The sequence below is a fragment of the Leptotrichia rugosa genome, assembly GCF_041200005.1.
Lineage (GTDB): Bacteria > Fusobacteriota > Fusobacteriia > Fusobacteriales > Leptotrichiaceae > Leptotrichia > Leptotrichia rugosa.
Genome location: NZ_CP165644.1, coordinates 288,356 through 519,041, shown reverse-complemented (window position 1 = coordinate 519,041; position 230,686 = coordinate 288,356). Strand labels below are relative to the sequence as shown.

236 protein-coding genes, 4 pseudogenes and 1 riboswitch (2 of these 241 cut by a window edge) are annotated in these 230,686 nt (G+C 27.1%); of the genes and pseudogenes, 92 read left to right on the top strand and 148 right to left on the bottom strand.

All coding sequences use genetic code 11. The features are described 5' to 3' along the window. From AB8B22_RS02595 to AB8B22_RS02545, 11 genes are all read right to left on the bottom strand, one after another. Positions 1 to 361 carry the start of a type II secretion system protein GspD gene (locus AB8B22_RS02595; protein WP_094079094.1) on the bottom strand. Its footprint begins 842 nt before the window's first position, so only the first 361 of its 1,203 coding nucleotides appear in the window; its start codon is at positions 359 to 361; the stop codon falls past the left edge of the window. Positions 362 to 378: 17 nt separating this feature from the next. Beyond that, positions 379 to 903 carry a hypothetical protein gene (locus tag AB8B22_RS02590; protein ID WP_094079095.1) on the bottom strand — a complete coding sequence of 175 codons (525 nt, stop codon included), beginning with the start codon at positions 901 to 903 and terminating at the stop codon, positions 379 to 381. A 27-nt stretch (positions 904 to 930) separates the two neighbouring features. Further along, complete coding sequence (locus AB8B22_RS02585) at positions 931 to 2,049, bottom strand: hypothetical protein (protein WP_369711543.1); 1,119 nt, start codon at positions 2,047 to 2,049, stop codon at positions 931 to 933. Between the two features lie 70 nt (positions 2,050 to 2,119). Next, the gene (locus AB8B22_RS02580) at positions 2,120 to 2,347 is read right to left on the bottom strand and encodes a hypothetical protein (protein WP_369711542.1); all 228 of its coding nucleotides are present in this window, start codon (positions 2,345 to 2,347) and stop codon (positions 2,120 to 2,122) included. A gap of 12 nt (positions 2,348 to 2,359) precedes the next feature. Further along, positions 2,360 to 2,782 (bottom strand): hypothetical protein, encoded by a 423-nt coding sequence (locus AB8B22_RS02575; protein ID WP_369711541.1) that lies wholly within the window; start codon positions 2,780 to 2,782, stop codon positions 2,360 to 2,362. A gap of 135 nt (positions 2,783 to 2,917) precedes the next feature. Continuing rightward, entirely contained in the window at positions 2,918 to 3,379 is a 462-nt protein-coding gene (locus tag AB8B22_RS02570; protein WP_369711540.1) for a hypothetical protein, read from the bottom strand. Between the two features lie 42 nt (positions 3,380 to 3,421). Continuing rightward, positions 3,422 to 3,847 carry a type IV pilus modification PilV family protein gene (locus tag AB8B22_RS02565; protein ID WP_369711539.1) on the bottom strand — a complete coding sequence of 142 codons (426 nt, stop codon included), beginning with the start codon at positions 3,845 to 3,847 and terminating at the stop codon, positions 3,422 to 3,424. 56 nt (positions 3,848 to 3,903) lie between these two features. After that, complete coding sequence (locus tag AB8B22_RS02560; RefSeq protein ID WP_314080452.1) at positions 3,904 to 4,362, bottom strand: prepilin peptidase; 459 nt, start codon at positions 4,360 to 4,362, stop codon at positions 3,904 to 3,906. Beyond that, complete coding sequence (locus AB8B22_RS02555; protein ID WP_094079099.1) at positions 4,359 to 4,781, bottom strand: type II secretion system protein; 423 nt, start codon at positions 4,779 to 4,781, stop codon at positions 4,359 to 4,361. The genes AB8B22_RS02560 and AB8B22_RS02555 overlap by 4 nt, the downstream gene beginning before the upstream one ends. A 203-nt stretch (positions 4,782 to 4,984) precedes the next feature. Next, positions 4,985 to 5,704 carry an amino acid ABC transporter ATP-binding protein gene (locus AB8B22_RS02550; RefSeq protein WP_369711538.1) on the bottom strand — a complete coding sequence of 240 codons (720 nt, stop codon included), beginning with the start codon at positions 5,702 to 5,704 and terminating at the stop codon, positions 4,985 to 4,987. Continuing rightward, positions 5,701 to 7,233: an ABC transporter substrate-binding protein/permease gene (locus AB8B22_RS02545; protein ID WP_094079101.1), complete on the bottom strand. Its 1,533-nt coding sequence runs from the start codon at positions 7,231 to 7,233 to the stop codon at positions 5,701 to 5,703. The genes AB8B22_RS02550 and AB8B22_RS02545 overlap by 4 nt, the downstream gene beginning before the upstream one ends. Positions 7,234 to 7,537: 304 nt before the next feature. On the opposite strand from AB8B22_RS02545, the gene AB8B22_RS02540 reads away from it, so the two are divergent. The 7 genes from AB8B22_RS02540 to AB8B22_RS02510 all read left to right on the top strand — a co-directional run bounded on the left by AB8B22_RS02540 (position 7,538) and on the right by AB8B22_RS02510 (position 18,286). Then, a complete protein-coding gene (locus AB8B22_RS02540) occupies positions 7,538 to 10,480 on the top strand; it encodes a DNA-directed RNA polymerase subunit alpha C-terminal domain-containing protein (RefSeq protein WP_369711537.1) in 2,943 nt (980 codons plus the stop codon). Continuing rightward, positions 10,481 to 11,731 (top strand): hypothetical protein, encoded by a 1,251-nt coding sequence (locus AB8B22_RS02535; RefSeq protein ID WP_369711536.1) that lies wholly within the window; start codon positions 10,481 to 10,483, stop codon positions 11,729 to 11,731. It abuts the gene before it with no gap. Next, positions 11,724 to 13,610 (top strand): DEAD/DEAH box helicase, encoded by a 1,887-nt coding sequence (locus AB8B22_RS02530; RefSeq protein ID WP_369711535.1) that lies wholly within the window; start codon positions 11,724 to 11,726, stop codon positions 13,608 to 13,610. Before AB8B22_RS02535 ends, AB8B22_RS02530 begins: the two co-directional genes overlap by 8 nt. A gap of 170 nt (positions 13,611 to 13,780) precedes the next feature. Continuing rightward, positions 13,781 to 14,179 carry an IS200/IS605 family transposase gene (gene tnpA / locus AB8B22_RS02525; protein WP_094079471.1) on the top strand — a complete coding sequence of 133 codons (399 nt, stop codon included), beginning with the start codon at positions 13,781 to 13,783 and terminating at the stop codon, positions 14,177 to 14,179. A 4-nt stretch (positions 14,180 to 14,183) separates the two neighbouring features. Beyond that, positions 14,184 to 15,281 (top strand): RNA-guided endonuclease TnpB family protein, encoded by a 1,098-nt coding sequence (locus tag AB8B22_RS02520; protein ID WP_369711533.1) that lies wholly within the window; start codon positions 14,184 to 14,186, stop codon positions 15,279 to 15,281. Between the two features lie 136 nt (positions 15,282 to 15,417). Continuing rightward, positions 15,418 to 16,650: an aminoacetone oxidase family FAD-binding enzyme gene (locus AB8B22_RS02515; protein ID WP_369711532.1), complete on the top strand. Its 1,233-nt coding sequence runs from the start codon at positions 15,418 to 15,420 to the stop codon at positions 16,648 to 16,650. Beyond that, positions 16,574 to 18,286: an NAD(P)/FAD-dependent oxidoreductase gene (locus AB8B22_RS02510; RefSeq protein ID WP_369711531.1), complete on the top strand. Its 1,713-nt coding sequence runs from the start codon at positions 16,574 to 16,576 to the stop codon at positions 18,284 to 18,286. Before AB8B22_RS02515 ends, AB8B22_RS02510 begins: the two co-directional genes overlap by 77 nt. A 68-nt stretch (positions 18,287 to 18,354) precedes the next feature. On the opposite strand, the gene AB8B22_RS02505 is transcribed toward AB8B22_RS02510, so the two are convergent. The 7 genes from AB8B22_RS02505 to hrcA form a co-directional block, all read right to left on the bottom strand. Then, positions 18,355 to 18,936 carry a helix-hairpin-helix domain-containing protein gene (locus AB8B22_RS02505; RefSeq protein ID WP_369711530.1) on the bottom strand — a complete coding sequence of 194 codons (582 nt, stop codon included), beginning with the start codon at positions 18,934 to 18,936 and terminating at the stop codon, positions 18,355 to 18,357. 123 nt (positions 18,937 to 19,059) lie between these two features. Beyond that, the gene (gene dnaJ / locus AB8B22_RS02500) at positions 19,060 to 20,241 is read right to left on the bottom strand and encodes a molecular chaperone DnaJ (RefSeq protein WP_369711528.1); all 1,182 of its coding nucleotides are present in this window, start codon (positions 20,239 to 20,241) and stop codon (positions 19,060 to 19,062) included. A 105-nt stretch (positions 20,242 to 20,346) separates the two neighbouring features. Further along, positions 20,347 to 21,228: an aldose 1-epimerase family protein gene (locus AB8B22_RS02495; RefSeq protein WP_369711527.1), complete on the bottom strand. Its 882-nt coding sequence runs from the start codon at positions 21,226 to 21,228 to the stop codon at positions 20,347 to 20,349. A gap of 270 nt (positions 21,229 to 21,498) precedes the next feature. Then, positions 21,499 to 22,161, bottom strand: a complete 663-nt coding sequence (locus tag AB8B22_RS02490; RefSeq protein ID WP_314080435.1) for a hypothetical protein — start codon at positions 22,159 to 22,161, stop codon at positions 21,499 to 21,501. A 44-nt stretch (positions 22,162 to 22,205) separates the two neighbouring features. Beyond that, complete coding sequence (dnaK, locus tag AB8B22_RS02485) at positions 22,206 to 24,032, bottom strand: molecular chaperone DnaK (RefSeq protein ID WP_369711526.1); 1,827 nt, start codon at positions 24,030 to 24,032, stop codon at positions 22,206 to 22,208. A 27-nt stretch (positions 24,033 to 24,059) separates the two neighbouring features. Beyond that, positions 24,060 to 24,626 (bottom strand): nucleotide exchange factor GrpE, encoded by a 567-nt coding sequence (gene grpE / locus AB8B22_RS02480; protein WP_094079109.1) that lies wholly within the window; start codon positions 24,624 to 24,626, stop codon positions 24,060 to 24,062. An 18-nt stretch (positions 24,627 to 24,644) separates the two neighbouring features. Continuing rightward, a complete protein-coding gene (gene hrcA, locus AB8B22_RS02475) occupies positions 24,645 to 25,649 on the bottom strand; it encodes a heat-inducible transcriptional repressor HrcA (RefSeq protein WP_314080431.1) in 1,005 nt (334 codons plus the stop codon). A gap of 314 nt (positions 25,650 to 25,963) precedes the next feature. Here hrcA and AB8B22_RS02470 point away from each other — a divergent pair, with 314 nt between their 5' ends. Together AB8B22_RS02470 and AB8B22_RS02465 are read left to right on the top strand one after the other, a co-directional pair. Beyond that, the gene (locus AB8B22_RS02470) at positions 25,964 to 26,116 is read left to right on the top strand and encodes a DUF3800 domain-containing protein (RefSeq protein ID WP_314080430.1); all 153 of its coding nucleotides are present in this window, start codon (positions 25,964 to 25,966) and stop codon (positions 26,114 to 26,116) included. Positions 26,117 to 27,401: 1,285 nt separating this feature from the next. Then, positions 27,402 to 27,938, top strand: coding sequence for a DUF3800 domain-containing protein (locus tag AB8B22_RS02465; protein WP_369711525.1), 537 nt, complete (start codon positions 27,402 to 27,404; stop codon positions 27,936 to 27,938). A 419-nt stretch (positions 27,939 to 28,357) separates the two neighbouring features. Here the strand turns inward: AB8B22_RS02465 and AB8B22_RS02460 are convergent, their stop codons facing one another. Then, positions 28,358 to 28,684, bottom strand: a complete 327-nt coding sequence (locus tag AB8B22_RS02460; RefSeq protein ID WP_211614421.1) for a helix-turn-helix domain-containing protein — start codon at positions 28,682 to 28,684, stop codon at positions 28,358 to 28,360. Between the two features lie 207 nt (positions 28,685 to 28,891). Between AB8B22_RS02460 and AB8B22_RS02455 the strand changes: the two genes are divergently transcribed. The 7 genes from AB8B22_RS02455 to AB8B22_RS02425 all read left to right on the top strand — a co-directional run bounded on the left by AB8B22_RS02455 (position 28,892) and on the right by AB8B22_RS02425 (position 33,471). Further along, a complete protein-coding gene (locus tag AB8B22_RS02455; RefSeq protein WP_315344703.1) occupies positions 28,892 to 29,491 on the top strand; it encodes a type IV toxin-antitoxin system AbiEi family antitoxin domain-containing protein in 600 nt (199 codons plus the stop codon). Further along, positions 29,488 to 30,321, top strand: a complete 834-nt coding sequence (locus AB8B22_RS02450; RefSeq protein WP_314080421.1) for a nucleotidyl transferase AbiEii/AbiGii toxin family protein — start codon at positions 29,488 to 29,490, stop codon at positions 30,319 to 30,321. Before AB8B22_RS02455 ends, AB8B22_RS02450 begins: the two co-directional genes overlap by 4 nt. Before the next feature lie 160 nt (positions 30,322 to 30,481). Continuing rightward, positions 30,482 to 30,685: an XRE family transcriptional regulator gene (locus AB8B22_RS02445; protein WP_147004380.1), complete on the top strand. Its 204-nt coding sequence runs from the start codon at positions 30,482 to 30,484 to the stop codon at positions 30,683 to 30,685. 96 nt (positions 30,686 to 30,781) lie between these two features. Continuing rightward, positions 30,782 to 31,141, top strand: a complete 360-nt coding sequence (locus tag AB8B22_RS02440) for a hypothetical protein (RefSeq protein ID WP_211614429.1) — start codon at positions 30,782 to 30,784, stop codon at positions 31,139 to 31,141. 114 nt (positions 31,142 to 31,255) lie between these two features. Beyond that, positions 31,256 to 31,708, top strand: a complete 453-nt coding sequence (locus tag AB8B22_RS02435; protein WP_369711524.1) for a hypothetical protein — start codon at positions 31,256 to 31,258, stop codon at positions 31,706 to 31,708. Between the two features lie 39 nt (positions 31,709 to 31,747). Then, a complete protein-coding gene (locus AB8B22_RS02430) occupies positions 31,748 to 32,638 on the top strand; it encodes a hypothetical protein (RefSeq protein ID WP_369711522.1) in 891 nt (296 codons plus the stop codon). 26 nt (positions 32,639 to 32,664) lie between these two features. Then, on the top strand, positions 32,665 to 33,471 hold the full coding sequence (locus AB8B22_RS02425; RefSeq protein ID WP_369711521.1) for a hypothetical protein: 807 nt from the start codon (positions 32,665 to 32,667) through the stop codon (positions 33,469 to 33,471). Between the two features lie 173 nt (positions 33,472 to 33,644). Here the strand turns inward: AB8B22_RS02425 and AB8B22_RS02420 are convergent, their stop codons facing one another. Continuing rightward, positions 33,645 to 34,328 carry a helix-turn-helix domain-containing protein gene (locus AB8B22_RS02420; RefSeq protein ID WP_314080414.1) on the bottom strand — a complete coding sequence of 228 codons (684 nt, stop codon included), beginning with the start codon at positions 34,326 to 34,328 and terminating at the stop codon, positions 33,645 to 33,647. 316 nt (positions 34,329 to 34,644) lie between these two features. Between AB8B22_RS02420 and AB8B22_RS02415 the strand changes: the two genes are divergently transcribed. From AB8B22_RS02415 to AB8B22_RS02390, 6 genes are all read left to right on the top strand, one after another. Then, positions 34,645 to 34,797 (top strand): hypothetical protein, encoded by a 153-nt coding sequence (locus AB8B22_RS02415; protein WP_369711520.1) that lies wholly within the window; start codon positions 34,645 to 34,647, stop codon positions 34,795 to 34,797. After that, a complete protein-coding gene (locus tag AB8B22_RS02410) occupies positions 34,797 to 35,558 on the top strand; it encodes a protein rep (protein ID WP_314080412.1) in 762 nt (253 codons plus the stop codon). Before AB8B22_RS02415 ends, AB8B22_RS02410 begins: the two co-directional genes overlap by 1 nt. A gap of 220 nt (positions 35,559 to 35,778) precedes the next feature. Next, on the top strand, positions 35,779 to 35,997 hold the full coding sequence (locus AB8B22_RS02405; protein ID WP_314080410.1) for a helix-turn-helix domain-containing protein: 219 nt from the start codon (positions 35,779 to 35,781) through the stop codon (positions 35,995 to 35,997). 86 nt (positions 35,998 to 36,083) lie between these two features. After that, positions 36,084 to 37,148 (top strand): tyrosine-type recombinase/integrase, encoded by a 1,065-nt coding sequence (locus AB8B22_RS02400; protein WP_369711518.1) that lies wholly within the window; start codon positions 36,084 to 36,086, stop codon positions 37,146 to 37,148. Positions 37,149 to 38,284: 1,136 nt separating this feature from the next. Beyond that, entirely contained in the window at positions 38,285 to 38,476 is a 192-nt protein-coding gene (locus tag AB8B22_RS02395; RefSeq protein WP_369711517.1) for a hypothetical protein, read from the top strand. A gap of 1 nt (position 38,477) precedes the next feature. Continuing rightward, complete coding sequence (locus tag AB8B22_RS02390) at positions 38,478 to 38,921, top strand: DUF2335 domain-containing protein (RefSeq protein WP_369711516.1); 444 nt, start codon at positions 38,478 to 38,480, stop codon at positions 38,919 to 38,921. 1,124 nt (positions 38,922 to 40,045) lie between these two features. On the opposite strand, the gene AB8B22_RS02385 is transcribed toward AB8B22_RS02390, so the two are convergent. Next, positions 40,046 to 40,588: a helix-turn-helix domain-containing protein gene (locus tag AB8B22_RS02385; RefSeq protein WP_369711515.1), complete on the bottom strand. Its 543-nt coding sequence runs from the start codon at positions 40,586 to 40,588 to the stop codon at positions 40,046 to 40,048. Between the two features lie 154 nt (positions 40,589 to 40,742). Here AB8B22_RS02385 and AB8B22_RS02380 point away from each other — a divergent pair, with 154 nt between their 5' ends. The 13 genes from AB8B22_RS02380 (at position 40,743) to AB8B22_RS02320 (ending at position 49,347) form a co-directional block, all read left to right on the top strand. After that, the gene (locus AB8B22_RS02380) at positions 40,743 to 40,949 is read left to right on the top strand and encodes a helix-turn-helix domain-containing protein (RefSeq protein ID WP_369711514.1); all 207 of its coding nucleotides are present in this window, start codon (positions 40,743 to 40,745) and stop codon (positions 40,947 to 40,949) included. Between the two features lie 16 nt (positions 40,950 to 40,965). Continuing rightward, positions 40,966 to 41,169 carry a DUF739 family protein gene (locus AB8B22_RS02375; RefSeq protein ID WP_369711513.1) on the top strand — a complete coding sequence of 68 codons (204 nt, stop codon included), beginning with the start codon at positions 40,966 to 40,968 and terminating at the stop codon, positions 41,167 to 41,169. Between the two features lie 50 nt (positions 41,170 to 41,219). After that, a complete protein-coding gene (locus AB8B22_RS02370) occupies positions 41,220 to 42,053 on the top strand; it encodes an ORF6N domain-containing protein (protein WP_369711512.1) in 834 nt (277 codons plus the stop codon). An 86-nt stretch (positions 42,054 to 42,139) separates the two neighbouring features. Further along, positions 42,140 to 42,898 carry a hypothetical protein gene (locus AB8B22_RS02365; RefSeq protein ID WP_369711511.1) on the top strand — a complete coding sequence of 253 codons (759 nt, stop codon included), beginning with the start codon at positions 42,140 to 42,142 and terminating at the stop codon, positions 42,896 to 42,898. A gap of 159 nt (positions 42,899 to 43,057) precedes the next feature. Next, complete coding sequence (locus tag AB8B22_RS02360) at positions 43,058 to 43,231, top strand: hypothetical protein (RefSeq protein ID WP_369711510.1); 174 nt, start codon at positions 43,058 to 43,060, stop codon at positions 43,229 to 43,231. 429 nt (positions 43,232 to 43,660) lie between these two features. Beyond that, positions 43,661 to 44,566, top strand: coding sequence for a Rha family transcriptional regulator (locus tag AB8B22_RS02355; RefSeq protein ID WP_369711509.1), 906 nt, complete (start codon positions 43,661 to 43,663; stop codon positions 44,564 to 44,566). A gap of 64 nt (positions 44,567 to 44,630) precedes the next feature. Beyond that, the gene (locus tag AB8B22_RS02350; RefSeq protein ID WP_369711508.1) at positions 44,631 to 44,954 is read left to right on the top strand and encodes a hypothetical protein; all 324 of its coding nucleotides are present in this window, start codon (positions 44,631 to 44,633) and stop codon (positions 44,952 to 44,954) included. Between the two features lie 14 nt (positions 44,955 to 44,968). Next, complete coding sequence (locus AB8B22_RS02345; RefSeq protein WP_369711507.1) at positions 44,969 to 45,217, top strand: hypothetical protein; 249 nt, start codon at positions 44,969 to 44,971, stop codon at positions 45,215 to 45,217. Beyond that, positions 45,195 to 45,956: a hypothetical protein gene (locus tag AB8B22_RS02340; protein WP_369711506.1), complete on the top strand. Its 762-nt coding sequence runs from the start codon at positions 45,195 to 45,197 to the stop codon at positions 45,954 to 45,956. The genes AB8B22_RS02345 and AB8B22_RS02340 overlap by 23 nt, the downstream gene beginning before the upstream one ends. A 218-nt stretch (positions 45,957 to 46,174) precedes the next feature. After that, a complete protein-coding gene (locus tag AB8B22_RS02335) occupies positions 46,175 to 46,756 on the top strand; it encodes a hypothetical protein (RefSeq protein ID WP_369711505.1) in 582 nt (193 codons plus the stop codon). 14 nt (positions 46,757 to 46,770) lie between these two features. Beyond that, a complete protein-coding gene (locus tag AB8B22_RS02330; protein ID WP_369711504.1) occupies positions 46,771 to 46,926 on the top strand; it encodes a hypothetical protein in 156 nt (51 codons plus the stop codon). Positions 46,927 to 47,350: 424 nt separating this feature from the next. Next, positions 47,351 to 48,082 (top strand): protein rep, encoded by a 732-nt coding sequence (locus tag AB8B22_RS02325; RefSeq protein WP_369711503.1) that lies wholly within the window; start codon positions 47,351 to 47,353, stop codon positions 48,080 to 48,082. Positions 48,083 to 48,276: 194 nt separating this feature from the next. Beyond that, entirely contained in the window at positions 48,277 to 49,347 is a 1,071-nt protein-coding gene (locus AB8B22_RS02320; RefSeq protein WP_369711502.1) for a tyrosine-type recombinase/integrase, read from the top strand. A 341-nt stretch (positions 49,348 to 49,688) separates the two neighbouring features. On the opposite strand, the gene AB8B22_RS02315 is transcribed toward AB8B22_RS02320, so the two are convergent. The 3 genes and pseudogenes from AB8B22_RS02315 to AB8B22_RS02305 form a co-directional block, all read right to left on the bottom strand. Next, entirely contained in the window at positions 49,689 to 49,871 is a 183-nt protein-coding gene (locus AB8B22_RS02315) for a FeoB-associated Cys-rich membrane protein (RefSeq protein ID WP_237048657.1), read from the bottom strand. A 15-nt stretch (positions 49,872 to 49,886) separates the two neighbouring features. Beyond that, positions 49,887 to 52,073 (bottom strand): annotated as a pseudogene (feoB, locus tag AB8B22_RS02310) (ferrous iron transport protein B). Then, complete coding sequence (locus AB8B22_RS02305) at positions 52,070 to 52,291, bottom strand: FeoA family protein (protein WP_369711501.1); 222 nt, start codon at positions 52,289 to 52,291, stop codon at positions 52,070 to 52,072. The pseudogene feoB and the gene AB8B22_RS02305 overlap by 4 nt, the downstream one beginning before the upstream one ends. Positions 52,292 to 52,597: 306 nt before the next feature. On the opposite strand from AB8B22_RS02305, the gene AB8B22_RS02300 reads away from it, so the two are divergent. Then, positions 52,598 to 54,019, top strand: coding sequence for a phospholipase D-like domain-containing protein (locus AB8B22_RS02300; protein ID WP_369711500.1), 1,422 nt, complete (start codon positions 52,598 to 52,600; stop codon positions 54,017 to 54,019). Between the two features lie 54 nt (positions 54,020 to 54,073). On the opposite strand, the gene AB8B22_RS02295 is transcribed toward AB8B22_RS02300, so the two are convergent. From AB8B22_RS02295 to AB8B22_RS02280, 4 genes are all read right to left on the bottom strand, one after another. Continuing rightward, the gene (locus AB8B22_RS02295; RefSeq protein WP_369711499.1) at positions 54,074 to 56,416 is read right to left on the bottom strand and encodes a chromosome segregation protein SMC; all 2,343 of its coding nucleotides are present in this window, start codon (positions 56,414 to 56,416) and stop codon (positions 54,074 to 54,076) included. After that, positions 56,404 to 56,580, bottom strand: a complete 177-nt coding sequence (locus tag AB8B22_RS02290) for a hypothetical protein (RefSeq protein ID WP_369711498.1) — start codon at positions 56,578 to 56,580, stop codon at positions 56,404 to 56,406. The genes AB8B22_RS02295 and AB8B22_RS02290 overlap by 13 nt, the downstream gene beginning before the upstream one ends. Continuing rightward, a complete protein-coding gene (locus tag AB8B22_RS02285; protein WP_369711497.1) occupies positions 56,571 to 56,699 on the bottom strand; it encodes a hypothetical protein in 129 nt (42 codons plus the stop codon). Before AB8B22_RS02285 ends, AB8B22_RS02290 begins: the two co-directional genes overlap by 10 nt. Positions 56,700 to 56,804: 105 nt before the next feature. Then, the gene (locus tag AB8B22_RS02280; RefSeq protein ID WP_369711496.1) at positions 56,805 to 57,692 is read right to left on the bottom strand and encodes an AAA family ATPase; all 888 of its coding nucleotides are present in this window, start codon (positions 57,690 to 57,692) and stop codon (positions 56,805 to 56,807) included. Positions 57,693 to 57,925: 233 nt separating this feature from the next. On the opposite strand from AB8B22_RS02280, the gene AB8B22_RS02275 reads away from it, so the two are divergent. Next, positions 57,926 to 58,921 (top strand): DNA polymerase III subunit delta, encoded by a 996-nt coding sequence (locus AB8B22_RS02275; RefSeq protein ID WP_094079127.1) that lies wholly within the window; start codon positions 57,926 to 57,928, stop codon positions 58,919 to 58,921. A gap of 449 nt (positions 58,922 to 59,370) precedes the next feature. On the opposite strand, the gene AB8B22_RS02270 is transcribed toward AB8B22_RS02275, so the two are convergent. The 4 genes from AB8B22_RS02270 to AB8B22_RS02255 form a co-directional block, all read right to left on the bottom strand. Continuing rightward, positions 59,371 to 60,129 carry an amino acid ABC transporter ATP-binding protein gene (locus AB8B22_RS02270; protein ID WP_369711495.1) on the bottom strand — a complete coding sequence of 253 codons (759 nt, stop codon included), beginning with the start codon at positions 60,127 to 60,129 and terminating at the stop codon, positions 59,371 to 59,373. Position 60,130: 1 nt separating this feature from the next. Continuing rightward, positions 60,131 to 60,844, bottom strand: a complete 714-nt coding sequence (locus tag AB8B22_RS02265; RefSeq protein WP_012806453.1) for an amino acid ABC transporter permease — start codon at positions 60,842 to 60,844, stop codon at positions 60,131 to 60,133. A gap of 21 nt (positions 60,845 to 60,865) precedes the next feature. Continuing rightward, positions 60,866 to 61,657: a transporter substrate-binding domain-containing protein gene (locus tag AB8B22_RS02260; RefSeq protein WP_021768596.1), complete on the bottom strand. Its 792-nt coding sequence runs from the start codon at positions 61,655 to 61,657 to the stop codon at positions 60,866 to 60,868. 690 nt (positions 61,658 to 62,347) lie between these two features. After that, positions 62,348 to 62,629 (bottom strand): cupin domain-containing protein, encoded by a 282-nt coding sequence (locus tag AB8B22_RS02255; protein ID WP_094079129.1) that lies wholly within the window; start codon positions 62,627 to 62,629, stop codon positions 62,348 to 62,350. A 458-nt stretch (positions 62,630 to 63,087) separates the two neighbouring features. On the opposite strand from AB8B22_RS02255, the gene asnA reads away from it, so the two are divergent. The 7 genes and pseudogenes from asnA to AB8B22_RS02220 all read left to right on the top strand — a co-directional run bounded on the left by asnA (position 63,088) and on the right by AB8B22_RS02220 (position 70,368). Beyond that, positions 63,088 to 64,098: an aspartate--ammonia ligase gene (asnA, locus tag AB8B22_RS02250; RefSeq protein WP_369711494.1), complete on the top strand. Its 1,011-nt coding sequence runs from the start codon at positions 63,088 to 63,090 to the stop codon at positions 64,096 to 64,098. 483 nt (positions 64,099 to 64,581) lie between these two features. Beyond that, entirely contained in the window at positions 64,582 to 66,414 is a 1,833-nt protein-coding gene (locus AB8B22_RS02245) for a DUF4153 domain-containing protein (protein WP_369711493.1), read from the top strand. 36 nt (positions 66,415 to 66,450) lie between these two features. Next, positions 66,451 to 66,972 (top strand): annotated as a pseudogene (locus AB8B22_RS02240) (NAD(P)H-dependent oxidoreductase). Between the two features lie 363 nt (positions 66,973 to 67,335). Beyond that, positions 67,336 to 67,995, top strand: a complete 660-nt coding sequence (locus AB8B22_RS02235) for an amino acid ABC transporter permease (protein ID WP_369711492.1) — start codon at positions 67,336 to 67,338, stop codon at positions 67,993 to 67,995. Further along, the gene (locus AB8B22_RS02230; RefSeq protein WP_146997863.1) at positions 67,976 to 68,653 is read left to right on the top strand and encodes an amino acid ABC transporter permease; all 678 of its coding nucleotides are present in this window, start codon (positions 67,976 to 67,978) and stop codon (positions 68,651 to 68,653) included. The genes AB8B22_RS02235 and AB8B22_RS02230 overlap by 20 nt, the downstream gene beginning before the upstream one ends. A 27-nt stretch (positions 68,654 to 68,680) precedes the next feature. Continuing rightward, the gene (locus tag AB8B22_RS02225) at positions 68,681 to 69,463 is read left to right on the top strand and encodes an amino acid ABC transporter ATP-binding protein (RefSeq protein ID WP_369711491.1); all 783 of its coding nucleotides are present in this window, start codon (positions 68,681 to 68,683) and stop codon (positions 69,461 to 69,463) included. A gap of 56 nt (positions 69,464 to 69,519) precedes the next feature. Beyond that, positions 69,520 to 70,368, top strand: coding sequence for a cysteine ABC transporter substrate-binding protein (locus AB8B22_RS02220; protein WP_369711490.1), 849 nt, complete (start codon positions 69,520 to 69,522; stop codon positions 70,366 to 70,368). 273 nt (positions 70,369 to 70,641) lie between these two features. Here AB8B22_RS02220 and tyrS read toward each other — a convergent pair whose 3' ends face one another. The 3 genes from tyrS to uppS form a co-directional block, all read right to left on the bottom strand. Then, positions 70,642 to 71,865: a tyrosine--tRNA ligase gene (gene tyrS, locus AB8B22_RS02215; RefSeq protein WP_369711489.1), complete on the bottom strand. Its 1,224-nt coding sequence runs from the start codon at positions 71,863 to 71,865 to the stop codon at positions 70,642 to 70,644. Positions 71,866 to 71,966: 101 nt separating this feature from the next. Then, positions 71,967 to 72,893: a phosphatidate cytidylyltransferase gene (locus tag AB8B22_RS02210; RefSeq protein WP_094079134.1), complete on the bottom strand. Its 927-nt coding sequence runs from the start codon at positions 72,891 to 72,893 to the stop codon at positions 71,967 to 71,969. Continuing rightward, positions 72,883 to 73,596 (bottom strand): polyprenyl diphosphate synthase, encoded by a 714-nt coding sequence (gene uppS / locus AB8B22_RS02205; protein ID WP_369711488.1) that lies wholly within the window; start codon positions 73,594 to 73,596, stop codon positions 72,883 to 72,885. Before uppS ends, AB8B22_RS02210 begins: the two co-directional genes overlap by 11 nt. Positions 73,597 to 73,775: 179 nt before the next feature. Between uppS and ybaK the strand changes: the two genes are divergently transcribed. Continuing rightward, positions 73,776 to 74,270 carry a Cys-tRNA(Pro) deacylase gene (ybaK, locus tag AB8B22_RS02200; RefSeq protein ID WP_094079136.1) on the top strand — a complete coding sequence of 165 codons (495 nt, stop codon included), beginning with the start codon at positions 73,776 to 73,778 and terminating at the stop codon, positions 74,268 to 74,270. A gap of 69 nt (positions 74,271 to 74,339) precedes the next feature. On the opposite strand, the gene AB8B22_RS02195 is transcribed toward ybaK, so the two are convergent. From AB8B22_RS02195 to AB8B22_RS02185, 3 genes are all read right to left on the bottom strand, one after another. Further along, a complete protein-coding gene (locus AB8B22_RS02195) occupies positions 74,340 to 75,146 on the bottom strand; it encodes an ATP-binding cassette domain-containing protein (RefSeq protein WP_211617242.1) in 807 nt (268 codons plus the stop codon). A gap of 208 nt (positions 75,147 to 75,354) precedes the next feature. Beyond that, on the bottom strand, positions 75,355 to 76,056 hold the full coding sequence (locus tag AB8B22_RS02190; RefSeq protein ID WP_094079138.1) for a GTP-binding protein: 702 nt from the start codon (positions 76,054 to 76,056) through the stop codon (positions 75,355 to 75,357). A 17-nt stretch (positions 76,057 to 76,073) separates the two neighbouring features. Continuing rightward, positions 76,074 to 77,309: an ABC transporter substrate-binding protein gene (locus tag AB8B22_RS02185; protein ID WP_094079139.1), complete on the bottom strand. Its 1,236-nt coding sequence runs from the start codon at positions 77,307 to 77,309 to the stop codon at positions 76,074 to 76,076. Positions 77,310 to 77,563: 254 nt separating this feature from the next. On the opposite strand from AB8B22_RS02185, the gene AB8B22_RS02180 reads away from it, so the two are divergent. The 4 genes from AB8B22_RS02180 to AB8B22_RS02165 all read left to right on the top strand — a co-directional run bounded on the left by AB8B22_RS02180 (position 77,564) and on the right by AB8B22_RS02165 (position 81,544). After that, positions 77,564 to 78,505, top strand: coding sequence for a tRNA dihydrouridine synthase (locus AB8B22_RS02180; protein ID WP_369711487.1), 942 nt, complete (start codon positions 77,564 to 77,566; stop codon positions 78,503 to 78,505). Between the two features lie 20 nt (positions 78,506 to 78,525). Next, positions 78,526 to 79,623, top strand: coding sequence for a S66 peptidase family protein (locus AB8B22_RS02175; RefSeq protein ID WP_369711486.1), 1,098 nt, complete (start codon positions 78,526 to 78,528; stop codon positions 79,621 to 79,623). Between the two features lie 134 nt (positions 79,624 to 79,757). Then, positions 79,758 to 80,723 carry a dipeptidase gene (locus AB8B22_RS02170; RefSeq protein ID WP_369711485.1) on the top strand — a complete coding sequence of 322 codons (966 nt, stop codon included), beginning with the start codon at positions 79,758 to 79,760 and terminating at the stop codon, positions 80,721 to 80,723. A 77-nt stretch (positions 80,724 to 80,800) separates the two neighbouring features. After that, a complete protein-coding gene (locus AB8B22_RS02165; RefSeq protein ID WP_369711484.1) occupies positions 80,801 to 81,544 on the top strand; it encodes a gamma-glutamyl-gamma-aminobutyrate hydrolase family protein in 744 nt (247 codons plus the stop codon). Between the two features lie 24 nt (positions 81,545 to 81,568). On the opposite strand, the gene AB8B22_RS02160 is transcribed toward AB8B22_RS02165, so the two are convergent. The 3 genes from AB8B22_RS02160 to AB8B22_RS02150 form a co-directional block, all read right to left on the bottom strand. After that, complete coding sequence (locus AB8B22_RS02160; protein ID WP_369711483.1) at positions 81,569 to 82,900, bottom strand: citrate synthase; 1,332 nt, start codon at positions 82,898 to 82,900, stop codon at positions 81,569 to 81,571. Positions 82,901 to 82,925: 25 nt separating this feature from the next. Continuing rightward, entirely contained in the window at positions 82,926 to 83,930 is a 1,005-nt protein-coding gene (locus AB8B22_RS02155) for an isocitrate/isopropylmalate dehydrogenase family protein (RefSeq protein ID WP_369711482.1), read from the bottom strand. Between the two features lie 95 nt (positions 83,931 to 84,025). Further along, a complete protein-coding gene (locus AB8B22_RS02150; protein WP_369711481.1) occupies positions 84,026 to 85,963 on the bottom strand; it encodes an aconitate hydratase in 1,938 nt (645 codons plus the stop codon). 192 nt (positions 85,964 to 86,155) lie between these two features. Here AB8B22_RS02150 and AB8B22_RS02145 point away from each other — a divergent pair, with 192 nt between their 5' ends. Together AB8B22_RS02145 and AB8B22_RS02140 are read left to right on the top strand one after the other, a co-directional pair. Further along, on the top strand, positions 86,156 to 86,389 hold the full coding sequence (locus AB8B22_RS02145) for a hypothetical protein (protein WP_369711480.1): 234 nt from the start codon (positions 86,156 to 86,158) through the stop codon (positions 86,387 to 86,389). Positions 86,390 to 86,417: 28 nt separating this feature from the next. Further along, positions 86,418 to 87,338, top strand: a complete 921-nt coding sequence (locus AB8B22_RS02140; protein ID WP_369711479.1) for a CDP-glycerol glycerophosphotransferase family protein — start codon at positions 86,418 to 86,420, stop codon at positions 87,336 to 87,338. A 107-nt stretch (positions 87,339 to 87,445) separates the two neighbouring features. On the opposite strand, the gene rpsT is transcribed toward AB8B22_RS02140, so the two are convergent. Then, the gene (gene rpsT, locus AB8B22_RS02135; RefSeq protein WP_094079148.1) at positions 87,446 to 87,712 is read right to left on the bottom strand and encodes a 30S ribosomal protein S20; all 267 of its coding nucleotides are present in this window, start codon (positions 87,710 to 87,712) and stop codon (positions 87,446 to 87,448) included. 483 nt (positions 87,713 to 88,195) lie between these two features. On the opposite strand from rpsT, the gene AB8B22_RS02130 reads away from it, so the two are divergent. The 3 genes from AB8B22_RS02130 to AB8B22_RS02120 all read left to right on the top strand — a co-directional run bounded on the left by AB8B22_RS02130 (position 88,196) and on the right by AB8B22_RS02120 (position 91,277). Beyond that, positions 88,196 to 88,777, top strand: a complete 582-nt coding sequence (locus tag AB8B22_RS02130) for a DUF1694 domain-containing protein (protein WP_094079149.1) — start codon at positions 88,196 to 88,198, stop codon at positions 88,775 to 88,777. Then, positions 88,770 to 90,038 carry a UDP-N-acetylglucosamine 1-carboxyvinyltransferase gene (murA, locus tag AB8B22_RS02125; RefSeq protein WP_369711478.1) on the top strand — a complete coding sequence of 423 codons (1,269 nt, stop codon included), beginning with the start codon at positions 88,770 to 88,772 and terminating at the stop codon, positions 90,036 to 90,038. The genes AB8B22_RS02130 and murA overlap by 8 nt, the downstream gene beginning before the upstream one ends. A gap of 489 nt (positions 90,039 to 90,527) precedes the next feature. Then, positions 90,528 to 91,277, top strand: a complete 750-nt coding sequence (locus tag AB8B22_RS02120) for a class I SAM-dependent methyltransferase (RefSeq protein ID WP_369711477.1) — start codon at positions 90,528 to 90,530, stop codon at positions 91,275 to 91,277. Between the two features lie 221 nt (positions 91,278 to 91,498). Here AB8B22_RS02120 and AB8B22_RS02115 read toward each other — a convergent pair whose 3' ends face one another. From AB8B22_RS02115 to AB8B22_RS02095, 5 genes are all read right to left on the bottom strand, one after another. Continuing rightward, the gene (locus AB8B22_RS02115) at positions 91,499 to 92,590 is read right to left on the bottom strand and encodes an alpha-amylase family glycosyl hydrolase (RefSeq protein ID WP_419951019.1); all 1,092 of its coding nucleotides are present in this window, start codon (positions 92,588 to 92,590) and stop codon (positions 91,499 to 91,501) included. Between the two features lie 91 nt (positions 92,591 to 92,681). After that, positions 92,682 to 94,049 (bottom strand): alpha-amylase family glycosyl hydrolase, encoded by a 1,368-nt coding sequence (locus AB8B22_RS02110; protein WP_369711476.1) that lies wholly within the window; start codon positions 94,047 to 94,049, stop codon positions 92,682 to 92,684. Further along, on the bottom strand, positions 94,046 to 94,510 hold the full coding sequence (locus tag AB8B22_RS02105) for a ComF family protein (RefSeq protein WP_369711475.1): 465 nt from the start codon (positions 94,508 to 94,510) through the stop codon (positions 94,046 to 94,048). Before AB8B22_RS02105 ends, AB8B22_RS02110 begins: the two co-directional genes overlap by 4 nt. Before the next feature lie 197 nt (positions 94,511 to 94,707). Further along, positions 94,708 to 94,908 (bottom strand): zinc ribbon domain-containing protein, encoded by a 201-nt coding sequence (locus tag AB8B22_RS02100; protein ID WP_094079153.1) that lies wholly within the window; start codon positions 94,906 to 94,908, stop codon positions 94,708 to 94,710. 8 nt (positions 94,909 to 94,916) lie between these two features. Then, the gene (locus AB8B22_RS02095; RefSeq protein ID WP_369711474.1) at positions 94,917 to 95,279 is read right to left on the bottom strand and encodes a YraN family protein; all 363 of its coding nucleotides are present in this window, start codon (positions 95,277 to 95,279) and stop codon (positions 94,917 to 94,919) included. Between the two features lie 335 nt (positions 95,280 to 95,614). Here AB8B22_RS02095 and AB8B22_RS02090 point away from each other — a divergent pair, with 335 nt between their 5' ends. From AB8B22_RS02090 to AB8B22_RS02010, 17 genes are all read left to right on the top strand, one after another. Further along, a complete protein-coding gene (locus AB8B22_RS02090) occupies positions 95,615 to 95,953 on the top strand; it encodes a hypothetical protein (RefSeq protein ID WP_157697332.1) in 339 nt (112 codons plus the stop codon). Positions 95,954 to 96,122: 169 nt separating this feature from the next. Continuing rightward, entirely contained in the window at positions 96,123 to 96,791 is a 669-nt protein-coding gene (locus tag AB8B22_RS02085; RefSeq protein WP_369711473.1) for a sakacin A production response regulator, read from the top strand. Between the two features lie 7 nt (positions 96,792 to 96,798). Then, positions 96,799 to 97,707 (top strand): hypothetical protein, encoded by a 909-nt coding sequence (locus AB8B22_RS02080; RefSeq protein ID WP_369711472.1) that lies wholly within the window; start codon positions 96,799 to 96,801, stop codon positions 97,705 to 97,707. Positions 97,708 to 97,727: 20 nt separating this feature from the next. Beyond that, on the top strand, positions 97,728 to 98,015 hold the full coding sequence (locus tag AB8B22_RS02075) for a J domain-containing protein (protein ID WP_369711471.1): 288 nt from the start codon (positions 97,728 to 97,730) through the stop codon (positions 98,013 to 98,015). A gap of 142 nt (positions 98,016 to 98,157) precedes the next feature. Then, positions 98,158 to 98,745, top strand: a complete 588-nt coding sequence (locus tag AB8B22_RS02070) for an aminotransferase class I/II-fold pyridoxal phosphate-dependent enzyme (protein ID WP_369711470.1) — start codon at positions 98,158 to 98,160, stop codon at positions 98,743 to 98,745. A gap of 176 nt (positions 98,746 to 98,921) precedes the next feature. Next, the gene (locus AB8B22_RS02065; protein WP_295689458.1) at positions 98,922 to 99,575 is read left to right on the top strand and encodes a hypothetical protein; all 654 of its coding nucleotides are present in this window, start codon (positions 98,922 to 98,924) and stop codon (positions 99,573 to 99,575) included. A gap of 94 nt (positions 99,576 to 99,669) precedes the next feature. Continuing rightward, a complete protein-coding gene (gene cobD, locus AB8B22_RS02060; protein ID WP_369711469.1) occupies positions 99,670 to 100,776 on the top strand; it encodes a threonine-phosphate decarboxylase CobD in 1,107 nt (368 codons plus the stop codon). A gap of 164 nt (positions 100,777 to 100,940) precedes the next feature. Further along, positions 100,941 to 101,660, top strand: a complete 720-nt coding sequence (locus tag AB8B22_RS02055; RefSeq protein ID WP_369711468.1) for a hypothetical protein — start codon at positions 100,941 to 100,943, stop codon at positions 101,658 to 101,660. 152 nt (positions 101,661 to 101,812) lie between these two features. After that, positions 101,813 to 102,298 (top strand): hypothetical protein, encoded by a 486-nt coding sequence (locus AB8B22_RS02050; protein WP_369711467.1) that lies wholly within the window; start codon positions 101,813 to 101,815, stop codon positions 102,296 to 102,298. Between the two features lie 43 nt (positions 102,299 to 102,341). Beyond that, positions 102,342 to 103,415, top strand: coding sequence for a DKNYY domain-containing protein (locus AB8B22_RS02045; RefSeq protein ID WP_369711466.1), 1,074 nt, complete (start codon positions 102,342 to 102,344; stop codon positions 103,413 to 103,415). A 32-nt stretch (positions 103,416 to 103,447) separates the two neighbouring features. After that, the gene (locus AB8B22_RS02040; RefSeq protein WP_369711465.1) at positions 103,448 to 106,660 is read left to right on the top strand and encodes a DKNYY domain-containing protein; all 3,213 of its coding nucleotides are present in this window, start codon (positions 103,448 to 103,450) and stop codon (positions 106,658 to 106,660) included. A 246-nt stretch (positions 106,661 to 106,906) separates the two neighbouring features. Continuing rightward, positions 106,907 to 108,601, top strand: coding sequence for an AAA family ATPase (locus tag AB8B22_RS02035; RefSeq protein ID WP_369711464.1), 1,695 nt, complete (start codon positions 106,907 to 106,909; stop codon positions 108,599 to 108,601). A 451-nt stretch (positions 108,602 to 109,052) separates the two neighbouring features. Continuing rightward, positions 109,053 to 109,535, top strand: coding sequence for a flavodoxin (locus tag AB8B22_RS02030; RefSeq protein ID WP_369711463.1), 483 nt, complete (start codon positions 109,053 to 109,055; stop codon positions 109,533 to 109,535). Positions 109,536 to 109,578: 43 nt separating this feature from the next. Next, positions 109,579 to 110,325 carry a carboxymuconolactone decarboxylase family protein gene (locus AB8B22_RS02025; RefSeq protein ID WP_369711462.1) on the top strand — a complete coding sequence of 249 codons (747 nt, stop codon included), beginning with the start codon at positions 109,579 to 109,581 and terminating at the stop codon, positions 110,323 to 110,325. A 36-nt stretch (positions 110,326 to 110,361) separates the two neighbouring features. Continuing rightward, on the top strand, positions 110,362 to 111,243 hold the full coding sequence (locus tag AB8B22_RS02020; protein ID WP_369711461.1) for a LysR family transcriptional regulator: 882 nt from the start codon (positions 110,362 to 110,364) through the stop codon (positions 111,241 to 111,243). Beyond that, the gene (locus AB8B22_RS02015) at positions 111,227 to 111,874 is read left to right on the top strand and encodes a putative quinol monooxygenase (protein ID WP_369711460.1); all 648 of its coding nucleotides are present in this window, start codon (positions 111,227 to 111,229) and stop codon (positions 111,872 to 111,874) included. Before AB8B22_RS02020 ends, AB8B22_RS02015 begins: the two co-directional genes overlap by 17 nt. A 64-nt stretch (positions 111,875 to 111,938) precedes the next feature. Then, positions 111,939 to 112,904, top strand: coding sequence for an aldo/keto reductase (locus AB8B22_RS02010; RefSeq protein WP_369711459.1), 966 nt, complete (start codon positions 111,939 to 111,941; stop codon positions 112,902 to 112,904). Between the two features lie 254 nt (positions 112,905 to 113,158). Here AB8B22_RS02010 and AB8B22_RS02005 read toward each other — a convergent pair whose 3' ends face one another. Continuing rightward, positions 113,159 to 113,857, bottom strand: coding sequence for an esterase (locus AB8B22_RS02005; protein ID WP_369711458.1), 699 nt, complete (start codon positions 113,855 to 113,857; stop codon positions 113,159 to 113,161). A gap of 250 nt (positions 113,858 to 114,107) precedes the next feature. On the opposite strand from AB8B22_RS02005, the gene AB8B22_RS02000 reads away from it, so the two are divergent. The 3 genes from AB8B22_RS02000 to AB8B22_RS01990 all read left to right on the top strand — a co-directional run bounded on the left by AB8B22_RS02000 (position 114,108) and on the right by AB8B22_RS01990 (position 116,831). Then, complete coding sequence (locus AB8B22_RS02000; RefSeq protein ID WP_369711457.1) at positions 114,108 to 114,404, top strand: hypothetical protein; 297 nt, start codon at positions 114,108 to 114,110, stop codon at positions 114,402 to 114,404. Between the two features lie 54 nt (positions 114,405 to 114,458). After that, complete coding sequence (locus AB8B22_RS01995) at positions 114,459 to 115,232, top strand: RNA polymerase subunit sigma (protein WP_369711456.1); 774 nt, start codon at positions 114,459 to 114,461, stop codon at positions 115,230 to 115,232. Between the two features lie 141 nt (positions 115,233 to 115,373). After that, positions 115,374 to 116,831: a hypothetical protein gene (locus AB8B22_RS01990; RefSeq protein ID WP_369711455.1), complete on the top strand. Its 1,458-nt coding sequence runs from the start codon at positions 115,374 to 115,376 to the stop codon at positions 116,829 to 116,831. A gap of 132 nt (positions 116,832 to 116,963) precedes the next feature. On the opposite strand, the gene lpxD is transcribed toward AB8B22_RS01990, so the two are convergent. The 4 genes from lpxD to AB8B22_RS01970 form a co-directional block, all read right to left on the bottom strand. Further along, on the bottom strand, positions 116,964 to 117,968 hold the full coding sequence (gene lpxD / locus AB8B22_RS01985) for a UDP-3-O-(3-hydroxymyristoyl)glucosamine N-acyltransferase (protein WP_094080737.1): 1,005 nt from the start codon (positions 117,966 to 117,968) through the stop codon (positions 116,964 to 116,966). 113 nt (positions 117,969 to 118,081) lie between these two features. Continuing rightward, entirely contained in the window at positions 118,082 to 120,469 is a 2,388-nt protein-coding gene (locus tag AB8B22_RS01980) for a BamA/OMP85 family outer membrane protein (RefSeq protein ID WP_369711454.1), read from the bottom strand. A gap of 8 nt (positions 120,470 to 120,477) precedes the next feature. Continuing rightward, positions 120,478 to 125,502 (bottom strand): translocation/assembly module TamB domain-containing protein, encoded by a 5,025-nt coding sequence (locus tag AB8B22_RS01975; RefSeq protein WP_369711453.1) that lies wholly within the window; start codon positions 125,500 to 125,502, stop codon positions 120,478 to 120,480. A gap of 429 nt (positions 125,503 to 125,931) precedes the next feature. Next, positions 125,932 to 128,145, bottom strand: coding sequence for a RelA/SpoT family protein (locus AB8B22_RS01970; protein WP_369711452.1), 2,214 nt, complete (start codon positions 128,143 to 128,145; stop codon positions 125,932 to 125,934). Positions 128,146 to 128,336: 191 nt separating this feature from the next. Here AB8B22_RS01970 and argS point away from each other — a divergent pair, with 191 nt between their 5' ends. The 7 genes from argS (at position 128,337) to AB8B22_RS01935 (ending at position 134,111) form a co-directional block, all read left to right on the top strand. Continuing rightward, on the top strand, positions 128,337 to 130,058 hold the full coding sequence (gene argS / locus AB8B22_RS01965; protein WP_369711451.1) for an arginine--tRNA ligase: 1,722 nt from the start codon (positions 128,337 to 128,339) through the stop codon (positions 130,056 to 130,058). Between the two features lie 245 nt (positions 130,059 to 130,303). Then, the gene (locus AB8B22_RS01960; RefSeq protein ID WP_094079197.1) at positions 130,304 to 130,591 is read left to right on the top strand and encodes a hypothetical protein; all 288 of its coding nucleotides are present in this window, start codon (positions 130,304 to 130,306) and stop codon (positions 130,589 to 130,591) included. 26 nt (positions 130,592 to 130,617) lie between these two features. Beyond that, positions 130,618 to 131,478, top strand: coding sequence for a polysaccharide deacetylase family protein (locus AB8B22_RS01955; RefSeq protein WP_211614578.1), 861 nt, complete (start codon positions 130,618 to 130,620; stop codon positions 131,476 to 131,478). Between the two features lie 151 nt (positions 131,479 to 131,629). Beyond that, the gene (locus tag AB8B22_RS01950) at positions 131,630 to 132,136 is read left to right on the top strand and encodes a septal ring lytic transglycosylase RlpA family protein (RefSeq protein ID WP_237048670.1); all 507 of its coding nucleotides are present in this window, start codon (positions 131,630 to 131,632) and stop codon (positions 132,134 to 132,136) included. A 60-nt stretch (positions 132,137 to 132,196) separates the two neighbouring features. Further along, positions 132,197 to 132,907 carry a 3-oxoacyl-ACP reductase FabG gene (gene fabG / locus AB8B22_RS01945; protein ID WP_369711450.1) on the top strand — a complete coding sequence of 237 codons (711 nt, stop codon included), beginning with the start codon at positions 132,197 to 132,199 and terminating at the stop codon, positions 132,905 to 132,907. Between the two features lie 18 nt (positions 132,908 to 132,925). Beyond that, the gene (locus AB8B22_RS01940; RefSeq protein WP_369711449.1) at positions 132,926 to 133,543 is read left to right on the top strand and encodes a ribonuclease H family protein; all 618 of its coding nucleotides are present in this window, start codon (positions 132,926 to 132,928) and stop codon (positions 133,541 to 133,543) included. Positions 133,544 to 133,580: 37 nt separating this feature from the next. Beyond that, on the top strand, positions 133,581 to 134,111 hold the full coding sequence (locus AB8B22_RS01935) for a hypothetical protein (RefSeq protein ID WP_369711448.1): 531 nt from the start codon (positions 133,581 to 133,583) through the stop codon (positions 134,109 to 134,111). A gap of 123 nt (positions 134,112 to 134,234) precedes the next feature. Here the strand turns inward: AB8B22_RS01935 and rho are convergent, their stop codons facing one another. The 17 genes from rho to cobM all read right to left on the bottom strand — a co-directional run bounded on the left by rho (position 134,235) and on the right by cobM (position 151,568). Continuing rightward, positions 134,235 to 135,470: a transcription termination factor Rho gene (gene rho, locus AB8B22_RS01930; protein WP_314080498.1), complete on the bottom strand. Its 1,236-nt coding sequence runs from the start codon at positions 135,468 to 135,470 to the stop codon at positions 134,235 to 134,237. 215 nt (positions 135,471 to 135,685) lie between these two features. Then, positions 135,686 to 137,014 carry a tRNA (N6-isopentenyl adenosine(37)-C2)-methylthiotransferase MiaB gene (gene miaB / locus AB8B22_RS01925; protein WP_369711447.1) on the bottom strand — a complete coding sequence of 443 codons (1,329 nt, stop codon included), beginning with the start codon at positions 137,012 to 137,014 and terminating at the stop codon, positions 135,686 to 135,688. Positions 137,015 to 137,294: 280 nt separating this feature from the next. Next, positions 137,295 to 137,858 (bottom strand): hypothetical protein, encoded by a 564-nt coding sequence (locus AB8B22_RS01920; RefSeq protein ID WP_369711445.1) that lies wholly within the window; start codon positions 137,856 to 137,858, stop codon positions 137,295 to 137,297. A 4-nt stretch (positions 137,859 to 137,862) separates the two neighbouring features. Then, entirely contained in the window at positions 137,863 to 138,363 is a 501-nt protein-coding gene (locus AB8B22_RS01915; RefSeq protein ID WP_369711443.1) for a hypothetical protein, read from the bottom strand. Between the two features lie 400 nt (positions 138,364 to 138,763). Then, positions 138,764 to 139,333 carry a bifunctional adenosylcobinamide kinase/adenosylcobinamide-phosphate guanylyltransferase gene (cobU, locus tag AB8B22_RS01910; RefSeq protein WP_369711441.1) on the bottom strand — a complete coding sequence of 190 codons (570 nt, stop codon included), beginning with the start codon at positions 139,331 to 139,333 and terminating at the stop codon, positions 138,764 to 138,766. Positions 139,334 to 139,365: 32 nt separating this feature from the next. Then, positions 139,366 to 140,109, bottom strand: coding sequence for a precorrin-3B C(17)-methyltransferase (cobJ, locus tag AB8B22_RS01905; RefSeq protein WP_369711440.1), 744 nt, complete (start codon positions 140,107 to 140,109; stop codon positions 139,366 to 139,368). Positions 140,110 to 140,429: 320 nt separating this feature from the next. Further along, on the bottom strand, positions 140,430 to 141,596 hold the full coding sequence (locus AB8B22_RS01900) for a DUF4473 domain-containing protein (RefSeq protein WP_369711439.1): 1,167 nt from the start codon (positions 141,594 to 141,596) through the stop codon (positions 140,430 to 140,432). 60 nt (positions 141,597 to 141,656) lie between these two features. Further along, positions 141,657 to 142,166: a hypothetical protein gene (locus AB8B22_RS01895; RefSeq protein WP_369711438.1), complete on the bottom strand. Its 510-nt coding sequence runs from the start codon at positions 142,164 to 142,166 to the stop codon at positions 141,657 to 141,659. A gap of 70 nt (positions 142,167 to 142,236) precedes the next feature. Then, positions 142,237 to 143,148 (bottom strand): hypothetical protein, encoded by a 912-nt coding sequence (locus AB8B22_RS01890; protein ID WP_369711437.1) that lies wholly within the window; start codon positions 143,146 to 143,148, stop codon positions 142,237 to 142,239. 78 nt (positions 143,149 to 143,226) lie between these two features. Continuing rightward, positions 143,227 to 144,249 (bottom strand): cobalt-precorrin 5A hydrolase, encoded by a 1,023-nt coding sequence (gene cbiG, locus AB8B22_RS01885; RefSeq protein WP_369711436.1) that lies wholly within the window; start codon positions 144,247 to 144,249, stop codon positions 143,227 to 143,229. Between the two features lie 80 nt (positions 144,250 to 144,329). Further along, entirely contained in the window at positions 144,330 to 145,310 is a 981-nt protein-coding gene (locus tag AB8B22_RS01880) for a tetratricopeptide repeat protein (RefSeq protein WP_369711434.1), read from the bottom strand. Continuing rightward, positions 145,307 to 146,938 (bottom strand): DKNYY domain-containing protein, encoded by a 1,632-nt coding sequence (locus tag AB8B22_RS01875; protein ID WP_369711433.1) that lies wholly within the window; start codon positions 146,936 to 146,938, stop codon positions 145,307 to 145,309. The genes AB8B22_RS01880 and AB8B22_RS01875 overlap by 4 nt, the downstream gene beginning before the upstream one ends. Positions 146,939 to 146,964: 26 nt before the next feature. Next, entirely contained in the window at positions 146,965 to 147,732 is a 768-nt protein-coding gene (locus AB8B22_RS01870) for an NUDIX domain-containing protein (protein ID WP_369711432.1), read from the bottom strand. Between the two features lie 304 nt (positions 147,733 to 148,036). Further along, a complete protein-coding gene (locus AB8B22_RS01865) occupies positions 148,037 to 149,182 on the bottom strand; it encodes a DKNYY domain-containing protein (protein WP_369711431.1) in 1,146 nt (381 codons plus the stop codon). Further along, positions 149,121 to 150,134, bottom strand: a complete 1,014-nt coding sequence (locus tag AB8B22_RS01860) for a hypothetical protein (RefSeq protein WP_369711430.1) — start codon at positions 150,132 to 150,134, stop codon at positions 149,121 to 149,123. The genes AB8B22_RS01865 and AB8B22_RS01860 overlap by 62 nt, the downstream gene beginning before the upstream one ends. Before the next feature lie 61 nt (positions 150,135 to 150,195). After that, positions 150,196 to 150,807 carry a hypothetical protein gene (locus AB8B22_RS01855; RefSeq protein WP_369711429.1) on the bottom strand — a complete coding sequence of 204 codons (612 nt, stop codon included), beginning with the start codon at positions 150,805 to 150,807 and terminating at the stop codon, positions 150,196 to 150,198. Further along, positions 150,807 to 151,568: a precorrin-4 C(11)-methyltransferase gene (gene cobM, locus AB8B22_RS01850; protein ID WP_369711428.1), complete on the bottom strand. Its 762-nt coding sequence runs from the start codon at positions 151,566 to 151,568 to the stop codon at positions 150,807 to 150,809. The genes AB8B22_RS01855 and cobM overlap by 1 nt, the downstream gene beginning before the upstream one ends. A gap of 267 nt (positions 151,569 to 151,835) precedes the next feature. Between cobM and AB8B22_RS01845 the strand changes: the two genes are divergently transcribed. After that, positions 151,836 to 152,249, top strand: coding sequence for a pyridoxamine 5'-phosphate oxidase family protein (locus AB8B22_RS01845; protein WP_369711427.1), 414 nt, complete (start codon positions 151,836 to 151,838; stop codon positions 152,247 to 152,249). Between the two features lie 20 nt (positions 152,250 to 152,269). Here the strand turns inward: AB8B22_RS01845 and AB8B22_RS01840 are convergent, their stop codons facing one another. The 8 genes and pseudogenes from AB8B22_RS01840 to AB8B22_RS01805 all read right to left on the bottom strand — a co-directional run bounded on the left by AB8B22_RS01840 (position 152,270) and on the right by AB8B22_RS01805 (position 156,702). Beyond that, complete coding sequence (locus AB8B22_RS01840) at positions 152,270 to 152,599, bottom strand: winged helix-turn-helix transcriptional regulator (RefSeq protein WP_036060499.1); 330 nt, start codon at positions 152,597 to 152,599, stop codon at positions 152,270 to 152,272. 147 nt (positions 152,600 to 152,746) lie between these two features. Continuing rightward, positions 152,747 to 153,097 (bottom strand): annotated as a pseudogene (locus AB8B22_RS01835) (DUF1016 N-terminal domain-containing protein); the annotation flags it as partial. A 93-nt stretch (positions 153,098 to 153,190) separates the two neighbouring features. Continuing rightward, positions 153,191 to 153,874: a hypothetical protein gene (locus AB8B22_RS01830; RefSeq protein ID WP_369711425.1), complete on the bottom strand. Its 684-nt coding sequence runs from the start codon at positions 153,872 to 153,874 to the stop codon at positions 153,191 to 153,193. A gap of 46 nt (positions 153,875 to 153,920) precedes the next feature. Continuing rightward, complete coding sequence (locus AB8B22_RS01825) at positions 153,921 to 154,100, bottom strand: hypothetical protein (RefSeq protein WP_314340673.1); 180 nt, start codon at positions 154,098 to 154,100, stop codon at positions 153,921 to 153,923. A 115-nt stretch (positions 154,101 to 154,215) separates the two neighbouring features. Beyond that, positions 154,216 to 154,722 carry a hypothetical protein gene (locus AB8B22_RS01820; protein ID WP_304080398.1) on the bottom strand — a complete coding sequence of 169 codons (507 nt, stop codon included), beginning with the start codon at positions 154,720 to 154,722 and terminating at the stop codon, positions 154,216 to 154,218. Between the two features lie 51 nt (positions 154,723 to 154,773). Next, positions 154,774 to 155,505 (bottom strand): precorrin-2 C(20)-methyltransferase, encoded by a 732-nt coding sequence (cobI, locus tag AB8B22_RS01815; protein WP_369711423.1) that lies wholly within the window; start codon positions 155,503 to 155,505, stop codon positions 154,774 to 154,776. Positions 155,506 to 155,619: 114 nt separating this feature from the next. Then, complete coding sequence (locus AB8B22_RS01810) at positions 155,620 to 155,991, bottom strand: DUF488 domain-containing protein (protein ID WP_369711421.1); 372 nt, start codon at positions 155,989 to 155,991, stop codon at positions 155,620 to 155,622. A gap of 132 nt (positions 155,992 to 156,123) precedes the next feature. Further along, the gene (locus AB8B22_RS01805; RefSeq protein ID WP_369711419.1) at positions 156,124 to 156,702 is read right to left on the bottom strand and encodes a hypothetical protein; all 579 of its coding nucleotides are present in this window, start codon (positions 156,700 to 156,702) and stop codon (positions 156,124 to 156,126) included. A gap of 231 nt (positions 156,703 to 156,933) precedes the next feature. Between AB8B22_RS01805 and AB8B22_RS01800 the strand changes: the two genes are divergently transcribed. Beyond that, on the top strand, positions 156,934 to 157,434 hold the full coding sequence (locus tag AB8B22_RS01800) for a TlpA family protein disulfide reductase (protein ID WP_369711417.1): 501 nt from the start codon (positions 156,934 to 156,936) through the stop codon (positions 157,432 to 157,434). 219 nt (positions 157,435 to 157,653) lie between these two features. On the opposite strand, the gene AB8B22_RS01795 is transcribed toward AB8B22_RS01800, so the two are convergent. The 23 genes and pseudogenes from AB8B22_RS01795 to ylxM all read right to left on the bottom strand — a co-directional run bounded on the left by AB8B22_RS01795 (position 157,654) and on the right by ylxM (position 177,288). Next, positions 157,654 to 158,418 (bottom strand): META domain-containing protein, encoded by a 765-nt coding sequence (locus tag AB8B22_RS01795; protein WP_369711415.1) that lies wholly within the window; start codon positions 158,416 to 158,418, stop codon positions 157,654 to 157,656. A 189-nt stretch (positions 158,419 to 158,607) separates the two neighbouring features. Next, positions 158,608 to 158,907, bottom strand: coding sequence for an EamA family transporter (locus AB8B22_RS01790; RefSeq protein WP_369711414.1), 300 nt, complete (start codon positions 158,905 to 158,907; stop codon positions 158,608 to 158,610). 2 nt (positions 158,908 to 158,909) lie between these two features. After that, entirely contained in the window at positions 158,910 to 159,089 is a 180-nt protein-coding gene (locus tag AB8B22_RS01785) for a hypothetical protein (RefSeq protein ID WP_369711413.1), read from the bottom strand. 11 nt (positions 159,090 to 159,100) lie between these two features. Continuing rightward, a complete protein-coding gene (locus tag AB8B22_RS01780; protein WP_369711411.1) occupies positions 159,101 to 159,505 on the bottom strand; it encodes an EamA family transporter in 405 nt (134 codons plus the stop codon). 27 nt (positions 159,506 to 159,532) lie between these two features. Then, positions 159,533 to 160,624, bottom strand: coding sequence for a metal ABC transporter permease (locus tag AB8B22_RS01775; RefSeq protein ID WP_369711409.1), 1,092 nt, complete (start codon positions 160,622 to 160,624; stop codon positions 159,533 to 159,535). Between the two features lie 3 nt (positions 160,625 to 160,627). Continuing rightward, a complete protein-coding gene (locus AB8B22_RS01770) occupies positions 160,628 to 161,584 on the bottom strand; it encodes a metal ABC transporter permease (protein WP_369711407.1) in 957 nt (318 codons plus the stop codon). A 1-nt stretch (position 161,585) separates the two neighbouring features. Continuing rightward, positions 161,586 to 162,362, bottom strand: a complete 777-nt coding sequence (locus tag AB8B22_RS01765) for a metal ABC transporter ATP-binding protein (RefSeq protein ID WP_369711406.1) — start codon at positions 162,360 to 162,362, stop codon at positions 161,586 to 161,588. Between the two features lie 153 nt (positions 162,363 to 162,515). After that, a complete protein-coding gene (locus AB8B22_RS01760) occupies positions 162,516 to 163,451 on the bottom strand; it encodes a metal ABC transporter solute-binding protein, Zn/Mn family (RefSeq protein WP_369711404.1) in 936 nt (311 codons plus the stop codon). Then, positions 163,444 to 164,118, bottom strand: a complete 675-nt coding sequence (locus AB8B22_RS01755) for an iron dependent repressor, metal binding and dimerization domain protein (RefSeq protein ID WP_369711402.1) — start codon at positions 164,116 to 164,118, stop codon at positions 163,444 to 163,446. Before AB8B22_RS01755 ends, AB8B22_RS01760 begins: the two co-directional genes overlap by 8 nt. A 428-nt stretch (positions 164,119 to 164,546) precedes the next feature. Further along, positions 164,547 to 164,723, bottom strand: coding sequence for a hypothetical protein (locus AB8B22_RS01750; RefSeq protein WP_211615943.1), 177 nt, complete (start codon positions 164,721 to 164,723; stop codon positions 164,547 to 164,549). 35 nt (positions 164,724 to 164,758) lie between these two features. Continuing rightward, entirely contained in the window at positions 164,759 to 166,519 is a 1,761-nt protein-coding gene (locus AB8B22_RS01745) for a DUF2207 domain-containing protein (RefSeq protein ID WP_369711400.1), read from the bottom strand. Between the two features lie 103 nt (positions 166,520 to 166,622). Further along, the gene (locus AB8B22_RS01740) at positions 166,623 to 167,426 is read right to left on the bottom strand and encodes an energy-coupling factor ABC transporter ATP-binding protein (protein ID WP_369711398.1); all 804 of its coding nucleotides are present in this window, start codon (positions 167,424 to 167,426) and stop codon (positions 166,623 to 166,625) included. After that, positions 167,426 to 168,109, bottom strand: coding sequence for a CbiQ family ECF transporter T component (locus tag AB8B22_RS01735; RefSeq protein WP_369711396.1), 684 nt, complete (start codon positions 168,107 to 168,109; stop codon positions 167,426 to 167,428). The genes AB8B22_RS01740 and AB8B22_RS01735 overlap by 1 nt, the downstream gene beginning before the upstream one ends. Beyond that, complete coding sequence (locus tag AB8B22_RS01730) at positions 168,096 to 168,413, bottom strand: energy-coupling factor ABC transporter substrate-binding protein (RefSeq protein WP_369711394.1); 318 nt, start codon at positions 168,411 to 168,413, stop codon at positions 168,096 to 168,098. Before AB8B22_RS01730 ends, AB8B22_RS01735 begins: the two co-directional genes overlap by 14 nt. 40 nt (positions 168,414 to 168,453) lie before the next feature. Then, a complete protein-coding gene (locus AB8B22_RS01725) occupies positions 168,454 to 169,155 on the bottom strand; it encodes an energy-coupling factor ABC transporter permease (RefSeq protein WP_369711392.1) in 702 nt (233 codons plus the stop codon). A gap of 147 nt (positions 169,156 to 169,302) precedes the next feature. Further along, positions 169,303 to 169,482, bottom strand: a riboswitch (cobalamin riboswitch). Between the two features lie 66 nt (positions 169,483 to 169,548). Then, on the bottom strand, positions 169,549 to 171,069 hold the full coding sequence (locus AB8B22_RS01720; protein WP_369711391.1) for a cobyric acid synthase: 1,521 nt from the start codon (positions 171,067 to 171,069) through the stop codon (positions 169,549 to 169,551). A gap of 99 nt (positions 171,070 to 171,168) precedes the next feature. Next, positions 171,169 to 171,627, bottom strand: a complete 459-nt coding sequence (gene cbiE, locus AB8B22_RS01715) for a precorrin-6y C5,15-methyltransferase (decarboxylating) subunit CbiE (protein ID WP_369711389.1) — start codon at positions 171,625 to 171,627, stop codon at positions 171,169 to 171,171. Between the two features lie 62 nt (positions 171,628 to 171,689). Beyond that, a pseudogene (locus tag AB8B22_RS01710) lies at positions 171,690 to 172,966 on the bottom strand (RNA-guided endonuclease InsQ/TnpB family protein). Positions 172,967 to 173,452: 486 nt separating this feature from the next. Further along, positions 173,453 to 173,569, bottom strand: a complete 117-nt coding sequence (locus AB8B22_RS01705; RefSeq protein ID WP_005897601.1) for a hypothetical protein — start codon at positions 173,567 to 173,569, stop codon at positions 173,453 to 173,455. 39 nt (positions 173,570 to 173,608) lie between these two features. Beyond that, complete coding sequence (locus AB8B22_RS01700) at positions 173,609 to 173,767, bottom strand: hypothetical protein (protein WP_369711387.1); 159 nt, start codon at positions 173,765 to 173,767, stop codon at positions 173,609 to 173,611. Between the two features lie 111 nt (positions 173,768 to 173,878). After that, complete coding sequence (locus AB8B22_RS01695) at positions 173,879 to 175,555, bottom strand: ClC family H(+)/Cl(-) exchange transporter (RefSeq protein WP_369711385.1); 1,677 nt, start codon at positions 175,553 to 175,555, stop codon at positions 173,879 to 173,881. Positions 175,556 to 175,595: 40 nt separating this feature from the next. Continuing rightward, entirely contained in the window at positions 175,596 to 176,927 is a 1,332-nt protein-coding gene (ffh, locus tag AB8B22_RS01690; RefSeq protein ID WP_094079237.1) for a signal recognition particle protein, read from the bottom strand. A gap of 19 nt (positions 176,928 to 176,946) precedes the next feature. Continuing rightward, positions 176,947 to 177,288 (bottom strand): YlxM family DNA-binding protein, encoded by a 342-nt coding sequence (ylxM, locus tag AB8B22_RS01685; protein ID WP_369711383.1) that lies wholly within the window; start codon positions 177,286 to 177,288, stop codon positions 176,947 to 176,949. Positions 177,289 to 177,443: 155 nt separating this feature from the next. On the opposite strand from ylxM, the gene AB8B22_RS01680 reads away from it, so the two are divergent. Then, positions 177,444 to 178,034: a DUF4878 domain-containing protein gene (locus tag AB8B22_RS01680; protein WP_314082225.1), complete on the top strand. Its 591-nt coding sequence runs from the start codon at positions 177,444 to 177,446 to the stop codon at positions 178,032 to 178,034. 41 nt (positions 178,035 to 178,075) lie between these two features. On the opposite strand, the gene nrdG is transcribed toward AB8B22_RS01680, so the two are convergent. The 10 genes from nrdG to AB8B22_RS01630 form a co-directional block, all read right to left on the bottom strand. Further along, positions 178,076 to 178,579 (bottom strand): anaerobic ribonucleoside-triphosphate reductase activating protein, encoded by a 504-nt coding sequence (gene nrdG, locus AB8B22_RS01675; protein WP_094079240.1) that lies wholly within the window; start codon positions 178,577 to 178,579, stop codon positions 178,076 to 178,078. A 1-nt stretch (position 178,580) separates the two neighbouring features. Further along, positions 178,581 to 180,764, bottom strand: coding sequence for an anaerobic ribonucleoside triphosphate reductase (locus tag AB8B22_RS01670; protein WP_369711381.1), 2,184 nt, complete (start codon positions 180,762 to 180,764; stop codon positions 178,581 to 178,583). 332 nt (positions 180,765 to 181,096) lie between these two features. Beyond that, positions 181,097 to 181,762, bottom strand: coding sequence for a hypothetical protein (locus AB8B22_RS01665; RefSeq protein ID WP_369711379.1), 666 nt, complete (start codon positions 181,760 to 181,762; stop codon positions 181,097 to 181,099). Between the two features lie 224 nt (positions 181,763 to 181,986). Then, complete coding sequence (locus AB8B22_RS01660) at positions 181,987 to 182,967, bottom strand: hypothetical protein (protein WP_369711377.1); 981 nt, start codon at positions 182,965 to 182,967, stop codon at positions 181,987 to 181,989. 25 nt (positions 182,968 to 182,992) lie between these two features. Continuing rightward, on the bottom strand, positions 182,993 to 184,402 hold the full coding sequence (locus AB8B22_RS01655; protein WP_369711375.1) for a TrbI/VirB10 family protein: 1,410 nt from the start codon (positions 184,400 to 184,402) through the stop codon (positions 182,993 to 182,995). Positions 184,403 to 184,418: 16 nt separating this feature from the next. Beyond that, complete coding sequence (locus tag AB8B22_RS01650; RefSeq protein ID WP_094079245.1) at positions 184,419 to 185,231, bottom strand: TrbG/VirB9 family P-type conjugative transfer protein; 813 nt, start codon at positions 185,229 to 185,231, stop codon at positions 184,419 to 184,421. A gap of 39 nt (positions 185,232 to 185,270) precedes the next feature. Further along, the gene (locus AB8B22_RS01645; RefSeq protein ID WP_314082240.1) at positions 185,271 to 185,513 is read right to left on the bottom strand and encodes a VirB3 family type IV secretion system protein; all 243 of its coding nucleotides are present in this window, start codon (positions 185,511 to 185,513) and stop codon (positions 185,271 to 185,273) included. Between the two features lie 71 nt (positions 185,514 to 185,584). Further along, positions 185,585 to 186,313 carry a hypothetical protein gene (locus tag AB8B22_RS01640; RefSeq protein WP_094079247.1) on the bottom strand — a complete coding sequence of 243 codons (729 nt, stop codon included), beginning with the start codon at positions 186,311 to 186,313 and terminating at the stop codon, positions 185,585 to 185,587. Beyond that, the gene (locus AB8B22_RS01635) at positions 186,310 to 186,591 is read right to left on the bottom strand and encodes a hypothetical protein (protein ID WP_369711372.1); all 282 of its coding nucleotides are present in this window, start codon (positions 186,589 to 186,591) and stop codon (positions 186,310 to 186,312) included. Before AB8B22_RS01635 ends, AB8B22_RS01640 begins: the two co-directional genes overlap by 4 nt. Before the next feature lie 25 nt (positions 186,592 to 186,616). Then, positions 186,617 to 187,396 (bottom strand): hypothetical protein, encoded by a 780-nt coding sequence (locus AB8B22_RS01630; protein WP_369711370.1) that lies wholly within the window; start codon positions 187,394 to 187,396, stop codon positions 186,617 to 186,619. A 691-nt stretch (positions 187,397 to 188,087) separates the two neighbouring features. Here AB8B22_RS01630 and AB8B22_RS01625 point away from each other — a divergent pair. Both AB8B22_RS01625 and AB8B22_RS01620 read left to right on the top strand, forming a co-directional pair. Beyond that, positions 188,088 to 189,263, top strand: coding sequence for a glycosyl hydrolase 108 family protein (locus AB8B22_RS01625; protein WP_369711368.1), 1,176 nt, complete (start codon positions 188,088 to 188,090; stop codon positions 189,261 to 189,263). A 153-nt stretch (positions 189,264 to 189,416) separates the two neighbouring features. After that, positions 189,417 to 190,250: a hypothetical protein gene (locus tag AB8B22_RS01620; RefSeq protein WP_369711366.1), complete on the top strand. Its 834-nt coding sequence runs from the start codon at positions 189,417 to 189,419 to the stop codon at positions 190,248 to 190,250. A 93-nt stretch (positions 190,251 to 190,343) separates the two neighbouring features. Here AB8B22_RS01620 and AB8B22_RS01615 read toward each other — a convergent pair whose 3' ends face one another. The 10 genes from AB8B22_RS01615 to AB8B22_RS01570 form a co-directional block, all read right to left on the bottom strand. After that, positions 190,344 to 190,742: a hypothetical protein gene (locus tag AB8B22_RS01615; protein WP_094079253.1), complete on the bottom strand. Its 399-nt coding sequence runs from the start codon at positions 190,740 to 190,742 to the stop codon at positions 190,344 to 190,346. A 19-nt stretch (positions 190,743 to 190,761) separates the two neighbouring features. Further along, positions 190,762 to 193,347, bottom strand: a complete 2,586-nt coding sequence (locus AB8B22_RS01610; protein ID WP_369711364.1) for a transporter — start codon at positions 193,345 to 193,347, stop codon at positions 190,762 to 190,764. Positions 193,348 to 193,401: 54 nt separating this feature from the next. Continuing rightward, positions 193,402 to 193,785 carry a hypothetical protein gene (locus AB8B22_RS01605; protein WP_369711362.1) on the bottom strand — a complete coding sequence of 128 codons (384 nt, stop codon included), beginning with the start codon at positions 193,783 to 193,785 and terminating at the stop codon, positions 193,402 to 193,404. Between the two features lie 37 nt (positions 193,786 to 193,822). Beyond that, positions 193,823 to 194,113: a hypothetical protein gene (locus AB8B22_RS01600; protein ID WP_369711360.1), complete on the bottom strand. Its 291-nt coding sequence runs from the start codon at positions 194,111 to 194,113 to the stop codon at positions 193,823 to 193,825. A gap of 26 nt (positions 194,114 to 194,139) precedes the next feature. Continuing rightward, positions 194,140 to 195,705, bottom strand: a complete 1,566-nt coding sequence (locus AB8B22_RS01595) for a type IV secretory system conjugative DNA transfer family protein (RefSeq protein ID WP_369711358.1) — start codon at positions 195,703 to 195,705, stop codon at positions 194,140 to 194,142. Positions 195,706 to 195,902: 197 nt separating this feature from the next. Further along, positions 195,903 to 196,139: a hypothetical protein gene (locus tag AB8B22_RS01590; RefSeq protein ID WP_369711356.1), complete on the bottom strand. Its 237-nt coding sequence runs from the start codon at positions 196,137 to 196,139 to the stop codon at positions 195,903 to 195,905. Between the two features lie 6 nt (positions 196,140 to 196,145). Next, positions 196,146 to 197,291: a hypothetical protein gene (locus AB8B22_RS01585; RefSeq protein ID WP_369711354.1), complete on the bottom strand. Its 1,146-nt coding sequence runs from the start codon at positions 197,289 to 197,291 to the stop codon at positions 196,146 to 196,148. Between the two features lie 9 nt (positions 197,292 to 197,300). After that, complete coding sequence (locus tag AB8B22_RS01580) at positions 197,301 to 198,131, bottom strand: VirB8/TrbF family protein (protein ID WP_369711352.1); 831 nt, start codon at positions 198,129 to 198,131, stop codon at positions 197,301 to 197,303. 24 nt (positions 198,132 to 198,155) lie between these two features. After that, complete coding sequence (locus AB8B22_RS01575; protein ID WP_369711350.1) at positions 198,156 to 199,265, bottom strand: ATPase, T2SS/T4P/T4SS family; 1,110 nt, start codon at positions 199,263 to 199,265, stop codon at positions 198,156 to 198,158. 52 nt (positions 199,266 to 199,317) lie between these two features. Continuing rightward, positions 199,318 to 199,659, bottom strand: a complete 342-nt coding sequence (locus AB8B22_RS01570; protein ID WP_369711348.1) for a hypothetical protein — start codon at positions 199,657 to 199,659, stop codon at positions 199,318 to 199,320. Between the two features lie 159 nt (positions 199,660 to 199,818). Between AB8B22_RS01570 and AB8B22_RS01565 the strand changes: the two genes are divergently transcribed. Together AB8B22_RS01565 and AB8B22_RS01560 are read left to right on the top strand one after the other, a co-directional pair. Next, a complete protein-coding gene (locus AB8B22_RS01565; RefSeq protein WP_369711347.1) occupies positions 199,819 to 200,433 on the top strand; it encodes a C40 family peptidase in 615 nt (204 codons plus the stop codon). Continuing rightward, positions 200,423 to 201,178, top strand: coding sequence for a hypothetical protein (locus AB8B22_RS01560; protein WP_369711346.1), 756 nt, complete (start codon positions 200,423 to 200,425; stop codon positions 201,176 to 201,178). The genes AB8B22_RS01565 and AB8B22_RS01560 overlap by 11 nt, the downstream gene beginning before the upstream one ends. 61 nt (positions 201,179 to 201,239) lie before the next feature. Here AB8B22_RS01560 and AB8B22_RS01555 read toward each other — a convergent pair whose 3' ends face one another. The 8 genes from AB8B22_RS01555 to lepB form a co-directional block, all read right to left on the bottom strand. Next, positions 201,240 to 202,547: a hypothetical protein gene (locus AB8B22_RS01555; RefSeq protein ID WP_369711344.1), complete on the bottom strand. Its 1,308-nt coding sequence runs from the start codon at positions 202,545 to 202,547 to the stop codon at positions 201,240 to 201,242. A 77-nt stretch (positions 202,548 to 202,624) separates the two neighbouring features. Continuing rightward, the gene (locus AB8B22_RS01550; protein ID WP_369711343.1) at positions 202,625 to 203,854 is read right to left on the bottom strand and encodes a hypothetical protein; all 1,230 of its coding nucleotides are present in this window, start codon (positions 203,852 to 203,854) and stop codon (positions 202,625 to 202,627) included. Between the two features lie 11 nt (positions 203,855 to 203,865). Continuing rightward, entirely contained in the window at positions 203,866 to 204,897 is a 1,032-nt protein-coding gene (locus AB8B22_RS01545) for a hypothetical protein (RefSeq protein WP_369711341.1), read from the bottom strand. Positions 204,898 to 205,004: 107 nt separating this feature from the next. Beyond that, complete coding sequence (locus AB8B22_RS01540) at positions 205,005 to 205,535, bottom strand: hypothetical protein (RefSeq protein ID WP_369711339.1); 531 nt, start codon at positions 205,533 to 205,535, stop codon at positions 205,005 to 205,007. 38 nt (positions 205,536 to 205,573) lie between these two features. Next, complete coding sequence (locus AB8B22_RS01535) at positions 205,574 to 206,107, bottom strand: hypothetical protein (RefSeq protein ID WP_094079268.1); 534 nt, start codon at positions 206,105 to 206,107, stop codon at positions 205,574 to 205,576. 15 nt (positions 206,108 to 206,122) lie between these two features. After that, positions 206,123 to 206,944, bottom strand: a complete 822-nt coding sequence (locus AB8B22_RS01530) for a hypothetical protein (RefSeq protein ID WP_369711337.1) — start codon at positions 206,942 to 206,944, stop codon at positions 206,123 to 206,125. Between the two features lie 121 nt (positions 206,945 to 207,065). After that, entirely contained in the window at positions 207,066 to 208,283 is a 1,218-nt protein-coding gene (locus AB8B22_RS01525; RefSeq protein WP_369711335.1) for a hypothetical protein, read from the bottom strand. A gap of 67 nt (positions 208,284 to 208,350) precedes the next feature. Beyond that, entirely contained in the window at positions 208,351 to 208,896 is a 546-nt protein-coding gene (gene lepB / locus AB8B22_RS01520; RefSeq protein ID WP_369711333.1) for a signal peptidase I, read from the bottom strand. A 373-nt stretch (positions 208,897 to 209,269) separates the two neighbouring features. Between lepB and ahpC the strand changes: the two genes are divergently transcribed. Both ahpC and AB8B22_RS01510 read left to right on the top strand, forming a co-directional pair. Then, entirely contained in the window at positions 209,270 to 209,836 is a 567-nt protein-coding gene (gene ahpC / locus AB8B22_RS01515) for an alkyl hydroperoxide reductase subunit C (protein ID WP_094079272.1), read from the top strand. Between the two features lie 125 nt (positions 209,837 to 209,961). Further along, positions 209,962 to 210,594, top strand: a complete 633-nt coding sequence (locus tag AB8B22_RS01510) for a thioredoxin family protein (protein WP_369711330.1) — start codon at positions 209,962 to 209,964, stop codon at positions 210,592 to 210,594. Positions 210,595 to 210,664: 70 nt separating this feature from the next. Here AB8B22_RS01510 and AB8B22_RS01505 read toward each other — a convergent pair whose 3' ends face one another. From AB8B22_RS01505 to AB8B22_RS01410, 20 genes are all read right to left on the bottom strand, one after another. Further along, positions 210,665 to 211,300, bottom strand: coding sequence for a hypothetical protein (locus tag AB8B22_RS01505; RefSeq protein ID WP_369711328.1), 636 nt, complete (start codon positions 211,298 to 211,300; stop codon positions 210,665 to 210,667). Between the two features lie 6 nt (positions 211,301 to 211,306). After that, positions 211,307 to 211,855, bottom strand: a complete 549-nt coding sequence (locus tag AB8B22_RS01500; RefSeq protein WP_369711326.1) for a flavodoxin family protein — start codon at positions 211,853 to 211,855, stop codon at positions 211,307 to 211,309. A 64-nt stretch (positions 211,856 to 211,919) separates the two neighbouring features. Further along, a complete protein-coding gene (locus AB8B22_RS01495; RefSeq protein WP_369711325.1) occupies positions 211,920 to 212,522 on the bottom strand; it encodes a TetR/AcrR family transcriptional regulator in 603 nt (200 codons plus the stop codon). Between the two features lie 103 nt (positions 212,523 to 212,625). Then, on the bottom strand, positions 212,626 to 212,865 hold the full coding sequence (locus AB8B22_RS01490) for a zinc-ribbon domain-containing protein (protein ID WP_369711324.1): 240 nt from the start codon (positions 212,863 to 212,865) through the stop codon (positions 212,626 to 212,628). Positions 212,866 to 212,913: 48 nt separating this feature from the next. Beyond that, positions 212,914 to 214,695, bottom strand: a complete 1,782-nt coding sequence (gene aspS, locus AB8B22_RS01485; RefSeq protein WP_369711323.1) for an aspartate--tRNA ligase — start codon at positions 214,693 to 214,695, stop codon at positions 212,914 to 212,916. A gap of 128 nt (positions 214,696 to 214,823) precedes the next feature. Next, a complete protein-coding gene (locus tag AB8B22_RS01480; RefSeq protein WP_315343976.1) occupies positions 214,824 to 215,033 on the bottom strand; it encodes a DUF3791 domain-containing protein in 210 nt (69 codons plus the stop codon). Continuing rightward, on the bottom strand, positions 215,026 to 215,286 hold the full coding sequence (locus AB8B22_RS01475; protein WP_369711321.1) for a hypothetical protein: 261 nt from the start codon (positions 215,284 to 215,286) through the stop codon (positions 215,026 to 215,028). The genes AB8B22_RS01480 and AB8B22_RS01475 overlap by 8 nt, the downstream gene beginning before the upstream one ends. Continuing rightward, entirely contained in the window at positions 215,283 to 215,549 is a 267-nt protein-coding gene (locus AB8B22_RS01470) for a DUF3990 domain-containing protein (protein WP_369711320.1), read from the bottom strand. The genes AB8B22_RS01475 and AB8B22_RS01470 overlap by 4 nt, the downstream gene beginning before the upstream one ends. Before the next feature lie 372 nt (positions 215,550 to 215,921). Continuing rightward, positions 215,922 to 216,656, bottom strand: a complete 735-nt coding sequence (locus AB8B22_RS01465; protein WP_314339671.1) for an MAE_28990/MAE_18760 family HEPN-like nuclease — start codon at positions 216,654 to 216,656, stop codon at positions 215,922 to 215,924. Continuing rightward, positions 216,640 to 217,686, bottom strand: coding sequence for a DUF262 domain-containing protein (locus AB8B22_RS01460; RefSeq protein ID WP_314339672.1), 1,047 nt, complete (start codon positions 217,684 to 217,686; stop codon positions 216,640 to 216,642). The genes AB8B22_RS01465 and AB8B22_RS01460 overlap by 17 nt, the downstream gene beginning before the upstream one ends. Next, positions 217,679 to 218,017 carry a DNA cytosine methyltransferase gene (locus AB8B22_RS01455; protein ID WP_369711915.1) on the bottom strand — a complete coding sequence of 113 codons (339 nt, stop codon included), beginning with the start codon at positions 218,015 to 218,017 and terminating at the stop codon, positions 217,679 to 217,681. The genes AB8B22_RS01460 and AB8B22_RS01455 overlap by 8 nt, the downstream gene beginning before the upstream one ends. Next, the gene (locus tag AB8B22_RS01450; protein ID WP_369711319.1) at positions 218,014 to 218,721 is read right to left on the bottom strand and encodes a DNA cytosine methyltransferase; all 708 of its coding nucleotides are present in this window, start codon (positions 218,719 to 218,721) and stop codon (positions 218,014 to 218,016) included. The genes AB8B22_RS01455 and AB8B22_RS01450 overlap by 4 nt, the downstream gene beginning before the upstream one ends. A 43-nt stretch (positions 218,722 to 218,764) precedes the next feature. Further along, positions 218,765 to 220,000 carry a histidine--tRNA ligase gene (gene hisS / locus AB8B22_RS01445; protein WP_369711318.1) on the bottom strand — a complete coding sequence of 412 codons (1,236 nt, stop codon included), beginning with the start codon at positions 219,998 to 220,000 and terminating at the stop codon, positions 218,765 to 218,767. Positions 220,001 to 220,103: 103 nt separating this feature from the next. Then, complete coding sequence (locus tag AB8B22_RS01440; protein ID WP_369711317.1) at positions 220,104 to 220,640, bottom strand: HEAT repeat domain-containing protein; 537 nt, start codon at positions 220,638 to 220,640, stop codon at positions 220,104 to 220,106. Between the two features lie 156 nt (positions 220,641 to 220,796). Further along, positions 220,797 to 222,308, bottom strand: a complete 1,512-nt coding sequence (locus AB8B22_RS01435) for a hypothetical protein (RefSeq protein ID WP_369711316.1) — start codon at positions 222,306 to 222,308, stop codon at positions 220,797 to 220,799. A gap of 129 nt (positions 222,309 to 222,437) precedes the next feature. Beyond that, entirely contained in the window at positions 222,438 to 224,030 is a 1,593-nt protein-coding gene (locus tag AB8B22_RS01430) for a glycoside hydrolase family 57 protein (RefSeq protein ID WP_369711314.1), read from the bottom strand. A 113-nt stretch (positions 224,031 to 224,143) separates the two neighbouring features. Next, positions 224,144 to 225,049 carry a YegS/Rv2252/BmrU family lipid kinase gene (locus AB8B22_RS01425; RefSeq protein ID WP_369711313.1) on the bottom strand — a complete coding sequence of 302 codons (906 nt, stop codon included), beginning with the start codon at positions 225,047 to 225,049 and terminating at the stop codon, positions 224,144 to 224,146. A gap of 9 nt (positions 225,050 to 225,058) precedes the next feature. Next, the gene (locus tag AB8B22_RS01420; RefSeq protein ID WP_369711312.1) at positions 225,059 to 225,964 is read right to left on the bottom strand and encodes a M23 family metallopeptidase; all 906 of its coding nucleotides are present in this window, start codon (positions 225,962 to 225,964) and stop codon (positions 225,059 to 225,061) included. Between the two features lie 30 nt (positions 225,965 to 225,994). Further along, positions 225,995 to 228,118, bottom strand: a complete 2,124-nt coding sequence (locus AB8B22_RS01415; protein WP_369711311.1) for a spherulation-specific family 4 protein — start codon at positions 228,116 to 228,118, stop codon at positions 225,995 to 225,997. Between the two features lie 216 nt (positions 228,119 to 228,334). Continuing rightward, positions 228,335 to 229,399, bottom strand: a complete 1,065-nt coding sequence (locus AB8B22_RS01410) for a zinc-binding alcohol dehydrogenase family protein (RefSeq protein ID WP_369711310.1) — start codon at positions 229,397 to 229,399, stop codon at positions 228,335 to 228,337. Between the two features lie 167 nt (positions 229,400 to 229,566). On the opposite strand from AB8B22_RS01410, the gene AB8B22_RS01405 reads away from it, so the two are divergent. After that, positions 229,567 to 230,016 carry a MarR family transcriptional regulator gene (locus AB8B22_RS01405; RefSeq protein ID WP_369711309.1) on the top strand — a complete coding sequence of 150 codons (450 nt, stop codon included), beginning with the start codon at positions 229,567 to 229,569 and terminating at the stop codon, positions 230,014 to 230,016. A 72-nt stretch (positions 230,017 to 230,088) separates the two neighbouring features. Further along, positions 230,089 to 230,686 carry the 5' portion of an ABC transporter ATP-binding protein gene (locus AB8B22_RS01400; protein ID WP_369711308.1) on the top strand. The gene runs 149 nt beyond the window's last position, so only the first 598 of its 747 coding nucleotides appear in the window; it begins with the start codon at positions 230,089 to 230,091; its stop codon lies off the right edge, out of view.

The window sequence follows — 230,686 nt, the reverse complement described above, 5'->3', positions numbered from 1 at the left end:
AAATTTCTTTTACATCTCTATATTCAAACTCAATTTCTCCCGTCTTATTTTTTATCTCATCTTTTTTCTGATTTTCAATCTTTGAACTTTCTATTTTTGTAACTTCTTTTTTATTATTTTCCATTTTTGGAATTTGTTTTGTCTGTTTAGATGTATTATTTTCAGGAGTTTTTACTTGCTTTTGTTGTGTGTTGTTATTTATACTATTATTTTCAATCTTTTTATTTTCCTTCGGCACTTTATAAATAAATATTTTTTTCATATTTTGTGCATCGTTTTTATTTACATAATCCGTAACTTTCGCTGAAAAAGTATTACTAAAAAAAATAATGGCATATAAAATAAAATTTAATTTCCTCATTTTTCCCCCTTTTACTTTTACAATTTTTTCTCAATAAACCCTATCGAAATTTTAAATTCATCGCTTGTAAGCTCAATAAACAATCTTGAAGTATCAATATATCTTTTACTTTTATTAATTAAATACAAAAACTTCCCAAAATCATTTAAACTTCCAAAAGTTGTAAAATGAATATATTTTAATTTATATCCATTTTTCTCCCAGACATTTTCTGATTTTGAAATTTCTTTCACTTTTAAATCACTTTCATGAGCAAAAATATAAATCATCTTTTTAAACTCTGATTCATTTTTTATTGAAAAAAAAGAAAGTCTTCTTGTCAACATCATAATTTTATCGTAATCAGCCATATTCTTTTCTTTTTCAAGTGATTTTTCAGTTTCTATTTCAATAATTTTTTTCTCAAAATTTTTTTTATTCTCCAAAAGTAATTTTTTATTTTCCAAAAGTTCTTTGTGCTCACTATACTTTGAATTTAAGTTTATCACAAAAAAAACTACAATTAAAGCAATTATCATCATTTTTAAATTTATTTTTCTCATTTTATACTTTTCCCACTTTTCCTAAAATTATTTAATGACATATTCAAACATTGTCGCTTCATCGTTATCTTTTAAATACCCAAGTTCAGAATTGGGATATTTTTTCAAAATACTATTTTCAAATTTTTCAAAATTCTCAAAATTTTTTAACTCGCCAGAAACCGTCCACTTTGAATTTTCATAATTAATTTTTGTATAATCTACCCCTTTTTTACTATTTTCAACTAAAAATTTTATATATGAGTAAAACTCATCACGCTCAATCGAATTATCAATATCTTTTAATATTTTTAATTCTTTCGTATAATTCGGAACTTCTTCATCTTTCTTTTTCAAATAATTTTTTTCCAAAATTTTCGTCTGAACTTTTATATTTTCATTTTCTTTTTTTAATTTTTCATTATTCATAAAATTACTCAAAAGAAAATATCCAAGAAACAAAAATAAAACTGTCGCCACATCTAAAATTTTTATCTCTTTCAAACTTTTTGCATCAAAAAAATTTTCATTTTCCGCAAAATTTGGATTTTCAAAAAGTTCACTACCTGAAAAAATCATTTTAATTTCTTCTTCCGTATCAGTAAAAACAATCATATCCCCAAAGTCAAATTCACTAATTTCTCCAATATCGGAAAGTCTTAACTCAACTTTTTCCAATTCCGTTATCTTCTCGTCAAAAATTACCATGCGTAAACTATTTTCTTCCCCAATTTGAAAAATTTCAATTTTTTCACTTTTCAAATTTTCATTTTCCAAACTTTCTTTGTCTATAGTTTGTTCAACACCAATATCTTCTATTTGAACAATTTTAATTTCTTCATCTTCTTTTTTATTTTTATTTTCTTTTTGATTTTCAAAAAATAAATTTTCTTCTTTATTTTTTTCTTCTTCATAATTATTTTTATTTTCTTTCTGATTTTGATTTTGATTCTCACTTTCAAATTCTAAATTTTTATTTTTATAAAAATTATAAATCGCTTGAAAATCAATTTTTATTTCCGAAATTTTCAAAAAATAATTTTTCACTATTTTTTTTAAACTTGAAATTTTATTTTTTTCCAAATAAAGATTCAAATATTCACCATTTACATAATCTAGAATAAATTTTTTACAAACAAATTTATTATTTTTAAAAATTTTTCTCATTTCATAATTTTTATTTTTATCTTTATTTTCTTTTTCATTTTCGTTTTTGTCTTCGTTTCTATTTTTACTTTTATTTTTTCTTCTTCAAAATTTTGAAAATTTTCAAAATCAAAATATGAAAAATGTAAAATAAAACTAACTTCCACATTTTTTTAAATTCCGTTTTGTCAAAACTATTTTCTTCCAAAAAATTTTCCAAAACATTTGATAATTCCTGATTTTCATAAAAATATATTTCATTTTCATAAAAAAGATAAATTTTATTTTCGCTTCTTAAATATATCTTCAAACTTTCCAAAAAATTCCTCCTCTATTTTAAAATTTCACTGCTCAAAACACTCATTTCCACAAGCGTTGCATTTTTTCGCTTAAAAGAAATTTTCTCTTTATAAAAAATTTCCGTATTCAAAATTTTTCTTTCAAAAATAACTTCCAAATCACCATAAACTGTATTTTTATCAAGTGGCAAAAAATATTCATTTTCACTACTGTCTTTAATACTTTTTACCACAAAGCCACCAATACTTTGCACATTTTTTGGCAAGAATATCAATTTTTCTGCTCTCAAATCATTTTTTATTTTTTGTAAATTCGTATCGAAATAAAATTCTTCTTTTTCTATTTCGACTTGATTATTTTCAAAAATCACGCCATTTCTTTCAATTCTTTTAGCATTTTCCAACTCTTTTTCAACAAAAATTTTTTTATTTAACTTTTTTTCTGTATTTTTCAAAAAAATTATATCCGACTTTTGTTTTACAAAAAATATAAAATTTGTCGAAAACACAGTTATCATCGAGAGTGCAATCAACACATAAATAAGACTTGCACCTAAATTTTTTTTTTCATTTTAAAAAATCCCCTTTTATCATATTTTCACAACTCTAATTTCATCTTTTCCAAAATTTTTTATTTTTATGACAAGAATTTCGCCAATTTTTTCAAATTCTAAATTTTCTAAATTTGAAATCACTGTTCTACTTCCAAAACTACTTTTATTTTCCGTATCCGAAATATACATTTTTTTATTTTCAAATTCAATTTTATATAAGATTCCATCTGTTTTATAAACAATTTTATCTTTAAAAATATGAATATTTTTCTTTTCATTTTCATAAAAAAATTCTTCTTTATCTCTATTTTTCAAATTTTCCACAATTTTATCCAACGAAAAATACAAATTTTCATAACTTTTCTGATTATTTTTTTTCATTTTCTCAATTATGACAACTCTTTTCAAAAAAATCGAAACTACAAAAACTATGACTGAAAATAAAAACATACTTATCATAATTTCTAAAAGAAAATAACCTCTTTTTTTATTTTTCACAATTTTTCCTCTTTTCAAATTTATTTAAATTTATTTTTTACACTATAAAAAATTTGGAAAATAATAATCGTTCATTTTATTTGCAATTATTTTAAAAATATATTCTTTTTCGCCTTTTTCATTCAAATAAAATCCATCTGTTTTTTCAATTTTTATTTGAATTTTATTTTTTGTAAAATCAATATTTTTTAAAATCTGATATTTTTTCTCAATCAAAAATTTATTATAAAAATCATCTGTACTTGCAATTTCATATTTTTCAGAAAAATTATTCATTTCTTCATATTTTTTAACTTTTATGAGCTCAATCATATTTGAAATTTCTATATTCTGAAGATTCACATTATCTATTTTCGTATTCGTCTTTAAAGTTTTTAAAAACAAATTTGACAGCGGAACAATCGCGAGTGTTACAAAAAACATTGAAATTAAACTTTCAACTAAAGTTTCCCCCTTATCTTTTTTCATCTTTTTATTTTTCCCCTTTTTCTCTTTTTCTATTTTCTATTTTTCTCTTTTCTCTTTTAACCAAAAAATATTTTAAAATGATTAAAAAAGATGTAACTTGCAATAATAAATGGTGCAAACGGAATATATTCACATTTTTGAAGTTTTTTAAAAAAAAGTAAAAATAATACGACAATTCCTGAAAATATATACAACATTGTATAAAACTTAAAAATATTTTCAACTCCGCTGTATCGAAACAACCCGCCTATTCCCATCATAAGCTTCACATCTCCAAAGCCAATCAAACTTTTTTTAAAATAATCTTCCAAAATATAAAGTGCCAACAACGGCATTAAATAGCCACTCGCTCCCAAATAATAATTTCCCAGATCATTAAATTTAACAGCAGAAAATAATCCTATTAGAACTAAAAATAAAATATCCCTGTCATATATCAGCTTTTTTTTCATATCATTTATAAAAATACTAAAAAATGTAAAATATTTTAAAACCAACAAAATGATTGCCATCATCTCTTTATCTCTTCTCCAGGAAAAGCCTTGCTATTTGCAGCGATCTTAGCATAAATTTCTCCATTCTGATAGATTATTTGACCTTGAATATTCCCAATTTTAAATTTTCCGCTACTATCCAGCCCAATTCCAAGTTTATTCAAATTTCCTTGCTCCGTCAAAATATCCTGCAAATTTTTCGGTGCATCTCCGCTGTGGTCAATACTCCAAGATGTTGTCGTGTTATTTAACTCGGAAATTGCCCCGATAACTTTACTCCTATTAGCTTTATTCAAATATTTTCCAACTTGCGGTATTGCAATCGCAGAAATTATCGTAATAATTGCCACAACCAATATCACTTCAATAAGCGTAAAACCTTTTTTTGCTTTTTTTCCAAAGGTTTTTTCACTTTTAAACTTTACAATTCTCCCATTCATTTTTTGTCCTCCTTTTTTTTATTTAATATTTTATTAATTATTTATACAATATTTTTTGAATTTTGTCAATATATTTTTAATTTAAAATTAATAAAAAATAAAAATAGTAAGAATAAAATCTTACTATTTTTTACAACAATCATATTTATTTTTATATAAATAAAATTCATAATTATTTTTTTTAACTTTTAAAAATAAATTTTTTATAAAACTTTCAAAAAATTCTGAGTTCTCTCATTTTTCGGATTCAAAAACACTTCTTCAGGTTTTCCCTGCTCCACAATTTCACCGTCAGCCATAAAAATGACTCTGTCACAAACTTCCCTTGCAAATCCCATTTCATGCGTCACGACAATCATTGTCATTCCTTCTTTAGCCAAATCCTTCATAACTTTCAAAACTTCTCCAACCATCTCAGGATCTAATGCACTTGTTGGCTCATCAAACAGTAATGCTTCCGGTTTCATAGCGAGAGCTCTTGCAATTGCCACTCTTTGTTTTTGCCCACCAGACAAACTTGATGGATAAACATCGGCTTTATCTAAAAGTCCAACTTTTTCAAGCAGTTCTTTTCCCAATTTTACAGCTTCTGACTTTGTCTCTTTTTTTAGCGTTACTGGAGCTAAAGTTATATTTTGCAAAACTGTTAAATGTGGAAATAAATTAAAATTTTGAAAAACCATTCCAACTTTTTCACGAAATTTGTCAATGTTCAAATTTTTATCCGCAAGGTCAAATTCATCCACGCAAATATGTCCGTCAGATAGTTCTTCAAGCCCATTTATACATCTCAAAAATGTACTTTTCCCCGAACCTGACGGTCCAATCACACTTATCGCTTCCCCTTTTTTCACATTAAGACTTATATCTTTTAAAACAACATTATCTCCATACTGTTTTTTCAAATTTTCTACTTTAATCATACTTTTAACTTATCCTCCACTTTCTTGAACAATTTAGACAATAATTTAATTACTATATAGTAAATTGCCGCAACTATAAGCATAGTTTCAAATGTTTTAAAATTAGTTTTATAAGCAACTTGCCCTTCTTTCATCAAATCTGCCACTCCAATTACAACTAATAAGGAAGTGTCTTTTAGTGAACTTATAAACTGATTTAAAATGGCAGGAATCATATTTTTAATAGCCTGTGGCAAAATTACTTTAGTCATAGACTTGTTAAAAGAAAGCCCCAAACTTCTAGCCGCCTCCATTTGTCCTTTGTCTATCGCCTGTATTCCGCCTCTAAAAATTTCAGCTAAAAATGCTCCAGCATTTAGTGCGATTATAATTATCCCTGAAATTTCAGGAGAAAGCATTCCTGGCTCACTGCTCAAATGAAATGTCAATTTTAAAAGTTTTGGAAGCAGCGGCACAACTCCGAAATAGAAGAATATTGTCTGAACCATAAGTGGCGTTCCTCTTATTAAATCAATATATTCTTTTCCTAAAAATTGCGAAACTTTTATCATTTTCGAGTGAAAACCTTTTTTATCTGTTGGCACAAAATTTAAATATCCTATTCCTAAACCAATCAATGTTGCAAAAAATAATGAAACAACCGTGATATAGATGGTAATCGCAAGTCCTCTTAAAAATTTCAGTCCGTAACCAGTCAAAATTCCCCTGTAAGAATCAATAACTCCAGCAATTCCGCCTTTTTCCACAGTTTTTCCACCTTTAGTATATCTGTCAACAATTTTTTGATATTCGCCATTTTGTCTTAAAGTCTTCAAACCTTTATTAAACTCTTCCAGCAACTCTTTGTGAGTCCCCTTTTTTACCATAAATCCATTTCCAACATTTGTCAGCTTTCCAGTTCCAACTTTTAACTGTGTATCTGGATCTTGATTCAAAGTGTACAAAACTACCGGTAAATCTTCAAATCCCGCATCAGCCTGTTTATTTTCAACCGCCTTTAACATTGAAACTGTGTCATCATAAATTCTTACTTCAGATTTTCCCTTCAAATTTTCTTGAACATATCTTTCCCCTGCAGTTCCACTTTTAACCGCAAGTCTTTTTCCAACCAAATCTTTTCCAGTTTTTATCGTATTATTATCTCTATGAATTATCGCAACAATTCCTGTATCGTAATATGGATCAGAAAAATCAACAACTTTCTTTCTCTCCTCAGTAATATTCGCCCCCGCAATCGCACCATCAATTTGCCCAGATTCCATCGCAGGAATAATTCCTCCAAAATCCATCGGCTGAATTTCCACTTCAAATCCTTGAGTTTTTGCCACCGCCTTCATCAAATCCACATCAATTCCCTTATCCACATTGTTCTCCTTAAAAGAAAACGGCGGATAAATCAGATCTACTGCAATAATATATTTTTTACCTGTCTTTGCATTTGGATTTTTCACTTCTTTTTTCCCACAAGCTGTAAAAAATATTAAAATTGTCAATACGAGCGACACTAAAACTAATGTCCTTTTTTTCATTTTCCCTCCTAAACTCTCAAATTAAAATTATATCTAAAAATAATAAAATTTTTTTCAATATATAAATTTTACTACAAAAAAAATATATTGTCAAAGAAAATATAACCAAATTTATAATAAAACTTTTAAAATTTTGATGAAAAAAAACGACTAAAATGATATAATTTATTTGATAATAAAAAATTTTAATTATGAATAAATTTATAAAAAGTTGGGCTAAAAATGTGAGATTTACATTAAAAAGTAGAGCATAGCAGTATAAAATTTGAACATTAATTAAAAGCAGAGAAGGAGTTTTTTAATTATGAAAAAAGATACGCCAATTCAAATACTTCAATTATCAAAGAGATCTTATAATGTTTTAGAAAAATTTAATATTATTACTGTTCAAGATTTATTAACTGTTTCGATAGAAGATATAAAAAATTTCAAAGGGATAGGAAAAAAATCTATTCAAGAAATATTATCAAAGATAGAATTACTAAAAGATCATAATTTTGATAATATAGATATTTCTGAAATAGAAATGAAAATATCAAAAGATAAATATTTCACAAATAAATTTGGAGAAAAATATAAAGATATTCCTATTGAGGATTTAGGACTTTCAGAAGAAAGTAAAAATTTTTTAAAGGAACTTGGTATAGAGTATTATTCAGAACTTCTTACCAAGGGTGATGAGGAATTTGAATTACCAGAATATTTGGAAAATACAGTACAAAAGGAAATAAAAAGTATAAGAAGGGATCTTAACATTGAAGTTCCAATAAATATAAGGGGAGATATAAGTATAAATTATTTAAGACTTTCAGCAAGAGCTAAAAATTGTTTGAAGATTGCTAATATTAAATACTGTTCTCAGCTTTTTTATAAAACGAAAGAAGAATTGAAGGCAATAAAGCAAATGGGGGGAAAGACTCTAAAAGAACTGCAAAGATTTAAATTTCTTATATTTTTTTATTTTGGAATACCAGCTAATATTGAAGATAAGGAATCAGAAGAAGAAAAAATTTCAAAAGAAAGTGTTGATTTTTTAAAAAAAGTTGCTAAAATATTAAATTGCAATACTGAAAAGCTGATTTCAAATATTTCTGATCACTATTTTTCTTTTGTGCAGTATACTGATTTAACAGAGGAAAATGATTATAATTATATAACTGAAAATATAGTTTCGCTTTTATGGTGGAAAAATAGTTATGGGAAAGAAAAGTGGTTAAAATATATTATTAGGCAAATATCTAAAAATATTTACGGAATTGAAGAAGATGTTTTATGGGAAAGTATTCCTGAAATTTTAAAAGATAAAAAAATATATAAAAAAACTATTGAATATTTATGCGAATCAAACTTAATTAAAAAGTTATATGATGATAGATTTGTAATTGTATATAAAAGTGTTAAAGAAGAAGTGTACAATTATTTGACAGAAAATGAAGCAAATATCTTTTTAAATAGAATTTCTGGGAAAACATTGGAAGAAATAGGAGATACTTTAGAGATAACAAGAGAAAGAGTAAGACAGATTGAAGCAAAAGGATTGAAAAAATTATCTTTTGGAAAATTTAAAGAAGATTTTTTTAAGGATATATATTTAAAATATGATGTAAATAAAGAATCATTTCTAGTTGCTTTAAAAGAAGAAGAAACATATAACTATTTAAGTTTGAGATATAGAAATGAGCTAAATCAAGTTAAAAATAAGAGAAAACCATTACAGGAGCTTTTAGAAGATGAAGAAATTCCTGCTATAATTCGGAGAGCTTTTGAAAAATTTGTTTATAAAGATTATATTACTTTCGATAAAGAAAGAATACTTGTGGGGAGAGCAAGTTTTACAAATTATATTATAAAGCATTTTGCTAATGATGGAATGTCTTATATTGAATTTAAAGAAATGTATGATATGTTTTTAACTGAATTAGGTTATGAAAAAGAAGAAAGTCTTAAAATTGTGGATAGAAGTTATGAAAATCGTATAAGAGATGATATGAATGTTTTATGGAAACCAAAGAAAAAATTTAGATATTATAATATTTTAGGATATGATTTTAGCGACTTTTTAGAAACTTTAAATTTAAGCCAGTATAAAAATGAGGAATATTCAAGTCTGAAATTTTTTAAAATGTATCCTGATTTAATGAAAATGTATGATATTCGTGATGAATATGAACTTCATAATTTGTTAAAAAAGATATGTACTGTGGATAAATATCTTGAAATAAAATTTGGTAGAATGCCGTCAATAGAATTTGGTAAAGCTGATAGAGAACAGCAGGTAAAAGAGTTATTGTCGTTATTATCTCCTATTTCAAAACAGGACTTTATAAATGAATACGAAGATTTTTATGGGGTTGATTCTAAAACATTTGCAGCTAATTATCTTTCTTACATAGATGAATATAATTGCAGTGGAATATACGATATAACATTTGAAGAGTATGATGATTCAATTTTTCTTGAGCTAAAAGATATATTATCTGAAGAACTTTATACAGTTCAAGAAGTTAAAGAAAAAATTGAAAAAACATTTCCAAACTATAAAAAGGAATTTTTGAATCCAATTTTATTAAAAAAATTAGGATATAAAATTTCTGGAGGATATATTGTAAAAAGTCAATATGACTCAGCATCTAGTTATTTTTATCAATTTTTACAAAAAAATGAGATTGTAAAATTGGATGATATATCTTCTAAAATAAAATCTTTGCCGATGTTTACTTCTCAAATTTATAGATTAAAATATGTATATGAAATTATTGAATTTTCACCAAATAAATTTGTTAATTTTAGTAAATTGAAAAAACTAGGAATAACAAAAGATGATTTAAAACAATATTGTTCAGATGTTTTAGAATTTATAGGAAAAGATAAGTATTTTACAACATTTTCATTGAAGAAAAATGGATTTTATCATGAATTAGATGAACTGGGATTTGACGATTATTTTTATACATCTATTCTTATTGAAGATAAGAATAGAATTTCCTATAGAAGAATAGGGAAAAATAAACTTATGTATAGTAATGGTGAAGGAGCAAATTTTGAAGATTTTTTAGAGCGTATTGTGTATAAACAGGAAAAACTTTATATAGAAGTTTATGACTTAAATGATTTATTAAGAGATGAATATAATATTGTGCTTGATGTGCACGATGTTATTAGTTCTGTAAAGTCTACTTCTATGTTTTATGACCCTATTTCTAAAATAGTGTTTGCAGATTATGAAATTTATTATGAGGTGATATAAATGAATTTATTAGAAAACGATTTAGCAGAAAAGTCTGTATTTAAAACAGAAAATAAAAAAAAATTAGTCATCAGAAATCATTCAAAAGATTATCCAATTTATAAGATTAGATTGGATAAGTTATTTTACAATGATCAAAATGATAGAATTTCCACTTGGATTTCAAGATATAAAATGGAAAATAATATTGATAAAATAGATTATTCTGATAGAGAAAGTTATAATGAAATTATTCATAGGTTTATTACAGAAAGTAATTATAATGCATTAAAAAAAACTCAGCAAAATATAAAAGCTATCGGGCAAGTGGAAGCAGGAGTTGTATTGTTAGATGGACGTATTATTGATGGAAATCGGAGATTCACATGTTTAAGAAATATTGAGAAGGAAACTCATAAAGAGCAGTATTTTGAAGCTGTTATATTGGATTACAGTATTGAGAATAATGAAAAAGATATAAAAATGTTAGAACTTATGTTACAGCATGGTGTTGACGAAAAAGTTGGATATAGTCCTATTGAAAGATTAGTGGGAATTTATCATGATATTGTGGAAACAAAATTATTAACGACAGCAGAATATGCTAAAAGTGTAAATGATACAGAAAAAAATATAATTTCAGAAGTTGAAAGAGCAAATTTATTAGCTGAGTTTCTAGAATTTATTGATGCAGAAAAACAATTTCATTTGGCTAGAGATTTAGATCTTGTAGATCCTTTAAAGGAATTACAGAAAATGTTAAAAAAAGTTAATGATGAAGATACTAAAGAAAATTTGAAGAATGCTGTATTTAGTCAATTTTTAAGTAAACCTGCTGGAGATTTAACTAGATATATAAGAAAAATAAATGATATTGCAGATACTCCAAAACATTTAGAAAATTACTTAGAAGAGCAATTGCCAATTGTGGAACAAATTTGTGAAAAATTAGAAGAATCTGATAAAAATGTAAGTAAAAAAATCGGCGAAATAGCAGAAGATAAAAAAATAAAAAATGAGTTTTTGCGTACAACAGAAAAGTATGTTACAAGATCTGCAGGGGAAAAAACTAGAAATGCACCGTTAAAATCTATGGAAAAGGCATGTAATGGTTTAGATGAGATTGATCTTAAAATTTTGGATAAATTAAAAGATAAGCAAATAGAAGAATTAAAAGGGAAAATAGATGAATTAAAGGAAAAAATTGAGAAGTTAGAAGATAGATTAGAAGAGATTGATCAAAAAACTGGGGAGGAAACCGATAGTGAATGATAATTTGACACTTCAATTTGAAAATAATAATTTAGTTCTTGTTTCTTCTTCGATGATTTCTAATTTAAAGAGAAATAGAGTTTATAAATTACAATTAAAAAGATATGTTTCTAGGGATAAGACAGAGGAAAATAAATTATTTTTTAGAAAAGAAATAGGTTATATAAAATATAAAAAAATAATTGAAATAATAGAAAACTATTCTTCAAAAAATAATATTGATTTTCACGTTTCAAAAGAAGTGGAAGAGTACATACAAAAAAGAGAAATATATATTAATGAAAGATCAAGAGTGGGTTTAGGAATTAAAAGTCAGACTGAGGAAATCTTGGAAAAATATAACAGTTATAGAGCTGTTATTGATAGTCAAATGGTAAGAAAATTAAGGGAAAAACAGGCTTGGGATTCATTTTTTATGTTTGCAATGAGAAAATCTGCTAATTTTTCTGTACCCGGTTCTGGAAAAACATCTTCAGTTTATGGAGTTTTTAGTTTTTTATCCTACAAAGGTTTGGTAGATAAAATAGTTATGATCGGGCCTAGAAGTTCTTTTATTTCGTGGAAAGATGAATTTTATAATTGCTTTAGTAATAAAAGAAAATTAGAATTATTTAATATTCAAGATTATTCAAATTCAAGAGATAAGAAAAATGCCTTATTGTATAAAGCAGTTCATAAAAAAAATTTACTACTTTTTAATTATGAAAGTTTAGATTCTATTTTGGAAGAGGTAAAAAATATTATAGATGATAAAACACTGCTTGTTTTTGATGAAGTTCATAAAGTAAAAAATCCAAATGGTAAAAGAGCTAAGAATGCTCTCAAAATATCATATAATGCTAGATATACAATAGCATTAACAGGAACACCCCTTCCAAATTCGTATCTTGACATTAAGAATTTATTACATATTTTATATCATGAAGAATATAATGACTTTTTTGGTTTTGGAGATGCCCAGTTAAGGATTCCAAGTGAATATGATATAGAAAATATCAACAAAAAAATCAAACCATTTTTTTGTAGAACAACAAAAAAGCAATTGGAAGTTCCTGAGGTTAATCCAGATATTATTTTGCCATGCAAACTATCAGATAAAGAAAATAAAATTTTTAATATTTTATTGTTAAAATATGCTAAAAACAAATTAGCATTAATTATTAGGTTATTACAGTTAGAATCAAATCCTAAAATGTTATTAAAAGCTATATCTGAAAATCAAGAAGATTTTTCAGCTATATTGGATACTACATCAGATCCAGAAGATATTGATTATGTTGATTATTCACAGGATATCAAAGATTTAATAAATTCTTTTGGTAAAACTGAAAAATTTAATTCCTGTATTCAACAAGTAAAGCAACTTAATTCAGAAGGGAAGTCAGTAATTATCTGGTGTATTTTTGTTGATTCAATTCGACAGTTGGCTTCTCAATTGGAAAAGGAGGGAATATCTGCAGGTGTCATTTTTGGTAGTACTTCAGAAGAAGAAAGAAAAAATATATTAAATAAATTTAAAGAAAAAGAAATTGATGTATTAATTACAAATCCACATACCTTAGCAGAATCAGTTTCTTTGCATTCTGTTTGCCACGATGCAATTTATTACGAATATAGTTATAATTTAGTACATTTGTTACAATCAAAGGATCGAATACATCGTTTAGGATTAAAAGAAGGGCAATATACACAATATTATTTTTTACAAAGTATATTTGTAACAAGAGATGGATTTGAATATTCTTTAGATCAAAAAATATATCAAAGACTTTTAGAAAAAGAAAAAATTATGTTAGATGCAATTGATGAAGATATTTTAGAATCTTTAGGAAGTATAGAAGATGATATTGAAGTTATATTTAAAGACTTAAAACTTTAAATTAAATAGTAGGATTTTTGAGAGTGTAAAAATTTTAACAAAAGATAGCAAGAAGTCTCCGGCTTCTACAAGCGGGAGATGAATTGCTTTTTTTTGTAAAAAAAATTGAAAAAAGGATATATTTATGATATAATTTATTCAGTGAAATAATATAAAAGTAGGTAATAATAATGTCATATAATAGCAATTATCATTCAGTATTTGATATAAATTATCATATGATTTTTTGTATAAAATATCGAAGAGAAGTAATTAATGATGAAATTTCTAATAGATTGAAAGAGATTTTTGAAAAAATATGTCCGAAGTATAACATTGTTCTTAAAGAATGGGAACACGATGTTGATCATATTCATATGTTGATTAATGCTATGCCTAATACTGAACTTTCTAAGTTTGTAAATACTTACAAAAGTGCTTCCAGCAGGTTGATAAAAAAAGAATTTCCTGAAATAAGGGGAAGATTGTGGAAAGAATATTTTTGGAGTAGAAGTTACTTAGTTGTAAGTGTCGGAGGTGCACCGTTAGAGATAATTAAAAAATATATTCAAAATCAAAAGGAGGTGTAATTTTATGAAATATAATTTAGCATTCAGATACAGAATTTATCCAAATAAAGAGCAGGAATTATTGATAAATAAGACTTTTGGATGTGTTCGTTTTGTTTACAATACGATTTTGTATGCTGCAAATAAATTTTATGAAGAAACGGGAAAAAATAAAATAATTACATCTGCCAGTTTAAAAATTGAAAACCAATTTTTGAAAGAAGTAGACAGCTTGGCACTTGCAAATGCTCAATTAAATGTAAAACGATCGTTTATGAATTTTTTTCAGAAGAGAGCGAAATTTCCGAGGTTCAAATCTAAAAAGAATAGTGTTAAAAGTTATACGACAAATTGTGTGAATAATTCGATACGAATTGAGGAGAATAAATATTTGATTTTGCCAAAATTGAAAAGAGTAAAATTAAAATATCATAGAGAAATACCAAAGAATTATAGAATAAAGTCGGTAACACTAACAAACAGTAATGGAAATTACTATGTTTCTGTTTTGACGGAATTTGAAAAAGAAATTCAAAAAATGCCAAGTAGCGATAAAGTAATTGGGCTTGATTTTTCAATGCCTGAATTATTTGTCAGTTCTGAAAACCAAAGGGCTGATTATCCAAGATATTTTAGGATGCTGGAGAAAAAATTGAAAAAATTACAGAAATCATTATCAAGAAAAGTGAAATTTTCTAAAAATTGGTATAAACAAAAAATGAAAATATCAAAATTGCATGAATATATCAAAAATTGTCGAAGAGATTTTTTGCATAAATTATCGAAAAAATTGTCTGAAGTGTATAATGCTGTGGTTGTTGAGGATTTGAATATGAAAGGGATAAGTCAGGCATTAAATTTTGGTAAAAGTGTAGGAGATAATGGGTGGGGAATGTTTTTGAAGATGCTTGAGTATAAACTGATGTTTTTAGGAAAGCAATTTTTGAAGATAGATAAGTGGTTTCCATCGTCGAAAACTTGCAGTAAATGTGGAAATATTAAAGAGGAACTGAAATTATCAGAAAGAAGTTATAAATGTGAGTGCTGCGGGATTGAAATTGATAGAGATTACAATGCGGCATTGAATATAAGAAACATTGGAAAAGCGATGTTGAAATATTAAGAAAATAAAAGAAGACAGGGTAGGAACTACCCGAAGAGCTTGGTAAATATATTTGGCTAGCAAAAGCAGATACTTCCCAAGAAGCTCCCGCTTCTAAAAGCGGGAGTAGTTCACTAATTTGATAAGGAGTATAAAATTGAAAACAGAAGTAACTGTTATTGGCGGTGGAGCAGCTGGACTTATGGCAGCGATCACTGCTAAAAAAAATGGAAGAGATGTCGTTATTTTAGAGCGAAAAGATAGAATTTTGAAAAAAGTTTTGGTCACGGGAAATGGACGATGTAATTTGAGTAATGTCAATGCAACAAATGAAAATTACTTTGGGATTGAAAAACAAAAACAGGATATAAATCATATTTTAAATAATTTTTTGCCAACTGATGTAATTGACTTTTTTGAAAATAAAGTTGGAATCATTTGCAACGAAGAAAGTCGTGGAAAACTTTATCCACTTAGTGGACAAGCGGCATCAATTGTAGATGGACTCAGATTTTATGCACAAAACCTTAGAATTCCTATTTATACGGATTTTTATGTCACAAAAGTCACAAAAGAAATGTTTGAATTTAAAATTTTTTCCGAAGATAAAAGACAAATTAACTCGAAAAAAATAATTCTTGCAACAGGCGGAATTTCTTACCCTGAACTTGGCTCAAACGGAAGCGGCTACCAAATTGCAGAAAATTTTGGTCACAGTTTAACAAAACTTGTACCAACAATTGTTCAGCTAAAAACTGAAAAACATAAAATAAAGGGATTACGCGGAATAAAATTAGATGCAAAAGTCAGCGCTTTTGGAAAAAATGAAGATAAATTTGAGAAAATTTGTACCTATGAAGGAGAACTGCTATTTACTGATTACGGAATTTCGGGAAATGTCGTCTTTAATATTTCTTTTGTTTTTCCGCTTTACAAAGAAGTTGAATTTGAAGTTGATTTTATGCCAAAATTTGATTATAATAATCTTTTTACAATTTTGAAAAAAAGAAGGGAAATACTAAAAAATATGACAATGGAGCAATATTTTAATGGAATGATTAACAAAAAATTAGGTCAATTTTTGACTAAAATGTCAGGAATTCCAAAATTGTCAAAAAATATTTCAGAACTTACCGACAATGAAATAAAAAAAATATGTACAATTTTAAAAAAATATAAAATAAAAATATTGGATACAAACGGCTTTAAAAACGCACAAGTTACCGCCGGCGGAATTCCTTTGAGCGAAATAAATCTAGAAAATTTGGAATCAAAAAAAACAAAAGGGCTTTATTTTGCTGGAGAAGTTATGGATGTCTATGGTGAATGTGGTGGATTTAATCTGCATTGGGCGTGGGCGAGTGGAAAATTTGCTGGAGAAAATATTTAATAAAAAAAATGTGAGAGGAAAAGAAATGCTTAAAATTAATAATATAAAAATGCCTGTAAAACACAACGAGAACGACTTAAAAAATGTTGTCTGCAAACTTTATAAAATTAATAAAAATGAGATAAAAAGTTTTGAAATTGCAGGACAGGCGATTGACGCTAGAAAAAAAAATAATGTTGTCTTTGTCTATGCTGTAAATATCGAGCTTGAAAACAAAAAAAAATTTGAAAATATTAAAAATATAAAAAAATTTGAAAAACAAATTTATTCTATTTCAAAAATAGAAAATTTTTCTGAAAATGAGAAAATAAAAAGACCCGTTGTAGTTGGAAGCGGACCTGCTGGAATTTTTGCGGGACTTGTGATGGCTGAAGCTGGGCTTAAACCGATTATTATTGAGCAGGGAAAAAATGTCGACGAGAGAAAAAAAGATGTCTACAATTTTTTTAAGACAAGAAAATTGAATAAATATTCAAATGTACAATTTGGTGAAGGTGGAGCTGGCACTTTTTCTGACGGAAAATTAAACACTAACACGAATAATTTTAGAATGCAAAAAATTTATGATGAGCTGATTTTAGCAGGAGCCGAGAAAAAAATAAGTTACATGTCAAAACCGCACATTGGAACGGACAAACTTATTGGAATTATGAAAAATATCAGAAAAAAAATTGAAAGCCTCGGCGGAGAATATAGATTTTGCACAAAACTTACAAAAATTAATTACGAAAACAATAAATTAAAAGAAATCGAAGTTGAAGATTTAGAAAATGAAAAGAAATACACTGTCTCAACGAATATCGCAGTTTTAGCGATTGGACATAGCGCAAGAGAAACATTTTATATGTTAAATGAACAAAAAGTCCAAATGGAGCGAAAAATTTTTTCTGTGGGAGTTAGAATCGAACACAAGCAAAGTATGATAAATAGAGCTCAATACGGAAAATTTGCTGATAAGTTGCCATCTGCCGAGTACAAATTAAATGTCAAAACTTCTAATGGAAGAGGAGTTTACACTTTTTGCATGTGTCCCGGCGGAGTTGTAGTACCGTCTGCAAGTGAAGAAAATAGGTTAGTTGTAAATGGAATGAGTTATTCTAAAAGAAATTTAGAAAACGCAAATTCGGCAATTTTAGTAAATGTTTTTCCAGATGATTTTGAAGGAAATTCAGTTCTTGCTGGAATTGAGTTTCAGCGAAAATTGGAAGAAAAAGCCTTTATTCTTGGTGGAAGTGACTACAAAGCTCCCGTTCAGCTATTTGGAGATTTTTTAAATAACAAAGTTTCAAAAAAATTGGGAAATGTAAAGCCAAGTTACCTTGCAGATTACAAATTTGCCGACTTAAATCAGATTTTTCCTGAATATATAAACTCTTCTCTAAAAGAAGGAATAACGCTTATGGACAAAAAAATAAAAGGATTTGCAAATTATGATGCCATTTTAACTGGTGTGGAAAGTAGAAGTTCATCTCCTGTAAAAATTCCAAGAAATGAAAAATTTTTTGCCAATATCGAAGGAATTATGCCTTGTGGAGAAGGTGCTGGATATGCTGGCGGAATAATGTCTGCTGCCGTTGATGGAGTGAAATGTGCTGAATTTGTTGTGGAATATTTTAAAGATTTGATGAGTAAATAAAAATTCTAAATAAAAAGAGGGTGTAATTTTTTTATACACACTCTTAACTTTTTTATTAATTCAATAAATTAATCAATAAATTTTACTTTATCTTCCATTTCCAAATATCTCTTATTCCCAATAATTTTTTCCAAATCTAAATTTGAACGAATATTTCCACTATCAAGTTCTAAAAGTATTTTTTTTATTTCCTTCGTTGTAAATCCTATTCTTTTTAATTCTTTTTCGCTACATTTGTTAATATTATATTTCATAATTTCCCTGCCATAATTTTCTTTTGGATTTTTTATTTTTTCTTTATCAACAAAAAGATATTTTTTAGAAATTTCCAATCCCGATTTTCCAAACCTTTCAACATTTTTCATCTCTTCAATATCTAAAATTATCCCAGTTTCATCACGAAACTTTATAATATTTTCTGCTTTTGATTTTGAAAACCCTAATTTTAACAAATCTGCGTATTCGACACTATTTACATCAAATTTTTTCTTTTTTTTTGTAAAGTCATTACTTTCTTTAGCTTTTTCTTTTTTGTAATTCACTTCTTTACTGATTTCAATATTTGGCTTATTCTTATCCTCAATAAAAAGTCTTAAAAAATTTCCCACAATTAAAAGCATAACAAAAATAATAATATATTTTATTTTCATAATTAAATCCCCCCAGATTTTTTTATTTTTTAAAATTATTAAATTTTATATTTTAATTTTTATTAAAAATATTTTTGAACTTTTCATTATTTAAACTTTAACTTATTTAGTAAATTTCACCGTTTAATTTTCAAATTTACTAAAGAATCTTTTTATTTTATCTTTAAATGATTTTCCTTCTTTGTAATTTTTAGTTTCCAGAGAACCGTCAAATTCTCTTAAAATTTTCTTTTGTTTTTCAGATAAGTTTGTTGGAGTTTCTATTTTTATTCTCACTATTTCAGAACCTTTTCTAGCTCCATAGCTTATTCCTTTTTCCCTCAACTTAAATTCTTTTCCATTTTGTGTTCCTTCAGCTATTTTTATTTTTACTTTTCCGTTAAGAGTAGGTACTTCGACTTCTCCACCTAAAATTGCTGTTGTAATTCCAACTGGTACATCACAATAAATATCAAGTCCTTGTCTATCAAAAATTTCATGTTTTTTCACGGTTATAAATATGTATAAATCTCCGTAGATTCCATCATTTCTTCCAGCATTTCCACCATCTCTTACGACAAGTCTTTGACCAGTTTCCACTCCAGCTGGTATTTTTATTTTTCTTGTAACTGTTTCATGTTCCACTCCAGTTCCATGACAATGACTACAAGCTTTTTCAGGTACTTTTCCAGTTCCATGACATACATCACATTCCTGTGTCATCACTTGCATTCCAAAAATGGATCTTTGCTGCATTCTTATATGTCCAGAACCATTACATTTTGTACAAGTTTTCATATGACTTCCAGCTTCTGCTCCAGAGCCGTGACAAGATTTACATTTTCCATCTCTTTTATATTTAATCTCTTTTTCTACACCATTTGCGACTTCTTCCAACGTTAAGGTAAGATTATATCTCAAATCATCACCTTGATTAACTTTTGGACCTTGACTTCGGCTTCTTCCACCGCCACCAAAAAAGCTTCCAAAAATATCTCCTAAATCGTCAAAATCAAATCCTTGACCATTTCCAAATCCGCTAAAGCCTCCACTAAAACCTCCAGCTCCAGTACCGCCGCCACCATTTTCAAATGCCGCATGTCCATACTGGTCATAAGTTGCTTTTTTCTGTGGATCTGACAAAATTTCATACGCCTCATTTATTTCTTTAAATTTTTCTTCAGCATTCTTTTTTTCTGCATCTGACGAATTAGAAAATTTATCCGGATGATATTTCATTGCTGCTTTTCTATATGCCTTTTTTATATCTGATTCGCTCGCATCTTTACTTACTCCAAGCACTTCATAATAATCTCTTTTTGCCATTTTCTCCACACCTCCTTTTTTTCAGAGATGTTCTCCTTTCTTTACGCATTATTTTTATTTCAATGTTTCAAAAAAGAGTTTATCTCTTTTTTATTTGTATAATTTTTATAATATTCCTTTAATTACTATCTTTGCAGTAAAAGTCTTATCTTTTTCCAATTTTAAAATCCCTTTTTTATCTTCCAGTTTTCCTGTACAATCTTCAAAATCTGAAATTCCATACCAAGGTTCTATACACACATAAGGAGCTTTTGGCTTACTCCAAAATGCAATATATGGGAATCCTTTATATTCAACGCTTAATTCTTTAGAATTTTTATTATTTTTTATTGTAACTTTTTCTGATTTTAAACCTTCAAATACTATTGCATCGTCATCAAATACATTTTCAGTAATTTGAATCTTGTTAACATTATTTAAATAATCAACTTTTTCATCAAAAACTAGTCCATTATTAGTAAGTTTATATTTTTGCGAAGTTTCATTTTTTTCAAATTCCAAGTAATAGTCATCTAATTTTAGATTGTCATTCACATTAAGTGCAAATGCAGGATGTGTTCCAAGTGAAAAATACATATCAGAATCATTTTTATTTACAACATTGTACTCAATTTCCAAAGCATTTCCAACAATTGTATAAGTTATAAACAATTCAAACTCAAACGGATACTTCTCCAAAGTTTCCTTATTTGAAGAAAATCTAAACTTCAAAGAATTTTCAGTCTTCTCAACTAGTTCAAAATCTTCAGTCCGAGCAAACCCATGCCGTGTAGAAATCTCATATTTATTTCCATCAAAACTATAAGCCCCATTTTTTATAGTCCCAACAAACGGAAACAACACAGGTGAGCTGGCAGCCCAAAACTCAGGATTCCTGTCCCACATAAACTCTTCTCCATTTACTTTGTAACTTCGTAATTCTGCTCCTCTATCTGCAACTGCAATTTCAATATTTCCATATTTTAAAGTATTTATTGTACTTTCCACCTTTAACACATCCTTTTTTAAAGATTTTATTTTAATTTATTTTGATTTTTCACTTTTATCATTGTACCAAATTTCTTTGCCAACCTCATTATACCAGTCTAAATTTATTTTTTCATATTCCCCTTTGTAGTTTGAAAATAACTTTTCAATATTGCTTAGTTCTTTTTCTTCTAATTTCTTTACTTTTGATTTTAAATTTTTTCTTATAATAAGTTTTATCCTTTTTATTTTATGAAAAGAATAGAGAAATCAATTCTCTATTCTATAAAACTAATTTATATTTTGTAACTGACTTTTAACTTCTTCTACATCTTCATCTGACAGTTTACAAATTGTGAATAATTTTCTATTTATTCCGTTAATAGAAGTTCCTACAAGTAAACCATCATTTTCAACAATATAAAATCTATCGTGTATGTCATTACTTTGAATACATATTATATCATCATTATTTAAATTACAAATACCTTTTATCATTTCTAAAACTTGTTCTTTATTCGAATCATCTCTATAATAAACAAATATTTTTTTTGGAGCAACTGTCTCAAAAATTACTTGCAAATACCTACTAGTTTCTTCATTGTAACTAGTAAATATAAACGGATCTGTTACATAAAAAGTTTTATTTTTTTCTAATTTATCAAATTCATATCTTATTTTATCTATTCGTTGCTCTGTAGTCATATTTTTATTTAAAACAGATTCTCCATATGCTTTATAATTTCTAAAATAATCTTCACTTTCTATTTCTTCTATTTTTTCTACCCAATTATTAGAAATTATTTTTATTAACTGCTTTAAAGTCAAACTATATAAATTTTCCTCAGTAAAAATATTCAGATTCCCTTCAGAATCTTCACCTGAAAAAACATAATTATTTAATTTATTTTTTGACTCATCATTATTACACCTAATTTTATAGTAATGTATCATTTTATTTTTCCTTTTCTCAAAATTTTATAAAAAATACGTTTTAATTAATCCACAACTTCCGCATCTTCCACATCATTAGCACCAGAATCATTATTTTCTCCAGCTGTTTCTCCGCCTTGTGCCGCTTGTTGGGCTTGAGCTGCTTCTTGGTACATTCTTGTTGCAAATCCTTGAGATACTTTCGACAATTCTTCGATTCCTTTTCTGATTGCTTCGATGTCGTCTCCATCTTTTACTTTCTTCAATTCTTCGATTGCTTTTTCGATGTCTTCTTTTTCAGTTCCTTGCAATTTAGATTCATTTTCTTTTATAGTTTTTTCAGTTGCAATTACTAATTGGTCAGCTTGGTTTCTAGCTTCTACTAATTCTTTAAATTTAGCATCTTCAGCTTCATTTGCTTCAGCGTCTTTTTTCATTTTTTCGATGTCTTCTTTAGACAAATTAGATGAACCAGAAATTGTTACTGTATTTTCTTTTCCTGTTCCCAAATCTTTAGCAGATACATGCACGATACCATTTGCATCAATATCAAATGTTACTTCGATTTGAGGTACTCCTCTTGGTGCAGGTGGAATATCGTTTAAGTTAAATTCTCCTAATTTATGGTTGTCAGCCGCTCTAGCTCTTTCTCCTTGCAATACAACGATTGATACTGCTGGTTGATTATCTGCCGCTGTTGAGAATACTTGTGATTTTTTAACTGGCACAGTAGTATTTCTATCAATAATCTTAGTAAATACTCCACCCATTGTTTCAATTCCTAATGACAATGGAGTTACATCCAATAACAATACGTCTTTAACGTCTCCCATTAATACTCCACCTTGAATAGCTGCTCCTGCTGCTACAACTTCATCAGGGTTAATTGATTTATTAGGTTCTTTTCCAAAGAATGATTTAACCCATTCTTGAACTGCTGGGATTCTTGTTGATCCACCAACTAGCAAGATTTCATCAATTCCGCTTGGATCTAAGTTTGCATCTTCCAACGCTTGTTTAACAGGCTCTTTAGTTGCTTCAACCAAGTCTTTTGTTAATTCATCAAATGCTGCTCTAGTTAATTTCTTTTCCAAATGTTTTGGTCCACTTGCATCCATTGTGATGAATGGTAATGAAATTTGTGTTTCTAATGTAGTTGATAATTTTTTCTTGGCATCTTCTGCTGCATCTTTCAATCTTTGAACTGCCATTTTATCATTTCTCAAATCAATTCCAGTTTCTTTTTTAAACTCATCAGCCAACCAGTCAATAATTTTTTGGTCAAAGTTGTCTCCACCTAAGTGGTTGTTTCCTGAAGTTGAAATAACTTCTACTACTCCATCTCCAATTTCTAGTACCGATACATCAAATGTACCTCCACCTAAGTCAAATACTAACACTTTTTCTTCTTTTTTCTTATCTAATCCATAAGACAATGCCGCTGCTGTTGGTTCATTAATAATTCTTTGGACTTTCAGTCCTGCAATTTCTCCAGCATCTTTAGTCGCTTGTCTTTGAGCATCAGTAAAGTAAGCTGGTACAGTAATAACTGCTTCTGTTACAGTTTCTCCTAAATAACTTTCTGCATCTTTTTTCAATTTTTTCAAAATCATTGCTGAAATTTCTTGTGGTGTATAGTCTTTTCCATGAATATTTACTTTATAGTCTGATCCCATTTGTGTTTTTATTGAAATTACTGTTGAATCAGGATTTGTAATCGCTTGTCTTTTAGCAATTTCCCCTACAATAATTTCTCCATTATCTTTAATATTTACTACTGAAGGTGTAGTTCTTCCTCCATCACTATTCGGTATTATCGCAAAGTTTCCACCTTCCATAACTGCCACGCAGCTGTTTGTTGTCCCTAAATCTATTCCTATTATTTTACTCATATTTATCATTCTCCTTTAATTTTTAATTTATTTTTTATTTACTGTAACCATTGCTGGTCTAATAACTTTTCCTTTCAATTTATATCCTTTTTGGAACACTTTCACGATAACGTCATTGTCCAAATCTTCCACATTTTCAGTCATCATCGCTTGATGTTCATAAGGATTAAATTTTACGCCTTCTGCTGCTTCTAATTCTTCAACACCTTCTTCAGTCAAAAGATTTCTTAAATTTCTCAAAATCATATTAACTCCTTCAACTAACGCATCAAAATTTTTAGTTTCTGTAGAAGCACTTTCAGCTCTTTCTAAATTATCAATATTATCTAATAATTTTATAATAATTCCTTCAGAAGCATATTTTTTCATTTCAGCAACTTCATTTTCTTTTCTTTTTGTGAAGTTTTGAAATTCAGCTAATTTTCTTGTATAAGAACTTTTCCATTCTTCCAAGTCCTTTTCAAGTTTTGCTATTACTTCTTCTGGTGTTTCTTCTTTAACTTCTCTTTCAGAATCATCAACTTTAGCTTCTTTAGTTTCTTTATCTAGCGTTTCTTTTGATTCTTTAACTTTTTCTTCTTTTTCTTTTTCCATTCCCCTCTCACTTTCTTTTTATTTATTTTTTTTTAATAAATGCTGCACTTCTTCTGAAACATATTCAACAAGTCCAACCGTCTTTGAGTATTCCATCCGCTTTGGACCGATTACTCCCATCATTCCTTTAGCATCTCCAAAAGTGTAAACCGAAAATACAAAAGAAAAATCTTCCAGTCCAGCAATTCCCAAATCTTCTCCGAAAATAACATTTACTTCACCATCTTTATATTTATCCATTTGAATAAATTGTGAAAAAATATTTTTCAAATCATTTGGACTATTAAACAATTTTGCTCGACTTACAACTTTTACAATATCATTGCTCTCAAATAAATTTGAACTCCCTTCAAAAAATAATTTCCCTTCATTTAAATTGTGCTCTTCTTCCAATTCTTCTGGAATAAACAAATCTAAATCAGTTAAAAATTCTTTTAAATCTGATAATGTAAAAATTGAATTACTATTTTTTATTTTTTCATTTAAAAAATTGTTTATTTTATCAATTTCCTTTTCACTTACAGGATTTTCCAAATAAATATTAAGACTTTTCGTCAAAAATGTATCCATCACAACTACGGCTAACACATTTGTATCATTTATGTGTACAAATTGCACTTTTCTTATACTTTCCTGCCGAATTGACGGCTCCAATACCACTCCTGCATATTGGCTAATTTTTGACAGCAACCTTGAAGTTTCTTCAAAAATTGCGTCTATTTGATTTATTTTTTTATTGTAGGTTTCAAAGACTTTTGCTTTTTCCTCTTGAGAAATATCTCTTATCTTTAAAAGTTCTTCGACATAAAGCCTATATCCCTCGCTTGTAGGTATTCTTCCAGAAGATGTGTGAGTTTTTACAATTAACCCTTTATCCTCTAAATCTGCCATCGTATTTCTAATTGTGGCTGACGACACACCAATATTATACTTTTTTTCAAGTGTTCTTGAACCAACACTTTCACCAAAATCCAAATAATGCTTGATGACCGCCTTTAAAATTAATTGCTCTCTCTCATTCATCTTAACACCCTTTCCTTTTTGTTAGCACTCTAAGACTATTAGTGCTAATCACAAATATATAATAATATATTTTTTACTTTTTGTCAACTCTTTTTTTTAATTTTTTTTAAAACTTTTTTATAAATATATCTAAATAGACAAATTTAGCGTAAAAACATCGACTTCCATATATTTTTATTATATAATTATGTTGTAAGCAAGGAAACTTACGCTGTATATCTGTGATGTTACTGAATAAAAGTTTAAACGTTATTTAAGAACATCAGCTACAAAGAGCCACCATTTTTAGTGGTATTTTTTGAAAGGATTTTTTTATGGAGATATTTGTCTATTTGGATGAATCTGGAGTTTTTGATGTTAAACATAATAAATATTATGTTTACGGCGGAGTAATTTTTTTGAATAAAAATGATAAAGATGTGGAAAACAGAAAATATAAAATTATTAATGCAACAAAAAAGTTATAAAATTTGGCGTTATAATAAACCAAAAAGAAATACATCCAAAAATTTTTGAGAATAAAAAAAATAAGCAGTGATACCTATGCTTAAAAAATTGGAAATAAAAATCATTTAAAAAAACTGATAGCCGAAAAAAAAAATAATAGAAGAAAAAGTAGAAAATGTTTATATTTTCTTCGACGAATATTCAGTGACAACAAATAAAAAATATGAATTTTAAAGAAGGATTAATACAAGAATTTAAAAGCGGAACTTTTAATTCAAACTATGAAGTATACATAAAACCTATTTTTAAAAACTTAAAATATTTAGAAGTAAAATATTGCAATTCCGAAAAAACACCCATGATAAGACTAGCCGACATTACATCCAATTATTTATATAGCGGTGTTTTAAACAACAAACCTATACAAGATACAATTTATTTAAAAATGTTACCCTAAATAAAAAAATACATAGAAAGCTATATTTTTTATGAATTAAAATAAATATTTCAAAAATTTTGTGATTTAATAATCGATTTTTGAGAATATTCATAATTTTATATAAATATACACACATATTATCAGTAATAAAAAGATATGTTACCCATATGGCAACATATCTAAAAAGGAGTTATGAAGAAACAACATCCTTTTTAAAGAAAACCTAGTAAAATAAGGGCTAAATTTAAAAAATAGTCCAACATTAGTCCAACAAGAAATTATGAGAACAAAATCTCTAATTTTATAAAAAAAATTCAACATTATCTGTAAATTTTAAAAATAGAAAATCCAACTAGAAACAATATTAAATTTAGTTATTGTATTATTTTTTCTCACTATGCTAATTTAGATAGTGAGTTTTTTCTTGTAAGAGCCGATTTAAGAGCTTATTTTTGTTATTCAAGGGAAAATATCAAAAATAAGTTTAAATGCTCTCTACGGGGCTTATACAGAGTTATCCGAGATTGTATTTTTGACATAGTCTGTGAGATAAAGGCACAGTATTTTGCAAAGCTATCCCTATAAGTATGGCACTATTTTCTTGATTCTAATTAGTGTGGCTTTGAAATACAAATAATTTTTTTTGAGAAAATTAGCAACCATTAATTTAATTTGTATAAATTGTTGTAAAAATTATGAAATTAAAAATCTTGACTTCTATATTTTTTTATTATACAATTATATTGCAGATAGGAGACTAGACTGTATATCTGTGTAACTGAATGAAAGTTTAAGCGTTATGTAAGAACGCCAGCCACAGAGCCACCCGTTAAGGTGGTATTTTTTTTGAGAGGATATAAAAATAAATGGATATATTTGTTTATGCTGATGAGTCGGGGGTCTTTGATGTGAAAAATAACGAATATTATGTATATGGTGGAGTAATTTTCTTGAGTAAAAATGAAAAAGATAATGCGAATAGAAAATACTTGAATGTTGAAAAGAAAATCAGAGAACATTATACTCAATATTCGGAAATGGAACTCAAGGCAAATGTTTTGGATTCTAAAATAAAAAATAAAATATTCCGTTCGGCTAACGAATGTATAAAATTTGGGGTAGTTATAAATCAGGAAAAAATACGGAAAGAAATATTTAGACAAAAAAAATCAAAGCAAAGATATTTGGATTATGCTTTTAAAATAGGTCTTAAAAATTGTTTCTTAGAACTAATAAAAAACAATAAGTTAAAGCAAAAAGAGGCAACTAATATTTTTCTTTTTGTAGATGAACATACAACAGCAACAGATGGAAAATATGAATTAAAGGAGTCTTTACTTCAAGAGTTTAAATATGGAACTTTTAATATGAATTACAATAAGTTTTATATATTTATTTCCTAATATGGAAAATTTGAATTTACAATATTGTGATTCTAACAAACACGCTTTAATAAGATTATCAGATATAGTGACTAATTGATTATTTGGAGCTTGTTTTAATGAAGAGTTTATGAATCGGAATAAAGAGAAAGTATATATTAAATTTTTACCTTAATCACAGTTATTAATTTAGCCTTGATTTTTTCTTAAAATTATTTTCTATAAGTTAAAAAAAAATCAAGTAGTATCGTTCTGGTAGACTTTTTCATTTCAAGGCAAGGTATTTATCCAAAAAATTTTTTAACGAACGCTACAAGGCTGTTACACGGATATACGAGCGAATAACAAAACAAAAAATAAATTTAAATTTAAAATCTATTTTTAGAAAACACATCACTATTTTCTTAATTTTATTTTTATAGTTTTAAATACAATAAACTTTATTTAAACTTTTCTTTAAAAAAGGCATTTTGAATCTTATTGAATAACTCTTCTTTTTCCTTAAAATCTATATTTTCATTATTAAAGAACGATATAATAGATGATTCTAAATTACTGGAATCTTTATTTATACCGTATAATATGTATTCAGGTGAAACATTATATAAATTAGATAACTTAATTAAACTCTCACTATTTATTTTCCTCTCATTATTCTCATATCGTGAAATAGCTCCAGCAGATGATTTTATTTTTCTAGCCACTTCCTCCAAAGAAAATTTGTACTTTTCCCTTAAACTCTTTAATCTTTTTCCTACATTTTCCATAGTAATTCTCCTTTAAAATCAATAAATTTTACCATAAAATTGATATTTTATCAATTTAATTGAAATAATAATGATAAATTTTATTTTTATGGTACAATTATTTTACTAATTACCGAATAAATAAAAGATATAAAATTTGAACAAAATCTTGACAATTACTCTTTAAAATATTAAAATTAAAGTGTAATAGTAAAGGTAGTGATAATTATGTTAAAAATTACAAATGACAAATTAAATAATTTTTTTGAAAATAATACTATAATAACCGTTAAAGAAGCAGAAAAAATCGGTATAAAAAGACAGATTCTTTCTAATTTATGTAAAAAAGGAATTTTAGAAAGAGTAAAGCAAGGAGTTTATCAGAAAAATGATACAATTACAGATGAATTTGTAAAGATACAAAAAAATAATAATGTGATTTTTTCAAACACAACTGCTCTATACTTTCATAATTTAGCAGATAGAGTGCCAAATACAATTTCAATAACAGTTCCACAAGGTTATAATGTTTTGCATATTACAAAAAAATTTGAAAATTTGAAGATTCATTATGTGAAAAAAGAAATATTTGAAAGTGGGAAAATTGAAACTTTGAGTAAAATGGGTGCTAAAATTTATATTTATGATAAAGAGAGAACGATATGTGATATTATAAAAAATAAAGAAAAAATTGATGTAGATGTATTCTCAAAGGCACTAAAATTATTTTTTAAAGATAAAGATATAAAAGTAAGAAAATTAATAAAATATAGTAAAGAATTGAAAGTTGAGAAAAAAGTAAGAGAATATTTGGAGGTTTTGATATGACATCAGAAAAGTTAAAAGGGAAAATAAAAAGTTTTTCAGAAAAAAATAATTTAAAAGCACAGGAAGTATTACAAATGTATTTTTTTGAAAGATTTTTGACTCGATTAGAAAAATCAAGATATAAAGCGAATTTTATAATAAAAGGTGGATTTTTAATTTCATCAATTATTGGTATACAAAATAGAACAACGATGGATATTGATACGACAATAAAGGGACTTCCAGTAAAAGAAGAAATTATTAAAGAAATAATATTGGAAATTTTAAATATTGAAGTAAATGATGAAATAGAATTTGTATTGGGAAAAATAGAAAATATAAGAGAAATATCGGAATATGAAAATTATAGATTACATTTGACAGCAAATTTTGAGAAAATAAAGAATCCATTAAAAATTGATATTACAACAGGAGATGTAATAATTCCATCAGAAATAGAATATTCATACGAAACAATATTTAAAGAAAAACTAAATATTTTGGCTTATTCATTGGAAACATTGATTGCTGAAAAGTATGAAACTATAATAAAACGGAATATTACAACAACGAGATTGAGAGATTTTTATGATATTTATATGATTTTTAAATTAAAAAATGATAAGATAGATGTAAATAACTTGAAACAAGCAATTTGGGAAACAGCAAAAAATAGAAATTCAACGGAAGAAATATTAGAAAGCAAGGAAATTTTAGAAGATATTAAAAATGATGAATATTTGAATAAACAATGGAATATTTATAAAAATGAAAATAAATATGTTGATAATATACAATTTTCTGAAATTTTAGAATTATTAAATAAAATATCAGATATTGTACAAGAATAGAATACTCCATTATTTTTCTAAATTTTTCATAATAATTCTACTTTAAAATTAATAAATTTAATCATAAAATTGATATTTTATCAATTTAATTGAAGCTGTCTTGACAAACTTTTAATTTATGGTATAATTATTTTACCAATTAGCAAAAAGGAGAATAGAGATGAAAAAGAATCTTTTAAAATCAAAAATGAGTTTACACGAAGACAACAATAAAACACTTGCACATAAATTAAAAATAACTCCTTCAGCATTTTCAAGAAAAATAAATGGAACTAGTAATTTTACTATTGAAGAAATGAAATTTATTAGGAAAGAATATGAGTTGAGTGATGTTGAGTTTTTGGATATTTTTTTTGATAATTAATTTGCTATTTGGTAAATTTTAAAAAAGGAGATGATAATTTAATCGAAACATATTTTTATATCAAATAGAAAATTAAATTAGAATAGGAGTGAAAAAATGGATAAAAGAAAAATTTGGGAGCAATACTATAATGATAATGATGAGAATAATAAAAATAATGGAGAAGAAAATAGCACTCAATCAGATGTTAAAAGAAAAGAGATATTAGAACAGTATTATGATAAAAATAAGGACTTAAGCGATGAGAATGTAGGGCTAAAATATATAGGATTAGTTTTTGTTGATGTTATATTATTAAATATTATGACTGCTCTTGGTTTTGGAATATTTGCGAGTCTAACTGGTTATGATAGTCATTGGTTTATTGCTATTATTTTGTGGGTAATTGATGTGTTTGTATTAGCATTATTTTTAAAAACTGTAAGTCAAACTATAAGATATTTAAAAAAAATGTAATTAAAAGGATAACTTTAAAGAAAGGAACTTTTTATGGATCTGAATTTAGATTTTTACTTTTTATTCACTATTGTATTTTTTATTGTTTGGTTTTTTATAATTAAAAAAATTGAAATGGAAAAAGAAAACAATCTTAATGAGTTAAATAATTTTATTATGAAAAAGATGAGAGAAGTTAATAAAAGTAACTATTATGAATTAAAATATATCGAGGGATTAGAATTTCAAAAAGAAGAAAAAGTTTATGCTAAAATTTTAAATAACAGATTAGAAATTGGAAATTCGAATAAAAAAGAATTTTTAGATTTTGATAAAATTAAAATGATTGATTTTAATATAAGAGAAGAAGAATATGAAGATGTCATTTCAAATACTCTTGTAAAACATATATTTTTATGGAGTGAATTGAAAATATCGTATTTAGACAATAATGAAAATATTCAAAAAATAATATTTGAAGACAGAAATTTTACAATTGAAAATTCTGAAAAAATTATAGAAAAAAGTTTTTTCTATTGTGAATATTTAGGAAAAACTTTAAAAAAGAGGATTCCTCATTTGAAATAAAATTGATCAAAAAATTAATTATAAATTTAAGGAGAAATTATGAGAAATGATTTTTTTATCAAATTGGCTAAAAAAGATGAGAAAATGACTTTATTGAAAATAGCAACACTTCTATGTTTTATTGTACATACGATGATGTTGGTAAATTCGGAATCTATTCATCTTGTTCATTATTATATCGGTAAATATGAAAGAGCTAGTATTTTCTATTTAATGGATTATCCAATGTATTTTCTATCATATTTTTTAGTGTACTTTCTACTTGAAAACATATTAATAATCATCTATTTAAAATTTAAAGTGAACGGAGAAATAGATAAATTTTTCAAACTAAATTACATACTATTAATTCTAACAATGGGACTTTATTCATTAAGCACAATATTTATGGTTTCTTTTATCATAAGTATCTATAAATGTTTTGAATTTGCTAAAACATTTTCAAAAAATAAAGAAAACTTGTTATTTTCAATATTAGGTTTTTTTACTATTTTCTTTACTTCAATATTATTATCTAAGATTGATAACTCTTTTTTTAAAATTTTAGTTTTATTACTAGGAATTTTAGCAATATCAAGTATTTATCTATATAGTAAAAAAATAAATAAAGTTCCAAGTTTAAATTATATTTTTCTACTTTTAACCGAAATATGCTTTTTAACTAAAATTTTAGATTACGAATATGAATTAGTTAGTTTTACAGGATTGTGGCTATTAATTATCACAATAATTGTGAATTTAAGAGTTATTTTCCCTAAAATAAAATCTTACACAAATTTTAGTAAAATTCAAAAAATCATAATAATTATAGGTATTTTATTTAGTTTGTTTTCTAAAGTATACATAATCAAAAAACAAGAACAAATTAAAACTATTTCAAAACAGGAATCTGATACTAACAATTCAAATGAAAATAATACTTCGGAATAAAAATATGGAGAAAAGGAATAAAAAATATGAATAATAAAACAAATATTTGTAATTTAATATTTGGAATTATAATGGGATTGATTGCTATATTTAATATTTTTGAGTGGACTAATTTTATAATTAAGTATAGCAAACAAAATCCAAAAGTTTCAAAAGTTAAAAAAATAAAAAAGAAAACTAATAAACACAATAACAATAATACAGAAAATGATATTGAATATGAAATAAAATCAGGATATAAATACAAAAAATCTAATGGAGAAAACTCAGCATTTACTCCAAGAAATCTCGGTTATGCTGAAAGTCTACTTAATAATCAAGTTTCATACGACAGTTTAAGAGAAGAATACTGTAGAACAGTAAATGAAATTGTTAAGGTAGATAATGGAATAATGCCAGGTACAACTAAACCTTTTGAAGAAGTAACCTATACTCAAGTAGATGACGCTTATAGAGAACATTTACAAAGAATAGCACAAATTAGACAAGTATTTGATACAATTTATGGAAATGATAATGATTTGGAAAATGGAGCAGGTTGTCATTATACTGGAACTCATTGGAATAATGCAAATTCACAGTATAAAGCAAAACAATTTTACGATCGTTCTATAATTAAATACCTTAATAATCACGGTTATGGTATAAAAAATAATGCTAGTTCCACTCTTAAAAGAAAAGAAAAAAATCCAAATAATGAAAAAGAAATTGAAATTGAAAGAACAATTGACGAAACAATAAATGAAATTGATGGAACAACAAATCAAATTGACCAAACTCAAAATAATAATTCAACAAATTCAGATGAAAGCGATGATGAATATTCAGAATAGAAAACAAAAGAGAAAATTTTTTATTGTAATAGCCGATTTAAGAGCTTATTTTTGTTATTCGAGGAAAATATCAAAAATGAGTTTAAATGCTCTCTACGGGGCTTATACGGAGTTACAAGTGCATATCTTAATCAAACAGGCTCTAAAAATGAAAGCTGTATTTTGTTGTAAATTTATTTATTTTTAGTTTTCTCATCCAATTCTTCAATAATTTTTTTATAATTACTTGGCTTTTTCAAAGGTACTTTCTCAAATATTTTTTCCATTCTTTCTATTTCTTCATCATCAAATCCTGTATCGCTTCTATCTAAATGATATACTTCAAGATAATTTATAAAGTCATTTATATTATTTGTTGAACGAAGGCTTATAAATGAGAGAAAATCTTTGATTCCAATATAAAATGTATGTTTTTTATTTGGACTTCGCACAGCTACCACTTTAGGATTTCTTATAGCGTCTTCTATATCTCCATAAACTACCCCTCCTTTTTCATCTATTGAATTTATTACATTGAATGAAAATCCTAAATTTTCTAAATAATCAATAAAACATATTATAGCTGTTATTCTCTTATTTTCTTTAAATAAAGCACTTAAAATTTCTCTTATCTCTGACTTTTCTTCTTTTTTAAAAAATTTTTCCAATTCATTTAAAGGTATCTCAAGTATTCTAAAAAAATCAAGCAAAGTATTAAATGGTATTGTTCTTTTCCCAACTTCATATTTTTGTATACTTAATTTTGTTATATCCATTTGCTTGGCAAGATTTTCCAAACTCAGTCCTTTTCTTTTTCTATAATTTCTTATTATTTCTCCCAAAATTTTGTTATTCAATTCTTTATTATTTTCTTCCATAATTTCTCTCCAATCTTTGTTAGTACCATAATTATATAATAAATTTTACAAAATTTCAATAATTTTTTTAATCAAAAAGATGTATTTTTAAAAAAATATGCCAAAAAGATATTGACAAATTTTAAAAATAGTGGTACAACTATATTGTAATACAAAAGCATAATTTATTTTAAAACACATCTTTTTGGATATAAAAATTATTCTTCTATTATTAATTAGTATTAAACAAAATAGAAAAAAATTATAAAAAAATAACAATAAAAAAATGTAGTTTATTCCAAAAGAAAAGGTAGAAATTTTAAAAGGAGTGAATTTTATGAAAAATAAAAGTTTAGAAAAAGAGGCAATTGAAAAGCATTGTCTTGAGTGCTGGGATGATGATAAGGAAAAAGTTTTAAACTGTCCTTATAATAAATGCCCCTTGTGGAAATTTAGATTAAAAGAAGAGAAGAAAAGAGAAAAGAATTGATGAAAACAGATACAGAAAAAGTGATAGAAGAGAAGGAAAATTATTATTTAAAGGCTCTTGAATGGTATTCTGAATACGAAATAATATCAAAGTCTGAATACAGCAGTATTAATACCTGTTTTAATAATTATATTGAATGCCACGAAAATTCAATGAAATTTACTAAAAATTTAAGATGTAAACGAAGAAGCTGTCCTATATGTGATGAAATAGACAGAAGTGCCAAATATTTTGAAATAATGAAGAAAATAGAAAATTTTAAAAATAGATATTTGATATTTATACTGACAATAAATGGAAAAAATGTTGAAATTGATGATAGAAATAAATTACAAAATGAATTAAATGTATTAAGAAAAAACTTTAATAAATTAGTCAAATGTTCTTTTTTAAAAAATATTGTAAAAGGATATTTAAGAGTAACGGAAATAGCTTATAATCCTGAAAGAAATTCTTTTCTTCCTCATTTACATATCCTGCTATTTACAATAAAAGGGATATACAAACATTTTAAAATGAAAGAATTAAAAGAAATGATACAGGCTAAATGGAATACTATGAGTGGATTCAAAACCAATGTTCATTTAGAAAAATTAGGTACAGAAGAAAAAGTACAAAAAACTGTATCTTATTTAACTCATTCTAAAAAGAAAAGATTGAAAAATTTTTTTGATAATGATGAAAATAAGACAATCCTTTCTGCTTATCTAAATATTATAAAAAGGAAAAGAATATATTATTGGAGTAAATTTAAAGAATAAGAATATTTCCTGTCAGACTTATCCCCTTTGATTGATAATAACGAATCAAAAAAATAATTTTATGAAATAAATTTTTAAATTATTGAAAACTATAAACAGAAAATATATCTAAAATACAAGTTAAAAATCAAAAAATGTAATATATAAAAACTTGCAACTTATTTTAACTTATTTTATCTAAAAATATACTAATAAAAATAGAGAAAGTAGAGTGGTAAATATGAATTTAGAAGATAAGAGATTAATATACTATACATTGAAAAGTAGAATTAGAAAAAAGAAATTGAACTATAAAGAAATATCAAAAAAAATGAATATATCAGAAAGTGGACTTAATAAAAAAATAAATGGAAAAAATTTTTTTACACAATCAGAAATATATGAATTAAAAGAATTGTTAGAATTGAGTAATGATGAATTGGTACAGATATTTTTTTAAATAAATATATTGCAATAAAAGAAAAATAATATTAAAATTATAAAGCAGATAATGCTTTTTAGTTGGATTTTCAGAATGGAGAAAATATGAAAAAATATAAAAATGCAAATGGTACAGGGAGTATAACAAAAGTTAAAATAAATAGAACGAATCCTTTTAGAGTTAGAGTTACTAATCCTGTAACTAAAAAAAGACATTCTTTAGGATATTTCAGCACTAAAAAGGAAGCAACGGAAGTATTAAACAAATATTTTAATAATCCTTACAATTTAGAAAATCATAGAATTAAATTTAAAGATTTGTTTGAGTTATTTAAAAACAGTAAAAAAGATATTGTTGCTAAAAATACTTTGGACAGTTACATCAATAGTTTTAAACGATGTAAAGAGTTACATAATCTGGTTTTTAAAGATATTAGCACTCCAATATTGCAAAATCTAATAACTAATTTGAATTGTAGTATTTCAACTAAAAGTATGACAAAAGGATTTTTAAAAATTTTTTGGGACTATGCCAGAGAAATAGACATATTGGAAAAAAATAGAGCAGAATTTATAAATTTACCGAAAGAAACTGAAATCAAAGAAAAAAATCCTTTTAATTATGATGAAATAGAAAAATTATGGAAAAACAAGGACATAATATGGGTAAAATATATTTTAATTATGATTTATACAGGTATGAGAATCGAAGAAACTGTGGAATTGAAAAAGGAAAATGTAGATTTACAGGAGGAATTTATACACGGTGGAAATAAAACTAGAAAAGGAAAAAATAGAAGTATACCTATTCATAAAGATATAGTTGAAATTATAAAAGAGCTTTGCGAGAACAGTCCAACAGATTATTTGATATACAATGATAAATGGATATTCAGTAAAAAAAAGAACGAAAATAAGCCTTTAAGAAAAAATTATTTTCGTGAGAAATTTTATAAAACATTGGAAACTTTAAAAATTAATAAACATAAAACTCACGATTGTAGAAAAACACTAGCAACACTTATGAGTAATCAAAAAATAAATAATATTGTGATAACAGATATAATGGGACACGAAAATATTGCGACAACAAAACAATATTATATTCAGACAGATAAACAAAAACTAAAGTTATCAATGAATAGTTTAAATTTTAGAAAAACTTCATAGAAAGCCTTAATTATAGGCTTTTTTCTTGACATTAGTTTTAGTCCAACGCTAGTCCAACGGATAAGGTAAATGAGTACCTTTTTATGAAAAATTACAAATAAATAAAAAAACTAAAAAAATGAAAAAGGTAATTGAATACCTTTTTGGTACTGTATTATCTTGTTTTGTAAGAAATGGCAAAAAAAATATGCTACCCTTGTGATAGCATATTTAAAAAGGAGTTATGAAGAAAAAAGTACTTTTTTAACGAAAATCCGCTATTTATGGGGGTTAAATTTTGAAAGGTAACCAACGGGTAACCAACGGAAAAAAGTAAAAAAATGAAAGCCCATTTTTAAAGGGTTTGCAAACATTCAAAAAAATACTTGCTTTACAAGAAAATAATTTTAATATCAAGGGGAAGAAAAAGGCTATCTAAAAAATATTTAGGTAGTCTTTTAAATTATAAGCGTCAAATAGAATTATTATTGTATATACAAACATAATCTTATTGGACGAATTGCATAAATTAATATATTTTGGTAGCAAATAAAGGCTAGATATGGTATAATAAGTTACATTCTAATTTAAAGGGTATTAAAATTTATTTTTTGGCAACTCAAAACAGTGAGTTGCTTTTTATGTGTGATTCAAATTATAAAAAAATATGGTATAATATTAATATCGATTATAAAGAAAAATGATATAACCAAATGCAACCAAAAATGCACCCAGTTCTAATGGTTGCAAAACATTAACAAACCTAGTAAATATAATAGTTAAAGATTACAAACTAAAATAAAATAAATGGCAAAATTTGGCAGAAAATGCACCAAAAGCAACCAAAAATGCAACCACTTAAAAAAGGTGCAAAGTGTTAAAAAATACAGCAATAATAATGGTTAGAGATAGTAACATCTAATGGAAAAAATGAGACTTTTTGAGACAAATTGCACCAAAAACGAACGAAAGAAAGAATAAAATTAAATACTAGAATAATAATGGGCTTACTATGGAAACGGGTTTTTTATTGACTTAAAGTTAAAATAAACATTTTGTAATATTTATAATCCATATTGTTTAAAAAAATTAAATTTTTGTTGCACTTTTAAAATAAAAAAGGTAAAATAAATTATATCAAAATTAGGAGGGAGATTATGAACAGGAATTTAAAAGCCTTTATTGAGGGAATAGCGGACATAGTTTATCAGCCTGAAGTATCGTTGAAAAGAAATTCTAATTTTGAAAAAGATGATTATAAAGCATTAAAATCGGATTGGGAAAAAGTTGGAAATGATATAAGAAGTGCAATAAAAGAATATAGCAAGTGTCAAAAAGTAGGTAAATAGAATGGTAAAAAGAAATAAAAAGCAAGTAACAAAAGCCCCTAAAAATCACAAAACAGAAACACAGATCCAAAGTGTCTCTATACGTTCAGCACCGATACCCACTTATCAGGAATTACAAGGGTACGAAAATATTGAAAAGGGGTTAGCCAGCAGGATTGTGGCAATGGCAGAACGACAACAGAAAAACAGGCAAAAGATAGAAATGCAGGAATCACAAACATTTCAAAGGAATCAAGAAAAACTTGTAAATGGTGCAATAGTTTCAAAAATCCTAGGGCAGATAATTGGCGGTATTGCTGTTTTATCGGCTATAATTGGCGGTATATATCTTTTAAGCATAGGCAAAAGCCTTGAGGGTTATACCTCTATGATTGGGGCTATTGGAATGTTAGCCGTTTCATTAGGGTTAAGAAATAAAGACAAAGGCAATAAAGAAAAAGAATAACGAGTATATTAACTTAAATCGTAGTTATTGGATTAACTGCGATTTTTTTATAAAAAAAATAAAATCCTAAAAAGGTACTGTGAGAGAATTTTGAGCGTTACGGGTCTGGCGAGAGCCCGACTTGTGTAAATTTTTTGTTAAATTTATCAATTTTGTCGTTTCGCCTTTTAGATGAATTATTATTAAAAACCTAGTAAAAATAATATGTTAAAAGAATTTCAAAAAACAGTTTTTAGGAAATGTGACAAAAAATAAAGCGATTTAAGAACATTTTCCACTTTAGCCATAGTTTTATACCAAAAATAAAATTATAAAGCGTGAGTGGAATGCTAGATACCTTAGAATTGATTTTAAGAATAAATGTTGAAATGTAAAATATAAAAAATTCACTCCAAAAAATTATGGAGTCAAATTATAAAAGCTGGTGCGGAAAATTTCCGTATCAGATTCAACAAGTAAAAAAATACTACAAATTACTACATAAATACGACGCCTTTAATTTAAGGTATCGCATTTGGGTTGGCTAAAATTTTAGCCGTCATATTTCAGGACAACTCAAATTTGAATAGTCATATTTTTACTAGGCTGAAAAATTAGCCGACCTGAAAAATCAGTTGGGCGGGAACTTCCGCTTAATTTATAATTATCCTATCTTTTTCATAAAGATGAACCTATTACTCAAAATTAAGTAAGAGCTACTAGACAAAAAAGATTTTAGCAGAATCCAAAATACAATGTAAATTTAAAAAATCGTAAGTTTACAAACTTAAGTTAAGTTTAAGCAGGGAATTTATCAAATAAATGAATTAAAAGCGTATATGGGCTTGTATTTAGCTTATATGGGATTTTATTTTGCATAATAGCCCCTAACTTGACATAGACCATAAAAAATTAAAAAGGGTATATTTCTATACCCTGAACAATAATCGAAAAAATATTATAATAGATTTGTATTATATTTATAAAAATACATTACTGTTAAATTATACTAAATTTTACTAAAAAAATCAAAAGGCCCTTTAATATTCTTTTCTTAAAATTAATAGCAACCGATATGTAATAGTGCTAATCTTATCAAATCTAAAATTTTAGAATGACAGGAAAATAATTTATATTTTTATAATTTAATCGGAATCCTTTTTATCATTTGTAAAAATTTTCTCAAATTTCTTATTTCTGTTATCACACATATCAAAACCTTTATCATAGGCTCTCATATAAGTTGTTAAAGTGGACATCAAGAAATTCAGGGTATCTTTACCAATTTTTTCGATAATATCATCATCTATATTTAAAATATCAATTTTTGAATAAGCGTTACCTGTTATATGATAGGTATTTTCTTTATTTAAAATCTTTTTTATTTCAACTTCATCTAAAGATAAAAGTAAATTAAGTGCTTTAAAAATAGTTTCTTTTTTTGTTCTCTTTTTCTCTTTTTCTATTTCTACAAAAAAATCAAAGCTATCGTTATCATTTTCTATTAATTCCTTTGGATTTATATGGAATTTTTCACTTAAATTATATAAAAATTCATTACTGGGTTTAGTTATTCCATATTCGTATTTTTGTAAAGTTGAATAAGACACGCCAAGATAACCAGCAAACTCTTTTTGTGAAAATTCATTTTCTATTCGTATTTTTTTTATCTTATCTTTTATATCCATTTTTCCAACCGCCTTTATGCTTTTTGATATATTAAATATATCATAAATTAATAAAAAAGAAAATATTTTTATAAAAAATTATTGACACTTACTTAAATAAGTGATATTATTTAATCACTCAAATGAGTAAGTTTAAATTTTAGGAGTGATAAAAATGATAAACAAACGATTATTAAAGTCAAAAATGGTGCTTGAGGACAAAACACAAAATGATATAGCGAAATTATTCGGTTTTTCAATACCCTCAATAAACAAAAGATTTAATGGAAAAGTTAAGTTCAAACCAGATGAGATAAAAAAAATTAAAGAGTATTTGAAATTAACCAATGATGAAGTAGTAGAAATCTTTATAAACGAATAAAGGAGAGTGAAAAGAAATGATACAAAAGAACATTTTAAAATCAAAATTATCATTAAGAGAGAGAACACAAAGAGATTTAGCAAAGGCTTTGGGATTGTCCGAAGTAAGCACGAATAAAAAAGTAAACGGAACAATTAAGTTCAGTTTAAACGAAGTGAAAAAGATTAAAGAGTATTTGAATTTAACTAATGATGAAGTTGTTGAAATCTTTTTAGTATAAAATTATGAAACAAAAAATAAATTTTAATATTAGAAATGGAGTGATAAAAGATGAATGAACTTGTAATATTAACAGGAAGTAACAGAATTGTAATTAACGGGATTGAGATTGAAACGAAAGAATATAAAGGGCAAAGAGTGATAACGGCTTATGATATAGCGAAATTACACAAAAGAGAGCCAAAAAGAGTAAATGAACAATTTGAGAGAAATATTAATAAATTTATACTTGGAAAAGATTATTTTATATTGAATCGTGATGAAATTTTAAAGTCGCAATTTGCGACCGCCTTTTCAAAATACAGTAATAATCCTTTTGAAAGACTGTATACCGAAAGGGGATATATAAAACTAACCAAGACATTTACAGATGAATTAAGTTGGAAAATCCAAGATATGCTAATTGAAAGTTATTTCATTGTAAAAACTGGACAGATTCAGCCAAGACAACTGACGAAAATAGAAGTATTGCAAATGGCACTTATAACAGAACTTGAAAACGAAAAGTTAAGAAATGAGAACCAAGCGAAAGATGAAATAATAAAGGGGATTAATGGAGAACTAGAACTATATCAATTGGCAGACATTATAAACCGCATATTAAGAGCAGGTGGGGGGAATTATGGGCTAAGATATAATGAAGTTTATAGAGTATTTAGAGAACAAAAGCACATTGATTTAAAAATCAGAATGAACAACTGCAACAAAACGGTTAAAGCAAAAAATCGTTTTAAAAGTGTGCTTGAGTATGCTTTGGCTAATGGTTACGGTAAAGACCTGCTAAAAATAGTGATTAGACTATATCCTGAAAGTGTAAAAATTGTAAGGGACGGAATCAAGAAAAATACAGGGCTAGGGAATAATGAAGTTTTATTATTGAACTAGATCCGAAAGCGAAAGTTTCCGCCGTCGTATTTTTCCCCATAAGTGGAGAAAGTAAAATATAAAATTTAAGATAGGAGTGAATGAGAATGAATGAATTAGTAACAAAAACAGAAAAGGAAACAATCACAAGCTTGGAATTGCTGGAAAAGATTAATGAATTTAGAGAAAAAGAGTACAAGGAAAAAGAGAAAGCGGGAACATTGACAAAAGCAGAAAAGAAAAGGGGACATTTTGTAGAAATGGAACATAGGAAATTAAAACGTATCATTTTACAGGAATTTAACGCGGAAAATATTTTCCCCGTTGAATATATAGACAAAAAGGGAGAAAAAAGAGAAATGTTTGAACTAACATTTAGACAAGCTATAAGAGTGGCAAGCCGTGAAAGTATAATTGTACGAGATAAAGTATTTAGATATATCGAGTATTTAGAAAATGAACTTAAAAAAGCACTAGAACGTGAAAGGTTACAAGTTAGAGCAATGGGGAAAGCACTTAGAAATTTAGAGACTAACACAATACAAAGGCTACTGGAATACGGGAATATACCAAAGAAAAAATGGAAGTTGTATTTTGCAAACTACACAATGATAGCATACAGGATAATGGGATATAAGAAAAAGCCTGAAAGAGATGAAATGAACGCACAGGAATTAAGTTTATTGCAACAGCTGGAGACAGTTATAAACGTTACAATCATTGAAAATATATCTAAGAACGTGCCACATTACTTGATATATCAGGACTGCAAGGACAAGGCAACGGAAGTATTTAGGAAAGTACGGAGCTTGTTTATAAGCGAAGTGGACAGGATAACGCAAAAAGGATTTGAATTAATGGAATAGGAGCATTTGGGCCTGCCGAAAACAAGGACAATCACAATCAAATAGCATACTTGAGAAGTTTGTAATGTAATTTATAAAAAAATGTAAATTATAACTTGACAGGTTAGTCCTTATGTAGTATAATCATAATGTAAGGACTAAACAGAAAGGAAAATAATTATGAAAACAGTCAGAAATGCAAAGGTTATTTTCAGTAAAATGGGAAATGGAAAAGGTGTGAGAGTAAACCTATCAGTACCATTGTTAAAATCATTGGGAATTGATGAGAATAATCGTGATGTATTAGTTGAATATGATGACGAAACTAAAACAGTTATCATAAAAAAATCATAAAAAAACGTCCTTCATACTCCTTACGAATACAAAGAACGTTGTAGTATAATACTACCATAGCAAGTAAATTATACTACAAACTTCTCAAAAATGCAAAGAAATTTGTAGTATTTTTTTATACCAAAATTTCCAAAACAATTATAGCACATATCAGAAAACAAGTAAATAGGCATATATAATACATTTCTAGGCGATAAGAAAATACACAAATAAATTTGATTGTTAGGTTAAGCGTTGGGCTTAATAATTTTTTGATACATCGAAAACGGAGATACACAGAAAATTTAATATTGAAATGGAGTGGTAAGGAATGAAACACAAATTTGAAGCCATAGGAATGGTAAACAAAAACAGCGACAAGGCAAGGGAAAAGACCCGAAACAAGATGATTAACAGAATAAAAAGAATGATTAAGGGAGTGAAATAATTATGGAAATGATTAAGGTAAACGTGGAAAATGTAAATGGAATTTTAGTAACAACAAGTAACAGAGTGGCGAAAGAATTGGGAGTAAGTCATAAACATTTATTAGAAAAAATTGAGGGTTATATTGAAAAATTTACGAAAGCCGAAGTTTCGGCTCTCGGAGAAAATACTGGAAATATATCGAAAACGGAATCTTCCGTTCTCGGAGAAAATACTGGGAATATTGCGAAACCTGAAAGTTTAGGTTTCGGAGGAAACCTTGATTTTACTGAGTTTTATATACCTAGTTCATACAAAGTTAAAGGGAATTTTAAAAGCTACAAAAATTACTTAATCACACAAAAAGGAATTGCACAACTGATTGGAGGATATAATGCGTCAGTACCAATTGCCTTTATTTTGAATGTGGCATATATCAATGAATTTGAGAGAATGAGAAAAGAATTACAGGGCAAAAGACCAATGACTAGAAAAATGGAAAGCATAAGAAAAGAAATAACGCTGAATAACAAACTAACTTATCACGGTGTACCTATATTAATCACAAGGCAATTAAACAAGCTGGTTGGATATGATATAAGTCTTAAATTATCGACAGTCAAAGGCAGAAGTGTATTAAGAAATGAAGAAATAAAATCATTGAAAAGAGAAAACGCCATTTTAAGTAATCAATTAACATACACAGCAATATACTATCAGAAAAATTTAGAGGAATTACTCAAAAAAATAAAGGAATTAAGGGCATTTAAGGACGAAATAACAGAATACTTTATAAGCAATGAAATAGAAACAAGGCTACAGCAGGATAGCAACAATATAGAAATAGCATTAAAGCTACTGGATAACATAACAGATACAGCAGTAAAAGAGAGAATATCAATAGGGATATTGGAGAAAATGGGATATTAATTGAACCTCCCTGAAATTTCAGGGGACCGGAATCAAAATAAATGAAAATAGGAGAACGGAATAAATGGAAAAGAAAATAAGACAAGAAATATTAGGCGACAAGGCAGATGAGATAAGGGAAGAAATATGGCAAAAAGAGAGATATGCGGAACGTGAGAGTTTAAACCTTGCTAAAAATGAAAAAGTAAAAGAAAAATTAATTGAACTGTTTACAGTTATACAGGTAGCAAGAGAAGAAATAATAACTAAAGAATATCTACAAAAAGTATACAGGGAAAACATCAGTAATATGGATATTGAAAATGTTATACGTGAAAGCATACTTGCAATTGATATATTTACACAGGAAGAAAAAACAATAAAAGAAAGATTGGATAAATTAAATTAAGGAGAGCGGATTAAATGGAAGAAAAAAACAAAGAAATGGAAGAAAGTATAATAGAATGGGCTAATTTTAAATTTGAAGTAGAGAACAAAGAAAAATGGGACATTGTCTTTAATGGACTCGAAAACAATAAAAAGGCAAGTGATTTACTAGTACATTTGATTAATGATGTGCAAAATACATTTTTTAAACTTGGTAAACAAGTGGCAAGAATCGAAAATATAGAAATGGGAGCGGAAAATAATGGAAATGATGAAAAAGAATGAAACAATAACAAGTATAGAACTGGTAAAGAAAATTAATGAATTAAGAGAAAAAGAATACCAGGAGAAAGCAAAAGCAGGACTATTGACAGAAAAGGAAACTTTAAGTGGTAGATATGCAAAATTAAGACATAATGATTTGTTGAAAATCATAAGAAAAGAATTTAAGAACAAAATAGCACAAGGAAAAATTTCCCTTAGCAAATACTTAGATAAAAATAATCGTGAAAGAGAAATGTTTGAACTAACGTTATCACAATCTAAGCAAGTATTATTGAGGGAAAGTGCAACAGTTCGTGAAAAGGTTATCGAATATATCGAATATTTGGAAAATCAAAACAGGCAACTAGAAGAACTGGCAAGGCTACAAGCAAGGGTATTAACTAAAATAACAAGGAACATTGAAACATTGAGCTTAAAAACTTTACTAGAATATGGAAAAATAAAAAAAGAGCGTCAAAAAATATATTATATTCATTATACAAACTTGGCAAGAGATATTGCAGGACTTCCAAAAGGGTTAAAAAGAGATAAATTAACTCAAGGACAACTGGGAATATTGCAACAAGTTGAATTGATAATGACGGCGGCTATAAATGAATGTATGAGTGAGAACATACCTTTTTCACTTATATACAAAGAAGTAAAAGACAGAACAGAAATAAAAGCCAAAGTGTTGTTAAAAGCACTACAAAAGGTTGAGAATGTAGAAAAAGGAATTACTTGGAAAATAGAATATTAAAAATGGGAGTTGAAGAAAATGGAAAATAAAAAAGTGCAGATGAGAGAGCGAAAGAAATAATCGGAAGATTTAAGAAATTAAGTTTGGAACAAATGGAAATGGTGCTAATTCGATTAGGCATACCGACGGAAAGAAAAACAGGAAAATAGCAAAGAGAACAAGGGGTTGAAACAAAAGCCCCTTATTTAATACTAAAATAAAGAAATGGAGCGATTGGAATGAGAAAACTAAAAAAGCAAAGCAAATTTATTATGGAAACAAAAGATATTGAGATGTTAAACAGGGGATTTGAAATTATTGAAAATAATGCCACAGGATTTGATTTAAGAAGCTACAACAGGCAACTAAACAATTTGATAAGGTTATATTTTGAGAAAGTGACAGGAGCGAAAAACGACGCTTATGACTTTACAGATTTTGACAAAAAGCAGGATTTAGAAAATGCAAAAGAATTGACATTGATTAATGTTGTGTATGAAAAAGCGCTAATGGTGTGTAAACTTGGATTCTGCTTGAATATTGAAAAAGATATTGAGTGGGAAACAGAATATAAAATGATTAAAGCGATACCGTTTTTGGAGAAATTAATAAAATATAAAATGGAGAAATACGGAAACAAGATATTAGGAGATATGGGGCTTGAAATTAAAGGAAGAACAAGCGATGGCGGAGTAATAACGCAACAAAAGGAAAATGCGACGGCAGAAGAAATTCAAAAAGGCGAAGAAATATTTAAAGATTTGAAAAAAAGTGGCGATGTAATTATTTTGTCAAACAATACAGATGGCAAGATTAATTAAAGGGGGTATTTATAATGAAACTAGAGCCAATGGTAAGGGTAAGATGTGAAAATTGCGGAGCAGTATTATTTGAAATAAGAAAAAGCCAATATAAATACGCTTTTATGGCAAGATGTGACAAATGCAGAAAACTTAATAAAGGAATTTTAAGCGACAAAAAATCAAAATAATCAATTTTAAAGCCCTGTGAGATAAAAAGTAATCAAAGGTAATTAAATAACACTAAAATTTAAAATATCAATCGTGTGATTGAGATATGAAGAAATTAGAGCCATATTTAATATAAATTGCAAACAAGAATTTTAAAAATACAAATTTATAAAATATGGTATTTTAATTTCTCAAAATCATTTAAACGCTACGATGGGATTAGTATTAAAATTTATAGAAAAAATAATTAAATATATTGAGTAAAAAAAATGCGTTAAAAAAAATTATTTCTTCTTATAGTATATTCGGGGTATTTAAATGACTATTCAAAAATAGATACAAAGCCATTAATAATAAGCAATTGATAACATTTTTTGATGTTACTTTTTAGATAAAATGTAAACAAAGTCAATAAAAATGGTAGTTAGGTGGTAAAAATGTAAAATGGAAAAAATTTTAATAAAAGAACTAGAAATATTAGAAAAAGAATTAAACAAAAAAGATTTTGAAATAGTATTGGAATGTGTAAACAACTATATTTTAAATAGAAATGGAGTGGAAATGAGAAGAAAATGTGATAAAAGATGTTGTCCCGTATGTTCAACAAGACTAAAAATACAAGAATATAAAAAAATATTGAAAAAATTGGAAGAATACAACTCAATATTATTTTTAACATTGAATGGAAAAAATTTAACAGAGAATTACGAAAAAGAATTAAAAAAAATAAAGAGCCAGTTTAATAAAATAAAGAAATTAAAAGAACTGGACAAAATAACATTAGGATATGTGAGAGTGGTTGAAATAAAAGGAGATAACGGGATATTTAAGCCACATATACATACAATTTTGGTTGTAAAAGATGGTTACAAAATGATATGGAGCAGACAAAAGACAGGTATTAAAGAAATACGGAAGAAAATAGAAAAGAAATGGGGTGAATATAATGGAAATGGCGAAAAAAACTTAACAGATTTAAGAGCAGTGGGAAAAACCAAAAAAGATAAAGAAAATTTAGTCAGGTATTTAACTGGAAATCTTGAAAAGCAAATGTTCAATATGAACGAATCGGAAATAAGAGCATATTTAAAAACAGTAAAAGGGACAAACAGGGTTTATAGTTATGGTGGAGTGATGAGAAATAAAAAAAGACTTAAAAAAGTCCAAAAACTTTAAAAGTCCAAGATGTAGTTAGGTAACTTAATTATACCACTAGAAAAAGAAATAAGCAACGAAAAAAGAAAAATAAATGAGAATGCAAAAAATAAACGATAAATATTAAATATTATAAAAAATATATTGATTTATTTAAAAAAAGATATTAAAATTATTGGGTAAAGTAAGCCCTTTGATTAGAATGGTGTAAATTTATGAAAAGGAAAAAGAAAGCGAACAAGCAGGGAAGCATAACAAAAACAAAGAAAAGTAAGCCATATTGGGTAAGGGTTACGGATTCAAGAACAGGGAAAAGAAAATCATTGGGAATGTATGAAACTAGAACCAAAGCGCAGGAAGTTTTAAACGCTTATTTAGTCAATCCATATGAGATAGACAACAGTAAAATCATATTTAGCGAAGTATACAACCTATTTATAAAAAATCAAAAAGAGATGGTAAGTAAAGCCACATTGGAAAGTTATCAAAACAGTTACAAGAGATGTGAGCCACTTTATAATTTAATTTTTAGAGAAATAAAGGCCCCACAAATGCAACAAGTCTTAAATAGTTTAAAAATAAGTGTAGCAACAAAGAAAATAACCAAAACTTTTTTAACGACATTATTCAACTATGGTATGGAACTTGAGATAATAGCGATAAATAGAGCGAAATACATTAAATTGCCAAAAGCGGTGGAACAAAAAGACAAGAATATATTTAGCGATTATGAAATAAAGAAACTTTGGGAAAATGTAACATTGCAATGGGTGGATTATATTTTAATAATGATTTATACAGGTATGAGAATAGGCGAACTTGTGGGACTAAAAAAAGAAAACATTGATTTATTGCAAGGATTTATAAACGGCGGAAACAAGACAGAAAAAGGGAAACATAGACAAATACCGATACACAAGGACATATACAGAATTATTGAAAAACTGTATAAAGAAAGTCCAACGGATTATTTGCTATATAACAAAAAATGGATTTTCAAGAAAAAGGAAAAGGAAAACAAGCCACTACGAATTAATTTTTTTCGTGAACATTTTTACAAGACGCTTGAAATGCTAGGAATGAACCACAAGCCACACGACTGTAGAAAAACATTAAGTACCCTTATGAGCAGACAGCAACTTACAACAACAGCTATTACAGATATATTGGGACACGAAAGCATTGAAACTACTAACAAGTTTTATATCAAGACAGACAAGGAAAATTTAAAAGCAGAGATGAACCACATAAAATTTTATACAGATGAGAATGAAACAACGAATTAATGGATTCTAAAAAGGTAACCAACGGAAAAAAATAAATATAAATAAAAATATACGAATGGGCCTTTAATTTGATTGATTGAAAAGAAAAAATTGGTAACCAACGGGTAACCAACGGAAACAATATAAAAAATTTAAGTCGCATAAACACAGGGTTTAAGTTTGTATGTATTTAAAAAGAAAATGAAAAAGTGAAAACACTTCAAAGCCCCATAAACACTAAAAAAAGATATGTTACCCATATGGCAACATATCTAAAAAGGAGTTATGAAGAAAAAAGTTTTCACTTTTTCTATTGGTCATTGATAATTATACACTAACATCATTAGAAACCCTTTTTTTGTTTATTTGTTTTTAGTTTGAATATGACTTTTTTTGGGTCGCCCACAAGTTGAAGTTCCTGAACATCTGCAGCAATCTGTTCCACATAAATTTTTATTTTTTTTATAATCTTTATAAATTTTTCTAAATACTGCAAAAGCTACAAAAAGTGCTATTATTCCAACTATTATTGTTTTTATCATCATAATATTTCCTCTTTTCTAAACTAGTAATCTTGCAATGTTGAAAAATAATGTTGACACCACATATGGCAACACTAACAACATTGACACTTGAAATGCTAATAATTTCCATCCAAATTCTTGTTTTAAAGCTCCCATTGCTACGGCACATGGCACTACCAAAAGGACATACAGCATAAATGAGTATGCTCTTAATTGACCATATTTATCATTCCACAAGCTTCTAATTGCGGGAATGATATTTCCACCTGCATCTTGGTCAAGCTCCTCCTGACTTTTCATTTCCAATGTCGCAATTTTAAAGGTTGCAATATGTCCTAATGATTTTACTGATTCTACTGCTGCTCCTCCCAATCCGACTACTTGATCTTTTAAATCTGATACAAAATTATATTCTTTTTTCTCATCATCTCCTTGAGATAATAAAATTTGTCCTAAAAATCCAACTACCGTTTCTTTTGCAATAATACTTGGCACAATAGAAGCCACAGGTTCCCATCTGTCACCAAAACCAGTTGGCTTGAATACAGGCTGAACAACTTTTGCTGCTTGACCTATGTATGAACTTTCGGCATCTCCTTTATTTGGGAAATATTGGAAAAACCAAATAATTAATAGAATTCCTAAAACTATTGTAGTTGCTTTTTTTATGTAAGAGAAAGTTCTTGATCTCATATTACTCCAGACAGCTTTTGCACCTGGAAGTCTATATGGCGGTAATTCTATAAGTAACTCTGTGTTGTTTCCTTTAAAGTATTTAAATCTTTTTAATATAAAAGCTACCAAAAGAGCCATAAATACACCAAAAACATAGATTGAAACTACAACTAAAGCTGCATTCTTGCTAAAAAACGCTGCTGCAAGCAATGAATAAACTGGCAGTCTTGCTCCACATGACATGAATGTTGCGATAACTCCTGTTAATCTTCTTGTTTTTTCATCTTCCAATGTTCTTGTTGAATAAATTGCTGGAACTGTACATCCAAATCCGATTAGCATTGGGATGAATGCTTTTCCTGAAAGTCCAACTTTTGTCATCATTTTATTTAAAATAAATGCAACACGAGCCATATATCCGCTTTCTTCAAGAATTGCCATAAAGAAGTAAATAAAGAACATAAGTGGAACGAATGTCAATACTGAACCTACACCAGCCAAAATTCCATCAAGTATAAAGCTGCTTAACCAATCTGGCACTCCTTCGATGGCGTGACCTACATATTTTATGACGAAGTCACTGAAGAAACCATCAATCCAGTCAATGAACGGTGAACTTCCATCAAATACAATTACGAAGACAGCATAAATTATAGCGAGAAATGCTATCCCACCGAAAAACTTATTCAAAAGAACTTTGTCAATTTTATCAGTTAATGCAAATTTATCTCCAGTCCCTCTTTTTAGGTTCATTGAGATAATTCCACGCACTATTCCGTATCTTTCTCTTGCCAAAGCATCTTGAGGTTCAAGTCCATAACGATTCTCAATATTTTTCTTTTCAGTTTCTCCAATATTTGAGACACTTACTCCAAATTCAGTTTTCACTCTTGCCGCTACATTAGTGTCATCTTCCAAGATTTTAATTGCTAGCCATTCTACTGGATATTTTTCCAAAACTTTTTCATAAGATTTATCATTTTCCAATTTATCCTTCAAACTTTTAATATTATCTTCGATTTCCTTTTCAAATGGCAATCTATGCTGTATTTTTTTATCTGAAGAATTTTTTTTGTAAAGTTCTACAGATTTTTCCATAAGTTTGTCTACTCCAGCTCCAGATCTTCCACTTGTGAAAATAACTGGCACTCCCAATTGCTTTTCAAATTTTTCTATATCTAATTGATAGCCAATTCTTTTAAATTCATCTTCAAAGTTAAGTGCCATCACAACTGGAATATCAAGTTCCTTTAATAAAGCTGTCAAATAAATATTTTTTTCAAGTGATGTGGAATCTAGTACATTAATTATCACATCAACTTTTTCATCCAGCAAAAAATCTCTTGAAACCCTCTCTTCTGCTGTACTCATTGATAAATTGTAAATTCAAATCAATTAATTTTACATCTTCATCTCCAACTGAAAAAAATACTTCTTTTTTCAATTGTTACCCTACTAGTTTCCCATTTTTAGACTTGCATGTGAAATTTGATTTATTAACGCTGTTTTTCCGACATTTGGGTTTCCGACAAATGCTATATTTATCATTCTACCACCTCAATCTCTACCTTTTCTGCCAAATTTTCACTGAGCACGATTTTAGTTTCTACTGTTTTAATCAGAATATTCCCATTTGCAATATTTTCAATTTTGCAGATATCACCCCTACAAACTCCTAAACTAAGTAATCTCGTGTCAAGTTTTTTTTCAATAATGTCTTTTAAAAAAAACTTGTCCCCCACTTTTCCTTGCGATAAAGTCATCATAATCACTCCTCTAAAATACAAATTAATTTCTCTAAAATAATTTTATCTTCAAAATATAAATTACTTGTTTAATATTATATTTTGCTTATCAAAACTATTTTATACTTTTTTTGAAATTTTTGCAAGTATTTTTAAATAAAATATATATTTAATTATAAAAATATAATAGCCTAAATTTTTTGAGGATAAAATATTTTTTACTCAAATTTTTTTATCATTAAAATTTTTATTTTATTAAAAAATATTGATTTTTATAGAAAATAATTGTATTATTAAACAACGATTATAAAGAAGGAGAATTTTTTTATGCAGAAAAAAAAAATTTTTTTAATTTTACTTATTTTTCTGTCAATATTTTCGTGCAAAAGTTATGAAAAAATGGGACTCCAGACCAAAACTACCGTTTACAATGCCGACAATGTTGACTTTTACTACGATTTGACTTACAAAAAAGATGGCGCAACACACTACGAAAGACAAATTTGGGATCAGGCTTATGATATTTTGGACAACGCTCATGACTTCTTTCTTATGGATATTTTTGTTTTTAACGATTGGGTTGGAAAAGGTGTGGAAGAAAAATTGCATCCGCTTCCAATCGCTGAAGAATTTGCACAAAAAATTCTAGAAAAAAAGAAAAGAGAGCCAAATGTTGAAATTTATTTGATACTTGATGAGAGTAATACCTTTTATGGCGCATTTGACAATCCAACACACAAAAAATTGGAAGAAGCTGGAGTAAAAATAGGTTATGTTGATTTAGCAAAATTGCGTGATCCGCTGCACTTGTATTCAGCACCTTGGCGACTTTTTATAAGACCGTTTGGAAATCCTAAAAATGTTGGAAAAACTAAAAATCCAGTTTATGAAGGAACTGATCCAGTTACGATTAGAAGTATTTTAAGAGCGTTAAATGCCAAAGCTGACCACAGAAAATTGATTATGAACGAAAGCACGGCTATGCTAACTTCTGCAAATCCACATGCCGAAGGGTCAAGACATTCAAATGTGGCTTTTAAATTTTCTTCGCCAATCATTCAAAAAATTTACGACGCGGAAAAGCCAGTTGCAAGAATTACCAAAAAAGATGGAAGCTTAAAACAAAAATTGCCAAATAAAAAACTTGATATCCCAGCTTCTCAAAACGATAAAATTAAATTGCAATATTTTACTGAAGGAGCGACTGGAATTGACATTTCAAAAGAATTGAAAAAGGCGAGATTTGGTGACAAAGTTGTGATAGCGCAGTTCTTTTTGGCGGACAGAAAAATTATTAATGACATAAGAAAAGCCGCTAAAAGAGGCGTAAAATTTGAAATAATCTTAAACAATTCCACAGCCGGACTTCCAAACAAAGCATCCGCTGGAGAACTTATGAAATTTGCACGAAAGCACAATTACGACATCACAGTTAGATTTTACAACAAAGGCGAAGAGATGTATCACGTGAAAATGATGTCTATCTTTAAAAAGGATTATATGATAACTTATGGCGGCTCGACTAACTTTACAAGAAGAAATATGAGAAATTATAATTTAGAAAATGAACTAAAAATAATTTCGAGTTACGATCAAAAAGTTTCAAAACAAATTTCAGATTACTACGACAGACTTTGGACAAATAGAGATGGTGATTTTACTTTGCCGTATGATGAGAATAAAAATGAAGGAGTTTTTAATGATTTGCTTTTTAGATTTATTGAAATGAATGGAATTGGAATTTTTTAAAAAATTATGGGGAATAAAAATTCCCCATTTTTTTATATTAAATATTACATTATATTATACATCAACTGAAACAACTTTAGTTTCCCCAATTTCTTTATTCATCGTAATTCCATAAAGTCTGTGCGAACCTTTCATAGTTTCTTTATTGTGCGTGATTAAGATAAACTGCGATTTATCAGTAAAATTGTGAAGCAATTCCACAATTTTTTTCGTATTTTTTTCATCAAGAGCCGCTTCAATTTCGTCAAAAAAAGTAAAAGGACTCGGTCTGAACATAAAAATTGCCATAATAAACGAAACTGCCAACATTGATTTTTCTCCACCTGACAAAAGTAAAAGCGATTGCTCAGGTTTATTCTTGTATTTTACGCTAAGCTCAAGTCCCGTTGTCAAAATATCTTCAGGGTTTATCAGCTTTATGTTTCCCTTTGCTCCATTCAAAATATTTTCGCACATATATTCAAAATTTTTATTAATTTCTTCGTAAGCGGTTAAAAATTTTACTCGCACCTCATTTTCAATTTCTTCAATAAATTCCAAAAGTGTTTTTCGGCTTTCCACCAAATCTTTTTTTTGATTCACAAGATTTTCATATTCTTTATTTTCACGCTCAAATTTTTCAATTGACGACAAGTCAACTTCCCCAATTTCCGCCCGCCTTTTTTCATTTTTAGAAAGCTCTTTTTTTATTTCCAAAAATTCTTTTTCATTGCTTATCTCAAAATATTCTTCATCTTGCATAACTTTGCTTTCGTCAATTTCGCCAATTTTTTCAGTTTCAAAATTCAAATCTTTTTCATTTTTTTTGATTTTTTCAGATAATTTTTCATTTTCGCTTTGAAACTTAACAATTTCAATTTCTAAATTTTTTAGTTCTCCCAAAATTTCTCGCTCAAACTTTTCAAATTTTTGAATTTCTTCTTCATTTTTTTTAATTTCGGACAAAATATTTTTATTTTCATTTTCATATTTAGAAATTTCATTTTCTTTAGAAAAAATTTCAGAATTTAATTTTTTCTGTAAAATTTCTTTTTCATTTTCAAATTGTACAATATTTTCAATTTCCCTCAAATTTTTTTTGTAGTCGCTGTAAATTTCATCATATCTTTTTTTATTGCCCTCTTTTTTCACTTTCAAAATTTCATAATCTTTATCAACAATATTTAATTTTTGAAAAAATTTTTCAGTATTTTCAATTTTAGAACTCTCAATTTTAAGTTTTTCCAATTTTAAATTATTTTCTTTAATATATTCGTCAATTTTTTTTATTAACTCAAGATTTTGCAAAAGTTTTTTTTCTTTTTCCGAAATAAAATCGTCAATTTGAGAAATTTCATATTCCAAAGTGTCAATCGACCTTTTTTCCCGTGAAAAATTTCCGTTAAAATTATCGTAACTTTTTACGAACTCACTATATTCATTTTGAAATTCTCTAAAATTATTTTGCAACTCCTTTTTCCTTCTGTCAATTTTTTCAGCTTTTTCAAAAATTTTTTCAACTTTTTCATTAAACTCAAAAAACTTTTTTTCTTTTTCCAAAATTTTTTCTTCTAATTTTTTCAATTCTTTTTTTTGAAAAAGAAGCTCATCTCTTCTCTGTGAAAATCCTCCAGTCATTCTTCCACGAGAAGTGATAATATCGCCGTTAAGCGTCACAATTCTGTCACTAAAACCTTTTTTTAAAAGTTCAATTCCAATTTCCAAATTTTGTACAACAACAGAATTTCCATAAACAAACTGAACAACTTTTTCCAAGTTTTTATCAAATTTCACAATATTTCTTGCAAAATCAATTATTCCATTTTGACCTTTCGTATTTGAAACAATGCTTTTTTTCTCACTTTCACTAAATTCGCCAGACAATTTTTTTGAAAAATTTTTCTCAATTTTGGGAAGAAAATTCAAACTTTTAAAAACTTTTATATCGTTCATCGGCAAAAATGAAGCTCTTCCCATTTTTTCTTTTTTCAAAAGTTCAATGCAATTTCGTGCAACTTCAGTATTTTGTGTGACAATATCTTGAAACATTCCGCCTGACAAAGTTTGAATTGCCGCTTCAAAGCCAAAGGGAATTTCAATCAAATTTACAAAAGCTCCTACAACTCCATTTATTTTTTTGTCTAATATGTATTTAATGCTTTTGTTAAAAGTTTCATTGTTTTCAATCGCACTAGAAATCGCATTCTTTTTAATTTTCAAATTTTGAAGCTCAAAATTCATTTTATTTTTATTTTTCACATTTTCCGAATGTTTTTCTCGCAAATTGTCAATTTCACTTGTTAAGCGAGAAATTTCCTTTTCACTTTGCACTTTTTCCTTTTCTTTTTTTTCCTTTTGAAATTCAAATTTTTCTTTTTCTTGAATAAATTTTTCAAAATTCTCTTTTAATTTTTCCATTTGTGAAAAATTTCTTTTTTCTCGTTTTTAGACAAAAAAATCCTTTTTTCCAAATCTTCATTTTCTCCAGCAATTTTTATTTTGTCAATCTCTAAATTAGAATTTTTTCGAGTTCTCTCTTTCAACTCTTTTTCGATTTTTTCACTTCTATTTTTTATTTCCAAAACTTTTTTATAAATTTCTTTTTTTCTTTTTCTTTTTCAAAAAATTGTCTTTCCAAAATTTCTAATTCATTTTTTGAATCATTTAAAATTTTTTCTTTAGAAGAAATTTCAATTTCCAAATCTTTTTTCTTTTCTCTTTTTCCAAAGCCTCAATTTCCAAATTAGAACTTTTATTCAAAATCTTAGAATACTCATCTTTAAGTTTTTCAATTTCGCCAAAATTACTATTTCTCTGTTTTTTTGTAAAACAAGATTTTTTTAGCTTCATCATTTTTTTTGCCAATTTTTTCCGATTCTTCTCGCTTCTCAGACAAATTTTTTTCAAGTTTTTCCAATTTTTCCAAAATTTCACTATTTTTTTCTTCAAACTCATCACGCAAAAATTTTTTTTCATTAATTCCATATTCCAAAATCATAAATTTTTGAGTGTCCATTTTATCAGAAATTTTTTTGTAAAGCCTTGCCTTTTTTTGTTCAATTTTAAGTTCTTCCACTCTTTTTGACAAACTTTTTTCCACATAGTCAATTTTCTCAATTTCATTTTTGACATTTTCAAGTTTTTTCGTAGCTTCTTCCTTCTCATTCTTAGCCTTTTTAACTCCAGCCGCTTCCTCAATTATTTCTCTAAGCTCTTTTGGCGAAGACCCAATTATCCGCTCAACTCGTCCTTGACCAATCACAGAATAAGCCTGTTTTCCAATTCCTGTATCCAAAAACAAGTTGTGAATATCTTTTAGCCGAATTCTTTCGTTATTCAAAAAATATTGATTTTCCCCACTTTTAAAAATTTTCCGAGTGATTTTCACATCTGTAAAATCAATGTCTAAATATTTATCATCGTTGTTGATATAAAGACTAACTTCTGCTTGATTTTTTGCCTTTTTATTTTTTCCTCCAGAAAAAATCACATCTGAACTCTCTTTCGCCCTAATATTTTTATAACTCTGCTCTCCCAAAACCCACAGAATTGCATCCAGAATATTACTTTTTCCACTCCCATTCGGTCCCACAATTGAAGTTATTCCGCTGTCAAACTCAATTACCGTTTTATTTGCAAACGACTTAAAGCCGTTTATCTCCAATGCCTTTAAATACATCGCTTTTCCTTTCAAAAACTTTATTTTTTTAATATCTATAATCTAGTTTTTATTTTATATTATTTTTTTTATTTTATCACAAGTAAAAAAATACTTCAAACTAAAAAGTTAATGTCGCTAAATAATAATTATTGTGATATAATTTTAGAACATAAAGTTAGAATATTAAAATAAAGAAAGAAAGAAAGAAAAATAAAATTAAATAAATAAAATTAAAAAAAATAATAAAAATTTTGAAAAGAGGTAAAATGATTTATTTTATTGGTGGGACAAAATTTAGAGAATTTAAATATTTTGAAATTTTAAATAAATTGAGAGAAAAAAATCCTAATATCTCTGAGAGCTTTTTTGATGCAGAACTTAAGGAAGATGAAAATTTTTTGGAAAAACTTATGACAAATTCTATCTTTTCTTCGCAGGAACTTGTCGTGTTAAAAAGAGCGCAAAAAATAAAAAAATTTGAAACATTTTTGAAAAACATCGCTAATTTGGATATAATAAATAAGCAAATTATTATTGACTATGAAAAAGAAGATGGAAAATTGAATGCCGAGCTAAAAAAAGTTCTTGATAAACTTGAAAAAGATAAAAAAATTAAAAATTTTTTGTTTTTAAAAGACGAAGATATTGAAATACAAAATTATGTTATGCTTGAGCTGAAAATAAATAAAAAAAATGCTAGTTCACTTTTGGAAATGATTGGAACAAATCCTTTTAAAGTAAAAAATGAAATTGAAAAAATAAAAATTTTTTTAGATGGAGAAAAGTTTGATTTAAAAAAACTAAAGAATATTATTTCTATAGAAAAAGAGTATAAAATTTACGAAATAACTAAAGAAATTTTATCAAATAGAATAAATGAAGTTATGAAATATTTGGAGCAAACTAAGGAATATATGGGAGTGCTTTATTCACTGTATAACGAATTGGAAGTTTTATATAAAATAAAAATTTTAAAAAAAGAAGGTAAACAATTTAGCTCTAATTATAACACTTTTAAAATTCAGTTTGAAAAAGTAAAAGAAGCATTTAAAATAAATAACAGAATTCCAAATTCGTATGCTATTTTCAAAAAATTGGAATTAGAGAAAAATTATAGTTTAGAAAGTTTAAAAAAATTGGTATATCGCTCCTGGGAAATTGAAAATTCTATAAAAACTGGAAAAATTGAGATGAGTGCTGGAGTCGAAAGGCTAATAATGCAGATTTCTTCACTTTATAAGATAGACTGTATAATAAAATGAAACAAATTCAAAATAAAATAAAACTCATGATAATTTCGTGTTAAAATGTTAGTAACCACAAAAACATTAACAAAAGGAAATATATCATGAGTTGTAAATATTTTACCATAAATGCGAAAAATAAACCAGAGGTTCTGCTAGAAAAAAAATTACAAAATAAAAGAGAGTTGCTGAGATTTTTAAAAAAAGTCAGGGCTACTATTTATCGGGAAATTAAGAGACTTAAAGGTGAATATTGTACTAAAAAAGCTCAGATAAATGCCAATAATAAAGTCTGTAAAAAAGGCAGAAACTTACAAAATTACTTCTGAATTAAAGTATTTAATAGAGTCCAAGCTTTATAAAATATGGTCGCCAGAACAAATTGCAGAAAGAGAATTGCAATTTATAATATAAAAAAATAAAAACCCCAAAATATTTTATTTAGAGGCTTTTTTTATTTTTTCTAGTTATATTGAATAAATATCCGTTTCACTCTCAGAATATCTTTTCAAAAAATTTTGTAACCTCTTATTTTGAGAATTAACAAAAATTTCTTCAGGCTTTCCTTCTTCTATAATTGTTCCGCTATCCATAAATACTATATAATCAGATACTTCTCTTGCAAACTGCATTTCATGGGTAACAATTATCATTGTCATATTTTCTTTTACCATATCTTTTATAACTTTCAGAACTTCTCCGATAAGTTCAGGATCAAGTGCCGAAGTTGGCTCATCAAGTAAAATTACCTCTGGACTCATTGCAACCGCCCTTGCGATTCCTACCCTTTGCTGCTGTCCTCCAGAAAGCTGATTTGGATAAAATTCGGCTTTATCTTTTAATCCCACTTTTTCAAGCATTTTTAATCCAATTTCTGTTGCTTCATTCCTATTCATTTTTTTTACAATTAAAAGACCTTCAATTACATTTTCCAAAGCAGTTTTATTTTTGAATAAATTATAATTCTGAAAAACCATTGTCGTATTTTTTCTAAGTCTGTTTATATCTTTTTTATTTATTTTGCTCAAGTCAAAAGTTTCGTTTCCAAAAGTTATTGTTCCTGATGAAGCTGTTTCAAGAAAATTAAGGCTTCGTAAAAATGTTGATTTTCCAGATCCACTCGGTCCTATGATGCTTATTACCTGTCCTCTTTCTATTTTAAAGTTTATTCCTTTCAAAACTTCGTTTTTTCCAAAAGACAATTTTAGATTTTCAACCTTTATCATTCTACAGTCCACCTACTCTCAATTTCTTTTCCACAATTCCCATGACTTTTTCCACAATTATACAAACAACCCAGTAAATTCCAGCAACAACAATATATGCCTCAAAAATATCCAGCCCCGAAGCTGATATTATTTTTGCTTTTCCCATCATTTCCACAATTGAAACTGTAAAAGCGAGCGAGGAATCCTTTATCAGACTTATAAAAGTATTTCCAAAATTAGGAAAAGTTATTATAATCGCCTGTGGAAGCACAATTCTTCTCATTGCCTGCCATTTTGTCATTCCAATAGACAATGCAGCTTCAACTTGCCCTTTATCCACCGACTGAATTGCCGCCCTAAATGTTTCCGACAGATAACCTGATACATTTAAAATAAATGCCACATAAACAAATATAATCGCAGGAATATTATTCACATCTATATTAAATCCATACTTTAAATGTATATAATCTAATATTTTAGGCAATCCATAATAGGCAAGGTAAATCTGAACTAAAAGAGGTGTCCCTCTTATAAAGGACACATAAATTGTAGCAAGCCTTGTCAGCACAGGAATTTTATTTATTCTCACAAGTGCGATAAAAAAACTGAGTATCAGCGAAAATATCATCGTAACAATCGCAATATTCAGAGTCATTGGCAATGCTTTCAGTATTTCTGGAATAGCTCTTACCATAAATCCCCAGTTTAAAAAAGGTACATTATTATTCATTACTTTTCTCCTGTTTATAAATTATTTTGTATAATCTCCACCAAACCACTTTTCTGATATTTTGGCAAGCGTTCCGTCAGCTTTCATTTCAGCTAGTGCTTTATTTACTTTATTTTTCAATTCTTCGCTATCTTTTCTAAATGTGAAGTATACAGGTGTTTTTGTTACAGGCTCTCCTACGATTTCTACAAGATTTCCTCTTTGTTTTGTGAAATATCCTACTGTCAATCTGTCATTTAAAGTAGCGTCTGCTTTTCCTTGTGCAATTTCTTCAAGTGCAATTGAAACATTTCCATCAAAATAAGCATAATTTATTTCCTTATTTTTGTCAAAATCAGTCAAAGTCTTGTTATAATTGCTTCCTACTCCTGTCATAACCCTTTTACCTTTTAAATCCTCAAGTGTCTTAATATCAGTTCTTCCTTTTTTAACGATAATTTGAGCGGCTGATACTAAATAATCATCAGAAAAAGTATATTTTTTCTCTCTTTCAGGATTTTTAGCAATTTCATTTGCAATAAAGTCAAATTTTTTCGATTCCAGTCCTAAAAACATACTATCCCAAGGTGTAGGCACAAACTCTATATCTAAATTTGCTCTTTTCCCAATTTCTTCAACAACTTCCACATCATATCCAGTTAATTTCCCACTTCCATCAGTAAACGTAAATGGTGCATAAACTCCTTCTGTTCCAACTTTCACTTTTTGTTTTCCTTCACTACTCCCACTTTTACCATTTTCCTGTTTCCCTCCACAGCTGATAAGAAATAGTCCTATCAATAAAATTCCTGTTAATTTTAAAATATTTTTCATGATTTTCCTCCTAAAATTTTTATATTTTTTGTTTACTATTAATTTATACTAATATCCCATTTAAAAAATAGAAGTAAAATTCTATAATAATTAATTTGATAACTTTTTAAAAAATCAAATTTAATTCTTAAGTATTCATATAAATAAGGGATTTTTATTGTGACCTTGGCTTGTCTAAGCATTTTTTTGAAACAAAAGCGAAACTCGCTAATGCTCAAACATATAGAAATAGAAAAAACTATTATTAATCATAATATCTATAAATAAAATTATAAAAGTCTTTAAGATGAATACTTAACAATAAATTTAATTAAAGGATTATTTTAATAGTTACATAGGTTGTATAATAGCATAATCCTATTAAAAATGACTTTAATTTCATAAATTTTTTGATCCCTACTCTTTGAAACAGGAAATAGTATTAAAACAAAAAATTTATCTTATTAAAGAAAAAAGCCGAATAAGATTATCCGGCTTTCTAGGATGCAATCTCATTTTTCGATTTTTTTTGCTTTGAAATGAGCTTACATATAAAATTATTTCCAGTTAATTTTAAAATAAACTCTACAAATTCATGTATATTATCATATTAAGTTATAGTTTTTTATTAATAGTATACTTAATTAACCTTTTCAATCTCTTTATTTGTATATAAAAATATTATACTATAATTTTTTTAATTTGTAAAGATTATTTTTTTATAAGTGTTTCATTAAATTCTGTATACTCCAATGCAGTACCTTTAACAAGATTCTTTCCATCAAAACCAATGATGTCGCCAGGCACTAAAGTATGTGTTTCATCGTCATTTAAATATATTTCCAATTTCCCCTTTAAAACCGAAATTACAACATCTTCTCCTTCATGATTATGCAAAGGGATTTTTTCTCCTGAATCTAAAACTTCCTTCACCACTTTATAATTAGTCCCACTAAAAGCTAATCCACCTTGATTTTTTACTATTCCAGCCATTTCAATCATCTCCTCTATATTTCAAATTAACTAATATCTTTTAGCTGTACAAATATTATACTCTCATTCAAATATTTTGTAAAGCAATTTTTTTTATAACTACAATATTTGATACTAAAAACTTTATTTAAATAGAAAAATAAATCGGAGGTTCCGCTAGAAGAAAATTACAAAATAAAAGAAAGTTGATAAGATTCTTAAAAAAAGATAAAGCTACTATTTATAAGAGAATTAAGAACCTTAATACTAATAAATTCAAGACCTAACCTAGAAAATGTTTGAACTACGCAACACTATTTAAAAAATTTTTACATGAAATTAAATTTTAGGAAATCTAAAAAAATGTTGCATCTAAATATTGCAATTTATGATAAATAAAAAAATTTGACAAAAATTTAGAATTTTGCTAACATAAACGGGTAGAAAAAATAAGATTTGAGAAAAGAAGGAGAAAAATTATGTCAAGTATTTTTATACCAGAAGGTTATGACCCAAAATACGGGATAATGGAAACAGAAATTGCAATTAAGTTCGTAAAAGATTTTTTTGAAAAAGAACTTTCAAGTGCATTAAATTTAACAAGAATATCAGCACCGTTATTCGTAAAAAAGTCTTCGGGGTTAAATGACAATCTAAATGGCGTGGAAAGACCAGTTGCATTTGAAACAAAAGAAGTTCCTGACGAAACGTTAGAAATTGTACATTCACTTGCAAAATGGAAAAGAATGGCACTAAAAAGATATGGTGTGCCAGTAGGACAAGGAATTTACACAGATATGAACGCAATCAGAAGAGATGAAGATATGGACAACACACACTCAATCTATGTTGACCAATGGGATTGGGAAAAAGTTATCACAAAAGAAGATAGAAATTTTGATTTTCTAAAAGAAACTGTTAGAAAAATATACAAAGTCTTTTTAAATACAGAAAAAGAACTTAGTGCTAGATTTGAAAAAGTAAAAATCAGTTTACCAAATGAAGTTACTTTTATAACTTCACAAGAATTAGAAAATTTATATCCAAATTTAACTCCAGAAGAAAGAGAAAACGAATTTGCAAAAAGTAGAGGAGCAATTTTCGTTACGCAAATTGGAAAAGTTTTAGCTTCTGGACAAAGACACGATGGTCGTGCCCCAGACTATGATGACTGGGAACTAAACGGAGATTTGATTTTATGGGATCCTGCATTAAATCATTCATTGGAATTGTCTTCAATGGGAATCCGTGTTGACAAAGACGCACTAGAGAGACAATTAAAAGAATTGAATTTGGAAGAAAGAAAAGAATTAGATTTCCACAAACAACTTTTAAATGGAGAATTACCGCTAACAATCGGTGGAGGAATCGGACAATCAAGAATTTGCATGTTCTTTTTACAGAAAGCACACATTGGAGAAGTTCAAGCTTCATTCTGGACTGAAGATATTAAAAAGGTTTGCCGTGAAAATGGAATAAACTTGTTGTAAAAAATTTATAATTAATAAATTTCCTTGAAAATTATATATATATATATATATTTAGATAATAAATAAATATTTTAAAATAAGAGACTAACTTATAAATTAATTTTATAGGATATAGTCTCTTTTAATTTTTTTTATTTATTATTTCATTTTGTCATACATTTTTAATATATATAAAAAACGGACATGAGCTTTTACTCTGCATTTGTAACAACTGATTTATTTAGCTAATATTAGTCTAAGTCTTATTGATTAATGTCGCCATTTCATCAAATGAAACTTATATTTTATGATAAATTATATCATATTGATTTGTCATTTGATAGATAAAAAAATTAAAATTTTTAGAGGTAGAAACAAGCAATTAAAATAATTTTATCATTTTTTTCTAATGAAAATATGTTATTATCATTGTGAAATAAATAATTTTCTCTACTTATTCAACTTTTGGAGAAAAAATTGAAATATATTTAAGAGGTGATTACTATGAAAAAAATTAAAGAAAACCTAAAAAAACTGCTTTCACATTTCAAAAGTGGATTCGAGAGATTTCCAATAACAATTATTTTAGCTTTTGTACATTTCATTACAGGAATATACATAGCCGAAGTTAGAAATTTTCAGTCTGATGAATTTATTGAAATTAATTTTCTTTTGTTTGGCAGCATTTTTATTACAGGGATGTGCGAAATAATTCGGGAAAAGTATTTTTATGAAAAAAATAAATGGCTGATTAGAGGAATCTATTCATTTATAACGCTTGTTTTATCAATTATTTTTTATGTAGATTATTTGCAAACTAATGATTATAATAATTTTAAATTTTGGGCATTGATTCCTATTTCCATTATTCTATTTGTATTAATTCCTATTTTAAACAAAGAAAATAAGGAAAAATATCTGCAATCTGAATTTTCAGATTTTATTATAACATATATCTTTGCAGCTGTTCTCTTTGTTGGAATTGCAATAGTTTTAGCAACCGTAAGTTATCTCTTTTTTAGTTCTAACAATGACTTCTTTTTCAGATTAACTACGTATTCTTTCTGGTTTATAGCTGAAGTATTTGGAGCATCACTATTTCTGTCTTTATTAAAAAAAACTGATGACGATTTGGAAAATTATATGTTCCCATCTATTTTCAATTTATTGATTAAGTTTGTAATTATTCCGTTAATTGCTATTTACACGGGTGTTTTATATATTTATATAGCTAAAACTGTTATTTCTATGCGATTACCAAAAGGATTAATTTCTCATCTTGTGCTTTGGTACACAGCATTTAGTGTTATCATTATGATTTTAATAACACCATTTACACAAAAAGATAAATTTTTGGAAAATTTCAAAAAATATTTTCCATATTTTTCAATACCTTTAATATTTACTTCACTATTTGCACTTTTCCAACGAATTTATCAATACGGAATTACAGAAAAACGGTACTATGTACTAATCTTAATATTCTGGCTACTTTTCTGCATGATTTTATTCATCAGAAAAATGAATATTACAGGAATTTTCATAAGTTTAATCGCCTGTGTAGTAATCGCAGTCTATACTCCATTTAGTGCCAAAAGTGTAAGTAATTTCAGTCAAAAAGAAAGATTAAAAAGAATGCTTGTAAAATATGGAGCATTAAAAGATGGAAAAATTTCTAAAATAACGCAGAAACTGACTAATCGACAAGGAAGCCACATTCATACAACAATTCAATATATTTCTAGCAACAGCGACATTCAGAAATTAAATTTCAAAAATGAAAAAGGGGAAGTTTATTCAAATCTTGAAGATTTGGAAAAAGCACTGGATGTGAAGGAAGCTTGGAAAGATTATTACATAGTTAGAAATGAAGATGAGAATGGAGAAAATTACGATGAAAAGGTAATTGTCGCATATATAGTAAAAAACAGTGAAAATGCTGAACTCATATCCGATACAACAGGTTACGATAACTTTATATCTTACAGAAAGATTGACAATACAGAACCAATAGATCAAGAAAATGAATCTGAAAAATATAAAATTACAATTAGAAATAAAATAATTACAATAAAAAGTAAAGATGGAATGGAACTTGCCAAAATAAATTATGAAGATGCAATTAAGCAAATCGTATCCAAATTAAAAACTTTAAAATTACAGGATAAGAAAGATGAAGGATACGAAGTTTCTCAAAAAGATTTAGAATATATTGGGACAGCAGAAAAAATTAATTATAAAATTTCCTTAAAAAGAATTGATGAACAGATAGTAGACGGAAAAACAAAAGATTTATATTATGAAGAATTTGATTTTATGTTTTCTGAAAAAAAATAAAATTTCTAAAATAAAAATGAAAGGAAAAAATTGATTATGAAAACTTTAATTATTTTAGCCCATCCAGATATGGAAAATTCAAGAATTAACAAAAGATGGAAAGAAGAATTGGAAAAATATCCTGACAAAATTACAGTAAATGAACTTTACAAAAATTATCCAAATTGAGATATTAACATTGAAAGAGAGCACGAATTGTTATTACCCCATGATAATATAATTATTCAATTTCCGCTTTATTGGTACACATACACTCCTTTATTAAAAAAATGGCTTGATGACGTGCTTTCCTATAACTGGGCCTATGGAAATGAATATAAGTTGAATCGTAAAAATATAGGAGTTGCAATTTCTATTGGAGAATTTGAAAATGACTATTCAAAAACTGGCTCTGTAAAATTTTCGATGGATGAAATTCTAGCACCTTTTGAAGCAACTATTGAATATATCAAGGCAAATTTGACTTCTCGCTATCTTTTGTTTGATACTGAAAATATAAGTGATGAAGAACTTTTGGAAAATGCTAAAAATTATACAAGACATATTTTGAGTTTATAAGAAAATTAAATTCATATTTTTTGTAGTATATTCAGTAATTTTAAAAGAGGATAATGTCTTTGAATACAGGTTTAGATAAGTATTATAAAATTCTTTTTGGAAAATTTATTTAGAAAAATTAAACAGATAAAAATATTTGAATAAAAAGATGGGAAATATATTAATTTATTTCCCATTTTCTCTTTATTTTTTTAAAAATTTCAAAAAAGTTAAAAAATCACACTTTTCATATTTTAAAATCATATGTATATACAAAAATAATTCTTTACAAATAAAATTTTTTATAGTATAATATTTTTACATACAAATATAAGAGATAAAAAGTGAAATATACAATAATATTCTTAGAAAGGAAAAACAAAAATGGACTTTAATTTTATAATAGAAAATATTCCTAAATATTTAGAAGCAATGAAATTGACTGTGATTATAGGAATTTTTGGAATTGTATTTTCAATATTGATTGGAATAGTTTGTGCATTGGTGCTTTATTATAGAGTTCCAGCTGCTAGGCAGATTGTGAGCATTTATATTGAGCTTTCGAGAAATACGCCACTTGTAATACAGCTTTTTTTTCTGTATTTTGGGCTTCCAAAAATTGGGATTACATTTAATTCGTATATCTGTGCTGTGATTGGATTATCTTTCCTAGGCGGAAGTTACATGTGTGAGGCATTTCGGAGCGGATTGGAGTCGGTTACAAAAGGGCAGCGGGAATCTGGGTTAAGCATTGGACTTACAGAATCACAGCTTATAACTAACGTAATATTGCCACAGGCATTTACGGTTTCGTTTCCAGCGATAGCGGCAAATATAATATTTCTTTTGAAAGAAACTTCAGTAATAGGGATTTTGGCTTTAATGGAACTGATGTACTTGACACGGGATTTGATAGGGCTTTATTATAAGACGAATGAAAGTCTGTTTATGCTTGTTGCAGCATATTTGATTATTATTTTACCAGTTTCGTTTATTTTAACAGTAATTGAAAGGAGAATAAGATATGCAACTGTCGGGAATTGATGTTATTTTTAAAGGAGTCAATTTGCAAAGGCTTATGGGTGGACTTGTTGTAACAGGACAAATTGCTCTTGTTTCCATAGTATTTTCAATATTGTTTGGATTAATTCTAGGAATAGTTATGACTTCAAAAAATAAGATTATTTATGGAATATTGAAGTTTTATCTGGAAAGTATGAGAATCATTCCCTTGCTTGTGTGGCTGTTCATAATTTATTTTGGAGTTGCAAAAGGCTTTGATTTGCATATTGATTCAGAAACTACGACAATAATAGTATTTGTGATATGGGGAACGGCTGAAATGATGGATATTGTGAGGGGAGCAATTATTTCTCTTCCGAAAATTCAAGGGGAAAGTGCAAAGGCTTTGGGACTTGATACAAGTCAGGTTTATAGATATGTGCTGCTTCCACAGGCAGTAAGAAGAATTGCACCTGCAGCGGTAAACCTTATAACAAGAATGATTAAGACAACTTCACTTGCGATTTTTATAGAAGTTGCAGAAGTTTTAAAAATAGGACGGCAAATTATAGAATTTTCAAGCAGGAAAAATCCGATGGCACCATTCTGGGTGTATCTGTTCATATTTTTTCTATATTTCATAATTTGTTATCCAATTACATTATTATCAAAGAAAATGGAGAAAAAATGGGCTGTTTAAAAAATAAAGGAAACGGAGGTAAGCAAAATGGCAGATTCGGAAGTTTTATTGGAACTTTCTGATATAAAAAAAGAATATAAAAAAGGCGTACCCGCACTAAAAGGAGTTTCACTTTCAGTAAATAAAAGTGAGGTTGTAGTAATACTGGGGCCCTCTGGATGTGGGAAAAGTACACTTTTAAGATGTATAAACGGACTTGAAGAAATTCAGTCTGGAGAAATAAAATTACAAGGAAATGTTATCAATAAAGATAAGACAAAATGGCATTTAATACGCCAGAGAATAGGAATGGTGTTTCAAAGTTACGAATTATTTGATCACATGACAGTTATGCAAAATCTTCTGTTAGGACCGCTTAAAGTACAGAAGAGGGATAAAAAGGAAGTTACGGAGCAAGCAGAAAAACTGCTCGAAAGAGTAGGGCTTCTGGAGAAAAAGAACTCATATCCAAGAGAACTGTCAGGAGGACAAAAACAAAGAATAGCAATTATAAGATCACTATGTATGAATCCAGAAATAATGCTGTTTGATGAAGTTACAGCGGCACTTGATCCTGAAATGGTAAGAGAAGTGCTGGATGTAATGCTGGAACTGGCAAAGGAAGGAATGACAATGATAATCGTTACTCATGAAATGGAATTTGCTAAAGCAGTTGCGGATAGAATAGTATTTATGGATTCTGGAGAAATCGTTGAAACAAATTATCCGCTGGAATTTTTTAGAAATCCAAAAACTGAAAGGGCTAAGAAATTCTTAAATATATTTAATTTTGAAAAGAAAGATAAGATGGAATCAGCTTTGTTGATTTAATTGATATGAATTGTGTTTGTAAAAAACAAAAAATATAAATAAACTTGGAGGTAATTATGAAAAAGAATTTTGAGAGGCTTGTAAAAATTATTGCAATCTTAGTTTTAGGAGTATTTGCAATAAGCTGTGGAAAAGGTGGAAAGGGAAGTCCTGAACCAGGATCAATTGAGGCAATAAAAAAAGCAGGAAAAATAAGAATAGGAGTATTTGGAGATAAGCCGCCATTTGGGTTTGTTGATGAAAATGGAAAAAATCAAGGGTACGATATTTATTTGGCGAAAAGACTGGCAAAAGATTTGTTAGGTGATGAAAACAAAATAGAGTTTGTTACAATGGAAGCTGCAAATAGAGTGGAGTATTTGTTATCAAATAAAGTTGACATCACTTTGGCAAACTTTACAGTAACAGATGAAAGAAAACAAAAAGTTGATTTTGCAAAACCTTATATGAAAGTGTCGCTAGGGATTGTTTCACCAGAAGGTGCTCCAATAAAAGATGTTAAAGAGCTGAAAGGTAAAAAATTAATAGTTAACAAAGGAACAACAGCAGAAATTTACTTTACTAAAAATTATCCAGATATAGAATTGTTGAAGTATGACCAAAATACAGAAACATTTAACGCATTATTAGATAAAAGAGGAGCTGCACTTGCACACGATAATACTCTAGTATTCGCATGGGCAACAGAAAATCCAGGATTTGTTGTGGATATTAAACAGTTAGGAGAACAGGACTACATTGCTCCAGCTGTAAGAAAAGGGAACAAAGGACTGTTAGACTGGCTAAATACTGAAATAGATGCTCTTACTAAGGAAGGATTCTTTGAAAAAGCGTATAAAGCAACTCTTGAGCCTGTTTATGGGAATAAAGTCGATCCAAAAACAGTAATTATTGAAAATAAATAGACTAATAAATAATTAATTTGTGAAATAAAAAAACTGCTTCAGAATGTTGAGGCAGTTTTATTATATTTAGAAGTTTTATTTGATTTCCCTAAAAATGTATTTTAAAACTTTATTTTCCCATATTTTCTAGTAATTATCAGTAAAATTGAAAAAGTAAATAATAATATTGAAAACTCTACAATAATAAGATTTTGTCTAAAAATAAGCATTAATGTAAAAGAAAATATCAATATTCAAAAAATTTTGAGTCTACACAAAATTCTAGACACTCTCTTATTTCACTTTAACAATTTTTTTCTTCCCAGCTCTCACAATCATTCCACTTTCAGGAACAACCATGGCTTTCACATCTTTTATTGGCTCGTCATTTATTTTGAATCCACCTTGCTGAATTAATCTTCTAGCTTCACTTGTTGTTTTCATCAACCCTGTTTCTTTTACCAGTAAATCAATAATTCCAACTTCTTTATATTCCAACTCAACTTCTGGCAAGTCAACATTTAAGTTTCTCTTACTGAATACATTTTCAAACCAATCTCTCGCTTCTTTAGCCGCTTCTTCACCGTAGTAAATTTTTACAACTTCAGCTCCCAATTGTTTTTTAGCTTCCATTGGATGTAAACTTCCATCTGCGATTTGTGCCTTAATTTCTTCAATTCTCTCAAAAGGGACATCAGTTATCATTGTATAATAATTTTCCATCAATTCATCTGAAATTGACATAACTTTTCCAAACATATCGTTTGGCGTATCTTTTACACCAATGTAATTTCCTAATGATTTAGACATTTTTTCTACTCCATCGAGTCCAACCAAAATCGGCATTATCATACAAATTTGCTGCTCTTGACCAAAGTTTTTCTGTAAATCTCTTCCTCTTAACAAATTAAATTTTTGTTCAGTTGCACCTAATTCCACATCTGCATGTAATTCTACTGAATCATATCCTTGTAAAATTGGATACATAAACTCAATCAATGAAACTGGTTTATTTTCAGATAATCTTTTTGAAAAATCTTCTCTCGAAATCATTTGTGAAACTGTAAATTGTGACAACAAATTCAACGCATCTGATAACGATAATTTTTCCAGCCAGTCAGCATTGTAAACAACATTAATTTTATCTAAATCCAAAATTAATTTTACTTGATCCAAATATGTTTTAATATTTTCCATAACTTGTTCTTCTGACAACATTTTTCTAGTTTCAGATTTTCCAGTTGGATCTCCAATTCTTCCAGTGAAAGTTCCAATCAAGAAAAACACATCGTGCCCCAAATCTTGAAACTGTTTTAATTTTCTCAAAGGTACCGCATGTCCCAAGTGCAAATCAGACCCAGTTGGATCAATCCCCAATTTTACTCTTAATGGAGTATTAGTCGAAATTGATTTCTCCAACTTTTTCTTAAATTCATTTTCATTAATTATTTCATCGCACCCGCGACTTAAAATATTAAATTGTCTTTCTACTTCTTGTTTAATTTCTAATTCTGTCATTTTTTTATTTTTTCTCCTTATTTCTTAATTTTCTTTAATTTCTATATTTTTTTAATTTTTTTAACAAATCTATTATTTCTCAATTTTTACTAATTTTATTTTTATAAATATGCAACATATTTCATAAAATAATAAACAATCGGCAATACAAATAACGCACTGTCAAATCTGTCCAAAAATCCACCATGTCCTAAAAGTAAATTCCCAGAATCCTTAACTTCCAATTCTCTTTTTATCTTAGATTCCACCAAATCTCCCAGTTCGGCAAAGATTCCTATTGCAAGTGCAAGGATAAAGGCTTTTAATCCTCCAATGGCAACATAATCGTAATTTACAGAACAGGTCTTTGTTAAAAATGAAATTCCGCAGACAAAATTTGCTATGAATAAATATATTTTGTCAAAAGATAAAATTACTAAAAATACCCCTAAAATTCCTGCAATTGCACCTTCAATTGATTTTTTCGGACTAATTTTTGGAGCAAGTCTGTGTCTAAATATTTTTCCGCCGATTGCCATTCCGACAAGATAAGCAGAAATATCACATGCCCAAATTAGCATAAATGTCATTACAACTAAAATTTTTCCATTTGGAAATTCATATTTTATTAGTAAAATATGTGAGAATAAATACGAAACATAAATTATTCCAAATAAAGTGTAGGAAATTTCTGCCATTGCATTGTGAATTTTTACTTTAAAAACTTGCCTTAAAGACAGAAGAATTATTGCAAATACGATAAATCCTCCCATATCAAAGTTAATTTGCTTAAAAAGTTCAAATTTAAAATATGAAAAAATATTTTTTGAATTTTCCTGAAAATATATCGCAACAGGTAAAAACAGCCCAAGTCCCATTCCAATCCTGCTTGCCACTTCAAATCCCTTGTCCTTTAGCATTTTGTAAAATTCAAAAAGCGATATTCCAATTATTACAAGAGTAAACACCAAAAACATCAGATTTCCTTTTAAAAATATCCATAAAAGGAAAGGTACAAACAACAAAATAATAAATAATCTACTTAACATTCAGCCCTCCGTATCTTCTATCCCTTTTATTAAAGGATAAAATCGCTTTATCTAATTCATTTTCACCAAAATCAGGCCAGAAAACATCTGTTATGTAAAACTCCGAATAGGCAATTTCCCAAAGCAAAAAATTGCTTATCCTAAATTCTCCACTCGTTCTGATTACAAGCTCTGGATCTGGGATTTCTGGTCGGTACATATATTTTGAAAACTCTTCTTCTGTAATTTTTTCAATTTTTTTTGTTTCATTTTCACTCAAAATTTTATTTACCGCACTTACAATTTCCCTTCTTCCGCCATAATTAAAAGCAATATTAAAAGTTATTTTTTCACAATCCTCCAAAAATTTTTGTGTATCTTCAATTTTTTTTAGAAGTTTTGGAGAAATATTTTCCTTTTCCCCTGTCACAACTAACTTTACACCTTGCTTTTTCAGATTTTTTTTCTCTTTATCCAAATATTTTCCAAATAAATCCATAAGACCATTTACTTCCTTTTGAGGACGCTTCCAGTTCTCAGTTGAAAAAGCGTAAACAGTCAAATATTTCACTCCAATTTCTCCAGCATATCTTAAAATTTTTTCAAGGCTAGCTGCTCCAGCTCTATGCCCTTCTAACCGAATTTTTCCACGTTCCTTAGCCCATCTGCCATTTCCATCCATAATAATTGCTATATGATTTGGTATTATTAAATTTTTATCCATCTTTTGACCTTTCAAGATATTTTTTATAATTATAACAGGGTATACAGTATTTTTCAAGCATAATTTTATTAAATTATATTTTTATTTCAAGATTATTTTTTTATTTAAAAATAAAATAGTTTTTGTTATAATATTAATATAGAAAAATAAAAAATTTTATTATTAGGAGATTTACAAGTATGAAACATAAAATACCGAAAACAAATGCACTTAGAATTTTGGACAAACAAAAAATTCATTATGATATTCACACTTACGAATGGAGTGAAGATAAACATGTAGGAGCTGAAGTTGGCAATCATTTTCCAGAATTAGCCGACAGAATTTTTAAGACGATTGTGTTAAAAGGGAAAAGTAAAGAGCTTTTTGTCTGCGTCATTCAAAGTGAGAAACATTTGGACTTAAAAAAAGTGGCAAAAGCCTGTGGTGAAAAAAATATTGATCTACTTCCGCTTTCTGAGCTTGAAAAAAATACTGGCTACATTCGTGGAGGGTGTTCTCCTGTTGGAATGAAGAAAAAATACAAGACTTTTTTTGATACAGAAGCAAAAATGTTTGATAAAATAGTTGTTTCCGCTGGAAAGCGAGGACTTCAAATGGAAGTTAAAACCAAAGAATTAATAAAAGTTGTGGATGGAAAACTTGCAGAACTTGTGACGACTGAAGAAAAATAAAAGTTTTTAAAATAAAAATATATTGCATTTAATTTTAGCAATATATTTTTTTATTTATAATTTTAGATTTTAAAGTTTTAAAGTTTCCAATTTCAAGATTTCCCCATTTCTCAAATTTGCTCTCATTTTTTGAATTTTTTCATCCATTTTGTCTAATTCTTTTAAGATTTCTTTTTCTTCTGGAGAAGTTTTGATTATTTTAGCAATTCCACCATTTTTTATGATTACTCTTTTGTTTGCAATTAGAGCTAGTGTTGGGTCGTGAGTTGCCATTAAGACTATTTTATCTGCAGAAACCAATAATTCTAATGCTTTTTTTCTATCAATTCCAGCATTTTCAATTTCGTCAATTAAAACGATTGGAGAAGAACTTAAAATTGCTGTGTCGGCGATCATCAGTGCTCTTGATTGTCCTCCACTTAAGGCTGTAATTGCTGTGTCTAGGTTAAATTTTTCTCCTGCTAATTTATTTGCTTCTAAAATTATTTTTTCTGTTACAGCTTCCACATCTTCAACCATACGGCTTTTAGCATGTAATTCCAAAAATTCTTTAACCGACAAATCCATAACAAAGTTCATATTTTGCGATAATTGAGCAACTAATTTATTATTTGAGGAAAATCTCCACTTTTTGTCAGGGGATTCGTTATTTATTAAAATTTCTCTTTGAGTTGGCGTGTCTTTTTGTGCTGTCCATTCGATGTCGGCTAATAATCTTGATTTTCCTGAACCTGTTGGTCCTACGATTGAAATTATTTCTGATTTATGAATGTCTAGCCTTCCAAATCCTTCTGGATTTCCCGTTTTATCTTGTCCAGCCAAAATTGTAAGCGTTTCAACACCTGTTTCTTCTTCCATTCCCAAAAACAATTTCATTTGCTCAACATATTCAATTAACGAAATCTCAATATTTTCCACATCAAGTGCCATATCTTCTTTTTGCTCTTCTGTAAACATTTTCAAAAATTTACTGAAAGTTTCATCTTCGTATCCTTCAATAATTATATTATTTTCAACAAAAAAATTTTCGGCAAACGGATATTTTTCTATTAATTCTCTCATCGAAAGTTTATCCACTAAATTTCTATTCATTCGCACCACCTAAATTCATTTTTCTAACATTTCCCATTTGATATTTTTCACCAATTCTTGTTTCACCTAAGCAATACGAGCAAAGCGCTGAAGGCATTGGAAATCTAAGTTTTTTCCCTTGAACTGTTTCAATCTCTTTCTCTTTCTCATACAACAATGTGCTCAATTCATAAGCTCCTTGTCCTGTCAAACCATTCACATGCATTGTCACAGCTGTTGGATTTACTGAATTAACTCTCGACGCAAACACTTCTCTTTCTGCTTGAGAAACGATGTCCCCTTTTGTGATGATGACAATATCAGCTGATTTTAACATTGGACCAATTTTTTTTGGCGTATTAATTCCTGATAAATTATCAATTACACAAACTCCTTTTATATCTTTAATGTATGGCGAACAACGATTACACAATCCCGCTGATTCTGTAATTAAAACCGATAATCCCAAACTTCTTCCCCATTGCACAACTTCCTCGATATTTGACACAAAAAAGTGATCTGGACACAAAGCTCCTGAAATTCCTTTTTTTACTGGAATTCCCGCTTTTTCATATAATTTGTCGTCATCTGTATATAGACAATCAAATTTTACTACACCAACTGACATCCCTTGTTTTTTTAGTGCATCAACCGTTTTTAAAATAACGCTTGTTTTCCCTGAAGATGGCGGTCCTGAAAATATAACTAAATTCATAATTTTCTCCTAATTTATTAAAAATATTTTTTTATTTCTTCGTCAAATAATTTTTCACCTTCACGAACAATTTTTCCTACATCATTTTTATAAATAAAATCCCATCCAACCCATTTAAAATTTTGATTTTCTTCCAAGTGATTGTCAACATTTGGATTAGTTGTAGGAAATTTTCCATTTGCTGAAAATAAATTTCCAACTTTTTCCGATAAAAATAAATCTAAAAATGGTTTAATTTTATCCGCTTTTTCTTTTTTTGTAATCATAAAAATCGGACTTAAAAGAGCTCCATCTTTTGGCCAGACAACTTCTAAATCACTCGCTCCATTTACCATTTGTGAAAAAAAGTATGGAATAATGCTTATTGCTGGTGCTTCTTGCGCTTTTGTCCTAGCTTTTACCATTTGTGCTGGATGAAGATTTTTTTTGTAAGATTTTGCAAGTTTTTTAATTCCATCTATTCCATATTCTTTGTAAACCATCACGATTAAAGCATTAAATAAATCTAAATCTGCCATTGGAAGTGCGACCGAATTTTCAAATTCATCGGATAAAATCTCATCCCAAGTCTGTGGCACTTTTCTATCTTTTAGAGCAGTTTTGTTCACCAAAAATACCGCTGGAACAACTCCCATTATTGCATATCTTTTTTTAGGATCTCGCAAATCAATATTTTCATTGCAAAAATCTTTATTCATATTTTCAAAATATGTTTCAAAAATTCCATTTTCCATATATTGACCCATCAAATTTTTGTCAAAAAAAAGCTCAAATCCAGCTGACAACAAAACATCTGGAACTTCATTTGCATCTCCAGTCTTAACTTTTTCAACAACCCAGTCAAGTCCTAAATTTGCAGACTGCAATTCATATTTAATTGTGTAGTCATTTTTTTTATTTTGAGCGTCAACCCACTCTTTAATTCCTTCCAATAGCGGAATTCTAATCGGACAAGGCAGGACTCCTTCAATCAAAACATCATTTTTACTAGCTTTGCTTTTATTAACTTCATTTTCTTCAAGCGAAATATCGACTTCACTATCTTTTTTCAAAAAAGCATTTAGTTTTTCCAAAAATAATTCTGGATTAATTCTTTTTGATTTTAGTGCCATTCCCAATTTTATATTTTTCCCCATAATTTTAAGCATCTCTTTATTTTTAAAATTGTCAAATCCATTTGTAATGAAAAAATCATATATTTTTGGATCATCATTTATAATATCATAAAGCGTTTCATTTAGTAAATCTTTCATATTTTTCCCCTCACATTTTAAAAATTAATTTTAGACTTGTTCATAAACAAAATATTTTTTATTAAGTTTAAAAACAAGTCTTTTTTTCTTTTAGATTTTTAGAAAGTAATAATTTTTTATATTTGTAAATGTTTGTTTCGGGTAAAATTTTATCATATTTTTCAAAAAAAATCTGTAATATATATTACAAAAAAATTTTAATTTGATTTTTTTAATTTTAAATTATATAATAAATAAAAAATTTAGGAGAAAAAATGAAAATATATGTGGCTCCAATGTCAGGAATTACCGATTATTCCTTTAGAAAAATAATGGAGAAATTTAATCCAGATCTTTTATTTACAGAAATGGTTAATGCTAATTTATTAAATCGTGAAAATGATGCCACGATTAACGAACTTTTGAAGTGCGATGACAAAGAAAAAACTGGAACACAGATTTTTGGCAGCAATAAAAATGAACTTCTTTTGGGAATTTTGAAATTAGAAGAAATTGGGTTTAAAAAAATTAATATAAATATGGGTTGTCCGCAGCCAAAAATTATAAGAAATGGAGCGGGGTCAGCACTTTTGGAAAATTACAATTTGATGGACGAACTTTTTTCAGAATTGCTTCCAAAATTAGATTCTGACACAAAAATTTCAATAAAAATTCGGACTGGCTACAAAAATTTTAACAATCCAGAAATTTTTTTGGATTTGGCAAACAAATACAATCTTGATTTTATCTGCGTTCACGGTAGGACACAAAATCAATTTTATTCTGGCACGGCAAATTGGGAAATTGTTTCAAATTTGAGTAAACTTCCACGAAATACAGAATTTTTTGGAAATGGAGATTTATTTGAGCCAAAATTTATAAAAGAGCAAGTTAAAAAATGTAATTTGGATGGAATTATGCTCTCAAGAGGAGTTATTGGAAATCCTTGGTTAATCGCTCAAGCAAGGGAATTTTTACAAACCGGGAAAATAAAAACTGTTAAGACATTTGATAATACAAAAAAAATTGTCTTAGAGCATTTGGAAAATATTTTTGAAAACAAGGGGGAAATTAAAGCAGTTCTTGAGATAAATAAATTTTTGAAACCGTATTTTTTGGAATTTCAAGATGAAATTTTTGACTTTAAAAATAAAATTGGAAAAATTATTGTTGAAAAAAATTTTACCCAAAAACAAAATTTAATAAAAAAATTGTAAATTCAAAAAGGAGAATTAAAATGATAAAATTTCCACAAGCGCCTAAATATGGAGATAAAGTTTTTTTAATATGCACTTCTTCGCCTATTTTGCCAGAAGAAATAGAAGAGTGTAAACAAATTGTAGAAAATCTTGGATTTTATCCTGTTGTCGGAAAAAGCCTTTCTCAAAATATTGGAGGATATATGGCAGGAAGTGCTGATACTCGGATAAATGATTTGCACGAAGCATTTTCAAATCCTGAAATAAAAGCTATTTTTTGTGTAAAAGGTGGATTTTCTTCTTCACAGCTTTTAGATAAAATCGACTATGAATTAATAAAAAAAAATCCAAAACTTTTTGTCGGCTACAGCGATGTCACTAATTTAAATATCGCTTTTAACCAAAAATGCGGACTTGGAACATATCACGGTCCGATGATAAGATCAAATATGCTTTATGACTTTAACGAATTTACAAAAAAATCTTTTCTTTTTTCAATAAACAAGAAAAATGGAGAAAAATGGAAACTTGAAAATCCAAATTCAAAAAAATTAAATTTATTAAATAAAAATAATTTTATCGAAATTGAAATCAAAAGAGAAAAAGAAATAATAGAGAAAGAAAGAGAAAAAGAAAGAGAAGAAGAAAATAAAGAAAGAGAAGAAGAAAATAAAAAAAAAGAAAAAGAGAATAAAGAGCAAATAAAAAAAGAAATTAAAAGTAAATTTAGAGAAATACAAGGTGAATTAATTGGAGGAAATTTATCTTTACTTGTTACAACGCTTGGAACTGATTACGAGATTGACACAAAACATAAAATTTTGTTTATCGAAGAAATTGAAGAAGAAATTAGCAGAATTGACAGAATGATGACGCATTTAAAACTTTCTGAAAAATTTGACGACTGCCGCGCCGTTTTATTTGGAAATTTTGACGGCTGCGAAAACACTTACGACCCAAATTACACTTTGGACGATTTTTTAAATAATTTTTTTAAAGATTTTAAAAAGCCTGTCATTACTGGAATCGAATGTGGTCATAAAAAACCAGATTTAGTAACTTTGCCACTGGGAGCAGAATGTACAATAAATATTGACAAAAATTTTGATAATATCAAAATTTATTTTAAAAAATAGCTAAAAAAGAGTTTAAAAAAAGAGAAAAAAAGAAAAAAATATAAAATTAACAGATAAAAGAAATATATAAATAAATATAAAGAAAAAAAATAAAATAAATAAAATAAAGAGAAAAAAAAGAAAGAAGGAAAATTATGATTTTTGATATGCATGCTGATGTTTGGACTGATAATTTTTGGGAGTATCAAAAAGGAAATTTTGATGTAATTAGAAAAAAATATGAAAAAAAATTTCTGGAAAGTGGACTTTTTGGAGGAATTTTTGTAATTTATATTGATTTTAGAAAAGTTGAGAACATTGAAAAATATTTTTTGGAAGATCTTTGTGCAATGACCAGAGAATTGTATTATTCCAAAGATTTAATTCATGTTGTAAAAAATTCAAAAGATTTTGAAATTTTAGAAAAAGAAAAGAGCAAAAAATTTAGAGTTGTTCTTGGAATCGAAGGATTAATTGGAATTGGCGACAATCTTAACTATATTTATTTACTTCATCAATTGGGAATTCGCCACATTGGACTAACTTGGAATGAAACAAACGCTTTTGCAACTGGACAAAGCGGAGATAAAAACCGTGGACTTACGCCACTTGGCATAGATGCCATAAAAGTGATAAATGAACTTGGAATTTTACTTGATTTATCCCACGCCAACGACAAGACTTTCTGGGACGTGGCAAAATATTCGAAAAAACCTTTTTTTGCCTCGCACTCAAATTCCAGAACACTTTGTCCATCTCTTAGAAACTTGACTGATGACCAGATTTTATGTATTGGAGAGCATGAAGGAATGGTTGGAATGAATAGCTACCACAACTTTGTGAGTCGTGATGAAAATAAAAAAAATCTTGATGCTCTAATTGAGCACATGGAATATGTCGCCGAAAAAATTGGACTTGACAAAGTGGGATTTGGACTTGACTTTGACGAATATTACACACCTTCAGGTGAAAGCTGTGAAGGACTTAATGGACTTGAAAATGTAACTAAGTTAAACAACATAACTTTGGCTCTAAAAAAACGTGGATATTCTCAAAACGAAATAGATATGGTAACTTATAAAAATTTTATTGATTTTTATAAAAGAGTAGAAAATAAATAAAAAATTTAGATTTTGAAAATAAAAACAAATAAATAAAGTAAAGCGAAAAGAAAAGAGAAAAGAAAGGAAATAAAAAAATGAAAAAGCCAATTATTGCAATAACTTCTTCGATGGACTTAAATCCCAATAGATTAAATGACAACAGAACTATGGTTTCACTTGATTACAGCAATTCTATGATAAATTCCGGCGGAATTCCTGTAATTCTTCCAATTACAGACAATTTTGAAGTCATAAAAGAACAAGTAAAATATTTTGACGGGCTAATTTTATCAGGTGGCGGAGATCCTGACCCAAATTTATACGGCGAGGACTGTCTTCAAGAATTGGGGGATATTACACCTGAACGAGATACTTTTGAACTTGCAATTTTAGAAGAATTTTTAAAAACTAAAAAGCCTATTTTAGGGATTTGTCGTGGACTTCAATTGATGAATGTCTTTTACGGTGGAACTCTTTATCAGGATATAAAATATGTAGATACAAATATTCAGCATAAGCAAAAATGGCTTGCTGATTTGCCGACACACGACATAAATATTTTAGAAAATAATATTTTATTTGAAATTTTTGGGAAAAAAGCTCGGACAAATTCATTTCATCATCAGATGATAAAAGATTTGGGAAGAGAATTGACTTCGATTGCAACTGCAAATGACGGAGTTATAGAAGCAATTCAAAATAAAAATTATCCATTTTTTTATGGAGTGCAGTGGCATCCTGAAATGATGGCTTCCAGAGGGAATCTAGGAATGAAAAAAATATTTGATAAATTTATTGAAAGTTGTAAAAATCTAGAAAAACAAAAACAAGGGGGGTGACCCCTTGCAAAAAATATATATTAATTATAAAATAACGTTCCCTTCTTCATCAATCGCCTTATAAGCTGGACGAATTAATTTTTTATCAATTATAATCTGCTCAATTCTATGCGCATTCCAACTGGCAATTCTTGCAAGTGCAAAAAGTGGCGTGAAAATATTTTGAGGAATATCCAATAAATTGTAGACAAAACCTGAATACAAGTCAACATTTGCACAAATTGTAAAATCTTCTCCCTTTAATTCTTTTCCAACTTCTTTTGTAAGTTCTTCAATATCAGAAAATAACTTAAACTCCTCCAGCGAATTTTTATCTTTAGCAAGTTCGAAAGCCTTTTCTTTTAAAAGTACAGCTCTTGGGTCTGAAAGCGTATAAATAGCGTGTCCCATTCCATAAATTTTCCCTTTTTTGTCAAAAGCTTCTTTTTCAAAAATTTTTCTTATATATTCCTTTAATTTTTCTCTGTCTGTATAATTACAGTTTTTCTTAATATCTTGTATCATTTTAGTTACTATTGAATTTGCTCCCCCGTGCATAGGTCCTTTTAATGAACCAATTGACGCTGAAATTGATGAATATGTGTCAGTTCTTGTGGAAGAAACCACGTGAGAAGTAAAAGTCGAATTATTTCCTCCCCCGTGCTCAGCGTGTATAACTAAAATTAAATCCAAAATCTCCGCTTCAAGTTCAGTAAATTTGTTATCTGGTCTTAACATATGTAATATATTTTCAGCAACACTGTATTCTTCAACAGGATTATGAATAATTAAACTTTTATTAAAATGCTTGTAATTGGTCGCCTGATAACAATAAACTAAAAGACTTGGAAATTTTGCAATTAAATTTAAAGTTTGATTTATCAAATTATTTAATTCCACAGAATCAGGATTTGGATCAAGAGTATAAAGACACAAAACCGTTCTTTGGAGTTGATTCATAATATCTACACTTGGTTTTCTCAAAATAAAATCTTCAATAAATTCTTCTGGTAAATTTTGCAATTCTTTTAATGTACTTAAAAACATTTTTAACTCAAAATTTTCTGGAACTTTTCCAAAAAGCAGCAAAAACATTGTTTTTTCAAAGGCATATCTATTTCCTTTTTCTTTAAATTTTTCAATAAGAATTTTTAGTGGAATTCCTCGAAAATAAAGCTGACCTTCTTTTGGAATTTTTTTACCGTCTTCGACAGAATATCCGACTACCGCTCCAATCTTTGTAAGTCCAACTAAAACTCCTGTCCCATTTTTATTCCTAAGTCCTCTTTTGACATCCAGCTTGTCATAAATATCTTTCGAGATAAAATTATGCTCCTGTATCAAAAGGCTCAGCTCGTGTATAAAATCACTTTTCAAATAGCTCCCTCCTTTCAAGCAAAATTTATAAATTTTCTATAATTTTTTGCGTAAATTCACTAGTTGTTGCATTTCCACCTAAATCAGCTGTCTTTACTCCTGATTCTAATGTCTTTAAAATAGCATTTTCAATTTTTGTAGAAAATTCGTCCATTTTTAAATATCTTAGCATTTCCACACCTGATAAGAGAATTGCTAATGGATTTGCTTTATTTTGTCCAGCAATGTCAGGTGCTGAACCGTGAACTGCTTCAAATATCGCAATGTCGTCCCCAATATTCGCTCCTGGCGCAACACCAAGCCCTCCGACAAGTCCTGCGACCAAATCAGACAAAATATCTCCATACAAGTTCATTGTAACAATAACTTTATATTTTTCTGGATTTGTGACAAGCTGCATACACATATTGTCAATTATAACTTCTTCCAATTTAATATTTTCATAACCAGCTTCTTGTGAAATTTCTCTTGCGGTATTCAAAAACATTCCGTCAGTCAACTTTAAAATATTTGCTTTATGTACAACTGTCACTTTGTCAATGTTATTTTTTTTGGCATATTCAAAAGCATTTTTTATTATTCTGTAACTTCCTTTTTTTGTAATTCTTTTTATAGCAACTGCCACATTTTTTTTGTCATCTTCATATTTTTCTTCTCCAATATAAAGCCCTTCGGTATTTTCCCTAAAAATTACCAGATTGATGTTGTCATATCTTGTTTTAATTCCTGGAAGAGTTCTCGATGGTCTAAAATTTGAATACAAGTCATATTTTTTTCTCAAATAGACATTTATACTTCTAAAACCTTTTCCAATCGGTGTTGTAATCGGCCCTTTAATCGCTATTTTGTTTTTTTCCACACTTTTGTATAAACTTTCAGGTATTAGTTCTCCAGTTTTTTCATAAACAGTAGTCCCAGCGTTTTCTTTTTCAAATTCAATTGGAACTTTTGCCGCTTTAAATACTTTTTCCAAACTTTGTGATATTTCAAATCCAATCCCATCTCCAGGAATTAATGTAACTTTTTTCATAAATCCACCTTCTTTGTTATAGTTTATTTTAATAATTTAAAAAACTGTCACTTACTTTCCCAAAATAAATGACAATTTTTTAATTAAAAGAAAAATTAGTTTAAAAACTCATCACTTACTGCAAATTTCAAATATCCACCATATTTCAATATTTTAAGTTCTCTTGCTGAACCATTGAATTTTGCTTTAAATTCATTATTTTTTGTAAGATTTTTTACTGTAAATTCTCCTTTTGCTAAAGAATTTTCAACATCAGTCAACTGCAATTCATCATATTCGTCAATTCCGTCGTAATCGCTTTGATTTTCAAATTCTAAAGGAATTATTCCACTATTTATTAAATTTGCCTTGTGAATTCTTGCAAAAGATTTAGCAATTACAGCTTTTATTCCTAAATATAATGGAAGAAGCGCTGCATGTTCACGGCTTGAACCTTGTCCGTAGTTATCTCCACCAACTATGATTCCACCATCATTTTTTTCAGCTCTTTCTTTAAAATCAGGAATTATTGTTTCAAAACAATGTTGTGACAATTTTGGAATATTTGAACGGAATGGTAGTAATCCCGCATTTGATGGACAAATGTCATCTGTTGTTACATTATCTTTAGTTTTTAAAATAACTTTTTTTGTAATTGTATCTTTTAATTCTTCTCCAATTGGGAATGGTTTAATGTTTGGTCCCATCACAATTTTTACATTTTTTCTCTCATTTTCATCTTGGCTTGGGAAAATAAAATAATTTTCTGAAGATTCAAATTTTTCTGGCTGCTTAATAATTATTTCTTCACCCAAAGTACGAGGATCTGTCAAATATCCTGTAAGAGCCGAAGCTGCCGCAGTTTCTGTACTAACCAGATAAACTTCAGCGTTCATTGTTCCACATCTTCCTTTAAAGTTACGGTTAAATGTTCTAAGCGAAATTCCATTTGATTTTGGTGCCTGCCCCATTCCGATACAAGGTCCACAAGCTGCTTCCAAAAGTCTTGCTCCTGCTCCGATAAATTTAGCAAGTGCTCCATTTTCAGAAATCATTTTCATAATGTTGCTTGAACCAGGCGACAACACTAAGCTCACATCTGGATGAACCTTTTTCCCGTCAAGAATTTTTGCAAGTTTCATAAAATCTGAATAAGAAGAGTTTGTGCAAGAACCTATTGCAATTTGGTCAACTTTTATTTTTTCATCTGGAATTTCATGTACATTGTCTGGACTGTGTGGAAATGCTGCAAGCGGTACCAAATCATCCAAATTTACAATTAACTTTTTATCATACACTGCATCTGCATCTGGCAGTAATTCAATGAAATCAGATTCTCTTGACTGTTTTTTAAGAAAATCTCTGGTAATTTCGTCACTTGGGAAAATTGAGGTTGTAGCTCCTAGTTCAGCTCCCATATTTGTAATTGTGGCCCTATCTTCCACAGAAAGGGATTTTATTCCTTCTCCAGTATATTCCATCACAAATCCAACTCCACCTTTTACAGTAAGTTCCTTTAAAACATAAAGAATTATATCTTTTGCCGAAACCCAAGGTTTTAATTTTCCTCTTAATTCAATGTTATAAACTTTTGGAACTTTTAAATAATAAAGTCCTCTTGCCATTCCAATTGCAACGTCAAGTCCACCCGCCCCAATTGCTATCATTCCAAGTCCTCCGCCAGTTGGAGTGTGGCTATCTGAACCAATCAAAACTTTTCCTGGTTTTCCGAATTTTTCTAGATGCAATCTGTGACAAATTCCATTTCCAGGTTTTGAAAAAACTATGTTATGCTTTGCCGCTGATGTCTTTATAAATTCGTGGTCGTCTGCATTTTCAAAGCTTGACTGAAGCATATTATGGTCGACATATGCAACAGAAATATCAGTTACGACTTTATCCACATTCATCGCATTTAATTGAAGATATGCCATCGTCCCAGTTGAATCTTGTGTAAGTGTCTGATTTACTTTTACAGCGATTTCATTTCCAGCTTTCAGCTCACCTTTTAACAAATTGTTCTTTAAAATTTTGTAAGTTAAACTCATTCCCATTTTATTACCTCCTAAATATTAAGTTCTCATTTCATCACATTTTATATTATATTCTGCAAATCAAAGATTGTCAATAATTTGATTATAAAAAAATTATTTTGATAAAAAAAGTATGGAAAAATTTTGAAAGATATAGTATAATTTTATAAAAAAATCTAATGTTACAGAATAGAAAGGAAAAAAATAAAAAAAATGAATAAAATGAAATATTTAGTAAATATGTTAATTGCCTATATTTTATATCCTTTTAAAAAAAATTCATTTAAAAAGAAAAAAATCTGGATTGTGGGTGGAAATGCTGGTGAACTTTATGTTGACAACGGTCGTGCAATGTACGAATATTTAAGAGCAAAAGAAGGAATCGAAGAATACTGGGTAATTAACAAAAATTCAAAATCAGCGCAAAAAATTAAAAAAATTAATTAAAGGTAGCATAAAAAGTTATTTATATTTTATGAATTCTGAAGTTGTGCTATTTTCTCACTCAATTTCTGCTGATATAGTCCCTTACCTTTTCGTTGTCCCGCTTTTAAAAAGATTTCACAAAAAAGTTTTTAAAGTTTTCCTAAATCACGGAACAGTCGGATTTAAAGTCAATCATCCGATGAATAAAAAGACGCAAAAAATTGCTCAAGACATTGTAAAATCTTATGACTTAAACATTTGCGACTCCAATTTTGAAAAGAATATAAAGACTAAAGTATGGTGGCAGATTCCAGAAAATACTGCAGTTATAACAGGTTATCCCAGATATGATAAACTTTACAATGTGAAAAGTTCTCAAAAAGAAATACTTTTTATGCCAACTTGGAGAAATTGGATAAAATCAGAAAATTTAAAAATTGAAGATACAGATTATTTTAAAAATATTACAAATTTGATTACAGATCCAAAATTAAATGAATTTCTTAAAAAAAATAATATAAAATTCAATATTTACATTCATCAGCTTATGCAAGATTATTTAAAAAATTTCGACAATATAGAACTTTCTGAAAATGTAAAAATTTTACCAGCTGATGCTGAAATTACGCAAGAACTTGAAAAATCTGAAATTTTAATTACTGATTATTCTAGCGTTGCATATGACTTTTATTACTTAAATAAACCAATAATATTTTTTCAGTTTGACAAAGATGAATATGACAAAAAAGTTGGCTCATATGTAAAAAATAAAGATTTATTTGGAATACAGGTAAAAAGTGTGGAAAAATGTGTCGAAAATATCATAAAAATTTCAGAAAATAATTTTAACTACGATAAGAATTTAATAGAAAAATTTGAAAAATTACAGCCAAAATTTTTGAAATACACAGATAAAAAAAATTGCGATAGAGTTTACACTGAAATCATAAAACATTTAAAAAATAAATAAAAAAATAAAACTACCTTTTTATGTGAGGTAGTTTTTTATACTCAAATTTTTTAAGTTCATTATTGAAAGTATAATTTAAAAAAAATTTTTTTTAAACTAATAATAATTTAGTTAGCTAATTTATTGATTTTTAATGCAAGTCTTGATTTTTTTCTTGAAGCAGTATTTTTTTTGATTACACCTTTAGTTACAGCTTTATCTAGTTCTTTGTAAGCTACTTGTAATGCTGTTTTAGCTTCGTCGACATTTTTAGCTTCCACAGCTTTTATAACTTTTTTTACAAAAGTTCTAGTTCTACTTTTAATTGCTTGGTTTCTAAGTGCATTTCTTTCACCTATGAATACTCTTTTTTTAGATGCTTTAGAATTTGCCATTTTTTCACTCCTTTCGACAAAATTTATATTTTTGCTAATACGCAGTCAAACAATTTTAAAAAGACATAGCGCCGAATATCTATTGTTTGGCTAAACTACTACTTTTTTCTTTTTAAATTTGTAATTACTATGAATATCAGAATTCACATAATATATTATCATTTTTTTCAATAAAAATCAAGTAATTTGCACTAAAAATTTTTTAGGATCCATTTTTCACTTTTAAAATTAATTTAAAAAAAAACAAAAAATTTGAATATTTATTTGATAAAATTCTCTCTTATAAACTATAATAATAAAATTTTTACCAATTTTTGTTAAAAATTTATGAAAAAACTTTTTTTTAATTATTGTTGAGAATTATTAAAAAAAGTAGTATAATATAAAAATAAATTGAAAGTCTGAATTTTTTTAGATTTTTTTATTTTGATAAAAAAATAACTTGATTTTGAGTTGTTTTATTTAGATGAATTGGAGAAAAAAATGAAATACAATGATACAGATTTTATGAGAGATGTAGAAAAAGTTGCAGATAGAGCGCATAGCGCAAAAATTGAATGCAGTTTATATTTGGGAGAATACAAAGAAAGAGTGATAAAGGCTTTGACATTTGATGAAGTTAATGAAAAAGGCATTTATTATGAAATCGAAGAAGCTATGGAAGACAAAAACGCCTACAAGCTATTAATTTCTCACCAAGCTGATTTTGTCAATATAAAAAAATATATTGAAATCGCCAAGAAAAAAGGAATGTCATACAAAATGATTGATAGTTTAGAATACTCAGGGGATATCGCTCTTGTCGTCGCTGCTAAAGATGCAATTGAACACGGTGAAAATGACAATATTTTAGTACAACCTAAATTGGAAGTTATAAAGCAGAAAAATTTACCGGAAATTTATTATAAATCAATGGAAAAATGTATTTGTGAATTTCATTTAGATATAGTTCGAAAAGAATTGCCAAATTATATAAAAAACTATAAAGAAATAGGATTCTTGGACAAATTATTTGGTTCAAAATGTCCAATATGTCAAAAATTAGGAGGAAAAAAGCGTGGTTGATGGATTTAAAATAAAAGGAAAAAATAGTTTAAACGGAACTATAAAAGTAAGCGGAGCAAAAAATGCAGCTCTTCCAATCCTTATCGGAACACTTGTTGCAGAAGGGGAATATATTTTAAGAAATGTACCAAATTTAAGAGATATCAGAGTTACAATGAAACTTTTAGAAGATTTGGGAATGAAAACCGAAAAATTAGACGAAACTACTTATAAAATTGTAAATGAAGGATTTAAAAGAAATGAAGCTAGTTACGAAATTGTAAAACAGATGAGAGCTTCATTTTTGGTAATGGGACCTATGATTGCCAATCTTGACGAAACAGTTGTTTCACTTCCAGGAGGATGTGCAATTGGTTCAAGACCTGTTGACCTGCATTTAAAAGGATTTGAGCTTTTGGGTGCAGAAATTACTAGAATTCATGGATATGTTCATGCAAAATCAGATAATTTAAAAGGGTCAGAAATTCCATTAGGATTTCCAAGCGTTGGCGCAACTCAAAATATCATGATGGCTGCAGTAAAAATTCCAGGAAAAACTATCATTTCAAATGCTGCAAGAGAGCCTGAGATAGTAGATTTAGGAAACTTTTTAATAAAAATGGGAGCAAAAATTAAAGGACTTGGAACTACTAGAATTGAAATTGAAGGAGTAAAAGATTTACATGCCGTTGAATATTCAATTATGCCAGATAGAATTGAAGCTGGAACTTATGTTATCGCTTCTTTGATAACTGATGGAGATTTAAAAATTCAAGATGCCAGACTTGACGACTTGGGTGAATTCAAATCTGACCTGGAAAAAATGGGTGTGAAATTTAAAGAAGAAGGGAATATTTTAACTGTGGAAGGAAATTTAAAAGAATTAAAACCTTGTAATGTTAAAACTCTTCCACATCCAGGATTTCCAACTGATATGCAGCCACAGATGATGTTACTTCAAACATTGGTAAACGGAACTAGCACAATGGAAGAGACTGTATTTGAAAACAGATTTATGCATGTGCCAGAATTTAACAGAATGGGTGCTGACATTATGATAAAAAGAGGAATTGCCGTTATAAATGGAGGAGTTTCACTAACTGGTGCCGCTGTCATGTCTTCAGATTTAAGAGCTGGAGCTGCACTTGTACTTGCTGGACTTGCTGCCGAAGGGGAAACTATCGTAAACAGAGTTTATCACATTGATCGTGGATATGACAGACTAGAAGCTAAATTAAACGCTGTCGGTGCTGATATTCAAAGAATTAAACTTGATATCTAAAAATAAACAATATTTTGAATAATAAAAAAGAAGTTGTCTCAAAATGCTTAAAATTTTGAGTTCAGCTTCTATTTTTTTGTCCAAATTCAATATCCTTATCTAAAATTTCTTTTTTCAGATACTTTTCTATACAATTTTTCTCTATAGTTCTAGTAGTATTAATACCGTCAAACATGGCATATGCGATGATTCAAGGATATTAACTCCAATATCCATAGGCAAAAACAATTGATAATTTGGAAAAAATATAGTACAATTAGTTAAATGGTTATTGTTATTTATCATAATTCAATTATACCATTTTACAGAGATTTTATAGTGAAACCACTTTAAAGTAAAAATGAGAAATGTTCAGTTAATTAGTTTCTGTATGGAATTATCAGTTCGATATTAAAGGGATTTGACTATATATAGTATCATCTGTGTAATTTAGAAAATTCATTATAAATAAATTTAGTTTGTATAATAAAAAAATTGAAAGAGAGTGCTATGATAAGAACTGATAAGGAAAAATTTCTAGAAAAAATTAAAGAAAATATTGATATTGAAAACTTAAAAGGAGATGGGAAAATATTTTCATATGTAAATAGAGATTATCTCGCAGGAGATAATAAAAAATATATGAATATGTATGATAAGTTATCATTCTGGTATGATTTTGGTGAAAAATGGATAGGATTGTTCAGATATGGTAATACAGTTTCAGAAATGAGAAAAAATCTTATGAAACATCTGGAGTGGAGAAATGGCATTTCTGTTTTATATGTTTCTATCGGTACAGGAAAAGATTTAAATTTTATTCCACAGAATGTTGATTTAAAATCTTTAGATTTTACAGGTATAGACATTTCCTATGGAATGTTAAAAAAATGTCATTCCATCTGGAAAAAAAGAACAAATCTTACATTAGTAAATTGCTGTGCTGAAGATTTACCTTTTAAAGACAATGTTTTTGATATTGTTTTTCATGTGGGAGGAATTAATTTTTTTACTGATAAGGCTCTAGCTATAAAAGAAATGATTCGTGTATCAAAACCTGGTTCAAAGATAATGATAGCGGATGAAACCGCAGATTTTATTGGAACTCAATATAAGAAAAGTATTTTTACAAAAAATTACTATAAAAATACAGATTTTGATTTGAGTGAAATCCAGAAATGTATACCTGAGAGTGTAAAAGAAAAGAAGACAGATTTTTTATGGAACAACAGATTTTATTGTATTACATTCAGAAAATAGAGCCAAAATAGAAAAACAGCACCTTCAATATCAAATTTAAGATAGAAAGTGCTGTTTTTAAAATATCTCTTCATGTATAGATAGTGAAATTCCTTTAATATCGAACTGATAATTCCATACAGAAACTAAATTTACCTTTTTTTATTTATCAAAATTTTTCTAAACTAAATTTTATAAAAAAATAAAAGTCCTAAAAAAGAACTTTTATTAATTATATTTTTTTATTTTTTATTTTTTCTAAATGAGTCAAACATATTTTTTGCATTGCTGTAGAGAACTTTTACTTCGTAAGGTTTTACATCCACTTGGATTTTTCTCTCAGAAATCGCATAATTCTCTTTTGGATTTAACTGATTTTTATAAAATCCAAACATTTTGGGAACATTTAAGTTTAGCGGATAACTGTCGGCACTGTTGTTTACCAAAACTATGATTGATTCATTTCCCAAGGAAATTTCATAGGAAATAAAATCTGTATTTGGTTTTGGTGGCGTGTAGTCACGACCTTGATATAATTTTGCTCTTCTTGTTTCATCAGCTAAATATGCTGCAATTTCAGTGTCAACTCTACCTTTTGTCTTTTCATCGCCATAAACCTCCAATATTCTAAGTTTTCCATTTTTAAACAGATTTTTGTGCTCTTTTCTTATTTTTAATAAACTTCTGTAATGATTTTCAATTTCTTTATTGCTCGTAACTGGATAAGAAATAAATTTTTGCACTTCATTTATTTCCACCGAATCCGGCAAATTTCTAAGCACTTTTTTATATTTACTTATGTCATCAGTTTCGTTATCATATGGATCATAATCTTCCCACAGCATAGGTTTTCTATTTCGAGGCGAATCTGATCCCCACATTCCCTTCTCATCTCCATAATAAATAATGGGAGTTGCAGGCAGCATCATTTGCATTGAAACTACTCTTTTTAATTTATTTATCGCAGTTCCATCGTATAAATCAGGTCTTATGTTCAAATATTGGTTCGACTGATTATTTCTGTCGTAAACACGGTTTGTGTTTATCATTCCACTAAAAATTCTGTCTGTATCCAGTGAACCTATAAAAAGTTGTGTCATGTTAAATCTGTTAGCTGAATACTTATTATAAATTTCGTTTAATTTTGAAGCAAATTCCACTCCATTTATACGATAATTCGGATTTGTATTTACAGTGTACTTAATTATATTATTAACAACATTGTAATCCGCCCCACTGTCGTAAACTCCATCATCTATATCTTTTGTAAAACTGTTGGAAAACTCTCCAGTTATTAATAAATCTGGCTTATATTGCTTTAAATTTTCTGTAATTTCCGCTATATATTCTTTATTTCTATCATCATAATAAACATATCTAATTCCATCAATCCCGTCATCATAAACATTTTTCTTAAAAGTCTGGTCATAAAATCCATTTTTTCATTGAATTTTCAAAATAATTTTGAACTTCCTTATTGCTCAAATCAAGCACCGTGTCTTTTAAATACCAATTTTTAAATTCTTTATTTTCTCTTGCAAAAAAAGCTCCAGAAGTCACATCTGGCGCAACTTCCAAAACAACTTTCAAGCCTTTCTGATGCGCCTTTTTTACAAGACTTGCAAGAACTAAGTCAGAATCAGTCCAAACCCAGCTATTTGTATTTCTCAAATCTTCCCCAAGCAAATTTTTATCAGTTGTCGGATTAAAAACTAATAAATTTAATTCTTTGTCACCGTTGACATTGTGAACAGGTGCTTTTATATCAAGTGCCTTTATTGTCCCAGTCTGCTCAATAACTCCGAAATATGGATCCACATGATTAAAGTAAATTGTATCATATTTGTGGTTTGACAGCGAATAAAAAGGCGATGATAAAATTATATATTCCACTCCTAAATTTTTCAAATAATCCAATTTTTCTTCAACACCTTTTAAATCTCCACCATAATAACGTGTATAATTTTGCACTTCATTTAAGGCACTCTCTTCCCATTCATTTTTTTCTTCATAATTACTGTTCCATTCATTTAATGAAAACTGAGGTTTGCTTCCATCTCCCCATTCAGCTAAAAGAAGCTCCCTTTTTGTAGTTCCCGAACGAATCTCTCCAGTTGGCGCAGAAAAGTCATCGGTTCCAAATTCATTAAAAATTGCATCGTTGTCGACATCTCCATTTCTAAATGAATCAATATAAATTTGGTAACCAACAGAGCCTTTTGCCCAATCTGGAATCTGTGTCAATTTTTTTGAATTTGTATATTCAAACGGAATTACAGAACTTCTATTTTTTGTCAAGTTTCTTCCCATAAAATATTTTGTCTTGGCGTCAGTTATTTCAAAATAATAATCTTTGATTGTATCTGGAACTTCTGCTAAAAATGTTTCATTTCCACCATAATTCCCAATTCCACGCATCATTTTTTTTCCATTTTTGTAAATCACTTCCACCGAATAGACATCATTATTTTTGGTTTTCATAAGTATTTTTACATTTTTTCCATCTTTCACACGATATTCAGAATTTTCTTCGTGTTTTAAAGAGTTTACATCTATTATTCCGTCATTTCTCTGACTGTACTTCAAGTTTTCATTTGCACTTTTATTTTCTTGTTCGTCTATAATTTCTTCATCTATTTTTGAGCTGTCATCTATAATTTCTTGCGTTGATTCGTCCAGATGCTCCATATTTGTATCTGCATTGTTCACTTTATCACTTTTTTCTTTTGAAAAAGAAAGAGTTGTACCAATTATAAATAACAGAACTGTCATTTTTAATTTTAATTTGCTCATATTTCTCCTTTACTTTTTTTAATTTCTTTTGCCGCCGCAAGACAAAAAACGATAATATTTAAATTTTTAATTTTAGAACTTTGTAAAATCTCATTTTTTATTTCTTTCAAAGTCGCTCCAGTCGTGACAATGTCGTCAACTATCAAAATATTTTTATTATTAAAATCAATTCCTTCAGAAATTTCAAATGCGCCTTTTATATTTTTTTTCCTTTTTTCCTCGTCCAAAATTAACGCCATTTTTTTAGTATTTTTTGTCCTTTTAATTTTACAATATTTTGTTTCTAAATAATTTAGAATCTCGTCAACTTGATTAAAACCCCGTTGACTTTTTCTCTTTTTACTTACAGGCACACTTACAACAATATCTATTTTTTCTTTTTCAGAATAAAATAAAATTCTTTTTTTATAATTTCCGAAATAAATTTTACCAAAATTTTTTTCTATTATATTTATACTCATATATCAATCTTTTAAATTCATTGTTATAATCCCACAAATAATAAATATTATTAAGTTTTCGCAATTTTTTTAAATCATTAAAAATTTTTTTAGTCTTTTTTGAAACTATTTCGTACTCAACTAATTCCTCCCCAGAAATTATATCTTTGTTTCTAAAAAAAATTCCTTTAAATTTAAAAATCTCGCTTTTTAATTTATCAATAATTTTTAACTGGGTCTTTGACTTTTTCAAGCACTTTAGTTGAGTACATTTCAGTATATCCACAATTTTGACATATTTTTAAATAAAACATATCTATTCCGATTTTCGCTTTTGTCGTTTTCGTTGTCGGCACCGCTATTTTTTTTATTTCAAATGTTTTTTCACCACATTTCAAGCATCTTTCATTATTTCTCATATTTCACCTCAAAACGCATTTTTTATCCATTCAATATTATTAGAAAAACTGTCTATTCCAATAATATCATACCTTACGCCACTATTCCATTTATTTTTTAATATATATATCTGTGAAGTCGCCAAAATCTTTTTTTGCTTTTCTTGCGTAACCATTTCAACAGCTTTCCCAAAAGAATTATTTTTTCTATATTTAACTTCCACAAAAACAAGTGTTTCGTCATTTTCAAAATCTTTAAAAATCAAGTCAATCTCCCCATATCTGCTAGAAAAATTTTTTTCAACAAAAACAAGCCCTTGTAAAACCAAATACTTTTTAGCAATTTTTTCATATTTAAACCCAATTTCTCTCTTATTTCTCAATTTTACCATCTTAATAAACTAATTCCCCTTTTTTATTTTTCTAAAAATATTTTATCACATTTGAAGTGAAAAAACAAAATTTTCATTTTTTATAATTTTTATGAATTTGTTTTGAATTATTAATTTTATTATAATATTCATTATTATTCATATTTTAATATTTTTTATCAATATATAATTTTTTTAATCAACAAACTAAAATACAAGATAAAACTAATTAAAAAATCAAGAAAAAAAGGTATAACTTTAATGTAAAAGAAAAAAATTGGATATTTTTTTATTATATAAAATATTCATTTAAAAAATTATAAAAGAGGAAGTGAGTTTTTATGAAAAAAATATTAATGCTAATGTTATTATTAGGTAGTTTTGCTTTTGGTAAAAGTCTATCAATCAAAACTGGAAAATCAGATAGATGTGTTCCAGCAGATTCTAAAATTCATTATCAAGGAATAGATTCTTTTAATGAAGGATATTATGCTCATCTATATAATTATGCTAATTGTAAAATAAATGGGCATTATTTTAACAATGTACAATTAGTAATAATTACAAATAGTAGCAATAAATTTACAGACACGCTTTCATCTTTATCATTTTATCCAAATAAAATTGTATACTATTCTCCAAGTGAAAATAAAATTTCATTTAATATAAATAAAGTGGTATCATGGAAACGTTAAATAACAATTAAAAAATTTTCGTTCAAACCTCTGAATAATGTATAATAAAATAATTATACATATTTGGAGGTTTTTATTTTGGATAATATAAATTAAAAGATATAAAAAAATTGCAAAAAAATATGATATAATTTAAAAAAAATCAAAACAAAAGGAGATAAAAATAAAAATGAGTAAAAAATTTAATTACAAACCATTAATTGAATATACAAATTATGAAAGAAAAAAATATATAAAACCTGAAAAAGCTGGAGATTTAAAAGAAGATATGGAGCTTTTTAGAAAAAATGGGCAAAATGCTAGAAAAGTTTTTACGGAAATTGCAAAGGCTTTGAAAGAAAAAACAGATGGATTTCATTTGCAAAAAGTTAGCAGCTGGATGAATCAGGCTCAGATTGCAAGACCTTATCTTTGGGTGTTTTTACGACAAGATGGGGATAGTGAAAGTGAATCAGGGATTGCGTTGAGAGTTTTTAAAAATGAGAAGACTAAGAAAATTGGGATTTCGCTTGAAGTGAGTTTTGTTGAGCGTAAAATTGGGGAAAATACGCTTGAAAATCAGAATAAAGTTTTGGAAGTGCCGATTGATGAACCACTTTATTATTTTGTGCAATTTGCGAAAAGTAAGGAAAACTGTGCTTTGGATAGATTTGAAGGAAATGAAAAAAATAGAGAAAAATTTCTTAAAGAGTGGAAAAATGGGGAAATCAGGAAAGTTTTGGTTAAGTTTGATGTGGAAGAAATTGAGAGATTTGAGAGTTTGGATGAGCTTGTTGAGGAATTTTTGAAGGGATTTGAATTGTTAATACCGTTTTATTTGAAAACAAAGGAGATTTAGGAAGAAAATGATTTTGGATTTTGATAAAATGTATAATTGGATATTGGAATTTATTAATTTTCTTTCGTATGAAGTTCGTCCGTTAGAAAAATATGACAGATTTTTAAAAAATTTTCACCTTAATTTTAATGCAAATGAAAAAAGAATGATTATTAAATTTATGAATGAAGATGGAATATTTAATCACACTTATAATTTAACGGATTTTGAAAAGAAACTATTAAAGTATAACTTAAATAATCTGAGTGAAATAGAAAACATGTCAAATTATTTACCTGATGAAGCTAAGGATTTAATTGAAATTTCTGAAAAAATTAAAAGTAAAAAGGAAGAAGATAATGAAAAAGGGTATGAAAAATTTATTGAAAATTTTTTGGATATTAAAATTTTTAAGCTGTTTGGAAAAAATATAACTTTGTATTCTAAAAAAGATGTGGAAAATTCAAATATATTAAAGAGAATAATCAAATTAATGACATACAGGTTAAAAAATGAATTTAATGTAATTAATAATTTGATGTATATTTTTGATATGAAATTTTCAAAAGATAATATTGCATTGAAATTGTATGGTTGCTTATATGTTGGTGCGTTGATCTTTGGTTGTATTTTATATTTATTTTTTAATGAAATTATGATTATGTGGATACTTTTTATATTTTTCATAATATCAGAATATATAAATGTGTTGCTAAAAGAAAAAAATTTTGAATGGAATAAGAATAATGAATCGAGTTTTTTAATGTTTTTTCTAATTACAGTAATATATATTTATACTATGTCTTTTAGATTTGAACTTGTATACCAGTATATGATTTTAAATTTAATGATATTTTTTAAAACAATAGCAATTTCGTGTTTGAGATATAAACGATTGAAAAATTTTTCAAAGAAAGTTTTAGATATGTTTATTTAAAAAAGTAAGGAGTGATAATTTTGAATTTTGACGAAGCGTTTAAAATACTGGAAATAGAGCCGACAGCTGATAAGAAGAAAATAAAAATTGCATATTCTAAAATGTTAAAAAAATATCATTCTGAGGAGTTTCCTGAGATGTTTATGAAGATTAATGAAGCGTATAGGGTTGCTTTGGAATTTGAAAAATTTGATTTTAATTTAATTTATTCAATATATTTTATTTATTACTATTATACCTTATATTCTAAAGATTGTGATTTAAATAACGTTTGTTTTTTGTGTATTTTTTTTTTTTGCATAATTTAATTTTGAGCATTGCACAGTACTATTTCTGCTTAAATAATGAATATTTATAAATATTCAAATATATGTTTGATTTTAAAAGATTTGTAAGGGAAAATGAAATGAGAGATTGTATAAAAATGATTTTTTTGAAAAGGAGGGAAAAATGGATTTTCATGGTGGAAATATTTATAAAGTATTTAGGGAAAAAAATATAAAAGAAATACTGGATTACAGTTCAAATATCAATCCTTACGGAGTGCCTAAGAGTTTAAAGCAGAAGATTGCTGAAAATATTGGGATTCTTGAGAAGTATCCTGACCCTGATTATGTGGAATTGCGTGAAAAATTGGCTCAGCTGAATAAAGTTGAACTGGAAAATATTGTGCTGGGAAATGGTGCAACAGAAGCTATATTTTTGTTCATAAAAGTAATAAAGCCCGAAAAAGTGCTGATTGTGTCGCCTACTTTTGGTGAATATGAAAGGGCAGTAAGAGCGTGCAAAAATTCTGAAAGTCAGAAAATTGAAATTGAATATTTTGAATTAGAAGAAAAAGATGAGTTTAATCTTAATATTGGGAAATTAAAAAAGGAACTTGAGAAAAAATATGATTTGGCAATAATTTGCAATCCGAATAATCCGACTGGAAAATTTTTAAAAATGGCTGAAACAAGGGAATACGATAAATTGGCACAAATTTTGAGAGAAAATGTGGATATTGATAAGGTTTATGAAATAATGGGAATGGAATAAATTGACATTTGTAATAAAAATTTAGATTGTCCATGTGCTTTATCTTTGAATATGGTGACAAATGAAATCAGAAAATATATAATTAAATAATTAAAAATTTTCAAAAATGTTTTGCTGAAATTAAAGACATCGAAATAAAAAAACTATATAATTAATTTTTAGGAGATTTAGAAAAAATGAAGAGTGAATATGATAAAAATGATGATGAATTAGTAGAAAGATATAAAAATGAAAATTTAGAAATTTATAATTATAAAGGAATAACATTAGGGGATAGCGTAGAAAAAATTTATCCTCTTATGAAAATTTATCATACAGAGTATCGTAAAAATGATAGAAGAGAAAGATATAACTTAATAATGGAAATAGAAAATTCATATATTCACATAGACATATATTCAAGAAAAGTAGTGGAAATAGAAATCTATGATGAAAATTATTTATTAGGCGAATTTAAAGTTGGAAATGAGATGACAACTGAATTATGTGAAAAATACGATCTTTTAGATGTAGATGATGTAGATACAGGGGAAATATATTATTATCCTGAAAAAGGATTTATGCACGCAGAATTTTGTGTAAACCCTGAAGATGTTATATCAAAAATAAATAAAATAACTTTTTCCATATATGTAGAAACTCCTTCAGAAAATAATGTTAAAGATATTTTAAAAGCCCAAAAAATAGAAGATATTTACTATTCATTATATAATTTTGGAGAAATAGAAATAGATATTGAAAATAAAGAAATTATTGGAAGATTAGAAGAAAATATATTTACATTTGATTTATTGAACGGTAATTTAAAAAATATTGAAATTAAAAAATAAGAGATTGAAATAAAAATGAATTTGATTTTAAAGAAAATTTAGACAAAACAGTTAATATATTTTATCAGTATAAGTTTTGTACAAGGAGAGGAAAATGGATTTTCATGGTGGAAATATTTATAAAATATTCAGGGAAAAAAATATAACAAAAATACTGGATTACAGTTCAAATATTAATCCTTACGGAGTGCCAGAGAGTTTAAAGCAGAAGATTATCGAAAATATTGGGATTCTTGAGAGGTATCCTGATCCTGACTATGTGGAATTGCGTGAAAAATTGGCTCAGCTGAATAAAGTTGAACTGGAAAATATTGTGCTGGGAAATGGTGCAACAGAAGCTATATTTTTGTTCATAAAAGTAATAAAGCCCCAAAAAGTACTGATTGTATCGCCTACTTTTGGGGAATATGAAAGGGCAGTAAGAGCGTGCAAAAATTCTGAAAGTCAAAAAATTGAAATTAAATATTTTGAATTAGAAGAAAAAGATGAGTTTAGGCTTAATATTGGGAAATTAAAAAAGGAACTTGAGAAAAAATATGATTTGGTAATAATTTGCAATCCGAATAATCCGACTGGAAAATTTTTAAAAATGGCTGAAACAGAGGAAATTTTGAGAGAATGCAATAGATATGATACGAAGTTATTTATTGATGAGGCATTTATCGAATTTTTAGAGGATGGATTAAAGGAAAGCATTGTAAATAGTGGGGAAAATAAGAAAAATTTGTTTGTAACTCGTGCATTTACAAAATTTTTTGCTATTCCAGGATTACGATTGGGATATGGAATTTATTTTGAAAAAAATTTGGAAAAGAAAATCGCTGAAAAAAAAGAGCCGTGGAGTGTGAACAATATCGCTGAAATGGCTGGAATAACAGTACTTGATGATACAGAATACATAGAAAAGACATTAAACTGGATAACAGAAGAAAAAAAATACATGTATGAAAGACTGAATGAAATTTCAGGAATAAAGCCTTATAAGACTGAAGTAAACTTTATTTGTGTAAAAATAAAAGATGAAATGATTTCAAAAGAGCTGAATGTGAAAAAATTGCGGGAAAAAATGATGGAAGAAGGAATTTTGATAAGGGATGCGTCCAATTTTAAATTTTTGGATGAAAGATTTTTTAGACTAGCAATTAAGGACAGAAAGAGTAATGATAGGGTTATTGAGACTTTGAAAAAAATTTTAGAATAGAAGATAGGCAATTGTAAAAGTAAGTTAACTAATATCATAAGGGGGCAAGTTCCTTTGTTAGAGAGTGTAAAAAAGAAAAAAATTAAAAATTTTAGAATACTGTATTTATTAGAATTTTTAGACTTTTACAAATAGTTAGAATAAAAAAGAAAGGAATGTTATTTATGAAAAGGAAATTATTGTTTACTTTGTCATTGTTTTTAATTTTTTCAATTTTTTCTTTTGGGGAAAATTTTCCTGAAAAGGCAAAAAATATAGATGAATTCATTCCAAAAGGCTGGAAAACTATTCTTTCGGCTAAAGGAGATTTAAATAATGATAAGCTTGAAGATGTTGCCATCATTATCGAAAAAACTGATAAGGCAAATATTGTAAAAAACGAGAATCTTGGCTCTGAATATTTAAACTTAAATCCAAGAATACTTTTGGTTTTATTCAAGCAAAAAAATGGAAGCTATATTTTGGCAGGCAAGAATGATAAAGGTTTCATCAAAAGCGAAGGAAATAAGGAAAGTCCAGCTCTTATGGATACTTTAGACAGCATTAGCATAAAAAATAATATTTTAAAAATTAAACTTAATTATTTTTTAAGTGCGGGAAGCTGGTCTGTAACACAAAATACCTACACTTTTAGATTTCAAAACCAAAAGCTTGAACTTATTGGATTTGACAATAATTCATTTATGAGAAATTCTGGCGATCAAGAGGAACTTAGCATTAATTTTTCAACTAACAAAGTAAAAATCACTACTGGCGGAAATATTTTTGATGAAAAGGCAAATAAACCTAAGGAGGAATGGAAAACTGTTAATATTAAGAAAAAATATGTGTTAGATGAGATGACAAGCGATATAGTCGGTGAGATTATGAAATATATTTATTAGTATTTTAAATAGGGAATTCTTATGACTTATAAGATATTCCCTATTATTTTATTTTGTTATAATTAATATTAAATTGAATTGACAAAAAATGGAAAAGTTAATAGAATGTAAGTAGGCAACAATTTACGGGGCAGAAGGAGTATAAAATTTAGATGAATAATTTATTTAATCAGAAAATACTGGCTAAAAAAGCTGAAGAAGAAGTAGATTTGAGTAGACATAATTTATCTGAAAGAAGAAAAGCATTGGATAAGTGGATAAATAATCTTGAAAATGGAGTTCTGAATAATTCTAAGGAAGAAGAATTTCAAGGGGAATTTTTATACGATATATTTACAACTGTTTTAAGGGCTGTGAATAAGTCGGATGGTCAAAAAGAGTGGAATCTTGAGAGGGAAACGAAAACTAAAATGGATGGTCAGAAGGCTGATGGAGTTTTAGGGTTTTTTGATGTGGATGGAAAGAAAGATGTAAGGGCTGTAATTGAACTGAAAGGAGCAAAAGTTTCCCTTGATGTAAGACAAAAAAGAGCTGGAGATACTAGGACTCCCGTGGAACAAGCATTTAATGATTTTAAAATTACAAAAAATGAGGTAAAATATATTAAGAAACTGAAAATAAATAATAAATTAAAATAAAATAAATTTATTTGATAACTTTTTTAAAAGGAGTGGGATGGTTATGAAAATAAAAAAATTGTTGAAAATATTTGGGTTGTCAATTTTGGCAGGAAATATTATGAATGCAGAATACATAAAAAGAAATGGAGAGATTTATTATCGGGACTGGAGTGAAGAAAAGCCAAGAATATTAAAAAATATAGATAAAAAATCATTTGAAATATTGGAAAATGATTTTGCAAAAGATAAGAATAATATTTATTATCAAGGGGAAAAGATTGAAAAGATAGATCCTAAAAGTGCTAAAATATTTGGAAGTCATTTTGTAAAGGATGAGAAAATTGTTTTTGATGCTTATGAAAAAAAGGAATTGAAAGATGTGGATACAAAAACGCTTAAATCAGTTGGAGATTATTATTTTAAAGATAAGAACAATGCTTATTTTGATATGAAAAAAATTGATGAAAAAGTTGATTTGGAAACATTTGTTTATTTGGACGATTTTTATGCGAAAGACAAGAATAATCTATATTTTCGTGAGCAAAAAGTGAAAGGTGTAAGTCCGAATAATTTTAATTTTTGGACTTCGTTAAGCAGTGTTCCTGATAATATCATTAAAAGCGGAAATGATTTTTATCTTGTTTATGAAAATAATTCGAATGAAAAAATATATGCAAAAAAAATGGATTCCCCAATTGACAGGGATACTTTTGAAAGTTTTTCCATGAGAGTTTATAAAGATAAAAATAATTTTTATTATTATGATGAAACTGATGATATAAAAAAAGGAAAAACACTTATTAAATTTAAAAATGAAGCTGATATAAAAACACTTAAATTTTTGAAGGAAAAAAATGGCGAAAAAAGTGATGAATATATAAAAGATGAAAAGAATATCTATTATGTGGATGAAGAAAATGTAGAAATAAAAAAGATAGAAAATGCTGATTACAAAACCTTTCAAGTTATTGAATACTTATATGCAAAGGATAAAAACAATGTTTATTATCAAGGGAAAAAGTTAAATAATGTTAATCCAAATTACTTTAAAATTGTAAAAAATCAGATAAAATATAATAATGAATTTTATAAAATTGATGAAAATATGAATCTTATAAAAATAGAAAGAGAATAAAAGATTGATAAGATAAAAAAGGAGCAAGTATTATGAAAAGAAAAAATTTGTTAAAAATATTGGTTTTATTTATTTTAGCTGGAACTATCGCAAATGCTGAGTATTTGAAAAAGGATGGAGAAGTTTATTATGAAATGCCATATCTTGAAATTAAGTTGAAAGTGAAAGATGCGGATGCGAAGACTTTTGAAAATTTGGGAGAAGATAAGATGAAAGTTATCGGCTATTTTGGAAAAGATAGCAAAAATGTTTATTTTCTTGGGAAAAAATTAAAAGATGTTTCAACTAAAAAATTTGAAATTTTGGATGAAAAGTATGTGAAGGATTACAAAAATTTGTATAATCTTAAAACTGATTCACTTTCTTTTTTCTCAATTGATGAAATAAAACCGAAAAAAGTGTCGATTGATGGACTTGATGTGAAAAGTTTTAAAGTTTTGGAAAACAAAAAAGCTTTTTTAACAGACTATTATACAGATAAAAATAGCGTTTATTTTCATAAAGATGATTTGAGAAAAATAACTGGAGCAGATAAAAATTCTTTTGAAATTTTGGTGGAATATATTGCCAGAGATAAAAATAATGTTTATTCTAAAGGGGAAAAGCTAGGAAATATAGATATTAAAAGCTTTAAATATTTTGAAGATGGGCTAGCAAAAGATAAGAACAGAGTTTTTTACATTGAGGATAATAAAGATGTTACAGGAGTAGATGCGAAAACTTTTGAAAGAATGGGAGAAAGTTATTATTTTAGAGATAAAAATAATGTCTTTGCTTTAAAGGATTATAATCCTTATGATTTGGAAATGCTGAAAAATATTGATAGAAATAGTTTTAATACTTTGAGTAAGGAAATTGGAAAGGATAAAAATGGAGTTTATTATTTTGGAGAAAAAATAGATGGAATTTCTTCAAATAATGCTAAAGTTGTTAAAGCGTTGGGAAATAGCGACTATATTCTTCAAAGTGGCAATGACCATTATTTGATGACTGTAAATGAAAAGGATTCGGATAACAATGAAAGATTTGAAATAAAGAAAATAGATAGCTTGAATATTGATTTTGATACATTTAAATATTTTGAGATGTCTAATTTGTATAAAGATAAAAATAGTTTTTATTATCATTTAGATAGTGACCTGAAAAAAATTAAAAGTGATATTGATGTGAAAAGTGCTGAAAAAGTGCTGAAATTAAATGATTTTATAAAGGATAAAAATAACCTTTATTATTATTCTAACGGGAAAATTGAGAAGATTAATTTGAAAATAGATGTAAATAATTTGGAATACTTGGATGATGAAAATTCTACTTTTAGTAATTATTTGAGAGATGGGAAAAATGTTTACTTTGTGGATAATGAGTATGGAAAAGTAAAAATTATGAAAAATGTTGATAGAAATACATTTAAAGTTGTAAACGGAAATTATGGAGTGGATAGTAAAAATGTTTATTCTTTTGGAGAAAAATTGGATTTTGTAGGACTAGATGGGCTTAAAATCTTTAATGAGATTTATTTGAAAGATAAGAAAAATGTTTATGAAATTTCTGTAAATGATAATGACAAAGTGAAAGTAGAACCAATTAAAAATCTTAATATTGATGTGGCAAGTTTTGAAGATATTTTTGGTGGATTAAATTACAAAGATAAAAATTCAGTTTATTATGTTGATGAAAATAATGGAAAAGTCTCTTTGAAAACATTAAAAGGAGCAGATCCAGCTACATTTGAGTTTGGAATTATTTCAAAAGATAAAAATAGTGTTTTTATTGGAAATCAAAAGTTGAAAGGTGTGAGTTCTAAAGGGTTTGAAGTATTAAATGATAGTTTAGATTTTGTAAAAGATTATAAGAATGTTTACTATTTGGATAGAGAAAGTGATGGAATTACTTATAAAGTGGAAGTTTTAGATATAAAAGGAGTTGACATTCCGAGTTTTGAATTTTTGGGGAATTCTTACAACAAGTATTACAGAGATAAGAATAACATATATTTTTTGAATGATAGAGATGACAAAATGAAATTTGAAAAATTGGCTGGTGCAAATCTAAAAACATTTGAAATTATGGATGGTAATTTTGCAAGAGATGATAAAAATCTTTATATTTTTGAGTATAAAGTGGATGGAATTGATCCAAAGACATTTGAAGCATTGAACTATGAAATGATAAAAGATAAAAATGGAGTGTATTTTTTGGAAAATATTTCAGAAGAAAATGAAAATTCAGAAATAAAAACTAAAAAGTTGAACTTAAAAGGATTGGATTTGAGAAGTTTTAAAAAAGTTGATGATAGCGATTATTATTTTAAAGATAAAAATAATATTTACTACGAGGATTCTGGAAATTTACATAAAATAGAAAATGCTGACTTGAAAACATTCAAAGACTTGGATTATAATTTTGCGAAAGATAAAAATAATATTTATTATAAAAATAAAAAATTGGATGGAATCGATGCTGCAAGTTTTGAAAAAATAGAATTTAATTTTATAAAAGATAAAAACAGACTTTATAAAATTGATGAAGATGAAGAAAAAAATGAAATAAAATTAATTCCAATCAATGAAAAAGTCAATCTTGAAAATTTTAAAGAAATAGGCGGAAATTATTATAAAGACGATAAAAATCTCTATTATTTTGGAGAAAATGAGTTTAAGAAAATAGAAGGAGCAGATCCAAATTCATTTAAATATGACAACGAAAATTATACTTTTATTGCAAAAGACAAAAACAATGTTTATTTTGAGGGAGAAAAAGTGAAAGGAATAGATGTTAAAAGTGCCGAAGGAATAGACGGGCTTTGGATAAAAGATAAAAACAGTGTGTTTTATCGAGGGAAGAAATTGGAGAAAATCAGTTCAAATAACTTTAACTATTTTGATGGTGGAATTTCGTATGATAAAATTTTAGTTGACAAAAATGGAGCTTACAAATTGCTGGAAAATGAAAATCAAAAAGATAAAATAAAAATAATTCCACTCGACAGCAAAAATATTGATTTAAAAACTCTTGAAAGATTTGATACACCAATAGATGGTTCAAATTATTTCAAAGATAAAAACGGAGTTTATTTCTTGAACGGAGAAAAATTTGTAAAAATAAATGGAGCAGATAGAGATAGTTTTGAAGTAACGATGAGTGGGAAATATGGGAAAGATAAGAATAATGTTTATTTTGAAGGAAAAAGAATGGAAGGGGAGAATCCAATTGAATTTGAGGAGGAAATGTTGGAGAAGGAGTAAGACATATGAAAAAAGTTTGCTAAAAATTTAATGTTATTGGGTTTAGTAGGAAATTATGCAAAAGATAAGAATGGTGAATATTATCGTGGAGAAAAGATTAGAGAAAATAGAGAAATTAAATAGGGTAAATTTCAAAAAAATGATATAATAAAAACAGGAATTGAAAAGAAAAAAATGATAATATGCAGAGCAAGAAATTACTATATCTTAAAGAAATAATTGAAAAAAGAAAGGGGTAAATTTAATATGGACATTGGGATTAAAGCAAAACTGCCAATTGGAATATCTGATTTCAAAAAAATTATCAAAAATGACTATTATTATTTTGATAAAACCAATCTAATTGAAAATATTTTAAATGATGGTTCTGAGGTAAAACTGTTTACTCGTCCGAGACGATTTGGAAAAACATTGAATATGTCGATGCTTAAATACTTTTTTGATGTTAAGAATAAAGATGAGAACAGGAGATTGTTTGAAGGGTTGAATATTTCTAAAAGTGAATATTTTGGCATGCAGGGGAATTTTCCTGTGATTTCGGTTTCGTTTAAGAAGTATCAGGAAAAAGATTGGAAAAATGGATTTGATATGATTAAAGATATTATTTCTGGCTTGTATGATGAATTTGAGTTTGTGAAGGAAAAACTTAGTGCAAGAAAAAAGAAAAAGTTTGATTCGATTTTGATGGAAAAAGCTAATCTTGCTAATTGGAAAAATTCATTGGCAGATCTGTCAAATTATTTGTATGATTTTTATGGAAAAAAAGTGATTGTTTTAATAGATGAATATGATCAACCAATAATAAATTCCTATATCGAGGGATATTACGATGAAACTATTGATTTTTTCAAAAGTTTTTATGGAGCTGTTTTAAAAGATAACGAATATCTTGAAATGGGAGTTATGACTGGAATCTTAAGGGTTGCAAAGGAAAATATTTTTTCTGGGTTGAATAATTTAGAAGTTCATACAATTTTAGATGATGAATTTACAGAATATTTTGGGATTATAGAAAACGAAGTGGAGAAATCACTCGAAGATTTTGGTTTGGAGTATGAATTGAAAGATGTCCAAAAATGGTATAATGGATATTTATTTGGAAATAGGAAAGTTTATAATCCGTGGTCTATTGTCAACTTTTTAAAAAATGGAAATCTGAAACCTTATTGGGTAAATACAAGTGGAAATGCTCTTATTAAATTATATTTGAAAAAGCTAAGAGACAGTATTTTTGATGATTTCACAAAACTTTTGAATAAAAAAAGTATTTTAAAAATTATTAATGATAATATGACTTTTGGTAATTTAAAAGCTAATTTTGAAAAAAATATTTGGAATTTATTTTTTCATAGCGGTTACTTGACTTTGGCAGAAAAATACAATGAAAATGATGCTTATTTGAAAATACCGAATGAAGAGATATTGAAAATGTTTTCAGAAATGTTTATCGAAGTATACTTTGACGATTATGAAAAATTTTTGTATATGTCAGATGCTTTAAGAAAAGGAGATATTTCAAATTTCAAAAAATATCTAAAAGAAATTCTATTGGAAAATGCTGGAATATTTGATGTAAGTGGAACTTACAAAGAACAATTTTATCACGGATTGATGCTAGGATTAGTTTTAATTTTAAAAAATGAATACGAAATTACATCGAATAATTTTGCGGGGAAAGGACGATATGATTTACTTTTAAAACCTAAAAATATTTTGGAAGGAAAAGAAGGAATTATTATTGAGTTGAAAATTATTAATGAAGTGAAAAATTTAAATGATAATAAAATTCATGAAAAACTTGAAAAAGAATGTGAAGTTGCATTAAAGCAGATTGATGAGAAAGAATATAGTTCAGTTTTAAAAAATGCTGGAGTTGAGAAACTTTTGAAAATTGGGATTGCGTTTATGGGAAAAGAATTTGAGGTGAAGTTTGAAAAATAGTTAGAAAATACAATATTATTGTTTTTCATAAAAAAATATTGTATAATTAACTTAAGAAATGAAATAAAATTATATTCATTGTTAAAAAAGGCTAATTTAAAGAGAGTTTCAAAGCTCTCTTTATTTAATATTGATTTTTATAAAAAAATGTTATATTATTTAATAAATAAGAAATTGTGTTTAATTTTTTAAATTGTGGAATAAAGGGAGTCTATATTTACTCCTTTTTTTAATTTTTATAAATTAATGATAAAATAGAGATTGCGTTTATGGGAAAAGAATTTGAAATAAAGTTTGAAAGAGAATAATAGGAAATAGTTTTTAAGATATGCTTTTAAAGCATAACTGGTTATAAAAAATAAGTATTTGATATAATAGGATAAATGTTATAAAATAAATCATAAGAAAATAAAAAATTTAGATTTTATTTAATTTTAAGAGGTGATTTTTTATGAATAAAATATTAGTAGCTTACTTTTCAGCGACAGGGACAACAAAAAAAGTTGCAGAAAAATTGGCAAAAGCGACTGGGGGAAATTTGTTTGAGATAAAACCGCAAGTTGAGTATACTTCTGAGGATTTGAATTGGAACGACAAAAAAAGTAGAAGTTCAGTGGAAATGAATGATGAATTTAGCCGTCCAGAGATTGAAAATGTTGTGGAGAATATTGATGATTATGATACTGTGTTTGTTGGATTTCCAGTTTGGTGGTATATTCCACCTCGCATTATTCAGACTTTTGTTGAAAAACATAATATGAGTGGAAAAAGGATAATCGCTTTTGCGACATCAGGTGGAAGTGGGATAAAAGGCTCAACAGATTTTTTGAAAAAAAATTATTCGGATTTGAATATTATTGAAGGCAAAAGATTTGGTTGGAATGAAAGCTTGGAAAGCATTGGAGCTTGGGTAGAAAAAATAAAAAAATTTTAATGAAAAAGAGAAATATTTTTTGATTAAACAGAGGTGAAAGAAAATGAGTAAAAAAATTACTGCAGGAAGAGATTTATTAGGTAATATTGCACCAAAATTTGCACAATTGAATGATGATGTTTTGTTTGGGGAAGTTTGGGCAAGAGAGGATAAGTTGTCGGCTAGAGATAGAAGTTTGATTACGGTCACTGGACTTATGGCTAATGGAATTTTGGATAGTTCTTTGAAATTTCATTTAAAAAGTGCTTTGGAAAATGGGGTTACAAGAGAAGAACTGGCAGAGGCTATTACACATTTAGGATTTTATGTGGGATGGCCAAAAGCTTGGGCTGTATTTCAGCTTTTGAAAGAGATCTATTCAGAAGATGGGACGGCTGATCCTGTAAGCAGCTTGTTTGGCAAAGGCGATTATAACGAGGCTTATGCAAAATATTTTAATGGGAAAACTTATCTAAAAACATTAGTTGAGCCGAATGACACTTCAAAAGTTGGTATTCATAATGTTGTTTTCGAGCCGGGAGTTATAAATAACTGGCATTCTCATTCAAATGGACAAATATTGTTGGTTACAGATGGGCATGGATGGTATCAAGAAGACGGGAAACAAGCAGTAGAATTACATCCAGGAGATGTTGTGAATATTCCTAAAAATGTTAAGCATTGGCATGGAGCTGCAAAAGGCAGTTGGTTTACGCATATTGCCTTGTCAGATGGCGGTTCGACTGAATGGTTTGGAATATTGTCAGAAGATGAATATGAAAAGTTGCCAAAAGCAGTGAATGCGAGATAAGTTAGTATAAAAAAATTATAAAATGAATGAGGATTTATGGAATTAAGAATTTTAAAATATTTTTTGATGGTTGCAAAAGAGGAAAATATAACAAAAGCAGCGAAATCGCTTTTTATTACACAGCCAACATTATCACGGCAATTGGCACAGCTTGAGGAAGAGCTGGGAGTTAAACTTTTTACGAGAAGTAATCATAAAATTTTATTGACTGAAGATGGGAAGTTTTTGCAGCGAAGGGCGAGGGAAATACTTTATTTAACGGAAAAAACGAAAAAAGAGCTGTCTTATGACAATGAAATTGTTGCTGGAGAAATATCTATTGGATGTGGCGAATTTTTGGGAATGAATGAACTTTCAAAATTACTCTCAGAATTTCAGGAAAAGTATCCAAATGTTAAATTTGACATTTATAGTGGGACAGCCGAAGATATTATTTATAGAATTGAACACGGTTTTTTAGATATGGGACTTGTGTTTGACTATATTAATAAGGAAAAGTATAAATTTATAAGATTGAAACAGATTGAAGAATGGGGACTTTTGGTTAGAAAAGACCATAAATTGGCTTCAAATAAATTTATTTATCCAGAAGAAATAAAAAAAGAATCGGTAATTATTTCTAAAAATAAATTAATTCAAAATGAATTTACAAATTGGATGGGAATTCCTATGGAGAAATTAAATGTTGGTGCTACTTTCACACTGGTTTATAATGCTGCGATGATGGTGAAAAATGGAATGGGAATGGCAGTTTGCTTAAAATTAGAGAATAATTTTGAAGATTTGAAATTTATTCCATTTTATAAAGCAGCAATTTCTAAGACAATTTTGGCTTGGAAACCGTGTTTAAAATATTCAGTGGCAACGGAAAAATTTATTAAATTTATTGAGAAGAAAAGAAATGCTACCAATTTTTAATATTTTTGAGCTTGGGGTCAAAGAAAACGAAAAAAATGCATATGTGGCAGTTGGTAAAAATAATATTACAAAGTCAGTTTTAAATGATGAAGGTACACTTGGGATGTATTTGGTTCAGGAAAAAGAAAATCCCAATATGACTTATATGTTTGAAGTTTATGAAGATGAGAAAAGTTACCAGGAACATGTCAAGTCAGAACAATATAAAGAATTTTTAAAAAAGTCGCCAGCAATTTTGACTAACCATAAAAAGAAAATTCAAGTAATGCCAGAGTATATGGGAGATAAAAAGTTTGTGCAAACAAGAAATACTCGTGTAAATTATGTTACAGTTGATGTAAAAGAAGGATTTAATGATGCTTTTAGGGAAATTGTACTTGATGAAATGAAGCAGTCGATAAAAAAAGAAGAAGGTGTTTATGTGATTTATGCTGCAACAGCAATAGGAAATCCGAATAAATGGTACTTTTTTGAAATTTATGAAAATGAAAAAGCGTATCAAAAACATAGGAAAACAGCTCATTTTAAAAAATATATTGAGCAAACGGAAAATATAATTGAAAATAAAGAATTTATAAATATTGAAGGTGTAAAATTGTTAAATAAGGGTAATTTAAATTATGTGAAATAAAAAATATTAAATTTTGAACTTTAGTAAAATAACAATTTATGTAAAAAAATGGAGATGATTTCAAATGAAAACAACAAAAATACAGGAAATAGATGTGCCTAAGGTAGCACTAGGAACTTGGTCTTGGGGATTTGGAGGAATCGCTGGAGGAGATTCGATTTTTGGAAATAAATTAGGAAAAGATGAATTGAAACCAGTTTTTGATAGAGCAATGGATTCGGGATTAAAATTATGGGATACTGCAACTGTTTATGCGAGTGGTCAATCTGAAACTATTTTGGGAGAATTTGTAAAAGATAGAAGTGATGCGATAATTTCTACAAAATTTACACCTGAACTTGCAGAAGGAAGAGGAGATAATGCAATTTTTGAATTTCTTGATGAAAGTTTAGAAAGATTAAATAAGAAAGTTATTGATATTTATTGGATACACAATACAAAAGATATGGAGAAATGGGCACCTAAACTGGTTGATGTGTTGAAATCAGGAAAAGTGAAAAAAGTAGGGGTTTCTAATCACAATTTAGAACAAATAAAATATGTGAATAATCTTTTAAAAGAAGCTGGATTTCAGTTACACGCTATTCAAAATCATTTTAGCTTACTTTACAGAACAATTGAAACAACTGGAATTCTAGATTATTGCAAGGAAAACAATATCGCAGTATTTTCGTACATGGTACTGGAACAAGGTGCTTTATCTGGAAAATATACAAAAGAAAATCCATTGCCAGCTGGAACAAGAAGGGGTGAAGCATTCCCGCCTGAAACTTTGGCAAAATTGGAGCCGTTATTTTATGAAATGAAAATTTTAGGTGGAAAATATTCTGCAACAATTCCTGAAATTGCAACTGCTTGGGCAATAGCAAAAGGAACAATTCCAATAATTGGAGTTACAAAACCTAATCAAGTTGACGATGCCAAAAGAGCTGCAAGTGTTGAATTAAGTGATGAAGATGTTGAACTTATGGATAGAGTGGCTATTGGAACTGGCGTTACTGTGAAAGGTGAATGGGAAAGTTCGATGTAGTTTATTCATAGAGTGAGCTTTATATCTGGTGTTTATAGAAACGGATAGTTTGAAGGAATAAGAATAAAAGCGTTGAAATATGTTAAAAAATTGTGAAATTAGCTAAATAATTTTGTGTAAACACAGAATAAAGGGAGTGTGTCTTTACTCCCTTTTTGATTTTAGTTATCATGTATATTATTTACAGATTGACTAGACAGTCGAAAAATATCGAACTTCACCTCTGCCTCTACCCTTAGGTGAGCAAGTTAAAATCAGCAGTTTTCTACAAGCCATACAAATCCTTTTCCCATCCGTATATCAGAATCTCTAAAATGATTCCCCTCATTCCATTCCAAAATATATTTTTTCACATCTTCATAATTTCTCAAAATTTCAAAATATTCCCTTATATTATCACCAATCTTCGATAAAACCTGATGTTTAGTCTTTTCTTCTAAATCTCCAAGACTTAAATAAACATTTTTTACCAAAATCTTGTTATTTTTCACAAAATCTAGCCAATCCTTATACCAAACCGATGGTGAAACTCCAGCTATTCCATCAAAAATATCTGTCTGATAACCACTCCACAGCGAAAATAATCCAGCAAGAGAATATCCACCTAAAATATATTTCACATTCTTTTCTTGAATATTCATAAATTCTGCCAAACTTGGAATCAATTTTTCCTTTATAAACTCTAATGTTTTACCAGCTTCATTTCCAAAATTGCCTTTTCCACGAAGAAGTGGCATTTCCCAAGGTGTCAGCTCGCTATTCCAGTCTTCTATTTTAAAAGCTGCCAAACTAAAATTTTTATCCGTATTTTCAGAAATATATTTCACTTCATTGTCTAAAAGTTGCATATCATGCTTATCGACAGGCTGTATTAGGATATATTCTACCTTTTTATTTTCATTTGTATATAAAATACATTCTTTTTCTTCTATTTTGAAATTTAATTTTTTCATATTTGCTCCTTTTTTAATATTTTTTGAATATTGAATTTATTTTAAATAAATTTTGATTAATATAATTAATTATAGCATATGTTTTTAAAAATTTTATTCAATTTATTTATACTATTTTTATAATTTTTTTCTTTGCTTAAATATATTTAATTTTTTTTTAAATTATGGTAAAATAAATAAAATATTTGATGAAATCTGGAATTTTTGTAAGCTCTATCAACAAAAGAACATTTATAGAGAGGGTAATGAAATGTTTAGAAGGAAAAAGGAAATTTTTTATGTTGGAAATGTTGAGATTATTATTAATGAATCAACCCTTGATGTATTTAGAAATACAATCTATTATGTAGATATTCAGGATGCTCTGTGTATTAAAGGAGTTCCGTTTATTACCTGTGATATTTACGAAGATGAATTTTCCAACCATTTAATTGCTCAGGTGGGACTGGAAGATGACGAGGAAAACGATATATTACCAAGTGTAGATGAACTGAAAAATAAAAAAATTGTTTGCTTTATTCAGTTAGATGAGCATATAATGAGATAGAACTGTTGAACTGCTCAGAATTATATACAAAATATTCAAATGGAGGTTATTTTTATGAACATGGAAATCATACAAATTTGTGATATTACATTAGCAGTAAAATTTGCCTTAAAAACTAAAACTAATATTGAATATTTTCCTTTTGAATATGAAAAAAGTATAGAATTTCTATTCTCTAAAAATAAAATAGATTTTTTAGAAAAAAACTACAAAGCCGGAAATATTGAAGAATGGTTTGATTATTGTTTAAAGTTAAGTTTAGAAGATATAAAAATTTTATTACCTGTTTCTTCTAAAAATTTAAATATTCCCAACGATTTAAATACAGAGAAGATTAAACTCATTTGCTATTTTAAAAATAATTTGATTCTTTATTTTACACCAAAATGGAAGAAAACAAGTGGTGGATGGAATATTATTTATACTGCTCACAAATACGAAAATTCTATCAATGGAAAATTTAAATTTTATGATAATACAGAAGATTTTAAAAATGTATTAAGTAAAATAGCAACTTTGGCTGATAAAATTAATTTTCCAAATTTTGGAAATACCTTTAGAAAAGCTTTTAACATTTTAAATGGGGAAAGTTTTGAAAATATAAGAAATACTTTTTATGGACAAACTCTTTTCAAAATGCCTGAAATAAATGCAAGACTTTTTTGTTCAGCTAAAATTTCTAATGTTTTTGGTGGAATGGGTTCCTGGAATGACAGTCCTCCTTATTATGCACACGAAAAAGGACTTGAAAGTGAATATGACATTCTTACGGAAGAACTTTTGACACAAATTAGGCTTGCTCTTTTATATTCTGTAAATGAATGGTAAAATATAGTAAAATTATAATGAATGATTTATGGAATTATGGAATTTTTTTAAAATATACTTATTATTGTAGTTGTAGTAACAATTCTTTTTCTAATTTCTCAAAAAAAAAAGAAAAAAATAGTAGAAAAGGGGAATAAAAAATTGGAAAACAAAAATTTATCCATATATGAATTAATAAAATCTTCTATTCGAGAGTGTGGAAAATTACCTGAAGATTTTGCTTTGCCTCAAGAAGAGGAGAATGGAATTCCTTGGGCAGATGGTGCAATGGATGGCGTTTTTTTGTATCATAATAATACAAATGAAGAAAATATAGAAACTTTGAAGAATATTGTATTTCAAATTTCAGAAGGAAAATTTAAAGAAGCTCAAAATAATTTAGACCATTTAGATTTTTTAATGGTTTCATCAAGAACTTCCTTGCTAAATTGGATTATTCAAGAAAATGAAAAAATAAATGCCAATAATTTGTATAAATTTACTATCTCTCAATTGAAAACTTCTAAAAATAAAGAAAGTATAAAATTTTCTTTGGCTGTATTATTATTAATGGGAGTTGAAAAAGATGTTAGTGCAATGGAAATAATAAAAACTTTGGCTCTTTCTGACGAGTTTACCTTATTTTGTTTAGATATAATAGCTAGGCTAGAAAATTCAAATGAAGAGATTTTTGAAATTGTCAAAAAGGTTAAAGGATGGGGAAGAGTACATTCCATCGCATATTTAGAAGTTACTAATGATGAAATAAAAGATTGGTTATTAGAAGAAGGCTGTCACAATGAAATAGATTCAGCATATACTGCATTAACTTGTGTAAAAAAAATAAATTTACTAGAATTATTAGATGAAGAAAATATTTCTAATAAAAAATTTAATGCCATTTCATATTTAATTACTGCTTTATTAGATGAAGGACCTGCTTCTGGAATTTCATCCTTAGAAAATAAAGAAATGCTAATTGAAAGATATTTAAAAAAAGCAAAATATTTATCTTCAACAGAAAACGATTATCGTGCTGTTATGATGATTAAAGAATATATAAAAGATGACAAAAAAATTAATAATAATTTTATAAAAATTTGCAATGAGATTTTAAATTCTGAAAGAACTGTAAATAATATAAAAGAATTAATGAAGAAAGGATATTCTTATGATATAGCAAAATATATAAAAATAGACATTGAACCGTATGCTTTAGAATATTTACAAAGTAATCTTTTAAAAAATCCCTATATAATGTATGATATATCAAAAAAAGAAAATATAGAAAAACTTGTCTTACTCGTAGAAAAAAGATTACCATTAGAAAAAATGAAAGGATCTCCTACTGATAAAATCAATTTTAGAAATGAAGAATTTACAGTTTTAGATGTTGCAGTTAGAACTCTACAAAATTTTGAAGGGATAGGAAAAAATTTAATGATATGTGCTCTAAATTCTCCATATGAAAATGTGAGATATGGAGCAGCTAATACATTGGAAAAATGGAAAGGGAAGGGATATATTTTTCCTGATGAAATAATACAAAATATAAAAAACTTAGAAAAAATTGAAGTTGATGATGAGTTGAAAGAAAAATTAAACAAATTAGTAAAATGACATTCTATATTACCAAAGAAGAATTTAAAAGAAAAAAAGGATGATAAAAATACCATCCTGAACCATATATTATATTTTGAGTTTACACAAAATTCTGGACACTCTCACACAAAATTTCAAACACTCTTAAATTTATTTATCTTCTAATTTTCTTTCCAATTTTTTTACTTTCTTTACCAGTTCTGGAACTCTTCCCATAGACATTTTTATTCGCAAATCATCTATATGTTCTCTTAGTGGGAATCCTGACATTTGTTTTCCATCTGGTACATTATTCGTAACACCTGATTTTGCAGCAATTACAACATTGTTTCCTATTTTTAAGTGGCCTGCCACTCCCACTTGACCTGCAAGGATTGTATTATTTCCAACTTCTACGCTTCCAGAAATTCCCACTTGTGCTATTATAAAACAATTTGACCCTATTATGTCATTGTGAGCGATATGAACTAAATTGTCGATTTTAGTTCCTTTCTTTATTATCGTATCGCCAATTGCTCCTCTGTCAACACAAGTATTTGCTCCTATTTCTACTTCATCTTCTAAAATTACATTTCCAATTTGCTCTATTTTTACATTGTTCCCTTTTACTTTTATATAACCAAATCCATCTGAACCAATTACTGCTCCTGGCTGAAAAATACATCTTTTTCCAATTTTACAAAATTCTCTGATTGTAACATTTGGATATACAATTGTCCCATCACCAATTTCTGTACCTTCAAAGATTGAAACATTTGGATAAATAACAACATTTTTTCCTATTTTTACATTATGACCTATGTACGTATTAATTTTTGAAATATTTGCTGTTTTATCTATCACTGCTGAATCTTCTATTGCTTTTTCAAAAGGCTTTATTTTAGGCTTAAAGTAATTTAACAAGATTGGCATTATTTCTCTTGGATTTTCATCTACCACGATAAACGTCTTATTTTCTGGCAAATTTGGAATTTCGGGAATTATTAACGCTCCAGCATTACATTTTTCGATATTTTTTAACATTTTTTCATCTGCGGCAAAAGCCAGTTCTTCTTCATTTGCATTAAAAAAAGGAGCTAGCCTTGTAAATTTTATTTCATTATTTCCGATAATTTTTCCATTTATTAAGTTCGCTATCTCTTTTATATTATACATCTTTTCCATTTTTCATACCTCTTTTTATTTTTTAAAAAATTAACAGGGAACCTTTAAATCCCCTGTTTTATAAAATAACTTTGTCCTTATAATTTTTAGCTGTAAATTATATTCTAGAATGATTGTCCAAAGCTGAAATAAAATTTACCTTTGTCTTTTTTCTTACCAGGTTTTTCAGGGTCCATTGGCCAACCGTAATCAAATCTTAATGGTCCAACTGGCGTATTTAATCTAAGTCCTACTCCATAACCTTTTTTAAGATCTTTGAATTTGTGTGAATTTTTTCTGTCAGGTGAATAAGTTCTTCTTCCAGTCGCTGGGTTTATTCCCTCTTTTTGCCAAGCGTTTCCTATATCAAAGAATGCAACCAATTGCACTGTGTCATTGATTTTTGTTCTATTTTCAATACTTGCATAAAATTGATCATATCCATCAAACGCTCCATATTCATATCCACGAAGTGTTTCAGCTCCTCCAACACTAAATCTCATTGCATCAGGAGTTCCGCTTCCTGTAGAACCCCAAACTGCTCTATATGCCATCACATTTCTCTTACCAAATAATGGATGAAATGCTCTTAAATCAGCTTCAAATCTATCATATTTTCTAGGGTCTTTCAAAAGATCCCCTCTTTCATAAGTAAAATCTGCATAAAGCCCTTTTGTCGGGTCATTTACATTATCTCTTGTATCATAAATTAACTCTGGAGTTGCTGCTATTAAATTATATTTATCTTTAACATCTCCTCCTGAATAAATTTCTTTTTTGTGATCATATCTCGCTGAAAGTCTTACATAAATATCTTTATTTAATCCTTTACCTATTGTCCATCTTGTTCCTATTGTTTTAACTTTTTCAAGCTCGTCCCAGTCAGCGTCATCGTCAACAGATTGTGTCCAATAAACAGAACTACCCATTTGAACTCTTTCAGTTCCTTTTACCCAAGGATCAAACCAGTCTATTGAAAATGTTTTATCCCCTTTATTTGATGCTTCCAAATTAATCGAAGCCTGTTGATCTCTTCCTAAAAAGTTATCATCCGCTAATTTAAGTCCTCCAACTAATCCAACTGAAGTACCGTAAGAAATACTTCCATTAATTGTTGTTGTAGGTCTTTCTTCCACTATAAATTTTATATTTCTTTCATTTGGGTCAGTTTCACTTCCATAAAGCTCTGGTGTTACTCTTGTAAAAATACCTGTTCTGTACAATTCTCTTATTGAACTTTCTAAATCACTATTATTTAATACTTGTCCTGGTTTTACTTCCAAATATCTTTCCAAAACGTAATCTTTTGTTCTTAATTTGGTTCTTTTACTACTCTGTCTGTCATTATCATTTTTAGGTGTAGATTTTTCAAAAGTTATATCTTTAACTATACCTTCACTAAGACCAATATTTACATCTCCAGTTTCTCCAACAGTTATTGACTCAATTCTTGCAGTTGAATACCCATTTTTAGAATATAATCCGATTATTCCATTTGAATCAGGATTTAATAAATTACCATTTAAAATTTCTCCTTTTTTTATTCCCAATGCTTCTTCCAATTGAGCATTAGTAAATAAAGTATTTCCTTGGATATTTATACTTTGAACAGCTGGATTTTCTTGTACTTCATACATTATTGAAACTGTATTGTCAGCTTTTCTATCTATTTTTGGCTCTACGGTTGAGAAATAACCTGACTTAAATAATTCTTGAGCTCCATCAATTGCTTTTTGTGGAATAAGTTTATCTCCCACTTTTACTGGAAGATTATTTAAATAATCTTCTTTGTTTAAAGTTTTAATTCCTTGAATATCTACACTTGTTATTGTAAAATTTGTTTCTTTTTGATTTTCTTCATACTGTAATTGTGACTGAAGAACTTCTTGTGCATTTGGATTTTCATCAACTGCAATATCAATATCTACCGCATCTCCATTAATATTTGGAACTGTATTTACATTTGAGATATATCGCTCTCTTTTTAACGCTAAGTAAATATCGCTCAAATTTTTATTCGAGTAGTTTTCTCCAGTTTGAACTGGAATTTTTGACCTAATCAAATCTTCTGGCAACTGTTTTAAATTAGAAATGTTTATTTTTCCGACTTTTAAATCACTTCTGTTTACTACTGCTTGATTTCTTTCTTTTTTTTCTTTAGATTTTTTTACTTTTTTCTTTTTATCTTTTTTTCCCCGTTCCTGAACTTCTTCATCAGAATCTGTCGAAGAATAAGTTTCTTCGTCAGTAGACTTTAGTTCTTCACTCTGTTCTTGAGATGTTACCGCTCCCGATGTTTCGTCTTCTTCATTTTCAGTTGCTGTTGTTGCCGATGATGTTGATGAAGAACTTGTTGTGGTGTTTGCTGCTAATGTTGTTGATTCTGGCTTTTTTTGTCTTATTTCATTTTTACTTTCAACCGTTTTTTCTCCTTCTTCAGCTGCTTGTGACATATTATTCATAGAAACGAATAATGTAACCACCACAATTAAAGCATAAATTTTATTTCTCATTTTTCCTCCTATTTTCTTAATGTATCCAATTTTCTTTTTTTAAATATTTTCTTGAATAAATCACCAATGCTATCAGCTTTTGTTGAAAAATCAATTCCAAAATAATAATTTATTTTATTTTGTTTTTTATTTGATGCTCTTAAATTTATTTTGCTACTTTTTGGCGCTGTTTCTCCTCCAGCTCTAAGATCAAGTCCAGTTGCTATATTATAGCTCAACCAGGCGTTGTATCCTATTGGATTTTCCTCTTTTTCTCCCGAAGATTGGAAAGGGAATTTTATAGCCAAATTCCAATAAATTTTATCTTTGTATAATTTATCTTTCAAGCTTAATGTTGTAGAAGCATTGTATTTACCAGTTTTATTTGATTTATCTATATTTGTTGATACAGACACTTTAGACAGTCCAAAAACCCCTTCAATTTTATCAGTTATTGAAGAAAAAATCAACTCATTTAATGCAGTGCTTAAAAGTGAACCTGCTACGACCACTCCATCTTCTGAATTATCTTTTGGACCTTTTTTATCTTTGTTTCCATTTCCAACAACTTTGTCAAAAGCTAACAGTGAAATTATTTCCTCCTCTGTCTTTCCAGAACTTGAACTAAACCTGATATCAGGATTATTCACATTTCCTGTAACACTTACTTCTATTCTCTCAGAGCCAACTTTCGTACTCGCTTCAAAATTAACAAATGTATTGGACATAAAATCTGTTTCTGAAGTCGATTTTGAAAGACTAACTATTGAATTATCAATTTTAAATTCATTTCCATTTAAGTAGAATGACCCTTTTGAAATATCGAAATCTCCCATTAAGCCAATTGCCCCGTTTTCAAAGGAAATTTCAGTTGCTCCTTTTATTGTACCTTTTATATTTTTAACAAGGCTGACACTAGGAATATTTAATTTTACTTTTTCTCCGACTTGAACATTCAAATTAACTGTATATTGTTTCAAAATTTTGTCCAAAACTTCTTCAACTACACCTTCCACAATGCTTTTATCTTTTTCCTGTTTTTGAAGTTCAGAATTTTTTGAATTATCTTTATTTACAAAATCAGGTATTTTTCTAATTTCAGCATCACTTACAACCAAATTTCCAAACAATCTGTCTTCAGTCAACATCAAATCTCCTGTAACTGCATAGTCAATATCATTTCCATAATGAAGTCCCAATTTATTCAAATTCGCATTCAACTCAAATTTACCCAGTTGCAAACGCTTAGTTTTCATAAAGTCTGGCGGTATTGTTGGCACATCCAAATTTCCTGTTACATTAAATGTCCCATTATTAAAGCCACCATCTAATCTGTTTACTATAAGTTTTGTCCCCTCTAAATCAATATTGGCATTGATATTGTCAACTAAAGTCCGTTCATCTTTTGTCTTATAATTAAAGTTATTTAACAAAATATGCCCTGAAGTTCCATGACTACTTGAAAGAATAGCGTCAATATTAGCAATTCCACTTGCACTAGCCACATCTTTATTAGCTTCTAAAAAGTTCAAGTTAAAGTTTTGTGCCAATACCGAAATATCGTATTTTATTGGCGAATAATCGAAATATCCGCTGACTATAAGTGGGTTGTTTTCATAATTCAGATTAAATAGACCAATATTTACTGTCTTTTCATTTCCTTGAAGATCTATGTCAAGATTTGTTACTGGAAATCCAGCCAAAGTTACTTTGTCAGATTTTATTTTTAAACCAGTCAAAAATTTCTCAAAACTTCCTTTATAAAAGAAATCAAAGTCAATATTTCCGCTATATCCTTTATTTTTCAAATCTTGTACAGAATCTAACGAAAAATTGTGATCTCCAACTTTGTAGTCAATGTCAACATTTTCCAAGTCAAATTTTGTATTTGTCTCAAATAATGTTTCATTATTTTCTCCAATAAATTTTAAACTTTTTATATCAAAAATCCCATATTTAAATAATTTATCAATATTTCCATTACTGTAGTCGATATTCGCCACAATATGTGGAATTTTATAACTTCTGTAACTCATATTTCTCAAAATTAAATGTCCATACATATTAAATTTATTTAAATGACCTTTTAAATTAATTTTAGATTTTGTTCCAAATGTCAAATCATTCATTTTTAATAATTTTGGAATGTCATCTTCGTCTAGATTAAGTTCCAAATCAGCCACTTTATTTTTCAGATTATATGTTCCAGAAATATTATTTCCTCTCAAAGTTACATCTTTAAAGTTTACTATACTATTTTTTATATCTAAATCCGCTCTTGTCTGTCCGATTGAATTAAAATTAATTTTTGTCGTCGATGGAGTCAACAAAATTTTTCCATTTAAATTATCTGGCGTTCCAGAAACATTTGCTTTTAGACTGTCAACATACATGCTCACTTGCGGATCAAATATACCATATAAAACGTAATTTTTAAGCTCTCCATCAAGTTTTACATTTCTTGTTTTTAAATTATAACTTCCTTGCGCAAATAATTTGTCATTTCCTAAACTTTCAATTTTTAAAATATCATTTTTTAAATTTAATTTTGCAGTCAAATTTTTAAGTCTATGATATTGATACCAAACTTCGTCCGCAAAAATATTCATATCCAAGTTCATTTTTGCCAAATCATTAATTTTCCCTTTTGCATGTAAATTTTCAAACTCTGCGATATATTCTCCGTAAGGACTGGAAATTTCAAAATTTCCAGAAAGTCTGTCATTGACTTTTCCACTAATTTTAGCCTTCGCATTCAAAAGAAATTTTGCGTCATTTAACTTTTTGGATTTAAAGACATAATTATTTAATTTGGCATCAATTTCTGCTCTTCCAGTTTTTAAATGATAACTTCCTTGTGCAAACAATTTATCATTTCCCAAACTTTGAATTTTTAAAATATCATTTTTCATATTCAATTTTGCAGTCAAATTTTTAAGCCTTTGATCTTCCCAAGAAACTTCATTTGCTAAAATATTCATATCCAAGTCCATTTTCGTCAAATCACGAATTTTCCCACTCGCATGTAAATTTTTATATTTTACAAAATATTCTCCAGAAGGACTGTAAATTTCATAACTTCCCATGATTCTGTTATTTGTCCCGTCAATTTTAGCTTTCACATCCATTGGGAGTCTTGCTTTATCCATTCCTTTAAAATTATATCCATAATTTTTTAGCAGTTTTGACAAATCCATTTTACTTACATTTTTAATATTGTAGGAATGTTTCATATCTGCTGTTGTCGTACCTTTTACACTTACCACTACTCCACCAGTCTTTACACTGGCTTTTATATTATAGTTTCCTCTATTTATATTTATGTTTGCAACTATACTCTCAATCATTTTTATTGGCAAATTTTTAAGTTTTGCCTTTATATTCCCTGAACGCAGCATATGCTTCTCATCAAACTTAACAAATAATTTTTTTACATCTGGATTTAGTACATATTTTTTTCCACCATATCTAACCGTAATATAATCCTTTCCTTGTGCGTTGACAAAAAGCGTTTTAGCAGTTGGATTTACCACATAGTCTGCATTTAATTTTTTTGAAATAAGCGTCCCAGAAATAATATTTTTATTTGAAATTTTCACATTTCCAACAAATCTCGGAATATTGTAATCTGAGTCTTTGTTTACTAAGATATAGTTACCTTTTCCGGTCTTTTTATTTAAGTCATATATAAATTTTGGAATTTTTACATCATCTTTTATGCGAAATCCGCTTAGCACTTCGTCAAAACGAAAAGCCGTGTCATCTAGTTCAAAAAAACCTTTTTGAGTGGAAAGCTTCATATTTGTGCTAATGTTTCTAAAATTATAATTTGCTATTTTTATGTTTTCCGATGAAAATTTTCCATCCAATTCAACTTTTGCAGATTTTTCTTTAGTTTTTTTCTGTACTTGATTTTTATTTTTGTCTTTTTCTTTAGATTTTTCAATGTCAACTTTTAGATTTAATTCTCCAGTGACATTTCCTTTTGCTTTTACATTAAAACCTTTCAAGATTTTGTATCTTGCAATTTGTGAATAAGGAACTTCTCTTACTTTTATTTTCATAGTGAGCTTTAAATTTTGATTTCCGTAATTTAATAGCAGCGAAACTGGCTTTTGCGCCAACAATGAATTTGCATTGACTATAATGTTTTCCTTTGTCATATTGATATTTGCATTAATTTTATCAATGTCACCATCAAAATCAACATAGTTCAATATTCCATCTTTTACAACTAAATTCCCAGTTGGTTCCATAGTTTCAGTCGCTTTATTTTTTGTCAAATTAAGTTTTCCATTTAACATTCCACCTTTTATTGTTATCATTTCAAGCGGAAGATATTGTCCAAGCTCCTTTGTAACTTTCACATTTCCAAAATCAAAATTTAAGTAAAATTCTTTTCTCTTTTCAGAACTATTTTTAATTTTATCAAATCTTGATTTTAACGACTGCACTGAATTTAACTTTTGATTTAATTCAATTCCCAAAGTTTCAACCGTATTGTCCGCATTCAAATTTCCTATTCCCTTTGCCACTAATAAGAATCCACGAGATTTTGCAGATTCTAAATTTCCATTTACGCTTGTCATAGATTTCTGTATTTTTTCTTTAAAATTTGTATCAGCGTAATTAAGTACTGCATTGTGAATAAAAAGTTTTCCAATCCGACTGGTTCTGTCAAATGTTTTTTCTTTTTTGTCCTTTATTATGTGAAAAAGATTAAAATCATTATTTTTTCTTCGCTCCAAATTTACAGTTGCACCAAAAATATCTATTTTACTAAGCCTAGTTGGCGTAAGTAAATTTATTTTTGCTACCACTTTTTTCGCATCAATCACCATATTTCCCGACAAATCTCTAACTTTCAAATTATCAATCTGAATTCTGTCAAATCCATAAAGTCTAATTTTGTCAAACTCAACATTTAATGCATTCGTTTTCAAAATTCTCGTCAGCGTCGACTTAAAATGTGGTGTTGAAATATAGTACTTTAATGTGCCTAAAGCCAAAAGAAGCGGCATAAAAACCATTAAAGATTTTTTTAAATATTTCATTTCACAACTTTTACCTCCTTTTCTTTAACTTGTGCATTTTTATCTGCACTGTAAGTCATGGCAAAACGGCTATTCTGAAAAGGATAATTTTATGTCTTTTAACTTTTTATTTTGTAATAATATTATTTTATTGTAAATAATTTTTTTATTTACAAAAAATCCAATTACCCTATTTTTATGATATTCTTTTACTTTTCCAACTAAAATATCCCCTGTATTTTAACATAATTTTGGATAAAAATCTATTTTTATTTAAAACCAAATTTACAAACTAAAATATTTTAAAATAATCGTTCAAAAATATAATACGCTATTGCAAATATTATCGCAAAAAATATTAATTTTTTCGCTACTTTAAAAATTAGTTTTAAAACAAAAAAAACTATAATTATTGTTATCAGCATTTTCATTTTTATTCCCCCAAAACCTTTATTTTACTATGTCGATCACATCTTTCATTGATTTCAAGTTGTTTGCCAGTCTTTCAAAATCTTCTCTTCCCCGTATCATTATTCCTAGATGTATAAGGCAAAGCTGATTTCCATTTTCTTTTAAAATATTTGTGTTGACATTTACTATTTCCATTTTATATTCGTTTAAAATTCTTATGATGTCCAAAAGAAGACCGTTTCTATCGTATGCCTTTATCAAAAAATTAAACTGGTATCTCGTCGTATTTTTACGAATTTCTTCTTCGTCCCAATACACTTCAACTTCCCTATTTGGCTCAATTTCCATCAATTTCTCAAAATTTTTACAATCTTTTCTGTGAATCGCAATTCCCCTGCCACGCGTCACATATCCGCAAATTTCATCTCCAGGAAGCGGACTGCAGCATTTTGCAAAACGGTACATTGTATTTTCTGTTCCTGAAATTTTTATTCCGCCTTGGCTTCTTTCTTTTCTCTTATTTCCTTTTTCCTGTTCCGCCTCCAAAACTTCTTCCAGTTTTTTCTCCTGTTTTCTCTCAAATTTTTTCAAAAATCCGTCAAGTGACAAATCTCCAGTTGCAAATTTATAAAAAAGTATTTCTTTTGAAGAAATATTAAATTTTTTCATGTATAAAAATACTTTTTCTTCTTCCACAACATCCGCAAATTTCAGTCCCAATTTTTCAAACTCTTTTTCTAAAAGCTGTTCCCCTTCTTTTGATTTTTCCAAAAACTCTTTATCCTTAAACCACTTTCTAATTTTTGATTTTGAACTGTGATTATTTACCATCGCTATCCAGTCTTTTCCTGGACCTTTTGTATTTTTGGAAGTTAAAACTTCGACTTTATCTCCATTCTCTAGAGTTTGATTAAGTTGAACTATTCTGTCGTTAATTTTGGCTCCAATCGTTCTGTAACCAATTTGCGTGTGAATTTGAAACGCAAAATCAAGTGCAGTTGAATTTTTTGGAAGTTCAACAACATCGCCTTTCGGAGTAAAAACAAAAATCGTCTGATTTAGCACATCTCCCGTAACTTCTTTGGCAAAACTTTTCGTCTTTTCTTTTTCATTTGCTTCATTTGTACTTTTTTCAATAATTTTTTTCACAGCTGCATAATATTCTTCATTTTTAGATTTTTTCTCTTTGTATTTTTTGTCTTTATATTTCCAGTGTGCCGCAACCCCGTCTTCAGCAATTTGGTGCATCAGTTTTGTTCTAATCTGAATTTCCACTTTTTGATTATCAGGTCCATTAACAGTTGTGTGAATCGATTGATACCCATTTATCTTAGGTGCAGCGATATAATCTTTAAATCTTCCAGGAACTGGAATAAACAAATTATGAATTATTCCAAGCGCATTGTAGCATTCATCTTCCCGATTGACAATTATCCTGACCGCAATCAAATCATTCAAGTCAGCAAATCTCTTTTCTTTTTCAATCATTTTTCGATAAATACTGTAAAGATGTTTAGGTCGCCCCGTAACTTCTCCTTTTAAATTATGCTTTTCAAGTTCTTTTTCTATTTTTTCAATAACTTTTTTAGTATAATTTTCTCTCTCTTGTTTTTTTGTATTTACAAGCTCCTTAATTTCTTGATATTCTTCAGGATGTAAATATCTAAAACTTATATCTTCAAGTTCTGACTTTATTTTTGACATCCCAATTCTATGTGCAATCGGTGCAAAAATTTCAAGCGTTTCTTTAGATTTTTCAAGCTGTTTTGCTGGGGTCATGTATTTAAGCGTTCTCATATTATGAAGTCTATCAGCTAATTTTATAATTACAACTCGAATATCCTCAGACATTGCAACTACCATTTTCCGAATATTTTCAATCTTTTTACTATCCGTTCTTGGCAAATTTCTAAGTTTCGTCACTCCGTCAACAAGTTTTCTGACATCTGCACCAAAAATATACTCAATGTCAGGCAAGGTAATAAGCGTATCTTCCACGACATCATGAAGTATTCCAGCGACAATCGTATCCGTATCCATCTTCAAATCCACAAGAATTTCTGCCACTTCCACAGGATGCAAAATATAATTTTCTCCACTTTTTCTCTTTTGTCCAATATGCGACTCATTCGCCAAAGTAAATGCTTGAGAAATCTCTTCGGTATCGACATCCAAGTTATTTTTTTTAATTCTGTCAAAGAGCTGCTGCAGTAACTCTTTTGACGTTTTATTTATCACTTTTTCCTGTTCCATATTTTTCTCCTTTTCAGGTCAAAATTAAACCTACTTTTATTTTCTTCAATTTTACTATATATTTCAAAAAAAATCCATCTTTTTAAAGAATAAGACAAAGTAAAAATTATAATCTTGAGATTATTTAAAAATTGTGGTAAAATACGTAAAGAACAAATAGATATTTTTGAAAGGAGAATTAAAAATTACGGATGGAATTGTTGACAAATAAAATTAAAAAATTATTTTCTGAAAATATAAATAAAATTTTTGAAAATGATTTTTCAGACAAAATTGATATACAAAATTCCACAAAAAAAGAATTTGGAGATTTTCAAACTAATTTTGCTTTAGTCAGTTCTAAATTAATTGGCAAAAATCCTAGAGAAATAGCGACAAAAATTGTCACGGAATTTGAGAAAAACGAAATTATCGAAAAATTGGAAATTGCTGGACCAGGATTTATCAATATTTTTTTGAAAAACGAATTTTTGAATAAAGAAATTAAAAAACTAGAAAATGAAAAATATGACTTTTCTTTTTTAGATACAAATAAAACAGTAATTATTGACTACTCTTCTCCAAATATTGCAAAAAGAATGCATATTGGACATTTAAGAAGTACGATAATTGGACATTCAATTAAAAAAATATTGGAATTTCTGGGAATAAAAGTTATTTCTGACAATCACATAGGAGATTGGGGAACTCAGTTTGGAAAACTTATAGTCGGATATAAAAACTGGCTGGAAAAAAGCACTTATGAAAAAGATCCGATTGGGGAACTGGAGCGAATCTATGTTTTATTTTCAGACAAAGCAAAAGAAGACCCGACTCTTGAAGAAAGCGCAAGATCAGAATTAAAAAAATTGCAGCAAGGTGATAGTGAAAATATTAAACTTTGGAAAGAGTTTATTGAAATTTCCTTAAAAGAATATAACAAGGTGTACGACAGGCTTGGAATAAAATTTGATTATTATTACGGCGAATCTTTTTACAACGATATGATGCCAGAAATTTTAAAAGAACTAAAAGAAAGAAATATTGCAAAGGAAGATCAAGGAGCACTAGTTGTATTTTTTGACGAGGATAAATTGCCGCCAGCAATTGTTCAAAAAAAAGACGGAAGTTTTTTGTATGCGACATCAGATCTTGCGACTATGAAATTTAGAAAAGAAAAACTAAAAGTAGACGAAGCTATTTATGTGACGGATGACAGACAGCAGAATCACTTTAAACAGGTGTTTGAAATTGGAAAAATGTTAGGTGAACCTTACGATTACAAAAAATTACATGTGATTTTTGGAATTATGAGATTTGGAGATGTAATTTTTTCTTCAAGAAGTGGAAATATTATAAGACTTGTCGATTTGCTTGATGAAGCTAAAAAGCAAGTTAAACAAGTTATTAACGAAAAAAATCCTGATATTCCAGAAGATGAGAAAGATGAAATTGCTGAAACTATTGGAAGCGGAGCGATAAAATATTTTGATTTGAGTCAAAATAGAACGAGCGATGTAACATTTACTTGGGACAAAGTTTTAAATTTTGAAGGAAATACTGGACCATATTTACAATACACATATGTTAGAATTATGTCTATCTTTAGAAAATTAAAAGAAGAAAACTTCACTTTAGAAAATAAAGAAATTGTTTTGGAAAATATGGATGGAATTGAAAGAGAACTTGCAGTTTCGCTTTTGAGATTTCCGCAATTTGTCGTGAAAGCGTATGAAACACTAAAACCTAATATTATTGCTGAATATCTGTTTGACACAGCAAAATTATTTAATAACTTTTATAATTCAAAACAGATATTGAAAGAAGAAAATCCAAAAGTTCGAGATGCTAGAATTTTACTAGCGCAAAAAACTGCATTTATTTTAAAGCAAGGATTGGATTTATTGGGAATAAATACTGTAAATAGAATGTAAAATAAAATAAAGTAAAAGAGTAATTATAACAGCAGGGAAAAATTAATTTAAAATTGTATTAATATTAATTGAGAATTAATGATTATAGTGTATACTATACTCAGATCGATAAAAAGATCTAAAACCTCAATTAACCCCCCCTTTTATGAGACCTCTTTTTCGAAAGAGGTCTTTTACTTTAATTAAGGGGATTAAATTTATTAACTAAAAAAAATTTTTAAATAAAAAAAGAAAAGAGGAAAAAAATGGCTAAAAAAAATGAATTTTCTTACAACAGAGATGACAATGATTCGACAAGAGCAAACAAACTGTTAAAAAGAGCGGTATTATTGTTTATAATTTCTGCAATTTTGGTTGCAATATCACATTTTTTCTTAATTAAGAAAAAAGAGGATTTGGTGTCAAAAACTCCTATTTTGAAAGAAAATAAGGAAAAATTGACAAAAGAGCTTGGTGAAATTAATGATCAGATTAAGTATACTGAAGATGGAAATAAGAAAACACAAGAAATTATAAAAAAATATAACAAATAAAATAAATTAAATTGAGAGGTAAAAAAATGAAAAAAGGAATAGCAATAATTGGAATAATTGCTGCCTGTGCTGGATTTGCATACTCAGGTTGGCATATTTTAGGAACAACATCTAAATTAGTAAAAAATCATAGTTTGAACAGCAACATTAAAAAATTAGAAAAAGAAAAAAGTAAAAAAGAAAAAGTTTTGGATGAATTGACTAAAAAGAATGAAGAACTTACAGCAAAATACGAACAAATGAAAAAAGATGGAAAAATAAAAATAGTTCATTTGACTTTCGACGACGGTCCTTCAAATAATACTGAGAAAATTTTGGAAATATTAAAAAGAAATAACATAAAAGCAACTTTTTTTGTGATAGGACGTAACCAAAATAAATATAAGGAAATAATAGACGCAGGGCATGCAATAGGACTTCACAGTTATACACATGATTACAAATATATTTATGCAAATGAACACAATTTCTTTGAAGATTTGTATAGATTACGGGATGCTGTAAAAGCTAAAACTGGAAAAGATGTTAGAATTACAAGATTCCCTGGAGGTTCTAGCAATGCAATTGCATCAAAAGCCTTGAAACAACAAATTATCACTAGAATGGCAAGAGAAGGGTATATTTATCACGATTGGAACTGTGATTCAACAGATGCTAGTGGAAATGGAGTACCTGTACAAAAATTAATTAAATATGGAATTTGTACTAATCACCCAGAAATTGATGTTTTGATGCACGACACAAATGTTAAAGGAACAACTGTTCAAGCATTGCAAACTATTATTGATGGATATAGAAAAGCAGGATACAGTTTTGAAGTAATTACACCTAGCAGCATGAAAATTCAGCATGTAAAACAACCTGAATTAAAAGATTTGAAAAAATAATAATTAAAATTTTAAATAAAGATTATAGTTTTTTAATAGCTGTTCTTATTAAAAAATAGTTTTTATGATTTAATTAAGAGAAAACTAAGCTGTAAAACTGATAGCATATGATATAATATTAAAATAATAAAAATATAAAGGAGAGTTTTTAATGAAAAAAATAATTACAATGCTATCAGTTTTGTCATTATCTATCTCATTAACAGCAAAAGAAAATACAATACAAAAGCAAGAAAATAATAGTCAAAATATAATTTTTATAAGAAAAGAAATGATGAAAAAAGCCGACAGTTTAGATTTTAATGTTTCAAAAAGTGATAATAAATCAGTTATGACGATAAAAAAAGAAGATTTAAATAACTTTACTAGCTATCAAAATGGAATGGCTTCTTTTTACAGCAAAAGCTTAAATGGAAGCAAAACTTCGAGCGGAGAACGACATAGATCCAGTGAAATGATGGCCGCTCATAAAAGTTTGCCATTTGGGACAAAAGTAAAAGTAACAAATTTGAACAACGGTAAATCTGTCATTGTGAGAATTAATGATAGAGGACCGTTTGTAAGAGGAAGAGTTATTGATTTAAGCTATGCTGCTTTCTCACAAATAGAAAGTCCTGGAAAAGGTGTAACAAAAGTGGAATTACAAGTATTAAAATAGAAAAATATGCAAAATTTGAATAAAATAAAAAAACTGAAAAATTAGAAAGGTGGAAAAATAGTGTTACAAGGAAAAATAGCATTAATTACAGGTGGTTCAAGAGGTATCGGGAAAGAAATCGCATTAAAATATGCCCAAAATGGTGCGACAGTTATCTCAGGAGATTTAATTGATCCAGATTATAGTCACGAAAATATCTCTCATATAAAATTAAATGTAACAGATAGAGAAAATATCAAAGAAGTTGCAAAAGAATTAAAAGAAAAATACGGGAGATTAGATATTTTGGTAAATAACGCTGGAATTACAAGAGATTCGTTACTTCAAAGAATGAAAGAGGCAGATTGGGATTTAGTTGTTGATATCAATTTAAAAGGTGTTTACAACGTGATGCAAGGATTTGTTTCACTACTTTTAAAAAGCAAAGCTTCAAGTGTTATAAATATGGCTTCTGTAGTTGGAATTGATGGAAATACGGGGCAAACTAATTATGCCGCAACAAAAGGTGGAGTTATAGCGATGGCTAAAACTTGGGCTAAAGAATTTGGAAGAAAAAATTTGAGAGCAAATGCAATTGCGCCTGGATTTATTAAAACAGATATGACACATGTTTTACCTGAAAAAATTGTAGAAACTGTTTTAGCTAACACTCCGTTAAGAAAAATGGGAGATGCTCAAGATGTGGCAAATGCAGCGTTGTTCTTAGCAAGTGATGTTTCTAAGTTCATAACAGGACAAGTTTTAAGAATTGACGGAGGTTTAAATTTATAATTTTATAAATTTCAAATTATGTCAAAAGTATATGCTTATTATTTAGTAAATAGTGATACAAGCGGAATTTTAGAAAATTGGGAGAAATGTCAAAAGGTCATTTCAAAGCAAAATGCGAGATACAAGTCTTTTAATAATATTAAAGAAGCACAGGAATGGCTAAACGCCGGAGCAAAATATGAAAAAAAAGAAAAAAAGAAAATTTCCCAAAACGACATAGATTGCTCGGCAATTTATTTTGATGCTGGGACAGGAAGAGGAAATGGCGTCGAAGTGAGACTTACTGATTATAAGGGAAGTCCACTACTGTATAAAATTTTGCCTAAAGAAAAGATTAACGAACATGGGAATTATTATGTTGCAAAACATAGAACAAATAATTATGGAGAATTAGTTGGTCTCTATGCAGCATTAGTCTATGCAAAAAAATATAAAATAAATAAAATTTTTGGAGATAGCTTGCTTGTACTTAATTATTGGTCCAAAGGACATTATAACGCAGGCAATCTTGAATTTGAAACAATAAAATTAATAAAAAAAGTTACTCTGATGAGGGAAAAATTTGAAAATCAAAATGGAATTATTGAGAAAATCTCAGGAGATATAAATCCTGCAGATTTAGGATTTCATAAATGATAATATTGATACAAAATAAAAAAGGAGAGTATTTTTTATGAAAAAAATATTTATTATAGTTATGTTATTCGCTATTTGTGTCATTGGAATTTCTGCAACAAAAGATAAAAAATTAAAGATTCCTAAGGCAAAAGCAGCGAAAACAAAAACACAAAAATTAAAAACGGCTGATAAAAATTATGAAGGTGAATATTTTAGAGCTACAAATACATTTATTTACACAAAGGATAATTTAATTTTTCCAAATAAAGTTACATCGTATACTGTAAAAGATGAAAGTGGATTACTTGATGGAATTTATAATTTTGCAGCCGAAAAATATGGAGTAACTGATTCCGATTTGATTGGATTAAAAGTTTCTGGAACAATATCTAAAAAGGATAAAGTTATAACAATTAAAAAAATTACAAATTACCAAATTCCTAGAAGTAGAATATTAGGCGAAGAAACAGTTGAAACTGATAGTGATGCTGAAACAGTTAACACAAATGATAATGCTACTGATACTGATACAAATTCCAATGAAACAGAAGGAACTAATAGTAGCATATTTCAAGCAAACCAATGATAGTCTTTTACAGAATGAAGGAAACTAGATATTTATTAAAAATTAATTCTTGTAATTCAAGACAAGAATTAATTTTTTTTATAAAAAACTGCACTAAAAATCTTTAGTGCAGCATAAATTTTTTTATTTTTTCAATACCAAATTTTCAAGCAATTCATCGTTATTTTTGTATAATTTTGTCAATTCGATTAATTTTTTCATTCCTTCAACTTCAGACATTCCACTAAGCTCTCTCCTAAGAGCCCAAATTTTTTCCAAATTTTTTTTAGGGATTAATAACTCTTCTCTTCTTGTTCCACTTTTTAACACATCTATTGCTGGAAAAATTCTAAGTTGCTCAAGAGCTCTGCTCAAAATTATTTCCATATTCCCAGTACCTTTAAATTCCTCAAAAATAACTTCGTCCATTCTGCTTCCAGTTTCAATAAGCGCAGTTGCGATAATTGTAAGACTTCCGCCATTTTTAATATTTCTTGCAGCTCCTAAAAATCTTTTTGGATAATAAAGTGCATTTGGGTCAATTCCACCTGAAATCAATTTTCCGCTCGATGGAATTGTGATGTTGTAAGACCTTGCAAGCCGTGTCAAGCTATCCATTAAAATTAAGATGTCTTTTCCACGCTCAACTTCTCTTTTTGCCATTTCTAGCACATTTTCAGTAACTTGCGTGTGGATTCTCGGATCTTCGTCAAATGTCGCTGAATAAACTTCGGCTTCTTTCACATTTTCTTTTATATCTGTAACTTCTTCTGGCCGCTCGTCAATTAATAAAATCCAAACGTCAATTTCAGGATTATATTTTATAATATCATTTGCAAGTGTTGATAAAAGTACAGTTTTTCCAGCTTTTGGCGGAGCTACGATAAGTCCTCTCTGTCCTTTTCCAATTGGAGAAATTAAATCGATTATTCTTGAAGAAACTTCACCTGAGCCAAGATTTAATTTCTCATCAGGATAAGATGGAATCAAATCGTCAAAAAATGGTCTTTCTAGTGATTTTTCAGGCAAATCTCCGTTTACCAGAAGCACTTTTAAAATTCCGTAATTTTTTTCTGTTCCAATCGGTATTCTAAGCTCTCCAAACACAATATCTTCATTTCTCAAATAGAATCTTTTAATTTGGGAAATTGAAACATAGACATCAGGTCCAACAGAAGTATTTCGTAAAAATCCGTAAGTTGAACCATTCATAATATCAAGTTTTCCAAAACCGTAAGTTTTTCCTTCTTCTTCGCCTTTTTTTATAAGAATAGCATTTATCAAGTCAGATTTTGCCATCCCAGAAAATCCTTCGATTTTATATTCTTTTGCCATTTTTTTCAAAGTGGTAACATTTTTTGAAAGAATATCTTTTATCATCTCTTCTTCTTGATGTTTTTCTTGAAAATTCTTCTCCTGTGAAAATTTTTCTAAATTTTTAAATTCTTTTTGATTTTCTTCAGTATTGCCAACTTTTTCTATTTTTTCAGCTTCACTTTTTTTAATTAAATTTTCTTCTTTTAAAGTCATTTCTGTTTCACCAATTTCCTGTTCAACTATTTTTTTTGGTCTTCCTCTTTTCTTTTTTTCTTCCATTATTCTTCCACCAACTCTCCGTATAATGTCCAAGTTTTTGCGTCATTAATTTTAATATTTACAAATTTACCTTTTAAATTTTTCCCATTATTTTTAAATAAAACAACTTTATGAGTTGAAGTTCTTCCAGTTAGCATTTCAGGATTTTTTCGACTAGGTCCTTCAACCAAAACTTTTATTGTTTGTCCCAAATATTTTTGACTTTCTTCTCTAGCTTTCATATTTTGAAGTCTAATAAGTTTTTGCAATCTTTCATTTTTAACTTTTTCATCAACTTGATTTTCCATTGTAGCCGCCGGAGTTCCAGTTCTTTTAGAATACATAAACATATATGCATTTTCAAATCCAACTTCATTTACAACATCCATCGTATCTTGAAAATCTTCATCAGTTTCTCCGGGAAATCCAACGATAATATCTGTTGTCAAACCAATATCAGGTATTTTCTCTTTAATTTTTTTTGCAAGTTTTATATATTCTTCTTTTGTGTAACCACGATTCATCGCATCTAAAATCTTTGTTGAACCAGATTGAAGCGGCAGATGTAACATTCTAGCTATTTTAGAATTTTTTGCTATTGCGTCAATCACATCGTCACTAAAGTCTTTTGGATGTGGCGACACATATTTTATCCAGAAATCTCCTTCAACTGCGGCACTTCTCTTTAGCAATTCAGCAAAATTATCACTTTTATCAGCCAAATCACTTCCATAAGAATTTACATTCTGCCCCAAAAACAATATTTCTTTATAACCTTTTTTCGTATATTTCTCAACATCTCTTACAACTTCATTAATTGGCACAGAACGCTCCATTCCACGCACATACGGAACTATACAAAAAGTACAGTAATTATTACATCCATAGGTTACTGAAATTGATGCAACTATGTCATCTCCAAAATCAGCGTCAACTCTAGTAGGAAGTTCGTCTTCATCGTCAACCATAACTATATGAGTTTCTTCACCTTTTTCAATTCTTTCAATAATATCAGGAATTCTTCCAATATTCTGATTTCCCAAAACCAAATCGACATAAGGGGTTCTTTTTATAAATTCATCTCTCACTTCTTGTGCGAGACATCCAGTTACACCTATTATCATATGTCCATCTTTTTCTTCTTTAATTCTTTTCAAATCCCCTAATTTCCCATAAACTTTTGTTGCAGCACCTTCTCTTACCGTACAAGTATTAAGAAATACCAAATCTGAATGTTCAATATCCTCAGTCATTTCATAACCCATTTTTTTTAACATCTGAGTCATTTTTGCACTTTCATTTACATTCATTTGACATCCGTATGTTATTACAGTTGCTCTTTTTTCCACTTTTTCCTCCTTCAAAATTCCTTTTAGCACTAAAAAATAAATGCCAAATATTTTATTTATTTTCTTTATTTATTTTTTTCTGATTTACATATTTTGATATGCTCTTCAATTTGAAAATTGTTTTTAAAATAATATTGATCTAAATAGTTATAACATAATTAATTAATTTTTTCAAGTTAGTAATTAATTTAGAAAAAAATAAAATATGAAGAGATTAAAATTAGAATGATAATTTATCATCCTGATTTAGATTTGGTTTAAACTAGGTCACTCCATGCATTTACTCTTTTTTAGAATTTAAAATTTCATTCAATACACAAATCGCACTTTCATTATTCTTATCTAACTCTAAAATTTCTTTTGCTATGTTCTCTGCTTCTTTATCGTCCATTAAATGTTCTGGAAGTCCATAAAAACTTAGTAAAGTTAATAGATTTTCAAGATTTTTTTCAATTTTTACTGCTTCTCTAGCATGAAAAATACCAACAGCATAAGCTCCTTCTACACAACAAAATGTAAATGATAGCAAACTTGCTGACAAATTCAACCAAATTACATTTTCTGTTTTTTTATACATATACTGTGAAAATCCATAAAAAGTGAAACTTTCTGTAATATCAGCCATATTCCATATTATTTCATATATTTCTTGTTTATTAATATTCACTATTTTTTTATTTGCTTCTTCATACTTTACATTTAATATATCTATCCAGACTTCTTTTAATACATTTAATGTATTTTCATCATATTTTTTCAACATATCTTCAGTAAATATACTTTTCATATTTTCTGTAAACATTTTTCTCATTTTTTTGTTATAAGTTTCTTTTATATTTTTCATTTTTTTATCCCTTTATTTTATAATGCATAGGTAAAAACACTGAATTACTCGACAATAAAATTCTATCAACATTTTTAATTTTTAATTTTAAGTCATCTTTGTCAAAAAAATAGTTATTTTTTTTTATATAAATTTCTTTATTCGCATTAAAAATTTTTATTTGGTCATTATTTAAATAATTGATTTTATAATTATACCTTTTTATTTTAACGAATAACATAATAATTAAACATATTGATATTTTTATTTTATAGAAAAAATAAAATAATAATATTAAAAATATTATTACTATTTTATTTTCGATAAAACTTTTACATTCTAAAATTTTTTCATTTTTACTTTCAAAGAAAAATAATCTTTGTTTTAATTCTTTAAATATTTCTTCATAATTAATAACATTACTTATCACTATACTATTTTTATCGCCTTTAAATAATTCTTCTTGTCTATTAAATAAACTTGTATTATTGGTTGGAAAATTTATTATTATATCTGCTGAATTCAATAAATTTTTTCTCAGAAAAATCATTTCTATTTTATCATATTCTATTTTTTTACTTTCTGTTCCAAAAAAATTTCTAAATAATTTTCTGAAAATATTATTTTCTTTCTTTTTAATTTTATTAATAATCTTAAAAAAATTTGTAATATAACTATAAATATATAAAATATCATGACAAAAACAGCATTAATTAATAAAATATAATAATATTTTTTATCACTTTTTATAAAAAATAAATATAGGACTCATAAAGTATACACAAATATATGCAATTAGCAGCATTCTAAATTCACTATAATGATAGTCTATTTTTTTACTTTTGATTTCAAGTTCCACATTTGACCTCCCCATTAAATTCATTTGTTTTCACATCTTACTTTAAATCTCTCTTTATAAACAGTTTTCACTTTATCTTCATCGAAATTCCTGAAACTACAAAATAAACTTCATCAGCTTTTTCTGCAACAAACTGATTCATTTTCCCAGCAATTTCACGAAAATATCTTCCAAGCGAATAAGCGGGAACAAGGCCCATTCCCACTTCATTTGACACAATTACAACATTTTCAAAATTTTTAAAAATTTCACACAAATTTTGAACTTCCTTTTTCACATTTCTATCACATTTTTCCAATTGATTTTTTTCAGGTTTTTCCCAATCTATTTCTTCATTTTCAAAAATAATATTACTTATCATATTCGTCAAACAATCCACGAGCATATTATTTTTTTTATTTTCATTCATCATTTCTTCCAAACTTTGTGAAAAATTTTTATAACTTTCAACCGTAATCCAATTATCTTTTCTTCTCGCTTTGTGCAATTCAACTTTTTTTTTCATCTCTTCATCAAAAACAACCGAAGTCGCAAGATACACATTTTTTTGCTTTCCATCATTCAAAGATAAAAGCAAATCTTCCGCAAATTTACTTTTTCCACTTTTTGCTCCACCTGTCACATAAATTATTGCCATCTTTCCTCTTTCTAATTTCTTAAAATTTTTATTTAATATTCATACTTTTTGCTATATCCTCTCGGAGTTATAATTTTCCCATTTTTCACATAAGTATTTGTATTTCCAATTATCACAATTGTGAGCATGTCTATTTCATGTTTTGTCATCTCTTCTAAAGTCGTTACAACATATTCTTCATTTTCTCTTCCTGCATTTCTAACTATTGCAACTGGAGTCGTTTTTGGCTTATACTTTAGCATAATCTTTTGTGCTTCTTCAATTTGCGTAACTCTCCCTCGGCTTTTCGGATTATAGATACTTACAACAAAATCCCCTTGTGCCGCAAGTTCCAATCTTTTTTTTATAAGTTCCCAGTCAGTCAGTAAATTACTTAGGCTAATTGTCACATAATCGTGCATAACAGGAGCTCCCGTTATTGCAGCAGCCGCATTTGTAGCTGTAACTCCTGGTATTACTTCCACTTCTATTTTATCATCCGCAATTTCTAACATAATCCCAGCCATTCCATAAACTCCAGCATCTCCACTACTGATAAGAGCCACATTTTTCCCATCTTTTGCCATCTTCAAAACATCAGTACATCTATCAACTTCTTTCATCATCGAAGAACTCACTATTTCTTTATCAGGATAATATTCTTTTACCAAATCTGTATAAGTTTTATACCCAACAATAACATCACTTTTTTCCATCGCTTCATAAGCCTTAAAAGTCATATCTGCCTTTTTTCCCGGCCCGATTCCTACTACATAAATTTTTCCATTTTTATTCATTTTTTTCTCCTAAATTACTATATTTTAATAAATTTTTATTTTATTATTTTTAATCTCTTCCACCATATTTCGCTTCAATATTTTTATAATCTTCTCCCAATATTTCATTTACAAATTTAAAAAATCTAAATTTTCATTTTGACCTGCAAAAACTGTTAATATTTTATCTTCATTTTCATCATCGTAAACATAAAATTTATTGTCTTTACTGTCAGTTCCTTTTCTTAAAAATACTCCTTCTGAAATTTCTTCATCTTCTTCTCTTTTTCCAAAAATAAGAATTCTAACAATTTTTTCTTTTTCTTTCAGATCTTTTAATTTTATTTTTTCTCAAAATCTTTATTTTTTCCTAAAAAAACAAGTTTACAAGTTAATCCGCTACATCCAAATGTCCAATCGAAAATCTTTTTCTCCTTGTCTATTCTTGTTTCGATATAGTCAAATTTTTTTTGATTAACAATTTGTTTTATTTGTTCATCATCTGAAAGTGATTCAAAATTTTTTCTCTTTTCTTCTAAATAACTATCGTTTTCAATAGTTTCACCCTTTTCCGAATTTTCCATAATCCTTTTAAACATTTCAGTGCCTTGAAGTTTTTTTGTCAATTTTTCAAGTTTTGCAATTTCTTTTTCTGACATTTCTCCAAAAAATCCTTTCAAAGCCATTGCCATCTGAATTGTCATAACAGTCATCATTTCCTTATTTTTATTATATTCCGCCACTTCCTTAGAAATCTTTTTATTCGCAATTTTATTTATAAAATCATTGACCATTCCTTCAGTATCACTTGTAAACGCTTTTAGAATACCACCAACCATAAAAAAAGTTAATTGATCAGAATAGGCTTCTTCATCAGAAATTCTGTATTTTTCTAGCAAATTTTTATTATCAAGTATTTTATCAATTTCATCCATTTTTTGCGTTATTTCATCTATTTTCTGTTTCATTAACTTAGAATTTCCATCTTCTTTTATATTTTCCGTTTCTTTTGATATATATTCAAAAAGAGCTATTCCCTTCAAATAATACTGATTATCGCTAATCTTTTTAACTTTTTCAAAATACTCATTTTTTATATTTTTGTTTTCAGAACAATTCCAGAAATCCCTTCCCAAAACGAAATTTTTTCTATCTTCAGGAATATTCATTTTCAAATATTCTGAAACATATTTTTTCTTCTGAGGATCATTTGGTATTCCAGTCACAAAATACGATTCTATCAATCTTTCCAAGGCGATATAATTTCTTTTATCTTTCAGATAAAGTTTTTCCCATTCATCCTTACTTTCAGTTGCCCTTTTCCCGTCTCCATCTTCTTCTACAAATCCTTCTCCAAATTTCTTATCCAATTTTACAGTTTCATCAATTATTTCTTGTTTTACACCTGCTTTTGACAAATCTTGCTGGATTTTTTCCTTCATTGTTAAAGCGACTAGATTTAAATTTATTATAAAAAATAGTGCTAATGCAAAAAGTATTTTTTTCATATTTTCTCCTTAATTTTATTATTTTGAGAATTTTCACTTCGATATTCTAACTATAAATTTTTATTTTTTTTCATAATTTGAAATCAAAAAGATTCTTTGTAAAATCATTAAAAAATTAATCATATAAAATAATATTAAAAATAAATACACTGTTTTTACAATTTTTATAAAAATTATTTTAATTTGTAGAAAGTTTTTTAATACTAAAAAATCTAGTTTCAAATCTTTAAAAACCAACAATAAAATTAAAATTATTGAAATAAAAATTTCTAAAACTATATTAGTAGAGAGACTAACCAAGTATTTATACTTTTCTTGTTCTATTCTATCTTTAACTGTTAATAAAATAGTCCAAAAATTCAATAAGATTGATGATATTATACTAACAATCAAAGTTAAAGAATTATTGAAGTCTATTTTTATTTCTAAAATAAAAACGCTGATAATTGAAATTAAAATTGGACATCCAAAAAATATTCCCAAATCTTTTTTACTCAACTTGCCCTGATATGTTCTCAAATAATCTATATTTTTTAAAATTTCTTTAAATGAAATTTTTGAATTTTTCATATCATCAATGAATATACATTTAATATAAAAAATTATTATTATTATTAAAGATGTTGTAAAATAAAACTTACTAATCATTTTTTTCACCTAACAAAATGTTTTTTATATATTCAAAATTATCATCTAAAACTTTTTCTATCTTTTCTAATAAAAGTTCTCCATCTTTAGAATAAAATTTTTCAACATCTTCCACATAAAAATATTTGTCAATCTCAACTTTTTTATTTGTTATTTTTATTTTTCTGCCATTTTTCAAATTTAAAGAAATATATTCATCATCAGAAATTTTACTTCTAAAATAAGAACTAATTATATTTCTTTTCTCAATTTCTTTCAAATCATTATTTAACTCCATCTTTAACTCTACTTTCTTTACATCGGGTTTTATTTCTATTTTATTATTCCCAAAAAAGCTCGCCCAAGCATTATTCATATCTTTTTCTCTGTTTGTGATACACTTTATTTCTGTAACAGAATTTTTTAGAAAATAATCCATTACATCTTTTTCAGTAACAGCTTCCATTTTTAATTTATATGTCTTTTTTAAATAATTATTAAACATTTCAGTTGGATGTTTATTCTCTCTAACTTCAGTAATAAAAACAATATATTCTTTTGAATTTTTTTCATCTCTAAATCTATTTACAAAATATAAATATCTATCTTGAATGGCTTCATTTTCATGTATTTCATATATTTCTTCCTGTTCTTTATTTCTAATATTGTATATTCGACTTTGTTCTATACCATATTTGCCATAATAAACCGTTCCAATTAATTTATTATCTTTTCTATAAAATTTTTTTTCATCATTTTTTAGACTTTTACGATTTTTTTCATCAATTAAATCTATTTTTTGAATATCATCTAAAATTTTATTATAAAGATTATTTTCGTCTAATTTATTTCTTTTGCTACTAAATAATTTTAACTTTTGATTATCTCGAATTTCTATAAAACAAGATTTCAATTTTATTTCCATTTATTTAACCTCTTTTCACAAAAATTTATATTTTTAATTGAATTACTTATTAATTTTTGATTCTATATAAAAAATTGCTCATTCAAAATATATTTCTTCTTCAAAAATTGAAATCGTAACTTCTCCCAGCTTCACTTTTTTCACCAAAAAACTTCCTTTTTTACTCGAAGCTAGATAGGCACAAGGCTCAGAAACTCCGTACACTCCTATTTGATTTTTTACAAATTCTGAACGCTCTTCGACTAAATTTTCTACTTCCAAAATTTTTTCTTTTTCAAAAAACTCTATTGGAATATTTAATTCAGTCATTGCTTCTAAAAGTCCAATTTCATCAGATTTTACCCAAGCGGATGCAGCTTTTTTTATCGAGTCCATTTCTAAATTTTGAGTTTCCATTACATAATTTATTTTTTCGATGATTTTTTCTTTCGGTGTATTTCTTTTGCAGCCGATTCCGAGAATAATATTTTTGGGAATAATTTTAGAAATTTCAATATTTTTTCTGTTTGAGACAATTATTGCTCCAGCACAATTTTTGTCATTTTCTACGATATTTTTTGGCAAATGAATGCTCACATTTTCTCCATTTACGATAAGCGAAGTAACTCTTTTGGCATCGTCCAAGCTTTCCAATTTTGCTTTAATTTTTTGCGACAATGTGTCAACCGCAATTTTTCCACCAACATCAGAAGCAGTTGTAATTACTGGGATTGCTCCAATTCCATCCGCAATCTTTCTACATTCTTCATTTGCCCCTCCAAGATGTCCTGAAAGCAATGAAATCACAAAATTAGCGTGGTCATCAACTGTAATAACAGCTGGGTCTGTGTCCTTGCTTTTAAATTTTCCTTCAATAATTCTCACAACTGCTCCAGTCGCCGCAACGAAAATATGTAAATCATATTTATCAAATGTTTTTTCTAATAAAATCGGCACTCGTTCATTTATCACAAATAAATTTTCCACATTTTCACTTTCAAGATTGAGCATATTTGCCACTCTTTGTGACACATAAATATGTAAATTTTTATAAACATTATTTCTTATTTTTAAACATGTTTCGTATCCGTTTTTGCTTACGCAATATACTGCTGTTCTCATTTTTTCTCCTTTTTTGTTAAATTTATTCGAAAATTTTAAAATAATATTTCAAAATAACTCTTATATTTTTAATAATTAGATTATTTTTCTAATTCTTTTATTATTTTATAAAGTTTAGTTTTTTCTAGTTCATTTACAAATTGTTTTCCTTCTTCTTCATCAATTGAAGTTACCACTGTTATTAGCAACAAATATGTACTTTCTGGTACAATATTATATCTTATCGCATCTTCTGTCATTTTTTCATTATTTGCAATATTTTTTAAATAATAATTTTTTATTTCTTCTCTAGTTTTCAAATCAAGTCCTTTTGATCCTTTCGAATTTTCTTCCATTAATTCATAAATTTTTGAAGCATGAATCAAAAAATTAAAATTATAAACAAGTTCATCTACAACACCAAATTCTCTTTTATTTTGTTCAGATTGAAAAAAATCTTCTACAATTTTAAGATTTTCAACTTGCTTCTTAGAATTTTTTTCAATTTCTTCCAAATCCTTTTCATTTGTTGCCAAATCCTCAACAGTATCACTAAATTTTTTACTTTTACTCAATAAATCAATATCTGTGAGAACGATCTCTATCAATTTATAAACAGCCGGTCTGTCCTTATATTTTTCCTTAATTTTATCAAAATATTCTTGTGCTTTTTTCTTTTCTCCAATTTGATAATAATAAAATCCACTCATGCTCCAAGATTCAAAATCGGTAATATCTTTTTCTTTCAAATTTTCTTCAAGCAACTTTTTAGCTTTTAAAATACTTTGCGTATCACCTTTTATTGAATATATTGAAATCAAATATTGTTTAATTTGAATATTATTTTTATCCTTTTTTAATAACTTTTCTGCTTTATTAATCAAACTACTGATTTCATTTTTTTGTGGAATAATCGACATTCCACCTTTTGAATACAACAAGAATTCTGATGTTTCATCAATTATACTTTGTTTTACTCCCCTTTTTGAAAGCGTTTCTTGAACACATTCCCTAAGCGTGTATGCATTTGCTCCTAAACTTGTTGCTAAAAAAATTGTAATTGCACAAATTAATTTTTTCATAAAATTTTCTCCTTTTTTCTATTTTTTATAAATTCAATTCCTATTTTATCTTCATCAATTACGCTGCCGTTCACCATATATTTTCCATTTTTATCTTCCATTTCTCTTGCTGATTTCCACTTGAGTGTTTTAAAATCTACATTTTCAATTTTTTTAGACTCTACAAAATTAAATCCTGAAAAATAATCATAAAAAATTACGAACAAATTATTTTCATCTCGAACATATATAATTTTTTCTGTTATTGGCTCTTTCATAACTTGAAATTTTTCAGGTTTTACATCTTTTAATTCAAGACCAAACAAATAAACTTTATTTTTATCTTTTCCAAAATCATCTTTATTCTCTATATTTTCAAAATGCAACGCTTCAAATGATTTCACATCTACATTTTGAAGTTCTTGTATATCCGCATATTCTTTACTAAAATAAACTTTTTTACCGTCTTTTGTATAATAACGATTTAGCACTTTAAAATTTTTAGGATTTAATCCTTTTAACTCTTTTACCATTTCATCTTTTCCAGCCACAAAATTTATATAATATGCTTTATTTTTATCTTTTGCATACATAAAATAATCTTTTTCATAATCTTTTACTATTTGAAAACTTTTTCCATCCACATTTAAAACTGTTCCGTCATTAGAATAAAATTGATTTTTATCTCTTACTAAATGTTCATTTACTCTTTCAAAAGTATACGGATCGGAATTTTTTATTCTTTCATTTGAATGATACAAATAATTTTTGTCTCTCGCAAATCCTGCATAAGCATCAATTACTTCAAAAGTTTTTGCGTCTGCTCCATCTATTTTTTCATTTCCTTCATAAACATTATTTTTATCTTTTGAAAAATTTGATTCCATTATTTTAAAACTTTCAAAATCAGCATTTTCCAGTTTATCTCCTTGAAAATAAATATTATTTTTGTCAAAAAAATAACTGGAATCATCATCAAAAAATTTTAATGTTTGTAAATCTATATCCTCTTTTTTTTCTCCATAAAGATACACATTTTTTCCATCTATAAAAATATAATCTTTTAAAATTTTAACATTTTGGGGAACTACTCCATCTATTTTTTTACCAATATAATAAACACTATTTTTATCTTTTGAATACCCTCCACCAATTAGTTGAAAAGTTTGTTTGTCAACATTTTTTAAAATTTTTGGAGACATTATCACATTATCTAAATCGACAGGAACTCCTCCATTATATGAAAATAAAATATACACTCCGTTTTTATCTTTTAAATAAATTGAAAATTCATCTGTCATTATTTCAAGAGTTTTTACATCTATATTATCTACCTTATTCCCCCAAAAATAAAGATTATTTTTATCTTTACTTAATCCATAACTAATTTTTGTCAATAATTTAAAACTTTTAGGATCTGCTTCATTAAGAACATTTTCTTCATAATAAACATTATTCTTATCTTTTGCATACTCACCATCTTCAAAAACTTCAAAAGTCTTTGCATCAGCTCCCTCAATTTTTCTATTTATGTAATAAACTTCTCCATCTTCTATTCCGTAATTTTCATTTAATTTTTTATTTTCTGAAAAAATCAAATTACTAATTAAAAATATCAAAACAAACATTTTAATAAAATTCTTCTTCATATTTTTTCAACCCTTCCTAAAATTTTCTACACTTCCATCTCAAACACATTAATCACAGGCGTTTCATAAGGATGAACCTCCTTAATTAAATAATATGCTAACTCTTGAAAATCTTTTTTCACTCTAAATTTCATAATTTTCTCATTGGCAACACTGGATTTTCCAACTTCTCCATCAAAAGGATTCCCTCCTTCCAAAGTTTTCCAATGTCCAATTCCATCAATTGTAGAATAAACATCTGCATAAAAGCCTTCTGTCAAAAGATTGTATTTTTGTAAGTTTTCCACAATTTTTTCCACATAATTTTCTGGAACAAAAACTTCAAAGCAACTATATTTTTCTTTAAATTCTAATTTTGAACTCAATAAATTGTCGTTTTCATAATTTAAAGTCAAATAAAAAAATGGCGTATTTTTAAACAATAATTCTAAAAATATTTTGTCGCCTTCCCACAATTTTAAATCAAAAATTTCTTTTTTGGGAATCCATTTTAAGTTGCCTTCATCACATTCATGCTGATTTCCTGAAAAATCCGAACTTGTATAAAGATACATAAATAGCGATTCATCATCATTGTAATTAAAAATCACAAGTCCACGAAATTTATAACTATTCAATTCGTAACCAGTTTCTTCTTGAACTTCTCTTTTCAAGCACTCTTCAGGTGTTTCCCCCACTTCCAATTTTCCGCCAATTCCTAGCCATTTTCCTTTATTTATATCATTTCTCTTTTTGATTCTGTGTAGCATCAGATATTTTTCATCTTTTTCTAAATAACATAATGTCGTAATCATTTTTATCTCCCCTTTTTTATTTTATTTATAAAATATTATACCATATAGTTATGTTGATTTAGAATAGTGGTAGAAAATTTTAATATTGAAATTTCTGGTAAACTTAAAAAAAACTTACATAAAAATTTTTTTTATGATAGAATAGTAAAAATTATAATTTTAAAGGAGGGATTTAATGCCTAGAAATAAAAAAGAGGGAATTATTTTTGGAGTTACAATGTTTTTTTTTATGGTTTGTGGAATGAGTGCCTATAATTTGGCTCTTGTTGGAAAATTGAGATTACACAAAATTATGGACACTCTCTTAAAAAGTTTTGATTGTACATTTCAAATATTCGTGATTTTTATCTTTTACTGTTCCTTTATTTATGCTATATCTCTCATCTCTTGAAGTTTTAAAACTCTCATAATCTGCACCCTCTAATATTTTCCCATTACAATAAACATGGTCTTTATCTTTTGCGTAAGAAAATCCCTCTACATCCATATTCTCGAATATTATAAACGAATTTTTATCTGCAAAAACTTTAATTGGGTATTTATTTATTCTAAAAATATCATAAAAATAAATTTTATTCCTATCTTTCGCATAACCATTTCCTATAACTTCAAACGTTTTTGTATCTGCACCTTCTAATTTTACAAAATCATCTATTTCTGAATTATAGTAATAGACACTTTTCTTATCTTTTATAAATTCATACTCCAAAGGTTTAAAAGTTTTTTTATCAATATTTTTTAATTCCTTCGCTCTGTCTTCATTTAGCCATCCATCAGACAAAAAATATAATTTTTTATTATTCTCAAAAAATATTTTGTTATGTTTCAAATTTTCATTTATAAATTTAAAATCTTTAGCAGGAGGTGTTCCTGTTATTTTTTTCATAGAAAAATATGGACCATGATAACCTTGTTCAACAATAATTTCCCCTATTCCAAATATATAAATTTTGTCCTTATCTATTGCGACGTCTTCGGATATTAACTTAAATGTATTATAATCCACTCCTTTTAGTTCATTAATTAATGTTCCATAAATAGCAAATATTCTTTCCCCATCTTTCAAAAAATATTTTTTCTCTACTATATTTTTTACATTTGGTTTAATCAATTCAAGATTTTTAAAATTTATTTTTAATTTTTCTTGTTTAATATTTACAAGATTTTCTGCATTTTTTACTTTTATACCTGAATAATAAACACCTTCATCGTCTACTGAAATTTCATCATTTAATCTTCTTCTTCCTTTGCTTATTTCTATATCATACTCTTTATTTCCAAAAACTTTCCATTTATTACTAACATTCTCCGTAAATGATAAATTTCCTATAAAAAATAATAAAACAAATATTTTAAAAAATTGTTTTTTCATAATCTGCACTCCTTTTTTAATCACATCTTTTACCAAACTCATCATATTCTTCACTTGCAACACTCTCACTATTTTCATCAAAAAAAATCCAGTTATAAAACTTTCTTCCATCTCGTATAACACCTTTTATAATTGCCTTTTCTCTCAAATTATTATCTTTTCCCTTACTAAACCATTTATTAAAATAACGAAAAAAATTATTTTTTATTTCCACAAAATCTGTAACTTCTATTTTTGCATTTATTTTTCTCCCATTTAACCTGTAAATCGAAACATCTTTTTCAAAATCTTTTTCTTCAATTTCAATAATATTATTTTCTACTTCCAATTTTTTCCATTTCTTGAGATTATTCCATTCTTCCAAAGTCATTTTTATCATATCAAAATCTTTAATTGGCTTAAAATCACGAAATTCTACAATTGTGTATTCTTTAATATATTTTCTTATTTCTTCCTTTTCTAAAAATTTACCATCCTCAAAGATAACCCTGTTCACATTATTTTCTTCAATAAATTTCATTATATTCTCAAAACCAATTTCCCGTGTTACAACATCATCAAAAATTTCTGTTTTTTCTTTCCAAATTGATTTATACAGTCCAACTTTTTTCAGTTCTATTCGAAATTCCTTCTTGTCTATTTTTTCTCCCGCTTTTATTTTCTCAAGAAGTTCAATTAATTTTTTTGAAAAATCAACCTTATTTTTATGAATTATTTCTTTCAAATACCTAATTGTGCTGTTTTTCAAAATATCATAATTTCCGAAAATTTCATTTTTCAATTTTTCATCATTCGTAACTTCATTTTCATAACATTTCCACGAATAATCCTGCCCATCAAAACAATGAAATATTTTATCTCCCTTTTCTTTCTCAAAATCATAATAAGAACAGCTATACAGCGGATCATCTTCCCTTCTCAAATCAAATGCCACATAATTTTTATCTTCTTTTGCTTCTCCAATATGCAAAAAACATTCTGCTTCAAAAAAAGAATCATTTTTCTGATTTTCAAGTTTTATAATTTCCATATTTTTTTTAATCCTTACGCAATAAATAACATTTTATTACTTAATTTTATTTAACATCTCTTCAAATTTTTTTAGCATCTTTAAACTTCCACTCATTCCCGATTTTATTTAATTCATTTATTACTTTATCTATCATATAATTTTTAGGATTTCGCACTCCTTCTCTTAACATTTCATTTATTATATCTTTCCGTTTTTTTATTTCTGAAGGACTTAAAAAATCTTCATCGTCTTTCATTTCATATCCATATTTTTTTAAAAATCTTTTTTTCATTTCTTTATCATCTAAAATTTTATCCGAATCAGGAATAACCACTTCATAAGTAACAGAAACCTTTGTATTTGATAAATATTTTACAGTTTTTATATTAAATTTTGAATTGTTAAATATTTCAGAAAAAAAACTAGGAACTTCTTTTGATAGCAATTGCATACTCTCTTTTTCTTCTTTGCTCATTTCATTATTTACTTTACTTGCTACAGAAAAATAATATGAAATCATTTCTTGTAACACTTTCTTAGGATATTTACTCACTGTTTCTTCAATTTTTTTATTTTCCACCTCAATCTGCTCTTTTGACAAAGTAACATTTTTTTGCTTTATTACTTGATATTGCTCTGCAAAAATTTGCATGGAAAATATAAATAGAATTATTGTTATTAGTTTTTTCATTATTCTTTAATTCCTTTTCTAAACTCATGCGAAAATGTCTTATCATAAAGCTTAGATTTAGAATATTTATCCCCTATAAAGTTTCCAACCAAAATTTGTGCAGTTTTCGTAATTTTTTCATCTTTCACTTTTTGAGCAATGTTTTCCAATGTTCCCATAATGATTTTTTGATCATCCCAAGTTGCTCTTTGAACAATTGCAATTGGTGTTGTTTTATCATAATGCTTTAATAATCTTTTTACAACTTCATCAATCATTTGTACAGATAGGAATATTGCCATCGAACATTTATGTGAAGCAAGGCTTTCAAGACTTTCTGCTTCAGGAACAGATGTTCTTCCTTCCAGTCTTGTACAAATTATTGTCTGACTCACATCTGGCAAAGTAAATTCTTTTTTTATTGCAGCAGCAGCAGCCACAAATGAACTCACTCCTGGAATTACTTCATACTCAATCCCATATTCATCCAGAATATCCATTTGTTCCCTTATTGCACCATAAATGCTCGGATCTCCAGTATGCACTCTTGCTACTAGTTTCGCATTTTTCTGAGCTTTTATCGTAACTTCCATCACTTCATCTAAATTCATTGTAACAGAATTATAAACTTTCGCTCCTTCTTTATGACATTCAATAACTTCTCTTGGCACAAGCGAACCCGCATAAATTATTACATCTGCTTCCTCTACGATTCTTTTCCCTTTTACTGTTATTAATTCAGGATCTCCAGGCCCTGCTCCTATGAAGTATACTTTTTTCATAAAATTACCTCTTTCTTTTCTTATTAATTTTCTAGTTTTATAGTATTTCATTTATTTCAAAACTTACTGACATCCCTGTATTCGAATATTTTTTTAATCTTTTTCAAAAATGCTTTCCAAACTTTCCCATTTTCAAAATAAATTATTTTTTTAAGTTACCATCTTGTTACCTTGTAATAAAATTGTGCCTTCTTCACAATTTTTCTATTTTAAGCTATAATTAACATAGTTAGCTAACTCAAAAAAATATATCTGGAGGAAAATAAAATGATTGATTACAATAAAATATTAAAAGAAAACTCTTACGGAGTTTTAGCTACACTTGACGATAATAAACCTAAAACAAGAATTTTTCAGTATCTGTTTTCTGAGAAAAACAAAGTATATCTTGCAACTACAAATAATAAAAACGTTTACAAACAGTTAAAAAAATGTCCTTATGTTTCTTTTCTCTCTCATTCAGAAGATTATTTATCATTTATATCCGTAAATGGAAATATTCATTTTACTAATGATATTAATCTTAAAACAAGAGTTTTAAATGAATATCCAGCAATAAAAGAACTTTTTAAAACTCCTGATAATCCTATTTTTGAACTTTTTTATATTGATGTAGAAGAAATCAGGACTTTTGATTTAAAAACTTATACCAATGAAAATTTTAAAATAGAAAAACCATAATTAATTCGATACAATTATAGTTATTCGTATTTTGTTTTTTCTCGGTAATTTACACCCCATTTGTCCATACTTTCCAGTATCGGCTTTAAGCTGTAACCTGTTTCAGTAAGAGAATATTCAACTTTTGGAGGAACTTCAGGATAAATCTTTCTTATAAGAAGATTGTCCTCCTCCATTTCTCTTAAATTGTATGTCAAAACTTTATTAGAAATTCCATTTATAGATTTTCTCAACTCTCCAAATCTTTTTGTCCCATCGAGTAAATCTCTTATTATAAGTATTTTCCATTTATTAGAAATTAAAGAAAGTGTTATTTCAACAGAACACTTCGGTAATTCTTTTTTATTCATAATTATCATTCTCTATTCCTTTTAATTTTATTTTCTTATTATACTCCCTCAAAACTTTTTCCACCTCATTTTCAAGCACTTCCTTATTAGGAATATACAATGTGTATTTTGAAGCAAAAATCTGATTAGAAAGCCCACCTAGTGCGGATCTCTTTCATAAAATGCTCTTTCTTTATCATTAGATATACTCAATATCCCACAATAATGAGACCAGCTCAATTTTCCAGACACTGTCTGGAATTTTTGATATTTCAAATAAAATTTTCTCATATTAAATAAATTTGATTTTGAAAAGCCCTTTCCATACTCTTTTGTCAATTTTTTCGACAATTCTTTTAAAAGTCTTTTCCCATATTCTGCTCTCTCACTATTTTCCTGTTCATCTTCTATAATAATTTTCCCTATTTTCCAATAAGTCTGCACAAGAATATTATTAATCTTTACAGACACCTGTTTTCTCGCATTTTCCATCAATTCTTTGATTTGCAAATAAACCATATTACTCTCAATTCCTTTTTCAATTTTACCCATTTTAACCCCCTATTTATATTAAATTCTAAAAATAATTTATAACTTATCAAACATATTTAACTAATAACTAATTTTTTGTTCAACATTCGGATTTTGAACGGCTTTCTTATACAGTTCCTTTAATTCTTCAAAATGATTTCCATTTTTTTCTCTATATTCTTTTTCCTTTTCTGTCAATTCCCTATTATACGGATTATCTCCCAAACTGCTGTGAAGAGCAATTCCAAATTGTGTTATAATATCAAATTTCATAATTTCCTGCGACAAACTTTTATCTGTATAAAATTTATAACCATCGTAATTTGAACCTCTTCCCGCATCATAGTAAATATCGTTATTGTATTTTACTTTTACAATATTTTTTATTTCTTTTTTTGTTTTTCTTTCATAAATAACTGCTTTGTTGTTTTCCACCAATTCAGCAATATAATTACGAACATAATCCAATTTTTTATCTTTATCTGAAATACTATTTTTTATATTCTTTTCTTTTTTATCTCTATTTTTATTGTATAATTCCAATAGATCACTTTTTCTCATTATAATATCAAAATTTTCAGTTTTATACGTTACTATATTCTTTTTATCATTTGGCAATACATAACTCAAATTTATTTCCTTTTCAAAAATTTGACTTAATTCTATGTATCTTTTTTTCTTCGTATCATAAGTTCCTTTTACAATTGTTTCTGCTAGCCCTTGAATTGCTACTCCAAGTAACAAAACAAATAATATTTTTTTCATAATTATTCCTTCTTTCTTTTAGTTCCTAAATTTTAACTACTTCTTATTAAATATCCCCATCAATCTTATTTTCAACACAATTTTCCCTTTTATTTTTATTATTTATTTTCAAAGTTCCCAAATAAAATCCTGCATTAACAATCAGTGCATAAACAAAATATCTCGACTCTAATGTCTTTATAATCCCGATTTTTTCAATACTAATCTGAGTTTCTTTAAAATACATCAAAACTTTATATGGAAAAGTATAAATTATTGCATAATAGTTTTTTTATACCAGTTAAATTCCATAAAAATAAATATTCCCAACTCGACCAGCTATTATCAAGATTTCTATAATTCTATTTCTTAGTTATTAAAATGTTTTTTATAATCCATAAAATACCATTAGTTAAAATAGTTGTTACAATTGGCACACCTATGTCTCTAATTAAAAATTTTTTTCTATTATTATTTTTCTCTATTTTATAATTTTGTATGAATTCTTTTCCTAACGGAGTTATACTTATTGATTCAATTTCTTTTTCGTTTTCAAAATTAGGTATATGACAATAAATATAATTTTTATCATGCAATTTTCTTAATCTTGTTATTGTATTTTCTTTTTTATTTGGAAATTTGTTAAATAAAAATTTTGAAGTATATCTGTATTTTTTATCAATATTAAGAGAATCTAGTTTTGCATGTACAGGTTCCCAATATTTATCACCTTTTTCGTATCTATCAATACCTAACAACTTTTTATCTTTATCTTTAAAAAAGTATTCTAAAATCTTTATATATTTTTTCTCCTTAACTTTAGATAAATATTCTAAAATTTTTATATCTTTGTTTTCTAATTCACCCATAATTAATTCTAATTCCCTTCATTAAACTTACATCTTTGCTTTCTTAAATTATTAAAATTTAGCATTTTCGAAAAACCTTTTCCATTGTCCTATTCCCTGTTTTTTAAGAATCAATGTAGAAAAATAGTGTACACTTTCAACATTTTCAATATCTGTAATAATTTCTTCATTTTCTTTTCCGCAATCTGAAACGATTACAGCATTTTCTTTATTCCCAGTTTCAATTATCGCTTTTTTTATTTTCTCAAAATCTCGGCTAATTTTCATTAACACTAAATTTTGATTATTTTCAATTTCTTTATAAATATCAGTTTTTCGATTGACAGAAACTACTTTTAAATCTTCATCTCCAATCATTAGCGGTATGTTAAGCCTTGCCGCAATACTGTTAAATGAAGTTATTCCCGCAATAGTTTCAACTTCCACATTATCTGAAATATGTTCCAAGATATAAGTGTAAGTGCTATAAGTCATCGGATCTCCTATCGTTAAAAATGCTACCTTTTTCCCTTTTTCCAACTCAACATTTATTTTACCGGCATTATTTTTTCTAAAAACTTTTCTCGCTTCCACATCTTTTATCATCGGAAACTCCAAAAATAGCTGCTCCACATCAGGTTTTACATACTCTTTTACAATATTAAAAGCTGTACTTCCTTCCCCACTTTTCGCCTCAGGCAGTACTATTACATCTACCTCATGCAACCTTTTCGTCGCTTTAACAGTTATATTTTCAGGATCTCCTACTCCGACACCAATACCATAAAATTTACCTTTTTCCATATTTCACTCCTTTCTCTTCTCACTTCCCCTAAAAAATTCACTCATTTTTTCAAATTCTAACTTCTTACCTTTAGATAATTTTTATTGATTATGCAAAAATCTTTTTAATTTCAACTATTTTCTCAACTTTTCTTCAATAAATTTTTTTAATACAGGAATATGGCTCAATTCTGGAGTTTTACTCGCATAAACCATTGTCACATTTCCCTTTTTCAACTCTTCCAATATTATACCCTCAAATTCCTTAAAATCCGAATTTTCTTCCAATTCTTTTCTGTAATTTTCAGAAAAATTTTCAAAATTGATAATCCCTTTATGGTAATTTTGTCTCAATTCCTTCGATGGCGTAATAATTTTTGCCCAATAATCAATTTTCGCATCTTCCTTTTTTAGCCCTCGAGGCCACAATTTATCAACTAATATTCTAAAGCCATCTGCTTTTTCAATTTTTTCATAAGCTCTTTTCCATTTAATTTCAAATTTCATAGCTCCCTCCTTTTCTAAAATCAAAAATCTTATCAAGATCACAACTATTTGTCAATCACTTTTCATAAAATTACTTTAAATATTATACCATATTTGTTATACAAATATTTCGATAATACAACAATTTTTTAATTATTTTTCCACCAAAAAAATATTTTCTGAAATTTTCTTTTTCATAATTCCACCAAATTGATTTTTGTAAAGTTCAAAATATTCTGAAAATTCGCAAGAACAATTGTATCCTAAAATTTCCATCTCAATTCCAAATAAGTCAACATTGAAAGGAAATGGCGAAAATCCATTTTTCAAATAAAATTTCTTTCGACTTTGACGCTCTTCGTAATTTTTAGCATTTTCATCCTCAGCATTTTCAATCTCAAGAAAAAAACGATAATTTTTGTAATATTCCTTCAAAAAAGATAGCGTTTTAGAGCCATATCCATAACTTCTAGCTTCTTTGGTTATTGCCAAATAATCTAGCAAAACCAAGTCTCTATGTTTCAGTGCGATTGCTAGACCTTTAAATTCGTACAAATTTCTGTTTTTCTCATCAGTTTTTTTCTTCTCAATTGAAAAAACTTCAAAATTTCCTCTTAATACTCCGATTAATATTAATCCGAATGGCTTTTTTTCCTCTTTTGGAAATGAATTTTGATATAATTTGTAAATATTTCTAATTTGTTTTATTGATTTTATTTTTCTTAATTCCAATTTAAAATTCTCCTTTTATTAGTAAAACTGAATATATTTTAATATAAATTTTCTAATCTTTGTTTAGTTTATCCTGTTATTTAAGTTTTTTTCTTTTAATTTGTATGATTGTTTATAAAAAAATATAGTGAAATTAGGATTTAAAAAGTTAAATATAATTGAAAATATATACTTAATATGATAAACTTTATAAAACATTTTAAATAAAAAAATAAGAAAGAAGGGATAAAAATGAAAAAATTATTGATTATTATTTCATTATTTATGACAAGTATTTTGGGATTTGCAAATGTAAAACCTCTTGATGTTGATGTAACAGAAAGTGCAAAATTACCTAATTTCGAATTAAGAGATTTTCAGGGAAAATATACAAAAAGTAAAAAACTATTTGGAGATGGAAAACCTACACTTTTTATTTTTGCTGCTGAATGGTGTCCTTATTGTCAGCGTGAACTATCTGCTGTACAAAAATTTTATGAAGAAAATAAAGATAATATAAATGTCGTAGTTGTATTCACAAGAAGAAAAACCAATTTATCATCAACTAAAAAATATGTGGAAGAAAATAAATTTACTTTCCCAGTATATTATGACTCCACAGACTCACTTATGACAGCCTTCAAAGTAAAAACTGTTCCATACAACTTGATTATCCAAAATTCAAGAATCCAAAAAGATTTGGGTGGATCAAAAACTTATGAAGAGTTGAAAGAAGCATTCTATTTGAATTAATAAAAAATAGGCATTATAAAACATCTGAATTTTTATTTGGATGTTTTTTTGAAATAATGTTTTTTCTGATAAATACGGCAATAAAAAAGAACAGTCATATTAAATTTAATTTTTTTTGAAATAAAAAAGAGGCAGCAATTCTCTAGAGCCTCTTTTTTTATTAGTAGACTTTTTTTTATCAAATATTGTACACGACATCTTTTTACAAAAAGAAATCACTTATTTGATCTTTTCAAATTTCAACGTTTTCCCATCACTAGTAGTCAAAGTCAAAATATTTTTAACTAATTTTATTGTTTTAGAATTTTGCAACAATTTTAAATATTCAAATTCAATTTTCATTAAATTTTCTGGTCCAGCCATTTTTGTAGAACCAACTGGTCCAATTTTAATGCTGTCATTCTTGATTTCACAATTTCCAAAATAGTTGTTTATTCCAGAATTTCCATTAATCTTGTTTTCAGCAAAAGAAATTGTTATTTCTCCATCTTTTTCTGGAAAGGAAGTTTGTCCCATTTCGATAAGTTTCCATTTTGTATTTTTTAATTTTTTACTCAAATCTAATTTTTTAAACGTCCAAACTTCTCCATTTTTATTTCTCAAGCTCAAAGTTGTGCTATTATAATTTATTCTTGGAGAATTTTGCAAAATATCAAAAAAGTTTAGCTCAATTTTCATTAATTCTTCTGGTCCAGCCATCAAGGTTGCCACTGTTTCAGCAATTAAAATTGAATTATTTTTTATTTTATATCCTCCAAAATAACTATTCACACCTGAAAATCCACTAATTTTACCGTCTGAAAAATTAATCGTAATATTTGCCCCTTCTGGAATTGGCAATTTTTGACCTTTTTTACTAATTTGTGATAATTCCCAAGAAGTTTCGTTTAAATTAATAATTTTCTTTTTTGTTTTTGCACTCAAAGAAATGCAACTTAGTAAGAAAACTGTTAAAATTCCGAATAAAACAAATGTCTTTTTCATTTTTATTCCTCTTTTCTAAAATTTTTTATTCAAAATCTTAAAATTTATATTTCTAATATTTTAGAGTTTTTTTAGAATTTAATTTAAGATTTTACGATTTATTTCCTTTATTTTTTCAATCGTAATAATATCACATTTTTATTAAACAAATATTAGAAAGTTTTAAAAAATTAAATTCTCAAAATTTATTTATAATCTTTTTTCCAAAATAAATATTGAAATGAAAACCAATACAAATCCAATTAATTCAACAACAGAAAATGTTAATCCAAAAATTATTACTGATAATATTGCCGCAAGTACTGGCTCGAAAGCTGTCAATATTCCTGCAAGTGATGAAGAAATATAGTTTAAACTTGCGATATAGATTAAATAGGCAATGGAAGTTCCTAAAATTACGACTATTGCTACTTGAATCATAGATTTTGTGTTTACATTTCCTTCTATTTTCCAAATTGGATGAACGATGTTTGAAATTATGCTTCCCACAATCATTCTCCCCAGCCGACTACTGTTATGCTGCCATATCTTTTCAATAGTTTTTTTGGATAAATTGAGTAAAAGGCAATCATAATTGCTGAAAAAAGTCCAATAAACAGTGCTTCTGGAAGGACAGATAAACTTGAAATTTTTCCTTTTGTCGCTATAAATACAACTCCTAAAACTGTCATAAAAAGTAAAATTAAAGTCGAAATTCTGGAATTTTTTTATTTTTTACAGATTCATAAATAAATATGAAAAATGGTGCTGTAAACTGTAAAATTGTTGCAAATGAAACATTGCTTAACTCGATTGTTCGGAAGTATGTGTACTGAACAAAGTACATTCCTGCTGAACCAAACAAAATTATTCCAATAATGTCTCGCTTGTTTTTTAGAGGCTTTAAAACTGATTTTTTTTCAATGAAAATTACAATTAAAAATAGTAATATTCCTGAAATAAGGGTTCTTGTGGAAACCAGCCAATCTGACGAAAAATTGTATTTTTTGAAAAGGATTTCTCCTGAAATTCCTGAAATTGACCACAAACTTGCAGCTAAACTTGCCAGTATCATTCCATGTATTTTTTTTCTTGATTTTGTATCCATTTTTCGCCACCTTCTTTTTCTGAAATTTTAACTTGCAACAACTTTTTCTCCACGCTCAGAGAGTTTGAAAACTCCATTATCAACATAAATATATTTGCTTTTCTCAGCTTTGTCGATAACTTTTTTCAGAAAACTTTTACTCCAACGCAAATGATTTTCAATAGTTTCAACTCCACACTCGTCTTTTTCCTTTTTAGTATTGGCGTTATTCGACAAATGAATTAACAAAATTCTTAGTGAAAATGCCATTTTTTGAGATTTTTTCCGATTTATTGTAAAAATTAAACCTTTTTTTGGAGAAAAAATTAATGTTACAAGAAAAATTACTCCTATTATTACTGCGATACTTCCAGCAATTGAAACGTCAAAGAATCTTGCCAAATGAAATCCAATGATACTTGCCACAGCTCCCAAAACGAGACTTAATCCTATCATTACTTTTAGCTTATCTGTTAATAAATACGCTGTAATTGGAGGACCAATCATAAATGCAACTACCAATATTGAACCTACTGCCTCAAATGAGGATACTGCTGTCATTGACACAAGCGACATTAGAATGTAATGAATTAATATGGGTTTCATTCCAAGAGTTATAGCAAGAGCTTTGTCAAATACTGAAATTTTTAATTCCTTGAAAAAAATAACGACAAAAGATAAGTTTATTAAAAATATTACAAAAGTTGTAACTAGCCCTTTTGCAACACTAAAACCAAATATCTGTACCCGATTAAATGGTGCGAATGCCAGTTCTCCCAATAATACTGAATCAACATCCAAATGTACATTTCCAGCATATTTTGAAATTAAAATTACAGCTATACTGAATAACAATGGAAAAACCACTCCAATTGCAGAATCTTCCTTTACAAGTCTTGTAGAGTTAAGAAGTTCCACAAGATAAACCGTCAAAACACCAACTATTCCTGCACCAACAATTAATAGGGGAGAGTTCAAATCGTGAACTGCAAAAAATGCTATTACAATTCCAAGTAAAATAGTATGTGTAATTGCATCTGAAACCATTGACATACTTTTTAAAACTAGAAATGTCCCTAAGATAGAGCAAGCACTTGCTACCATTATTGCAATTAATTGTATTTCTACTGAAAAAACCATGATTTATTTTCCCCTTTCCAAATTATTTACTTCTAAACTTTTTAATTTCATTTTTTTATTTTCAAGTTTTTTTCTAAATTCTTTTTTTCTTTTTTGATTTCTTATAATTTTAAAAATAATACCTCTTTTATTTGAGAATAAAATACTGATAACTACAATTATACTTATAATTATAACGATAACAGGCCCAGTAGGCAAATTACTTTCACTTATACTAATCAAAGTCCCAAGCAAACCTGATATTCCTCCAAAAAATGCCGCTAAAATTACCATAATTGAAAGTTTGTCTGTCCATTGCCGTGCTGCAACCGCTGGAGAAATAATCATTGCACTTATTAAGATTACTCCTGCCGCCTGAATACCGATTATTACAGTAGTTACAATCAATATGGAAATTAATATTTCAATTTTTTTACTTGGAAATCCCAATGTTTTGGCAAAATCAGAGTCAAATGAAACAATTTTAAATTCCTTCCAAAAAAGAATAATTATAATTAAAAGAATAATTCCTGTAATAAAAATAATATCAACATCTCTTTTAATAAATGTAGAAGCCTGTCCAAAAATAAATTTATTTAAACCAGATTTATTTGCTCCAGGCAATTTATTCATATAGGAAAGCAAAACTAATCCCAATCCAAAAAACACAGATAAAATCAATGCTAGAGCACTATCAAATTTTATTTTTGTATAATTTTGAATTAATTGAATCAAACCAATACATACAATTCCTGTTATTAAAGCACCTAGCAGCAAAACTTCTGTATTTTTCACGTTTGTAAATAAAAAAGCTAAGCAAACTCCAGGAAGTGAAGCATGAGAAACTGCATCTCCCAATAAACTTTGCTTTCGTAAAACGGCAAAACATCCAAGTATTCCTGAAACCATTCCAAGCAATAGACAACCAAGTGCAACTGTTCTGAATGTATGATCTGTTATAAGAAGAGTTAATATATTCATTTTATCGCTCCTTTTCAATTTCAGACAGATTTCTATTATTTTGAGTTGCTTTTTTACTCTTATATGTTTTTTCAATATTTTCAGGAGTAAAAATTTCTTCCACAGGTCCAGAAGCTATAACAGACACATTTATAAATGTCACATAATCAAAATAATCCTTTACCGTCTGCAAATCATGATGAACAGCAATTACAGTTTTTTTCTCATCTCGCAGTTTTTTTAAAATATTTACAATAGATTTTTCTGTTTTACTGTCGACACCTTGAAATGGCTCATCCATAAAATATATTTCTGCATCCTGCACCAATGCCCGTGCCAAAAACACCCTTTGCTGTTGTCCCCCTGACAGCTGGCTTATCTGTCTGTCTGAAAACTCATCCATTTCCACCTTATGAATTGCTTCTTTCGTCTTTTCCTTATCAATTTTTCTAACTTTCTTTAACCACCCGACTTTTCCATAACGCCCCATTTCCACAACATCAAATACAGTAGTGGGAAAATCCCAGTCAACACTTCCTCTTTGTGGTACATAAGCTATCTTATCCCGCACTTTGCTATATTTTTCATCATAAAATTTTACTTCTCCAGTAACAGGCGTTAGCAAATCAAGCATTGCTTTAATTAAAGTAGATTTTCCAGCCCCATTCGGGCCTACTATAGCCATAAGAATCCCCTTTTTAATATCAAGCTCAACATCCCATAAAACAGGTTTATCCTCATAAGCTATCGTCAAATCTTCAACCCTTATAATAACATCATCTGAAATATCTTGATTCATTTTATTTTTCTCCTAAATTTTAAAAATTATAACATAGCAAAACAACTTCTCAGGAATTTTTTATACTTCATAATAACAAAATGGGAGTGATAAAAGTTGTTCTGCTATATTTTTGAATTATTTTATAATATATATTAATAAAAATATTACCAGTTATTTTAACGCATTAACAATTGTATCTGCATTTGCTTTAACTGTCTTAATATAAGTTTCAGAGTTATGTGCTTTATCTCCTAGCGAATCTGAATACAATTCTCCACCTATCTTAACTTCTTTTCCTCTAGCTTTTACAGCTTCCTGCAATGCTTCTATACTTTTTTTCGGAACAGAAGATTCAACAAATATTGCTTTTATATTTCTTTGTACAATGAAATTAGCTAAGTCACTTATGTTTTTTGTACCAGTTTCAGAATCTGTAGAAACACCTTGTATAGCTTTTACTTCCAATCCAAATTGTTCTCCAAAGTAGTTAAAAGCATCGTGTGCTGTTACAAGAACTCTACTTTTTTCAGGAATTTCATTTATTCTTGTTTTTACATAAGTTGTAAGTTCATTTAGTTCAGCTTTGTATTTTTTCAAATTTTCTTTGTAGTAATTACTATTTTTAGGATCATATTTGCTTAATTCAGCTTCCACTGCTTCAGCTTCCTTTTCCCACAATTCCGTATTGAACCATACGTGCGGATCAGGCGTATTTGCATCAACTAAATGAATTTTATTTTTGTCTAATTTTTCTCCAACATTTAATATATTTTTATTTTGAGAACTTAGCTTTTCAAAAATTTCTGTCATTTTACCTTCCAAATGTAACCCACCAAACACTATAATATCAGCATTTCCAAGTTTTTCAATATCACCTGCACTGGCACTGTATAGATGCGGATCTACTCCTTCTCCCATAAGTCCTGTAACTTCGACTTTATCTCCACCAATTGTCTTTACAAGGTCAGTAAGCATTGTCGTTGTTGTTGTAATTTTTATTTTTTTACCTGATGTAGCTCCACCTTTTCCACAAGATATTAGTAGCATCATTGCTACACATATTGCAATTACTAAGTTTAATTTTTTTAGCACATTGTTTTTAGTCATTATCCATCTCCTCCAAATCTTTATTTTTTTTATAAACCTCAATCATATCTGCTGCATTAAAAGCCACTATTTTTTCATTATTTTGCTCACTTTTCAAATATATTGGTCCATTAAACGGATCTTTTCTTTCTACGATATATTTTTCCTTTAAATTTATATCTAAATCTCGTAGATAATCATATAATTCGATATTATCCTCCACACTCAATATAACAATTTCATCATTTTCCTCAGCTTCAGATAATTTTATAATATTTTCTTCATCCAAGTTTTCCAAATCATAGAAAATCGGACTTCCATGCGGACATTCCTTAGGATAAAATAAAAATTTTTCCAGTTTTTGGAGAAGTTTATCGCTCGTTACATGTTCCAGAATTTCTGCTTCTTTATGTACATCCTCTTTTTCATATCCTAGTTTTTCAAATAAAAAAACTTCCCAAACACGGTGTTTACGTATAATGTCTAATGCAAAATTATTCCCCTTTTCAGTAAGTTTTACTGTTTTCTTGTCAATAGTTAAATAATCATCGTTTGCCAACTTTTTTATCATTTCACTGACTGAAGCTGGAGAGATATTTAAATATTCTGCAAGTTTTTTATTGGAATATTCCTTCTTTTTTTTCAAAGTATATATTCCCTTTAAATAGTCTTCTATACTTCTACTCATCTCAACTCCTTTCGGTTTTAGCTAAGCCTAATTTTAAAATTAGGAAGACCTAATAACAATAATATATTAACATTATATACTTTGATTGTCAAGATATTTTTTTTACATGAATATTTTTAACATCAAAATAATAAAATTAAGATAAAATAAAAAATGCATCTAATAACATCAGATCTTTTATCTGACTATTATAAAATGCATTTTAAATCAAAAGTTATAATGATATTTTCCAAAAAAGCAAATAATAAATCAATTTTATACTAAAATCCTGAAATAAGAATAGGAAATAGTATAAAACTGTTGATTTCTCTCCACTTATATTCTATAACATTTTTTCAAATAATACTGTAACTTATGTTACAAAAAAACTCCCGTTTAAAAAATTTTTTTTAAAACGGGAATTTATACGATAATTAATATATCAATTTTTATGGTTTCAAAATATTTGCTGAAAATTTATATGAATAATCTTCATTTTTCAAAAATTTTACTGTTCCTATAATATGTGAAATAATCCAGTAAATCCAAAGTCCAGTAATAATTGCCATTAAATATTTCAGCGTTTCAAAAATATTTTCCAAAATTATGAAATTTAACACTATCATTCCATTTTTTTATTGTCATATGAATTTTTATAATCTTACCAGCTTCCGCCTCCACCGCCGCCAAAGCCGCCACCTGAACTTCCGCCAAAACTTCTGCCAGAGCCAAATCTTTTATTTTTACTAGCAATTTTTCCCCATTTTACCCTTACGGCATCAAAAGTTTTTTGAACTTCATTAATGATTAAATTATTTGAGAAAAAATTTACATTTTGATTTTTATATTCCTCTTCTCCAAATTCTTTTATAAAACACTGTGAAACTCTTCGGTTTTGATGCAAAGCCACTGAATAAGGTAAAATAATATCATAAATTCTTCTTCTCTCAAATCTATCCATTTCCCAACTATTTTTAAAAATTTTATCTTCTATATATTTTTTTAACTCATCTATCCATTTTTTTATCGAAGAATTATTTTTAAAAATATAATTAAAAACTTCAAATAATCCCCAAAAATAAATAATTTCCAAAATATATAAAATATTTTTTGAAATATCGTTAAATAATAAAATTCCTATAAAAAAAATCGGTATTATTCTAAAATATGAAAGTTTGTCTAAAGAAATAAAATAACTTACAGCAAAAAATATAAAAAAGCCAATATATATGCTTAAATTTTCAAATGTTGTTGTAAAAAACAAAATACTTAAAATTATGACTCCTAAAAAAAATGGAAAATAATATTTTTTAGAATCTTTTTTTAAATTTCGATATTTTTTCTCCAACATTTTTTTCATTTCCAAACTTTTTTCATAAAATTTATCTTCTTTTTGATAATTATTTCTTATAGCTTCCAAAATAATTTTCTCTTCTTCTGGCAATTCATCTTTTTCACTGATAAAAATCATTTTCATTGTTTTTTCTTTAATTGAAATACATTTCTTTTTTAACAACGACAAGATGGCGACTTCTGTCAATTTTTCCAAATTATCATTTCCAGAAAGATAAGCGACTTCAACTGGAGATAATTCTTCGTCAAAATATTTTGTATTTTTTGCTTTCAAATAATAAACCCACACATAAACACTCAAAACCATCAAAATTATAAATCCTATCACTAAAGAAATTCCTCTTAAAGCTAAATTTTTAAAATCATTTCTTTCTTTTTCAAAACTTCTTTGAGCTTCATTATTTATTTGATTTAAAATATTTTTATCAAATTTATTTTTATCCAAATGAATAATAAAACTAATTCCTTCATTTTCATTCAATCTTGTCAAATTTGAAATAAAAATTTCCCCATTTTCCATTCTTGCCTCAAAATTTTGATTCCGTTCCCCTTTTTTTCCAGTATAAACTTCAAAATTAGAATTTTCACCATTTTCATACAATTTTCCATTTTCCATTTTAATAACAATATTTGCTTTTTCAATTGGAACGCCCCACTCTTGACCAATTCCATTAAAGTATATTTCATATTGATTTCCATATTCTGTTATCGCCTTTTTCATTTTATAATCAATTTGATAATTGTAAATTCCATTTTCAAGCAACACATCTTGTTTTCCTATTTTTATTATTTTATATTCCGCTTCATCAAAAATATCAAAATTTTCTTTTTTACTATTTTTTAAAACATTAAAAACCTCAACTTCCGAACCAAACTTCAAAGGTATTTTTCTATAAATTCCGTGCTTTTGCCTTCCATCAAAGTTGTAATTTATATTTTCTGAAATATTCAAAATCCCATCTTTTTGAATTGTTATGAAAACATCATAATTTTTTATGCTCTCGCCAAAAAGAAAGATGGGAAAAATCAAAAAAAGAAAAAAAATTCTTGAAATTTTAATTTTTTTCATCTTCATCACTATCACTCACTTTTTATATAAAATTATTTATTAATAATATTATACCATATTTTCTTTTAGCAAAAATTCAAGAATTTATTTATTTGAAAAATATCTATTTAAATTTCTTTTCCAAAAACTCATAATATTCCAAAATATCAATATTTTTCTGTTTCAAAAACTCTTTTACTTTCAATATTTTTGGAACATCCAAATTCAATTTTTTCAAAAAATTAAAATCATCAAAAATTTCATAACGAGTCCCTTGCTTCACAATTTGTCCTTCATTTAAAATATAAATATAATCCGCAACTTCGTACGCAAAATCTATATCGTGCGTAGAAATTACAAGCGTCTTCCCTCTTTTGCACAAATTTTTTATCATTTCCAATGTTTTTTTTATATTTTTGAAATCAAGCCATGCCGTCGGCTCATCCAACACTAAAATTTCTGGCTCCATCGCTAAAATTGAAGCTATCGTGACTCTTTTTTTCTGTCCGTAACTCAAATGATGACATGGTTTTTCTAAAAGTTTTTTCATATTTAGCTCAGTGCTTATCTCACTTATTTTTTGCTCAATTTTTTCATTTGAATAATTTAGATTTTGCAACCCATAAGCCATTTCCTGATAAACTGTCGGCGCAAAAATCTGAACTTCGGGATCTTGAAATACAATTCCAACTTTTTTTCTCAAATTTTCCAAATCTTTTTTTTTATACTTTAATTTTTCCCCATTAAAATATATTTCTCCACTGTCTGGCTTTAACAATCCATTTAGCAAAAAAAATAGTGTCGATTTCCCCGAACCATTTTCTCCCAGAAATACCGTCTTTGCCCCCTTTTTTATATCAAGAGAGATATTTTTTAAAATCTTATTTTGCTTTTCATACGAAAAGCAAATATTTTCTAATTTTAACATTATACTACCACCATAACTAAATTTATTAAACATACAAAAATTACGAAAAAAATTTCTTTTCCAACTTTTTTATATTTTTTATGAACAAAGATAAAATTTTTTCCCAACCTTGAATTTACAGCTTTTACTGAATTTTCATTGTAATAAGCTGTTTTTCTGAATATTGCTGCAACTAACATTGAAAAAGATTTTAGGCTACTTTTGTAATTTACATACCCCAATCTCGAATTTTGTGCATTTAATAACTTATCTTTCACATCAAAAAGTACAAAAATAAATTTATAAATTAATAAAAACAATTCTCGAAAAATTTTTGGAAATTTTAATTTCTCAAAAACATAGTCGAAATCTGAAATCGGTGTCGAACAAATTAGAGCATAAACCACACAAATTGAAGAAAAAGAGCGAAATAAAAATGTTATCACATCTTTTTTTATCCATAAAAGCGAAAGTGCTGTCGTAAAAATAAAAAACGCTGGAACGATATATAAATAAAGTAATTCTTTTATTTTTACTTTTACAAAAACTATCATAATTGCATTAAATAAAATAAAATTAAATAGAAAAACTTCTTTTTTATCAGTAACAATTAAAAATATTAAAGTTATTACCATAAAAAATATTTTTATCGAAGGATTTATCTCCTTTAGTAAACTTCTATATGAAATTTTATCTATTAGCATTTTCTTCTCTTCCCTTTTTACGACCTTTTAAATATCCCAATACATAACAGACCACTCCTGCCCCAAATGCCGCCTGTAGTGCAAACAAAAGACTTTCAACTTCTCCTCCCGGCAACTCAAAAAGATTTTTTGCCCAAGGTTTGTAATTTGGATTAATTTTTTGAATCAATTCTTCCCCTTTGTCATCAGACCCGCCAAATTCCGCTCCTTTTATAAATAGCAAGGGAAATATTCCTATTACTATAATTATCAATACTAGCAACAAATTTTTTTTGAAAATATTATCTTTTTTTTCTTTTTTCACTATAATTGCACCTCTTTTTTTATTCTTATTATTGTTCTTATTATTCTTTTTCTTTTTTGTCATTATATTTATCCAATATATTCACGATAATATTTGTAAGTAATCCTTCAATAATCGCCAAAGGAACTTGAGTTATCGCAAAGATTGCTGTGAACTTTAAAAATGATTCCAACACTCCTCCAGTTGCCGAAGGATTTGCTAGTGCCAGTTGAAGTGAAGTTACTACATACGTTGCCAAATCCCCCAGAGCTGCTGCCAAAAACACCGCCAACGCTTTATTTTTTTTATAAAGCAATTTATAAATCCCAAAAGATACCAAAGGCCCTGTTATTGCCATTGAAAAACTATTTGCTCCAAGCGTTGTAAATCCTCCGTGTGCCAAAAGTCCCGCTTGAAATATAAGAACTATTGTTCCCAATATTGAAGTTACAAAAGGACCGTATAATATAGAAGCCAATCCAACTCCTGTCGGATGTGACGAACTTCCTGTAACAGACGGTATTTTTAGCGCCGAAAGAACAAAGATAAATGCTCCCGCAAGTGCTAAAATCATTTTTTCCTCCATATCTTCACCAGATAATTTTTTTAATTTTTTTATTCCCAAGAACCAAAATGGCAAACATAAGACAAACCAAAATGCCGCCCACTTTACAGGCAAAAATCCTTCCATGATGTGCATAGAAAAACTATTTACACCAATTACTAAAAAAGCCATCAAAATTAATAATTTCAACTTTTTCATCTTTTCCACTTCCTCTCAAATTTCTTAAAAAATTTTTTTAATAAAAAAATCAGCTGAAAAAGCTGAAATTAACACACTTAAAAATCCTGTGATAAAACCACAGTTTACTTTTTTACGCATATTATTTTCTCCCTTCCCAGAAAATTTTATATTGCAAAGATTACAGGCAAGTCTCCTGACTAACTTCTCCCTACTCGTATCCTTCCCAAAAATTTTTTTATTTTCAGTGGCTATACACTTTCGTCCATTTCACAGTAGTGGTGGCTGTATCGGATTTTAACCGATTTCCTTATTAAGTTAAAAAACACCTGTATCTTTTTTATTATAACATGTATTATAGTTTTGTCAATCGAAAAGCTAATCGTATAAAAACAAACTAAAAAAATAGTTTTTTTATTCTTTTTCAATTATCTCATAAATTTTTTCAATATCAATATTTTCCCGTAAAACTTTTGCCAATTTATCATATTCTCTATCTTTATATTCAGAATAACTAAATTTTTTATCTGCATATTCCAAACCTTTATTTTTTCTAATTTTATTCAAAAAACTATTTGTAAATTCAAAATTATCAAATATTCCGTGAACATAAGTTCCAATCACGTTTTCTCGCACCATTCCCTTTAACTTTTTCTCTCCAAAAATACAATTTTTTTGAATTTCTTTCAAATTTTTACTCTTATCACCATTTTCCAAATAACTATAACCTTGATGAATTTCATAACCATTTATTTTAACATTTTCCATTCCGCTCAAAATTCCACTTACGTTTTTTAATGTGTTTTCATATTGCGTAGTTATCTTTTCCATTTCTATAACTGTTTCTATCGAAAGCAGACCTAATCCTGAAATCTCCCTTAAATTACTTTCCAAGTTATTCAAATCCGTAATTTTTTGTCCCAAGATTTGAAATCCTCCGCAAATTCCAAAAATGACAGTTCCTGATTTTGCAAGTCTTATTATTTTTCGAGCCATATCTTTTTCAACCAAATCTTTCATATCTTCAATTGTATTTTTTGAGCCAGGAATAATAATAACATCTTCATTTCCAAGTTCATTTGCACTTTTGACATATTTTAGTGAGACATCGCTATAATGACTAAGTGCGTCAATATCAGTAAAATTTGAAATATGCTTTAATTTTATCACAGAAATTTTGATTTTTGCATCTTTTTTCTCATTATATTTGTCAATCCCAAGACTGTCCTCTTCTTCAATCCCCAATTTCACATACGGAACCACTCCCAAAACAGTCACATTCGTCAAATCTTCTATCATTTCAATCCCATTTGCAAGAAGCGATTTATCCCCACGAAATTTATTGATGATTACCCCTTTTATTCTGGCTCTCTCACTTTCTTCCAAAAGCATTATCGTCCCATAAATTGCGGCAAAAACTCCACCTCTATCAATGTCTGCTACCAAAATTACAGGCGCATCCGCCATTTCAGCCATTCCAGTATTTACAATATCATCTTCTTTCAAATTAATTTCCGCAGGACTTCCCGCACCCTCCAATACACAAATATCATAGTTTTCTCGAATATAATCATATGCTCTTTTAATCTCTTTTTTCAAATTATGTTTGAAAGCAAAATATTCTCTCGCATCCATATTTTTATAAACTTTCCCATTTACGATGACCTGCGATTTCCTGTCCGTTGTCGGTTTTAGTAAAATTGGATTCATAAAAACTTCTGGTTCAATTTTAGCGGCTTCAGCCTGTACAACTTGTGCTCTTCCCATCTCTTTTCCAGATTTTGTTATAAATGAATTCAGCGCCATATTTTGTGATTTAAATGGTGCAACTCTATATCCATCTTGATAAAAAATTCTGCAAAGTCCCGTTGCAATTATACTTTTTCCAACATTTGAACCTGTTCCAAAAATCATTATATTTTTATGTTTTTTCATTTTTATCTCTTTCTAAATTTTATTTTTTTATTTCTAATTTTTTCAAAATCTTTTAAGCAAATACTTCAAAATTTAAAAAAAATTTTTTTTAATAATTTTCTATCTTTTTATGATCACAACATTCATTCCAAATTTTTTCTCATAATCTTTCAATTTGCTAACTTTAAATTCATAAATTTTTTCATTTTCATAAGAAAGATTTTCTCCAACAAAAATTTTTGCATTTTCAAAGCCGTTTTCAAACAATTTCTTTGCAATATTCTGTGGCGTATTTTTACTAAAATCTGTGAGTAATCCAATTTTTTCATATTCCCTCAATTTTGATACATAATCAAAATTTTTTCCATGAACACTCGAAATATAAGCATCATTCCAAAAGTCTGAAATTTTTGCAAACATATATTGTAGTGACGAAATTCCAGCAACCACTTCCAATTCATTATCACAAAAATGTTTTTTTATAAAAGCTAAAAAGCTGTAAAAACCAGTATCTCCAGAAACTACTAAAGATATTTTCTTATCTCTATTTTCATTGATAAATTCTATAACTTTGCTCAAATCAGCTGAAATCTGAACCTCCCACGACTAAAGTCACAGGGTTCTAAAATCTTTAAAAATATTTAAAAATTTTCTAAGAAGTTTGATAGCGCAACAACTACCCTTATTCTTTTAGGCGTGTTCAGCTCACCTCTATTGTATAGGACGCTTAAGTCCACAACTTTACTTTTCCTTAATATGTTTAATGCTCCATTACAGTCTGCATTTAATTGATAGCCTTTACTTGTTTGATATAGTCCTCTTTTTATCCTTTTTCCACTGAATATATATTCTTGCGGATTTTCTTTATCATATACTGGAATTATATCTCCATCAAAGAAACTTGCTTTTGATGTATAACTTTCTTCTTGTAGCTTAAATCCTATTCCATATAGTTTACATAGATATATTAATTTATCTCTTAATTTCCCATATGGTATATTTACAAAGTTCTGATTATTTATGCTTCCTATATTTGAATTTCTTTGAAAATCTTCATTATATCCTAAAACTAGTTTTCCTATATCATTATTAAGACAATAATTTACAATTATTCTTGCTGCTTTTGAAAGATAATCATTTATGCGATTATTTCTCCTTCTAGCTATTCTCTTTTGCCTTAATGTTGTGCGGAAGGTCTTTTGCTTATCTTTTATACTTTGTAATTTTGCATTTATCTTGTTATAGTATTGATTAATTGATTTTAATTTTCTACCATCTATTAAAAATGATGCTCCATTATTAGTTACACAAGTACATAGATTGTCTATACCTAAATCAATTCCTAGTCCATTTTCTTTATTTAATTTCCTTTGAACTTCTTCTACCTCATAAGTATATTGAATTTCAAAGTACCTAGAATGTTGTTTGGGTATTATCCTAATCTCTTTTATCTTCTTGTCTTTTAATACTGGTGGTAGCTTAATTTTAACTTCCTGATGAGTTTTCTTAAACGAATTTGAATAAGGAACTATCAGAATATCATCTCTTAATCTTACAAAACCTATAACAAGAGTTGTAAATCCATCTTTAGCAAGATATTTAGGTAATTTTATATCTTTAAAATTATATTGACCATTCTTAGCAAGTTTTAAAAGTCCAAAAATGATTTGAAACTTCCATCTGCTTCTTTTAGAATTTGTTGAGCCATATTAGAATTTAACTTCTTATAGTTCCCACTGTTTTTAAGCATTTTATAGTTTTCGTTATAGCTTAAATACTTTTTCTTATTAAAATAGTATTGTCTAATATTATATATAGCTTCATTAGTTAAGTTCTTTGCTATATGAGATAAATATTTTAAATTTCTAAACTCCTTTTTACTAAGATGTTTTACCTGTTGTTTTAATGTTAAATACATAGATATCACCTCCTTTTCATCAGAGATATTATACCATGTATTCTACATTTTATCTGTCAAAAAAGTAATATTTTTTATTTATTTTTAAATATTTTTAAAGTTTTTAAAACCCCACAGCAGCGGGAAGCGTCGTTCACATAAGTTCGCTACTACTTATGCAGTTCTCATGGCATATATACTCCTTAATAAATTAGGGAGATTAGCCTTGAACTTCTTGTTATCTCTAACAAGCACAGACTATATCTTATCCATATCTTATATTCATAACAATTATATTTGTTACTACCTAAGATTTAGGCGAAACCACTTCCAATACCAATCGCTTGTATTGTACTCCCCTCACGAGGGATAGTCGTTGAACTTTCCTTTTCAGGCTTAGCTGCTGATTGTCTATTATCATAATGTTTAGGATTTAACCTTGCACCATCTAGTATATTTTTTCTGCTTTCGCTACCATCACACTTATACCATATTTGAACGAAGGTATTATGTTGTGGTCATACTAGCTTTAAGAGTTCCCAGCAGTTCAGTTTCTTTGTTGCACGGTTTTGCTCCGTGTCTACATACAAGTTTCCCTATATGCTTACTAAAATTTTCGTGCAATTCATCTCACGACTAAAGTTGCGAGTATTCTTGCACTATTTAATAAAAATGTTCTTTATTTTTAGTGTACTTTCCCAAACTTTCCAAATGTCTTTTCCCGCCGATTATCACATCACTTTCTTCTATTTTTTTCAAAACTATTGGCAATGTATAATCAAGATTTCCAGGTCCCAAACCCAATATTTTTATTTTTTCCATACTTTATCTCCAAATTTTAAATTTTTTGCAAAAAATAATTTATAAAAAATAAAAGGACTAAAATTGAAAATTTTATTTTCTAAAAAGTCCTCTTACTTTAAAATTTATTTTTTAAATAATTTTTAGTCCTCGCTCTTTTAATTCACTCGCATATTTACTAGCTGTCTTATAATCCGTAATCATAACAATCTGATTTCCACTTTGAATTTTTGTGTTACCTTTTGCAATGTGGTCTTCTCCTTCTGATCTAACACTTATAATTAAAATATTTTCTGGCAATTTCAATTCTTTGACTAATTTCCCGTCAAATTCCGAATTTACTCCAACTGGAATTAGTAAAGTGACAATTTTATCCTCATTATTTTTTTTATTTTTACTATGTCTTTCTTTCCACCAATTTTCCAACATTTCAAGTCTTTTTTCTTTTTTTCTTTTCTCTTTTTTAATTTTTTCTTCTTCTTTTTCTGCCTGAGAAATTTCTTTTTCAAACATGTTTAAATAAAGTCTTTCATAAATTGGCTCCATTTTAAATAATTCAGTAAAAATATAGACTATTGTACAAACAATTATAAGCATATACAGATAAGAAAAATTTCCTGTCATTTCCAAAATTAATGTAATTCCCGTAATTGGCGCTCTCACAACCGCTGTAAAATAAGCCGCCATTCCAAGTATCATAAAATGTACAATTATTTCATTTGGAATTTCAAAATAATGATTTAACACTTCGCCATAAACTTTTCCAGACAAAGCTCCTATTACTAGCATTGGCAAAAAAATTCCGCCAGGAAATCCTGATGAATAACAAAACATTGTATAAAAAAATTTCATTATTAAAATTGCAAATAAAATTTTAAGACCTACTTTTGCCGAGAACATTTTTTCAATTAAATCGTGCCCTCCACCTGTTATTTCTTTAAAAAAGATTGCCACTAAATAGACAACCACCATAAATAGCGAAATTTTTAAATATTTATTCATTTTTATGTCTTTAAATTTTTTTTGAAACAACAAAAGAAAATATGAAAATCCTCTTCCCAAAATTGTAATTATTAAACAAAATACAAGCGTTACAATTCCAATAATATAAATTGGAGTATGTTTTGGAAGCATAAAATTGTATTGAAACGAAGACTCAGGTCCTAAAATCATTCTTGAAACATAATTTGAAGTCCCGCTGGCAACTAATACACAAATCAATAAAAGCGGCGAAAAAAACTTATGAAGTTCTTCTAATGAAAAAATTACTCCCGCAAGAGGCGCATTAAATGTCGAAGCGATTCCCGCACTGGCACCACAAGTTACAAGATATTTTTCTTCAGTTTCAGTTCTTTTTGTAATCTTTTTAATTCCAGAACCAATAAGCGCCCCCAGATGTACAGATGGTCCTTCCCGACCAAGTGCCATTCCAGCTCCAACCGCCAAAACTCCACCAAAAAACTTGGTAAACAGCTCCGGCAGCCAGTTAAACTTTATTTTTTTATTCAAAAACGCATTTACCTGTGGAATACCGCTTCCACCTATTAGTGGATATTTTGAAAACATAAACTGAATTACTATCCCTACTAGAATAAAAAATATTAATCCTGCAATGATTTTCGTTACTGTCAAATTTGTTAAATATTCATTTCTAAAAAAAGAAATGTTATTTAATAATAACGTATATGACGAAACGATTAACCCTGAAAAAATTCCAGTTAAAAAACAAATTATTATTAAGATAATCTTACTCTTCCTTGATTTTAGTGAATACACATTCTGTAATTCATGCAAAATATCTTTTGCCATTTTTTTCATCTCTTTTCTTTAATTTTTGTCTTTTAAAAATTTATCTTTTTCTGCCTTTCATCATTCCAAGTCCTGGAATTGCTCCGCTATTAAACATTTTCATCATTTGCTTCATCTGTTCAAACTGTTTTATCAATTTATTTACATCATTTACTTGAACTCCGCTACCTTTGGCAATTCTCCCTTTTCTTGTTCCAGCTTTTAAAAGTTTTGGATTTCTTCTTTCTTCCACTGTCATTGAGTAAATAATGGCTTCCACTTTTTTCATCTCTTTTTCAGCCATTCCCATATCAATCATGCTTGTATCAACTCCAGGTATCATTTTCATAATTCCCGCAATCGACCCCATTTTTCTAATCATTTTAAATTGTTTCAAAAAATCTTCAAAATCAAACTGATTTTTTCTAAATTTTTCTTCCATTTTTTTAGCTTCTTTTTCATCAATCGCTTCCTGCGCCTTTTCAACCAGCGACACGACATCTCCCATTCCCAAAATACGAGAGGCAAGTCTATCAGGGTGAAATGCCGAAACATCGTCAAGTTTTTCCCCTTCACTTATAAATTTTATTGGTTTTCCAGCAACTTCTTTAACCGATAAAGCCGCACCACCACGAGTATCTCCGTCTAGTTTAGTTAGTACAACTCCAGTTATATCAAGTTCTTCATTAAAAGATTTTGCCACATTTACCGCATCTTGTCCAGTCATTCCATCAACCACAAGAAGTATTTCATCAGGTTTTACATTATCTTTTATATCGTGCAGCTCTTTCATCAACTCTTCGTCAATGTGAAGTCTACCAGCCGTATCAATTATCACATAAGTAGCATTTTCATCTTTAGCTGCTTTTATTCCCTCTTGTACGATTTTTAATGCATCTGTGCTCTCATCTATCGTAAAAGACCCAACTTTTACCTGCTGTGCCAACACTTTTAATTGTTTTTTAGCCGCTGGTCTATACACATCAGCTCCAATTAAAAAAGGTTTTTCTCCCTTTGATTTTAAAAATTTTGCAAGTTTTCCTGAAAATGTCGTTTTCCCAGCACCCTGAAGCCCACATAGCATCACGACTGTCATTCCTTTTTCAGCCTTTTTAAGTGCAACATTTGTTCCACCAAGCACTTTCACAAGTTCATCATTCACTATCTTTACAAATTGCTGTGTCGGATTTACTCCTGAAATTACTTCTTCTCCCAGCGCTTTTTCACGAATTCTTGAAACAAAATTTTTGGCAACACTGTAATTAACATCCGCTTCCAGCAAAGCTAATCTAACTTCCCGAAGAGCATCCTTCATATTGCTTTCCGTCAATTTCCCCTGTCCTCTGACTTTTTTAAATATATCTTTAAATCTATCTCCTAAATTATTAAACATCTTTAAATTCTCCTAATTTTTATTCTAAATTTTCATCATAATCAAATTCTTTAATTATTTTTTCCAAATTTTCCAAAGTAAAATTACTTTTCAAAAACAAAAGTTTATTTTTTAGTTCCTTTTCTTTTTCAAATATTTTTAATTTTTCTTCATATTCATCAAGCTGCTTTATCCCGCGCTTTATATTATCATAAACAGCTTGCCGTGTAATCTTATATTTTTTTGCAATTTCTGAAAAAGAACTATTTTCTTCGAAATACAGTTCCAAATACTCTCTTTGCTTTTTAGAAAAAAGTTCTCCATAATACAAAAAAAGTATCGAGTGTCTCAAAAAATCTTCCAATTTTTCTAGTTTATTCATAGTACTTTTATTATACACAATTATTATAACTGTTGTCAATTTTTAAAATTTTATTAAGTTTTATTTTGGTTTTTAAAACTATTGACTTATTAGCTTAAATAATGTAAAATTAATTATATAATAATTATAATAAAATTTATAGATAGGAGCCAAATATGAAAAAAATACTGTTAGGAATGTTATTTCTTGTTTTTTTGACAAGCTGTGGCGGTAATAGTTCAGAAAAAACAGTTGCAAAATTTATTGACAACTTAAAAGCTGGAAAAACAACCGAAGCTGGAAAATACACTACTGATGCAAATTTTGTGAAAAACTTTGAACAAAATTATATTAGTCAAAGTCAGGAACAACTGTACAAAACTTTGCTAAAAAATATTAATTACAAAATTACTAACTCGGAAAAACAAAGTGAAGATACAAGTATTGTAACTGTTGAAGTTGAAAATATCGACACAAGAAAATTATTTTTACAATTTTTTAAAAATATCTCAAGCAATACTTTTTCAAAAGATGCGACTAAAAAGTCTACTGAAGAAATATTAAAAGAAACATTAGAATCCAAAGACTTGCCAAAAGCAAAAAATACTACAAAATTTATGGTAAAAAAATCTTCAGATGAAGAAAAAGTGGCTGTAACAGGAGAAAATTTAGAAGTACTATTAGGAAAATTAAATACAACTTTTTCAAATTTGAATACAATTCTTCCAAAAGATGAAAATAACAATGAAAATTCAGAAAATAATTAATTATAAAAATTAGAGCTGCCACATTTTGCAACTCTATTTTTTTATATTCCAAAATCTTCTCTTTTTATGATTCTCTGATTGCTACTTCCTCTAAATTTTATATTTGGATCATACAATTCTTTAATAAATCGTCCGTCAACCAAAACATCAACATATTTCAAGCATTTTTTTCTCAAATCATCTTTTTTTATTTCTTCCAATGTATAACCTGTATACATCCAAATATTTTTTTTCGTCTTTTCTTTCAAAAATTTCAAAACTTTTAACATATCCTTTGGATTAAAAAGCGGATCCCCACCACTAATCGTAATTCCATCAAGTAATTCATTTTGATTAATTTCATTAGCAATTTCATTCAAAATTTCATAAGTCAATTCAGTCCCATTATTAGGATTCCAAGAATACTCGTTATGGCAACCAGGACAAGCATGAGAACAACCTGAAAAATATATTGAATAGCGAAGTCCAACTCCATCAACAATAGTTTCTTTAAAAGTTCTTAAAAGTCTTAGCGAAAAATCTTTTTTTAAATCCTCATTTTTCATATTAAATTCCGTGTTTTACTCTGTCCATTTCTTCAGCTTTTTTCGCACTGTTCCAACTTTCGAGATCCCCTGTCAAATAACCAGTTATTCTTCTGATTCTTGATATATTGTGACTTCCGCAAACAGGACAACTGTCATAAATTATTGCCTCAGTTCCGCAATCTTTACATCTGTCGACTGGATGATTTATTGAACCATAACCTATTCCGCTATCTTTCATAACTTTTACTATTTTTAAAATTACACTTATATTTTTTCTAGCTTCTCCGTCTAATTCCACATAAGTTATATGTCCACCTTTTGTAAGTTTATGAAAAGGTGCTTCTTTTCTTATTTTATCAAAAATGCTTATTTCTTTTTTGACATCAATGTGAAACGAATTTACATAATAATCTCTATCTGTAACATTTTTTATCACTCCAAATTTTTCTCTGTCCATTCTTAAAAATCTTCCCGCAAGACTTTCTGCAGGAGATGCCAATACTGAATAATTCAAGTGATATTTATTTTTAAACTCATCCGCCACTTTTTCCATCTTTTCAATCGTATCATAAAGTGTCTTATATGCTAATTCATTTGTTCCATGTTCTACATCAAACAAAGCATACATCGCATTGGCTCCACCTACAAAACCTATCGCAAGTGTTCCGCTATTTATCGCCTCTCCCACTTCATCATTTTCTTTTTTATCTCCCAAACCTTTCCACAAATTATTTCCTTTCATAAATGGGAATTGTTTTGCAAGAGCGGTTTTTTGAAATTTAAATCTTTCTAATAATTGTTCTCCAGCGAGTCTTGACGCGTCCAAAACTTTTTCTTGAAATTCTTTTACTAACATTTCATTTTTTTTATCTATTTTTTCTTTTTCACTAGAAAATTTATTTTCTTTTTCCATTGCTAAAATTTTTTCTTCCACATCTTTTCGAGTTTCAATTGCAAGTCTAGGAAAATTAATACTTGTAAATGACAAATTTCCTCGTCCAAGACTTGTTTTTTCACCATTTACATTTTCAAAAACTCTCGTTCTGCATCCCATTGTTGCAATTTCGTATCTATATTTTTTAGGATCATTCATATCCCATTTTTCATGTCTATTAAACTCTGCATCAAGAAATACAAAATTAGGGAACAATCTACGACTGGTAGTTTCACAGGCGAGTAGTAACAGATCAAAATTTGGTGTTTCAAATTTTACATTTTTTTTACCTTCATCATAAATATTTTCGTCGCTTTTTACACTTTCTAAAAGATTTTCAAAATTACTTCGCGCTAAATTATAATCATTTTCAGAAAAATTTAAACCTTCTTTTACTTTAAAAATCTGAATTGGAAAAATTGGAGTTTCTCCTTTTCCAAGACCTTTTGAAGTCGCTCTTAAAAGTTCTTTTATGACCATTCTACCTTCATATGACGTATCTGTTCCATAATTTATTGAAGAGAAGACAACTTGATTTCCACCACGTGAATGCATTGTATTTAAGTTATGCAAAAATCCTTCCATCGCCTGATAAGTTTCTTTTTTTGTATCTTTATAGCTACTTTTTAACAACTTTTTCAAATCATTTTTAGAAATACTAAAATATTTTGATATTTTTCCATTTTCTTCTTCTGTCGTTTTTATCGAATCAACTGTTTTTTTCAAAAATGCTTTTGCATCTTTTTCATATTTTTCAGTAATTTCAACATCATTTTTAATTTCCACAAAATTTAAAATTCTATTTTTCAAATACTGTCTAAATGACTTTAGCACTCCTTTTGCCATATAAAAATCAAACGCTGGAATTGCTTGACCACCATGCTGTTCATTCTGATTTGTCTGAAAAATAATAGTCGCAAGAGTGGCGTAAGTTAAAATACTTTGCGCTTCACGAATATAACCATGCTTTGTGACAAATCCTTTTTCAAACATATCTTCCAGATCATACTGAAGACAAGTTGTCGTTTTGCTTGGATAAAAGTCCAAATCGTGAATGTGGATAATCCCATCTTCATGAGCTTTTCTAAATTTTTCAGATATAAGATTTTCAAGTGCATAAACTTTTGAAACTTCACTTGCAAATTTCATCATTTGTCCCGCAGGTGTCATTGAAGACATGTTCGCATTTTCATTATTTGTATCATTTTTTTCCACATTTATTATTTTTTCAATTGTTTTATTTAAATTCGGTGTCAATTCTAATCCCATCTTGATTTTCTCTCCTTTATTTCATAAATTCCCCCATTTTCCCAAATCCTCAAAAAACACTATATGTTGTTATCATAATTAAATATTATCACAAAATATTGTGTTTTTCAAGATGAATTCTAAAAATTAAAATAATTTTAATCAAATAAAAATTATCAAATTTTTTGATTATACTGATTATGAATATTAGAGAAAAAAATAAAAAAATCAATTTCAAAAAAATTTTTTATCAAAAAAAATCTTTGAAAATACATAGATTTATAATTTTAAATATTGATTTTTTTACATAAAAAAGAACTGTCTCACTTGTGAAACAGTTCTATTTACACTATTTAATTTATTAATTCTGGACCAAAACCGAATCCTAAATATTTGTAAAGTGCATTATTTATTTTATAATCTTGTATTACTCCCCATTTATTCGGATATTTTTTTACATATACTTTAATATCACTTTCCATAAATTTCAAATCATTTCTTTTTACCACATTTAAATAAAATTCAGATATTTTTTCCAATAAAAAACTTTGATATTTATTTTCATTCATTTTTTGAACTTCTTTCTTGTTTTCATAAACTTTTTTCTCTATGTAATTTTGAAGTTCTGAATTATATGCTGTCAAATCAGGTGCTTTCATATGTACATTTAAAACTGCCTCTCCATTTTTTACTTCAGTATTTTTTATTTTATAAGTAATTTTTGAATTTGCAATTACCAAATAATCAGAAGAATTTGATAAAGATACACCAGTTTGACTTTTTGCAACTTCTTTCAGATTATTTTTTCTTTTTTTATCAACATTTGCCCCCAAAATTTTATTTGTATCTTCCACCGAATTTTTCAAAACATTTTTTTTCACATTATTAGGATTAATCTGAAAATCCATAAATTCATAAAAAGCATTATTTACGCTTTGTTTTAAATTATTTCCATTCGTAGTTTCAGAAAATAAAAATACACTAAAAAATAGAGACATCGTTAATATAATTTTTTTCATTTTTCTTTCCTTTCAAAAACTTTTATTAAAAATTATAACATCTTATTCTTAGATTTTTATTTAAAAAGATTTTTTAGTCATTTTCATTTTTTATAATTTTTTTCTTAACATTTCATTCTACATTTTTCAAATAAAATATAGTGTCAATCTATCTATTTCAATTATGTGTCAAAAAATGTTTTTAATATAATTCTAAAAATTTATTACTAGCTTTCATTTACTGCTTAACCACTAGTCAAAGTCATCGCAATAAAATCTATATTTTCAATAGTTTTTTCTGCTAACATAAGTGCTATCACAAGTGAAGAAATTCCAAGTATACTATTTCCAACTGATATTAAATTTAATAATTGATACGATACTCCCATCATTGCAGCAGCCATAAAAATTGTGATTATTTGTATAATTATTATATTTAATCCTTTTTGAGCAATTTGTGATGTACTTTCCAAAAGAAAAAATATTAAATAAAAAGTTGAAAAAATCATTAACATCAATGTTTCAAAAATAATTACAATATATTTTGAAATAATTTTTGCACAAATCCAAACGCAGAAAATTAATAAAATTATTTTGGCGATATTTATAAATATTGCGAAAAATGTTTTAAACTTTAGTACATTTTGTAACAAATTAAGCGGTGTTGAAATAAAATTATCGGCTAACTTTCCTGGAGTTATATTTCTAAATTTCTCGGAGCTAAAAACTATTAAACCTAATTTATAAAACATAGAAAAAAATATTTCTGTGAATTCAGTTAATAAAGTCCCTTTTACTGTTTTGTTTCCAAAAGTATTTTCAAAACCAAGATTTATTTTGTAACTCACTGGCGTAATAAAAATAAAAGCAAGAATTAAATTTTTTATAAAACTTGGAAGAAGCATTTTCAATATTGAATACAAATCTACTTTTTCCACATTTTGCAAAATTATTTTTAAAATATTTATAATCATAAACGCCAAAATAATAAAACCTAAAATTTGACTTAACTTTGATGAAATTCCCCGATACAAAACAATTAATCCATAAAAAAGTGAATTTACCATTCTTTCAATTACACTCCCACCACCAATTTTGACTCCTTCTTTAAATAGTCTTTCAAATCCTTTGTAATTTGTATCAGCAAAACAAAAATTACATATTCCAAAAAATATTGAGAGTATCCGATATTCTATTTTAAAAATTTTTTTATTATTTTTTTTCATAATTTCTCTTTTCTCAATTTTTTAATTAACTTCTTTTATATTCTTCCAAAACAATTTCATTTCCTGTAAAAACATTTAATTTAGTCCCAACTGGTATTTTAATCCGATTTTTTACTGAATTCCAAGCCTTATCTATTGTTTCCATCGAATCTTTTACTGTATTTACAGGATCTGTTATTATTTCATCCCATCTTGACGAATATCTTCGTGCAACTCTAGTCTTTCTATAATCCAGCACTAAATCTGCCACGCTAAATGAAAGTGCGAGCAATGATTTTCCAATCCTTTGAGTTAGTTTTGTATTCAACTTTCCTTTTGCACCAATTTCTCCTTTTAAGTCAATCACATTTGACTTTTCAAAAACAACCGTCTTGTTATTTGGAAGAATAATTTTGTCAACCATCATAAGCATCCTTGTATCGTTATTATTTTTCAGTGTGGAATAATTTCCAATTATTTTGCTTCCCATCGGAATCAGAATTTTGTGATGTCCATCTTTGGAATAGACGTTTTCAGAAACTATAGCCATAAAATAACTGGGAGTGTCGCTATTCATTTTTGTTGAAGTTACAATTGGAATATAACTTCCCTGTTGCAGTGAAAAAGTATTTATCCCATTTGCTTTAGCTTTCGTTCTTATCTTTTTCTCAGCACTTTTATCAATTTTATCACTCTTATCAACATTCAAACTAGAATTATCATTTTTACTCAATGAATTTAACGCTCCAGATGATGGTTTTTCTATATTTCTTGGATGATACTCAGGTTTTTCAGGTTTAGAAATATTTCTAAAGGAGTAAATTTTATTTTGTTCATCGGATGAAATATTTTTATTAATTTTTTTTTGTATTTCATTTTTCGAAAAATCTTGAGCTTCAAAATTTTTACTTGAATGATTTTGAGTTTTGGAAATTTTATTTTGACTTTCGTTTTGATTTTTACTTTGAGATTCATTTTGATTCTCATTCTGAGCTTGAGCTATATTTTGATTATTTGAAATATTTGCACAATTTGGGTTGTTAATGTTATTCGGATTATTTAAATTAACTGTATCGCAAGGCTCATTTACATTTATTGCACTACTATCATTTTGATTTCCTAAATTAAGATTTTTATTTTGAGCTTCTTCTGGATCAACTTCACCATCATAAACTGGTTGCTCCATATTTTGACTTAATTCATTTTGATTTTTATTTTTTTTAATTGAATTTTTTATCACACCAGGAATTGCAAGAAGTCCCACAATTATTGAAAATCCACCAATTGCAACATAGATTGGCAATTTCTTCTTAAACTTTCCACCTTTTTCTAAATCTTTTTTTGATTCATCTTCAAAATCTGAAATATCTCCAATGTCATCTTCCAATTCAGTTTCATCAGCTTCCTCAATTATCAAATCTTCATCTTCATATTTTTTCAAATTATCTTCATCCATTTTCAATTTCCCCCTTTTATTTATGTTTAATTCTAACTTGTTTTTTCCCAAGTTTGAGCACCGCTTCCTTAATTTTCCTATGAACAATTATTTTATTAAATTCATATTCAAAATTAACCACCTCAAAACCATTTCCACTAGTTCCTTTTACCATTATAACAGGCGCTTCCTGTATTTCTTCAGGCAAAATTATGACAGTTTTTATCCCGTCAGTAAAAACTTGCGTCGGAGCAAAAGGTAAATTTTTATTTGTCACCATATAATTTGAATCCATTTTATTGACATCCATCAAAATAGAGTTTTTATTAAAGTCTTTTTTAACTGGAATTTTTGTCTTCATATCATTTTCAGAAGTCAAATAATTAAATTTCACAAATGGATTAAATATTTCAAGAGTCGAATACAAATTAAACATATAAATCCTTTTATTTGTTATGACATTAACATTTGAAGTTATATCAAGATCTGTGGGTCTGACAAACAAATAAACAGAATTATCTTCTCCTCCAAATTCCTGCTCCATCTCAAAATTAGAATTATTTCCACCAATAACAGCGATAATCTCTTCTTCTGGATCAAACTTTATCATCGTGACAAAATCTGGCGTGACATAAATGTCATAAATGCTGTCAGAATAGTAATCAAAAGTAGTCGCAACCCGTTTTATCGCATCTTGCTTTCCGGAAAGCAATTTTTTTATTTGCATTTTAGAAATACTTTCTTGACTCAAAAAATTTTCTTTATTTTCTTCAGCTTGTATAAAAATTCCAAATATAAGAAAAATTAATGCCTTTATCAAAATTTTATTTATTTTATTTATTTTTTTCATACTATTTTTTCATTTTCCTCCTTTTTGTCTTAAAAATTTTTAAGCATCCAGCTCATCTTCATCAGTAAAATATTTAAACAATAAATTTATTTTATAATTGTCACCAAAGCAAATAATTCTACAAACTGCCATAAGAATTGCCGCTATTACAAATGCCATAAAATTTTTTGTAAAAACATACAAGATTCCTGTAAATCCCATTATTATTTTAAAAATTTGCAGAGGAACTCCCATAATTTCCATTTCATCCATAAGTGATGAAAAAATCTGTCTTTTCTTCATAATTTTCTTGTACGAAAAATATTAAAACTTCGTACTTTCCTTTCTTTAAATTTTTTCAATTTTTTTATATTTTAAAAATTCAATAATTCTTTGATTATCTCATCTTCCAAAATTCCATCAAATTTTTCTCTTACTTTTTCAAAAGTTTCATCTTTAATCCAATTTTCAACAATTTCATCATTATTTCTTTTAAAGAAACCACTTTTTTCAAAATTTTCAATAGTTTTTTCCCTTTTTAAACCAAAACAATTTGAATTTACAATATTTGAAATTTGCAATATTTTATAACCTTTCTGAAGTTCAACATATGTTCCAAGTAATTTAAAAACTTTACTAAAATCTGAATTATAATATCCCAATTCAATTTTAGATTTTTTATATAAAATTTCAATCTTTTCGTTATATTTTAAAATAATTTTATTAGCTAAAACAGCATAAATCAAAAAAGTATTTTTTTTCTCATCAAAATCTGGTTCAATTTCGATTATTTTTGAAATTACCAAAGAAAAATTTGAATTAACAAATTCAATTTCTATAATAAGTTCAAAAAATTTGAAAAATTTCTTTTTGTATTCTGTACTTTCTATCACTTTTTTTATATGAGTTTCAAAAATTTTATTTTCGTAATATAATTTAATTAAAAAAAATATTTTTTTATCTTTAATTTTATTTATTAAATATCTCAAATCATAAATTTTATTTTTATACTGAAGATAAATATTTTTTTTGCCAAAATCTAAAACAACAAATAAAAAAGCTATCTTTTCATTTTCTAAATAAAAATTTCCAGTAAGTTTCATTTTTTCCCCTTAATTTTTTTAAAAGTTAATTTTTTAATTTCTTTTTCCAATTTATTCACTTTTGTTTTTAGCCTAACTTTTTCTCCTTTATTCTGAAAATACATACAAATAAAAATTTCTGAAAATTTCATAACTAACACTTTGTTCTCCAAAAAATTATCGTCATAAATGCCATCTAATTCATTTTTTTCAAGAAAATTTGCAATTTCATTGTCACTCATAATTTTTTTTAATTCTTCACTTTTATTTTCAATAAATATTTCCAATTTGTTTTTCATCCATATTAACCCTTTCTAAAAACTTTTAAATATTTATTTTTTCAAAATCAATATTTTCTTTTAGTTTTTTTATTTCTTCTATTTTTTTTTCCATATTTTTCTTATTAAAATAAAACTTAAAATTTTTACCGCAATAAAAACATCCATCGTTTAGTGCCCTTTTAAATAAATTTATATAACTTTGCGCTTCTTTCAAAACTTCAAAATTAATTTTAGAAAAATCATAAAAATCGTTTGAATTTACAAACCAGAAATAATTTTCTGTTTTTTCCAAAAAAATATCAAGATATTCTTTCTCTTCGATAAAATCAAGATTTTCACTAATAAAACTTCCAGAAAAAATAATCAAATAGATTACATCGACAACAATTTTTAAATACAAATTTTTGAATTTTTTATTTAATGAAATAAAATATTCAGTTTTTTTTATTTTTTCAAAAGTAACTAAAATAACAAATATTTTGGAATAAATAAAAAAATAGCTTTTTTCTTTCTCGATATTTTCAGAAAATTCAATATTTATAATAATTCTTTCATCAAAATTAATATTTTCAATTTCATAATCTAAAAAAATTTTTTCCTCTAAATATTTATTTTTTCTAAAATTAACCTCACAATTTAAAATTTTTTCCAAATAGTTCACAATAAATTTATATTTTTTTATATTTTTAATTTTTTTATTTTTTAAAATTTTATAATTTTTAAATCCAAAAAAATTATTTTTTTTCAAAATATTAATTTTATTTTTTTGATATTCAGACAAAATTAAAGTATAAAAATGAATAAATCTAATATTTTTTTCCATAAATTACCTACCTTGAAATAAAAAATGTTAAAATAATTATCATCATTTGTAAAAAAAGAATAAATAACAAATAAAAATTATATTTTTTTATATTCGGATTATAATTTACAAATATCTCAGAAAATTTTTCGTATGAGATTTGTAATTTCAAAAGAAAAAACATAATAAAACTAATAAAAATTATCATTATCATCTTTGCATCTAAAAACAATGAAAATAAAAAAATTACAAAAAATATGATATAATTTTTTTTATCAAATTGTTTTCTTTTAAACTCAATCTTAAGTTTACTTTTTTTCACAAAATTTTCTTCCATCGTTTTAAAAATTTTTTTTAAATACAAATTGTTTTCTTTTGAAATTACAAAAAACAAAAATAATATTTCTAAAATTATTAAAACCAAAGTTAGTCCTTCCATTTTTTATCACCATTTTTTAATTTTATATTAATCTTATAAATTAATTTTACTATATTTTTTAATTTATTTCAATAGATAAAATCAAAATTTTTAATTTTTTTTAAATATTTTATATTTTTTTTATATAGAAAAGTGAAATAAATGTGTAATTATCAATACTTGATATGATTTTTCAAAAATTTGACTTTTTTTAATATTTTGTTGTAAAATAAAAATGTAAAATATATATTTTATTTAATTTATTTTAAGTAATATAAAATAGGGGGGATTTTTATGGTAAATAAAAATAATATGGATATCTTAATAGATGTTTTAGATTCAGCTGATAAAAAAAATTTACAAAATTTCAAAAAAAATGAAACTAAAACTGAAAATTCTATCATAAAAAAAGAATCTGAAATTTCTTCAAAAACAGAAAATAAAGAAAAATCAATCGAAGAATTGAGAAAAGATGTATTAGAGAATGCTCAAAAAATATACAACAGAAATCCAAGACCAAAATATGTATGGGAAAGTCAAGGACCAAATTATTATGATTGCTCTGGGTTTTCCCAAAGTATTTACAAAAATGCTGGACTAAAGATTCCAAGAGTTTCTTCTGAGCAATCCAAATTTACATCTAAAACTTTAAAAAAATCCGAATTAAAACCTGGAGATTTAGTCTTTTACGGCAAAGACGAAGTCAATCATGTAGCAGTTTACATGGGAGATGGAAAAATTATGGAATCCGGTGGCGGTAACTCAAGAAATAACACTCCAGCTAAAGCGGGAGTCGGAATTAGAATAAGAAACATCGACGCTAGAAAAGATTTTAAGGGAGGAATTTCTTTGGAAGATGTCGCAATAAAAAACAAAGTTGTAAGTAAAACCGAAGAACATAAAACTATCCAAAATAACGACCGTCGTTTTGAAGAAATTTTCAAATATCTTTTAAAAGTGGAAGGTGGTTATTCCAACGACAAGAACGACAGCGGCGGAAAAACAAAATACGGGATTACTGAAAGAGAAGCTAGAAGTCATGGATATAAAGGCGATATGCGCAATTTATCCTTAGATTTTGCAAAAAAAATCTATGAAGAAGACTATTATAAAAAAAATCAGTTAGACAAAGTTGAAAATGATAAAATTGCCCTTTCCATTTGTGATTTTTCAGTAAATTCTGGTAGTTACGGAGTGAGAAAAGCTCAAGAAACATTAAATAAAATTAATGGTACCAACTTAAAAGTAGATGGTGTACTCGGTGAAAAAACATTAGAAGCATTAAATGAGATAAATCCTGAAACTTTCTTAAAAGAATATCATAATTCTCAAAGAAAATATTACAATAGTATTGCTTATGGAAAAAATAAAGTTTTCTTAAAAGGATGGCAAAATAGAGTTTCTACTAAAGAAAATACTATTAGAAATATGAATACTGTTAAAAATAATTCACAGTCATTCACTAGATAACTTTAAAAAAATTATTTTAGTTTTTAATCTAGTTTCTAGAATTTATAAAATGTGCCTAAAAATTTTTTAAAATATTAGGTACATTTTGCATTATAAAAAATTTTTTTATACTTAAAAAATAAAAACAAAAAAGGAAAATTTGGGGAAAAATTTATGATTATAAATTATGGAAATAGCATAATTGCTAAAAATATTGAAAATGTAATTTTATTTGGAAAAATCTCAATGAAAACTGTAATTTTAAATATTATTTTTATCGTTTTTATTCTTATGGTTTTAAATATTCTCTACGAAATTTTTTTAATTTCAATTGAAGATAATCCGTCCAAAGTAATATCAAAACTCACAAATGAATTAATTTTTTTTGGATTTATATTTTTTATTTTAATAAACTGGATAAGCGGACTTAATATTTTGGAAAATATTATTGAACCTGTAATCTTTAAAAAAATTCCAAAATATATTTTTAATTTTCAAATTGAAGGAAAAAATTTATTTATTGAAAATGGAACTTTATTAAATTTAGATATTCTCTGGAAAACTCTGGAAGAAATTCCAAGACGAATTTATATCTTAAAAGATACTTGGACTATATTTTTAGAATGGATTTTAAAAAGTAATTTAGGCACTACAATAATATTAATATTATTAAAGATTTTTATGTATTTTGTTATTATTATATTTTTTAGTGATATTCTGCAACTTATTTTAACTGTCCATTTAATTTATATCTTTTCAGGAATCTCATTTATATTTTTAGTATTTAAACCGCTAAGAGAAAATTATGGACTTATGATCCCAAAAATTCTTATTTCAACTTCAATTCAATATTATTTAACATTTATTTTGGTTGGAATATGTGTTGGATATTTAAAATTTATTTATTCAATTGGTGGAAAATTTGTATATATCATTGCAATTTTTCTTTTGATGGGAATAATAAAAAATATGATAAAAACTATTAATCAAATTGGAACAAAAATTTAAAAAGACTCTCTTAAAGATGAACTTAACCAAAAATCTTGAATACAAAAAATCAAGATAAAAAGTTTAACTCAAATAAAGAAAGTCTTTATTTTTTTATTTAATATATATCTGAGATATATTTATAGATTGAGCTTGGGAAGAATCACTTGCGCCTGACATATCAGAAATAAGTTTGGGACCAAACCAGGTTCCACCTATAATAATTCCATAAATTACTAAATTTTTGAATAATTCTGCCAAATCTAATTGCTGTCCTCTATATAAATTAAAAACTGAAATTGCAAACATAAGTAATCCTCCTGCCGTAACAATCCACTGAATCCAAGGAAGAAAACCCATTATTCCACCTAAAACTCTGTTAAATACCGTATTTGTCGCCATATTGGTATTTGTATTCACCGACATTCCCAAAAGTTGCTGATTTGCTGCATAAATTAAATTTGTTGATAAAAATATTAATAAAACTATTACTGTTGTAAAATTTTTTCTCATTTTTTCCCCCTTTAAACTTTTATTTTTCTAATATTTTATTTGCAATTTGTAAATCTTCAAAACTTATTTTATTTTCTTCATATTTATATTTTAAATAATCTTTATTTAAATTTTTTAAATATTTATCTTTCTCGTCTATTTTTGAATATTTTTCCAAATAAATATTTGACAAATTTTCTATCACTGACTTTGATGTATCATCTCCAGCTCCGACATATGCCAATTCAAGTTTTGACAAATTCAGCTCAAAAAGTCTTGTTCCATATTTGGAATTATAAAGATACTGCCTTTGTCCAAATGCTTTATCTAACGTGGAAATTGCAATCTGTGAAAGATTGTAACCTTCATAAAGTTTTTTGTGCGTACTTAGCGCATTTTCATTTGGCAAAAATATTTTTGTCATGCATGCATCTTTTATTGTAGCAGCTATACTTGATTTTTCTATATCATTTAATGACTGTGTCGCAAAAACAACTTCAGCATTTGCTTTTCTTAAAACTTTTAGCCATTCTTCAATTTTTGCCTTCATTCTTTCGTGACGCAAAAATACCCAGCATTCATCAAGAATAATCAAAGTTGGAATATCTTTTCCCAATTTTTCACTTTCGATTTTAAAAAACAAATATTCTAAAATTGGCAAAAGCACTTTAGGTTTTTCCATAATTGCTCCCATTTCAAAAGTTAAAAAATTTGTATCTTCCATCACATCACTGTTATTATCAAAATAACTCCCATAAATTCCCTCTTGTGAATAAACCCTTAATGCTTCCTTTAATTTTTGAATTTGCACAAGTTTTACAAGTGTGCTAATTGTACGCATTTTGACTTCCATTTTAGATAGTGAAATCAATGCATCATATATTTTTTTCCGATTCACTACATCTTTTGCTAAATTTTCATCTTCCTGTGCAATAAGTCCCATCACCCAATCCATCGCAAATTCCATATTTTTTAACTTATGAATATTTCTGAGTGGCTGAAACGCCATATGGTTTTCACTTCCTAAATCATAAAATCTGCCACCTGAAGCCATTGTCAAAACTTTTGATGACGCTCCTTTATCAAAGACAAAAACTTGTGCAGGACTTTTCTCATAATTTTTACCATTTTTATCGCTAAAAACTTTACTTTCATATTTCAAAAAATTTAAAACCATCGTTCCTAGCAAAACAGATTTTCCTTTTCCCGTAGGTCCCAACACAAGCGTATGTCCAACATCTTTATCAACTTTGTTATTAAAATGAAAAATTCTGTCATTCGTTATCGTGTCAAACAAATTTGGCGCATTTATACGCTCATCCCAGTCATTCCCTTCAAAAACTGAAGAAATTGGAAGCATATATCCTAGCGACTTAGAATTCATTGGACTCTTTCTCATATTTTGCTTTATATTGGACGGCATTGCCCCAAAATAAGCATCTTTTACATTTAATTTATCATCTAAGCAAGTAAAACCATGGCGATTTATAATTCTAATGACTAAATTAACTTTTTCGTTTAATTTTTTCAAATTCTTGTCTGAAATTATCACAGTAAAAGTGTAATATCCATAAGAAACCTTGTCCGCTTCGAGCTCCTCTCTTGCATATTTCGCTTCATAAGTTTTTTTAATTCTATTCTCATTCCCGTTGTCAATATTCCCACGAGTATTATTAAACGCATTCAAAACAATTTGAATCATATTGTATCTTTTTCCAAACTGATATTTTTCAATATTTCTTATTGAAGAAATCGCCTCTTCTTTGGAAAGTCCTATCAATCTGGTCACACTTCTAAATGGAAATTTTAATTTTTCAAGTTCTGAAAATATTTGCGGTACAACTTCACTTGGAAATAATTTTATGCTCACAACTTTTGTATACGAATCGTTTGCTTTAATTGCACCATTTTCAATTTTCATCTGTGAACAGCTTAACCATTCATCAATTGGAAAACTTAACGGTGGAACTTTCAAATTAACTAATGGCAAATTTGGATTTATCGTTCTGTATAAAAAATTTAACAATTCACTATTTTCCAAAACTTTAATGTCTAAAACTGCATACTCAAGCCTAAATAAAATATCTTCCAATTTTCTGTTAAATTCTTTAATCAAACTATCAAATTGTTTCAAATAATCTTTTTTCTTAAAAATTCCTTCGTTAAACAAAAATTCATCAATATTTTTTTCTTTTGTGTAATCATACAAATATGAAATTGTCAAATAATGACGAATTTTATAAAATTTTTTCTTTTTAAAAAGCTCACTTCGCATTTTATGACCAATAATCGTAGGAATTGGAGAAAAATCACTTATTTTTTCTTCTTCTCTTTTTATTGGGATTTTTTGCGTTTCATAATGAAAAATAACTCCGCTATCGACTTCCTTCAATGTTTCATTCAAATTTTCTAAAATTTTATCAATATCATCAACATAGTCCAAATCTTTATTAATAATTTCAAAAATTCTGGCAAATCCTCCATTTTTCAGTAAAAGTGTATTTTTATCAATCATTCTTCTATACGGAATATAAAAATTCACGCTGTCATTAGTTGCAGTCAATTTAAATTTGTCATTAAAATTTTCAGAAACAAAAAAATTTCTTTTTTTATTTTTATCTTTCATTTTTCCCCTTTCAAAAATTTTTTTAAAAAAATACTTTATATTTTAAAATACAAATTATTCATCTTCTAAATTTTGATTTATTTTTTCAATATTCACTGCTTCTCCTTCTGGAACTTCGCTAAATTCACTACTTTTCACTTTTTCATTATAGTTTTTCAAATCATTTTCGTATTGAGCCATCGCATTTTCATATTCTTTTTTTCTATAATTTTCTTCCTCAACTTCTTTTAAATATTTGTGCCATCTCGAAAAATAATAAAATTCTCTCACATTTTTATATTTTTGCAACTGAATTTTTAAAAAATCACTATTATCATAAATTTTATTTTCATCATTTGAATTATCAATCGAATTATCAATAATTTCTATTTTTGGTTTTTCATTTTGATTGCAAAAAACAAAACTTGAAAAAATTAAAAATAAAAATATTTTCTTCATAAAATTTTCCCCCTTCGTAAAAGTATTTTAATTTATTTTAGTTTCTAGAATTATTTTTAAATATATTTTTAAAATTAATATTATTTATCAAATCATCAACTTCATATATTTCTTCTTTATCATTAATTTTAATATTACTTTTTGAAAAAGATAGTTTTCTTTCTTTTTTATCTTTTTTATTTTCTTTTTTTAAAAAATCTTCTTTTTGAATTTTGTTATAAATTTCAATATATTTTTTTATTCCTTTGCTATTTTTTATATAATTTTCTCTACTTCTCTTATATTCTTCCAACTCTTTCTTATCAAGTTTTTCAATATTTTGTTCCAATATTTTTATTTCATTATAAATTTTTTTTATATTTTTTTCATATTTTTCAACGCAACTTTGTAAGGAATGTAGTTATACGAATAATCTTTATATTTTTTTTGCTGTTCTTCAGAAAGTTTTATATATTGTTTTTCTTTATCATAACAACTTTCTGTGTAAATATATGGAATCTTTGTCAAATCACTGTACTCTTTTTCCTCAAAATAGACAATCTTATCACTTTTTATTGGATTTCTTCCCGCAAGTTTAACTATTATTTTATCACTGGGAAATCGTCTAACTTCATCTGGCGTAAGTAAATCTTTTCCCAGAAATTGCTGACTTTCAGATTTTATAATCGTTCCAATTGTCTTATTTGACTGAGTAAACTGCTCCACCGTTTCTTTACCCAAAAGTTTTGAAACATAATTTGAAGTAGTTTCATCATTTGAAGTATAAAAAACTTGTGTCTGGCAATTTGACAAAAAACCATTTTCCTTTCCATAAATTTTAAATAACTGATCCAGCGACTGGAGAATTAACATCATTTTCATCCCATAACCAGCTACATACCCAATTCCCTTTTCCAAAATTTCCAACTTTCCAATTGCTGGAAATTCATCTAAAAGCAAAAGCATTCTCCATTTATGTCCTTTTTTATTGATATAATCTATTTCTGGAGTAAGAATATTTACCATTTGCAGCAAAAGTATTTTTATTAGTGGCGAAAGCGAAGTTATATCAGCAGGTGGTACAACTAAATAAAGTGATACTGGCTTTTTGTAATTCATTAAGTCAAAAATTCTAAAATCGCTGTGATCTGTATTCTCTTTTACAACTGGAATTTCAAAAATCGAAAGTTTAACTTTTGCTGAGCCAATTACAGAACCTAAAGTCTGCTCTGGCAAATTTCCTTTTTCCATAAGGTATCTTGCTGCTTTTGGATGTCTTCCTCCTCTAATTATTTCAGCATCATTCGGATACATTTGAAATAATTTATTTCTGACATATTCTTTAATTTCTTCATCTTTTCCAAATTTTTCTATCATATCTTCTTCCTGCGCCTTTTGTAAAATTATTTCTTTTATTGGTGCCGTGTAATTTGGATCTGTTATAAAATCGACCACATCTGCCATACTTGCACTAGATACTGGCTTTTTTTCGCCATTTTCAAAAAGAAATTTTGGATTTTGCAAAAATTTTTTATACATCACATAAAAAATTATTCCAATTAACAAATCTGCCGCCGAATTATTCCAATAAGGATCTTTTCCTCCGCCGCTGTCATCTTGCATAATTATATCGACAATAAGTCTCACATCTTCCATTTCGTATTCAGTCAAAAATCTGACTTCTCCAAGCGGATTATATCCACACGAATTTTTTGATTTTGGAGCAAATCTTAAAATTAAATTATCAAATTTTTCTTTTCTAGCGCCCGAAGTCAGCTGATAATTTTCCCCTTTAATATCAAGTACGACAACACTTTCATTCCAAGAATCAATAAGTGTCGGAATTATAATAGAAACTCCTTTTCCTGTTCGAGTTGGCGCTGTAACACAAATATGAGTTTTATTATTATCTCGCAAATTTATTCCATTAAATCTTCCCAAAACCACACCTTTATCAGATTTTAAGCTCACACCAAAATATTTATCTTTTCCTGGTTTAAAGTCAATTTCTTCAATACCACCCCATTTTGCTGAACCATGTGAATCATTTTTTCTTTTTTTCTTTTTTAAAATAAAGTAAAAAATTAAAATTACTAAATTAAAAATTATGAGATAAAAAATTGCAAAGGCTTTTGCTTTTAAAAAAATGAACTTTGAGAAACATAAATTATTTTCCCATGATAATTTATTTTTTTCCCAGCAAGTGCAAAAGTTCCAAAAAATTTTAGATTCGTTTTTTGAGACAAAATTTTATAAATATGAAAAAAAACTTTTTTTAATATAAAATTAAAAAATAAAATATATGCTAAAATATTTAAGAAAAAATATGTTACAAAACTAATTATAACTTTTAAATTAATTTTATTTTTTTTCATCTTTTTTTATCCCCCTTTCGCACATTCTAAAGATATTTTTTCAACTATTTCAAAAAAAGAATCTATGTTATGAAAATCATAAATATTTATTCCTGTATTCATAATCAAAAATTTAATAAATAAATTTTTTTCATATTTAAAATTATTTCTTTTCAAAAATTCATAAAAAATTTTTTTTACATCTTTTTTCAAAAAAATATTTTCGCTTCCAACAAAAAATTTTCCACTAAATTTTTTAACTAATTTAAAAATAATTTCTTTTTTCAAATTTTCACTTCCAATTCCAATTTCAATTCCATTTTGAACGGTTGATTTTGAAATAATATTTTTTTTATTTTTCAAAAGTTTATCCAAAATCATGCTGTATAGAATATCGCTATCCAAATAAAAAATCAAAAGTAAATTATTTTTCAAAAGTTTTTCATTTTTTTCTTCAATTGGAAAAGATAAAAAATCAGGAATTTCAATATCATAATAATTCAAAATATTTTTTTCTTCGTAAAAACTTTCAATTTGAAATTTTATATTCAAAAAATAAAAATTTTTTTCAAAATTTATTTTAAAATTTAAAATTCTAAAATTCGTTATGTTTTCCCAAAGAAATTCACAGTTTTGAGAAAATTCATAATTTTTATACAACGAATCATCAAAAACAAGATTTAAAGTTTTATTTCCATTCATTTCTTCAAAAATTTTATCAATTTCAAATTCATAAATTTCAATTTTTTCAAAAGTTTTTTTTGCAATTTTTTTTAACTTGAAATTTTTTCTCATTTCAAAAATCAACTCTTTAAAAATAATATTAAAATCTTCATTTTCATAATAATCAAAATCCCAATTTTTTATTTTTTCTTTTTCAAAATTCAAAATCTCAAATAATTCAATTTCAAATTTTTCCCACAAAATATATTTTAGAAGTTCCCAATTTTCTTCAAAAGTAATTTTATGAACATAATTTTTACTGCAAAATTTTTCAAAACTTACAAATTTTTGTAATTTCCCATTTTCAATTCCATCTTTTATTCCAACCAAAAGAATATGTTTTTCATCAATAATTTCATATTTATATAAAAAGCCAAAAGAATATTTTTCAGATTTTTTCGTTTCACAACTATTTATTAAATTTAGCAAATTTTTTATTATATTTTCCAAAATTTTCTCCTACTGCGAATTTTGATTTTCCATCGGTTCTATTTCTATATTTTGAGTTCTAGGATTTTGGTTAAATTTTAAAGAGTTCCCATTATTTTGTTGAATCGGAATTGGATTTTGCAAAATATTTTGACTCACATTTCCAAATTCCACATCTTTTATTATAAGTCCCAATGGATTTAATCTGACCATCGCATTTGAATTAACTGCAACTTTATCCAAAAAAGCTACCATTGTATACTTAGTTTCTTTTTCAGGTGTCCCATTTTGCGAATAAGTCGTTTCCTTAAAATTGACTTGATATTTGTCCTTGTCTATTTTAACAAAACTCTCAATTTCAACTGAAATTGATTTTTGCATTCTCAAAACTTCATTTGTGTTAGTTTTATTAGCAATAAAATCTTCAATTTTTGCTTTTGCCAAATTATTTACAAATGCCATTTTTTCTTTTGTCTGTCCTTTATAAAATTCGCTATCCCTGTAAACAGTTCTTATTTTTTTCACAAAATCAACCAAAAAATATTCAACTAATTTTTCATCAACATTTTGATTATCAGAATTTTTAGTATTCAAGATTTGCCCATTGACGGAATTTTCTTTATCAACTCTTATAACATAAGGAATATAAGGATTTTTTACACTTCTATAAATTAATCCTAAAAGTGTTGCAAAATTTGTCAAAGTTAAACAAATTATTATAAAATGTAATATTTTCAAATATTTTTGAATTTTTACAGTTGAATGATACATCATTTCAACAGATGTCTTCATACCTTTGGAATTATTTAAATTTCCAAATTCATATTTCTTACTAATTTTTTTTATTTCTTTTATATTCACAATTTTCCCCTTTACTTAAAAAATTCAATTAATTAAATCTTCCAAAATATACTTTTTATTTTTATAGTCATAGCCTTTTACTCTCATTATTTCACTTATATAATTACTGCTATCCATTTTTTTCTTTACAGTAATCACAATATTTACAGCTTGTATTATTTCTTCAATTTGTGGAACAGAAGTTATCGAGAGCATATACTGCTCCATCTTTTTTAATGCAGATTGACTGTCATCAGCATGAATTGTGTTAAATCCTCCTTTCGCACCAGAATTCCAAATTTTTAGCAAAATATCAACTTCTTCTCCAGTTCTTGATTCCCCAACAATAACAGTATCTCCATTAAGCCGCATTGAAGTTTTCAATAAATCAGCAAGTTTCACATATTTTGAAGTTGTAAGTTCCACTTTATTGTCACAGTCGCATATAATTTCAGGCGTATCTTCAATTATAATTATTCGCTTTTTTGTCCCTCTTAATTCATTGATACAAGCATTTGCAAGAGTAGTTTTTCCAGTTCCAACTCCTCCAGCAATTAAAATATTTGCTCCATTATGTATTTCTTCCACAAGTTTTTTTCTATATTCTTCCAAAAGTTTTCCAGTATTTACATAATCAGTCAGCGGAAAAATTCTAGACGGTCTTTTTCGCAGTGAAAAAACAGGCTGACCTTTTACAATATCACCCATTAGACACTCAATTCTTTCACCAGTTGGAAGATTTGTCGATAAAATTGGCTCTTCTTCAGAAATTATGGCATGATTATAATCGGCAATTAACTTTATCATGTTTTCTGCACGATCTGCTTCTAAAATTATATCCGTCTTAAATTTCCCCTTTCCAAACATATCCACTCTTATAAATCCATCTTGATTTAAATTAATTTCATTGATGTTTTTATCTTTTAAAAGCGTCATAATCTCTTTTCCAAATTGTGAAAATATAACTTCGCTGTCTTCTCTAACTTTAATAATTTGTTTATATCTATATGGCAATTTTGAAAAAATTGAATCATAAGTTGTAATATAACTCAAATCTTCAAGTCCAATATTGTCAGGATTTTTTTCCAAAACTTCCATTTTAGTCTTTTTATTTTCTTTTTCAATTTCTTTGAAAAAAACTTTTATCTCTTCCATTTATTTTTTTCTCCCTTTTTTCTCCTCTTTTTTTATTGTAGATTTTCTTTAATTATAAAACCAAATTAAAATTAATATTTGCTCCAAAAATCAAAAAAATAAAATCTCCAATCGCCCAAGTCAATCCAATAATAAATGCCGCCTGAATAAATTTCATAAAAACAGCTGCCAAATCTGGTGGCTTTCCAGAAGAAAAAATTTCTGGAATGATTCCTAAAATTGCGACAATTAACATAACTCCAGTTATTGTCCATTGCAAAAATTCAATAAATCCAAACAATATTCCATTTACATCTTGCGTCACTTCCGAAGCAGTTTTATCTATTTCGCCTGCAAAAACTGGAAATATTAATATTATAAATATTATAATTATAAATACTTTTTTACTTTTCATATTTTTCTCCTGATTATTAATCTTTTTTTAATTATAACTTTATAATCTTTTTTTGTCAAGAATAAATTAATTAAAAATTAAATATTTTAAAAACATATAAATTTTATCTTGACTTTTTTTAAAAATAATATTAAAATAAATAAAAAAAGGGGGAGAACAATGAAAAAAATAATTTTTGTTTTTTTTATAACAACCGTTTTATCTTTTACAAACGGCTTGCGATTTATGATGGAAAAAGATAAGATTGATAATTTAAATTTAAAAAATTCTCAATCTGAAAAAGAAATTTCTGAAATTGGAGATGTTGGTATAAAATCTCTTGAAACGAATTTAAATACAGATATAAAATTGATTAACAATCAAAAAAATAAAAAAACTTTATTAAACAATTTGCTCAACAAAATAGTAAAAGAATCGAATACTTATTTGGGAACGCCGTATTTATGGGGTGGGACCACAAGAAATGGAATTGACTGTTCGGCTTTTGTAAAAAATGTTTATTTATCGATAGGAATTAAACTTCCAAGAGTTTCACAAAATCAAGCAAAAGTTGGAAAAACTATTACGCTAGACAAGATAAGAAAAGGCGATTTGATTTTTTTTGAAACAGATAAAAATCGTCCAAATACAGTTTCACATGTGGGAATCTATTTAGGAAGCGGAAATTTAATTCATGCTTCCAGTAAAAATAAAAAAGTTGTCATCGTTCCACTTAATCAAGGATATTTTTTATCAAAAATCGTTATAATAAAAAGGATTGTAGATGTTATATAAAGATAAAAATAAAAATAAAACAATAGACAAAATGTTTAAATATTTAAAAGATAATTTTTTTGATAACGAATTATTATTATTTCATGATTTTAACGACTTAAACTTAAATTACAATTTTGAAACAAAAAAATATTTGAATGAAAATTTTATTTTTCAAAATATAAATAAAATGTTTTTACAAAATAAAATTTCTGAAATAAAAAATTTTGAGAAAAAATTTAATTTTTTAGAATTTGAAAACTTTAAACAAATTTTTGAACATAATTTTGAAAAAGATTTAAAAAAAGAGGTTAAAAACAATTTAAAAAATAACTTAATTAATAAATTTAGCGATTTTGATAATTTATTTAAAAAGAAAAATATTTTAAAATTATCTTTAAAATATTCCATTGATTCAATAAATAAAATAAAATTTTATAATTTTTTTGAATTAAATATTTTAGAGAATGAAAATTTTGAAAATTTAAAAATATATAAAAAAGAAAAAAAGATTTTTGAATATGAATACTCTTTTTATATTTTTAATTTGAAAAACAATTTTTTGAATTTAAAAATTTGGCTTAAAGAAAGACAAAAAAATATAAATTCTATAAATTTAAAAAATCAAAAAATTTTAGATGAAAACTTTAAAAATATTTCGGATAATTTTATTAAATTGAATTTTCTTTGTGAAACAAAAAAAAATAAAGTTGACATTGAAAATATGAAAATAATTAGTCAATTTCCAAGATATTTAAATGAATAACTATATAAAAAAATAACTCTAATAATTTCATTTTGAGTTATTTTTTATTTTTAAAAATTTTTTAAATTATAAATTTTTTTATTTTATTAAATGGCATTTTAGATTCTCCAAAAATTTCTGTCCCCTTCAATCCAAATACTTTTCCAGAATAAATTGATTTTCCAATTTCTCTTATTTTTGTTAAAAGCAAAACTGCGATATAAAGAGTCAAAATCAACTCTAATAATTTTGATATGCTGCTGATTCCACTTTTTTCAATTTTATCAGTCAGCGAAAAACTGATTCCAGCTAATAAAAACATTACAATGACATTCGTCATCGCATAAATTACCGCTCCGATTACCCCAGTTCCAATATTTTTTGTAATCTGCAAAACTGAAAATATAATGATACACATCGAAAAACAGCCAATTACTAAATAATCAATTAAAATTGACATTATTTCAACGGCTACCTTAAAAATAAAATATAAAAATAAAATTCCAGAAAATAACAAAATTAACGGCATTATATTATTGACAACCCCTTGAATATTAAACATCATTTTTATTCCTTGCACCATAATTGAAAATGGAACATCAAATAATTTTGTTAAATAATTTGGCAAATTTTTCATGTTAAAATTTTGTCCTGATAATATTCCACCAATTTTCATTGAAAAATTAAATAATGCTCCTGTATAAAAATTCCAAAAAAAACTGTTTGCCAGAAATAAAAAAATAATACCAATAACTGCAATTTTAGGAACCATATTTTTTAAAATTTGAATTATTATAATTGAATTTATATCTTCAATTTCTAAAACACCTTTAAGAATTCCAATTAAAATTTCAGTAGTTCCCATAAGCAAAAGAAAAGTTGCCAAAATATTTGAAAGTGTCCGTCCAACATTGTCAGTAATATTTCCAACTACTTTAAATAAATTTATAATTATTTTACTTCGCATATCTTTCGTATCTTCCATTTTTCCAATTGGAGATTTTTCATAATTTAAATTTTTTATATAACCATTATTTCCATTGCTTATATTTTTAATTTCTCTCGTTTCATTTGCCATAAATGCTGCTACAGCAATAATTTCCCAATATTTTAACTCTATTTTATCCCACATAATCGGCTTTGTGCCAATATCATTCTCATAATTTAAATTTGAAGAGTTTATTGCATTAACCGCCATTCCGATGTTATATGCTGAAATTCCAGTTGCAGCAGTCGACAAAATTGCACCAAAATTAAAAATAGCTTCTTCATCAAAATTTTGATTTTGAAAATTATTTCTTTCAAGACTTTGAATTTCTCCAAAAGTATTTATAACTGCAAAAAAAATTCCAATAGTTAAAATTAACAATGTCGTCTTTTTTATTTTCATTTTTTATTTTTTCCCTTCTTATTACTTTTTCTCTGATCTTTTTTCAAATAAATTATTTTTATTCTTTACTTTTATTTTTAAATCTTTATTTTTTCTCTTCTTATCACTTTTTCTCTAATTTCTTTAGATAAACTATTTTTATTCTTTACTTTTATTTTTAAATCTTTATTTTGTTCCCTTCTTATCATTTTTTCTCTAATTTTTTTAGATAAATTATTTTTATTTTTTACTTTTATTTCTAAATCTTTATTTTTTTCGTTTTTTTTATCTTTTTCATTAAATTTCAAATTTTCTTCTTTTTCTTTTTTGCTTTCTTTCTCTTTTCCGATTCCTGCTCCGTCCAAAATTGAATTTACAACATTACTTATATTCCACATAATTTTTTGTAAAACTAAAATAATGACTGAAAAAGCTGCAATTCCATCAATACTGCTCGAAATTGATATTGTATTTAAGATTTGATAAATAATTCCCATTATTGCAACTGAAATAAATAATGTAACTGCTTGTTTTATAATTAATTTTATTCCTTCAAATCCAATTTTTTTTGTCGAATCCAAAGTTAAAAAAATTATATATATTGTTGATACTGAAGAGAGTATTAAAGCTGTAAAAATATTTCCCACAAATTTTGATAAAATTCTGCTTATTATCCACATACAAAAAATTAATATCATTATTTTTATAATCATTTCAAAAATTCCAGATAAAGTCATTTTTTGTAAAATATCTTTTAAAATTTCAAATGGCTTTGTCAAAAATATTTTTGAAATTTTTCCAGGCGTTGTATTCAAAAAACTTGTATCTCCAAAAAATAAAATTCCAAATTTATAAAACATCGAAAAAATACTTTCGACAAAATATGTCAAAAAAGTTCCAGAAAATATTTTATTTTTATAAAATTGATTTTTTCCAAAACCAAATTTTAATGAATAATGAAATGGTGTAACAAGCATAAAAGAAATAAAAAGATTTATTACAAAAGTTGGAATTATCATTTTAAATATTCCATAAATATCAATTTGTCCAACATTTTTTAAAATTATTTGCAAAATATTTATAATCATGAAAAAAAGTAAAATATATCCAAAAATTTGACTTATTTTAAATGAAATTCCACGATACAAAATAATTCCACCAAAATAAATCGAATCTATAAAATTTGAAATTATATCATTTCCTCTTAATGTATATTCTTTAAATATTTTACTAAAAGTATCAGATTCAAAATTTGCGAATAATGTTGAATTCATTAAAAATATTAATGCTAAAATAAATCTTTTTCCAAAAAATTTTTTTATTTTCATAATTTCCCCTTTTAAAAACTTTCCGCTAAACTTTGTGCCACACCATAAATAATATTTTGTAAAAAACTTATACATAAAAATATTTTTACCATATTTACTAAATTAAAAGGCGTAATAATAACTCCATTTTTTATCACAGCTTCTCCCAAATTTTGAATTGCCATCGAAAGTAAAATTATGATTGCAAAATTTACAAGATATTGCAAAAATCCACTTATTATTATTTCCAAAGTATTAAGTGCTTTATCTCTTGTAATTTCATGCATTGCAAAAATCATATAAAATAGTCCAACTGAAGTTGAAATTATAAATGAAAGTGTACTAAAAAACATATTTAAAACTATTTTAAAAAGTGTCAAAATCGTCATAAGTCCCATGCCAACTGTAAGCGGACGGAAAAATACAGTTTGCACAATCATTCTTGAAATAGAAAATAACATTCCAAGTGTATTTAGCGAATTTTGGGCAACTTCTTCAGGACTTGTAAACCACTGTAAAATCGTTTTCCAAATTGTCCCAAAAAATCCAAATAGTCCTCCAATTGCATCAGGTTGAGCTAAAATCCCATTTCCAAAACTTGCCACAATTAAAGGAATTCCTTTTCTGAAAATGTGAGCGGCTAAATCAGCATAAGTCAAATATTTTCCATTTTTCATAATAATATTACTTGCTTTTATAAAGTCACTGTAAATATAAGTCGGCAATTTAAATAAAAAAACTGGCACAATAATTTCTTTCATAATTGCTGGATACATTGCAACAAATATAAAATATGGAGATTTTAAACTAACTTCAACCAAAATATTTTTTACAATTTCTTCAATTGAACCACTAAATCCATTTTTTAAAATTTTCCACAAAATATTTATAACAAGCAAAAAAATCATAATGGACATAATTATTCTAGAAAGTTCAACTTCGCCATTATTTAAAATCGAAAAAAAATCTGTCGTACCAAATGAAATTTTATTCTTAATTAAACCCAAACCAATTTTTCCTAAACTATATTCATTTAAAATTTCAACTTTAATTTTTTTATGCAAAAAAATTTTCAAAATTATTTTTATAAATCTAAAAAAATTTATAGTACAAAACAATTATTTCTCCTTTCTTTTATTTTTTTATTTTAAAATTTTATTTTTTTTATTTCTTAATTTCTTAATTCATCTATTAATCTATATCTATTTATTTCTTTCGCTTTTTCATGAATAATTTTTGATGTATTCATTTCTAAATTTTTCAATTTTTCAATCTTTTTTTCAATTTGAACTTGTTTTTTTGAAATATTTTTCAAAAATTCTTTTCTAAAATTATCAATTTCCGCATCAGAAATATTTAAATTTTGTTCTCTAAATATTTTTTTTATTTCTTCATTTGAAGTATTTGCAAATTTTTGAATATTTTCTTCATAAGAACTCTCTTTTTCTTCAGGTTCTTCCACAAACGATTTCATTTTTTCAAAATCTTTTTCCTGATTTTTCAAAATAATATTTTTATATTCAGGATTTCTTTTTTCTCCAAAAATTAGAGTTTTTGAAAAATTTAAATTAATTAATAAAATTGTAAAATAAATAATTAACGCTAAAATTCCTATAAAAATATATTTTTTAGGAAGTTTTACTCCTTTTATAATAATTTCATCTTCCAGCGACAAGACAAAATCAACAATTTTTTTATTCATTGCTTTTTTCCTTTTTTTATTTTTTATTTTTTTATATTTTATTTATTTTCGTTATTTTCTTTACTTTCTCCTAATTTTTTAAACTTTAAATATAATAATTTTTCAAAAAATGTTTTAAAATCTTTTCGCTCAATTTCAACTATTTCAAATTCTGCCATTTCATAAATCAAACTTTTTAATTCCGTTTCTGGTAAAAAATTAAGTGGAATTTTATTTAAAACTGAAATCGGATTTCTCAAAAGAACGATTGCCTTTTTTTGAAAATCGAAAAATTTATTTGAATTTATTTCTTTTATTATAAAATCTTGATTTTTTAATGTCACATCAAAATATTCTTTTATTTCTTCAAAATTATTTTTTCCACGAATATATTTTATCTCATAATTTTTTTCTCTTTCAAAAAAATAAAAATTTTTCTTTTTTATTTTTATAAATATTCTATTTTCTCCATCTAACACAACTCCCAAATAATTTTCCACAACAAATTTTTTCCCATAATTTCCAAATCCTAATTTTTTTATTAAAAATAAAATAACAACTAAAAAAATTAATGTAATAAAGTTTAAAAACATAATTCCCACCCTTTTCTAAAAAATATTTTTAATTTTTTTCGTAAGCGAACCATTTTCTTCATTTTCCAAATAAAAATTTTCAGTTTTAAAATATTGTCCATCTAAATAAATATCAAATTTAGAATTTTTTACTCTAAAATTTTTTATTTCAACTTTTTTTCCAAAAGATTTTTTTTCGCCATAAAAAATAATTTTTTCAAATCCATTCATCAATTTTAAAAACTCAAAATAATTTTTAAAAAATAAACTTTGCACAAAAATTTCATTTTTTGAATTTATATTCAAAAAAATATATTTTATATTTTCTTCTAAAATTCTATGATATTTAAAAAAATTAGAAAATTCATCTAAATTTTTTTCGCTCAACTCAAACGGATTCTTTTTATTAATTTTAAAATTTTTTTTATATTTATATTCCAAATATTCTTTATATAAAACTTCTTTTTCTTCTTTTTTTTTTTTTTCACTATTCAAAAAAATTATTTTTCTTTTAAAATTTTTCTCCATAAAAAATTTATATTCATCTTGCAGAATATCAAAATCTGAAACTCTAAAAATTACCCCATCCAAAAATAAATTCACACAACTAATTTCATCAAAAAAAACGACTGTCACAAATCTCTCAAAATTTTTATTTCCAAACTTTTGTGAAAATGGAACAACAAAATTGAATTTTTTCAAAAGTAAAAAATAAACTTTGATAAAAATAAATTCTCTGTCAAAATAAAATTTTTTATTTTTTAAATTTTTATTTTTATATTCTTCAATAATGCTATAAATATCATTCAAAAAAATTCCCACAACTTTTCGATTCTTCAAATTTTTATTTTTTTTCAAATTTTTTATTTTAAAATTAAAAGAAAAACTTTTATTTCTTTTCTCAAGTTCAAATTTTTTTCTTCACATAATCTTTTTATCTTTTTTTATTTTTATTTTTTCTTTTTCTTTAAATTTTTCTTTATTTAAAAATTTTTTTCTTTTTTTCTAAAATTTTTTCAAACTCAATTTCAATTTGTGCTTTTTGAAAATCCGTTATTTTTTTTATCAGCTCAAAATCATTAAATTTTACACTCTTTTTTTTAACCGTTCCATCTTCACAAGAAACTCCCACAACAAATTCTTTAAGTTCATCAATCAAATTTTTAAAGACAACACTTTTTGCAATTTCAAAAAAATTAATTTTTTTTGTATTTATATTATAAAATTCAAAATTTACAAAATAAAATTTAATTCCATTTTCTATAATCAAATTTTTTTTTATAATTTTTTCAAAATTTTGAAATAACAATTCTTTAAATATTTTCTCTTGCGAAAAATTTTTTTCATAAAAAATATCTTTTTGATTTTTAAATAAATTTTCAGGAATCAAAATTAATTTTTTTCTCACATCAAAAAATATTCTAGCTTTATAAAATCTTTTTGCCAATTCATAAAAATTTTTTTCTTTTTTATTTTTTTCAAAATCAAAATTTAATTTCAAATTTTTTAAAATCGAGATTTCTGCCAAAAATTTTTCTCTTTTTAAAACTTTTTTCCCATTTTCAAAATAAATTTTTTCATATTCAAAATTTTCTTTTATAAAATTAAAAATTTTCATAAAAATATAAATTTCGATAATTTTATTTTTTTTTATTTTATTTTTAAAATTTTCTTTTTTCTCAAAATTTTCTCTTATTTCTTTATCAGTTTCTTCATCAATTTCTTCAAAATATTCAAATTCTTCATATCTTTTTTTATAAATCAAAAATAATTTTTCAAAAATTTTTTCTGAAATTTCCAAATAATATTCATCCAACTTTTCATCGACAACTTCCAAATTCAAATTTTCATACCCAAAATAATTAAAAAAATCTAAAACACCCAATTTATAGTCCACATTTCTATTATCTTTTTTATTTTTTAAAAAACAATCTCTATCTTTTATTGTCATCTCAAAAATAATTTTTTTTCTCTTTTGAATTTTTGAAATTTTCTCCAAAAAAAATTCATTAATTTCATTTTGTTTTTCAAAATCATTCGTCCCATAAATAATTTTAGGATTAAAAACTAAATTTTCTTTTCCAAATGAATCTTCTTTTATTTTACAATTCAAAATATTTTTTACATCATTAAAATAAATACTCACATTCCAAAGTTTTTCAATATTTTTAAAACAAATTTTATAATTTTCTTCCATTTTTCTAGTTTTCCCCTTTTTCCTTTCAAAACTTTAAAATTTTTTATTAAATTTTTTTATTTTAATTTTAAAAATATTTTATTATTTTTTCCAATTTTTTTTCATCAATCAAAAGTTTCATCTCAAATTTAAAATTCTTTTTTTTAAGAATTCCAAAATATCTTGAATCAAACGAAGTCGGTGTATCTCCCATAACAAAAAATTCATCTTTTCTTAAAACATAACTTTCTTCTTTTTTTATATTTTTATTTTCGTTTTTATTTTCATTCAATCCTTTTATCTTAAAAATTTCCCCCTTTTTTTCCCCATTGATAAAAATCCCGCCATTTCTATTTTCTATTTTATCCCCACAAACTCCTACAATTCTTTTAATCAAATAAATTTTTTTCATTTTATTTTTATTCGGAAAATTTTCCAAATATTTCAAATACTTTTTGTCAAGTTCAAACAAAACCAAATTATTTTTTTTATATTTTGGAAAAAATTTTTTAAAATAAATTCCCTTTGTAAGGCTGTTTGTCACATTGTAAGTAAATCTTGAGAAAATAAAAATTATACTAAAAAAAATAAATATAATAACTAAAAAAATATTCTTTTTGAAAAAATTCAGCATATTTATTTTAACTCCTTTTTAATTTTAATTTATTATACCATTAATTTAAAATTAAAACAAGATTTATTTTTAAATTTTTAAAAAATATTGAAAAAATAATAATTTAAAATAATATTTAAATTTTTAAAAAAAATATTTGACAAATTTATAAATTAAATGTATAATGTAACCAAGAAATATTTGTAATTATTTCAATTTAAAAACAATAATCATTTATAGTTAAATAATAAAATCAATTATCAAAAAATTTCTCTACTTTTTATTAACCGATTTTTATCTTTCGGCTTAATGTAAATTAATTTCTCTAAAATAAAATTGTTAATTTGATTTATTTAACTATAAATTTAAAAATTAAAACTTAGGAGGAATAAATATGTCATTAATTGGAAAAAAAGTTGATAATTTTACAGTTCAAGGTTATCAAAACGAAACTTTCAGAGAAGTAAACTTTGAAAAAGATATTTTGGGAAAATGGAGCATTTTTATGTTCTATCCAGCAGATTTCACATTTGTTTGCCCAACAGAATTAGAAGATTTGGAAGATCACCACAAAGAATTAAATGATTTGGGATTTGAAGTTTATTCAGTAAGTACTGATACTCACTTCACTCACAAAGCTTGGCACGATCATTCAGAAGCAATTAGCAAAGTAACTTTCACAATGCTAGGAGATCCAAAAAAAGAATTAGTTAAAATCTTTGATGTTTTGGAAGAAGAATCAGGAATGGCTTTCAGAGGAACTTTCATTGTAAACCCTGAAGGAAAAATCGTTGCTTACGAAGTAAACGACGGTGGAATCGGAAGAGATGCTTCAGAATTAGTAAGAAGAGCAAAAGCTGCAAAATTTGTACACGACAATCCTGGATTAGTTTGCCCAGCTAAATGGAAAGAAGGAGAAAAAACATTAAAACCTGGATTAGATTTAGTAGGTAAAATTTAATTCATAAAAAAATTATCCACAATTTAAAAATATAAAATGATTTAAGGGAGTTTTTCTCCCTTATTTTGAATAAATAAAAAAAATAAAATAATAATAAAAATTAAATTAATTTAAAAGGAGTAAAAATGGCTTTATTAGATAAAAATATTGTAGAACAATTAAAAGGATATTTTAATAATATAAATGGAAATATCGAAATGGTGTCTTTTTTGGACGACAGCGAAAAATCAAAAGAATTAGATAGTTTTCTAACAGAAGTTGATGCTATTTCAGACAAAGTTAATTACACAAAAAAAACTTTTGGAAGTGACGCTGATTTTGAAAAAATGCACAATATCACAAGACCAATTTCATTTACTTTATTAAAAGATGGAAAAAAATCTGGAATTAACTTTAACGGAATTCCTGGAGGACACGAATTTAACAGCTTCGTTTTGGCGATACTTGGACTTGCTGGGATGGGTAAAAAATTGGGAGGAGAACAATTAATTAAAGTAGAATCTGTTACAAAACCTTTAAATATCGAAACTTATGTTTCTCTTTCTTGTACAAAATGTCCTGAAGTTATTCAAGCATTAAATATAATTTCTATGGCAAATGAAAATATCACAACTTCATTGATTGACGGAGGAGTTTTCACTGAAGAAGTTACTCAAAAAAATATTCAAGGTGTGCCAGTTGTTTATATCAATGGAGAAAAAGCTTCTGTTGGAGAAAAAACGATTGAAGAATTGATTGATATTGTTACAAATGCCTAATAGCCTAAAATATTTTATATAATTTAAAAAGAAACTATTTCATAAAATTATCTTATGAGATAGTTTTTTTTTATAATTTATTACTTTTTCTAAACAAATCTTTTACCCTCAAATTATTTTTTCTCGCTTTTAAAACCCACGAAATCGATCCTTGTACAAAATACAAAATTCTTAGCCAATTTTGATTTATATAAATATTCTCATCGCTTTTTAAAGTTAAAATATTATCAGAAAATTTTTCTAATGCTTTACCTAAATTTTTCAGAGGTCCTTTTCCAAATTTACATTTTTTCAAATATGGCAACAATTCTCCTGCACCCACACCAACTCCTTGCCCCCATTTTGCCTGAACTTTCTCGCACCAGTTCTTCATCTGCAAAATTGCCAAATGATTTTGTTTTCCTTCATAAAATCCATTATTAACCGCACAATAAATTTTACTTCCAGACTTTATAACTTTTTCCTTCTCAAATTCTACAAGTAATTTTAGTAAATTGGATGGAATTCCATCAACATATAAAGGAAAAAGAAATATTAAAACATCGCTATTGTAGATTTCATTTTTCATTTTATCATTTAGCTTAAAAGAAATTGAATAATATTTTTTTATTTCATTTTCTTTAAGTAAAGACGAAAGATAATTTCCTAATATTTCAGAATTACTTTTAATTGCTTTTGGACTTCCATTTATTAGAGTAATTTTCATATTCCATCATTCTCCCTGATCTTCTAAAAAAGAAACCTTAAAATTTTTTACATCTAAATTTACACTGTTAGCCTTTACTATTTCTTTAGCCGCCATTTTTTCACTTTGTGTCAAATTTTCCCCATAAAAATATACATTTAAATCAAATCTCGTTTTATTTCGTGCGATATGATGCATTTCCTTATTCTTAAATTTAAAAAATGGTAACAAATATGGAATTGTCCTATCCAGCACATTTTTTACAAACGGACTGTAAGATCCATAGACACATTGACTTATAATCACAACTTTGTCTGCCTTTGAATATAATGTTGCTAAATTTTCATATCCATCCCTAATTTTACATTTCCCAGGAGTTTTAATCCAGCATTCAAAGCACCCCATGCAACTTTTAATTTTATTATTATCACAAATTATAAACATATCTTCATCAACTATTATTTTCTTTTGATTTATACTTTCTTTTATTTTATCTATAATTTTTTCTTTTTTTTCAATTTTCCACTTTAAATTTTCTAATTTTTCATTACTTAAATCATGTATAATCAATTCCATATTTTTCACCTTATTTAAGATTTAAACTCATATAGCATAACAACTTTAAAATTTCATTTTAATATTACTTTACTATACAAACTGATTTTATTATCTCTTCTATTTTTTCTTCCCAAATTTCAGAATATGTTATATCATTCATAATCATTATTGTTACTAATCCCTGTACTAATGCCCACATTGCTATAATTTTATCTTGTATAGCTTGATTTGGTACATCTGCTTTTTGAAGTACTTTAGTTGCCTCGCTTTTTAATATATTAAAAGCACTTTGATTACTATTTTCTATTTTTGAAAATTCTGACAATAAATCTATTTTTGTATTACTTCTTGAAATTATAAAATAATAATACTCATGATTTTCGCAAAAAAACATAACATATGTTTTTCCCAATTTTACCAATAAATCTTCGCTATTTTCATATTTTTTTCTCGTCTTAGCCAATTCCATTGCTAATATTTTCCAAATATAATCACTCATTGCTTCAAGTAAATCACTTTTTTTCTTAAAATATGTATAGGGAGCCGCATTACTTACTCCACACATTTTAGCTATTCTTCTTAAAGATAATTTTTCTTCCCCCACCTCATTTATCATTTCTATCCCCTTTTCAATCAATTCTTCTCTCAGATTTCCATGATGATAGCTCTTTTTAGATTTCTTCATTTTATTGACCTTTCATTTATCTTTTCACTGTAAAGATTATACAATTTAATCTTAACACTGTCAAGTTTATTTTGAAAATTTTTTTTATTTTAACTTAAATTTTTTAAATATCTTTTAGCACATCATAAGCCTGATGGCAAATTGGACATTCCAAATATTCTTTCCTTGCACTTATCGGAAAAACTGGTATCCAAAACAAAGTAAACCAGTCACGATATTCCATAAAATTCCAATCAGATGTATTGTTGCATCTTGAACAATGACAGTTTTCTAGCGTTCCTAAATTTTTAAATTTTCTTTTCGTTCCAAATATTAAAATCATTTTAGATACCTCACTTTCCAATTTTTGAGTAAAACTTCTCCCACTCCTATAAAAAAGTGGGAGACTTTATTAATCTTCTTTTTCAACTTCCAGCAATTTCAATCTCAAATCATCTTCAAGCACTTGTTCTTCAATTCCCGCAGGTGCTCCAGTCATCAAGTCTTGTCCCTTATTAGTTTTAGGGAACGGAATTACTTCTTTTATTGAGTCTTCCTTCAACATTGCCATAAGCCATCTATCAATTCCGTAAGCAAGTCCTCCATGTGGTGGAACTCCATATTTTAAGACTTTCAAGAAAAATCCAAATTTATCTTCCAATTCTTCTTGACCAAATCCTAATTTTTCAAAAACTTTTGCTTGTAAATTTTCATCGTGAATTCTGATACTTCCTCCACCGATTTCATAACCATTTAAGACAATATCGTATGAATCTGTCTTAATTTTTGCAAGTTCATTCGTATCAAGATACTTTCTATCTTCTTCTTTAATCGAAGTAAATGGATGATGTTGTGCTTTGTATCTATTTTCTTCTTCACTCCATTCAAACATAGGAAAATCAACTACCCATAAAAATTTAAACGCATTTTTGTCAATTAATTCCAACTCTTCTCCCAATTTCAATCTCAACGCTCCCAATCCATCGTGCACAACTTTATATTTATCAGCCAAAATTAATGCAACTTCATTATTTTTGATTCCCAATTTTTCAATAATTTGTGCCAATTTTTCTTCTGAGAAAAATTTTGCAATTGGAGAATTTATTTCCCCATTTTCATTCATTTTAATATACGCCAAACCTTTTGCTTTAAAGTATGTTTTCACATAATCTTCCAAATCTTTAATATATTTTCTTGAGAATTTTTTTGCATTTGGTGCTACAATCGCTTTCACATTTCCACCATCTTTCAACGCATTTTCAAAAACGCCAAATCCACAATCAGTAGTTTCTTCAGATAAATCAATCAATTTCATATCAAATCTCAAATCTGGCTTATCTGAACCATAAAAATTCATCGCATCATCGTAGCTCATTCTTGGAAATTTTTTAGTAATTTCAATTCCTGTAACATCTTTAAATACTGTCTTTGTCAATTCTTCAGCCATTGAAATCACATCTTCTTGCTCAACAAACGACATTTCCACATCTAATTGAGTAAATTCAGGCTGTCTGTCAGCTCTCAAATCTTCATCTCTAAAACATTTTGCCAATTGGTAATATTTGTCAATCCCAGAAACCATAAGTATTTGCTTAAATAATTGTGGTGATTGTGGCAATGCATAAAAATCACCTTTGTTAGTTCTACTTGGCACGATAAAATCCCTTGCTCCTTCAGGTGTCGCTTTTGCCAAAATCGGAGTGTCGACATCCAAAAATCCATTTTTATTCATAAATTTTCTAATCGAAAACAGCATATCATTTCTTTTAATAATATTATTTAACATTTTCGGTCTTCTAATATCCAAATATCTATAAGTCAATCTCATATTTTCACTAAGATTCCCAGTTTCACTAATCTCAAACGGCAGCTGCTTTGCTCGGCTTAAAACCTCAATTTTTTTCGCTTCAATTTCAATATCCCCAGTTGGGATATTTTTATTTTTACTACTTCTTTCAGCCACAACTCCTGTAACCTTCAAAACCCATTCATTCTTATATTTTCTAGCTTCCTCAAAAAGCTCACTCCCAGAAACTTCCTCATTCAACAAAATCTGGGTAATCCCATATCTATCCCTCAAATCAATAAACACAAAGTGCCCCAAATCCCTAACTTTAGAAATCCATCCCGACAAAGTTACTTCTTCGCCAATATTTTCCATTCTTAATTCATTTAATTTATAATCTCTATACATTTTTTATCCTTTCTTTTATTTATTTAATGATTTTATATTTTATTTTTTTTAAAGATACATTTGATAACCTAAGTTTTTTTATTATTCTTAATTTTAATCAATAAAAATAGTCAAATCTTTTTGAATTTTCAATCCAATTCCTCTTTTTCAGCACAAATCAGCTCAATATCTTCAAATGCATTTTCTATCGCTTCAATGTGGTACATTTCATACATATCAAATATTTTTTCAGTTACCAAAAGTTTATCCCACTTTTCTAAAATATTTTTTGCATTCTCATTTTTCCATTCTGCATATTTTTCGAGCAAATACACAAAAAACTTCATTTTTTTAGACACCGCTATCACCTCTGATATACACAGAATTTCTAGGATCTCCAGTAATTTTCTCATTTTCCCACATGTCTAAAATTGCTAATGGACTAAATTCCCACATTTCCAATTCAAAATCTGAAAGCATTTCATAAGTTTCTGAATACAAAAATTTTCTCATTGATTCCATTTCACTAAATCCATATTTTTCTGAAATAAGTTTTATCACTTCACTATCGTAATTTGCCAAAATGTCTGAAAATATTTCTTTCATATTCATACTTGCATCAACTCCACAAACTTCAATTTTTCCAAAGCCTTTTCTGTCTTAAATGCATATTGATCTTTTAGTTTCTGTGGCAATAATCTTTTCAACGCTTCTTTTTCATCATATATCCCATTTAAATATAAATTTAAAACTGGCATTGTTGTGTCATTTGCCACTGCTCCAATTACAATATCTAAATCTTCATCAAATATTTTACTTGTTCTATTTTTAGAAATATATTTTAACCACTCCTCATTTGCATATTCAAACTTCAAAACTTTTAAATTTTCTAAATTAACTTTTTTAATTTCAAATCAATGCCAATAAATTTAACTAATTATCGAACCAGTTATCAAATAAATCAAAACTATTATATCACACTTTGAATTTATTATACTTTTCACATCAACAATTATTATAAAAACAACTCAGCACATTCCATAATGATATTTTTCATATTTCCTTTAAACTTGTGAACGACAAAAAATCCAGTTAACCTTCCAAGAATAATAGCAATTCCATTTACTACATTTCCAAAAAAATTACTTTCTAGAATTTTTAATTAACAATCTATACTTATAAATTTTTCTTTTAAATGAATTCTTCGCATTATACTTGAAAAAATATATATTTTGAAAATTTAATATTTATTTTTGTTTATATTTTTTTTCATCAATAAATTTCTTAACTGCATTTAGCAAATCATCCATTAATAAGACTATTTCATTATAATAATTTTCTAAATCACTTACCGTATAATCGGAACCAACTTCTATAAAAGATTTTCTACCGTGTGCTAAAGCATTCCTTTCATTTTTTATGTTATCTAATGAAAATTTATGATTTTCTGGATCTTGGCTTCGTGATCTAGAATTTAAAACTATTCCGTGTAATTTACACATTTCTCTCAAATTTTTAGCACCTACATTTCCCGATAAGTTAGATAAGTTTTTTATTTCAAATTTTAAAACTATCCCATTAGCGATTTCTTCAATAATCTCATTTACTTTATCTTTATAAGTATTAAAATTTGAATTCTTTTTAAATGAATCTAAAAATTTATATTCAATAAATAATTTTTGAAAGACTTCACTAGCTTGTAAATAAGTTATATTTTCATATTCAAATTTTTGATATATTGAATCAATAAAAAGAAAAACAGAAGCTTCTATAAAATTATATAATAATAAAATAAAATTTGAACGAAAAATTTTAAAAAAATCATTATAAGTAAAATTCATATTATCAGCATTATAATTAAAGTCAATAATTGTTTCTTCTATTTCTCCTAAATCATTTTTTATTTTTAAATTCTCAAATTTTTCTAATATATTAAAGCAATATCTTAACTCATTTTTCCTTTTTTTATATTCTGATATCATGATGAATATTATCTCCTAATAATTTATTTTTTACAAATTCAATCCTTTCTACTAATTTAGATTTATTATTTGCACTATCGGTAGTTGTTACTTTTTTAAATTCTTTTGACTCTAACCATTCTTCTATATTTGTGTTTAGTTTTTTATTTTCATTTAAAGCTAAATTTACTCCGACAGAAATTGCTTCAAATCTAGTTCTTGGAGTAGATATTGAGCTTTTTGATTTAGCAAAACCATTAGGAAAATATTTCTCTACAAATACTAACATATTTTCAAAATTTTTTAATAATCTTTCTTTATCAAAATCTCTTAAATTCTTTTTTACATAATCTTCCAAAAAATTAGTTACCTTTCCATCATATTCATCTAAACTATCTGAATATGCAAAAAATCTAAGTACTAATTCTAAATTTTCTTTCTTTTTTTGTTTTTCCAGAGAAATTGGACATAATTTTTTATATTTTTCATTTTTTGAACATCTCTTTAAAAATTCGATAAATTCTTCATCAGCATAAGTACCTAACAATACTTCTATTGGTTCTAATTTTTGACTAGTCGTATTAAGTCTGTTAAAAATTTCTTTTCTGAATTCATTATTTGTTTTTTCTTCTAAAAGAATAACTCTCAAAGCTGTATTTTCAAATTTATTTTTAAATTTTTCAGGTAAATCATTAAAATAACAATTATTTAAACTTTTTAATTTTTTTAAGCCTTCTAGTTTTAATTTATTTTCTAAAAAGAAATAAACACTTTGTAATCTTTGAGCACCGTCTACAACTTCTAAAATTCCTTTATCTTTATCTTCATAAAAAAACAAAAAAGGTATTGGAAATCCCATTAATATAGATTCTATTAACTTTGATTGTTTATCAATAGTCCATACAAATTCTCTTTGATAATTTGGAATAATAATTTTTTTATTTTCAAACCTTCGACAAATAGATTCAATAGGGTAATCTACTGTATCATATTTTATTTTTTCTCTATACCTTTCTATTTCTTTATGAATTTTTTCTAAATCTTTATTCATTTAAAACACCCCTTTCATATAAATGATTTATTATTGTTTGTGCTATATATTCAGCCAATTTCGGAGGAACTGCATTTCCAATATGTCTTGCTACTTCTGTTATTTTGAATTTTTTTTTATGTTCTACAAATTTATATTTTTTTGGAAAAGACTGAAGAATAGCTCCTTCTCTTATTGAAATTGCTCTGTCTTGTTCAGGATGTCCATATCTTCCAGTTCCATAATTATAAAATTGTGTTGTTAAAGTAGGAGCTACATCATCCCATTTCATTCTTCCAAAAACAGATTTATAAGTTAATCCTGTTTTTTTCTTATAGCAATTTGGTTTTATATTTTCAGCATAACTCCCAAGTTTTTCCAGAATAGAATTTGAATTCTTTGAAGATTCAAATCACTCAACTTAGAAGCTCTATGAATAAAATCTTTTTTACTTATTTCTCCCGCTTTTATAGGAGATAGATTTTTAATAGCTTCTCTTACTGTTACTTTTTTTATATCTTTTTTCAAAAAATTAATTTCTCCAAATTTTGATGCTAATAATAATAATCTTTTTCGTCTTTGTGGTACACCATAATTTTCAGCATTGTGTACATCATAATTTACATAGTATCCCATGTTTTTCAATGAAGTATAAAACTTTACAAATATTCTTTCTTTTTGTAGAGTAGGTACATTTTCCATTGAGATAATGTCAGGATTACTTATTTTAATAATTCTTAAAAATTCATTTAGTAAATCCCAATCTTTATGTTTATTACTATTTTTTTTGTCTTTTCTATAATTAGAAAATGGTTGACATGGAGCACACCCCATTAATAATTTTATATTCTTTTCTCCAAAAAGTGAATTTATTTCCTTTTTTGTTATTTCCGTTACAGATTTATTTATAAAAATACTGCAATTATTTACCTCATATGCATATCTGCAAGTTTCATCAATATCAATACCTGCTCTCACTTCAATTCCTGCTTTCTTTATACCATATGTCAAGCCACCAATTCCACAAAATAAATCTACTGCTACAATTTTTTTCATATCAATCTCCTCCTTTCTATAAAAATTTTATAAATTGATACAATTATTTCAAAATCTCTAAAACTTCTTCAAAACTGTATTTTTTCTGCTCCCCAGTACTAAACTTCTTAACCGTGATCACATTTTCATCTCGTTCTTCTTCCCCTAAAATCAACACATATTCAGCATTTTCACGGTTTGCCTTTTTCATTTGTGCTCCAAAGCTTTTTGCATTGTAGTCAAAGTTTACTTTAATACCATTTTCTCTAAGTTCGTTTACTGTTTTCACAAAATACTCTTTTGTATTATCAAAATAAATTACGTAAATTTTTTCTTCATTTTCAGAAATTATAGAATCGTCCATTAACATCGCAATTCTTTCCATTCCAGCGGCAAATCCAATTCCAGGAACTTTCGCATTTCCTAATATTTCAAGCAATCTGTCGTATCGTCCACCCGCTAGAACTGTCGCTTGCGATCCCAATTTATTTGATTTAATTTCAAAAACCGTGTCCGAATAATAGTCAAGCCCTCTAACTAATTTATCATTTACAACATAATTCACGCCCAACAATTCCAAACATTTTTTAGTATCTTCAAAATATTTTTTACTTTCTTCATCCAAATAATCATAAAGTTTTGGTGCATTTTTAAACTCTTCTTGATCACCTTTATCCTTAGAATCCAAAGCTCTCAAAGGATTTTTCTCATATCTTTTTTGCGAATCTTCACTCAATTTATCAAGTCTTTCAAACATAAATTTTTTCAAATCTTCAATATATTTTTTTCTCGACTCAACATTTCCCAAGCTGTTAATTTCCACAACTAAGCCAGTAATTCCAAGCTCTTCAAGAAAATCACAACCCATTTTAATAATTTCTGCATCTAAATAAGCACTTCTCACACCAAACATTTCCACTCCAGTTTGATGAAATTCTCTCATTCTACCTTTTTGCGGTGCTTCGTATCTGTACATCGGACCGTTGTAAAACCATTTCACAATCGGAGAAGACTTATGAAATCCAGCTTCAAGATACGCTCTTACAACTCCCGCAGTCCCTTCTGGACGCATTGTGACATCTCTTTCTCCCTTATCCTTGAAATCATACATTTCTTTTGAAACAACATCAGTTTCATCTCCAACACCTCTTCTAAAAAGCTCCGTTTCCTCTAAAATCGGCGTAATTATTCGCTCAAATCCATATTTTCCAAAAACTTTTTTTGAAGCATCTACAATCGCATCGTATTTTTTCACATCATCAGAATATCTATCTTTCATTCCTTTTAAGGCAGCTATCATATTTTTTTCCTTTCTTAAATTAATATCGTCAATTTTATTTTATAAATTATTATACCACAATTGAATAAAGATTTTAAGATGTGGGATTTCATAATTAATCTTTTCATTCAACATCTTTATTTGTAAAATCACATCTAGTTAACTGCTCCATCGCATGTTTTCTTATCATTTCTTCATCACTTTGTAATAATAATTCCAGTTTTTCTTTCGCCTTAGGAGTATTTATATCCCCTAAAGCAAAACAACATTTTCTCACTAATGCGAAATTATCATCCCAACGGTATTTTTCAAAATTTGAAATTGCTAGTTCGTATATACAGTCTATTGTAGAAGGTAATTCTAGTTGCTGGAGATAAAACACTATATCTTCGTGTTTTCCATGCCATTCTTCTTTTGTTAATTTGCATAAAATATCAACAAATTTTTCACTGTATAATTTGAACATGTAAATTGCTGAAATTAAAATATCTACGCTGTGTCCATTTTTTTCATTATATGCTTTTTCCAACTCTGTTTTTATATACTCTATTCTTTCATCATCATTTTTTAAAAATTCCTTTTGTACTTGTTGAAAACTTATTTGTTTTTTATATTCTTTCCACATCAAATTTTCCAATTTTTCAAGATTATTTTTTTCCATTTTTTATTATTTCCTTTCTAAAATTGATTTCTTTAATATTTTGATTAAATATTTCCAGTCCTTTTCTTTATTAATATTAGTCAAATTAAAAATACTCCATCATTTTAAATTTTGATACAATGCAAAAATTGTCGTGATCTTTTTATAACTTACTCACTAATTTATTTTATTTTTCTCATTTTCTATCAAATTTTTCAAATCATTACTTCCTTCTTCATAAATTATTTTTGCAATAACCCTCAAAATTTTATAAAGTTTTCTCAAGCCGTAAAATATTAAAATTGTCAAAAGAAAAGTTTGTGAAAATAATAATGAAAATAATAAATTTATGTTTTTGTTGATTTTATACAAACTTTTTTCTAAAAAAAGACTAAATACGATATTTCTTAGCAAATAAACTTGCACAGGAATATAAATTGCAGTTGCCATGCGGATTATTTTTAATATTGAAAGCACAAGTTTTCTTATTTCAAACGAATATTTTTCCTCTCTTTGCAAAATTTTATACATAATTTTTTCTTTTGTAATAAATTCCAGCTCAAAATATCTATTTTTTAAAGTCAAAAGTAACATAAAAATTACAGAAAGCAAAAACATCACATAATTAATCTGTTTTTTTATTTTCAATTTTTTATCCACAATGAAAATTTCTTTCCCTTTATTTTTTTGAAAATACCGATAACTACTGTTTAACGGCAAATAAATTCCATTTGAAAGTTTTATAATTTTTCCTGAAATAATATTTCCGCTGTAAATTTTATGTTTTGAAAAAATTTTCACAACATTATTTTTTAAATCAACATATTCACCCTTTTGAGATTTCAAATTTCCATTTTCTTCTTCAAAATTACTTCTATTTTTTTCATAATAAAGCATAAGACTGCTATTTTCCTTGACTAACAAATTTTCAACTCTATAATTTCCTTCCATTTTATTTCTCGAATCAATAATTTTTCCATCTTTATCAACCGACCATTTAAAATGATAATTTTCATTCAAAATTTCAATAGTAGAATTTTTCAACAAATCCATATCATCCACATCATCGCTTTCCAAAATTAAAAAACTCTGATTTTTCTCCAAAAGTTTTTTTGTATAATTCTGAAAAGTAAGATTTTCCAAAAACAGCAAAATTATTCCAATTATTATTTTATCCCATTTAATATGCAAATAAAAAGCACCAATATAAAACTTTTTCGTCATCTGCACCCAAAATAGACTTACCCATCTTATAAAAACCAAACTCATCCAAACTATGACAAATGTTATCCAGCTCACAAAAATCAATAAATAAATGTGATAATTCAAAACTTTAATTTGCCAGGCAATATTTAAAGAAGTCAATATCAACATTGCATAAACTGTGATTTCCAAAAAAAATTGGGAAAAATCCATTATTTTAATTTGATTATTTTTTATTTTCAAATATTTTTTTCGCTTGTAATAAAGCTTTTTTAAATTTTTCTTAGTCTTATTTTCTTCACAAACTTTTCTTAATTCCCATATTTCATTTTCTATTTTTTTTAACATCATAAATTTAAACTTCTTTAAACGAACATCATTTTTCAAATATTTATTTTCATTTCGCATAAGTTTTACTTTTGTAGAAATAATATAAGAAACTATAACCTTATATAAAATTTTTAAAACCTTTATGATTTCTTGCATTTTTTTCCTCCTTTTTTATTTTTTGTTTTTTATTTTTAATTTTTTACTTTCTATAATTTTTTATATTATATAAAAAAGACTGGCACAAGTCCAGTCTTAAATATCAGAATATTTTTATTTATCTAATTTTTACAGCCAACTGCTTTTATACATTCTATAATCCATTTCAGGGAAAATATTATCTCTACTTTCTATTTCAGAAATCCAGCTTTCGTCAAGCGAACCACCTTTGAAATCTTCGTAAATTTTGAATAATCTATTTACATGGTCACTTATTTTTTTATGAGCATAACCCACCATTGTTCCTGTATACATTATAAATTCCCAACAAGAAGTTTGAGCCATGACTAATTCTCTTGCAGCTTGATTTAATGCTCTATATTCCAATTCATTGTAAGGTTCTCTTCCATTTGCAAGTTCTATCATTTTTGCTGCTGCTTTGTGTAAGTGTCTGTAGACATAGTCATTTGAGCCGTCTATCCAAACGTCATAATATCCATTTGCTCCCCAGCTTGACATACTTACATCCACAATTTGGTTAGTCGGATATTTTTGTAAATATTTGTATGGTGTAATTGTTGAAAAGTCTGATTCTGCTGCTGCTCTAAATACCCATTCCAAGAAAATAGGACCTTCATACCACCAGTGTCCGTATAATTCTGCATCGTATGGTGAAATTACAATAGGTTTTCTATATTTCATTTTTGAAGCCAAAAATTCAATTTGTTTTGAACGGTTAAACACAAAATTGTAAGCGTGTTCTTTAGCTCTGTTATAAGCTAAATCAGGGTCATAAACAGCTTTGTAAGTACCTTTTTTATCTGTAATTGCGTGATATTTTATTCCGATATTTCTTCTTACGCCGTCGCTATGTAAATAAGGTTTTACATAATCGTAGTCCAACTCATATCCAGCATCTTTATGGAACTCTCTGTATACTCCATCTCCAGGATACCCGATTTCCGAACTCCATACTTGCTCTGATGATTCCAAATCACGTGCAAATGCCGCAACATAATTTCTTGTATAAACAGGTGAATAAATACCATAAACTGGTCTTGGATCACTATGCATTATTCCGTGAGCATCAACTAAGAAGTAACGGAATCCGTGTTTTTCCAAAAACTTATCTTGTCCAGGATAATAAGCACATTCTGCAAGCCATATTCCTTTAGGTTCTCTTCCAAAGTTTTTTATGTAATCTTTTTTTGCCATATAAACCTGAGCGTTTACTGCTTCTGGATAATCTTTCATAACAGGTAAAAATCCATGTGTCGCTGTAACAGGTATAATTTCCAAATTCCCTTGATCCTGAAATTTTCTAAATGCTCCTACTAAATCTCTTCCGTATTTTTTCTCAAAGACATCTTTTGCTCTTTGGTTAAACCACAAATTATGTTCAGCAACTTTTTTCATATCAGGATAAGGTGCTAATCTTTCTAATTCTTTTTTACAAAATTCAACAAGCTTGTTGATATGTTTTAAATATCTGTTTCTCAACAAATCGTCATTCATCATATTTACAAGTGTCCCTGACATTGTTATTGTCATATTCCAAGGAATATTATCCCTTGTCAAATTGTCAAACATTTCCAAAAGCGGAATATATGTTTCGGTAATCGCTTCATATAGCCAATCTTCTTCCAAAAATTCTTCATATTCAGGGTGTCTTACATAAGGTAAATGTGCGTGCAAAACAAAACTTAAATATCCATTATTCATACTTTTTTTCCTCCATACTCAAATTTTTTATTATATATTATTTATACCACATTTTTTAACTTTTTTAAAGCATTATTTTAAATATCTTTTTTTTATTTACAATTTTAAGAAAATTAATAAAAGATTTTTAATTTACCGCTAACAACTTTTATGTTTACATCTTGATTTCTTCCTCTTTCGCCATCGATGCTAACTCCTATTTTTTCTTCAATTTTTTTAATTTTACAGCTTTTTATTTTCAAAATTCTCACATAATCGTTGTTCATCAAATTATTATTTAACAAATCTAAAAATGTTTTTGAAATATCAAGCGGATTATCAATATTTTTTACAATTAAAATATGTAAAAATTCATCATTTACATCTGCATTGTAAATTATTTCATCAAATCCAGCAACACTTTTTCCATTCAAAATCATAAATAAAATTGCTTTTTCTTCAATATCTTCATAATCTTTTCCATCAAAAATCTGCATTTTTAAATCAAATTTTTTTATATTTGTCAATTCTGTGAGTCCATTCAAATAATACGCAACTTTTCCAATTGTCTTTTTTAAATTTTTGTCTGTATTGTAAGAAATTTTTGAAAAAAGTCCACTGGCATAAGATGATAAAAAAATCTTTTTCCCGTTAATTAAACCAAAATCAACATACTTCGGCTCTTTTATTAAAATATTGTAAATCCAGTCATTGATGTTATTTCCTAAATTTAGTGATTTTCCAAAATCATTTGAAGTTCCAGTTGGAAAAATGGCAACTTTTGGAAACTTTATATTTTTTATATAAATCTCGCTTAAAGTTCGGCTAAGCGTACCATCTCCACCAGATAAAATTAAAATATCGTATTTTTCATTTGCTAAAATATCACAGAGTTTATTATATTTATTTATACTGTAAAAAGTTACTATAATTCCCTTTTTTAAAAGTCTAGTCACTATCAAATCGAAATTATTAAAAATTATATTCGAATTTCCAGATTTCGGATTATATACTAAAAGTGCCTTTTTTAGCTTTTTCATAAATTTTTCCTACTTTCTTCTTGAAATTTTTTGAGCATTTCTTTTATTTTTTTCAAATTTATGTTCTTCTTTTAAACCTTTTAAATTTTTTTCTTCTTTTTCTTTATTAAAAAATATACTTTTTGTTCTAAATCCTATATCGTAACCTTTTGGCTCAAACCACTGTGTTTTGCTTTTCTCAGTTTGAATTTTTTTCTCATCCTTGGTCAAATTATTTCCATTTTTTATTTTAAAATACATTTCAGGATCAACTCTATTTATAAGTCCTTTTCCTCTCATTTCAAAAGCTATCTCAAAATGTAAATGCGGTGCATGAGTTCCACTGGCATTTCCTGTTGTTCCCGTTTTTGCTATCACTTGTCCAGCTTTTACTTCATCTCCTATTTTTACTTTAACTTCACTCAGATGCGCATATCTTATGTATTTTATTGGAAGCGCAGGATTGTAATTAGGACCGTAAAGCTGTTCCCTTGCACTTTCTTTTGGCTTATAATGTTTTCTTTTTATTTTTTCTAAATCAGCCGGATTTACTTCTAGATAAAAATTTAACCCATAACCTGTTTTGTCAACATACAAATCAACAACTTTTCCATCAGCAACTGCATACACATCAGTACCAGGTTCTGCAAAAATATCAACTCCTTGGTGAACTCTTAAACCATTACTCCGAACCCTTCCAAATTTTGACCAGTCAGGATATTCTTCTCCACGAAAATTATAATATGCAAGTTGTGGATTTTTCACTGGATTAATTCTAAAAATATTGTCTTCTTCTTCAAAAACATTATTATTTTTTTTATTTTTATTTGTACTATTAAATGTCAACATCAAAATAATAATCACTAGAACTATAAAAGCTACTACTCCTACAATTATTATATTTTTTTTATTTATAAAATTTTTACTCTCGTCCATATATAATTTTATTATTCTTCTCCTTTATTTTTAAAATGCAGCATTAAATCCTAATTTTACAGCACTATTTTTATTATCTTGCAATTCATAGGACAATTTTACTCCAAAGTTGTCTGCAACATTATATTTTAAACCAGCTTCCGCATTTACTCCACCTCTTGAATAAGATAACGGCGCAAGTTCATATCTTTTCAAATGTTCTCTTTCTCTGTGATAAGATTTTTTAGCAAATCTGCTTTCGTATTCTACATTCCCAAATAAATCAACTTTTCCAAGTGATGTTTCTCCGTAAATACCAACAGTTCCATTTGGTAAAGTTGTTGATGTTCCTGAAAAGTTAAGTTTGTCAATATCTCCTTCTTTAACTCTTGTAACTCCAAGACCAACATACGGTTTTATGTAACCGTTGTCAAATAAAAATTTGTAACCTAATTTTGTTGAAAAATCCAAAATTTTTGACTTAAATTCCGCATCACTTATAGCTCCAAGAGTCTTACTTGTTTCAAATCTATGCTTATTTGTCGAATAAAGTAAATTTCCAATTAAATCAATGTTGTCGTTAAAGTCATATTTTCCACTTAATCCAAGCTGATAAGATTTAATTTTTTCTTTTATATCTTCAAATTTTTCTTTGTAATAAACATTGGATGTGTCATATCCAAAAGTTGTTCCCAAAGTAAATTTCCCAAAATCTTTTGATCCGTTAATTAAAACACCGTCGCTAACTGAATTATATTTTACATTGCTCTGTTTATCTTTGTATCTATCACCATTGTTATCCAAATATTGAATATCCAATTTATACTGACCATCTTTTGTTTTTTCAAGATTTTTTAATGTTGTATTTCTAGCCGATCTTGCTAAATCCAAATCGACTTTTGAACGAGGCATCTCAACTGTAACTTTTTCCGCCGCTTGATTTTCAGGTGAAAATAAACTTCCAGTTTTTGGAGTAAAGTTATTAACTGTCATCATCAGATCTTCAAAATATGTTGGCAAGTCATCGTAAGCATTTGGTGTCGCAGCAGTTGTAATATAAACCAGTCCTGCGTTTCTCTCACGAGATAATTTTATAATTTCTTCATATTGTTCAGGTGTCGCTGAATGAATAATATGATAAATTTTATTAGCATTTTCTGGATTATTTTCAAATTCAGAAGTTCTGTTGGCAAAATTATTTATATAATCACTCGCTGAAGTTTCATTTGTAAGCCAAATATCCGCATATGGTGCAATTGCATCATTAATTCCGGCACCGGGATTTCCTATTACAGTCATATTAGGATATTTAGTTTTGACATATTTATACAGATTTAACATATAATTTACTTCATTCTGATTACTTCCGTTCAAAGTTTCATCAAAAAATATACCAGAAATATTATTATTTCCATAAAACTCAACATATTTATCAATATCAGCATATACATCGTCAAGATTTCTTGTAAATCCTGTAGTTTCAACATAACCAACGCTCTTTATTCCAGCTTCGTTATTTTTTTGAATCTGTTTAGTAAAATTGTCATTTACTTGAGTATCAGGTCCATTATTAGGATTTATAATTGCATAAGGAATTTTTCCAGCACCATTTTTCGCAACACTTTCCCAATATGGATCTCCGTCTGATGGAGCATGATAAGTAGGCATAAGGAATGTTTGATTTTTAAGTGGTGTTTCTTCGGCTCTATGTTTTTTTGCAAAGCCGCCTTTATATTCGACATTAATTTGAATTAGATCAGGGTCTTCACTGTAATTATTTCGAAATTTTCTGCTGTTATTATTTCTTTTATAATTATAACTAGATATTTCCGAATCTTTAGAAGCAATATTTTCTAAATTTTTTGGAGAATCTATAGCAGCTTTTTCATTATAATAATTCTCTTTTTCTTGCTTTACATCAACTGTTTGATTTTTATTTTTTTTACTTTCAGCTCTTTTATTTTCAAATTCTTTTACACTAATTTTTTCAATTTCAAAATTTTTATTTTCATCGTTATTTTCAAGTTCATCTTTATTTGAGACAACATTTTCCTCTTCAGTAGCAGTAGAGATGTCATTCATTTCACTATTGCTGTTATCTATTGGTTTTCCATAACTTATTCCTGCGACTCCAGCCATAATACATGGAATTATTTTTTTTAATTGACTTTTCATCGTTGAATTCTCCTTTTCGCATAATTTTTTTATTCTAATTTTTTCTCAGTTATAAAATAACATAAATTTCGCAAAAAGTAAATAAATATTTTTAATTAACATTTTAGTTTCAAAAAATTAACTAATTTTTACTATTTTTCCTTTTTTATCTGCTACTTTATTTTTTTTTATAATTATTATTTTAATTCTTAATATAATTACATCATATTTTTCTTATTAATCCACAACTATGACAACTTTCCCATTCGCCATATTCCCTTCCAAAAATTTATGCGCATCTGCAATTTCATCTAATGAGAAAACTTTTGAAATTTTAGGTCTGATCGAATGTTTTTCAATAAAATCAAACATTTCATCAACTGTATCTTTATTGACATTTGTGCTGTCAAATGAAGTTAAATACGACTCTGAAATGATGTCTACCAATGGCTCAAAATCTTCAATTATCCAGCCTCCAAGACATCCTGTCATACAGACGATTCCACCTTGCTTTACTGATTTTAGCGACGATTTCAAAGTTGGTCTTCCAATTAATTCTAAAACTTTATCCACGCCATCTGGGAATAATTTTTTCAAATTTTCATCAAAATTTTCATCTCCAACAATCACTTCATCTGCACCTTTTTCCTTCAAAAACTGCTTTTTAGATGCACTTCTGCTCGTAGCAGCAACTTTTACATTGATAGCTTTTGCCAACTGAATAGCTGCTAATGCCACCGAACCTGTTCCACCTCGAACTAAAAGTGTTTCTCCTTCCTTTAATTTCAAACTTTTAAAAAGTGAGCCATACGCCGTATAATAAAGTTCTGGATATGCTGCAATTTCTGACCAGAAAATATTTTCTTCTGTAATTTCCAAATTTTTTGAAAATCTTTCTTTTAACAATTCTTTACTTTTTAATTCGATATTTTTGAAAAAATCTTTTTCATCAGGCAATCTATAAACCTGATTTTTAGGAATCAAAATATATTCTGCATAACTTCCGTCAAATTCTCTTCCCATGCCATTCATCATCGAAAAAACTTTGTCACCTTTTTTAAAATCGCTGTTAGACGGATCTTCCACAATGCCGACACACTCAATCCCAATTACTCTTGGAAGTTTTACCGATGGCGAATTTCCTTGACGAGTGAAAATTTCCGCTCTATTTATTCCAAATGCCTTTATTTTCACAAGAATCCAGTCCTTTTTCACTGCTGGAATTGGCACATTTTTTACTTTCATTTCTTGAGCACTACAAGGTTTTTCAAGCACCATTGCTTTCATAAATTTTCTTTCCATAAATTTTAACTTCCTTCCTTTTGATTTCTATTTATTTAAAAATTTTATCATGTTTTATAAAATATTTGACTTATATGTTACTGTATGGTAATATAAATTTACTATATAGTAATATTTTTATGTAAATATATTATCATATAGTAATAATTTTGTAAAGGAGGAAATCTATGAAATCAAACTCTGGATTTTATATAGGCAGAATAAAACAAGTAAATACTAGACTTTTGAATAAATTTTTGGCGCAAAAAAATATAACAGCGTTTAATGGGGAACAAGGTCGAATCTTACATGTACTTTGGGAAAATGATGGGATTAGTAACAGAGAATTGTCGAAAAAATCTGGTCTTGCTATGAGTTCGCTTACAACGATGCTTGAGCGGATGGAAGAAAAAAATTTATTAATACGAAAATTTTGTCCGACTGATAAACGGAAAAGTTTAATTTTTTTGACAAATTATGCTAAATCTTTGAAAAGTGAATATGATGAAATTTCTGATAAAATGACCGAAATCTCTTTTGAAGGAATTTCAGATGAGGAACGATTGGCTTTTGAGGCAACTTTAGAAAAAGTTTTGTATAATTTTGAGAGAGCTGAACAGGAATTTAATAAAAAATAAAAATAATTTAATATGCCGAATGAATTCTGAAATTTATAAAAAATTATTTGGTGTCTAATTGGAGGTAAATGAATGATAGAATTTATCAATGTTGGAATGACTTATCCGAATGGAAATGTTGGATTAAAAAATATAAACTTGACTATAAATGAGTCTGAAATTACGGTTTTTATTGGACTGTCTGGGAGCGGGAAAACTACGCTTTTGAAAATGATTAACCGGTTGGAGGATAATACGACTGGGGAAGTGAAAATTAATGGAAAAAATGTAAAGGATTATAACATTCACAAAATGCGTTGGGATATTGGATATGCTTTGCAGCAAGTGGCACTTTTTCCACATATGACGGTTGAAGAAAATATTGCGATTGTGCCTGAATTGAAAAAATGGAAGAAAGAAAAAATTGATACGAGAATTAATGAGTTATTAAATATGGTTGGGCTTGAGCCTAAAAAATATCGAAAGAGAAACCCTTCAGAATTATCTGGTGGAGAAGCACAAAGGGTTGGAATTGCAAGAGCTCTAGCTGCTGATCCAAAAATTATTTTAATGGACGAACCATTTAGTGCATTAGATCCCATCACTCGTGCAAATTTACAGGAAGATGTGAAAAAACTTCAGAAACAAATTCACAAAACAATTGTTTTTGTAACTCACGACATTGAGGAAG

Coding starts and splice junctions, on each gene's coding strand:
- AB8B22_RS02220 (WP_369711490.1), top strand. CDS start 69,520: ATGAAAAAGAATTTTGAGAGGCTTGTAAAAATTATTGCAATCTTAGTT.
- AB8B22_RS01735 (WP_369711396.1), bottom strand. CDS start 168,109: ATGCTAATAGATAAAATTTCATATAGAAGTTTACTAAAGGAGATAAAT.
- AB8B22_RS01950 (WP_237048670.1), top strand. CDS start 131,630: ATGAAAAAAATAATTACAATGCTATCAGTTTTGTCATTATCTATCTCA.
- AB8B22_RS02585 (WP_369711543.1), bottom strand. CDS start 2,049: ATGAGAAAAATTTTTAAAAATAATAAATTTGTTTGTAAAAAATTTATT.
- AB8B22_RS02455 (WP_315344703.1), top strand. CDS start 28,892: ATGTTAAAAATTACAAATGACAAATTAAATAATTTTTTTGAAAATAAT.
- AB8B22_RS02550 (WP_369711538.1), bottom strand. CDS start 5,704: ATGATTAAAGTAGAAAATTTGAAAAAACAGTATGGAGATAATGTTGTT.
- AB8B22_RS02190 (WP_094079138.1), bottom strand. CDS start 76,056: ATGAATTTAGTTATATTTTCAGGACCGCCATCTTCAGGGAAAACAAGC.
- AB8B22_RS01405 (WP_369711309.1), top strand. CDS start 229,567: ATGAAATCAAACTCTGGATTTTATATAGGCAGAATAAAACAAGTAAAT.
- AB8B22_RS01565 (WP_369711347.1), top strand. CDS start 199,819: ATGAAAAAAATAATTTTTGTTTTTTTTATAACAACCGTTTTATCTTTT.
- AB8B22_RS02395 (WP_369711517.1), top strand. CDS start 38,285: ATGAACAGGAATTTAAAAGCCTTTATTGAGGGAATAGCGGACATAGTT.
- AB8B22_RS01695 (WP_369711385.1), bottom strand. CDS start 175,555: ATGGCAAAAGATATTTTGCATGAATTACAGAATGTGTATTCACTAAAA.
- AB8B22_RS01570 (WP_369711348.1), bottom strand. CDS start 199,659: ATGAAAAGTAAAAAAGTATTTATAATTATAATATTTATAATATTAATA.
- AB8B22_RS02450 (WP_314080421.1), top strand. CDS start 29,488: ATGACATCAGAAAAGTTAAAAGGGAAAATAAAAAGTTTTTCAGAAAAA.
- AB8B22_RS01410 (WP_369711310.1), bottom strand. CDS start 229,399: ATGGAAAGAAAATTTATGAAAGCAATGGTGCTTGAAAAACCTTGTAGT.
- AB8B22_RS01550 (WP_369711343.1), bottom strand. CDS start 203,854: ATGAAAATAAAAAAATTTTTTGGAAAAAGATTTATTTTAGCATTAATA.
- argS (WP_369711451.1), top strand. CDS start 128,337: ATGGAATTGTTGACAAATAAAATTAAAAAATTATTTTCTGAAAATATA.
- AB8B22_RS02340 (WP_369711506.1), top strand. CDS start 45,195: ATGGAAATGATGAAAAAGAATGAAACAATAACAAGTATAGAACTGGTA.
- AB8B22_RS01665 (WP_369711379.1), bottom strand. CDS start 181,762: ATGAAAAAAATTATATTAACGATGTCTCTATTTTTTAGTGTATTTTTA.
- AB8B22_RS01560 (WP_369711346.1), top strand. CDS start 200,423: ATGTTATATAAAGATAAAAATAAAAATAAAACAATAGACAAAATGTTT.
- AB8B22_RS01495 (WP_369711325.1), bottom strand. CDS start 212,522: ATGAAGAAATCTAAAAAGAGCTATCATCATGGAAATCTGAGAGAAGAA.
- AB8B22_RS02065 (WP_295689458.1), top strand. CDS start 98,922: ATGAAGAGTGAATATGATAAAAATGATGATGAATTAGTAGAAAGATAT.
- AB8B22_RS01780 (WP_369711411.1), bottom strand. CDS start 159,505: ATGGATACAAAATCAAGAAAAAAAATACATGGAATGATACTGGCAAGT.
- AB8B22_RS02025 (WP_369711462.1), top strand. CDS start 109,579: ATGAGTAAAAAAATTACTGCAGGAAGAGATTTATTAGGTAATATTGCA.
- AB8B22_RS02210 (WP_094079134.1), bottom strand. CDS start 72,893: ATGTTAAGTAGATTATTTATTATTTTGTTGTTTGTACCTTTCCTTTTA.
- AB8B22_RS01830 (WP_369711425.1), bottom strand. CDS start 153,874: ATGAAAAAAATATTATTTGTTTTGTTACTTGGAGTAGCAATTCAAGGG.
- AB8B22_RS02535 (WP_369711536.1), top strand. CDS start 10,481: ATGAATTTATTAGAAAACGATTTAGCAGAAAAGTCTGTATTTAAAACA.
- AB8B22_RS01625 (WP_369711368.1), top strand. CDS start 188,088: ATGGTAAATAAAAATAATATGGATATCTTAATAGATGTTTTAGATTCA.
- AB8B22_RS01900 (WP_369711439.1), bottom strand. CDS start 141,596: ATGAAAAAAATACTTTTTGCATTAGCACTATTTTTTATAATAAATTTA.
- AB8B22_RS01720 (WP_369711391.1), bottom strand. CDS start 171,069: ATGAAAAAACATAAAAATATAATGATTTTTGGAACAGGTTCAAATGTT.
- AB8B22_RS01415 (WP_369711311.1), bottom strand. CDS start 228,118: ATGAAAAGTCAATTAAAAAAAATAATTCCATGTATTATGGCTGGAGTC.
- AB8B22_RS02330 (WP_369711504.1), top strand. CDS start 46,771: ATGAAACTAGAGCCAATGGTAAGGGTAAGATGTGAAAATTGCGGAGCA.
- AB8B22_RS01645 (WP_314082240.1), bottom strand. CDS start 185,513: ATGAAGAAAAGACAGATTTTTTCATCACTTATGGATGAAATGGAAATT.
- AB8B22_RS01975 (WP_369711453.1), bottom strand. CDS start 125,502: ATGAAATATTTAAAAAAATCTTTAATGGTTTTTATGCCGCTTCTTTTG.
- AB8B22_RS01800 (WP_369711417.1), top strand. CDS start 156,934: ATGAAAAAATTATTGATTATTATTTCATTATTTATGACAAGTATTTTG.
- AB8B22_RS02150 (WP_369711481.1), bottom strand. CDS start 85,963: ATGGGAATGAGTTTAACTTACAAAATTTTAAAGAACAATTTGTTAAAA.
- AB8B22_RS02505 (WP_369711530.1), bottom strand. CDS start 18,936: ATGAAAATAAAATATATTATTATTTTTGTTATGCTTTTAATTGTGGGA.
- AB8B22_RS01575 (WP_369711350.1), bottom strand. CDS start 199,265: ATGGAAGAGATAAAAGTTTTTTTCAAAGAAATTGAAAAAGAAAATAAA.
- AB8B22_RS02265 (WP_012806453.1), bottom strand. CDS start 60,844: ATGAATAATAATGTACCTTTTTTAAACTGGGGATTTATGGTAAGAGCT.
- AB8B22_RS01920 (WP_369711445.1), bottom strand. CDS start 137,858: ATGAAAAATATAAAAGAAACTTATAACAAAAAAATGAGAAAAATGTTT.
- AB8B22_RS02095 (WP_369711474.1), bottom strand. CDS start 95,279: ATGGTAAAATTGAGAAATAAGAGAGAAATTGGGTTTAAATATGAAAAA.
- AB8B22_RS02175 (WP_369711486.1), top strand. CDS start 78,526: ATGATAAAATTTCCACAAGCGCCTAAATATGGAGATAAAGTTTTTTTA.
- uppS (WP_369711488.1), bottom strand. CDS start 73,596: ATGGATAAAAATTTAATAATACCAAATCATATAGCAATTATTATGGAT.
- AB8B22_RS01615 (WP_094079253.1), bottom strand. CDS start 190,742: ATGAGAAAAAATTTTACAACAGTAATAGTTTTATTAATATTTTTATCA.
- AB8B22_RS02405 (WP_314080410.1), top strand. CDS start 35,779: ATGAATTTAGAAGATAAGAGATTAATATACTATACATTGAAAAGTAGA.
- AB8B22_RS01865 (WP_369711431.1), bottom strand. CDS start 149,182: ATGAAAATAGTGAGAGTGTTGCAAGTGAAGAATATGATGAGTTTGGTA.
- AB8B22_RS01820 (WP_304080398.1), bottom strand. CDS start 154,722: ATGGGTGAATTAGAAAACAAAGATATAAAAATTTTAGAATATTTATCT.
- cbiG (WP_369711436.1), bottom strand. CDS start 144,249: ATGAGAACAGCAGTATATTGCGTAAGCAAAAACGGATACGAAACATGT.
- AB8B22_RS02565 (WP_369711539.1), bottom strand. CDS start 3,847: ATGAAAAAAGATAAGGGGGAAACTTTAGTTGAAAGTTTAATTTCAATG.
- AB8B22_RS02010 (WP_369711459.1), top strand. CDS start 111,939: ATGAAAACAACAAAAATACAGGAAATAGATGTGCCTAAGGTAGCACTA.
- AB8B22_RS02560 (WP_314080452.1), bottom strand. CDS start 4,362: ATGATGGCAATCATTTTGTTGGTTTTAAAATATTTTACATTTTTTAGT.
- AB8B22_RS02275 (WP_094079127.1), top strand. CDS start 57,926: ATGATTTATTTTATTGGTGGGACAAAATTTAGAGAATTTAAATATTTT.
- AB8B22_RS01940 (WP_369711449.1), top strand. CDS start 132,926: ATGTCAAAAGTATATGCTTATTATTTAGTAAATAGTGATACAAGCGGA.
- AB8B22_RS01755 (WP_369711402.1), bottom strand. CDS start 164,118: ATGAGTAGAAGTATAGAAGACTATTTAAAGGGAATATATACTTTGAAA.
- AB8B22_RS02370 (WP_369711512.1), top strand. CDS start 41,220: ATGAATGAACTTGTAATATTAACAGGAAGTAACAGAATTGTAATTAAC.
- AB8B22_RS01660 (WP_369711377.1), bottom strand. CDS start 182,967: ATGAAAAAAAATAATAAAAAAATTTTTAAAATAGAATATCGGATACTC.
- AB8B22_RS01875 (WP_369711433.1), bottom strand. CDS start 146,938: ATGAAGAAGAATTTTATTAAAATGTTTGTTTTGATATTTTTAATTAGT.
- ylxM (WP_369711383.1), bottom strand. CDS start 177,288: ATGAATAAACTAGAAAAATTGGAAGATTTTTTGAGACACTCGATACTT.
- AB8B22_RS01650 (WP_094079245.1), bottom strand. CDS start 185,231: ATGAAAAAAATAAATAAAATAAATAAAATTTTGATAAAGGCATTAATT.
- AB8B22_RS02020 (WP_369711461.1), top strand. CDS start 110,362: ATGGAATTAAGAATTTTAAAATATTTTTTGATGGTTGCAAAAGAGGAA.
- AB8B22_RS02040 (WP_369711465.1), top strand. CDS start 103,448: ATGAAAAGAAAAAATTTGTTAAAAATATTGGTTTTATTTATTTTAGCT.
- AB8B22_RS02170 (WP_369711485.1), top strand. CDS start 79,758: ATGATTTTTGATATGCATGCTGATGTTTGGACTGATAATTTTTGGGAG.
- asnA (WP_369711494.1), top strand. CDS start 63,088: ATGTCAAGTATTTTTATACCAGAAGGTTATGACCCAAAATACGGGATA.
- grpE (WP_094079109.1), bottom strand. CDS start 24,626: ATGGAAAAAGAAAAAGAAGAAAAAGTTAAAGAATCAAAAGAAACGCTA.
- AB8B22_RS01955 (WP_211614578.1), top strand. CDS start 130,618: ATGAAAAAAGGAATAGCAATAATTGGAATAATTGCTGCCTGTGCTGGA.
- AB8B22_RS01870 (WP_369711432.1), bottom strand. CDS start 147,732: ATGATTACGACATTATGTTATTTAGAAAAAGATGAAAAATATCTGATG.
- AB8B22_RS02045 (WP_369711466.1), top strand. CDS start 102,342: ATGAAAATAAAAAAATTGTTGAAAATATTTGGGTTGTCAATTTTGGCA.
- ybaK (WP_094079136.1), top strand. CDS start 73,776: ATGAAACATAAAATACCGAAAACAAATGCACTTAGAATTTTGGACAAA.
- AB8B22_RS02440 (WP_211614429.1), top strand. CDS start 30,782: ATGGATAAAAGAAAAATTTGGGAGCAATACTATAATGATAATGATGAG.
- ahpC (WP_094079272.1), top strand. CDS start 209,270: ATGTCATTAATTGGAAAAAAAGTTGATAATTTTACAGTTCAAGGTTAT.
- AB8B22_RS02030 (WP_369711463.1), top strand. CDS start 109,053: ATGAATAAAATATTAGTAGCTTACTTTTCAGCGACAGGGACAACAAAA.
- AB8B22_RS02325 (WP_369711503.1), top strand. CDS start 47,351: ATGGAAAAAATTTTAATAAAAGAACTAGAAATATTAGAAAAAGAATTA.
- AB8B22_RS02415 (WP_369711520.1), top strand. CDS start 34,645: ATGAAAAATAAAAGTTTAGAAAAAGAGGCAATTGAAAAGCATTGTCTT.
- cobU (WP_369711441.1), bottom strand. CDS start 139,333: ATGGCAATAATTTATGTGACAGGTGGAGCAAAAAGTGGAAAAAGTAAA.
- AB8B22_RS01960 (WP_094079197.1), top strand. CDS start 130,304: ATGGCTAAAAAAAATGAATTTTCTTACAACAGAGATGACAATGATTCG.
- AB8B22_RS01610 (WP_369711364.1), bottom strand. CDS start 193,347: ATGAAAGATAAAAATAAAAAAAGAAATTTTTTTGTTTCTGAAAATTTT.
- AB8B22_RS02305 (WP_369711501.1), bottom strand. CDS start 52,291: ATGATGACTTTATCGCAAGGAAAAGTGGGGGACAAGTTTTTTTTAAAA.
- AB8B22_RS02315 (WP_237048657.1), bottom strand. CDS start 49,871: ATGATGATAAAAACAATAATAGTTGGAATAATAGCACTTTTTGTAGCT.
- AB8B22_RS01795 (WP_369711415.1), bottom strand. CDS start 158,418: ATGAAAAAGACATTTGTTTTATTCGGAATTTTAACAGTTTTCTTACTA.
- AB8B22_RS02230 (WP_146997863.1), top strand. CDS start 67,976: ATGCAACTGTCGGGAATTGATGTTATTTTTAAAGGAGTCAATTTGCAA.
- AB8B22_RS02425 (WP_369711521.1), top strand. CDS start 32,665: ATGAATAATAAAACAAATATTTGTAATTTAATATTTGGAATTATAATG.
- AB8B22_RS02390 (WP_369711516.1), top strand. CDS start 38,478: ATGGTAAAAAGAAATAAAAAGCAAGTAACAAAAGCCCCTAAAAATCAC.
- AB8B22_RS01605 (WP_369711362.1), bottom strand. CDS start 193,785: ATGAAGAAAATATTTTTATTTTTAATTTTTTCAAGTTTTGTTTTTTGC.
- AB8B22_RS02460 (WP_211614421.1), bottom strand. CDS start 28,684: ATGGAAAATGTAGGAAAAAGATTAAAGAGTTTAAGGGAAAAGTACAAA.
- AB8B22_RS02130 (WP_094079149.1), top strand. CDS start 88,196: ATGAAATACAATGATACAGATTTTATGAGAGATGTAGAAAAAGTTGCA.
- AB8B22_RS02005 (WP_369711458.1), bottom strand. CDS start 113,857: ATGAAAAAATTAAATTTCAAAATAGAAGAAAAAGAATGTATTTTATAT.
- AB8B22_RS02470 (WP_314080430.1), top strand. CDS start 25,964: ATGGAGATATTTGTCTATTTGGATGAATCTGGAGTTTTTGATGTTAAA.
- AB8B22_RS01540 (WP_369711339.1), bottom strand. CDS start 205,535: ATGAATAAAAAAATTGTTGATTTTGTCTTGTCGCTGGAAGATGAAATT.
- hrcA (WP_314080431.1), bottom strand. CDS start 25,649: ATGAATGAGAGAGAGCAATTAATTTTAAAGGCGGTCATCAAGCATTAT.
- AB8B22_RS02400 (WP_369711518.1), top strand. CDS start 36,084: ATGAAAAAATATAAAAATGCAAATGGTACAGGGAGTATAACAAAAGTT.
- AB8B22_RS02335 (WP_369711505.1), top strand. CDS start 46,175: ATGAGAAAACTAAAAAAGCAAAGCAAATTTATTATGGAAACAAAAGAT.
- lpxD (WP_094080737.1), bottom strand. CDS start 117,968: ATGTATAATATAAAAGAGATAGCGAACTTAATAAATGGAAAAATTATC.
- AB8B22_RS01890 (WP_369711437.1), bottom strand. CDS start 143,148: ATGGAAATAAAATTGAAATCTTGTTTTATAGAAATTCGAGATAATCAA.
- AB8B22_RS01775 (WP_369711409.1), bottom strand. CDS start 160,624: ATGGTTTTTTCAGTAGAAATACAATTAATTGCAATAATGGTAGCAAGT.
- AB8B22_RS02155 (WP_369711482.1), bottom strand. CDS start 83,930: ATGAAAAAAGTTACATTAATTCCTGGAGATGGGATTGGATTTGAAATA.
- AB8B22_RS01860 (WP_369711430.1), bottom strand. CDS start 150,134: ATGGAAATTATAAAACTTGAAAATCAGAAAAATGATTCTTTTTTTGAA.
- AB8B22_RS02105 (WP_369711475.1), bottom strand. CDS start 94,510: ATGAGTATAAATATAATAGAAAAAAATTTTGGTAAAATTTATTTCGGA.
- AB8B22_RS02445 (WP_147004380.1), top strand. CDS start 30,482: ATGAAAAAGAATCTTTTAAAATCAAAAATGAGTTTACACGAAGACAAC.
- AB8B22_RS02035 (WP_369711464.1), top strand. CDS start 106,907: ATGGACATTGGGATTAAAGCAAAACTGCCAATTGGAATATCTGATTTC.
- AB8B22_RS02435 (WP_369711524.1), top strand. CDS start 31,256: ATGGAAAAAGAAAACAATCTTAATGAGTTAAATAATTTTATTATGAAA.
- AB8B22_RS01895 (WP_369711438.1), bottom strand. CDS start 142,166: ATGAAAAATTCAAAAATTTCATTTAAAGAAATTTTAAAAAATATAGAT.
- aspS (WP_369711323.1), bottom strand. CDS start 214,695: ATGTATAGAGATTATAAATTAAATGAATTAAGAATGGAAAATATTGGC.
- AB8B22_RS01475 (WP_369711321.1), bottom strand. CDS start 215,286: ATGAATATGAAAGAAATATTTTCAGACATTTTGGCAAATTACGATAGT.
- AB8B22_RS02050 (WP_369711467.1), top strand. CDS start 101,813: ATGAATAATTTATTTAATCAGAAAATACTGGCTAAAAAAGCTGAAGAA.
- tyrS (WP_369711489.1), bottom strand. CDS start 71,865: ATGACAGAATTAGAAATTAAACAAGAAGTAGAAAGACAATTTAATATT.
- AB8B22_RS01630 (WP_369711370.1), bottom strand. CDS start 187,396: ATGGAAAAAAATATTAGATTTATTCATTTTTATACTTTAATTTTGTCT.
- cobJ (WP_369711440.1), bottom strand. CDS start 140,109: ATGAATAAAAATGGAAAAATTTATGTAGTAGGAATCGGGCCGGGAAAA.
- AB8B22_RS02465 (WP_369711525.1), top strand. CDS start 27,402: ATGGATATATTTGTTTATGCTGATGAGTCGGGGGTCTTTGATGTGAAA.
- AB8B22_RS01430 (WP_369711314.1), bottom strand. CDS start 224,030: ATGAATAATGGATATTTAAGTTTTGTTTTGCACGCACATTTACCTTAT.
- AB8B22_RS02360 (WP_369711510.1), top strand. CDS start 43,058: ATGAAAACAGTCAGAAATGCAAAGGTTATTTTCAGTAAAATGGGAAAT.
- ffh (WP_094079237.1), bottom strand. CDS start 176,927: ATGTTTAATAATTTAGGAGATAGATTTAAAGATATATTTAAAAAAGTC.
- AB8B22_RS01750 (WP_211615943.1), bottom strand. CDS start 164,723: ATGATAGTGTTAAATTTCATAATTTTGGAAAATATTTTTGAAACGCTG.
- AB8B22_RS01995 (WP_369711456.1), top strand. CDS start 114,459: ATGAACATGGAAATCATACAAATTTGTGATATTACATTAGCAGTAAAA.
- AB8B22_RS02345 (WP_369711507.1), top strand. CDS start 44,969: ATGGAAGAAAAAAACAAAGAAATGGAAGAAAGTATAATAGAATGGGCT.
- AB8B22_RS01740 (WP_369711398.1), bottom strand. CDS start 167,426: ATGTTAAAATTAGAAAATATTTGCTTTTCGTATGAAAAGCAAAATAAG.
- AB8B22_RS02510 (WP_369711531.1), top strand. CDS start 16,574: ATGTCTATGGTGAATGTGGTGGATTTAATCTGCATTGGGCGTGGGCGA.
- AB8B22_RS02100 (WP_094079153.1), bottom strand. CDS start 94,908: ATGAGAAATAATGAAAGATGCTTGAAATGTGGTGAAAAAACATTTGAA.
- AB8B22_RS01980 (WP_369711454.1), bottom strand. CDS start 120,469: ATGAGAAATAAAATTTATGCTTTAATTGTGGTGGTTACATTATTCGTT.
- AB8B22_RS02015 (WP_369711460.1), top strand. CDS start 111,227: ATGCTACCAATTTTTAATATTTTTGAGCTTGGGGTCAAAGAAAACGAA.
- dnaJ (WP_369711528.1), bottom strand. CDS start 20,241: ATGGCAAAAAGAGATTATTATGAAGTGCTTGGAGTAAGTAAAGATGCG.
- AB8B22_RS01760 (WP_369711404.1), bottom strand. CDS start 163,451: ATGACTAAAAACAATGTGCTAAAAAAATTAAACTTAGTAATTGCAATA.
- AB8B22_RS02320 (WP_369711502.1), top strand. CDS start 48,277: ATGAAAAGGAAAAAGAAAGCGAACAAGCAGGGAAGCATAACAAAAACA.
- AB8B22_RS02540 (WP_369711537.1), top strand. CDS start 7,538: ATGAAAAAAGATACGCCAATTCAAATACTTCAATTATCAAAGAGATCT.
- AB8B22_RS02085 (WP_369711473.1), top strand. CDS start 96,123: ATGAGTAAAAAATTTAATTACAAACCATTAATTGAATATACAAATTAT.
- AB8B22_RS02245 (WP_369711493.1), top strand. CDS start 64,582: ATGAAAAAAATTAAAGAAAACCTAAAAAAACTGCTTTCACATTTCAAA.
- lepB (WP_369711333.1), bottom strand. CDS start 208,896: ATGCTGAATTTTTTCAAAAAGAATATTTTTTTAGTTATTATATTTATT.
- cobD (WP_369711469.1), top strand. CDS start 99,670: ATGGATTTTCATGGTGGAAATATTTATAAAATATTCAGGGAAAAAAAT.
- AB8B22_RS01435 (WP_369711316.1), bottom strand. CDS start 222,308: ATGCAAGAAATCATAAAGGTTTTAAAAATTTTATATAAGGTTATAGTT.
- cobI (WP_369711423.1), bottom strand. CDS start 155,505: ATGGAAAAAGGTAAATTTTATGGTATTGGTGTCGGAGTAGGAGATCCT.
- AB8B22_RS01655 (WP_369711375.1), bottom strand. CDS start 184,402: ATGGATGAAGATAATTTGAAAAAATATGAAGATGAAGATTTGATAATT.
- AB8B22_RS02195 (WP_211617242.1), bottom strand. CDS start 75,146: ATGAAATTGTTTTTGGGAATGGAAGAAGAAACAGGTGTTGAAACGCTT.
- AB8B22_RS01535 (WP_094079268.1), bottom strand. CDS start 206,107: ATGTTTTTAAACTTTATTACATTAATTTTTTTAGTTGTTATTTTATTT.
- AB8B22_RS02255 (WP_094079129.1), bottom strand. CDS start 62,629: ATGGCTGGAATAGTAAAAAATCAAGGTGGATTAGCTTTTAGTGGGACT.
- AB8B22_RS02520 (WP_369711533.1), top strand. CDS start 14,184: ATGAAATATAATTTAGCATTCAGATACAGAATTTATCCAAATAAAGAG.
- AB8B22_RS01640 (WP_094079247.1), bottom strand. CDS start 186,313: ATGAAACTTACTGGAAATTTTTATTTAGAAAATGAAAAGATAGCTTTT.
- AB8B22_RS01810 (WP_369711421.1), bottom strand. CDS start 155,991: ATGAAATTTGAAATTAAATGGAAAAGAGCTTATGAAAAAATTGAAAAA.
- AB8B22_RS02490 (WP_314080435.1), bottom strand. CDS start 22,161: ATGATACATTACTATAAAATTAGGTGTAATAATGATGAGTCAAAAAAT.
- AB8B22_RS02165 (WP_369711484.1), top strand. CDS start 80,801: ATGAAAAAGCCAATTATTGCAATAACTTCTTCGATGGACTTAAATCCC.
- AB8B22_RS02410 (WP_314080412.1), top strand. CDS start 34,797: ATGAAAACAGATACAGAAAAAGTGATAGAAGAGAAGGAAAATTATTAT.
- AB8B22_RS02080 (WP_369711472.1), top strand. CDS start 96,799: ATGATTTTGGATTTTGATAAAATGTATAATTGGATATTGGAATTTATT.
- AB8B22_RS02420 (WP_314080414.1), bottom strand. CDS start 34,328: ATGGAAGAAAATAATAAAGAATTGAATAACAAAATTTTGGGAGAAATA.
- cobM (WP_369711428.1), bottom strand. CDS start 151,568: ATGAAAAAAGTATACTTCATAGGAGCAGGGCCTGGAGATCCTGAATTA.
- AB8B22_RS02110 (WP_369711476.1), bottom strand. CDS start 94,049: ATGAGCAAATTAAAATTAAAAATGACAGTTCTGTTATTTATAATTGGT.
- AB8B22_RS01465 (WP_314339671.1), bottom strand. CDS start 216,656: ATGATATCAGAATATAAAAAAAGGAAAAATGAGTTAAGATATTGCTTT.
- nrdG (WP_094079240.1), bottom strand. CDS start 178,579: ATGAAAAATGAGGATTTAAAAAAAGATTTTTCGCTAAGACTTTTAAGA.
- AB8B22_RS02235 (WP_369711492.1), top strand. CDS start 67,336: ATGGACTTTAATTTTATAATAGAAAATATTCCTAAATATTTAGAAGCA.
- AB8B22_RS02295 (WP_369711499.1), bottom strand. CDS start 56,416: ATGGAAAAATTAAAAGAGAATTTTGAAAAATTTATTCAAGAAAAAGAA.
- AB8B22_RS02430 (WP_369711522.1), top strand. CDS start 31,748: ATGAGAAATGATTTTTTTATCAAATTGGCTAAAAAAGATGAGAAAATG.
- AB8B22_RS01880 (WP_369711434.1), bottom strand. CDS start 145,310: ATGAAAAAATTAATTTGTGCAATTACAATTTTTTTAGCAACAAGTTTA.
- AB8B22_RS01970 (WP_369711452.1), bottom strand. CDS start 128,145: ATGGAACAGGAAAAAGTGATAAATAAAACGTCAAAAGAGTTACTGCAG.
- AB8B22_RS02145 (WP_369711480.1), top strand. CDS start 86,156: ATGAATAAAATGAAATATTTAGTAAATATGTTAATTGCCTATATTTTA.
- AB8B22_RS01505 (WP_369711328.1), bottom strand. CDS start 211,300: ATGAAAATTACTCTAATAAATGGAAGTCCAAAAGCAATTAAAAGTAAT.
- AB8B22_RS02185 (WP_094079139.1), bottom strand. CDS start 77,309: ATGAAAGATTTACTAAATGAAACGCTTTATGATATTATAAATGATGAT.
- AB8B22_RS02270 (WP_369711495.1), bottom strand. CDS start 60,129: ATGATAAAGGTTGAAAATCTAAAATTGTCTTTTGGAAAAAACGAAGTT.
- AB8B22_RS01510 (WP_369711330.1), top strand. CDS start 209,962: ATGGCTTTATTAGATAAAAATATTGTAGAACAATTAAAAGGATATTTT.
- AB8B22_RS02070 (WP_369711470.1), top strand. CDS start 98,158: ATGGATTTTCATGGTGGAAATATTTATAAAGTATTTAGGGAAAAAAAT.
- AB8B22_RS01420 (WP_369711312.1), bottom strand. CDS start 225,964: ATGGACGAGAGTAAAAATTTTATAAATAAAAAAAATATAATAATTGTA.
- AB8B22_RS02350 (WP_369711508.1), top strand. CDS start 44,631: ATGGAAAAGAAAATAAGACAAGAAATATTAGGCGACAAGGCAGATGAG.
- AB8B22_RS01670 (WP_369711381.1), bottom strand. CDS start 180,764: ATGGGATTAGAATTGACACCGAATTTAAATAAAACAATTGAAAAAATA.
- AB8B22_RS02590 (WP_094079095.1), bottom strand. CDS start 903: ATGAGAAAAATAAATTTAAAAATGATGATAATTGCTTTAATTGTAGTT.
- AB8B22_RS02055 (WP_369711468.1), top strand. CDS start 100,941: ATGAAAAGGAAATTATTGTTTACTTTGTCATTGTTTTTAATTTTTTCA.
- AB8B22_RS02120 (WP_369711477.1), top strand. CDS start 90,528: ATGATAAGAACTGATAAGGAAAAATTTCTAGAAAAAATTAAAGAAAAT.
- hisS (WP_369711318.1), bottom strand. CDS start 220,000: ATGATAGCTGCCTTAAAAGGAATGAAAGATAGATATTCTGATGATGTG.
- AB8B22_RS02090 (WP_157697332.1), top strand. CDS start 95,615: ATGCTAATGTTATTATTAGGTAGTTTTGCTTTTGGTAAAAGTCTATCA.
- AB8B22_RS01425 (WP_369711313.1), bottom strand. CDS start 225,049: ATGAAAAAGCTAAAAAAGGCACTTTTAGTATATAATCCGAAATCTGGA.
- AB8B22_RS01700 (WP_369711387.1), bottom strand. CDS start 173,767: ATGGAAAAAATAAAAATATTGGGTTTGGGACCTGGAAATCTTGATTAT.
- AB8B22_RS01825 (WP_314340673.1), bottom strand. CDS start 154,100: ATGTATTTTAAAGAAACTCAGATTAGTATTGAAAAAATCGGGATTATA.
- AB8B22_RS02225 (WP_369711491.1), top strand. CDS start 68,681: ATGGCAGATTCGGAAGTTTTATTGGAACTTTCTGATATAAAAAAAGAA.
- AB8B22_RS02545 (WP_094079101.1), bottom strand. CDS start 7,233: ATGAAAAAAAGGACATTAGTTTTAGTGTCGCTCGTATTGACAATTTTA.
- AB8B22_RS01620 (WP_369711366.1), top strand. CDS start 189,417: ATGATTATAAATTATGGAAATAGCATAATTGCTAAAAATATTGAAAAT.
- AB8B22_RS01635 (WP_369711372.1), bottom strand. CDS start 186,591: ATGAAAAACAAATTGGAAATATTTATTGAAAATAAAAGTGAAGAATTA.
- AB8B22_RS01590 (WP_369711356.1), bottom strand. CDS start 196,139: ATGAAAAAAAATAAAATTAATTTAAAAGTTATAATTAGTTTTGTAACA.
- AB8B22_RS02180 (WP_369711487.1), top strand. CDS start 77,564: ATGAAAATATATGTGGCTCCAATGTCAGGAATTACCGATTATTCCTTT.
- AB8B22_RS02375 (WP_369711513.1), top strand. CDS start 40,966: ATGATACAAAAGAACATTTTAAAATCAAAATTATCATTAAGAGAGAGA.
- AB8B22_RS02140 (WP_369711479.1), top strand. CDS start 86,418: ATGAATTCTGAAGTTGTGCTATTTTCTCACTCAATTTCTGCTGATATA.
- AB8B22_RS01770 (WP_369711407.1), bottom strand. CDS start 161,584: ATGAATATATTAACTCTTCTTATAACAGATCATACATTCAGAACAGTT.
- AB8B22_RS01725 (WP_369711392.1), bottom strand. CDS start 169,155: ATGAAAAAGTTGAAATTATTAATTTTGATGGCTTTTTTAGTAATTGGT.
- AB8B22_RS01935 (WP_369711448.1), top strand. CDS start 133,581: ATGAAAAAAATATTTATTATAGTTATGTTATTCGCTATTTGTGTCATT.
- AB8B22_RS01680 (WP_314082225.1), top strand. CDS start 177,444: ATGAAAAAAATACTGTTAGGAATGTTATTTCTTGTTTTTTTGACAAGC.
- AB8B22_RS02000 (WP_369711457.1), top strand. CDS start 114,108: ATGTTTAGAAGGAAAAAGGAAATTTTTTATGTTGGAAATGTTGAGATT.
- AB8B22_RS01500 (WP_369711326.1), bottom strand. CDS start 211,855: ATGGAATTGATTATACATGATTTAAGTAATGAAAAATTAGAAAATTTA.
- AB8B22_RS01840 (WP_036060499.1), bottom strand. CDS start 152,599: ATGAATAAAAAAGAATTACCGAAGTGTTCTGTTGAAATAACACTTTCT.
- AB8B22_RS01460 (WP_314339672.1), bottom strand. CDS start 217,686: ATGAATAAAGATTTAGAAAAAATTCATAAAGAAATAGAAAGGTATAGA.
- AB8B22_RS02555 (WP_094079099.1), bottom strand. CDS start 4,781: ATGAATGGGAGAATTGTAAAGTTTAAAAGTGAAAAAACCTTTGGAAAA.
- AB8B22_RS02300 (WP_369711500.1), top strand. CDS start 52,598: ATGCAGAAAAAAAAAATTTTTTTAATTTTACTTATTTTTCTGTCAATA.
- AB8B22_RS02385 (WP_369711515.1), bottom strand. CDS start 40,588: ATGGATATAAAAGATAAGATAAAAAAAATACGAATAGAAAATGAATTT.
- AB8B22_RS01450 (WP_369711319.1), bottom strand. CDS start 218,721: ATGAAAAAAATTGTAGCAGTAGATTTATTTTGTGGAATTGGTGGCTTG.
- AB8B22_RS01855 (WP_369711429.1), bottom strand. CDS start 150,807: ATGAAAAAACTAATAACAATAATTCTATTTATATTTTCCATGCAAATT.
- AB8B22_RS01845 (WP_369711427.1), top strand. CDS start 151,836: ATGATTGATTACAATAAAATATTAAAAGAAAACTCTTACGGAGTTTTA.
- AB8B22_RS02260 (WP_021768596.1), bottom strand. CDS start 61,657: ATGAAAAATATTTTAAAATTAACAGGAATTTTATTGATAGGACTATTT.
- AB8B22_RS01785 (WP_369711413.1), bottom strand. CDS start 159,089: ATGACAGTTTTAGGAGTTGTATTTATAGCGACAAAAGGAAAAATTTCA.
- AB8B22_RS01745 (WP_369711400.1), bottom strand. CDS start 166,519: ATGAAAAAAATTAAAATTTCAAGAATTTTTTTTCTTTTTTTGATTTTT.
- rho (WP_314080498.1), bottom strand. CDS start 135,470: ATGATAAAAGATATTCTTTCAAAAAATGTTACCACTTTGAAAAAAATG.
- AB8B22_RS02365 (WP_369711511.1), top strand. CDS start 42,140: ATGAATGAATTAGTAACAAAAACAGAAAAGGAAACAATCACAAGCTTG.
- AB8B22_RS02355 (WP_369711509.1), top strand. CDS start 43,661: ATGGAAATGATTAAGGTAAACGTGGAAAATGTAAATGGAATTTTAGTA.
- AB8B22_RS01525 (WP_369711335.1), bottom strand. CDS start 208,283: ATGGAAGAAAATTATAAAATTTGTTTTAAAAATATTGAAAAACTTTGG.
- tnpA (WP_094079471.1), top strand. CDS start 13,781: ATGTCATATAATAGCAATTATCATTCAGTATTTGATATAAATTATCAT.
- AB8B22_RS01765 (WP_369711406.1), bottom strand. CDS start 162,362: ATGAATCAAGATATTTCAGATGATGTTATTATAAGGGTTGAAGATTTG.
- dnaK (WP_369711526.1), bottom strand. CDS start 24,032: ATGAGTAAAATAATAGGAATAGATTTAGGGACAACAAACAGCTGCGTG.
- AB8B22_RS01440 (WP_369711317.1), bottom strand. CDS start 220,640: ATGGAAAAAAATAATCTTGAAAAATTGGAAAATTTGATGTGGAAAGAA.
- rpsT (WP_094079148.1), bottom strand. CDS start 87,712: ATGGCAAATTCTAAAGCATCTAAAAAAAGAGTATTCATAGGTGAAAGA.
- AB8B22_RS02380 (WP_369711514.1), top strand. CDS start 40,743: ATGATAAACAAACGATTATTAAAGTCAAAAATGGTGCTTGAGGACAAA.
- AB8B22_RS01555 (WP_369711344.1), bottom strand. CDS start 202,547: ATGAAAATAAAAAAGACGACATTGTTAATTTTAACTATTGGAATTTTT.